Below are 230,686 nucleotides of genomic sequence, written 5' to 3'. Positions count from 1 at the left end.
AGACGACGAGCCGTAACCCGCGCTCGACCGTCGGGACGGTCACGGAAATCTATGACTACTTACGCCTGTTGTTCGCCCGGATCGGGAAACCGGTCTGTCCGCGTCACGGCATCGAAATCTCGAGCCAGACGATTTCGCAAATGGTCGACCAAGTGATGGAACTACCGGAGAAGTCGCGCTTGCAAATTTTGGCGCCAATCGTCTCAGGTCGAAAAGGGACGCACGTCAAAGTGTTCGATTCGCTTAAAAAGGAAGGCTTCGTCCGCGTCCGTGTCAACGGAGAGACGATCGAACTGACCGATGAAATCGAACTCGATAAAAATAAGAAACATTCCATCGAAGTGGTCGTCGACCGCCTCGTCGTCCGTGCTGACGTCGAAGGCCGTCTCGCCGATTCACTCGAGACAGCGCTTCGTCTCGCCGACGGCCGGGCCATCATCGATAAGATGGATGGGACCGAGCTCCTGTTCAGCGAGCATCACGCCTGTCCGATCTGTGGATTCTCAATCGGTGAACTCGAACCACGCATGTTCTCGTTCAACTCGCCGTTTGGCGCCTGTCCGACGTGTGACGGACTCGGTACGAAGCTTGATGTCGACCCGGAACTCGTCATCCCGGACCCGTCGAAGACGCTCAAAGAAGGCGCCGTCGTCGCATGGCAGCCGACAAGTTCGCAATATTATCCACAACTGCTCGCCTCGATGTGCAAACACTTCGACATCGACATGGACGTGCCGTTCGAACGTCTGTCAAAGCGTGATCAAGATCTCGTCTTGCACGGGACGGACGAAGAGTCGTTCTTGTTCCGCTATGAGAATGATTTCGGTCAAGTTCGGACGAACACGATCTTCTTCGAAGGGGTACTCCGTAACATCGAGCGCCGCTACAAAGAGACGACGTCCGATTACATCCGTGAACAGATGGAGACGTACATGGCGACACATGCTTGTCCGACATGTAGCGGCTACCGTTTGAAAGAAGAGACGCTCGCCGTTAAAATCACGGGCCACCATATCGGGCAAGTGACGAACTTGTCGGTCGTCAACGCCATCGACTTATTCGATTCCATTATGTCGGAGTTGAGCGAGAAAGATATCGCCATCGCCCGTCTCATCTTGCAAGAAATCTGTGAGCGGCTCAGTTTCTTGAACAACGTCGGTCTTGACTATTTGACGCTGTCACGTGCTGCCGGGACGCTCTCTGGTGGAGAAGCGCAACGGATTCGTCTCGCGACTCAAATCGGTTCGCGGCTCACGGGCGTCTTGTACGTCCTCGATGAACCGTCAATCGGGTTGCATCAGCGTGATAACGACCGCTTGATCGCGACGCTGAAACAGATGCGTGACATCGGCAACACGCTCATCGTCGTCGAGCACGACGAGGACACGATGATGGCAGCCGACTACTTGATCGACATCGGGCCGGGTGCCGGCGAACATGGTGGAGAAGTCATCGCCGCCGGGACGCCGAAACAGCTCATGAAGAACAGAAAGTCGCTCACGGGGCAATACTTGTCTGGTAAGAAGTTCATCCCGCTCCCGGCCGAACGGAAAGTGCCGGATGAGCGTTTCTTGAAAATCTTGAAGGCGGAAGAGAACAACTTGAAAGGGGTCGACGTCTCGATTCCGCTCGGGATGTTCATCGCCGTCACCGGCGTCTCGGGTTCCGGGAAGTCGACGCTCATCAATGAGATCCTCTACAAATCGCTCGCCCATCATATTAACCGGGCCAAGGCGAAGCCAGGGAAGCATAAGAAAATCGAAGGGCTCGACCATATCGATAAAGTCATCGATATCGACCAGTCCCCGATCGGCCGGACACCGCGGTCGAACCCGGCGACGTATACCGGCGTGTTCGATGATATCCGTGACGTGTTCGCATCGACGAATGAAGCGAAGATGCGCGGCTATAAGAAAGGCCGGTTCAGTTTCAACGTCAAGGGCGGACGCTGCGAGGCGTGTCGCGGGGACGGGATCATCAAAATCGAGATGCACTTCTTGCCGGACGTTTACGTTCCGTGTGAAGTATGTCACGGGAAACGCTATAACCGCGAGACGCTCGAAGTGAAGTACAAAGGCAAGACGATTGCCGACGTGCTCGACATGACGATCGAGGAAGGACTCGACTTCTTTGATAAGATTCCGAAAATCAAACGGAAAGTCCAGACCATTTTTGACGTCGGTCTCGGTTATATGAAACTCGGACAACCGGCGACGGAACTGTCCGGTGGGGAAGCGCAGCGCGTCAAACTCGCCTCTGAACTCCATAAACGTTCGACCGGGAAGACGATCTACATCTTGGACGAGCCGACGACGGGTCTTCATGTCGACGATATCGCCCGGTTGTTGAAAGTGTTGCAACGCCTCGTCGAGAACGGGGACACGGTGCTCGTCATCGAGCATAACCTCGACGTCATCAAATCGGCCGACTACTTGATCGACCTCGGACCTGAAGGCGGGGACGGCGGCGGTACAATCGTCGCGACCGGGACTCCGGAAGAAGTCGCCGAAGTGGCAGCATCGTATACCGGCAAGTATTTGAAGCCGGTGTTAGAACGGGATTCGGCCCGGGCGAAACCGAAAGCAGGAAAACGGAAGTAAGGTATAGAAATGATGAGAAACGGGAACATGATTGACGTGTGACCAAATCAAAGGGGGAAACGAACAGTGAAACAAGAAATGCGTGAACTGATTCTCCAGCAAGTGAAAGATGGGAAGTTGACGATTGAAGAAGGGATGACCCAGCTTGAACGGCTCGAGAAGTTAGAGCCTGAGCATGTTCAAGCGCTCGAAGAACGACAAGAGACGGAAAAAGTCGACGCCTATTCGGTCGAGTCGCTCACGACGAAACTGACATCGGCCGTCGAAGGACTCGTCACGAAACTTCGCGACAGCGACTTCACGTTCAGCTCGAATTTCGGGCCGGAAGTTACGTATTCGAAATCTTTCCCGTTCACCGGGAAAGACATCTCGCTCGATTTGTTCAACGCCTCGGCGACAATCGTCTCGTCGGACAACGACGAGTGTGAACTGATCGTCACCGGTCGTCCGCTCCGTCAACAAGACGCGGACAAGGCGCTCGAACAGCTCCAATCAGCCGTCAAGCATTCGGTCATCGGTGACCGTCTCGTCGTGTCACTCCGCGATAAGCTCGTGCGGGCGCACGTCGAACTGTACGTCCCGCATCATCATTTCGATCACCTGCACGTACAGACGCTAAACGGGGAAGTCCGCGCTGACGGACTCGACGTCGAGAGCGTTCGTGTCCAGACGGCGAACGGCCGGGTCGTACTTCATGAAGTGCACGCCTCGGAGCTCCTTCTCAACACGGGGAATGGTACGGTCGAAGTCGAAGCGGTCGAATCTGAACTCGTCCACGTTCGGACCGGTAACGGTGCCGTCATCGTGAACGGGAAATACGACAAGGCGTCGCTCAAGACCGGCAACGGAAACATCCGCGCCGAACTCGCGACGGCACGTCCGGCCAAGTTCGAACTCGCCTCACTCGCCGGGAACGTTCGACTCGTCTTGCCGCACGGCGTCGAGATTGAAGGAGAGCTCGAAACGAACTTCGGTGGGCTCCACTGTAATTTAGACGAACTCGAGATTATCCGCGACCGGAAAGACGTCGCCCAGCGTCGTCTTGAATTCTTGTCGGGACGTGGTCAGACGCCGCGCATCGAAGTTGAGGCCGGGACACGTACCGGTACGATTGACCTCGAACACGGCTCGCTCCACACGCCGTCAACGTTCCTCGAAGAGGACAAGCACGAACCGACGGAACCGATCGACCCAGTCGACCCGGTCAATCCGGCCGACTTGAACAACCCGTTCCATCAGCAATGACCGACAACCCGAAGGCAACCGCTTTCGGGTTTCTTTAGGCTTTTTAGGTGAGGAGGTACGAGATGAGGCGATTCGTGTCAGCGTACGGATGGCTAATGATTTCGGCGCTGTTACTTGGTGGATGTGACGAGGACCAACGTATCGTCAACGAAAATGAGCCGGCTGGTGATGAAGCGATCGCCATCGCCTGGGCGTATGTGACCGCGCACAATTGGCAGGAACCCGCAATCGATGCGGGAGGGAGTGCCGAGGTGCAGCGTGTCGTGGTCGATGACAGCTATGAACTGTTGGACAATACGTATGCGGGGACTGAGGCGCTCGCCGTCTCGTTTGAATCCGATCCGAACAGTGTCGTCGGCGTCCCGACGATTTTGGTCGCACCGGAGTCGAATACCGTGGTCGGTTATTTGCTGGGTGAATGAGACATCCATGACAAAACCCGAAGGCAATCGCCTTCGGGTTTTGTCATGCTTACAGATTCATTTGATACTCCATTTGTTCCCAATCCATCATTTGACCGTCATAGATGGTGAACGATCCGATGATGAACAGGATGAATAGGACCGGTCCGGCGATGAGTAAGAAAATCCCGAGGTTCCGCATCGTCTTCGACCGTTTCCAATAGAAGATGATGGCGACGATCATCGATAAGAGTGACCCGGACAAGAACAAACCGACGATGTTCAAGATGAACAACAATAGTACCGTCTCGTTTTTCGTCGCGGCGTATTCACGCCACATGTCAAATAGTGATTTGACCAAGTAGACGAGCGCTGCGATTCCGACGATAAAAATAAAGACAATGGCAATCCAAAATAGTGCATTCATGTAATTTCACCTCCCTATTCGTCTATACCCGTTCTACGGAATTGCCACAATTTAGTTTCAATTGTTTTTTTCGGCGCGTTTCGGCTCACTTTCGTTGACGCTTCTCAAGTATAGCTATGATACAATAATGAGCGTGAAAGGGGCAGATTACTCATGCAAAATATCGTACGCACGGCTCAACTCGTTGAGCGCTTCAAACTTCAAGTCATCGCCGGGGAAGAGGGACTACACCGTCCTGTCGCCACACCGGACCTCAGTCGGCCGGGACTCGTCCTCGCCGGCTACTATACCCACTATGCGAAAAATCGGCTTCAAGTGCTCGGGAAGACGGAGCTCACATTCTATGCGAGCTTGTCGGAAGAGAGCCGCCGCGAGCGGGCGAAGATTTTATGCACGGAATCGACACCGGGCATCCTCATCACGCGCGGCTTCGATATCCCGAAAGAGATTGAAGAAGAGGCCGATGCGGCGAACGTCCCGCTCATGCGCACGAACGCGGTGACGACGTCGATCGAGTCACAAATCACGAACTTCCTCGAGATGGAACTCGCGCCGATGACGGCGATGCACGGCGTACTCGTCGACATCTATGGCGTCGGGGTGCTCATCAAAGGACAGAGCGGTGTCGGGAAATCCGAGACCGCACTCGAACTCGTCAAACGGGGCCACCGTCTCGTCGCCGATGATTCGGTCGAGATTCGTCAGACCGGGGACCAACTGCTCGTCGGTTCGGCACCGAAGCTGATTCGTCACTTGCTCGAGATTCGTGGGATTGGCATCATCGACGTGATGACGTTGTTCGGTGCTGGCGCCGTACGCTCGCACAAGAAAATCAGCTTGATCATCAACCTCGAGAACTGGGATGCGGGCAAAGTATATGACCGCGTCGGGCTCGATCATAACACGATGAAAATCATCGACAGCGAAGTGCCGTTACTCACAATCCCGGTCCGTCCGGGACGAAACTTGGCAGTTATCGTCGAAGTTGCGGCGATGAACTATCGCCTGCAGAACATGGGCATCAACACGGCCGAAGAGTTTGCCGAACGGCTCGCGAACGCCATCCATGATAACGAAGGGGAGATGGAATAATGGTAGAGCCGACATTTGACCGCGTCGCGTTTGAAATCGGATCGCTCCCGATCTATTGGTACGGCATGATCATCGCCTTCGGTGCGATGCTCGGTCTCATACTCGCCTTGTTCGAGGCGAAACGACTCAATTATGATTCAGAACGGGTCGTCGACGTCATCATCTGGTCGATTCCAATCAGTATCGTCTTTGCCCGGATTTACTACGTCATCTTCCAATGGGATTACTATAGCGAGAACCTCGGACAAATCATCGATATCCGCCAAGGTGGGATTGCGATTCATGGCGCCATCTTCGGAGCGCTCCTCGTCGTCGTCATCTATTGCATGCGCAAGTCGATGTCCTTCTGGAAAATCACGGATATTCTCGCTCCGTCGCTCCTGCTCGGACAAGCGGTCGGACGTTGGGGGAATTTCATGAACCAAGAGGCGCACGGTGCCGAGACGACGAGCCGTTTCTTGAAAGAGACACTCTTCCTCCCGGACTGGATCGTCAATCAGATGTATATCGACGGGGCTTACTACTTGCCGACATTCTTGTTCGAGAGCGTCTGGAACATCATCGGCGTCATCTTGCTCGTCGTCTGGCGTATGGTCGGTAACCCGCCGCGCGGCTATATCTTCTTGTCTTACCTCGTCTGGTATTCTATCGGCCGCTTCTATATCGAAAGACTCCGGACCGATAGCTTGATGGCCGGTGACCTCCGGACGGCACAGCTTGTCTCGATTGCGATGATCGTGTTCGGTGTCGTCATGATGATCGTCCGCCGCAAAGCGAAACGATACGACGACCCTTCAGAGAAAGGACTGTTTGATTGATGGATACACTTCTATTTGACTTAGATGGTACGTTGCTCGATACGAACCCGCTCATCATCGCGAGTTTCCGTCACACGCTCGGGTACTACTTCCCGGACGAGACGTATCGCGATGAGGACATCTTCCCATTTATCGGACCGACGCTCGAGAAGTCGTTCAAAGCGCTCAATGAGCCGGAATGGAAAGAGATGCAGGCGTTCTATCGCAGCTTCAATATCGCCATGCACGACCAGCTCGTCGCCGAGTACCCCGGTGTGATCGAGGGGCTATACCGCCTCCATGCCAAAGGCTACAAGATGGGGGTCGTCACGTCGAAAGGCCGTCCCGTCGTCGAGCATGGTTTGCGTCTGTTCAACATCGACCACTTGTTCGACGTCGTCGTCACGGCCGACGATGTCGTGCATGAGAAACCACACGCTGAACCGGTCGAACGTGCGCTCCGTGCGCTCGGGTCGACGGCGGACCGTGCCGTCATGGTCGGAGACAACGACACGGACATCTTCAGCGGGAAAAACGCCGGTACGAAGACGGTCGCTGTCGGTTGGGCCCTCAAAGGTCGTGCGTTCCTAGAAGCACTCGAACCGGACGTCATCATCGACTCGATGGAACATTTCGAGGCGTGGCTCGATGAGGTCACGATTCATGCGTAAGACGGAACGGTTTCGTCTCGACGGACCGAACCCGCTTTGGCAGATGTATCGGACGATCCGTTTCCTGCGCGTCTTCAAGAACACGACCGTCGTCCTCATCGGCCGGTACTTCCCGTCCGTCAAAGCGAAGCGCTGGTTATACCAGACGTTTCTCGGCATGGAGATCGGCGAGTATAGCGCGCTCGCTCTCATGGTGACGCCGGACGTCATGTTCCCGGAGCGCATCTCGATCGGCCGCAACACGGTCATCGGCTTCAACTCGACGATTCTCTGTCACGAGTACCTCGTCGACGAGTATCGAATCGGTGATGTCCATATCGGGGATGAAGTGTTGATCGGGGCGAACGTGACCATTCTTCCGGGTGTCACGATTGGCGACCGCGCCGTGATCGGTGCTGGTGCTGTCGTCCATCGCGACGTTCTACCTGGAGAGCGCGTCGTTGGGGCAAAGCTCCATACCGTCGACACGAAATAGACACAATTTAGCACGAAATCATTTTGAGGTCGAGACACGTATGACCACATATAATTACTAGGGCGGTATCACTTTTTTTAAAGGGGATGCCGCTTTTTTGTGTCTGTGGGCGCTGACCTGAAACCACCATATTTTTGTCAGAAAGTATTTAATCGACCTAGCAAAATATATTCATTATAGAAGGAATATAGTCCCGATTTTTTTTAAGTTTTTCAGTTGCCCTCGTTGTTTGAGTGAGGTATTCTTAACCCTGCAACTAAAAAAAGATTTAGAGATGATGTGGAGGATTTAGAATATGGAAGCGAACTATGAAGCATTAATGACGCTGCCCGAACCAGAATCTCCGCTCGCCGCGGAGCTCCACTACTATAGAGGTCGTCGTGCGTTACGTGAAGGTCGCCTAGATGAAGCGACTTTTTTCATGGCTGAAGCCACTGCCGCCGCAGCCCACCGCGTCGACTATCACAAACAGTACGCTGAACTGTTATTTGAAGTAGGGGAGATCTATCACGCCAATGATGTGTGGAAACGGGTGCTAGAACTCGATGAGACGTCAACCGAGGCCTTGTATCACCTTGCGAGCAATTGTGCTTATATCTCTTTATATGAAGAAGCGGCGATGTATGCGAAACGTTACCTCGACGTCGAGGCACACGGACGCTATGCGGACTCTGTCCAATCGCTATTAGAACTGATCGAACTCGAGCAAGAACTCGAGGATGAAGATGAAGACGAGTTGATCACGTGGCATACCGAAGCCCAGCAACATATCGACAAAGGGCGACTGTTCGCTGCCAAGTCGACGCTCGAACGATTGATTGACCGCTACCCGCGCTTTTGGCCGGCGTTCAACAACTTGGCCATCGTCAATTTCTATCTTGGCAACGATGAAGCGGCATTCGAGACGCTCGAGTATGTGCTCGACGAAAACCCAGGCAACTTGCATGCGCTCTTAAACACGATTCTGTTGTTGCATGAAGCTGGACAATCGGAAGCGGCGCTCCAACTGTCGGTCCCGCTGACACGTGTCCGTCCACTCCAGTTCGACTTACGCTACAAACTCGCCACGACACTCGCGCTCGTCGGTCAATACGACCGCGCGTACGAAGAACTTCGCCTTTTGAAAGATCGCGGATTCCGTGGGGATTCACTGTTCGGGCATTGGCTCAGCGTGTCCGCCTACAAGACCGGGCGTCTTGAAGAAGCGGCCACCTATTTGAACAGTGACGAGTTGAAACAATTTGAAGAAGCGAGCCCGTATGACATTCGCGACAACCTCGAGTTTCGTTCGGCACTCGTCCAAGGGTTGCGCCAAGAAGAAGACGCGGCTCGAATCGAAATCATCCGAATCATCTCAAAACTTGCCGACGACGAGGCGTTTGAAGCCCTTGCGTTGACGAACGGGATCACCGACAACGAGATGGTGATCGCCTTCGCCGAGAAATGCCGCGCCGAGATTTGCGGGGCCCCGTTCATGGGTGACGCTCGAATCACTCGAGCGTATGATGCTCTCGTGCTCGCCGAGACGGAAGTGACGGAAGCGGAACAGATGAGCCTCGAAGGCGATTTCTATGAACGATTTTCCCGTCTGCTGCTCGCCGATGCATCGTTTGAGGATGTCACGGCATCGGCCGCGGCCCTCGTATGGATGTTCTATGCGAAGCGGGATGCCCTCGTCCTCGACGACTGCGCGACCACGTTCGGAATCGATGTCTTGACGCTCACGGATACGATCCGTTCGTTCAAACAGACACTCGAACAAGCATAAAGATAGACGATACCTCCCTAGGTTTCTTATACTGAAGTCAATCAATTTCATGCAGAGGTGGAATCATTATGACAGAAGAAAAAATCTATGACGTCATTATCATCGGGGCCGGCCCAGCCGGAATGACAGCGGCACTTTATGCGTCGCGCGCCAACTTATCGACACTTATGATCGAACGCGGTATCCCAGGTGGTCAGATGGCGAACACGGAAGATATCGAAAACTATCCAGGATACGACAGCATCCTTGGCCCAGACTTGTCTCAAAAAATGTTCGACCACTCGAAAGCATTCGGGGCGGAATACGCTTATGGCGACGTCCAAAGCATCTCGGACGAGACGGAATACAAAGTCGTCCACGCACACAACCGTGACTATAAAGCACGGGCGATCATCCTCGCTTCTGGCGCGCAGTACAAGAAAATCGGTGTCCCGGGCGAAGAAGAGCTCGGCGGCCGCGGTGTATCGTACTGTGCGGTCTGTGACGGGGCGTTCTTCAAAGGGAAGAACTTGTTCGTCATCGGCGGCGGCGACTCAGCTGTCGAGGAAGGCGTGTTCTTGACACGTTTTGCCGACAAGGTGACAATCGTTCACCGTCGCGACGAGCTTCGCGCGCAGAAGATTCTTCAAAAACGGGCGTTCGACAACCCGAAAATCGACTTCATCTGGAACCATACGCTCAAAGAGATTGTGGAAGCAGACGGTAAAGTCGGTGGCGCACGTCTCGTCAGCACGGTCGACGGGACCGAGTCGGACTATGAGATCGACGGTGTGTTCATCTATATCGGCATGAACCCGATCACTGGTTTCGTCAAAGACCTCGGCATCACGAACGAGCAAGGCTATATCGTCACGAACGAAGCGATGGAGACGACAATCCCAGGGATTTTCGCAGCCGGAGACGTTCGCGACAAGACGCTCCGTCAAGTCGTCACCGCGACGAACGACGGATCGATTGCCGCTCAAAACGCGCAACACTATATCGAGGGACTCCTCGAGGCGTTGCACGAACAACAGGCGTGACATGAGGGAGAAGGGATTGCGGGCGACCGCAATCCCTTCTCTTTTTTTCGGACGTTCGTTATACTAAAGACAGAAGAGAGCTGCACACACGGCTCGGTTGTCAATTTTAAGGGGGCGTCAGTGACATGGAAGACTTTAAAGGATTAGAAGAATTGATCATCATCAGCGGGATGAGCGGGGCCGGGAAATCGGTCGCGATGAATAGCTTTGAGGATCTCGGCTATTTTTGCGTCGATAACTTACCGCCGGTGCTGTTGCCGCAATTGATCGATGTCATCAGCTCGGTCCGGCCGAAGATCGCCGTTGCGATCGACACACGGACGCGTGACTTCATCGACAGCCTGTTCATCGTCATCGATGACTTGGAACAGAAGAACGTGCACCCGCACTTGCTCTATCTCGATACACGGGACGAAGTGCTCGTGCGACGCTACAAAGAGACGCGCCGGTCGCATCCGCTCGCCCCGGAAGACGCACCGCTCGTCGGTATCGGCATGGAGCGTTCGTTGCTCGAAGGGTTCCGGGATCGGGCCCATACACTCTACGATACGAGCGATTTGAAGCCACAGATGCTCAAAGACCGCATCTTGCTCCAGTTCAATGAGGAACGAATCCCGTTCACGGTCAACTTCATGTCGTTCGGGTTCAAGCACGGCGTCCCGCTCGACATTGACCTGTTGTTCGACGTTCGCTTCATCACGAATCCGTTCTATATCCCGGAGCTCCGTCCGCTTACCGGGCAGACGGAAGAAGTCCAGAACTACGTCATGTCGCATCCCGAGGCGCGAGCGTTTTATAAGAAGCTGATCGACATGCTCGAGTTCCTGTTACCGCAGTACAAACGGGAAGGGAAGACGCAAGTCGTCGTCGCCTTCGGCTGTACGGGCGGCAAGCACCGCTCGATCACGTTCGCCGAAAAAGTGTCGGCGCATTTCGCTGAGCGCTATAACGTCAAGACCGTCCATCGCGACCTCGCGCATGCGACGAAGGAGAAATAAGATGAGACGCGATAGAAAAGTAGTGGCGATCGGTGGCGGTACGGGCCTCTCGACGCTCGTCCGGGGCTTGAAGCACTATCCGCTCGATATCACGGCCATCGTCACGGTCGGGGACGATGGGGGCAGCTCGGGGCGCCTCCGGGACGAGTTCCATATGTTGCCGCCGGGTGACATCCGAAACGTCATCCTCGCCTTGTCCGAGGTCGAGCCGCTCATGGACAAGATTCTGCAATATCGGTTCGACAGCGGCTATGGCCTCGAGGGCCACTCGCTCGGCAACCTCATGTTGACGGCGGCGACGCATATTTGTGAGGGGTCGTTCGTCAAGGCGGTCGACGTCTTGTCGCAACTGCTGAACGCGCAAGGCAAGGTGCTCCCAGTGACGGAGACGCTCATGACGCTCGCGGCCGAATTTGAGGATGGGACGATCGTCAAAGGCGAATCGAAAATCCCGCTCGTCGAGAAACCGATCAAGCGCCTGTTCTTACTCGAAGAAGGCATTAAGCCGGCGGCCGGTGTCGTTGAGGCGATCGCAGACGCGGATTTGATCGTGCTCGGGCCAGGTAGTCTGTATACGAGCATCATCCCGAACTTGTTGATTCCGGAAGTGCGTGACGCCATCGTCCGCTCTAAAAAACCGGTCGTCTATATCTGCAACGTCATGACGCAGCCGGGTGAGACGAAAGGGTACGACGCGATGAGACATTTGAAATCGATCGAGGCGTACCTTGGCAAGTCGACGGTCGACACGATCGTCGTCAACAACGAACCGATCGAGGACATCTATTTAGAGCGTTATCTCGAAGACGGCTCGGAAGAGGTCCGCTTCGACCGGAAAAAGCTACGAAATTACGGCACGAACGTGCTCGCGGGTGACATCGTCGACTATAACCGTGACTATATCCGCCACGACTCGGATGCGATCGCCGGACTCGTCATGCAGCGCGTCCTGCGCATCAAGAAACCACGCTCATTCCAAGAGCTTGAGCTGAAATAAGTTACGTTTGAACAGAAAGGAGGGGACTGGCATGAGCTTTGCCTCTGACGTCAAAAAAGAATTGACGCAACTCGTCGTGACCGATGCCGAGGCGAAAGCGGAACTATCCGCGCTCGTCCGGATGAACGGGGTCATCTCGCTCGCCTTAGGACGAGGGATGACGCTCGACGTCTCGACCGAGAACGCCGCCATCGCACGCCGCATCTATTCCCTCATGAAACGGCTGTACGACCATCATCTCGATTTGTTCGTACGGAAGAAAATGCGATTGAAGAAGAATAACGTCTACATCGTCCGCGTCGCCCAGCGTGCCGAGACGATGCTTCGCGACCTCGAGATCCTCGGGGAGAACTACGAGATGATCCGCACGCTCAACTCGGATATGACACGTGATGAGAATCTCGCCCGTGCCTATTTACGCGGGTCGTTCCTCGCCGGCGGGTCAATCAACCATCCGAAGACGTCGTCGTACCATCTCGAGGTGTATAGCCTATACGAGAACCATAACCAGGCGCTGCGTGACCTTGCCAACCGCTTCGGCTTGAACGCGAAGACGCTCGAGCGGAAGAAAGGGCATATCCTCTACATTAAAGAAAGCGAGAAAATCTCGGACTTCTTGAAGCTCATTGGGGCGACGCGAGGCATGCTCGACTTCGAAGACGCGCGCATCATCAAAGATATGCGCAACTCGGTCAATCGGCTCGTCAACTGTGAGACGGCGAACTTGAACAAAACGGTCGGTGCGGCGCTCCGCCAAGTCGAGAACATCAAGTTCCTCGAGCGCACGGTCGGACTTGAGATTTTACCGGTCAAACTCCGGGAAATCGCCGAACTTCGGGTCACCCATCAAGACGTCTCGCTCCAAGAACTCGGCGAGATGCTCGAAACGGGACCGATTTCGAAGTCGGGGATCAACCATCGGCTCCGCAAGATCGACCAGATCGCGGAGAAGGTGCGCAACGGTGAAGAAATCAGCTCGTCATGACGCCGGTTGCGCCAAAACCATTCTTCCTATATAATTAGCAATTGTGTATAGGACTTAGAAATGTAATTTAAAGGAGCTTCATGATTATGTCGAATGCAAAGAAAAGAATTTCGCTCACGATCGACGCTGATTTAGACCAGGTCATCACGGAGCGAGCGAAACAAATCGGGATCCCGAAAAGTGCCCTCGTCACGTTCGCAACAAGCCTCTTCCTCAACCAATTGCGCGCGGAAGAAGTATTGTCAGGCGACACGAACGCCATCTATCAGGTCATCCGTAAAGATTATGAACTGCTTACGAGCGTTGATAACTTAGACAAATAATTGCGAAAGGCTGACTCCGGTCAGCCTTTTTTGGTTGCATCAGGCCTTAAAATTTGGAATAGTGGTTATATTGAATTCGAATGGAGGTCGATCCTATGGGGCAAATCTTGCTCATCCTATTGTTACAACTACTCTACGTACCGGTGCTGACGCTTCGGACGATTATGCTCGTCAAAGGGAAAACGATGATTGCGGGGCTGTTTGGAACGCTTGAGACACTCATCTACATCTTTGCGCTCGGTATCGTATTCCAAGATTTGACGACGCTCGGGATGATCGTCTATGCGGTCGGGTTTGGACTGGGGATTCTGCTCGGGGGCTATGTCGAACGAAAACTTGCCATCGGGTACAATATGATTCAAGTGCACACGCAAGAGTTTCCGGCCGAGCTCATCCAAAAGATGCGCGACAGCGGCTATGGTGTGACGCACTATCAAGGGCAAGGTCGTGATGGTGTCCGGTATCGCCTCGATGTCTTGGCGGCGCGGACACGGATGAAAGATTTGCGACAAATGGTCGAGGAGTATGAACCGAAGGCGTTCCTCGTCGCATTCGACCCGATCGACTTTAAAGGCGGCTATATGATGAAAGGGCTCCGACGCCCGAAATGAACGGGACGACTCACAGCAGTGGGTCGTTTTTTTCGTGGAACGGGGAATACAAGATACAAAGGAGATGAGCGAGTTGAGACGAAAAGGATTATGGCTTGTCGTGGTCGGATTGATTCTCGTCGGTGGCGCGCTGCTGGCCACCTCGTTTTGGAAGTCGGAGTCTTCCATCAAACCACCACTCCCAACGGTACGGGTCGGGTCGGTGACGGCAGAAGTGAAGCAGTCGACATTCTGCTGGTCCAATGGGAATGAGGCCGTATGCGAGGACCACGGTTTGCCAGAAGCGGATGACTTGCAGCTCATACCGGTCGAGCCGGGCGCAAAGATTGAGATCGACTTCCATGCCGAACCGTCGAACGCCTCGTTCCATCAAATCGTCGACGGGGAGCTCGTTCGGTCTGAACCCATCGTCCCCGACGCACCAGGAATCTACTTGTTCGAGACGGGCGGAGATTGGCCGCAAGGGGATAGCCGCTATGTGTTCGGGGTCGAGGTCGAGGAATAAAAGAGTTGACCTGCCCGCTACGGACGGCTTTACGATATAGGAGAAGGGGGGAAACCAATGATTCAAATCGGAAAAGTGGTCCATCTGACGGGGTTGTCCATGAAAGCAATCAAATGGTACGAAGCGAAAGGACTCGTCCAGCCGTCTCGATTAGACAATCAGTATCGGTTATACGGGATGGAAGACATAAGACGCCTGAACGAAATCAAATTACTACGGCAAATGGGTATCTCGCTTGAACAAATTCAGACGACAGCAAGTGTGAGCAAGTTACTCGACAGCAGGCTTGATGAAGTCCAACGCGAAATCGAGGCGTTGCGACAAGTCGAGCAACAAATCAAATGGATGCAAACAGGGGGAGATTCAATGAAAGTACGTTATGAGATATGGAACCGACCGAAAATCGTAAACGGTTATGTATCCGAACTCACCACAATCCCATTCGCTTGGGAGAAACTTCAACCAGAACTGACGACAGATGAATCATATGGCGTCTGTTTGGCGAAAGAAGAAGCTTATTTGGCAGGAATGACTGATCCTGTTACAGGTGAAGAGGGAAGACAGGTTGAACTGTCGGCAGGACGGTATCTCGTCGCCACGGTCGAAGGGGGAATTCCAGCCATCCCTACGACATATAATCAACTTTTAGCGTTGCCGGATGTGACGTTGCGGGATGCACTCGATTTTGAGCGCTACATTCATGGACAAGACGGAGCCGACGACTTGATTGAGATTTGGTTACCTGTCCAATAAAAAGAAGCGCCTTTCCCGTAATTGGGAAAGGCGCTTGTAGTTGGGAAAGGCGCTTTTGGATTAGCGTGTCATAACCTTATCGATGAGACCGTAGTCTTTCGCTTGGTCGGCTGCCATGAAGTAGTCGCGCTCTGTATCGCGCTCGATGACTTCAAGTGGCTGGCCTGTGTTATCAGCCATGATTTGGTTCAATTTCTCACGCATTTTGATGATGCGCTCGGCATGGATTTTGATGTCCGATGCTTGGCCTTGCGTACCGCCGAGCGGTTGGTGAATCATGATCTCCGCGTTCGGAAGTGCGAAGCGTTTGCCTTTTTCACCGGCTTGGAGCAAGAAGGCACCCATCGATGCGGCCATTCCGATACAAATCGTCGACACGTTCGGCTTGATGAAGTTCATCGTGTCATAAATCGCCATTCCGGAAGTGATCGAACCACCCGGGCTGTTGATGTAAAGCGAGATGTCCTTATCTGGGTCCTCGGCTGCAAGGAAGAGGAGTTGCGCGACGATCGAGTTGGCGACGTTGTCGTCAATCGCACTTCCGAGCAAGATGATGCGGTCTTTGAGCAAGCGTGAGTAAATATCGTACGCGCGTTCCCCGCGACCTGTTTGTTCGATAACTGTTGGAATTAACATTGAATCTGCCTCCTTTATGTAGGTTGTAAACATATCATACCGCTATAGTCAATGTTGGTCAAACGATAGTCATCGTTTTTGACCTATTCCACGGTTTGAGGATTCTAAAACGACAAAAGAGGCCAGGCATTTGCCTGACCTCTTTCTTTGATACACCCGGAGAGATTCGAACTCCCGACACCTGGCACCGGAAACCAGTGCTCTATCCCCTGAGCTACGGGTGCATGTTCTCTGACACGATTTATTATACATTTGTTTTTTTAAAAAAGCAATCCTGTTCGTCTCACTTTTTTTTGAGCGCGTTTTCCCGCCTTTCGTTACAATAAGAAGCGAGAGGGGTGTGACCGATGCAACGGCAAGAACAACAACAGCTTCAAACACAACAGCTGACCCAGGATATGGTGCGGCGTCTGCCGATTCTCGAGGCGGACCGGACCGCAATCGCATTTCAGCTCGGGCGGTTGTCCAAACGGAACCCGAGCATCGCCACGGGAAGCGGTACGGTCGAATGGGTGGCCGACACGGCGAGCGGATTCGAGGCGCGATTGTTCGAACAAATCGAGGAAGGAAGCGGGAATGAGATTCAACAACAGCTGCAAAAGCAACTCGTCATGGCGCTCGACCATCGTGGCCTATTACCGGAGAGCGACTTCGTGCTCGCTCATCGGTTCGGGGCCGACGTGGCGGACATTGAGGTGGCACGGCAGGCGCTCTTATTTTTAGAACCGACGGGGATCGGGGCAAAAAACGAGCGTGACTGCCAATATCGGCACGCCATCGAACATGATGATCCGCTCGTCTTAGACGTGTTCGAGGCAATCGACGCGCACGTGGATGACATCCCGAGACGACTCGACATCTCGGCTGCCGAGTTCGAGCGGGTGACGCGTATCGTGGCGACATTACCAAAAACACCAATATTATATGAAGGAACCGAGCATGTCGTGCCGGAACTCGAAGTCGTCCGGCGTGACGGTGAGCTCGTGACGACATGGTTCAGCCCGACGCTCGATGTGGTACGCATCAAGGACGACCGCGAGGCGAAGTGGTGGCATGAGACGCTCGAGATGCGGAACGCGACGCTTCGTTCGGTATGGGCCGTCATCGCGGAACGCCAGGCGGACTGGCTCGACGGCAAGCTTGTCTTGCATCCGTTGACGCGGAAAGAAGTCGCCGAACAGATCGGCAAGCATGAGTCGACCGTCGGACGAGCGATTCAAGGGAAGTATGTGACGACCGAGGGCGGGGTCATGGCGTGGCGTCACTTTTTCGTCCGATCCACGGAGCACGGGCAATCGCCATTCATGGTGAAGAAGGCGCTCGCCGAACTGATTCAACAAGAGACATCGCCATTGAGCGATGCCGCGCTCACGCGGGAACTGGCCCGTATTGGCTATACAGTGACACGACGGACGGTGGCGAACTATCGGGAGGCGCTCGGTTTTGGAAACTCGCGGGAGCGGGAACGACAGTACTGGAAAGGAGGGGACTGACATGGTCCTGACGTTATATCGGCGTGCCAACTGTTCACTTTGCGAGGAGGCGCTCGTCATGCTCGAATGGCTCATGGAAGACTATCCGTTCGAACTCGAACAGATCGACATTACGGGCAACGAGGAACTCGAGGCGAAGTACTTGTTTGAGATCCCCGTCGTCTTACACGAGGGACGTGTCATTAGTCAAGGGCGATACGATGACAGTAAAGTTGAAGATTTTGTTAAGTATACGCTTACATCGAAAAAAAACGTTTGAAGGGGTTGCAAGACGGAAAGGTGATTGATAAGATGAAGTCGTAGCGGTGGGACGTAAATATAAAAGTGGGACAAAAAATGTCCATACTTTAAGTCGAGGGGGAATGAGTATGATCCAGCAGCTGATTCAAGTTCAGAAGCAAATCGTTCCCGACATGCTCGATACGCTCCGACATCGTTATGACATTTTACATTACGTCCGGTTGATGCAGCCAATTGGTCGCCGGACACTCGCCACAAGCCTCGGGCTGACGGAACGAATTCTAAGACGAGAAGTCGACTTTTTAAAAGACCAAGGTCTATTGATGGTCGCTACTCAAGGTATTTCCCTTACGGAATCGGGCCGAAACGTTCTCAGAGACTTGCACGAGGTCATGGGAGAGATCCTAGGGATTTCGGAAGTCGCACGAGTTCTCGAGCAAAAACTAGGCGTTCGCCAAGTCGTCATCGTACCGGGTGATTCCGACGAGACGTTCTGGGTCCAGCGAGATATCGGTCGGGCCGCCGTCACGCAACTGAAAGCGAGACTGGCACCTGACGACAATATCATCGCGGTCACAGGCGGGACGACGATGGCATCGGTTGCGGCCATGATGTCGCCCGATAAAAAAGAACGGCCGATGCATTTCGTGCCGGCACGCGGCGGACTCGGAGAGACGCTTGAGTTACAGGCGAACACCGTCTGTTCTCGAATGGCCGACCGGGCCCATGCCGACTATCATTTACTCCACATTCCAGACGAGGTTTCGCAAGAGACGTTCGAGCGGATGGTGGAAGAACCTAGCATCAAAAATGTTCTGGAAATGATTAGAGCGGCGCGAATAGTGGTACATGGAATTGGTGAGGCGGAAACGATGGCGAAACGTCGTCACGCCACGCCGGAGCATTTGCGGATGATCGAACGGCATGATGCCGTCGCCGAAGCGTTCGGATATTATTTCAACGCCGAAGGTGAAATCGTTCATCGGGTCAAGACGGTCGGGATCCAATTAGAGGAGCTCGACGACATGGACACCGTCATCGCGGTCGCCGGAGGGAAATCGAAGGCACAAGCGATTGCCGCATATGCGAAACACACGCCGAACATCATCCTCGTCACAGACGAAGGTGCGGCGACAGAATTATTAACTCGTTATTAAAGAGTTGACCCCCGTTGGCTCTTCAATAAATAGCTTCTACCCTAAGGAGGAAATTAACTATGGCAGTAAAAGTTGGTATTAACGGATTTGGACGTATTGGTCGTTTGGCATTCCGCGAGATCATCAAAAACGAAGGAATCGAAGTTGTTGCAATCAACGACTTGACTGACACGAAGATGCTTGCTCACCTTCTCAAGTACGACACGACTCAAGGTCGTTTCGACGGAGACGTTGAAGTACACGACGATCACTTCCTCGTAAACGGCGAGAAAGTCATCACACTTGCTAACCGCAACCCAGAAGAACTTCCATGGGGCGAGCTCGGTGTTGACATCGTACTCGAATGTACTGGATTCTTCACAGACAAAGAAAAAGCGGAGCTTCACTTGAAAGCTGGCGCGAAAAAAGTTGTCATCTCGGCTCCAGCTACAGGTGACATGAAGACTGTCGTTTACAACACAAACCACGACATCCTCGATGGTACAGAGACAGTTATCTCTGGTGCTTCATGTACGACAAACTGCTTGGCGCCAATGGCGAAAGTTCTCCAAGACCAGTTCGGAATCATCGAAGGTCTCATGACAACGATCCACGCTTACACAGGCGACCAAAACACGCTTGACGCTCCACACCCGAAAGGCGACTTCCGTCGTGCACGTGCGGCAGCAGCGAACATCGTACCGAACACAACTGGTGCGGCTAAAGCGATCGGCCTCGTTATCCCAGAACTTCAAGGTAAACTTGACGGTGCGGCACAACGTGTACCAGTTGCTACAGGTTCACTCACAGAACTCGTAACAGTTCTTGAGAAAACTGTATCTGTTGACGAAATCAACGCAGCAATGAAAGCAGCAGCGAACGAGTCTTACGGTTACACTGAAGACGAAATCGTATCTTCTGACATCGTCGGAATCACTTACGGTTCACTCTTCGATGCTACGCAAACTAAAGTAATGACAGTTGGCGACAAGCAACTCGTTAAGACAGTTTCTTGGTACGACAACGAAATGTCTTACACTGCACAATTGGTTCGCACACTCAAGCACTTCGCTGAAATCGCGAAGTAAGTTCGTGAACTAAATAGAATCAAATAGGAGCGGAAACAAGAGATTGTTCTCCGCTCTATTTATGAAATTGACACGCACGACATATGGAGGCGAAGGTTATGAACAAACAGTCTATTCGTGACATCGATGTAAAAGGGAAACGCGTTTTTTGCCGCGTTGACTTCAACGTTCCACTCAAAGATCGCGTCATTCAAGATGAAACGCGGATCCAAGCGGCTCTTCCAACGATCAAGCACTTGATCGACGGCGGCGCGAAAGTCATTTTGGCGAGCCACCTCGGCCGTCCAAAAGGCGAGAAGAACCTCGAGTACTCACTCGCACCGGTCGCTAAACGTCTCGCTGAACTTCTCGGCAAAGATGTACCCCTCGTTGAAGAGGCGTACGGTCCAGTCGCAGAAGAAGCCGTTTCAAAACTTGGTGAAGGTGACGTCGTCGTTCTCGAGAACGTCCGTTTCTACCCTGGTGAAACGAAAAACGATCCAGAACTCGCGAAAGGTTTCGCAGCACTCGCTGATATCTTCGTCAACGACGCGTTCGGTGCGGCTCACCGTGCCCATGCTTCAACAGAAGGTATCGCGCAAAACGTGGACCACGCGGTGGCTGGTCTCTTGATGGAGAAAGAACTTGAAGTCCTCGGGAAGGCACTCTCGAATCCAGACCGTCCGTTCACGGCGATTATCGGCGGATCGAAAGTTGCTGACAAGATTGGGGTCATCGACCACCTTCTTGACATCGTTGACACACTCATCATCGGTGGCGGTCTCTCGTACACGTTCTCGAAAGCACTCGGGCACGAAGTCGGAACGTCACTCCTTGAAGAAGACAAGCTCGACCTCGCTCGTCAGTTCATGAAAAAAGCAGAAGACAAAGGCGTGAAGTTCTTGATGCCGGTCGACTGTGTCATTGCGAAAGAATTCGGCGAAGAGACATACGTCGGACCAGTCGATATCGACTCGATCCCTGCGGATCACATGGGTCTTGATATCGGACCGAAGACAGTCGAAATTTACGCGGAAGCGATTCGCGAATCGAAACTTGTCGTTTGGAACGGACCGATGGGCGTATTCGAACTCGATAAGTACGCTAACGGAACGAAAGGTGTCGCTCAAGCACTCGCAGACAGCGACGCATACTCAATCATCGGTGGTGGTGACTCAGCCGCGGCAGCAGCCAAGTTCGGCCTTGCTGACCAAATGAGCCACATCTCGACTGGTGGCGGCGCTTCACTCGAATTCATGGAAGGCAAGAAACTTCCAGGCGTCGAAGCGTTGAACGACAAGTAAAATAGAGGAGGGTTATCGATGCGTAAACCGATTATTGCAGGTAACTGGAAAATGAACAAAACACTCTCGGAAGCCGTCGCTTTCGTAGAGGAAGTTAAAAACAATATCCCGTCAACGGACAAAGTTGACGCGGCGATTGGTGCACCAGCAGTATTCTTGGCCCCAATGGTAGAAGCGGCTAAAGGATCGAACTTGAAGCTCAGTGCACAAAACATGTACGACAAAGACAGCGGGGCATACACAGGCGAAATCAGCCCGGCCATGGTCGCTGACCTCGGCGTGACATACGTCATCCTTGGACACTCAGAGCGTCGCGAATACTTCGGCGAATCTGATGCGTTCATCAACAGCAAAACGAAAAAAGCGTTCGAACACGGTCTTACGCCAATCGTTTGTGTCGGTGAAACATTAGAAGAGCGCGAAGGCGACAAGTTCGAAGCAGTCATCAAGACGCAAGTCGAAGGTGGTCTCGCGGACCTCTCAGCTGACCAAGTCAAACAACTCGTCATCGCGTACGAGCCAGTTTGGGCGATCGGCACTGGTAAATCAGCGGACGAAGCAGATGCGCAAAGCTCATGCAAATATGTTCGTGACGTGGTAAAAGGTCTTTACGGTGAAGACGTGGCGGCTGCGGTTCGCATCCAATACGGCGGTTCTGTAAAACCTGAGAACATCAAGGAGTATATGGCGCAAGAAGACATCGACGGCGCACTCGTCGGCGGTGCTTCACTTGAAGCTGCTTCGTTCCTCAAATTGTTGGAGGCGATTTAAATGGCAAGACCAGTCGCCCTCATCATCTTGGATGGTTTTGGAATGCGGAACGAGACGTTCGGTAATGCGGTCGCTGCGGCGAACAAACCGAACTTCGACCGTTACTGGGAGCAGTATCCACATACGCTCTTGAACGCGAAAGGCGAGTACGTCGGCCTTCCGGAAGGTCAGATGGGGAACTCGGAAGTCGGTCACTTGAACATCGGTGCCGGTCGAGTCGTCTATCAGTCACTTTCACGCGTCAACAACGCCATCAAAGACCGTTCACTCTTTGACCGCCAAGCGATGAATCACTTGGCCGGACATGTGAAAAAGTATGATTCGAGCCTCCACATCATGGGTCTCGTCTCAGATGGTGGGATTCACTCTCACATCAACCACATGTACGCCATCGTCGAGTTCGCAAAACTTCATGGCATCGAAAAAGTATACATTCACGCTTTCACGGACGGCCGTGACTGTGATCCGAAATCAGGCGCTGGCTTCCTCGAACAGACGGAAGCGAAGCTTGCTGAACTCGGACTCGGTCAAGTCGCTAGCGTGTCTGGACGCTACTATGCCATGGACCGCGACAACCGTTGGGAACGCGTCGAGAAAGTATACGACGTGCTCGTCAACGCGAAAGGCGAAGTTGGTACGAATGCGGTCGACGTGCTTAAACAGTCGTACGCAGACGGCTTGACGGATGAATTCGTCTTACCGACGGTCATCGAGAAAGACGGACAACCGGTCGCGACGATCAAAGACAACGACGCGATCATGTTCTTCAACTTCCGTCCGGACCGGGCGATCGAGCTCGCGAAAGTGTTCAAAGAGAAGACCGGCTTCAAAGGCTTCGAACTTTCGAACGCACATCCAGAGAACATCTTGCTCGTCTCGATGACGAAGTTCTCAGATGAAATCGACACGGACATCGTCTTCCCACCGGAAGATTTGAAAAACACGCTCGGTGAGACACTCGCCGCGCAAGGGTACAAACAGCTCCGCGCCGCGGAAACTGAGAAATACCCACACGTCACGTTCTTCTTGAACGGACAACAAGAAACACCGTTCGAAGGGGAAGATCGTTTCCTCGTGCCGTCACCGAAAGTGGCGACGTACGACTTGCAGCCTGAAATGAGCGCATATGAGCTCACAGAAGGACTTTTGGAGCGCATCGAATCTGACGAATATGACGCGTATATCATCAACTACGCGAACCCGGACATGGTTGGCCATTCCGGTATGCTCGAACCGACGAAGAAAGCTGTCGAAGTCGTCGACGAATGCCTCGGTAAAGTAGTGGACGCACTCATTGCCAAAGGCGGCGCGGCGATCATCACGGCGGACCACGGGAACGCTGACCTCGTCACGAACCCGGACGGCTCACCGATGACGGCCCACACGACGGAACCTGTACCATGTATCGTCACGAAAGAAGGGGTGGAACTGAAACCAGTTCTCCAAGGCGCCTTGTGCGACCTCGCCCCGACGCTCCTTCACCTTCTCGGTGGAGAGCAACCGGCCGAAATGACCGGCACATCAATCGTCACGAAGTAACCCAAAAAAACTTTCCAAACAAAAAGGAGCGAATTTTCATGTCAATGATTACAGAAATTTACGCACGCGAAATTTTGGATTCACGCGGTAACCCAACAATCGAAGTAGAAGTCTTCACAGAAGACGGCGGTTTCGGCCGTGCCCTCGTCCCATCAGGCGCATCAACTGGTGAGCACGAAGCAGTTGAACTCCGTGATGGCGACAAGTCACGTTACCTTGGTAAAGGCGTACTCAAAGCCGTTGCTAACGTAAACGACACAATCGCACCAGAACTCATCGGTTACGATGTATTCGACCAAAACGCACTCGACAAGAAAATGATCGAGCTCGACGGTACGAAAAACAAAGGTAAACTCGGCGCAAACGCGATCCTTGGTGTCTCTATGGCAGCAGCACACGCAGCAGCAGACGAGCTCGGCCTTCCACTTTACACGTACCTCGGTGGATTCAACGCGAAGACGCTTCCAACTCCAATGATGAACATCATCAACGGTGGTTCACACGCTGACAACAACGTTGACTTCCAAGAGTTCATGATCATGCCTGTTGGCGCGCCAACGTTCCGTGAAGCGCTCCGCATGGGTGCAGAAGTATTCCACGCCCTCAAATCAGTTCTTTCTGGTATGGGTCTTAACACAGCTGTCGGTGACGAAGGTGGTTTCGCACCAAACCTTAAGTCTAACGAAGAAGCGATCACAGTTATCCTTGAAGCGATCGAAAAAGCTGGTTACAAAGCTGGCGAAGACATCTACCTCGCAATGGACGTTGCGTCTTCTGAGTTCTACGACAAGTCGACTGGCAAGTACGAACTCGCTGGCGAAGGCAAGTCAATGACAACTGCTGAGCTCGTAGACTTCTACGCTGAGCTCGTAAGCAAATACCCAATCATCTCAATCGAAGACGGTTGCGACGAAAACGACTGGGACGGCTTCAAATTGCTCACTGACAAAATCGGTGACAAAGTTCAGCTCGTTGGGGATGACCTCTTCGTAACGAACACTGAGAAATTGGCTGAAGGTATCGAAAAAGGAATTTCGAACTCGATTCTCATCAAAGTTAACCAAATCGGTACGCTCACAGAAACATTCGACGCGATCGAAATGGCTAAAAAAGCTGGTTACACAGCTGTTATCTCACACCGTTCTGGTGAAACAGAAGATGCGACTATCGCGGACATCGCTGTTGCGACAAACGCTGGTCAAATCAAAACTGGTTCGCTCTCGCGTACAGACCGTATCGCGAAGTACAACCAACTTCTCCGCATCGAAGACATGCTCGGCGATGTAGCGAAATACGACGGCATCAAGTCGTTCTACAACCTCAAAAAATAATTGATGTTTTTCAGGTCCGCCTTGTGTGGGCCTGTTTTTTTGTGGCTGGATAAGACGTTCATCAGACGGTGGCCGACTGATTGGTCGTCAACCCGTCCTGGCGGCACCGATGCTTTCTGCAGGCAATCCCACGGAGCCTCCTCGCACTTCGTGCTTGCGGGGTCTCCGCGCGATTGCTTTCCTGCAAGAGTCACGGTGCCGCTTCGACGGGGCGGACGCTCTGTGTCGAGCCTCCTCGTCATCGACACCCCGTGCTGCTGTATACTGAACATGATATAGATGAAGTGGAGGGGAGTCGTATGGACCAATCGAATGAACAAGAAAAAAAGTTGAGTGGCGGGAACGTGTCGATTGTCTATAAAAACGAAAGGCAACGGAAGGCGATGCAGCATTCCAACACATGATCGATGAAGGGCACTATGACCACTATCAAGAAGAGTACCGGTTCATCGAGGGGCATGGACGGAAGTGGTTCTGAAATAGAATGTCAGAGGGGTGCTTGTCGACCAGTCATTCCGGGAATAGACTAGTGTAGGTATAAGGAGGCGTTCGTCATGATGATCAGCGGTTTTCTCCTTCTTCTCATCGCAATCGGTATCGGTGGTTGGTTCCTATACAAGGTTATGGAGGACCGGAAATGGTCGTGACGTATGTCACGGCCGTTTTTTATATGGGTGAATCGGGAAAAATTGGGTATAATCAGATACAACACATAAAAAGGAGAGATGTCCATGAAACGTGTACGGAAAGCCATCATCCCGGCCGCTGGGCTCGGAACGCGCTTCTTGCCAGCGACGAAGGCGATGCCAAAAGAGATGCTCCCAATCGTCAACAAACCGACGATCCAATTCATCGTGGAAGAGGCCGTCGCTTCCGGCATCGAGGACATCATCATCGTGACCGGGAAAAACAAGCGCGCCATCGAGGACCATTTTGACCGGGCCATCGAGCTTGAACAGAACCTCGAGTCTAAAGGTAAGACGGAGCTCCTTGAGTCGGTCCGCCACTCGTCGAACCTCGCCAACATCCACTACATACGGCAACAAGAGCCGAAAGGGCTTGGACACGCGATCTGGTGTGCTCGGAAGTTCATCGGTGACGAACCGTTTGCTGTTCTGCTCGGAGACGATATCATTGAGGCGGACGAACCAGCGACGAAGCAATTGATCGACCAGTACGAGCAAGTTGGGCGTTCAATCATCGGCGTCCAGCGCGTCCCGTATGAAATGACGAATCGATATGGTATAATTGACCCGCTTGCCGTCGAAGGGAAGCTCATTCCGGTGCGGACGTTCGTTGAAAAACCGCCCATCGGGAACGCCCCGTCGAACCTCGCCATCCTCGGTCGTTACATTTTGACGCCGGACGTCTTCGAGGCGTTATCAGCGCAAGAAATCGGAACGGGGGGCGAGATTCAACTGACGGACGCCATCGCCCGCTTGAATGAGGTGGAGACCGTCTACGCCTATGAATTTGACGGGCGTCGCTACGACGTAGGTGAACCAATTGGTTTTGTGGAGACGACCATCGCCTATGCGCTCAGTGACCCAGATTTAAAAGCCAACGTTCACACGCTTTTGAAGCGCTTCGTGGACGAACTCGAACAACAGTAAGGTGTGTTATTTTTGAAAACAATGTTAATGGTATGTCAAAACTATTATCCGGAGATCGGCAGTGCCGGTAACCGGATGCAAAATATTACGCATCTCATGAAAGAACGCGGATATGACGTCGAGGTCATCACGGCCGCCCCGTCGTATCCGAATTTCAACTTGTATAAAGACGACCGCTTCTGGAATGATGAGGCGCTCAACAACCAACCGTTCATCAAGCGTCTCATCACGAAGAAGCGCAAGCATACATCGAACATGGTGAGCCGGCTCGCCTTGTTTTTGGAACAGATGATCAAAGGCGTCGCCGCCGTCCAAAAGCTCGACTCGAAACCGGATGTCGTCTTTGCGACGACCCCGTCTTTTTTTATGGCGTTCGTCGGCGTGTATGCGAAACGGAAGTACGGTGTCCCGTTCATCCTGGACGTGCGTGACCTTTGGCCGGAGTCGGTGAAAGGCGTCGGCGTGTTCAAACACGATTGGATGCTCGCACCGGCGTTTTGGTTTGAGAAGCGGCTGTATAAGGCGGCCGATGAAATCATCATCAACTCGGAAGGGTTCCGCAGTTATCTGCGCCAACGCGGCGTCGAGAACGACATGATTCACTATATGCCGAACTCGATTCGCGAGAGTGAGCGCAACCTCGAACGGACCGTCCCTGAGGACGACCGGATGGAGATTTTGTACGCAGGAAACATGGGCCTCGCCCAAGATGTGTCGCTTTTACTCGAGCTTGCGGAGCGGTTCCGTGACGAGCCCCGCATCCATTTCAAATTGATCGGCTACGGGTATCGGAAGAACGAGTTGAAAGAAACGATCAAAGCCCGTGGGTTTAAGAACTTCCTCTTCCTCGAAGCGATGCCACGGACGGAGGCGTTCCAAGCCATCAAAAACGCGGACGTCGCGTTCGTCAGCTTGATCGAGCAAGAAGTGTTCGATACGGTCATCCCGGGCAAATTGATCGACTATATGGCGGTCGGCAAACCGATTGTCGCGGCGGTGTCAGGCCATGCGGCGAATGTCATCGAAGCGGCCGAGGTCGGTTACGTATCACGGAAGCGTGATATTAACGAGATCGAGCTCATGCTCCGGAAGCTGCTCGAACGTCCCGATTTGCGTGACAAGTACGGCGTGAACGGGATCCGTTATGTGAAAGACAATCTGTGCTGGGAAAACAATATACACGTCCTCGAAGACGTGATCGAAAAAGTAACAATGGAGGAAACACGATGAAATCAGTTTGTATGTTTGTATGGAACCACTTTACGAATGACGCGCGCGTCTTGCGCGAATGCTCGGCGCTCGCCGAGGCGGGCTATGAAGTCGATTTGATTGCGCTTCAAGACCCGAAAAATCCTTCGCTCCCGAAAGAAGAGATGCGTCCGGAAGGATTCCGCGTCATCCGGGTCAAACGTCAACCGCCGATCTTGGTGAACGGCATGAAAATGGCTAGCCAAGTGAAAAAGTGGATTTTCGCGAAAAAAACACGCAAGATCGGTGCCGGACTCGTCGGCGCGGGACTTGTCATCCTTGCACCGCTCACGATGATCGGACTCGGTGCGGCAGCAGGCGCAATCCTCCTCCCGCCGGTACGGAAACAGATTGTCAACGCGAGCGCGATGCTCGAGATGGTGTTCACTTCGACAAAGAAGTCGTATGACTTCTATCACGCCAACGACTTGAACACGCTCCCGCAGGCGTTGATCGCCGGAAAACTCGTCAACAAAGGCAAGATCGTCTACGATTCGCATGAAGTCCAGACGGACCGGACCGGTTACGGCTATATCCAAAGTAACCTCGAGGGTTGGCTCTTGCCGTACGTCGATTCGATGATGGTCGAGAACCATACGCGCGCGGCACACAACGAAGAGCTTTACGGCTTCTATCCGTACGTGCTCCACAACTATCCGTTCTACCGTCCGCTCGACTTCACGCTCCGCAAAGACTTGCATGCGCTCCTCGACTTGCCGAAAGATGAGAAGATCCTCCTGTACCAAGGCGGCATTCAAGCCGGCCGCGGACTCGAGCAGCTCATCCTCGCCGTCAAGGACTTCAACGAAGGCACGCTCGTCATGATCGGGGACGGGAAACTGAAGCCGGTCATCAAACAGATGATTGAGGACGAAGGCGTCAGCGACCGCGTCAAGATGATTGACAAAGTACCGGTCGAGGCGTTACCGTACTATACGATGAACGCGTATCTCGGTTTCCAAGTGTTGAACAACGTCTGCTTCAACCACTATTCGGCGTCATCGAACAAGCTGTTCGAATATTTGATGGCCGAAGTACCGGTCGTCTCATGTGACTTCCCGGAAATTGAACGTGTCGTCGCCGGCAACGATGTCGGTGTCGTCGTCGACTCGCACGACCCACAATCGATCGCCGAGGGCGTCAACCGCCTGCTCGACGATCAAGCACTCTACGCCCGTGTCAAAGAGAACACGAAGACAGCGCGTGAGCAATATAACTGGGATTTGGAAAAAGAGGCACTCTTGAACGTCTACACGAACGTCGTGGACCGCAAGTTGCCGATTATGAAAGACGGTGCGCCAAAGCCAGTTCAACAGTAAGACTTAGACTGCGGCTTTGGCCGCGGTCTTTTTTATATGGAAGGGGGACAAATGATGAAACGTCAGCAACAACATCTATTGCGTCAACAAGTCTGGAAGAAGCTCCAATCGATTTCCTTGAAGGATATCGCCTGGATCGTCGCCGGCTCATTCATTCTCGCGTTCGGGGTGAACTACTTCACCGTCCCGAACGACTTCTCGGAAGGCGGCCTGCTCGGGGTCACCATCATCCTGTACTACTTGTTCGGCTGGGACCTCGGGGTCACGTCGATTATCGGGAACGGGATTTTATTCATCGTCGGCTATAAGCTGCTCGACCGCCGGACGATGGTCTATTCGGTCGTCGCCGTCATCGCGACGTCGTTCTTCCTCAGTGTGACCCATGACTGGGGCAGCCCGGCCGAGGATAAACTGCTCGCGGCCGTGTACGCTGGGATCATGATCGGTGTCGGCATCGGCATGGTGCTCCGCGTCGGCGGGACGACCGGAGGCGGGGTCATCATCGCCCGTCTCATGGAGCGCTATTTGCATATGAGCGTTGCCGTGTCGATGTTCATCATCGATGCCATCGTCGTCGGGGCGTCAGGCTTCATCCTCGGGGAACAAGTCGTGCTCTATACGTTGATCGCCATCATCATCGGCTCGTGGGTCATCGACCTCGTCGCGGAAGGGCTCAATATCCGCAAGGCTGTCACGATCATCAGCGACAAGCAAGAAGAACTCGCCGTTGTGTTGACGGAGACGCTCGGCCGCTCGGCGACGATTATCCACGGTCATGGCTACTATACGAAGCAGGACAAGAACATGTTGTATATGATCGTCGACAAGCGCCAAGTCGGCCCGCTCAAGAAAATCGTCGAAGTGACAGACCCGCGTGCCTTCGTCGTCATCCACCAGGTGAAAGAGGTCATTGGGGAAGGGTTTAGCTACCCGTCCCGATAATTTGAACGCTGGTGTTTTGACGCCAACTTCTATATAATAAGAAGCGTGTAAAAAGAAGGAGGAACTGACTACTATGCAAACGATCGCTACAATCAGCCTACTCGTCGTGGCTGTTTTATTGATTGTCGTCGTACTGCTCATGTCAGGTCGGTCGCAAGGTCTTGGGGCGATTGCAGGTGGCGCGGAGCAGTTGTTCGGCCGCCAGAAAGCGCGCGGCTTCGACGCTGTTTTGAACCGAACTGCAGCTGTACTAGGCACATTGTTTTTCATTTTAGGATTACTAGTCGCATCATTATGATGAAAGGCTGATCGTTCTCGATTTTTACGTGAGGCGGTCGGCTTTTGTTTTTTTCAATTATTTTTTGGGAATAATGGATTGTATGAGGAGATGACGTTCGCAATGAAGATTACAGCACCGAAACCGTTCTTCTTTGAAGGCGGACCACGTGCCGTGTTGATGTTACATGGCTTTACCGGATCGAGCGCGGATGTCCGCATGCTCGGTCGTTTCCTGCAAAAAGAAGGCTATACGTGTATGGGTCCCCAGTACCGGGGCCATGCCGTCCCGCCGGAAGAATTGCTTCAGTACGGACCGGCCGACTGGTGGGAAGACGTCTTGAACGCCTACCAGTCATTGAAAGATAAAGGCTATGAGGAGATTGCCGTCTGTGGGCTCTCGCTCGGCGGCGTCATGTCACTTCGCCTCGCTTCGGAAAAGAACGTCAAAGGCGTCATCCCGATGTGTGCCCCGACCGGAATTGATGCCGAAGATCGGTTATACAAAGGAGTCAAAGCCTACGCCCGAGAATATAAATCTCGAGAAGATAAATCGCCTGAACAGATCGAACAGGAAATGGCAGACTTCAAACCGATGCCGACGCTCAAGGATCTCCGTGCCTTCGTCCGTGATACAACGACAAAACTAGAAGACATCTTCGTCCCGGCGCTCGTCGTCCAAGGGGCGAAAGATCAAATGGTCGATCCCGAATCTGCACACGAGATTTACGAGGCGATTAACGCGTTCCAAAAAGAACTGCTCATGTATGAGGAGTCGGGACACGTGATCACGCTCGATAAAGAAAAAGAGAAACTGCACCAGGACGTGCTCGATTTTCTCGAAACGTTAGACTGGTCAGTCTAAAAAGGAGGTGTCACGTTGAATTTACGTGACCAACTACTAGAAATCATCCAAGCCAGTGATAAAGCACTGACAGTGGACCAATTGACCGAGCGTCTTTCGCTCGAGTCGACGGATGCCTTTAAAGAGCTCATCCGCACCTTGAACGCCCTTGAAGAAGAGGGCTTAATCGGCCGCACACGGACGAACCGTTACGGGACGCTCGCCGTGCTCGGCCAAGCAGCGGGAATCATCTCGATTCACCAACGCGGCTTCGGTTTCCTATCGGTCGAAGGGGAGACGGAAGACGTGTTCTTGCCGCCCGACCAATTGAAAGACGTCTACCACGGCGACACGATCCTCGTCAAAAAACGCGAGGACAACCGCGGCAAGACCGAAGGCGTGCTCCTCAAAGTATTGAAGCGCGGCTTGTCGGAGTTCGTCGGGACGTATACGCTCCCGAGCGGACGCCTCGACCAGTTCGCCTTCATCGAGCCGGATGACAAGCGCATCAACTTCTGGCCGGTCGTCAACCCGGACAAATCGCTCGGTGCCGTCGATGGCCACAAAGTCGTCGTCCGCATCACGAAGTATCCGGACGGACGCTTTGCCGGAGCGTGTGATGTCGTTCGCATCATCGGACACAAGAACGACCCGGGCGTCGACATCTTGTCGATCGTCTATAAGCACGGTATCCCGACGGAGTTCCCGGAAGATGTCATCGACCAGGCGAACGCCGTGCCGGACGAGGCCGACGAGAAGGACTTCATGGGTCGCGTCGATCTTCGCAACGAGACGATCTTCACGATCGACGGCGAAGACGCGAAAGACTTGGACGATGCCGTCCACGTCAAGAAACTCGACAACGGCAACTATGAGCTCGGCGTCCACATCGCCGACGTGTCACACTACGTGACGGAAGGCTCACCGCTCGACGTCGAGGCGTTCGAACGGGGGACGAGTGTATATCTCGTCGACCGCGTCATCCCTATGTTGCCGCACCGTCTCTCGAACGGGATCTGTTCGCTCAACCCGCACGTCAACCGTTTGACGCTCAGCTGCGTCATGGAGATTTCCCCGCAAAACGGGAAGGTCGTCAATCATGAGCTGTTCCCGAGTGTCATCAAGACGACGGAGCGGATGACGTATACGAACGTCCGTGAGATCATCGAACGTGATGACGAAGCGACGCTCGAACGCTACGAGCCGTACATCCCGTTGTTCGACCTCATGGCCGAGCTCGCGGAAGTGCTCCGTAAGCGCCGTAACTCGCGCGGTGCCATCAACTTCGACTTCGCCGAGGCGAAAGTCGTCGTCGACGAAGAAGGCAAACCGGCTGACATCGTCTTGCGTCCGCGCTCGGTCGCCGAGAAGTTGATTGAAGAGTTCATGCTTGCGGCCAACGAAACGGTCGCCGAACATTTCCACAAGATGGACGTACCGTTCATCTATCGTGTCCACGACAATCCGAAACCGGACAAGCTCGACTTCTTCTTCGACTTCGTCGCGAACTTCGGTGTGCACATTGAGCGGTTCAAAGGCCAAAAGGTCGAACCGAAGACACTGCAGAAGATTTTGAAGGCGATCTCGGGCGAACCGGAAGAGCCGGTCATCAGCACGATCATGCTCCGTTCGATGCAACAGGCGAAGTACGATGACGTCTCGCTCGGCCACTTTGGCTTGGCGACTGACTTCTATACGCACTTCACGTCGCCGATTCGTCGATACCCGGACTTGATCGTCCACCGTCTCATGCGCACGTACGCCTTCAATGGTGACGTGTCCGAGAAGACGATTGCTAAATACGAGGAACGTCTCGACTCGATTGCCGAACAGGCGTCGAAACGCGAACGCCGTTCGGTCGATGCCGAACGTGAGACACAAGCCTTGAAGAAAGCCGAGTACATGGAATCTCGTCTCGGTGAAGAGTTCGACGGCGTCGTCAGCGGCGTCACGAACTTCGGGATGTTCATTGAGCTCCCGAACACGATCGAAGGGCTCGTTCGTCTCCAGTCGATGGATGACTATTATCACTTCGACGAGTCGCAGCTCATGTTGCTCGGCGAGCGGACGAAACGTCAGTTCCGCATCGGTGACGCGGTGCGCGTCAAGGTCGACGCCGTCAACTTGGACGAGCGTACGATCGACTTCACCGTCGTCGGCATGCCGAAGCGGGAACAGTCGCGCCGTCGCCAACCGACGACGATCAAAGCGACAGAAGGTCGTCCGAAGAAAGATGACAAGCGCGGAGGACGCGGTCGCGATGACAAACGTCCGAAGCGTGGCAAACCAGGGAAACCGGGTCAAGCCGGCAAACCGTCCAAACCAGGTGAGAAGCCGAAGACGTCGCAAGGACGCTCGGCACTCGACTTGAAAAAGAAAGACGGTCAAAAACGAACAGGCGACGCCAAACGCGGAGCGAAGAAGCGTCGTTGACGGGAGGGGGCGACCCCTCCTCCATATTGAAGTAAAGGACTGAATGTCTATGGCCAAGAAGAAAGATTCGAACGCGCTCGCGCAAAACCGAAAAGCGTCCTTCGATTATGCGATTGAAGATACGATTGAAGCCGGCATGGTGTTGACGGGGACCGAGATTAAATCGGTGCGCCAGTCAAAAATCAACATTGCCGACGCGTATGTCCGCTTTGACGGTGGCGAGGCGACACTTCATAACTGTCATATCAGCCCGTTCGAGCAAGGGAACCGGTTCAACCACGAGCCACTCCGTGTCCGAAAGCTATTGTTGCATAAGAAACAAATCAATCAGCTTATCGGTGCGCAAGGGCGTGACGGGTATACGATCATTCCGCTCAAAGTGTATCTCAAGAACGGCTTCGCCAAATGTCTACTCGGCATCGGGCGCGGGAAGAAGAAGTATGACAAGCGCGACGACTTGAAGAAGAAAGATGCGAAGCGCGACGTTGACCGGGCACTCCGGGACCGGCAAAAATACTGACAGCGAGACCTGATTGTGGTATAGTTGTTGTAGTACCAATTACCACCTCGGGGACGTTATGGATTCGACGGGGGTAGGTCGGTCGTATGTGGCGTGTCGAGGGGTCGGCCTCGTTAAAACGCAAACGCCTATAACTGGCAAAACTAACACACAACTCGCAGCAGCCTAAGTGCCCTGCGGATCCTGACATCCATCGCTTGTGTGGATGATTATCAGGGTCTCAAACTAAGCAAGCTACGCTTCAACCTCGCCGTCTGAGGGCGCGAAGAAGAGATGAATCAGACTGGATGCGACAACGCCTGTTTATCGGCAGTGTCACATTGAGATTCAATAGATAAACTACACACGTAGAAGCATGCGTTACGATGCCTTCGGACGCGGGTTCGACTCCCGCCGTCTCCATTTTTAAACAGTCTACATGGACTGTGATCAATGATTTTTAATGAAGACCTTCTAATTTCATTGAGATTAGAAGGTCTTTTGAATTTTATGGAGCAACTCAATCAAAATGAAATGAAAGCAGGTGAATCAAATGGGAAAATATCAATTGGATACGAAAAGTAAAATGGCCGCTGCTAAGTATCAAGACGGTAAAAAACCAGCTGTGTCGAATAAAAAAGATAAGATCAATCAGATTCGAGAAGCATATTTGCAGAAGCAAAAAGACAAGAAACAATCTGGAGAATGATTAGACGGTTTAGCTGAGTTCAGGTGTTCTATTATAAGAAGTTGAAATGAAAGAAGAGGGTCATCCTTGCGTAGTTAATGCATAGGTGGTCCTCTTCTTGTTTTTCCTTTTGTTAATCAGACTCGATTTGATTCTCACAAAAACTTAAACAAATCAGCACCAATAGAATCACTTCTGTCTTAGAATATGAATATTCTGAGTGCGGTTATAACCTCTCCGATGAGGAGTGTGCTCTACCGCATGACTCATCTCATAGTTTTTATATTGTGCGAATCACGAGTCATCCACGACAGTACTATATTTAGACTTGATCGATAAACTACACACGAAGAAGCATGCGTTAACGATGCTTTAGGACGCGGGTTCGACTCTCGTCATCTTCATTCTTTAAGGAAAGCCCTTTATATACAGCCTTTCTTTTTTGTGGTGAGTATTTTTAATTATATATTGGAAAATAACCAAGCATACTATAATGTAAAGGTGACAATTGTAAATTTTATGAATATGAATTTAATAGATTTTAAGGAGTGAGATTGATTGTTTGAAAAAAGTGAATTAATAGGGAATCAAAATAATAATTCAGATAATATAAATGAAAGTCCTGTTAAGGATAAGTTTTACATTAATGATGAGGATCAAAAAATATTATTTCATTTTGAAACTCTTCTCCCTGATACTTCTTCTAACAATACAATTTATATGCATACATTAGATTGGGCTTTGAATAATAAAGATATAAAAAATCTGGCGATAACAGGAACTTATGGGTCAGGTAAAAGTAGTGTTTTAAAGTCTTTTTGGAGTAATTTCAATGGGAAGAAGAAAGTGCTAGAAATTTCAGCTGCGACATTCATTGATATGGAAGAACTTGATTTAAAAGAAGGTAGTCTAAATAATACCATCACTCAAAATAAAGTAGTTAACATGTTGGAACACAATATTATGCAGCAGATGTTTTATAAAGTGAAACCTCAAAGAATCCCAGATTCTAGATTTAATAGAATACAGTCTAAGAGTGTCTTTCAAACTATCATTGATTTTATAATTATATTTATCGCCTTGTTTATTATTTTTTTGTCTCTTAAATATGAACTTTACATTGATTTATACAAAAATATTACTAATTTTGGATTGAATACTACACAGACTGTCTATTTAATACTATTTTTACTTTTTACATTGTTTACAATCTATCGAATAATAACAGTTACAAAGAGTTTTAAAATTAAATCGTTAGGAGTAGGAAAATCAAGTATAGAATTGAACACTGAAGGGACCAATACTGTTTTTAATAAATACTTAGATGAAATAATATATTTTTTCAAAAAAAATGATTACAGCATTGTCGTATTTGAAGATTTAGATAGGTTTGATAATCTAAATATTTTTGAAAGACTAAGGGGATTGAACCAACTTTTAAACCAATCGGAAGAATTAAACGAAAAATCAATAGTGTTTATATATGCTTTAAAAGATGATATTTTTTCATCAGACGATCGCATTGAAGAAATTCAAAATAGAACTAAATTTTTTGACTTCATAATTCCTATGGTGAAAATAATGCATTCATCAAATTCAGAAAGTATTCTTCTTAACAAGCTTGATAATTTTCTTAAACACGAAGAATCTGATTCAGATGGAATTTCAAAAAAACTAATTACAGATGTCTCGTTTTTTATAAGTGATATGAGAGTGCTCAAAAACATTTGTAACGAATATTTGATATTTAGGAGCGCACTCAACAATTCTGGTATAGTACAAAACAAACTGTTTGCCATAATTGTATATAAAAATATTTATCCTAAGGATTACTCCGAATTACTATATGGTAAAGGGAATTTAGTAAATGTTTTCAAATCCAAAAATATAATTTTAAAAAAAATCTTAGAAATAAAAAAGGCAGAGGTAGAAAAGAAAACTAAATTACTTTATGAGATTGAAAATGAATTTTTAGATGAATTAGACGAGTTAGCAATGGTTTATCTAAGAAAAGTAGAATTTTTAAATACATCTAATGAGATACAGCTAAATAATAAAATATTTAAAATGTCTTCTAAAAGTGAAATGATAGAATTTATGAACTTAGTTCAACAATTAGATCCTCTCTCTGAGCAGAATATAAGAAATAGACAAAATGGTATGAATTTACCTTTAAAAAAATTCCTAACTGCAAATGGAAAAGCAATTAGTATCCAAAAGAGAATAGAATTTATTAAGTCTAAAAATGATTCTGTAGTTGATGAGTTGAATACCTCTATCGATAAACTTCAACGAGAAATGAAAGAAATCTATTCTTACTCTTTTTCTGAGTTTTTAAAACATACTCCAATTGATGAAGCAAAAGAAATTGAAACGATCCTCAAAGATATGGAACTTCTGAATGTATTACTTCTTCAAGGGTGGATTGATGAGAACTATGAGGAATATGTTACTTATTTTTATGAAGGTGCGATGAGTCTGGAAGATTTAGATTTTTTAAAGAAAGTCAGACTTAACCAGAAAGCTAATTTCAATTTCGGGTTAAAGTATGTTAAAGAAGTTCAAAAGAAATTAGAAAAAGAGCATTTTGAAACAGAAGCTATTTTAAATTTCCATTTGCTTTCTTATCTTTTGAAAAGAAATATCAATGAAGAAGTGTTAATGAAAAAACAATTCTTTTTAGAGTTTTTATCAAATAATTTGATAACAAATAAAGTGGTTAGAGAATTTATAATAGGTTTCATAGATTACTGTGATACTGAAGATTTATTAAGTGAAGAAAAGATGTTTTTAAATGAATTGGCATCTTTAAACTATAAATTATGGACTTCAATTGAAAGTGAATTACAATCTAAAACAAAAACAAAACAATTTTTCTTGAAACTATTTGATAATATTCCTACCGATTTGATTGTTAAGATGGATTATAATGATAATATTAAAAACTTCATAGAAGAAGATGCAGACTTTTTATTTTGGTGGGAAGGGTCTGAAATTTTTAGTAATGAAAATAAAATTAAATTGAGTGAACTGTTAAGCGGTTTAAATGTAAAGTTTACGACGCTTAATTCTCGTAACAATTCTAAATTATTGATTGAGTCCCTTATAGAAGCAGATGCCTATGAAATAACTAATAGTACTATTCAAACTTTTGTCACCCATGCTGAAAATTCTAGTTCAAATATTGATTATAAGAGTATACTTCTTCATCCCTCGGAGAATCTTCGAGAACGAATTGAAGAAAATATAAATCAATTTGTAGAAGATGTACTTTTAATTCATGAAACGTACGTAGAAGAAGAGGAACAAGTCATTAAACTTCTAAACAACGATAAAATATTTAATGGGCTAAAAATTAATATTTTAGAAAAATGGAACGGACAGATTACTCTATTAGACTCGCTCGAGGTCGATTTAGAGGTATACTTAAAAATAATCGAGTTGAAAAGAATTAAGAACACATGGGAAAATTTTCTTCACTTTTATACGAATGTAGGCGACCATGAATATCACTATTATATGGATGAGTATATCGATTCTCTTGATAATCCAGATAGACTCTCAGATACATTTAATGTCTTTATTCAAGACTTAGGACAAAAGGAATTGAAACCTTCTGAAGAAAACGGGTTAAACAATTTGTTAGTTGCTATTGCTAACTCTAATATTTTTTCAATTTATCAATTAACAACATTTTTTAATGATTTATTGCATAATCTTGAGAATGAAACAGTTAAATCAACTTTTAATTTGTTGGTAAAGAGTAATTTACTTCCTTGGAATGTGGATTACTATAACTTCTTCAAAATAAATGATGAGCCTACTATAGGAGAACAATATCTAATTAATTTTGTTGATGACAATTTTGTTGATAAAGTCATATCATTAGAAGAAGATTTAAATTTATTTGCTAAGATCATTGAATCTTCAGACATTGATTTAAAGATTAAATTAGAACTATTATTTACCTCTTTGGAAAATGGAAGGGTTTTGAACTCTACTATTATTTTGTGGTATTTGAATGAATTCAGAAAAACTGATTTTTCTTTTGAAGATTTCAATTTGCAATATACCGATATTGAAAATCTTCTTACTGTGTCGGAATTATCTCAAGAGGATAGAGCACTAATATTTATGGCAATATTAGAGTCTAATATCTTCGAGAAAGAATCTTTAATAAAAGCTTTAAAAGTAATGCCAAAGCCTTTTTCTGAACTAACCATTATTCGCAATAGAAATATTGTATTTGAAAATAATGAGATGCTATTGAACTTAATGAATATGTTATCTGAGAGAAAGTTAATTGCTAGTTTCAAAGTTTTGGATTCAGATATAGTAGTAAATAGCAAAAATAAGTTTTTCTAATTTTTGTGGCTATTGCATTATCTCTATACTAAAAAACAAGAAACAGTTTAAGTTGCCCGGAAAACTTTTGTCGTCACTTTAAGAGTAGCTGTATGGTTTGAACATTTGAAGCTACTTAAAAGAAAAAGTGACATCATCATTTTATTCGACTTGATGAAAAAAAGTTAGAATTCAAAATGGGCTACAAAGACATAAAACGAGTCGAACCTTACTGATCAGGTTCGACTCGTTTTCAGTTATTGAATCCTCACCACAAGTTAAACAGATCCGCCACAATCGCATCACTTCCGTCTTGGAACATGAACAAGCCGAGTGCGATCAACAGCCCTCCAATGACGAGTGTGCCGAACCGCATCAGTCCGTTTGTGTTCTTTCTAAATAGGCCGCGAATCACGAGCCCTCCACCAATCAATAGCATCAAGAAATACCAAAACCCCATAGCCATTCCTCCTCCGCTTGTAGTTGAGTCTAGTTTACATATATTTTCCAGTACATACTGTAGGGCGCGGGACTGATTTAATCTCAGCCTAAGACGGGTACAGTATCTTTATGTGCAAATGAAGGGGAGAGTGACCACTATGCGGAAAACCATCGTCATCGCGGGGGCGAGCGGCTATATCGGCTCGAACGTGATGGACCATTTAAAAGAAGAATATGACATCATCGCTTTGTCCCGCTCGACGAAAAACAAAGAAGACGAGGACCACATCACGTGGCGGTCGTGCGATTTGTTCTCGTATGAACAGACGCGCGAGGCGTGCGAAGGTGCAGACTACGCGATGTTCCTCGTTCACTCGATGATTCCGGACGGAGGATTGACGCAGGCGACGTTCGAAGACATGGACGCGCTCATCGCCGACAACTTCGCCCGGGCGACAAAAGCGAACGATATCGAACAAATCGTCTACTTGAGCGGCATCATCCCGAAAGAGTCGAAGACGTTGTCACGTCACTTGAAGAGCCGGCTCGAGGTAGAACGGATTCTCGGTGGGCAAGGCGTACCGGTGACGACGATTCGGGCCGGACTGATCATCGGTCCGGAAGGCTCGTCGTTCCCGATTCTCGCGAAACTCGTCAAACGGTTGCCGGTCATGATTCTCCCGAACTGGACGAAGACGGAGACGCATCCAATCGACCTGCGTGAAGCCGTCCAAGCGCTCATCTCGGTCGTCGGGGCCGAAGCGTTGTACGACCACCATATCGATATCGGCGGTCCGGAAGTGATGACGTATCGCAAGATGATTGAAGATACGGCTGACGTCATGGGCAAACGTCGCGTCATGATCGACTTCCCGTTCCCGACGATCAAGCTGTCCCGCCTTTGGGTCATGGCTGTGACGGGTGAACCGAAAGACACTGTCTATCCGCTCGTCGAGAGCATGGGCCACGCCATGGTCGCGAAAGACACGACCGGCGTCAAGCAAGGAGAGATCCCGTTCAAGGAAGCGGTCGAGCACGCACTCGAAGAAGAGGAGAAACAGAACTCAGGAGGCGGCAAGAAGAAAAAAGCACCGCAACAGTATACCGTCCGCTCGATTCAACGGTTCGGTCTGCCGGAGAACAAGTCGGCGCTATGGATGGCCGACACGTATTTCGAGTGGCTCGGCCGGCTCGCGTACCCGCTCATCCAGACGACGAAAGAGGACGATGACTGGGAGGTCGCGCTCCTCCGACCGTCACTCGTCGCACTCCATCTGTCGCTCGAAGATGAGGCGACGGATGACATGGCGTCCTATTCCATCGACGGCGGCATGTTCGCGAAGTTGAGTGAGGACGACAAGACAGGCCGGCTCGAGTTCAGACGGCTCCCCGAGTCGGAAGAAGGGCTCGTCGCCATCCATGAGTTCGTACCGGCGTTGCCGTGGTGGTTCTATACGAAGACGCAGGCGAAAGCCCACCTTGTCGTCATGTGGCTGTTCGGCCGTCACGTCCGTCTGCTTGGGGAAGATGCGGATGAGGGCGATCAAGTCGTCGAGGCACCGACGAATTAAATAAGGCGCAACCATTGTGTGATGGTTGCGCCTTATTGCTCTGTCTTTTATTACGTAATGAATACTGTCCGCTTTTCTCTCATTTTTCATTTACTACGTGACGGTTCAAGTGCTGATTTATTAAATCATGCAGTATTCGGTTCTCTGACTCATTCAGTGCAGGGTTACTTTTAGGCACGATAATCGCTTCGGCTTCTTCATAATATAGGTAAAGGTTTTTACCGTCTTCACCCATCATTTTAATCGATTCCCAAGCAATCTGTGTAGTTGTATTCATCTTTTCACGAATGACGGTAAGGTCGATAAACGTTTCATGTATGTGCAAAATGACATCATGTGGCCACCGTTTATCGTTCCTCAGCATGAACTTGAGTTGTAACCCTATAGCAAAGGCGTAAAACTTTTTAACAGGGCGTATCATTAGCGCTGCAAGAATGATGCCTATGAAGATTGGTAAGAGTTGATACGAAGTAAATGACATCAAGTATGCCGATTGAGGTAATACGAGAATGGAAACTATGATTCCAGATAAAAATACCATTGCCGTTAATAATACAAACAGAATGTTAGCTTTTATTCGATGAATTTTTCCTCTTTTTACATAGTCTTTTTGTAACGCCATAAAATCTTCAAATGATATTTGATACTCTACACCCATCGATCTATTCCTCATTTCTGTGGGACATTCAACTATCTACCTTTGAACTATGATTTAAACGTTGAACTATTGAATCAAGAAGCGCTCTATTTTCTGATTCATTTAATGGAGAAATCATTTTTGGGATAATGATGGCTTCGTTCGTTTCATAGTATAAAAAGAAGTGATGGTCGTCTTCGCCAACAACCTTAATGGACTCCCATGCCACATCGGTTTTTTTAATCCCACTGATATAAGATGAAGTTACGTGAATCCCAGTTTCATGAAGGTGCAACGTCACATCGCGTGGCCATCGCTTATCATTTTTATAAGCCGATTTAAGTTTGCGAAGCGTGACGAAATCGTAATACTTTCCTATAAGTGATCTCATTAAAATGACGGGGATGATGGCTAAACACACTACAATAAGCTTAAATGTGTTCTCCGAATTCAGATAGAGCGTATAAAAATAGAGAGACATCGGCAATATGATATGAAGAACGATAAAGCCGAGCAAAAAGACCATCATGGCGAGTGCGACAGTTGTAATATTGTATCTAGCTTTATGATGCTCGCTTCTCTTTAACGAGTCTTTCTGTAACGCCATAAAATCTTCGAAAGTCAGTTGATACTTTGTATTCATCGTGTCATCCCTCATTTTCTAAGTAACGCTGTATACGTTTTTTAGTACCATTCACATAGTGAATGGATTTGTTGCCATTACGACTTACTTCTTTTTATGTGTTTCACTTTAAAGCAACAATAACAAAGTGTTTACTGTAATTTCCAATAAAGTTACTTTGGTCGTTCGAGTCAAGGTAATATGCTAAATAGAATGGAACAATGGAGGATTGAACATGGCGATGACGATTCAACAAAGGACCCAAGAAAAACGAATCAAGGCGTTCCGACATGCTGGTGTCACCGAACCCATTTTTCTTGGTGAAGGTGCGTGGCATGACGCATGGAAAGTGTCAAAAGACGGTCACGAACTGGTGTTGCGGATTCCGAAAGAAGTCGCTTACGGAAAGCCTGTTGTATTTGACTATGACGCACTGATGGCAGAGTATGCCGCTACGAAATTGTATTATCAGTCCGTGAATCGCGCGGTTCAAGGAGCTGCTCCAAATTTTTTTGAATTCTACGTGTCTGCTGAGTTCACGTATACGTTAGAGTCATTCGGGGGTGCCCCTCTTTCTTTACATACGATGACGAAAGAACAAGCTTCACAGGTGGGGGCTCAGGTCGGGGAGATTTATCGAAAAACCGATCAAGTCCGACACGATGTCGAGGGGTTAGGTTATTTGATGTGGACGGACGAGAAGAAATTACACGGCAGTTTGAACAGGGACATTCACACGTTGATCCGGGAAGAAAGTACGGAGCACTTGGCAGACTACAAAACGTTAAGCGCCGCGTATCCCGAGTTTAAAGATGATGTAGTCGAACAAATGCTCAACGCGGCGACAGCACTTCGCAACGATCAAATCAGCGTCCCGAGTCTCGTCAATCAAGATGCGTCTCCCGAAAATATTTTATTGCAAGAGAATCGCGTCTGTTTGATTGATCCTTATCCGATCGCGAGGCATGGCTGGCAATTTCATGAACTTATACGAGACCTTTTTTGTCGCCCTGTCACAAACGGAACGCTATCAGAGGCATCGATTTGATTTGTGTGAAGCACAATTAAAAGGAATAGCAGAAGGGTTCCTTGCAGGCTACAGCGACGGGAATCCGTCAATCGTTCGAGAAGTGAGAGGGGAACAGTTGCTCCAATTACTCGAGACGGCTTACCTTCACCATCAGCTGTTACGTCAAGAAGAATTGGCACGGGAGGATACGATTCGTTATGGAAGCAAGGAAGCCATCACAACCCGGCTGTTCGGATTATGTCACGCACTGAAACAGTTCGCCACCTCTCGATTGAGTGAGCTATGAATTTGTTGTTGTACCCCGGTCACTCTTCGACGCATCCATCGTGATGCGTCTTTGTTTTGTCCATTATGTTAACGTTTCGCCAGAGTCGTTTACAAAGAATACATACAGGCGTAAACTGAACTCGTTTTCGACATCATGGAAAGAAGGAATGCAAGAATGGACAACTTCATGACACCACGCCAAAGATGGCAAAAAGACATCTCGGCCGGGATCACCGTCGGGGTCGTCGCGGTGCCGCTCGCGATGGCGTTCGCGATCGCCTCGGGCGTCGGACCGGTGTACGGCTTGTACACGGCCATCATCGCCGGGATTATCGTCAGCCTGTTCGGGGGCTCGACGTTCCAAATCGCCGGACCGACCGGCGCCTTTATTCCGATCGTCTCGGGCGTCATGCTCGCACACGGCTACGAAGGGTTGCTCGTGACGACGTTCCTCGCGGGGATCCTGTTATTCCTCATGAGCGTGCTCCGCGTCGGACGGCTCATCCGTTTCATGCCGCGCGCCGTCACGATCGGGTTCACGGCCGGGATTGCCGTCGTCATCTTCGTCGACCAACTCGATGAACTGTTCGGCATCACGTTCGAGAAGGCGCCGCACTTCCACGAGAACTTCCTTCAGCTCGTGACGTCATTACCGGAGGCGAGTCTTTGGCCCGTCTTCATTGCCGCCATCGGTTTCTTGACGCTCTGGCTCGTGCCGAAGCTGCCTGTCAAGTTGCCACTCCTGTTGATGGCGATGCTCGTGCCTACGTTCGTCAGCCTCGTCATTCCCGGGAAAGTCGCGACGATCGGCAGCGCCTATGGCGGTATCCCGAGCGGATTGCCTGACTTCAACTGGCTCGCCATCGACCTCGATTTGATTGCGACGTTGCTTCCATCGGCTTTCGCCATCGCCTTCCTCGGGGCGCTCGAATCGCTATTGTCGGGTGCGGTCGCGGACGGGATGGCTGGCACGAAGATGAACCCGGACAAGGAACTGTTCGGGCAAGGGCTTGCCAACGTCGTCGTCCCGTTCTTCGGCGGGATTCCAGCGACGGGCGCCATCGCCCGGACGGCGACGAACATCCAAGCTGGTGCCGTCAGTCGTCGTGCCGGCGTTATTCACGGTTTGACGGTGCTCCTCGCCGTGCTCGTGTTGGCACCGCTCGCGAGCTACGTCCCGCTGGCCGCACTTGCCCCGATCTTGATGCGCGTCGCTTGGAACATGTCGGAGCGGCACCACGTCTTCGAGATGCTCAAGCATCGGTCGGCCGAGTCGCTCGTTTTGCTCGTCACGCTCGGGCTGACCGTGTTCGTCGACCTCGTCGTCGCCGTCGAGGTCGGGGTCATCTGTGCGCTCGCCTTGTTCGCGAAACGGATGGCCGATACGATTGACGTCCGCGAACAGACGGAACGGTACGTGACGCGCGACGGTCAAGTCGTCTTCAGTGTCGAGGGTCCGCTCTTCTTCGGGGCAATCGAGATGTTCGAGCACGTATTGCATCATATCCATGACGAGCCTGACGTGTTCATCTTCAACTTCCACCGTTGTCCGGTCATCGATGTGACGGCCGTCGAAGAGATTCGCCGCGTCGTCCGGGAGTTAAAGGTGGCCGACCGTCGTGTCGTCTTCGCGCACTTATCGGCACCCGTGCGGCAGACGCTCACGCATTACGGCGTGCTCGATCATGTCGACACGTTCGAGACGACACAGGAAGCGATTGACGCGTCTTAACGGACGGACAGAATCTGACCGAACGGGATGCGGCGCACGTCCGTGGCGAACAGCTCGACTTCACGCTCGGCGTAATAGATGGCGTGGACGTAGCCGCGCACCGTATGGGTCATGCCGTTGTCGAACAGCGTTAGCTCGACGGCGTCTCCTTCCCGGATGGCGCGTTCGAGCTCGGTTTGCCACAAATAGAGCAACTGCTCATCCAAGTCGGGCAGCTCGATCTTTTGGACGTGGGCGTAATATTTCTTCAGGAGCGCCACGTGCTCGGGCATGAGGAACGGGCTCCATTTCAATTCACCGCGGTCTTTGTAGCGGGTCTGGCTCATGACGATTCACCTCCTTGTTTATGTCCACCGATTAACCGCTGGCGGGTACGGAGCGGACTGTCTTTCAATAGGCTCGATGCCGGGCGGATCGTGCCGCGGCCGAAGCGGACGTTCAAGCTATCGACGAGGTCGAGGAAGTCGAACCGGCGCGCCCGGGCCCACTCATCCTCGAAAAAGGAGAGCTGGACGTGGTCGCTCCTTGGCTCGAGTTTCCCGAGGGCGACCGAGACGTACCGGACGGCCTCCGTCTCGTCCCACGCGTCGAGAAAAAGCGTCAACAACACCGGCAAGAACTCGCGCTCGTCCGCTGTGAAGCGGGCGAGCTTTTTTTGTTTGCTGAAGCCGCGCCGCTCGCTCGTCCGAGTGTAACGGACACCGAGATGGATGCTGCCGCCGACGAGTCCGGCCTGCCGCGTCCGCATCCCGACCTCGACGGCGATGGCCTGCAGGACGAGCCGAATGGCCACATACGTCGTATAGTCCTTCATGAGCGTGATACCGTGGCCGATCGTCCGAGGGCGTTGCCGTTTCGCCCCGAACAAAGAGCTCGGCGGGAGGATCGTCGGTGACTCGTCGATGCCCCAGGCGTGATGCCACAGCTCGGCGCCGATGACGCCGAACTTCTCATGGAGCGTCTCGAGCGGATAGCGGGCGAGGTCACCAATCGTGTCGATGCCGAGCCGATGGAGATGGACTTCCATCTTCGCGCCGACGCCCCACATCTTGCCGATCGGGGCCGGGTGGATTAATCGTTCGACGTCATGGAGGAAACAGCTGGCGACACCCGTCTTCTTCCCATGCAAGTCGAGGACGAGCTTGGCGAGGACGTTGTTCGGCCCGATGCCGATCGTGACGGGGATGCCGGTATAGCGGAACACGGTCGAGCGGATGAGGCGGGCGACGTGCGCATCGTTCCCGAACAGGCGCTCCGTCCCGGTCAAGTCGACGAGCGTCTCATCGATCGAGTAGACGCGGATTGCCTCCGGGGGTGCGAACTGATGCAGGATATGGACGATTTGCACGGACACGTTCAAATAGTGGCTCATCCGGGCCTCGGCGTAGATGACGTGCCGCCGCTCGTGCCACGGCAAGCGGTCGATGTGGAAGCGCCGGGACCCGGTCTTGATGCCGAGCTGCTTCATCGGCGGTGTCGCGGCGAGGACGAGGGCACCGTGGTCCTGCAGGTTCGATAAGACGACGAGCTTCGTCTTGTACGGGTTCAACTTGCGGGCGGCGCACTCGCAACTGGCGTAGAACGAGACGCTGTCGATACAAAAAATCCGACGTCGCATAGCCACCTCTCCTTTTTTGCGAACAAACGTTCTGTTTTTTTCATCGTATCACGGTCTCACGCCGTCTCAAATAGAAAAATGAAAAGAAATTTGAAAGAAGTAAAAAAAAGGGTGAAATGCATGATGAAATTCCAACTTTTTGGGATTTACCGAAATAATAAAGCGAGGGAGAAACAAAATCCGGTATAATGGGAGGGTAGCTAGACAAATATGGTTTCGGACGATGGAGGCTATCCTGTGATTGATTTTGTGAAGCAATTGACCAATGATCAGGCACGATGATTGAAAACCTATAAGAAACAAGTCGAACGCATCAACGCGTACGAGGAGACGATGCAAGCATTGGACGATGCAGCGCTTCGCCAGTACGCGCTCGAATTGAAACAGCGGCTCACGGACGGTGCGGACGTCCGCGCCATCACGGAGGAAGGGTTCGCCCTCGTCCGCGAGGCATCGGTCCGCACGATCGGGCTCCGTCACTATGACGTCCAGCTCATCGGAGATCTCGCGCTCCTCGAAGGGAATATTGCGGAGATGCTGACCGGGGAAGGGAAGACGCTCGTCGCGGCATTGCCTGCGTTCGTCAAGGCGCTTGAAGGGAAAGGCGTCCATGTCATCACGGTGAACGACTATTTGGCGCAACGTGACGCCGAACAGATCGGGAAGATTCACACGTTCCTCGGCCTCACGGTCGGACTGAACGTACCGGAGATGGAGCTTCCTGACAAACAAGCGGCATATGCGGCCGACATTACATACGGGGTCGGGACTGAGTTCGGGTTCGACTATCTTCGGGACCATTTGGTCGGCTCGCCGGAAGAACGCGTGCAGCGTCCGTTCCATTTCGCCTTGCTCGATGAAGTCGACAGCGTCTTAATCGACGAGGCGAAGACGCCGCTCATCATCGCCCAGAAGGACGAGTCAAACGTCCGCTTGAAACGGCTCGCCCAAGCCGTGTTCGGTCAATTGACGGAAGACGACTATACGGTCGACCTCGAGGCGCGCGCCGTCATGTTCTCGGATCAGGGCATCGAGAAAATCGAGGCGTTGTTCTCGGTCGATAACTTGTTCTCCGCCGAGCACCACGTCCTCTATCACTACATGATGCAGGCGCTCCGGGCGAACGTGTTGTTCGAGCGGGACGTCGACTATATCGTCCAAGAAGGCAAGATCGAGTTGATCGATTTGTTCACGGGCCGGGTCATGGAAGGACGCAGTCTGTCGGAAGGCCTCCATCAGGCGCTCGAGGCGAAAGAACAGCTCGACATCACCGAAGAGAATAAGACGACGGCCGAGATCACGATTCAACACTACTTCCGGATGTATCCGCTCCTCGGTGGCATGACGGGTACGGCGCAGACGTCACGCGAAGAGTTCATGAAGACGTATCAGATGGACGTCGTCCAAGTGCCGACGAACCGGCCGCGTCTGCGTGAAGACTTGCCGGACCGCGTCTTTGACACGATCGCCCATAAATATGCGGCGGTCGGACAAGAAGTGGCGGCCATTCACGCGACGGGACAACCGATCTTAATCGGGACGACATCGATTGCCCAGTCGGAGGCCTTCAGCGAACAGCTCGAGCGACAAGGCATCAAGCATGAGCTGTTGAACGCGAAGACGGTCGCCCAAGAAGCCGAGATCATCGCCGAGGCTGGACGCCTCGGCACGTGACGATTGCGACGAACATGGCTGGACGCGGGACCGACATCGTCTTAGACGAGACGGCGCGCGAGCGCGGCGGTTTGTACGTCATCGGGACGGAACGTCACGAGTCGCTCCGCGTCGACAACCAGCTCCGCGGCCGGTCGGGGCGCCAAGGCGACCCGGGCATGTCACGTTTCTTCGTCTCGCTCGAGGATGACCTCGTCAAACGGTACGCCGCCGAGCGATTGAAACGGGTCGAACACAAACTGAAGCCGGACGAGCACGGGGAGATTCGCCACAAGGAAGCCGGCGATATCATCGAATACGCCCAGACGACGATTGAAGGCGTCGGTGTCTCGGTCCGCGACTACATGTTCAAACTCGACGACGTCTTGAACGAGCAGCGCCGCATCATCTATACGATCCGTGACGAGGCGGTCGACGCCAACGCGACGGCCATCTTGAACAACGTGCTCGCGATGATGCGCCTCGCGCTCGAAGAGACGCTCGACCGCCACATCGATGCCGAGCTCGTGCCGGAGGAGTGGGCGAAAGATGCCTTGCTCGAGGACTATGTCTATTTGACACAACAGACACTGCCATGGCCGGAGACGGTCGGAGATAAAGACGAGTTGAAACAAGAGGTCGCACCATGGATCGACGGGATCATCGAGACGGCGCAAGAGCGCATCGAAGGGTACCCGGAAGTCATCGCCTTCGCCCGTCAACAGTTGCTCAGCCATCTCGATGATCCGCTGGACGAACCATTTGACGACGATGAACGCCTTGAAAGAAGGGATCGGGCTCCGCAGCTACGGCCAGGAAGACCCGAGCCGTCAGTTCGGCAAGGAAGGGCTCGAGATTTTCCAAGAGACGTATCTCGACATCGCCCGCGACGTGACGATTCAACTGTGCCAGTTAGACCTATACTTTGCGCAACGGGAAGAGGAGGGGCTGTGACATGTTCGGACTGTTGAAACGAAAGAAAGTTGAGACGGTGATCCGTCAAGATGACGAGCGGACGCTCCGCCTCGTGTTCGATGAAGGAATGGACATTTCGAAAGAAGATGAGTACGTGTTCCGTTATCATGCGACGACGTTGCCACCGCTCGCGGATAATCAGTTGTCGATCGAACTGCTCAGTGCGACGAAGAACCCGGGCGGTCTGTCCGTGGTCGCCTTGTTCCGCAACACGGTCGCGACCGAGTTCTCGCTCGACGAGATTCCGGTGCTCTTGTTGAACGAACGCCGCGAACCGCTCGGCCAGAAGATGCTCAGCCGGATGGACTTGCCGTCGTTCGAGGCGATGACGAGCAAGCCCGTCTATCTCGACTTCTTTGAGGAGGAACTGTTCACCGATGTCGACGACCTCGATACCGAGTCGATTCAGCTCGCCTTCCAAATGAACCCGACGGCACCGCTCCAAGACGTGACGGACAGTGAGCGCGATGCGTTCCCGGACGTGGCATGGCATCGCCTGAAACGGATGAACATCCTCAGCCGACCGGTCGCCGAAGGCCAGTTCGATTTGTTGCTCGTCCATCTCGACGTGACCGACACGGAGATTGGGGCCTCGCTCCTCGTCCGGAACGGTTATGCCGAGCAGGCGCTCCAAATCCCACGCCTCCCGCTCGAGCTGATGCAACGGGACGAGGTCGTCGGCTGGGCCGACGCCGTGCTCGCCGAGCCGATTTTACCGAAACACGACTATCCGCTCCACGTCCGCTTTAAGCGGCCGGAAGGCGAGAGCAACGGACCGATCTCGATTCGAATCCGTTCGTGACGATATGACCATCCCTGACACACGTCGGGGATGGTTTTTAATGCTTGTGCGAAATTTATTTTTATATGGATACCACATTAAAATAAGCGCCATAAAATCATTTGAAATTGTATTAAAGATGATTAAGTCTAAAATTAAAAATCCTCTAATGTGAGAAATTTCATAAATAATAGTCATCAAATTTTCAATGAATAATTTGAAAAAACGGGAATATAAGAACTAATGTTCTATAAAAATAAGAGAAAGGAGGATTAAGAATGAGTCAAAAACTAACCGTAAATATCAAATTAAATCCATCAAAAGAGCAAGAGTCTAGTTTAAACGAGATGAGTCGTTTATATGTTGACACTGTTAATATGCTAGTAGCAGAAATGGTAGAAGTGAAATTAATTTTAAAAAAAACAAGTAAAGATGTAAAAGTGATATTGCCGAGCGTTGTAAAAAATCAAGCCATACGTGATGCACAAAGTTTGTTCTATAAAGCTAAGAAGAAAAAATTTGAAAATGTTTCAATTCTTAAAAAGCCTATCTGTTTTTGGAACAATCAAAGTTATACTTTTGACTGTGATTATATTTATATTCCCATTATATTGGACGGTAAAGTCAAAAGAGCAGCAATTCAAGCGCACATGATCGATAAAGATGATCGTAATTTTTCGTTGTTAAAACATAAACTAGGTGCATTACGCATTACTCAAAAGTCTAATAAGTGGATTGCCCAAATCGCGATTACTGTTCCAACTGTGGAAAAGAATGACGGAAAGATTATGGGTGTTGACTTAGGATTAAAAGTACCAGCTGTAGCTATCACTGACTGTGGCAAGCCGAAATTTTTCGGGAATGGCCGTGAAAATAAATATATGAGGAGGATGTTTCAATCTACAAGAAAAGAATTGAGCAGAAATAAGAAAGTTAAAGCTGTTAAAAACCTAGGTAACAAGGAACAGCGATGGATGAGAGACAAGGACCATAAAATAAGTAGAAAAATTGTTGAATTTGCAAAAGTAAATGATGTTTCTGTCATTCGATTAGAGAAACTAACGAAACTTAGACAGACGGCAAGAACAAGCCGTAAAAACACAAAAAATCTGCACACTTGGTCATTTTATCGATTATCGAAGTACATTGAATACAAAGCAAAGTTGGATGGGATTAAGATAGAATATGTTAATCCTGCCTATACATCACAAATGTGTCCTTCTTGTGGTAAAAAAAATAAGGCAAAAGACCGAGTATATTCATGTTCGTGCGGGTTGAAAAAACACAGAGATTTGATTGGTGCAATGAATATAAGGTGGGCACCTGTGGTGGATGGTAATAGTCCATCAGCCTGAGAGTCTATTAGACCTGTCTCAGGAGGGGTGATGGCACACCCTTATCTCAAGGTCTGGACAAAACAGAAATGGCCTGAGTCCAATGTGATGCTTGAGAATTCTACAACCTTTCTAATGAATAAAGTCGTAGAAATGCCAAATACGAACATCACGAATAATAATTGCTGAAATAATTGTTCTGGATAGAGACGGCGTCCGATAGGGCGCCGTTTTTTGACGCTCGAAAACGTGTCAAAAAAGTGAACGAAACCCCTTACAAAATTTTGGGAACTTCTGTATAATCAGTCGCGTAAGCGTTTACATTATACATGTAAAACAACGGGATTCATTTTTCGGGACCGACGGGGATTGGCTACATATGTACAAAAGGGGACAGCACACATGATTACATTCTTTATCGCCTTGGCGATTCTATTCGTCGGGTACAAAGTGTACGGCAGCTACGTCGAGAAGACGTTCGGCATCAAGGAAGAACGGATGACGCCCGCCTACGCGTCACAGGATGGTATCGACTACGTGCCGATGGGGAAGAAACGGAACTCGATGATTCAGCTGTTGAACATCGCCGGCGTCGGCCCGATTTTCGGCCCGATCATGGGAGCGCTCTACGGCCCGGTCGCGTTCCTGTGGATCGTCTTCGGATCGATCTTCGCCGGAGCGGTGCACGACTATTTGACGGGCATGATCTCGCTCCGTAACAACGGGGCGCATTTGCCGCAACTCGCTGAGAAGTTCCTCGGCCGTTCGCTCCGCCACGTCGTCAACGGTTTCGCCCTGCTTCTTTTGCTTTTGGTCGGGACGGTGTTCGTCACGTCACCGAGTAACATGATCAACAACTTGTTCGACGGCAACGCGACGACGCTCACGATTGTCATCTTCGCCGTATTCGCCTACTACATCTTGGCGACGCTCCTCCCGGTCGATAAGATTATCGGCCGCATCTACCCGTTCTTCGGGGCGCTCCTCATGATTAGCGCCATCGGGATCGCCGTCAGCCTGTTCGCGCAAGGCTACAAGATTCCAGAGATGACACTCACGAACATGCATCCGGACGGCTTGCCGATTTGGCCGCTCCTCTTCTTCACGATCTCGTGTGGGGCGCTCTCAGGCTTCCACGCCACGCAGTCGCCAATCATCTCGCGGACGACGATGAAAGAGAGCAACGGCCGTGAAATCTTCTACGGCATGATGATCGTCGAAGCGGTCATCGCCATGATTTGGGCCGGGGCCGCCATGGCCATCTTCGAGCCGGGTGAATTGCTCGGATTGATTCAAACCGGTACGCCGGCACTCGTCGTCCAAGAAGTGGCGACACTCATGCTCGGCAGCATCGGCGGAACACTCGCCATCCTCGGCGTCATCGTCTTACCGATCACGTCAGGCGACACGGCGTTCCGTAGCGCACGGATGATTATCGCCGACTACATGAAAGTCGCACAGAAGAAGTTCTCGTCACGCCTTTGGATCGCGCTTCCGCTCTTCGCGATCTCGTACGTGCTCACGAACATGGACTTCCAAATGCTCTGGCAATACTTCAACTGGGCCAACCAGACGACGGCGGTCATCGCCTTGTTCGTCGGGGCGATGTACCTCTACATCAAAGGGCGCAACCACTATATTGCGCTCATCCCTGGCACGTTCATGTTATATGCCGTCTGGTTCTACATTTTGACGGCACCGATCGGCTTCAAGATGGATGGGGTCATCCCGTACGTCATCGCTACGATCGGGACAATCACGTTGCTCGTCTTGTTCCACATGCGCGCCAAAGCGATGCGGGCACAAAATATGGAATGTGACGTCCCGGTGAAGGAAGTCGCATAATCCAAAAACATGGGTCGTTTCGGCCCATGTTTTTGTTTGCGTTGAAATCGGGAAATGACCATACTAGAGGAATAGATTTGAAAGGTGGGACCTGAATGGATCAAGAGAAGCTAAAAGACATGCTCCATGCCGATACGCTCGGGGAAGAGATTGCGAGTGCCATCACCCATGGCCTCGGGGTCATCTTCAGCATCGTCGCGCTCGTCTTGCTTGTCATGACGGCAACGGAGACGGGCAGTACAGGCAACGTCATCGCGGTGAGCGTGTTCGGGGCATCGATGATTTTACTGTACCTATTCTCGACGCTCATGCATGCGATTCCGCATCCACGCGCGAAACGCGTACTCCAAGTGTTCGATCACGCTGGGATTTACTTACTCATTGCCGGGAGTTATACGCCATTCGCGCTCGTGTCACTCAAAGGGACGCTCGGTTGGACGTTGTTCGGTATCGTTTGGGGCGTTGCTGTGCTAGGGATCGTCTGGAAGTTGTTCTCGACGGGGAAATACATGTGGGTGTCGAACGTGACCTACCTCGGTCTCGGTTGGATTTGTTTAATCGCCATCCGTCCATTGTACGAGTCGCTCGGTCATAATGGTTTCATGTTGCTCCTCGCCGGCGGGATCGCCTATTCGGTCGGGATCATCTTCTACGTATGGCAGAAACTGCCGTTCAACCATGCGATTTGGCACCTGTTCGTCCTAGCGGGGAGCGTGTTCGTTTTCCTCAGTATTTTGCTCTATGTGGCACCGAATACAGGCCTTTGAAACGGACGTCCGACGGGGCGTCTATTTTTTATAAAGATAAGGAAATGAAATGCTGAAAACGATTACAAAATTACAGACGAATGGACGTTTGTATGTCATAATAATTTCAGACATCGTCATAGAGATAGATGGGTGTAAACGTAAGGGGGAAAATCAGATGGAAAAAGTGTTGCGCGATGGATTTATCTACATGTCTCAAAACAAAACACTCAACAGTTTGGCTAAAAAATACGGGCTTCGGTTCGGAGCTTCGCGCTTTGTGGCGGGGGAAGACTTCAAGACGTCGGTGCCGACGATTCGCGAATTGAATGCGAAAGGGCTATCGGTCACGGTCGACCATTTAGGGGAGTTCATCACGACGGTCGCGGAAGCGAACGAGAACCGTGATGAGATCATCCGAGCGATTGAAATTATGGCCGAAGAGCAGCTCGACGCCTACATGTCGCTCAAGCTGACGTCGCTCGGGTTCGACATCTCGGACGAGTTGATTGAAGACAATATGCGTCAAATCTTGACGACGGCGAAAGAAGTTGGTGTCTTCGTCGCCATCGATATGGAGGACGAGGCACGCTGTGAGAAAACGCTCGACTTGTTCAAAACGTTGAAAGCGGACTTCGACGGCCTCGGGACGGTCATCCAGTCATATTTGTACCGCTCGGAAGATGATATCAACCATCTCGCACCACTCAAGCCGAACCTTCGCATCGTCAAAGGAGCTTACAAGGAACCGGCGACCGTCGCTTTCCCCGAAAAGGAAGACGTCGACCACAACTACTTGAAGCTCGTCAAACTCCATCTGGCGAACGGGAACTACGCCTCTATCGCAACACATGACGACCACATGATCGATGCGGTCATCGAGCATGTGAAACTGAACAACATCCCACTCGACCAGTTCGAGTTCCAAATGCTATATGGCATCCGGGTCGAGCGTCAACTCGAGCTCGTCCGCCAAGGTTACAAAGTCCGCGTCTACGTGCCATACGGCCGTGATTGGTACGGCTACTTCATGCGCCGCCTCGCGGAACGTCCGGCGAACGTCGCGTTCGTCTTAAAAGGAATGGTCAAGAAATAAGCAAAGCACGAACGTCCGTCGAGGGCGTTCGTGCTTTTTTGATGTATGTTCTGTTATTTGATGATGTCGCCCATATAGGTTGTTCTGGACTCATGCTTGTTTCTCTGCCTAATAACCAGCGGGTCTGTTTGTTAAAAAAGCTGTGCCATGGTTCAATTCTTTATTCTTCTTCATCTTTATCTACCCAAAAATCTGGACCGATTTGATCGGATAGCCAAAAGAAAAGCTCTTGGTGTTCTTCTGGGTGCACTTCACCCAGCGCGCCTGGATTAAATAGATATTGTTTATTTTGAATGAAGTCTCTTCGGATGAAATCAGCCATATGGTACGGACCATATCCGTAGGAAGTATTTACGTCAGGGGAAGGGGGATTCTCCATCCGAATGTACATATGTGTTTGCGCTAAAAACGTAAACATTCGCGCGAGGGCGAGGTAGCCTTCCGCGTTGCCGATGAAATTGACGCCAGCTGCGTTCAAGTTGATTTCCATCTTGGCATCATGGTCAAAGTGAGGATCGAACTCTAAAATGTCTTCGTTGTACTCTTCTTCATACTCGTCGTCATAATGCTGCTCATTCATAGAATTCCCTCCATATACTAAAGTCATCCGTTTATCGGTGTCGCTAGATGTTTTTCAAGTATCCGATCGATTTCACTTTGTTCGACTTCCGTGATTCCGTCTCTTGCCTTAGGAATGATCAAGGCTTCATCTTCTTCGTAATACAGGAAACGATGTGTCTCATCCTCATTCACTTTGAAAATAGATGTCCAAGGGACTTGCGTCGTTCGACTGACTTTACCACGAACGACATGCATCTCGACATGGGTGTCATTAAAGTGGAGCGTGATGTCTTTTGGCCAAATGTTATGTTTTTTTAGTTGCTGCCGAGATATCCAAATGACGAATGGGCCGTGCAAATCCTTTAGGAGTGGCCTGAGTAACAGCGTGAACAAAATCCCGACACCTACTGGGAGTAAATAAAATAAAACAGGAGACTCGGGGCGAGGTAAGACAAAGGCCGTAAGCACATAGCCGAGAGCGAACGTAGGGATCATCATAATGAACAGCCATAGTTTACGATTTCGTTGATATAGGTTTGAATGGTGACTCAAATCATTATGAAATGATAGAAAGTCTTCAAGTGTCATTTTATATGTGGTGACCATTTGCTACTCCTTTCTGAGTTAAATCATAGTCTTGCTCATCCATTGCCTTCCATACAGACGTAGAATCACGTCGAACTCTTGATGCAATAGGCGATTAGAATGAGATGCTCAAATGTTTTTGCAGCAAGTCGTTGATTTTAGCTTGTTCAGTCTCACTGAGCGCTTTGTTTTGCTTCGGGACAATAATCGCTTCCCTTACTTCAAGGTATAAATAATAGTTTGTCTCGTCTTCGCTCACTCGTTCGATTGCTTCCCATGCGACTTGAATCCGTTTATTTACGTGGTTATGAAGGGAGTTGACCTCGAGTCCGAACTCATTAAAATACAACGTGACGTCACGTGGCCATTTCGTATTTTGTTTCAGCACATAGCGAAATTGCAAAAGCGTCATGTTTTGGTACATTTTTTTAGAGAAGCGAAGTTGGAGAAGCACCGACAATACACTAGCACTGACGGCGAGTGCGAGAATGAGCGGGGCAGAAGAAATCGTTCGAGGCAACAAAATGATGACGAGTGCAAACCCGAGGTAAGCTGCAAGGAGCGAAAGTATGGCCGTGTAAAATCTAGAAAATCTTTTATGGTAAGGCGAAGTTCCGATGAAATTCTTTTGAAAAGCGAAAAAATCATCTTGTGTCAATCGGTAATGAATCATCCACCAATGGCTCCTTCCTTCCGTCTGAATGACGGGGTTAATGTCTGCAAACAACGCTAACATAGGATGGGTTAATTTTCCAACAAAAAGACCCAGTGACTGAACACTGGGCCTGTTGACAAGTTTATCCGTTAATGACTGTCCCGCCGTTGACGTGCATGACTTGTCCGCTGACGTACGTCGAGTCGTCGCTTGCGAGATAGACGTAAGCCGGGGCAAGTTCCGCCGGCTGACCCGGACGTTTCATCTCGGCCGAGTCACCGAACGAGGCGACTTTTTCTGCCGGGAACGTCGCCGGGATGAGCGGTGTCCAAATCGGACCTGGGGCGACGCCATTGACGCGAATCTTCTTCTCGGCCAAGTTCTTGGCGAGCGAACGCGTGAACGCCGTGATCGCGCCTTTCGTCGACGAGTAGTCGATTAATTGGTCGTTACCTTCGTACGCCGTGATCGACGTCGTATTGATGATGCTCGCACCTTCGTTTAGATACGGAAGGGCGGCTTTCGTCAAATAGAACATGCTGAAGATGTTCGTGCGGAACGTCTGCTCGAGTTGCTCGTCCGAAATATCGAGGAGCGATTCTTGCGGATGCTGCTCGGCGGCGTTATTGACGAGGATATCCAAATGTCCGAACGTCTCGAGTGCCTCTTTGACGACGTCTTGGCAGAAGGCTGAGTCGCCGATATCCCCTTGCAGCAACAGACACGCTTGGCCGAGCTCTTCGATGCGCTCTTTCGTCGCCTCGGCGTCCTCGAGCTCGTTTTGGTCTTTATAGACGATGACCGTGTTCGCGCCTTCATGGGCGAAGAAGATGGCGACCGATTTTCCGATGCCGGAATCACCACCTGTGATGATGGCCACTTTATCTTTTAATTTGTCGCTTCCTTTATACCCTTCACGCTCATAAATCGGGAACGGCTCCATCTTCGAGTCGATCCCCGGTTGATGGGCTTGCTCTTGGCCGTCCTTCTTGAACGATTCAAAATCATGTCGGTTCCCCACTGTGTTTAAACGATTCTCACTCATGTATACGTTCCCCTTTCTAAAATTGACTCTTTGTGTCTATACCACAGTGACCGATAAATAAATCGTCCTCAGTGAAATTGGAACGAATTTGAAAAATGAACGCTTGCGAATGAATTGTCATTCATTTATGATAGAAGAGTAAACACGATGGTGATTGCGATTTTTTTTACGCTTGAAATGAATCACTATTCATTCTCATTGAGGGGGGAACAATATGACGAGTCACATCGAACAATCAGCCGACCTCCGTTTGACGAGCAATATCCGTTTTGCGGTCGTCATCGGTTCAGGAGTAATGGGGGCGGGGATTGCAGCACACTTGGCGAACGCGGGGATTCGTTCGCTCATGCTCGACATCGTACCACGTGAATTGACGGCGAAAGAAGAAGCGAAAGGGCTCACGCTCGAGTCACCAGAAGTGCGGAACCGCATCGCTTCCGAGAACCGTCAGAAGCTATTGAAACAAAATCCGGCACCGCTCGCGACGGCGGAGCACTTGAACTTCATCGACGTGGGGAACTTAGAAGATGATCTCGAGCGTTTGAAGGAAGCGGACTGGGTCATCGAAGTTGTCGTCGAACGGCTCGACGTGAAACAACAGCTGTTTGAGAACATCGCACCTTACATCCGTGAAGACGCGATTCTCAGCTCGAACACGTCCGGTATCTCAATCGAGGCGATGGCGAGCGTATTGCCAGAAGGCTTGAAGACCCGTTTCCTCGGGACACACTTCTTCAACCCACCGCGTTATTTGAAACTGCTCGAACTCATCCCGACGGAGAAGACGGCGCGCCCGGTCATCGATTTCATGGCCCGCTTCGCTGAGGACCGTCTCGGGAAAGGCGTCGTCGAAGCGAAAGACACGCCGAACTTCATCGGCAACCGCATCGGCACGTACGGCCTCCTCGTCACGTTCGAAGAGATGCTCAAGCAGAACGCCTCGATCGGCGAGATGGACTCGATCACCGGACCGCTCATCGGCCGGCCAAAATCGGCGACATTCCGCACGCTCGACGTCGTCGGTATCGATACGTTCGTCCACGTCGCCGGAAACGTCTATGAGACGCTCGACGCCGGTGACGAGAAGGATACGTTCGACGTCCCTGCTGAAATGAAGACGCTCGTCGAGAAGGGTTGGATCGGTCAAAAGGCTGGACAAGGCTTCTATAAGAAGGACGGCAAAGTCATCCAGGAGCTGAATCTTGAGACGTTCGAATACGAACAATTGAAAGCGATTACAGGTCCAGAACTCGACCAAATCAAGTCGCTCCCAGGCTCGAAAGCGAAGCTGAAAGGCGCCATTTTGAACAAAGGACGCATCGGACAACTTCTCTGGCCGGTCACGGCGAAGACGCTCGTCTACTCGGCTCGCCTCACAGGTGAAATCAGTGACTCGATCGTCGCCATCGATGACGCGATGAAGTGGGGCTTCGGCTGGAAATTCGGACCGTTCGAAACGTGGGATGCACTCGGTGTCGAGAAATCGGTCGCCCGCATGAAGTCAGAAGGTTATGACGTCCCGGCGTGGATTGACGAGATGCTCGCTGCCGGACACACGACATTCTATAAGGGAGACCAGTATTACGACCAAGCGTCACATACGTATGTCGAGAAGACCGTCAACCCGAAAGAAGTGAAACTCGCACCGCTCGCCAAGTCGAACGGCATCGTGCTCGAGAACGGTGGGGCCCGCCTCATCGATATCGGCGACGACGTCGTCGCCCTCGAGTTCACGTCACCGAACAATGCAATCGGTGTCGACATTATGCAGATGATCGAACAGTCAATCGACCTCGTCGAGACCGACTTCAAAGGACTTGTCCTCGCCAACGACGGCAAGAACTTCTGTGTCGGCGCCAACCTCGCGATGATGCTCATGGAAGCGGAAGACGAGAACTGGTACGAGCTCGATTGGATCATCAACAAGTTCCAACAAGTCGTCCAGAAGATTCGCTATGCGGGTCGCCCGGTCGTCGTCGCGCCTTACGGCATGACGCTCGGCGGCGGAACCGAGATCAGTTTGCCGGCCGCACGCATGCAGACGGCGCTCGAGACGTATATGGGTCTCGTCGAAGTCGGTGTCGGCCTCATCCCAGGTGGGGGCGGGAACGTCAACACGTACCGTCGTCTGCTTGAACAGACACCGAAATCGATGCAAAACATCGAGAAGGCGGCGCAACAGACGTTCGAGAACATCGCGATGGCGAAAGTATCGAAATCGGCCTATGACGCGAAAGCGCTCGGCTATCACCGTCCGGTCGACGGCATCTCGATGAACCGCGACCACTTGACGTTCGATGCGAAACAGACAGTGCTCGGTCTCACTGACGGCTATACGGCACCGGTTCGTGAGAAGTTGCCGGTCGTCGGTCAAACGGGGAAAGCGACGCTTGAACTCGCGGCGTACGAGATGTTCTACGGTGGCTATATCTCTGAACACGATCTGAAGATCGCGAAAAAACTTGCCCACGTCATCAGCGGCGGCGATTTGGCATACGGCACGATGGTCGACGAGCAGTACTTCCTCGACATCGAGCGCGAGGCGTTCCTAAGCCTCATCGGGGAACCGAAGTCGCAGCAACGGATGCAACATATGCTCGTCAAAGGCAAGCCACTTCGGAACTGACAAAAGGGGGACTTAACAGATGAGAGAAGCAGTCATCGTGGCCGGCGCACGGACGCCGGTCGGAAAAGCAAAACGCGGTTCGTTCCGAAACGTTCGCTCGGACGAACTTGCGGGTCACGCGATTAAAGCGACGCTCGAACGGTCAGGCTACACGGGACCGATCGACGACGTCATCATGGGATGCGCCATGCCGGAAGCGGAACAAGGGATGAACATCGCCCGCTACGCGGCTGTCCGGGGCGGCTTGTCGCACGAAGTACCGGCCATCACGATCAACCGGTATTGCTCGTCCGGCCTTCAAGCAATCGCCGACGCAGCAGCGAAAATCATGATCGGCCAAGCGACGGCGGTCATCGCCGGCGGTATGGAATCGATGAGTCTCGTCCCAATGGGCGGACACGTCATCCGTCCGAACCCGACAATCATGGAGACGGCTCCGGAATACTATATGAGCATGGGCCACACGGCAGAACGTGTCGCGGCCGAATATAACATCTCGCGCGAAGACCAGGACTTGTTCGCGATCGACAGCCACCAAAAAGCGGCGGCAGCAATCGCGGGCGGTAAGTTCGAAGAAGAGATCGTCCCGGTCACGGTCGTCGAGCACGTACTCGGCGAAGACGGAAAAGTCGCAGAACGCGAACTCGTCGTCAAACATGACGAAGGCGTCCGTGCCGACTCGACGCTCGAGGCGCTTGGTAAACTGCGCCCGGCGTTCAAAATCAAAGGCTCGGTGACGGCGGGGAACGCGTCACAAGTGTCAGACGGTGCAGCGGCCGTGCTCGTCATGGAGCGTGAAGAAGCGGAACGTCAAGGCTTGAAACCGATGGCAAAATTCCTCTCGTTCGCGGTCGGCGGTGTCCGTCCGGAAGTGATGGGGATCGGCCCGGTCGTCGCCATCCCAAAAGCGCTCGAGATGGCCGGCGTGAAGTTGGAAGAAGTCGGATTGTTCGAACTGAACGAGGCGTTCGCGAGCCAATCGCTCGGCGTCATCCGTGAACTCGGCATCGACCCGTCGAAAGTGAACGTCAACGGCGGCGCGATCGCCCTCGGACATCCGCTCGGTTGCACGGGCGCGAAACTCGCGGTCTCGATCTTGCATGAGATGAAACGACGCAATGAAAAGTATGGGGTTGTGACGATGTGCATCGGTGGCGGTATGGGTGCTGCTGGCGTCTTCGAATTACTATAAGGGGGAATTGACAATGGAACGTACAGAACACGAATTGATTAAAGGCGGTAGCTTCGTCATCGACGCACTCGACGCGGATCGTTTGTTCACACCGGAAGACTTCTCAGATGAGCACAAGATGATTGGCGACACGACGGCCAGCTTCGTCGACGACCGTGTCATGCCTGTCCTTGGACGCATCGAGAAACATGAGTTCGATCTCTCGGTCGAACTGTTGAAAGAAGCGGGCGAGCTCGGCCTCCTCGGCGCGGATGTGCCAGAAGAGTACGGCGGTTATCAGCTTGATAAGATTTCGTCATCGATCATCACGGAGCGGTTCGCCAAGGCACGTTCATTCGCCCTCAGCTACGGCGCCCACGTTGGGATTGGGACACTCCCGATCGTCTTCTTCGGAACGGAAGAGCAAAAGCATAAGTACTTGCCGAAGCTCGCAACGGGCGAATGGATCGCAGCGTACGCCCTTACAGAGCCAGGCTCAGGCTCGGACGCGCTCGGTGCGAAAGCGACGGCCGTCTTGAACGAGGCCGGCACGCACTACGTGTTGAACGGGGAGAAGCAATGGATCACGAACGCCGGTTTCGCGAACGTGTTCGTCGTCTACGCGAAAATCGACGGCGACAAGTTCAGCGCCTTCATCGTCGAGCGTGATTTCAACGGTGTCTCGACAGGCGCCGAAGAGCAGAAGATGGGGATTAAAGGTTCATCGACACGGACGCTCATCTTAGAAGACGTCGAAGTCCCAGTCGACAACCTCCTCGGAGAGATCGGCAAAGGGCACGTCATCGCCTTCAACATCTTGAACGTTGGTCGTTACAAACTTGCGGTCGGTGCAGTAGGTTCGTCGAAACGTGCCTTCGATCTCTCGGTCCAATACGCGAACGAGCGCAAACAGTTCAAGACGCCGATCAGCCATTTCCCACTCATCCAAGAGAAATTGGCGACGATGGCTGCGAACATTTACGCGATGGAGAGCTCGGTTTACCGGACGGGCGGTCTATTCCAAGACAGCCTCGATGCGCTCGGTGACGACAATATGCGTGACGGCTCGAAAGTTGCCCAAGCCATCGCCGAGTATGCGATCGAGTGTTCATTGAACAAAGTGTTCGCCTCAGAGACGTTCGATTACGTCGTCGATGAAGCGGTCCAAATCCACGGCGGCTACGGCTTCATGACCGAATATGAAGTCGAGAACTTGTACCGTGACTCACGCATCAACCGCATCTTCGAAGGAACGAACGAGATCAACCGTTTGATCGTGCCGGGCACGCTCCTCAAGAAAGCGATGAAAGGCGACTTGCCACTCCTCGCCGAAGCGCAGAAGCTCCAAAAAGAGCTCATGAGCTACATGCCGCAAGAACTCGACGGTACGCCGCTCGCACGCGAGAAGATGCTTCTGTCGAACATGAAGAAAATCAACTTGATGATCGCCGGAACGGCCGTCCAGAAATATCAGCAAGACCTTCAGAACGAGCAAGAGATCCTCGCGAAGATCGCCGACATCATCAGCGCTATCTATGCGCTTGAAGCGGCCATCGCGCGGACGGAGAAAGCCATCGCCCGCACAGGCGCTGAGAAGAACCAACAGAAAGTCCGCTATACTGAGATCTTCGCCGAGCAAGTGTTCAAGCAAGTCGAACTCATGGCGAAAGAAGTGTTGTACGCGGCCGCATCGGGCGACGAGCAGCGCATGCTCTTGTCGGCGATGAAGAAGTTCAGCCGTTATCAGCCGATCAACGTCATCGGCACGAAGCGCGAAGTCGCAGCGAGCCTCATCAAAGCGAACAAGTTTATCGTGTAAGCAAGAGAAAGGGTGGACCGGACGCGGTCGACCCTTTCTTTTTATCCTACCGACACCGTACAATGGGAAAAGGAGGGGATACATATGAGAAGAGATGATTTGTTAGAACGGATGGACGCAATCGGCCGTTTGGTCGCGACAAAGGAAGGGACATTGATGTTACTCGCGCTCGGTTCGATCGGGCTCGAGACGGATCGGCTTGACGACTATTCGGACCTCGATTTCTTTTTGATTGTCGAAGACGGGTATAAGGCACGCTTCATCGACAATTTAGATTGGCTCGCCGTCGAGCCGTTGGCGTATCAGTTCCAAAATACGAAAGATGGGCATAAGGTCATGTATGAGGATGGCATTTACGCCGAGTTCGCCGTGTTCGAGATGGTGGAGATGCCTGGAATCGCCTATACGCCAGGTCGTGTCGTCTGGCAACGCGACGAGGCGCTCGATACATTCGCGACGCCGAAGGTCATCACGCATCCTTCAGACGCCGCACACCGCTATGAGGAGGCGTTGACGAACCTATACGTCGGACTGCTCCGGGAACGGCGCGGCGAACAGCTCGCCGGATTCGAACTCATTCAGGTGTCGGCCGTCAATAACGTGTTACTCGCATATGGGGAGACGAGCGACCCGTTTAATCCGACACGTCGGGTTGAGGCGAAGCATCCTGATGTGATCACGTTCCTCGAACAAGGGGTATTAGGTTATGGACGTTCCGTCGAGGCGGCTGCGGTCATCCTCGAACATATCGAAGCGCGTCATTCGGTGAACGCGGTGTTGAAGCGAGAAATCGAGCGTTTGCTTCAGGCGTGAACGGTTGATTCGGAATGTGCTACATTTATAGAAGAGGTGATGAACATGGTGACACTATATGGCTATCCGCCATGCAGTACGTGTAAAAAAGCAGAAAAGTGGTTGAAAGAGAACGGCATCGACTATACATACGTCCATATCGTCGAAGCGACACCGTCAAAAGACGAGTTGGCTGAGCTATGGAAACAGTCGGGTCTGCCGCTTAAAAAATTCTTCAATACGAGCGGACAGGTATATCGAAACGAAGGCATCAAAGATCAGTTGCCAAATCTATCAGAAGACGAACAAATCGAGCTTTTAGCGAGTAATGGTATGCTTTTGAAGCGCCCGATCGTGACAGATGGTCAAAAATCAACTGTCGGATTTTCAGAAAAGTCGTTTACAGACGTTTGGGGCGAAGTGCTATAATACTCGTGTGAGTCTAATTCATTTGAGGGGGAAGTTAAGATGAGCAAAGTACCAGCCAATCTACGTTATTCAAAAGAGCACGAATGGGTTGAAGTGAACGGAAGCGTGGCCCGCATCGGGATCACAGATTTCGCACAAAGCGAACTAGGGGATATCGTCTTTGTCGAACTTCCTGAAGTCGGCGGCACGATTTTACTCGATGAGCCATTCGGTTCGGTCGAGTCGGTCAAAACCGTTTCAGAATTGTACGCTCCCATCTCTGGGAAAATCACAGCGGTGAACGAATCACTCGCCGATTCACCAGAACTCGTCAACGAAGCACCGTTCGAAGGCGCTTGGATGATCGAAGTCGAGTTGAACGACGCGTCAGACGTCGATAAACTCATGTCAGCCGAAGAATATGAAGCGATGATTCAAGGCTAAACAAAACCCGGTTTCTCTTCATGAGAAGCCGGGTTTTGTATTATTCAAAATCGAGGCGGTAATGTTCCGGTTGAACGAGTGACGTCCGGTTGAACAGGCGGTAGAAGACAATCCCGAGTGTCACCGGGATGAGCCCGAACAGGACGATGACGAGCATGACGTTCCAAAGCGCGAAACCGCCGGGCATGAGGTGCAAGGCGTTGATCGGTCCGATGAGACCAGACACACCGAAACCGGCACTGATTGGTGTACCTTCGATCCGAAGGATGCCTGCGAGCGCTCCGAGGATGGCCGCATTGGCGAGTACGGGCAGCATCATAATCGGACGACGGACGAAGTTCGCCATTTGAATCTTCGGCGAGCCGAGGAAGTGGGCGATGGATGTTCCCGTCGCGTTCATCTGCCAGCCGGCGATGGCGAGACCGAAGCCCGCTGCGACAACGCCGAGGTTGGCCGCCCCAGCGGCGACACCAGACAGGCTGATGGCCGTGGCGATGCCGACCGTCGAGATTGGCGAGACGATGATGAGCGAGAACGCCATCGCGATCAACATGCCCATCACGATCGGCTGCAGTTCCGTCATCGTCATGATGATCGTCCCGACGTACATCGTGATTTGTGAGATGTAAGTGAGCAGGAACGCCCCGATCCCTCCGGCGACGACGATGACCGTCATCGGCAAGACGAGTACCGTGTACGTCTTCAAACGTGGCGACAGCTGCATGACAAGGAACGTCGCGAGAGCGGCCGTCACGCCGGCCGTGATGACGTCACCGATCCCGGCCATGAGGAATGCGCCTTCCTCGATGCGAATGGCGCCACTGCCGACCTGGGTGGCGATGCCGATCGTCCCGGCCTCGAGTGCCGAGCGTCCGAACTGCATGGCGACGGCGACACCGATGATGACTGGTAAGAGGCGCATCGCAATCGTCGTCGCGTCCAAGATGAACTGCAAGGACGGAACATACGGCAAGATGGCTTTCGTTAATTCACCGAGCAAAGCGCTCGGGATAAGGGCGATGAGAATGGCTAGACTGAGGCCGTTCAATACGTTCATCAAAAACTGTTTTCCGGTAAGCTTCTCTTCCGTCATTGGGGATTCACCTGTCCTTTTCTACTGGTATGCTGTTATGTACAAAAGCAATAAAGTTAATGACCATACTATGCTTCTTTCTGGCGAGCGTCAACAAGAAATGTTGAAATGTTCAGAATTTTCCATTTGAGCACAACTTTTGAACAGAGCGGTCCGCATTCATATACTAAAAGAAGAGGTGAGAACAATGATGACAGACGGATTCTTATATATATACGCTCCGATGTGCGGTACATGCGCCGTGGCGGAGCGAATGCTCTCGGTCGTCGAGGCGGTCGACCCGGAAATCCGGATTGAAAAGCGTGACGCCAACTTTATCCCGAACGAGCTCGAGGCGTATCAGGTCATGAGCGTCCCGGCACTATTAAAGCTGGAGAATGGCCAAGTTCGCGATCGGTTGTACGCGTTTCAAAACGTTCAGCACGTCCTATCTTTCGTTAAATGAGATAGGATGATGAGAATAATCTGAAAATTTTAAATAATCAGTTGACACAGAAAGTTCACGAATGATATATTCATTACAACATCTTACTTGAACACAACATAGGACGAGATTTTCCCGTCAGCAAGACGTTTTCGAACAACCGCTGCATGAGCTTACGCGATTTCAGGTGGACCGTCCCTTCGATTGTCCCCCAAAAAAATCAAGCGTCGAGGCACCGGTCGCGTAATTGCATGGTCCGTTCGAAGACCGAGTGATGATTGGGTAAAATCCCCCATATAAGGATGAATGCTCTGATCGGGCAAAAGAGGTTCATCTATGGGTTGTCCTTCCCGTGTCTCAAGGTGCTACGTTCTGTGTCATCCTCGGATGGCACCTTTTTTTATTTTTTTGCATAAAATAGTTTGACATGAAAATAATATGTCGCTATGATAAGGCTAATCAAATACGCAACCACTCTTATCAAGAGAGGCTGAGGGACTGGCCCTATGACGCCCAGCAACCGCGGAGCAATCCGAAATGGTGCTAATTCCAGCAAGGTGTAAACCTTGGAAGATGAGAGCAATCGTTGTCCGTACGATAAAGTACGCACGTTTGCTCAAACGTGCGTACTTTTTTTGTTGTCAGGAGGGAAATGGATTGATTCAACTACGCAATGTGGCCAAATGGTTCGATACGAAAAACGGTCGGGTCCAGGCGGTCGATGATGTGTCGCTTACGATTGAAAGCGGCGAAATTTTTGGAATAATCGGATATTCGGGAGCAGGGAAGTCGACGCTCATCCGGTTGCTCAACCGACTCGAGGCACCGTCAAGCGGTGAAATCGTGGTCGCCGGCAGCGAGCTGACGAAGCTCACGCCGAAGGAACTACGCGGGGTACGTAAAAACGTATCGATGGTGTTCCAACACTTCAACTTATTATGGTCGCGCACGGTCGCTGAGAACATCAGCTTCCCGCTCGAGCTCATCGGGGTACCGGCGAGCGAGCGCAAACGCCGCGTCCAAGAACTCGTCGAACTCGTCGGCCTCGCCGGACGAGAAGACAGCTATCCGTCACAACTATCGGGTGGCCAAAAGCAGCGAGTCGGGATCGCCCGCGCGCTCGCTACGAATCCAGAAGTGCTCCTCTGCGATGAAGCGACGAGCGCACTCGACCCGAAGACGACCGATTCGATTCTCGAACTGCTCGTCAGTATCAATAAGAAGCTCGGTTTGACAATCGTCCTCATCACCCATGAGATGCATGTCATTCAAAAGATTTGTCACCGTGTCGCCGTCATGGAGGCCGGGAAGGTCGTCGAGACCGGACAAGTCGCCGACGTGTTCCAACATCCGGAGCAGCCGATCACAAAAGAGTTCGTCAAACAAATTGGTGCGGTCGAGGACATGTCGCTCACGTTCGAGCATTTGAAAGCCCGTTATCCGAGCGGTCAAATCGTCAAGCTTAAATTCTTGAACGAGACGGCCGAACAACCGATTTTGTCGGAAGTGTTGAAGCAGCATGATATCGGCTTCAACATCATCGGCGGGAACGTGACACAGTCACAAGTCGGTGCCCTCGGGACATTATTCATCCAATTGATCGGAGAGCCGGCTGAAGTCGAGCGGGCCATCGCCTCAATCCGGTCACAGGCAGTGGAAGTGGAGGTAGAAAGCGATGTTTCCTAATGTAGATTGGCAAGTTATGTTGGAACAGACGTGGGAGACGCTCTATATGACGCTCGTCGCCGGAGCCGCGACATTCGTCATCGGTCTTGCCCTCGGGATGCTCCTATATGTCACGAACGAGCCACTCATGATGAAAAACCGGCCGATTTACACAATCATCAGCGCAATCGTCAACGTGTTCCGGTCAATCCCGTTCATCATTTTGATTATCTTGCTCATCCCGTTCACGTTACTCGTCGTTGGGACGATGCTCGGCTCGACGGCAGCACTGCCGGCACTGATCATCGGTGCGGCTCCGTTCTATGCGCGGATGGTCGAGCTCGCGCTTCGCGAAGTCGACCGCGGCGTCATCGAGGCGGCCGAATCGATGGGTGCGACGAAATGGCAGATTGTCTATAAAGTATTGTTCCCTGAAGCGTTGCCGGCCATCGTGTCAGGCATCACGGTCACGATCGTTGCGATCGTCGGTTACACGGCGATGGCAGGGGTCGTCGGGGGCGGGGGACTTGGTAACTTGGCGTTCCTCGAAGGATTCCAGCGTTCACAAAGCGACGTCACGTTCGTCGCGACCGTCTTAATCTTGGTCATCGTCTTCGTCATCCAGTTCATCGGCGATCGACTCGTATCCGTAATTGACAAGCGTTCCGCTTGATCGAAATAGAAAATTTGGAGGGGTTTTATAATGAAATCATGGAAAACAGTACTCGGATTGACAGCAGCTTCAGCACTCACTATTCTCGCGGCTTGCGGCGGTGGGGATTCAGAATCAGGTTCAGGCGATGACAAGACGCTCGTCGTCGGCGCGTCGAACGTCCCGCACGCTGAGATTTTAGAACACATTCAAGACGAATATGAAGAGAAGGGCTATACGCTTGAAATTAAGAAGTTCCAAGACTACGTTCTCCCGAACAAGACGCTCGCGGACGGGGAGCTCGACGCGAACTACTTCCAACACGAGCCGTACCTCGAGTCGCAAATGGCTGAAAACAAAGACTACAAATTCGCATCAGCTGGCGGTGTCCACATCGAGCCGATCGGTGTCTACTCACAAGATTACAAATCACTTGATGAGCTTCCAGAAGGTGCTGAAATCATCATGAGCTCGTCGGTCGCTGACCACGGACGGATCCTCACGATGCTCCAATCGGAAGGCTTGCTCACACTCGCGGAAGGCAAGACGACAGATGCGACGGTTGCAGATATCGTCGACAACCCGAAAAACTTGGAGTTCAAAACGGACGTCGAAGCGGCACTTCTCCCGCAAGCGTTCAACAACGGTGAAGGGGACGCGGTCCTCATTAACACGAACTATGCGATCGACGCAGGCCTCAACCCACTCGAAGACGCAATCGCCCTCGAAGGCGAAGATTCACCTTACGTCAACTTGATCGTCACACGTGAAGGCGACGAAGAAGACGAGCGCGTCAAGGCACTCCTTGAAGTCCTCACGTCAGAAGAGACACAACAATGGATCTTGGACGAGTACAAAGGTGCAGTCGTACCGGTCAAACAATAATCTCGTCAAGGCTCGGGACATCCCGGGCCTTTTTTGTTTGGAGTAGTTTTGCCTAAGTATTCGAAGTACACTATATATATGTAGAAAAAGGGGGGATCCGGATGAACATACGACACATTCATCCGCTGACGCTGGGCGTCTTGTTCGGTACATTTTTTGCCCGGCTGTCGACATTTTTTGTTATGCCATTTTTTGCGATTTATCTCGCGACGCTCGGCTTCTCGGCTAGCGTCATCGGGACGGTATTCGCCATCTCGGCGCTGTCGGGGTTATTCATGAGCTTTTTCGGGGGGACGTTGTCTGACCGGTATGGGCGCAAACAGTTGATGCTGATCGGGATCGCCTTGAATGCGGTCACGTTCACTGGCTTCGCACTTGTGACGGAATTGTTTTGGTTTTACATATTCTCGGTGCTCATGGGTGTGTCACGGTCGTTCCTCGAACCGGCGTCCCGTGCGCTCATCAGCGATACGACACAGCCGGACCAACGCGTCATCGTTTATAACGTCCGCTACTTTTTAATCAATATCGCGGCGGCGATCGGGCCGTTGCTCGCGGTCGTGTTGTCGCTGACCGGAGCGAAGAGCGCCTTCTTCGTCGTGACGGGTGTCTATGTCCTATACGGACTCGTCATCTCGACATTGTTCCGCAAGTATCCGTTCGAGGAAGGGGACGGCGTCAAAGTCCGGCCGCGCTTGACGGAAACGTTCCGTGTGTTACAACAAGATAAAACGTTCCGCTCCGTCATCATCGGCATGATCTTTGCCATCATCGGCTATAGTCAGTTCAATGCGACGTTACCGCAGTTCATCGCGTTTCATGACGGCTTCAGTGACGGCTCACGTTTGTTCGCCTACCTGTTGACGGTCAATGCGATCACCGTGCTCGTCGTCCAGTATCCGATCATGCGCTTCGGGATTCGCGTGTCACCGATCAAGTCGCTCTTTTTCGGCGTTGGGACGTTGTCGACTGGCCTTCTGCTCATCGGTTTTGCGACCGAGACGTGGGTGTTGTTCGTCGCGATGGTCATCTTTACAATCGGGGAGGTGCTCATGTTCACGATGACGGACGTGTTGACGGACGAATTGGCACCGGCTCACCTGCGCGGGACGTATTTCGGGGCGATGGGGTTGACGGCGCTCGGTCAGACGATCGGTCCTGTCATCGGCGGCGTGCTGCTCGATGGATTCGACAATGCCGCGCTACCGGTTTTTGGAAGCTTGGCCGTGTTGACGGCATGTGGGGCCTTCTTCTTCGCCGACGCCTTGAAAGAAAGGAAAGCAAGTTTGGCGTTAACCGAGGAAAAAGTTGGATAAAGTCTTGATTTCCCGATATTCTCATTCTCAACATTTAAGTTTTATTGAGAATGAATAATAAGGTGAGTCGCTTGAAATAAAAAATTGCCTAGATTAAGATTAGAATATATCTAATCTACGCCAAAAATGGCGAGAAAACGGAAGGGGTATCCGAATGTCTAACGTACCACACATGAAAATTGATGACCTCCGCGTCTCAATCGAAGGAAAAGAGATCGTCAAAGGTCTTAATCTTGAAATTAAAGGTGGCGAAATTCACGCCATCATGGGTCCTAACGGGACGGGTAAATCTACACTCGCATCGGCACTTATGGGACATCCATTGTATGAAGTAACAGGCGGAAGCGTCGATTTGAACGGCGAAGACGTACTCGAGATGGAAGTCGACGAGCGCGCGCAAGCCGGAATGTTCCTCGCGATGCAGTATCCTGCTGAAATTAGTGGTGTCACGAATGCCGATTTCTTACGTTCAGCGATCAACTCGCGCCGTGAAGAAGGCCAAGAAATCTCGCTCATGAAGTTCATCCGTGAACTCGATGCGAAGATGGACGTCCTTGAAATTCCTTCAGCCATGGCACACCGCTATTTGAACGAAGGCTTCTCAGGCGGAGAGAAAAAACGTAACGAAATTCTTCAAATGATGATGATTAAACCGAACATCGCCATCCTCGATGAAATCGACTCAGGTCTTGACATCGATGCACTTAAAGTCGTCGCTAAAGGCGTCAACGAAATGCGCAACGAAGAATTCGGTTGCTTGATCATCACGCACTATCAACGTCTCCTCAACTATATCGAGCCAGACTTTGTTCACATCATGATGGACGGAAAAATCGTCATGTCAGGTGGCAAAGAGCTTGCACAACGACTCGAAGCAGAAGGTTACGACTGGGTGAAGCAAGATCTTGGAATGACAGTAGACACAGAAGCGTAAGGAGGCTGTACGATGACCGTACAATTTGAATTGGATGCACAAGCAGTAGCGGCACGTGCAGAGGCGCTCGGTGGACCGGCATTTATGGTCAACCGTCGCAAAGAAGCAGCAGAACTTGCGCCGACTCTCGCCTTGCCAAAAGTTGAAAAGATCAAGATTGATAAATGGGACTTCGTCTCTGGAGACGTCGAGCTCACGAAGCACGACGGCTTGACGCCTGAAATCGAAGCACTTCTTGGAGACCACCGTACAAACGTGCTCGTTGAACGCAACGGTCATGTCGTCTACAACGAACTTGCGACGCCAGAAGGTGTTCTCTTCATGGGCATCAACGAAGCGATGGAACAACATCCGGACCTCGTCGAGAAGTATTTCATGACGGAAGGTGTCCGCGTGGACGAAGAACGTTTGTCTGCGTTGAACGCTGCCCTCATGAACGGCGGCGCGTTCTTATACGTACCGAAGAACGTCCAGTTGAAAGACCCGCTCCAAGCCATCTTCACGATGGAACAAGCGAACGGCGCGCTCTATCACCACACGATCATCGTCGCAGACGAAGGCAGTGAAGTGACGTACGTCGAGAGCTTCCTCTCGAACACGAACGAACCGCACACGGTCAACGCCGTGACAGAAGTGTTCGCAGCCGCGAACGCGAAAGTCGTCTTCGGTGGCGTCGACCAGCTCGCTGAGTCGGCCCTCTCATTCATGAACCGCCGTGGTGTCGTCTATGAGAACGCACGCCTTGAATGGGCGCTCGGTCACATGAACGACGGCAACTCGCTCGTCGAGACGAAGACGCACCTCGTCGGAGACAACACGTTCTCAGACACGAAAGCCGTCACGGTTGGTCGTGGCGCGCAGAAACAAAACTTCAACATCCGGACGGACCATTTCGGGAAGTCATCGGAAGGGTTCATCTTGATTCACGGTGTCCAAAAAGATTCGGCCACGGCTATCTTCAGCGGGACATCGATGATTCACCATGGCGCTTCGAAATCGAACGGCGTTCAAACGGAACGTGTGCTCATGTTGTCTGAAAAGGCACGTGGCGACGCGAACCCGATTCTCCTTATCGATGAGGACGACGTCATGGCAGGTCACGCCGCTTCGGTCGGACGCGTCGACGACGTGCAGCTTTACTACTTGATGAGCCGCGGTCTGTCACGTAAAGAAGCCGAACGGTTGATCATTCACGGATTCTTGAACCCGGTCGTCGAGCAACTCGCGATCGAGTCGGTCAAAGACCGTCTCCGTGAAGTCATCGAAGGGAAAGTACGTTAAGATGATTGATGCCTCGATTCGTAAACAGTTCCCGATTTTAGATCAGGAAATCAACGGTCATCCGCTCGTCTATCTCGACAGCGCGGCGAGCTCCCAAAAACCGCTTGCTGTCATCGAGGCGATCGAGGATTACTATCGCCGCATCCACTCGAACGTGCACCGGGGCGTCCATACGCTCGGGACGCACGCGACGGATGCGTATGAAGGGGCGCGGGAGCGCGTCCGTTCATTCATCAACGCCGCCGTCCCAGAAGAAATTATCTTCACACGCGGGACGACGACGGCGATTAACCTCGTCGCGTCGAGCTACGGGGATGCCAACGTCGGAGCGGGGGACGAAATCGTCCTGACGCCGATGGAGCATCACGCGAACTTGATTCCATGGCAACAGCTCGCCAAACGTAAAGGGGCAAAACTCCGTTACGTCGAATTGACGCCGGACGGTCGGGTCACGCTCGACGCGGTCCGTGCCGTCTTGTCGGACCGGACGAAAATCGTCGCCATGAGCCACGTCTCGAACGTGCTCGGCACGATCAACCCGATTGCCGATGTGGCGAAGCTCGCCCATGAAAAGGGTGCGGTCATGGTCGTCGATGCGGCGCAAAGCGCACCGCACCGGAAACTTGACGTGCAAGCACTCGACTGTGACTTCCTCGCCTTCTCAGGCCATAAGATGCTCGGTCCGACCGGGATCGGGGTCTTATACGGGAAGAAACAGTTGCTCAAACACATGGAGCCGGTCGAATTCGGTGGCGAGATGATCGATTACGTCGACTTGTATGAGTCGACATGGAAAGATATCCCGTACCGATTCGAAGCAGGGACGCCGATTATCGCCGGCGCCGTCGGTTTGGCAGCGGCCATCGACTTTTTAGAAGACCTCGGTCTCGAGAACGTCGAAGCCCACGAACGGGCGCTCGCGACGTACGCCATCGAACAGATGCGGACGATTGAAGGCATTGAGATTTACGGGCCAGAAGAACGGGTCGGACTCGTCACGTTCAACTTAGGTGACGTGCACGCCCACGACTTAGCGACCGTCTTGGATATGCAAGGCATCGCGGTCCGGGCCGGCCACCATTGTGCCCAGCCGCTCATGCGTCTCCTGAAGCAATCATCGACAGCCCGAGCGAGCTTCTACTTGTACAACACGAAAGAAGAAGTCGACCTCTTCATCGAAGGGCTACGTCAAACGAAGGAGTATTTCAATTATGAGTTTTAACAATCTCGACATGTTGTACCGACAGGTCATCATGGATCATTATAAAAACCCAAGAAACCGTGGCGTCATCGAAGATGGCGTGACGATCGACTTGAACAACCCGACATGCGGGGATTCACTCCGACTCCAACTCCAAGTCGAGGACGGAATCGTGAAAGATGCCAAGTTCGAAGGCGAAGGCTGTTCAATCAGTCTCGCGTCGGCATCAATGATGACTCAAATCGTGAAGGGCAAGTCTGCTGACGAGGCACTCCAATTGGCCAACATCTTCTCGGAGATGGTCCAAGGGAAAGACTACGATACAGATACGTTCGACCTAGGCGACATCGAAGCGTTGTCTGGCGTCTCAAAGTTTCCGGCTCGCATCAAGTGCGCCACGCTCGCGTGGAAAGCGCTTGAAAAGGGAGTCGACGAGGAAGCGTAAGTAGAAGGAGGAGACCGATATGGCGAAAAATATGCCTGACATTGGCGATTATAAATATGGCTTCCATGACCGAGACATCTCGATTTTCCGTTCAGGCCGCGGCTTGACGAACGAAATCGTAGAAACGATCTCGCGCATGAAAGAAGAACCGGCATGGATGCTCGAGTTCCGTTTGAAATCACTCGAACAGTTCCGCAAAATGCCGATGCCGACATGGGGCGGCGATCTCACGGCACTCGATTTCGATGAGATCACGTACTATGTCAAACCGTCTGAAAAGACAGAGCACTCGTGGGACGAGGTTCCTGAAGAAATCAAACGTACGTTTGATAAGCTTGGGATTCCGGAAGCGGAACAGAAATACTTGGCAGGCGTCTCGGCTCAGTATGAGTCTGAGGTTGTCTATCACAGCATGCAAGAAGACTTCGAAGCGAAAGGTGTCGTCTTCAAAGATACAGACACGGCGCTCAAAGAAAACGAAGACCTCTTCCGTGAGTATTTCGGGAAATTGATTCCACCGACGGACAACAAGTTCTCGGCACTCAACTCGGCTGTTTGGTCAGGTGGCTCGTTCATCTACGTACCAAAAGGCGTGAAGCTCGAGCAACCGCTCCAAGCTTATTTCCGTATCAACTCGGAGAACATGGGTCAGTTCGAGCGGACGCTCATCATCGTCGACGAGGGCGCATCTGTCCATTACGTCGAAGGATGTACAGCACCGGTCTACACGACGAACTCACTTCACTCAGCGGTCGTTGAGATCTTCGTCAACAAAGACGCATACTGCCGTTACACGACGATCCAAAACTGGGCGAACAACGTCTACAACTTGGTCACGAAGCGTGCCGTCTGTGAAGCGGGTGGATCGATGGAGTGGATCGATGGTAACATCGGTTCGAAACTCACGATGAAATACCCAGCCGTCATCTTAAAAGGTGAAGGCTCGCGCGGTATGACGCTCTCGATCGCTCTCGGCGGTAAAGGGCAGCACCAAGACGCCGGCGCGAAAATGATTCACCTCGCACCGAACACGTCATCGTCAATCGTCTCGAAGTCGATTTCGAAACAAGGCGGAAAAGTCTCGTATCGCGGTATCGTCCACTTCGGCCGTAAAGCGAAAGGCGCACGTTCGAACATCGAATGTGACACGCTCATCATGGACAACGAGTCGACGTCGGACACGATCCCGTACAACGAGATCTTGAACGACCAAGTCTCGCTCGAGCACGAAGCGAAAGTCTCAAAAGTGTCAGAAGAGCAACTCTTCTACCTCATGAGCCGCGGAATCTCGGAAGAAGAAGCGACGGAAATGATCGTCATGGGCTTCATCGAGCCGTTCACGAAAGAATTGCCAATGGAATATGCCGTCGAAATGAACCGTCTCATCAAGTTTGAGATGGAAGGATCGATCGGGTAATCCATTCATGCAACCAGCGAAGCCAAGCTTCGCTGGTTTTTTTTGTATAATCAAATAAAAAGGGCTGTCATATGAAGCGATTTTAGTTAAAGAGCAAAACATTAATGGCGTTCATGCATCAGATTCTTGTGCGGTGTCCTCGATGTGAGCAGTGCGCCGACATAATCGTTCATGAAGAGGTACGTCTTAGTTGTCTGGCCTGTGGGTACGTACGGATGTATTCTGATCAAGGCATACGGGTGGAAAGAGGCGCCTACGATCCTTTCTTTAGACTTCCACTTTATTTACAGACGAACTGCTGTGGTCATATCCTATGGGCTTATAACCAGGAGCACCTCGCGTATATGAGACAGTACGTGGAAGCAGATATTCGGACGAGCGACGGCGCGAACCGAAGTATGGAGAGTCGCTTGCCCAAGTGGATGAAGCAAAAGCACAATCGAGATGACGTGTTGCGGGCAATCATGCTCCTCGAACTCGCATATGAGAAAGGATGAATCAAGGTGGACCGACAAAAAGTGTTACGAGTAATCGAGGAGCGACAATTGACATCCGTGATGAACAAGACGAAGTGGGAGGAACTGAGACGAGCGGTGGCACCTGAATGCTTATCTGAAGCGCCTTATCAAATCAAATATGTATTAGAAGACACACCGGATTCTGAATATTTATCGAAGACGGCTGATCTCTCAAGTGATTGGGATGATGGCTTTCCTGATCCGACCGCTTCAATCGAATGGATGCGGATTCTACCTATCGTCAAAGAAGCTCGTGGTTCTATCATGGAACCAGAGATTCATGATGTAACCGATGAATTTCATCACATATTGAGAAGACTAAAGATACCTTTTGTAATGGAAGGTGAGATTATTTGTATTTTTGGTTATGTTCGAGATACGGGGATTTTCGAAAGAGGGGAGAATTAAAACATGTATGAAGATATAGGTGGCGGACGAGTCGAAATCACGGACCGGTTAACGGAGTCAGAAGTACTTGAACTCATACAGTTGGAAACCCTGCACACGATTCAATTTTCTGATGTTGTATCACAAGAAACGTTTATGTTATTAGAAGCGCATCTCTTTTCAAAACGTGATGACATCGTGTTGCGTGCACATAGCTTTGATTTTGCACGGTGCGACTTATCTAATCTTGCTTATGTCCCGTCAGTAAGAAGGTTATATGTTGACGTTGATCGTAGAATAACGAATTTAAACGTCATTCATCAGCTTCGTTCGTTAACTGAACTCGTGTTACACGTCTATCGATTAGAAAGTTTAGACATTTTAGACGGTGTGATAGAGCACCTGATTGACCTCTCGATTGGGGCGACGAAGTCGACGAAGCCCGATTTATCGGTGATCAGTCGATTCTCGAGACTAAAACGTTTGCGCATAGAAGGACATACGAAAGGCATCGATGTGTTGAGGAGACTCCCTCAATTAGAAGAGCTGACGTTACGGTCGGTACGATTACATAACTTTTCTTGTTTAGGCGGTCTTGAAAAACTGAGAACACTGAACATCCTATTAGGCGGGACACGCGATTTGAAGGCACTTTCCGCATTAAAAGCGCTACAACATTTGGGGTTGCGGCACATTCGGGGATTAGAAGATTTATCCGTCATTTCTGAATTGCTCGAGTTGCGAACACTTCATTTACAGTCGCTTCGTCGTGTTCAACAATTACCTGATGTTAGTAAACTTTATCACTTGAAAAGAATAGAAATCGAACATTTACAAGGCCTGATCGATCTTTCAAGCTTAGGTGAAGCACCTTCGTTACGACAATTTTCCCATTTTTCTGCGAAGCATATGCAATTCAAAGATTATGTACCTCTTTTAGAAAACCCGATTGTGGAGGAAGTAGTGGTCGATTTTGGTAGCGTGCGTCGGAATGACGAATTTACAGAAATGATGAACCAGTACGGGAAGGTTGAGATCAGTGATTGGGATTAACGCATTCTAGCATATGGCGAGTACGAGAGGATTCAAAAATATGGTATATTTGAATAAAATTGAACACATACATTCAAAGAAAGTCAGGTGAAGCCATGCAACTCTCCATCCGAGCTACAGGCGAACACGTAGAAGTCTTGTCCTATTTGCTTGCTAAAAATCCAAACAATATATACGAACGCACTGAAAACGGTCATCTCGTCCGGATGTTCTTTAACCGCTTTGAGGCTGAACATGTAGACGTCACATTTTTCGTAACGCCCGACCCAATCGAACTTTCACGTAACAATGCTGGCCAATACGATATTACTTCATACATAAATGACCGAGAATTTGCCGTCAGCAGTATTTTTTGCTCGTTATTACGAACGGCCCTCGGCACGGCGCTCAACGGTAAACCAAAACCAGAATATGCGGAATGGGTCAATCATTCGTTTCCGTTACACATTTCTGTTGGGCCGATTGCGAGTGCATTAAGTGATGGAGCCATTCGTGAGTTGTTCGAACCACTCGGTTATCAGGTGGAGTTCGTCTATAGCGAGACAACCGACGATTTAGATTTAACGAAGAAACACGCTGCCCGAATGCTACAATTGTCAGGCATGACGACACTTCAATCGGCATTGCGACAATTGTATGTGTTGATTCCTGTCATGGACAATTATAAGCATTATTTTATCGATGAAAAAGAAATTGAAAAACTCAAACGTTACGGGGAAGGATGGTTAGATTCTCATCCACAACGTACATATATTTTGAAACAAGCATTGCGCTTCAAAGACGTATATCGTCTCTTAGAAGAGGAGCCGGTAGCTAAAGTACAAAAAGCGAATCACCAGCGGTTGAACGACCTGCGTTATGAGGCAATCATCGGAAAAGTGAGCGCCTTACCAGAGCGTCGTGTCGTCATTGATATGGGTGCCGGAGAAGGGAAGCTTGCGAGCAAACTTGGTTTTGTGCCTGGGATTGAACTGATTTATGCGGTCGAACCGTCTGAGCGTGAGCGACTTAAGGCATTAAAACGTTATGAAAAAAATGCCGAAGATAAAACATTTAATCAACCGGTGTCGATGTTCGGTTCGCTGTTTTATGTGGATGACCGATTACGCGGAGCGGACGTCTTCATTCTTTGTGAGGTCATCGAACATATCGATGAAGATCGTATTCCTAAGATGATGGCCACACTTCTCGATACGTACCGACCGAAGTCGCTCTTCGTGACGACACCAAATCGAGAGTATAACGAGGTGTATGGGCTCGATTCGTCATATCGACACCCGGATCACCGCTTCGAGTGGACGAGGTCAGAGTTTATGTCTTTTTGTGAGACGCAAGCAGCGCTGTTCGGTTACTCGTGTACGTTCAGTGGGATAGGCGAAAACCATCCGACGTTTGGAGAGCCGACTCAACTCGCTGAGTTTACAAGAAAGCAGGTGATCTAATGCGGATTCAACTTCCTTATGCGGGAATTGTATTATTGGTCGGACCGTCTAATAGCGGAAAGTCGACATGGCTCAAACAATTAATCGAAGACGAAACGATTCGTCCGAGCGAAGTCGTCAGTTCGGATGATTACCGGAAACTTGTCGGGGATGTCGAGCATATCGATTGGAAAGGACATCCGCCGGACGAAGCTGACACGCTTTATGAAGCGTATCAAGACATATCCACAGAGGCGTTTGCGCTGATGACTTCACTCATCGAAGCAAGGGCGCGACTCAATAAACTGACGATAATCGACGCGACACACCTCTATGCGTCTGATCGTAAAACTTATATCGAATTGGCACGACGGTTGCATCAACCTATCTACGCGCTAGTCTTAGACGTCGAACAACACACATTACTTGAGCGTGATCAACAACGCGATTTCCCTCGTGGGGGGCGACGTGTAAAACAACAAGTTCAAGTGTTCAATCGGGAAAAGCGCTCGATGAAACGCGAAGGATTCGATCAAGTCCACGTCATCGCGAACGTAGATGAAGTCGACCTAACGCGTCAGATGAACAACCGGCTGCATCTATCGACAGACGATGGAATTGATGTGATTGGGGACATTCACGGATGCTTCGACGAGTTTATCGAATTGCTCGAACGTTTAGGATACATCCAAAATGAAGAAGGGTTATACGTACATCCAGAAGGACGAACCTTCTTGTCACTTGGAGATATTATGAGTCGCGGTCCGAAGTCACTTGACACCATTTTGTTCTTCATCCGGCACGTCGAAGCGGGTGTTGCGAAAATGATTGATAGTAATCATGGCTGGAAAGTGTTGCGCTGGCTCGAAGGACGAAACGTTACGATGAAGCATGGGGATGAGTTATTTGTGGAAGAACTCCATGCATTCGAAGAGGAGAATGGCGCAGAATTAACGGAGGCGTTAAAGTCTTCAATGAAGCGCCTGCTAAAACATGCACCCTCTCACTATGTTCTGACCAAGCACGATATTCCGACAGCGGTCTGTGTCCATGCCGGTATTCGAGACGAGTTCATTGGTAAGTCCTCTCGAGAGATTAGTGATTTTTGTCGCTACGGTGACAATGATGGATTTGATGACGCAGGTAAGCCGATTCGAAAAGATTGGACGGTGCATCATCGCTCGAACAAGTTAATCATTTGGGGACACGATCCGCGTCCACGTCCACTACGTCTCAATCAAACCATTAATATCGATCAAGGTGTGGTTTTTGGTGGGCGCTTGACGGCATTTCGTTATCCGGAACAAACCATCGTTCAAGTGGAAGCAAACCAAGATTATGCACAAGTCGATGACAATCCGCTCGCGATGCTAGAAGCGAAACGATTAGACCCACCAAATATCGGGAAGTTTATGAATGGCTATACGGTAGAAACGGAAGCCATCGGTGCAGTAAAGGTCTCGAAAGAAACAGCATTACCGTCCATTGATCTCGTATCACATCATACCGTCCCGCTTGAAGAGTTGGTTTACATTCCACCGACGATGAGCCCGACACCGAAGCCAGCTGCTGAGGAGGGTTATCTCGAGCACCCAAACGAAGCGATTGCCTATTATCGAGAACTTGGGATTACGCGACTGATCGCTGAGAAAAAGCATATGGGGAGTCGTGCAATTCTACTTCTATTTAAGAATGAGGATGCTGCAGAGCGAGCGATTGGCCGACGAACGAAGGGGATCATTTATACGCGTTCAGGTAGACGGTTCTTTGAATCTGAGCAGGAGCTTGAAGTCGTTACGCGACTTCATCAGTCGTTGACATCAAACGATTACTTCACGTCGCATCAAACAGAGTTTGTCTTACTTGATGCCGAAATCCTGCCTTGGAATTTGAAAGCGAGAGAGTTGATTCGTCATCAGTATGCTCACGTCGCTGAGCAAGCGTTACTCGATCGAGAGCAATTAAAACGTTCGCTCGAGTCAGCTGTAGACCGCGTGGATGGCATTCGTGAATGGTATAGAGAAGTGAGTCAAAAGCTGGAACAAGCCGAGACATTTAAACAGACGTTTCAAACGTATTGTTGGGACGTTGAAGATCTTAACGCGATTAAGATTGCACCTTTTCATGTGTTGGCACATAGCGAAGAAACGTTTTTTGATAAGACGCATGAATGGCATATGACCATGAATCAGAGATTTTCAGAAATGGATGAACTGTTTTTAGCGACCGATTATAGAATCATTGAAGATGCCGAGACTGAAACTGATGTGATTGAATGGTGGAAAGCGATGACTGAAGACGGTCACGAGGGGATCGTCATCAAACCAGAGCGGTTTTTGACGCAAGTTGAAGGGAAACTGATTCAACCTGCGATCAAAGTACGTGGTCGCAAGTACTTATCCATCATCTATGGAATGGATTATTTAGAACCTGACAACTTGAAGCGATTAAAGAAACGGAACGTCTCGAAGAAACAAAAGCTCGCCTTGCGTGAATTTGCACTTGGGATAGAGGGTGTGAAACGTTTCGTGGAGCGAGAATCGCTCGAAAGGTATCATGAATGCGTTCTGGCGACACTTGCGATGGAAGCCGAGCCAGTTGATCCAAGACTATAAAGATTAGGGAGGTACGATATATGGAAACGATTGATCCAAAAGACATCACCCGTATCGCCGTCGTCGGCGCCGGCTGGGTCGGTATCAGTTTCGCCTATCAACTGTCGATGGCGGCGCTCTGTGAAGAGCTCGTCTTGATCGACTCGAACCACGCCAAGGCCGAAGGGGAGGCGATGGACCTCAACCATGGCATCTCGTTCGCCCCGAGCCCGGTCCGCATTTGGGCGGGGGAGTACGCGGACTGCCGTGACGCCGATATCGTCGTCATCACGGCCGGTGCTGCTCAAAAGCTCGGTCAGACCCAGATGGACCTGGCTGAACAAAACGCGGTCGTCGTCCGTGACGTCACGAAACAAGTCATGGCGAGCGGATTCGACGGCATCATCGTCGTTGCGACGAACCCGGTTAACGTCATGGCGCACGTCGCCTGGAAGGCGTCCGGCTTGCCAAAGCACCGCGTCATCGGTTCGGGTACGGTGCTTGACACGGCCCGTCTTCGTTATAAGGTCGGTGAGTACTTCGACTTGTCATCACGGAACTGCCACGTCTATTACATGGGCGAGCATGGCGCCGGGGGATTCGTCGCTTGGGACAACGCCCGCATTTATGGGAAGTCGATGAAGCAGTTACTTGAGGAGAATGAATCGTACCGCCAAGAAGATTTGGACGCCATCTATCAAGACGTCCGCGATGCGGCGAATCAAATTATCGAATATAAGAGCGCGGCGTACTACGCGATTGGGCTCGGTCTCCTCCGGATCGTTCGCGCCATCGTCCGGAACGAGAACTCCGTCGTGACGATCGGTGCCCATCTCGACGGCGAATACGGGGCCTCTGAGCTTCATATCGGCGTACCGGCCTTAATCGATCGGACCGGTATCCGCCAAATCATCGAGATCGAACTGACGGACGAAGAACAACAACAGTTCGACGCTTCGGTCGGTCGGATTCGTCAAGCCATCGATAAAATTGAATCGACCTCATAATAAAAGACCCGGCTGCGACTGCAGCCGGGTTTGTCGTTACGACGCCTTCTTCTCGGCGACGTCTTTCTTATAATATTTCTCGGACGTGAAAAACTCGGTCGTTAACCGCTTCACTTCACCGCTCAACATCAAGACGGCAATCATGTTCGGGATGAGGATCATCGCGAGCATGAAGTCGAGGAAGTTCCAAATCATTTGCGCGCCTCCGATCGCTCCGATGACGATCGAGGCGATATAGACGACTTTCATCATGAAGCCGGCCTTCAAACCGAACAAGTACTCGGCTTGACGCGATCCGTAAAAGATGATGACGATAATCGTCGATAAGACGAAGAAGATGAGCGAGATCGTGACGAGCAGACTGCCCGTGTAACCGAAGTACTCTTGGAATGCGATCGTCGTGAGTGCCGCTGGGTCGTTCATAGCACCGGCCTCTGTCCATACACCGGACGACAAGACGACGAACGCTGTCGTGCTACAGATAATGAGCGTATCGATGACGATGCCGATGACAGCCCAGAATCCTTGGCGGACCGGGTGATCCGTCTGTGCGGCCGCATGGGCGATTGGTGCCGTTCCAAGTCCCGCCTCGTTCGAGTACAGACCGCGAGCGAAGCCCCAACGAATCGTCTCGGCAATCGCTGCCCCGGCGAAACCGCCCAGGGCAGCCATCGGTTGGAACGCGTACGTGAAGATGAGACTGAGCACTTCCGGGATTTGCGAGAAGTTCATCAAGACGATGATGAACCCGGCACCGACATAGACGAGCGCCATCGCCGGGACGATGACCTCTGTCACTTTGGCGATCCGTTTCACCCCGCCGAAGACGACAAGGGCGACGAGACCCGCGACAATCAACCCGGTCACGAGCGTATTCCCGTCAAACGTCTCGCGGACAGCCGAGCTGACAGCATTCCCTTGCACCATGATACTCGGGATGAGTTCAATCATCAGGGCGAAGGCGAACCAAGAGGCGAGCCATTTCAACTTCAAGCCTTTGGCCATATAGTAGACGGGACCGCCGACAAATTCACCGGCCTCGTTTTTCTCGCGGTAACGGACAGCGAGGACGCTCTCCGAGAACTTGATGGCCATCCCAACGACGGCGATGACCCACATCCAGAAGATGGCACCGGGACCACCGAACATGATGGCAGCCGGTACCCCGATGATGTTAGCGGCACCGATTGTCGACGACAAGGCCGACGTGAGTGCTTGGCGAGGACTGATGTCGCCTTCGCCTTTTGGTTTTTTAAAGACACTGCCTAACGTTTGTTGCAATATGTATAGCGGGTATCGGAATTGGAAGAACCCTAAACGAATCGTCAAATAAAGTCCAGACAAGACAAGTAATGAGATGATTGGCACTCCCCAAAGCCAATCAGAAAACGACGTCACCATATTCACAAGTTGTTCCACATCACCACTCCTATCCAGTATTTTACTTATATACTGTTACCTAACGAGTCAGTAGCTAAACGCATTCATTCAAATTAAAGGGGGAAATAGTTATGAAACAGGCACAGCATCTCATCATCTCAGGTCGCGTCCAAGGAGTCGGTTTCCGATACTTCGCTCAATCGACAGCGCTCGAATATGGCGTCACGGGCTGGGTCCGGAACTTGAATGATGGGACGGTCGAACTTCAGATTGAAGGAGACGCTGAGAGACTTGCATCCTATAAACGGGCGTTGTATAACGGCAATCGTTTTGTCGGGGTTGAGCGGATTGATGCAGAAGACGCGACGGTCGAATCATATCGGAAGTTCGATATCCGTTATTGACCATTTTTCTCATAAAGAGCAATCTGCGCTCGTTTTCTCACCGATAATTTGTAAAATGAGGGAGCGGTTCTATATAGAAAATCCACATTTCAAAAAAATAAACATCTTTTTTAAGGATAGGGTGGTCAAAAAAATGAAAGTGTGTATAATGAAATAGACCAAGCGGTTTATTGTCAGAAAATTTAGTCATTTGATTCATTGGGTAACACGGAAGGTATTACATGTATGTGGAGGTAGTTGTATGAAAAAATCGACATTATTCCCGTTAGCATTCACGATTTTCGCATTATTCTTCGGGGCCGGGAACTTGCTGTTCCCACCGATGCTAGGTGCGATGGCAGGTGAGAACCTCGTCCCAGCCCTAGTCGGTTTCGTCATTACCGGCGTTGGGCTACCATTACTCGCGCTATTCGCAGTCGCGCGGGTCGGCGGTGGATCTGACCAAATCGCTCGGTACATTCCGAAGCGACTTGCGCTCGTTTTGACGGGATTAATGTACGTGGCGATTGGGCCGTTCTTCGGGATTCCTCGGACGGCAGCCGTCACGTATGAGATGGGAGTCGTACCGTTCCTCGGTGCGCCATCTACGCTCACGCTCGCAATCAGTTCAACTGTCTTCTTTGGTTTGACGTTCTTCTTGACGTTACGCGCTCAAAAATTGATTGAAGTCATCGGACGCATCATCACGCCAATCCTCTTGCTCTTGCTTGCGGCAATCGGAATCACGAACCTCGTGGCTCCACTCGGGCAGCCAAGCGCGCCTGCAGAAGGGTATGAGACGTGGATTGGTGCCCTCGGGGAAGGCTTCAAACAAGGCTACTTGACGATGGACGTCTTTGGCGCTCTCGTCTTCGGTGCCATCGTGCTCGTCACGCTTAAGGCGAACGGGATGACAGACCAGAAAGAAGCATCTTCACTCCTTCGGACGTCTGGCATGCTCGCTGTCACGTGTTTGATGCTCGTCTATATCTCGCTCGGTTCAATCGGGGCGAATATGACGGGTCAAACGGGCACGACAGACGGAGCTAGCTTGCTTCAAGCGTTCGCTGGTACGTCGTTCGGACAAGTCGGAATGCTCGCGCTCGGGGCTGCGGTCTTCCTCGCTTGTTTGACGACAGCGGTCGGACTCATCAGTGAGTTCTCACGCTTCATCAGCAACACGTTCGAGTCGCTCAAGTATTACCAAGTCGTCATCGCGACGACGTTGTTCGGCTATCTTATCTCACTCGTCGGACTCGGTACGTTGATTCAAATCGCGGTACCATTGCTCACACTCTTGTACCCGGTCATGATCGCACTCGTTCTCGTGTCGATCACGGAACGGATTCAACGCAACCCACACGTTGCGATGAAAGCGACGGTGTACACGGCCCTCGTGCTCTCGCTTTTCGAGACGACACACGGTTTGGCACCGTCAGCAGCAACAGCTTGGATCACGAACTTGCCGATGGCTGAGATCGGGCTCGCCTGGGCAGTTCCAACGTTGATCGTATATGTGATCACGCTTTTCTTACCGAAACAACGTTCCAACCAATCACTCGCTCAATCACGCATCTCATAAACAGATGAGTGAACACCCATCCTCTGGTCAAGGATGGGTGTTTTGCTGTCTTATCGTTTGCTCATTCCATTCGTCAACAAGTAAAATGAAGAGACGAAAAGGAAGTGACATACATTGACGACTAAACAAAAGAAACAATTGGCGATTCTCATGTTGAACATGTTCATCGCCGTAGCAGGATTCGGGATCATTATTCCGATTATTCCTGATTATTTGAAGATGATTGGAGAGGGTGGCACCGCTGCCGGACTCATGATCTCTGTCTTCGCTGGGGCTCAGTTGCTCATGTCGCCGATTGCCGGGAAATGGGCGGACGTTTACGGTCGCCGACTGATGATTATTTTAGGTCTGATCGGCTTCACCGTCTCGATGGGGGTCTTTTACTTATCTGACAACCTGACCGTTTTGTTGATTTCACGGGCAATCGGCGGCGTCGGGGCCGCGCTCTTGATTCCAGCTATCTTTGCTTATGTGGCTGATATCACGACGCTCAAGCAACGGGCGAAAGGAAACAGTTATATTTCCGCGGCCATGTCGCTCGGGATTGTCATCGGACCAGGAATTGGTGGCTTCTTCGCCGAATTTGGATTGAAGGCACCACTCTTGTTGTCAGCGATTGTTTCATTCGTCGCCGTCATCTCGTCCATTATTCTGTTGAAAGAACCAGATCGCGAGCCATACGTCCAAACGAGTGAGAGCGAGTCGTTACCGCGCCAACTCGTCTCGTCGACACGGAAACCCTATTTCTTCGTGCTCGTCATCAACTTGGTCATGGCATTCGGTTTGATGGCGTATGAATCTGTCCTTGGATTGTTCGTCAGTGAGACGTTCAGCGCGACGCCGCAACAAATTGCGGTCATGATCACGGGGACAGGCATTGTCAGCGTCATCGTGCAACTGTTTGCCGTCGATCGTCTCGTCTCGGTACTCGGGGAGATCAAAGTCGTGCTCATCTTCATTATGCTCGCGGCGCTCGGCTTTTTATTCTCACTGTTCGCCGGATCTTACGCGATTTTCTTCGCGGTCACGTTGATTATCTTCTTGTCCACGTCGATTTTACGACCGGTATTAAATACGCTCGTATCGAAGATGGCCGATAAAGAACAAGGATTTGCGATGGGGATGAATAACGCCTATATGAGCATCGGGAATATCGTCGGACCGACGCTTGCCGGCATCGCGTTTGATATCGATATGCGCTATCCGTTCGTGATGGGGCTCGTCCTGTTGCTCGTGACGTTCGCAGGGACGTTGAATTGGTCGAAACGGAACGCGACGGCCACGTTCGAACAATGATATAAGGAGGGAATGTGATGATTTATGTCGGTGTGACGGGGTGGGGAGACCATGATTTATTGTATACGACCCCAGAAGAACGAAAACATAAACTGTCGACCTACGCGGGGCATTTCCCGACCGTGGAAATCGATTCGTCGTTTTACGCGATTCAACCGGTAAAGAATTACGAGAAATGGAACCAGGAGACACCGGAGACGTTCCAATTCATCGTCAAAGTTTCCAGGGAAATGAGCGGGCATGACCGCGAACCGAAGCTACCGCTCGCTGAACTGTTCGAACGGTACCGGACATCGGTCGAGCCGTTGAAACAAGTCGGGAAGCTACGGGCCGTCCTCGTTCAGCTGCCGCCGTGGTTTGACGTCTCGAAGCCACACCTCGATTACTTGCGGACGATTCGTGACGAGTTGAAGGATTACGACATCGCCATCGAATTCCGGAACCCGACCTGGTTCTCCGAAGCGTTCCGGGAGCGGACGCTCGCCTTTTTAGCGGAACAACGCTTCATCAATACGATTTGTGATGAGCCGCAGACGAAAGAGAGCAGCATTCCGTTCGTCCCGATCGTAACCAACCCGGATGTGGCCGTCGTGCGCTTACACGGCCGTAACACCGCTGGGTGGCTCCGGAAACCAGGCATGACGAGCAAAGAGTGGCGCCATGTCCGTTGTCTGTATCGTTACAGTGAAGACGAACTACAAGAACTCGCGACGGCACTTCGACAAGTCGACGAGGAAGCGAAGGCGGTATACGTCTACTTCAACAACAATTCGGCCGGAGATGCAGTACCGAACGCCAAGCGGCTGATCGAGATCCTCGGTGCTGAATATGAGCTCGCCCCGAGTCAAATCAGCCTGTTTTAGGAAGGGGAATCGTCTTGAGAACGATCACGATGTTTCATTATAATGACTTACATTCGAAATTTCATAACTGGCCGCGTCTCGTCTCTTTTTTGAACGAGCACCGGACGGAAGAGACGCTCGTCTTCGATCTCGGCGACCATGCCGACAGGACCCATCCGGCGACAGAAGTGACACGCGGACAAGTGAACGTCCGTTTGCTCAACCGCGTCCAACCGACGGCAGTCACGATTGGGAATAATGAAGGCATCACATTCCCGCACGACTGGCTCGCCAATTTGTATGATGAGGCAGAGTTCCCGGTACTGCTCGCGAACGTCTACTATGCGGACGGTACGAGACCCGATTGGGCGACGGAGACACTCATCGTCGAACGCGATGGACTTCACATCGGACTGTTCGGTGTGACGGCACCTTATGAAGAACTTTATCCAGAGCTGGGTTGGGCGATTGAACCACCGCATGTGGCGACAAGTCGTGCCCTTGAGAAACTCCGAGACTGCGATGTCGTCATCGCACTCAGCCATCTCGGTTTTTATGCAGACGAACGGCTCGCTGAGACGTTTCCGGAGATTGATGTCATCCTCGGGGCTCATACCCATCACGTGCTCGATGACGGTGTCGTCACGAACGGCGTCTTGATCGCTCAGGCCGGTAAATACGGGCAATACGTAGGGGAAGTGGAACTTACGCTCGACGGGCACCGAGTCGTCGAGAAGCGGGCCAGTTTGCACGATTTGACCGAACAGGATACAGATGAAGCGACAGTTTCGACCTTACAAGACGAATATAGCCAAGCCGAACGGCTGCTCGATGTGACGATTGCCGACACGCCGGGTTATCCGAGTGACTGGTTCGGTCCGTCTGCCATTGGAGACTTATTGGCAGGCGGCCTCGCCGACTGGTGTGACGCTGAAGTGAGCGTGATCCCGTCCGGTGTCTTGTTAGAAGGGTTGCAGCCTGGTCACGTCACGCTCAATATGCTTCATCGCATCTGCCCGCACCCGATCAACCCTTGTCTCCTCTCGCTTGACGGAGCCACGTTGATTCGTTTTTTGAACGATGTCCAAGAAGAAGCGTTCACGACGATGCACGTCCGCGGCCTCGGGTTTCGGGGAACGGTGCTCGGTGCCCCGATCGTCCATGGTCTCGAGATGAGGCATGGCCGTTATTATATCCAAGGTCAGGAAATCGATCTCGACGAGACGTATCGCGTCGCTACGGTCGACATGTTCACATTCGGTCCGCTCCTTCCGTATTTGGCCGACCAGAAGAAGCGTTACTTTATGCCGGAACTGCTCCGTGACGTGTTACGCGAAACGATTGTGACACGCCATAATGCCATCCGAAAAGGATAGGGACGGGACCGTTCGGCATGATATGATAGAAAAGTGGAGGTGTGAAACATGATTAGAGTGAATCGCCACGGCTATACCGTCATCGAAGAAAAACGTGACGGTTTTGACGAGGAGGCATTCATCGCACGCTATAGCGACGTGCTCGATAAATATGATTATATCGTCGGGGACTGGGGCCACGGACAACTTCGGTTGAAAGGGTTCTATGAAACAAAGTCCAAGTTCGCGACATATGACAATCGAATCGATCACGTGATGGATTACGTGTATGAATACTGTAACTTTGGTTGCCCGTTTTTCGTGCTTAAAAAAGAGACGGAAATTGATGAAGCAGAAGACGGACCGGTCTTCGGCGGAACGAAACAACCACTCAAATTGAAACGCAAATTCAATAAGTCGGAAGAAGCCGAGCCTTCGACCGGAACATGACGCGCTGATGACATCAGCGCTTTTTTTGTTACATTTATTTTCCAAATGTTTCTTTTAGGTGAAAAGACGGTGTGACAGGTTTAGGGACAGGAAAATTGTGATAACTTATATTTATAGCAATTGTTTCTGTTCGGGTTTTGGAAGTGAGGTGGAAGTATGCAACACGTACAAACGGCGACCGTCGGTGACCGCGATGACGTCCATAACCGAATTCACAATCTCGGTTTGGGCTTACTTGCGATGTTGTTCTTCGGGTTAGGGAGTATTATGACGTTTTACTTCACGGCCGCAGTCTTGATTTATGAGGTTGTCCACGTCTTGCTGATCCGCCGCTTTGAATATCGTCAGGCATTTCTGAGAAGCCGCTTATTTAAACTCATTTCATTGGCAGCGGTGACCACGGGTGTGCTCTTATTTATCTTATCAATGTCGCAATTTTTCATGGGCAATATCATGTATTGAGGGGAGAAGGAAAAACCTTTTCCCTTTTTTCGTGTTTTTTTGAAACTTTTCTAGAGGCAATCACGTACACTTAGGAGAGAACTCACAAAAAGGATGATGAAAAATGACTGCACAACTTAAGCAACATGCACAACAAATGTTAACCGGAAAACGTTGGTTACTCGCCGGCCTTTTGATTTTATTCGTTGTCTTGAACGGGATTCCACAAGCGTTCGCGCCTCCTGTAGACCCAGAAGCGGCCCCGACAGCAATGGACACAGGACTTACGTTCTTGTCGCTTCTTCTTAGTTTGTTGATCGCGCCGCTCGCAATCGGCTGGTCTTGGCTCGTTCTGTCTGTATCGCGCGGTGACAAGCCGGGTGTCTCAACATTGTTCGCCCCGTTCAAAACGGGATACGTCAAGCACGTGCTCGCCCCGTTCTTCATGGGATTATTTATCTTCCTTTGGTCGCTGCTCCTCGTGATTCCGGGAATCATTAAAAGTTTCTCGTACTCGCTCACGTATTACATCTTACGCGACCAACCAGAATTATCGGCTCTCGAGGCGATCACAGAATCACGTCGGATGATGGACGGGCACAAGATGGACGCGTTCAAACTCGTCCTTTCGTTCATCGGTTGGTTCCTTCTCGGGGTAATTACACTCGGTATCGGTTTCTTGTACGTCTATCCGTATTTCACAACGACGTACGCGACGTTCTACGACTCGATTCGTCAAGCGGAACAACCGCAGACGAACCATGTTGGGACTGATTTTGAACAAGGATTCTAAACGAAAACCTCCGCTCATCGAGAGCGGAGGTTTTTATTATGCGTTGATTTCTTGTTTTTGAAGGTATGGTTTGAGTGACAACGTGTGCTCGGCGACGACTTTCCGAATCGTTTTCGTTTTGGAGCGCATGACGAGCGATGTCGTTTCGACGATATCGTCCGTCAAGAATTTGACGCCGTCGAGCAATTCACCTGACGTGACACCGGTCGCTGCAAAGATGCAATCGTCACTCTTGACGAGGTCGTCAAGCGTGAGCAATTGGAGCGGGTCTTCGATGCCCATCGAGATGACGCGAGCCGTCTCTTCTTCGTTCATCGGGTGAAGGCGGGCCTGCATGTCGCCTCCGAGCGCCTTGACGGCCGCCGCCGTGATGACGCCTTCCGGGGCACCACCCGTGCTGATGAAGATATCAATCGGATTTGATTTGACGGCTGCCGCGATGCCAGCCGAGACGTCGCCGTCTTCGAACAGCTTGACGCGAGCACCCATGTTCATCGCTGCTTGACGCAAGTGCTCGTGACGATCACGGTCTTGCATGATGACGGTCACTTCTTCGATGCGCTTGCCGTTATAGAGGGCTGCTTTCTCGATGATCGATTCGAGCGGTTCGTCGAGTGAGACTTTCCCTTTCAAATTGGGTCCGACGACGAGTTTGTCCATATACATATCTGGTGCGTGGAGGAGAGCGCCTTTATCGGCAACGGCGATGACGACCATGGCGTCTCCGAGCCCTTTGGCGACGATTGACGTCCCTTCGAGCGGATCGACCGCGATGTCGACTTTCGGCCCGAACGTCGTGCCAAGCCGCTCGCCGATATAGAGCATCGGTGCTTCGTCGAGTTCGCCTTCACCAATCACGACGGTGGCGTCCATATTGACTGTCCCGAGCACTTCACGCATCGCTGACGTCGCTGCGTCATCTGCCTCGTTCTTTTGACCACGACCGATCCATTTCGATGAGGCGAGTGCTGCTGCCTCGGTTGCTCGTACGATCTCTAGCGCTAATTCTCGTTCCATAGTGTTGTACCCTCCACGTGATGTCTATTTAATGTGTCATACTATTTAGAGTGTTAATCCGTGGATTAGTGTATCACAATCGGATAAATGATGTAAATAGGTGAGATTCTTTTCTCGAGTGAGAAAAAGGATTACTATAGGAGGCAGGGGGGGATTCCGATGTATTTTGTGAACAGAGAAAAGATTAATGAGACGTTGGCCCATATGGAGACGATGCTCGATCGACTCGATCAATTAGAAGGGGACGCCTTCACGGTCGAACTGGCGAAACAACGTTTGGCCGTCCACTTGATGGAAGGCGTGATTGACGTCGGCAACTCGATGATTGATGGCTTCATCATGCGCGACCCGGGTAGCTATGAGGACATCGTCGATATTTTGCTCGATGAGCGTGTGCTCGACGCCGAGACAGCGGTAGCCGCGAAAGCGCTCGTCGGATTGCGTGCCCATTACGTGCGCGAGTTTGTCACGGCGGACTCGACTCGGTTTGACGCGTGGGTCGAGCGTCATCAAGCGACGTTTGAGGCATTCCCAAAGCAGGTCCGACGCTATGTAGAAGTAGAGCTCGGTCCTGTATCAGCATTTTTACCAGAAAGCGAGTGATTGGATGAATCCGATTAAAGGATACTTATTTGACTTAGACGGCACGATGTATGCGGGGACGGCCCCGATTCAAGCCGCTGTCGATTTCGTAAATCGACTTGAGGCGACGGGCTTCCCGTACTTGTTCGTCACGAATAATGCGTCGATGACGCCGGAGCAAGTAGCGGATAAACTCGTCTCGATGGGGGTCCATGTAACGCCTGAACACGTCTTGACGAGTGCGATGGCGACAGCCCGGTACATCGAGAAGATGACGCCGGGCGCGACGATTTACATGATCGGCGAAGATGGCTTGCGTTTAGCACTTGAAGAACGCGGCTTCCACGTGACGGAAGAGGCGAAGGCGGACTACGTCGTCGTGGGGCTCGACCGTCACATCACGTACGAAAAATTAGCGAAAGGTGCACTCGCGATCCGTGCCGGTGCCCGTTTCATCTCAACGAATGGCGATATCGCCATCCCGACCGAACGTGGCTTTTTACCGGGGAATGGGGCACTCACGTCCGTCTTGACGGTGACGACGGAAAAAGATCCGTTCTTTATCGGTAAACCAGAACCGGTCATGGTCGACATCGCGCTCGAGATGATTGGCCTTACGAAAGAAGAGGTCGTTATGGTCGGGGATAACTACCATACGGATATCTTGTTCGGGATCAACGGTGGGATTCGGACGCTTCACGTCAATTCGGGCGTGCACGGCCCGGCTTTCATTCAGGAACAAGAAAAACTCCCGACCTATATGGTCGAGAGCTTGGACGAATGGACGCATGCATGAAAAAAAGGGATGACATGATTGTCTCCCTTTTCGTATTAGAATACTTGTTCGACTTCAACGATGCCAGGTACTTCTTCGATGAGCGCGCGCTCAATCCCGGCTTTCAATGTGATGGTTGAAGATGGGCAACTGCCGCATGCACCCATCAAACGAAGTTTGACGATGCCTTCTTCTACATCTACGAGTTCGACGTCACCGCCGTCGCGAAGCAAGAACGGGCGTAATTTATCGAGTACTTCTTGGACTTGATCAAACATTTCCATGGTATCTACCCCTTTCTGGTTCTCTTTCATTCTAGCAAGTTTGAGATTGTTTCTCAATCATTAACGCTGAGCGTTTTATGACGATACGGCTTCTTGATTTTTGTATAATAGGAAAGAACAGGGGGAATGGACATGAAAATCACGGTATACGGGGCCGAGGTACAATGTGCGAGCTGCGTTGGGGCACCGAGCTCGATTGAGACGTATGAATGGTTGCAAAGTGCGCTCGCCCGGAAATATCCGGACCAGACGTTCGAATTCGAGTACATCGATTTCGAGACGACGGACGACGACATCGCCGAAGCGATCAAGCAAGATGAGTGGTTCTATCCGCTTGTCCTCTTGAATGGGGAAGTCGTGGATGAAGGGGTCGTCCAGTTACGAAAAGTCTACTCCGCGATTGAACAGGTGACAGCATGAAAAGAGTCGAGCGACGATTGTCGTTCGACTCTTTTGCGTTATAGAAGCTGGAACGACGACGTTGCCGAACCTGCCGTGTAGCCAGAGAGCGTCGCATCAGATTTCACTTGATACGTGCCGCGCTGTGACGAAGAACTTGTCGAGAGCGTGAACGTGATCGCACCAGTCGAACTTGTCTTGCCAGTCCCTGTAAGGGTCGTGCCGTTAGGTTGTGTCACCGTCACGCGGACGTCGGCGTTCGCGACCGCTTGGCCGTTCGAATTCCGGACTGTTGAAGAGATCGAGACGACTTCGCCAGCGTAGTAAGTCGATTTCGATGTCGATACCGTCGTCGTGAGCGCTTGGACCGGCTGCGATGTGCTGCCAGACGTCGGTGCTTGGACGAGTCCGTTCCCGAACAATGTATCACGGCCAGCCGTTCCGAGATCGATTGAGTCTTGTGACAGTTTCGTGCGGAGTTGCGCGCTCGACAACGTCGGGAATGCTTGTATCATGAGGGCGAGGTTACCTGCGACGTAAGGAGTCGCCATCGATGTCCCACTCATTTGTCCGTAGCCGCCATTTGCAAGTGTCGAGTTGATACCAACCCCTGGTGCTGCGACTTCGACCGTGCTACCTGTCGCCGAGAATGAGGCGCGGTTGTTGTTGATGTCCGTCGCCGCGACGGCGATGGCCGAGCTGTAACGGGCCGGGTAGTTGACGAGGTCGCCTGTACCGTCAGCGCGTCCGTTGTTACCGGCTGCCGCAACGACGAGGATACCTGCGTTATTGGCGCGATCGACGACTTGTTGTAGGGTCGTCGATGGGCTTGTCGTCCCGAGGCTTAAGTTGATGACGTCCATATCGTTCGTGATCGACCAGTCAATCCCGGCGATGATACTCGAGAGGCTACCACTACCGTTGGCTTCGAGTGCTTTGACGGCGTAAATACTCGCCTCATGGGCGATCCCGACCGTTCCGATGCTGTTGTTGCGGGCACCGATGATCCCGGCGACGTGCGTACCGTGACCGTTGTCATCCGCGTAAGAGCTCGTGACCGTACTGAACGAAGCGCCACCGGAAATCGTCAAATCAGGGTGCGGCGAGATTCCGGTATCGACGACCGATACTTTCACGCCTTTCCCGGTGTAGCCACTCTGCCAAGCCGATGGGGCTTTCAACTTCGGGATGCCCCAGTCTTGAGTCTGGTTCTCGATTTGTACCGTTTGGTCGACTTCTACGTGGGCGACGTTTGGATTGTTCTTCAAGCCATTCAAGGCAGCCTTCGGTACTTCAAGCGCTGCAGCCGGAATGTTTTTGTACTGTTGGCGAACTTCCATCCCTTCGATCGAGAGCGGGATGTTCTTCGCCGATTCTTTGAAGACGACGATGACTCGTTCTTTCGATTTGTTTGGAGCAGCTTCCGCGGCTTCCGGGACGGTTGACAAGACGAGCAATGAGGCGAGGACAGTGCTACAGATTTTCTTCAACTTGTTTCCTCCTTCGGGTTATGTAGGCGAGGTGACACGAGGTCGTTCGGCCGTGCCCATAGAGTAACAAAATTTTAAAATAAGTAAAATATGTCCATTGAATTAATAATCTGAAAATTGTGATAAGTAATCGGGGATATCGATACAAGACTATATACTCAACCATGTGACTACAGGCCGGATTTTCTACAATAATTTCACCTTTGACAAAGTATTTGTGTCTACTAAATTTATAGACGTTTCATACTTAACATTCCATTAGTTGGTACGATATGTATATAAAGGGGGGATTTTATGTTTAAAAAGCAGAAATCATTGGCCGCTTCATTGAACCCGGAATCTGAACTGTCGAATGTTCAGATTCGACTTACAGGAGATATGGAGCAACAGCGGACATTAATTCAACTTGAAAAAAAGGATTTAGCACTTTTACGTACATACCGCAATGAGCTTCAGGCGCTGACCCCGAAGCTTGTTCATATTTTTTATGAAGAACTTGAAAAGATTGATGAAATGCGTACAATCATTCAGCAACACTCGTCTTCGGATCGGTTGAAATTGACATTGTCCAATCACATTGCTGAAATGTTCGAAGGTCAGCTCGATGAAGTGTATATTCAAAAGCGATTGACGATTGCAAAGCGTCACCATTTAATTGGGTTGCAAGGGAAGTGGTACATCGCTGCGTTTCAAAAAATCTTTGATAATATTGTTTGGGCGATCCAACAAGAAAACTTAGAAGGTGACGCAAAGCTGAAGTTAGTGATGGCCGTCTCGAAAATATTTAATTTTGAACAGCAAATTGTATTAGACATGTTTGATCGGGAAGCAGAGCAAGTTCGTGCTGATATAGAAGTAATCAAGTCAGAGGTCAGTCAGACGGTACTGCAAGCGAGTGAGGATTTAGCAGCCATGACAGAACAAGTGATGGCAAGCTATCAAGCGATGAATGAACGGGCGGATGAAATGAAATTGGCGAGCGGGCTCACTCAGACTAAATTAAAAGGGATGAGAGACTCAGCTGTAGTAGGAAAGGATTCGCTTTTAAGTGAAACAGATTCGTTAGAAACAATTGCGAGTGACTTATCTGTTTCTGCCATAAAAATAAAAGAGCTAGAAACGTTGACGCAAGAGATTACGATGATTGCGGATTCTGTTAAACGCGTTGCGAATCAAACGAACATGCTAAGTTTGAACGCTGCGATTGAGGCAGCACGTGCTGGAGAGCAAGGGAAAGGGTTTCATGTCGTAGCGACCGAAGTACGGCAATTGGCGAACCAATCTAAAGAATCGGCAGAGCAGGTCGGCGATTTGGTCAATCGTTTGACGAAACAAATGGAAGAGACATCGAAACGCGTTGTATGGACCGAACGTGAAATGCAAAATACCATGACAAGGATGAATCAAATCACTAGTGCTTTTATTGAGATAGCGGACTCCTCCGAACTCGCAACCGGTCAAATGGAACAATTGGTGCAAGACATTCATGATATTGTCGAAGCAGTTGTTGATTTGAAACGGGCTACAGCCCAAATCGCAACGTCATCCACACAATTAATGGATACCGCACAACGATTTTAAAGATAATGAAAAAACGGAGCACCTTTAGCTCCGTTTTTTCATTCACTTATTATTTGATGACTTTATGTTTCCAAAGAATTCCGGATTTGAGCAGTCGAGCGACTTTGCCGGTAAGTGACTGTTTCCCCATGAAGACGCCGAAACCGGCTTTCTTCCCGAGCGAGCCGAGTGTGCCACGTAGTTTGATGTCCGGTAAATCCGGATAACTGACGCCTTTCCATTTACAGAGCAACACTTGGACAATCTGTTCGGCCTGCGCTTCCGCGAGTTGCCCGGAAGGTGCATATGGCAGGCTGGCGTTGTCACCGACCACGAAAATATCGGGTTGTTCCGGGACGTAATGGTGCGGCGTCAATTTGACACGTCCACCTCCGTCGAGCTCCCAACCTTGGTTGCGGACGACAGCGACCGGTTGAATCCCGGCCGTCCATACCGTCAAGTCGGAAGCGAAGTGCTGCTCATGGTTCCACAACCCATCGGCGTCGACCCGAACGATGTTCGAGTTGTTGATGACCTCGACGCCATGTTCCTCAAACCACGACTGGACATACATCGAGACACGATTGGAAAGGAATGATAAAACGGACGGGCCGCGGTCGAATAAACGGACTGTCAAGTCGGGACGACTCTCACGCAGTTCGCTGGCGAGCTCGACGCCTGACAGGCCGGCACCAACGATGGAGACGACCGATCCAGGAGACAGGCCGTTGATCGCTTGCTGGGTCTTTCGTGATTCTTCTAACGTTTGAATGCTGTACGTGAACTCAGCGGCACCGGGCACATTGTGATACTTGTCCTCGCAACCGAGACCGATGACGAGGTCGTCATACGGTACTTTTTCCCCGCTCGCGAGCAGGACCATTTTGTCTCCCGCATCGATATCGGTGACTTGGCCGTATATGTAATCGACCTCTTCTGGAAAATCGATGCGGATGTCACGATCCGACACGGTTCCCGCCGCAAGTGCATAATACTCTGTTTTTAACCCATGGTAAGGTAGACGGTCGATGAGTGTGATCGATACGTCCTTCAGCTGATGGCCGAGGACGCGTTCGATTACACGCATACCCCCGTAACCGCCTCCCAAGACGACTAATTTGCGCATAAAAATCCCCCTTTGTTACACTTCAACTGTATCATGTTATAATACGCCGTAGAAGAACCATTTTCCTGCTTTGAAGGAAAGGGAAAGGGTGAATGATATGATGAATCCAATCATTGAGTTCTGTGCCTCGAATTTAGCGATGGGCTCGCAAATCGCCCGGGCAAAGTTAGAGTCCGATCCAGACCTCGATGTCGTTGAATATGGCTGTACGGGCTACTGTGGAGTCTGTTCACTCGACTTGTTTTGCCTCGTCGACGGCGAAGTCGTGACGGGAGATACGCCAGAGCAACTCGTGACGAATGTATATGAAAAAATTGAAGAAATGGCTTGGTGAAAAAGTTTGAAGCAACTTCAAACTTTTTTTATTTTGACTGTTTTGACCCGTTGCATTTTTAAAAAGGGTCTGTTATATTCAAAGAGGTTCGAATGTAGGTTGTCTGACGTTTAACAACATAAAAAGAAAGCGTTTCAAACGGTAGGGCACATCTCGATTCGGGTATATCACAATATCAGGTTTCCCCAATATGAAAGGAGCACAACACCAATGAATATCATGAGCGTGGTTGGTATTTTGGCACTAATTGGAATCGCTTACATCTTCTCGACCAACCGTAAAGCCATCAAATGGCGTACCGTTCTTGCCGCTTTCGCGGTACAGTTTACGTTCGCATTCCTTGTCCTCTTCACATCAGCAGGACGTAGCGCGTTGGAATTTATCTCAGGAGGCGTTCAAAACGTCTTGAACACGGCGAACGCCGGAATCGGCTTCGTTTTCGGTACAGCTGTAGGAGGAGACAATTTCGTCTTCGCGTTCCAAGTGTTACCGATTATCATCTTTATGTCTTCGTTAATCGCTTTCCTTTACTACATCGGTGTCATGCAATGGGTCATCCGTATTCTCGGAACAGCTCTTGCGAAAGCACTCGGCACATCGCGTAAAGAGTCGCTCTCAGCGACAGCGAACATTTTCGTCGGTCAGACGGAAGCGCCGCTTGTCATCAAGCCTTACCTTCCGACGATGACACAATCGGAGCTCTTCGCCGTCATGGTCGGTGGTCTTGCATCGGTTGCCGGTTCAGTACTTGCTGGATACGCTGCTCTTGGTGTACCACTCGAGTACTTGCTCGCAGCGAGCTTCATGGCTGCACCTGCTGGTTTGATGTTCGCAAAAATTATCGTCCCGGAAACAGATGTGCCGGATGACGATATCGAAATCGCTGAAGATGAAGAGAACAAAGCAGCGAACTTTGTTGATGCGGCCGCTCGCGGTGCATCTGACGGTCTCTTCCTTGCATTGAACGTCGGTGCAATGCTTCTTGCTTTCGTATCATTGATTGCACTCGTTAACTTGATTCTTGGTGGGATTGGCGGCTTGTTCGGTTTCGACGGCCTTTCACTCCAATTGATTCTCGGTTACGTGTTCGCACCACTCGCGTTCGTTATCGGTGTACCGTGGGCTGATGCTGTTCAGTTCGGTAGCTTCCTCGGTCAAAAACTCGTCTTGAACGAATTTGTTGCCTTCTCTGAGTTTGCACCAATCATCGGTTCTGGTGAATTGTCTGCTCGTACAGAAGCAATGATCGCGTTCGCGCTCTGTGGATTCGCCAACATCTCATCACTCGCTATCCTTCTTGGTGGTCTTGGTGGTATGGCGCCGAACCGTCGTAACGACATCGCACGTATGGGTGTCCTTGCGATTCTCGCAGGTACGCTTGCCAACTTGATGTCAGCGACACTTGCTGGTCTTCTTCTCTAATCAAACGCGTTATACTCAGAGTGATCACTTCGGTGGTCACTCTTTTTTTGTGGGAGGACTAAAATGTATGGAATGATCGCGCTTTTTGATGAACAAACAGAGAAACGAATTAGAGAGGTATGGGAAGGCTTAAAACGAGAAGGAATTACTTCTTATGCATTTGAAGTTTCGGATCGACAACCGCACATCACGTTAGCGAGTTATAACCGTTTAGATGTCGAGGCGTATATCGGACTTCTGGACACCCACTATCAATCGAAAGAGGTTGTCCATCTAACGTTTAGCACGTTAGGCACGTTTATTCAATCGGGGGCGTTGTTTCTTTCACCTACAATTTCATCCGGATTGAGGGGCCTCCATTCAGAGCATCACCGTGTATTTGGGTCGTTTAACGATAACGTTGAGTCCCTATATTTGCCGGAGTCATGGATTCCGCATTGCACGCTGGCAAACAGGTTGTCTAAAAAAGAGATGAAAGATGCTTTTGAATATTGTACGGACACTGTAAAACCGTTGTCTGGAAAAGTTGTAGAGGTGGCGTTAATCGAACTTGTAACGCCGAGTGACGTGCGTGTTGTTCATTCGGTATCTTTATCCGAAAAAAGCACCTAGACTGGTGTCCAGGTGCTTTTCGTTTACGCTTGAAGTTGCATGCGCTGACGTTCGATCCACGGCTTCAGTTTGAGGAAGAGTGGGACGAACAAGGCGCTGATCAACAAAGCCTTAATGAAGTTGAACGGCAAGATACCGTAGAGGACGAGGTCCGTTTTGACTGCCGGTTGCGCCATCTCGGTCATGCCGAAGAAGAACGCATAGGCTGGTAAGATGAGCAAATAGTTCAAAATCGCCAAGCTGAGCGCCATCGTGATCGTACCGGCCACGAGGCCTGAAGCGAGCGCTTTATTCGTTTTACGTTTATGGTAGAACCATGCGACCGGATACATGAAGGCGACGCCTGCAAAGAAGTTTGCGACTTCACCGACCGGAACGCCGCCACCGTTAAAGACATAGTAGAGGACGTTTTTTAGAGCGACGACCACAACGCCTGCGAGTGGGGAGAACACGATCCCGGCGACGAGCGCGGGAATGTCACTAAAGTCCACTTTTAGGAATGGTGGTAGGAATGGCAGTGGGAAGTTAAAGAGCATGAGGACAAAAGAAATGGCCCCGAGCATCGATAGCGTCACCAGTGTTGTCAATCGTTTGTTGCGCGTTGTTTTCATCAAAATCTCTCCTTTTGTCGCTCCTTGATGAATGGCACCCGTCGCATAGAAAAACCCGATTGTATGAAACAATCGGGAGAGTTTACGCGCATACGAAATAGATGTTCTCATCGGTGTTTAAACCATACCAAAGAAAACATCCGGATATCGGTCGGATGCCGCCATCTTCTCCCATCCAGACTTTACTGTCGGCTTTCGAATCTCACGAAATCAGCAAGCAACGCCTTGCTCGCTCACGGGCTGAGAAGATCATGTCTTCAATACCGCCGGTCGGGAATTTCACCCTGCCCCGAAGATGGAACGATTTAATTTTTTTTGTTACAGTTTAGTTATACAAGATATTTCACAAAATCTCAAGTCAGTTGACTTGAAGTTAAGATAATGAAGGAGGAGTTCAGATGATTCATTTGACAGAGTCAGCTGCATTACAAGTCATCGATATGATGAAACAAACCGAACACCCCGACAATCAGTACTTGCGCATCAAGGTCCAAGGTGGGGGATGTACCGGTCTATCGTACGGGATGGGGTTTGATGAAGATAAAACAGACAAGGACGTTCAGTTTGACCACTACGGTGTCCGGGTTATCGTCGCCGAAGCCGATCATGGGGTCGTCGACGGTCTCGAGATTGACTATAAGCAGTCGATGCTCGGAGGGGGCTTCACGATTAAGAACCCGAACGCCATCGCCACGTGCGGTTGCGGTTCGAGTTTCCGGACGGCGTCGAACGCCGGGACACCGGGAGATTGCTAAACGAAAGGCCAATCGTATGGACGATTGGCCTTTTTTTGATTCAATCAGTTTCTTCCATCAAAATCAAGCGAATCACTTTTGACGTCGCATCCAATTCGATGTGATGTTGCCAAGGGCGGAACGCCGTGATTTTGCATGTGTCGGTCGTGATTTGGAACGAACAGACGCTCTCTTCCTCTTGGTCAAGGACCGAGTAACGGCTGAAGTCCGATAAACTTTGATAGATGGCGTATTGCTTCGGTAACTCACACGTCCATCCTTTTTCTAACATAAGTTGATGCATGGGCTTCGCCTCTTTCTTTTCTATATATATAAGAATAACAAAAATATTCAAGGATGTGGAAGATTAGTCGAGAGGACGCAAGGGAAAATGAAAAGAGATGTCATTTTTATGTGGGAGGGGTAGGGACGATGAGAAAAGTATTGATTTTCGGTGGCTCACGCTACTTTGGAAAGCGGTTGGCACTTCGGTTGGCGGAGGCTGGCGACGAGGTGACGATTGTGACGCGCGGACAACTGCAAGTGCCCGAGGCGGAAGGGATCCGTTCAATCAAAGGGGACCGGCAGTCGGTGGCGACGATGAAAGACTTGTCGCGCGACCATTATGACCTCGTCTATGACAATATTTGCTTTAACCCGTATCAAGCGAAAATCGCCTCGGACGCTTTCATGGATCAAGTCGGTAAATATGTACTCACGTCGACGATGTCCGTCTATGCACCAGGTGCCGATTTGAAAGAAAGTGATTTTAATCCGCTCCACTACGACTATCATCTCGAATCCGAACATGACTATGGACAAGGGAAGCGAGAGGCCGAGTCCTACTTCTTCCATCGAGCGTCGTTCCCGGTCGCAACGGTTCGCTTGCCGATTGTAGTCGGTCCGGACGACTATACAGATCGTCTCAAGTTTTATATCGACGCCGTCCGTCGGGAAGAGCCGGTCGTCCTCCATCATCCGGAAGCGAAGATGGGTTTTATCTCAAGTTTTGAAGCAGCGGCCTTTTTGGAATGGGTCGGTCGGGCGAACGTGACCGGACCGTTCAATGCGGCGAGTGAAGGAGTCATCTCACTCGGTGCGCTCATGGAACGGATCGGCCATCATTTGAATAAACCGGTCCAAATCATCAAGGACGGCGAGTCATCACCGTACGATACGGACGTCGACTATTATATGTCGATTGCCGAGGCGAAAAAGGCCGGCTTCGTCTTTACCCAACTCGATGATTGGCTCGACCGGGTCATCGTGCAGACAATCCGCAAATGAAAATGGCCCTCATCGTGATGAGGGCCACATCTTTTATTTACCGGCAAATACCGAAGTTGAATGTTGCGGATGGCGTGCTGTCGGGTCGACGAGCTGCTTCACTTGGTTGATGGCGATTGGTGCTTCACCGAAGCCTGTCGCAATCAATTTTACTTTTCCTTCGTACGTGGCGATGTCACCGCAGGCGAAGATGCCGGCGACCGTCGTCTCCATGCGCGAGTCGACACGGATCGTGTTCTTCTCGAACTCCATGCCCCAGTTCTTGATTGGGCCAAGCGACGAAACGAAACCGTAGTTACAGATGAGGTCATCGATTTCGACGAATTTCGATTCGCCATCCTTGTCCGTCAACTCGACCGACTCGATGTGTGTCTCACCTGAAAGGGATTCGATGTTATATGGCGTCCAGACGTTGATTGTCGATGCCTTCATCTGTTCGACCGTATGCTCGTGTGCACGGAAGCGGTCACGGCGGTGAACGATATGGACTTCCTTCGCAACTCCTTCGAGCATGAGTGCCCAGTCAACAGCCGAGTCACCGCCGCCGGCGATCATGACGCGACGATCACGGAATTTCTCCATGTTATCGACGAAGTAATGAAGATTCGCATAGTCTTCACAACCATCGAGACCGAGTGGTCGTGCGGCGAATGCCCCGTTCCCAGCCGTGATGATGATCGCTTTCGTATGGTACTCATCTTTATTCGTTGTAATCTGGAACGTGCCGTCTTCGAGACGCTCGACCGTTTCAACTGTTTCCCCGAGGCGATAGTCTTGTTCGAACTGATCGGCTTGGGCTTTCAATTGGTCAATCAAATCTTGGGCTTTCACTTTCGGGAAGCCGGCGATGTCGTAAATATATTTTTCTGGATACAGTGTCGACAATTGTCCGCCAAGTTGTGGCAAACTCTCAATCAACGCCGTATCGAGTTGGCGCATACCTGCATAAAATGCGGTGAACAGTCCGACCGGGCCGCCACCGATGATGATCACATCTTTCGTCGATTTCATCGAATTCCTCCTCAAAACGTATACATCCATTATAGTGACAATTATGAATTAAATCCATTCTGTACAAACATCCTATACTTTCAAAAAAAATTCAAGAAGATATGCTTTTCCATTGAGAAAACAAAATAAAGAGCGTACAATGGACGAGAAGCAATTGTGAACATTGGTTGAACAAGGTTTAGGCTTTATTGTGAACACGCATGTGAAAAAACACACAACATACGTGTTCGAGAAAACAAAACTATCAAAACAAGGTGGAAATGAACATGAAACGACCTAACATTGTTATTCTTGGCGCAGGTTTCGGCGGACTCATCACAGCGGTGAACCTCCAGAAGACGCTCTCAGCTGGCGACGCGAACATCACGCTCATCAACAAGCATGATTACCATTACCAGACGACGTGGCTCCATGAACCAGCGGCCGGAACGATGAAACCGGAGCAAGCTCGTATCTATATCAACGACGTCGTGAACCCATCACGTGTGAAATTTGTCAAAGGGATCGTCGATCGCGTCGATACTACGGCAAAACAAGTCTTGCTCGTAGACGGTTCAGCAGTTGAATATGATTATGTCGTATTCGCACTCGGTGGCGTACCAGAAACATTCGGTATCCCTGGCCTTAAAGAGAACGCGATGACAATCAGTTCATTGAACAGCGTCCGTAAAATTAAAGAACATATCGAATACTCGTTCGCTCAATATAAAACGAACGGTTCAGCTGACCGCTCGTACGTGACAATCGTCGTCGGTGGCGCAGGTTTCACAGGAATTGAATTCCTCGGCGAACTCGTCAACCGTGTGCCTGAACTTTGCAAACAGTATGACGTACCACGCGAAGCGGTTCGTATCGTGAACATCGAAGCGGCTCCGACCGTTCTTCCTGGTTTCGATCCAGAACTCACGACGTACGCACAGAAGTGGCTCGAGCGTAACGGCGTCGAGATGAAACTCGGTAACGGCATCAAAGGCGTGGAACCAGGTGTCGTCACGTTCGGTCCGCTTCAAGGCGACACGACGGAAACGATCGCAGCGAACACAATCCTTTGGACAGGTGGCGTGAGCGGTAGCCCAATCATCGAGAAGTCTGGCTTCGAAGCGGTCCGTAACCGTGTCATGGTCGAGGCGGACAACCGTGCCCCTGGTCACGACAACGTCTTCATCATCGGTGACTGCTCGGCTGTCATGGACCCGGTCTCAAACCGTCCGTACCCGCCGACTGCCCAAATCGCGACACAACAAGCGCACAATGTGGCGAAAAACATCGCGGCGCTCATCAACGGGAAATCGACTTCGAAATTCGCGTATGAGAGCAAAGGGACAGTCGCATCACTTGGCCACAACGACGGTATCGGCATCGTCATGGGCAAAAAGGTCTTCGGTCGCAACGCTTCATTCATGAAGAAAGTGATCGACAACAAACACTTCATCGAATTGAAGAAGTACGGTCTCGTCCTCAAAAAAGGTAAATTCTAAGCAATATGACCAAGTAGCCCGCTCATCCGAACGGGCTACTTTTTTTGATGACGCCTTATGGTTCACCTTTGACCTAAGAGAGGACGATTCGGTATAATAGACAACGGGAAAAGGGGGGCAATCGCATGCATATCATCCAGGCTGTCATTGGGGCGATTCTTTATTTGGTCATCTTCTTCAGCATCGGCTTCATTTTGAACATGCTACTTAAAAAAACATGGACACTCGTGTTCATCTATCCGATTTTCGTCATTATGATGATTGATAACGTCAAGCTCTCGAGTTACATCACAGAAACATCGACCGCGCTCGCCAACGTCTACGAACGGGTGCTCGGACTTCAGTTTTTGGATGTGTTCATGCTCGGTTTCGGGTTGCTCGGTGCGATATTGGCCGGCGTCACGATTCGCTATTTGCGAAAGAGCGGTTACTCAATGTTTTAAAGACGACAGAAATGTTCGTCTTTTTTTGTTTTCCGCCTACTTTTTTAGAGGGCGAACCGATATACTAGATAAGATAACGATTTAATTAGTAAGGGATGCGATGAGAATGACATTACCGATGTATACGATCAAGAAAGTGTTGAATAATAGCGTTGTCATTTGCCAACATGATCCGGAACCGGAAGTCATTCTACTCGGGAAGGGGATTGGCTTCGGCAAGAAAGCGGGCGATCTCGTCGACCCAGCCAGTGTCCCGGAGAAAGTGTATCAACTGACGGATAAGGAAGAACAATCGCAATATCGTGAACTCGTCAAACATGTCGATGAGGACTTCATTGCCTTCATGCAAGAGATTGTCGGCTTTATCGAGAACAACACGGGCAAAAAAGTCGATCAACATATCCACATTGGTTTGACCGATCACTTGTTTTTCACAATGAAGCGGATCGAACAAGGGATGGAAGTGACGAATCCGTTCTTACTTGAAACTGAATCGCTCTATCCGAACGAGTACGCTTTGGCTGAACGGATTGTCGATATGATTCACGAGCGACTCGACGTCCTGTTGCCGGACGCGGAGATTGGTTTCATCGCGCTCCATATCCATTCGGCGACGACGTTCAAAAACGTACTCGAGGTCAATCGGCACAACCAAATCATTGGCCAAATCGTACAAGCAATTGAGAGTCGTTTGAACGTCAAAATGGACCGAAGTTCACTCGATTATAAGCGCTTACTTCGGCACTTAAGGTACGCCGTTGAGCGGGTTGCGACGGGTGAGATGGTGGAGGCCCCACAAAAAATTGAAAAGGTATTGCGCGAAGAATATCCGCTATGCTATAGTACTGCTTGGGAGCTGATGGGCATCATGGAACGCGAATTAAAGCGTCCGGTCCCGCGAGGTGAAGCGACATATTTGACGATGCATCTCCAGCGCCTAACAAGTAGATAACTGATACCACGTATCTTACGTGTTACTGATTCGATCAGGCATGAGTAAGGAGTGGAACGCAACGATGTCTCCATTAGGAGAGGTCTACGTTCTATACCTTATTCATGCCTGTTTCTGTTTTTATAAACGTTTATTATGAAAACGTTTAGATACGTCGGTTGTCTGACATCTACAGTCGTCTTTCCGCACGAAACAATCACAAAAAGGAGGATTTATCATGTTTAAGCAGATCTTTGGTGTTCTTCAAAAAGTCGGTAAAGCACTTATGCTTCCTGTTGCGATCTTGCCGGCAGCCGGTCTTCTTCTTGCATTCGGTAACGCAATGCAAAACCCGGCCCTTACATCACGCGCTGGTTGGTTAACGAACGAAGGCGTTGTGAAATTCGCTCAGCTCATGGAGCAAGCGGGTGGCATTATCTTCTCGAACTTAGCACTCTTATTCGCAGTCGGTGTCGCGATCGGTTTAGCAGGGGACGGCGTTGCCGGACTTGCAGCTATCGTCGGATTCCTCATCATGAACAAAGTAATGGGTGTTTGGCTCGAACTCACACCTGAAGTCATCGCACAAGGTGACCCGGCTTACGCATCAGTACTCGGGATTCCAACACTCCAAACTGGGGTATTCGGGGGTATCATTATGGGTCTGATTGCCGCCTGGGCCTATAATAAGTACTTCAACATCGAGTTGCCGCAATTCCTCGGCTTCTTTGCTGGTAAGCGTTTCGTTCCAATCGTCACGGCAGTTGCAGCTGTCGTTGCTGGTTTCGTCATGCTTCTCATCTGGCCACCAGTTCAGCACGGCTTGAACACGTTCTCAAACTTCATGTTGACTGAAAACCGCACGTTCGCGGCATTCATCTTCGGTTTGATCGAACGTTCATTGATTCCATTCGGTCTTCACCACATCTTCTACTCACCATTCTGGTTCGAGTTCGGCTCGTACACGGATGCAGCGGGTAACATCGTTCGTGGTGACCAAGCCATCTTCTTCGCACAAATTCGTGATGGCGCTGAGTTGACAGCCGGTACGTTCATGACTGGTAAGTACCCGTTCATGATGTTCGGTCTTCCAGCAGCAGCACTCGCAATGTACCACGAAGCACGTCCTGAACGTAAAGCAGTCGTCGGTGGTCTCTTGGCTTCGGCAGCACTTACATCGTTCTTGACTGGTATTACTGAGCCGATCGAGTTCTCATTCTTGTTCGTTGCTCCACTCTTGTTCGCAGTTCACGCAGTCTTCGCTGGCCTTTCATTCATGGTCATGCACATCTTGAACGTCAAAATCGGGATGACGTTCTCGGGCGGATTGATCGACTACCTTCTCTTCGGTGTACTTCCTAACCGTACAGACTGGTGGCTCGTCATTCCAGTCGGTCTCGTGTTCGCAGTCGTTTACTACTTCGGATTCCGCTTCGTTATCCGTAAGTTCAACTTGAAAACACCGGGCCGTGAAGATGAAGTCGTTGAGCAATCAACTGCTACAGGTTCGGAACTTGCACAAGATATCCTCGTTGGTTTCGGTGGTTCACAAAACATCAAACACCTTGACGCATGTATCACACGTCTCCGCGTCGAAGTAAAAGATAAGAACCAAGTTAACAAAGAAGAGTTGAAACGTCTCGGGGCAGCTGGTGTCCTTGAAGTTGGTAACAACATTCAAGCCATCTTCGGACCGCGTTCGGATGCATTGAAATCAGAAATGCAAGCGGTCATCGCTTCAGGTAACGAAAAGAAAGCTAACTGAATGAAGCTATAAGCCAATCCATTACGGGTTGGCTTTTTTTGTATGGGGGAAACGGTTTCAGTGTGGTATCAGATGGGGAAAAGTAAGTATTCTGACAGAAGGAGGGAACCATGATGTGGAAGAAAGTGTTTGGTGTGTTGCAACGAATTGGGAAGGCACTCATGCTTCCGGTTGCGATTTTACCGGCAGCCGGTCTATTACTCGCGTTTGGTACCGCGTTCCAAAACCCTGATCTCGTTTCGATTTTTCCTTTCTTGGCAAACGATTCACTTGTCCTCATTTGGCAAGTTATGACAGATGCCGGGGATATCGTGTTCGCCAATCTAGGTCTGTTGTTCGCCGTCGGTGTCGCCATCGGGCTAGCCAACGGGGATGGTGTTGCCGGGTTAGCAGCTATCGTTGGTTATTTGATTATGAACAAAGTCATCAGCACGTGGAACGGTATTACCGCGGAAATCGCCCAGGGAGACCCAGCCTATGCATCGGTACTCGGAATCCCGACGCTCCAAATGGGAGTATTCGGGGGTATTATCGCAGGTCTCATTGCCGCTTTCGCGTACAACAAGTACTTCAACATCAAGTTGCCGGATTTCTTAGGGTTCTTTGCTGGGAAACGGTTCGTGCCAATCGCGACCGCCGCATTCAGCTTGGTGATCGGGATTGCGCTCGCCTACATTTGGCCGCCGATCGGAACGGCCATCAACACGTTCTCGAGCACGATCATTGAAGCGAACGTCGCCGTCTCTGCATTCGTCTTCGGTTTGGTCGAACGTTCCTTGATTCCGTTTGGTCTGCACCACATCTGGTACTCTCCGTTTTGGTTCCAGTTCGGGGAATATACGAACCAGGCGGGAGATCTCGTCCAAGGGGACCAACGGATTTTCTTCGCCCAATTGCGTGATGGCGTCGAGTTTACGGCTGGGACATATATGACCGGGAAATTCCCGTTCATGATGTTCGGATTGCCTGCCGCCTGTCTCGCCATGTTCCACACGGTCCCGAAAGAACGTCGCAAAGACGTCGAAGGACTATACTTCTCCGCAGCTCTCACTTCATTCTTGACTGGGATCACTGAACCAGTTGAGTTCTCATTCGTCTTCGTCGCACCTCTTCTCTTTGGTATTCATGCCGTGTTCGCTGGATTATCCTTTATGACCATGCACTTGCTCAACGTTAAAATCGGGATGACGTTCTCTGGTGGACTCATCGACTATCTGTTGTTCGGGGTGTTACCGAACCGGACAGCCTGGTGGCTCGTCATCCCAGTCGGTCTCGTCTTCGCGGTCGTCTATTACTTCGGGTTCCGCTTCGCCATTACGAAGTTCGACTTGAAAGTTCCGGGACGTGATGTCGTCGCCGAAGGTAAAGGCGCACGGGCTGTCGTCGGGGACGATCTGCCGTATGAAGTTCTCGTCGGTCTCGGCGGACCGGATAACATCAAACACCTCGATGCTTGTATCACGCGTCTTCGCGTCACCGTGAACGATGTGAAGCAAGTCGATAAAGACTTGCTCAAAGATCTCGGGGCGGCCGGAGTACTTGAAGTCGGAGATAACATTCAAGCCATCTTCGGGCCGAAATCCGATACGCTCAAATCTCAAATCGCTTCCATCATTGAAGGTGGCGAATATAAACCGAAAGAAAAAGCCGTCATCACGCCGGAATCGGCCGAACACGCCGATCATCGTTTCCTTGCCCCGATGTCAGGTGTCATCTTGTCACTCGATGACGTCCCGGATCAAGTGTTCTCGGGCCGGATGATGGGTGAAGGATTCGCCATCGAACCGAGTGCGGGACAAGTCGTATCGCCGGTCACAGGACAAATCACAACGTTCTTCCCGACGAAACACGCAATCGGTCTACTCGCGGACGACGGGCGTGAAATCCTGATCCACGTCGGTCTCGACACGGTCAACCTGAAAGGGGAAGGCTTCGTTGCTAAAGTGAAGGAAGGCGACCGCGTTGAGGCGGGTGACGTCTTACTCGATGTCGACCTCAACTTGATTCGTGACAAAGTCCCATCGCTCATCACACCGATCATCTGGACGAACGGAGACGGCAAGATCGTCGTTGTCCCATTTGGAGAGACGGTCGTCGCTGGTGAAGCGCTCGATTTTAGAACGGATGATAAAGGCGCCGAATAAACGAAAAAAGAAGCTCTCGCAACTGCGAGAACTTCTTTTTTGTTACTTCTTAATATCGAATTTTTCACTGAGGAAGTTTACAACTTCTTCAGCTGTATCCATGTTGAGGACGTCGTTGACGATCGCTTCTGTTTCTGACTTCGTCAAACGCTTCACGAGGCTGCGTGCGCGAAGGACGCTTGAAGCTGACATCGAGAACTCGTCAAGACCAAGTCCGAGGAGGATCGGGATTGCGAGCTCTTCTCCAGCCATCTCGCCACACATGCCGACCCATTTGCCTGCTTTGTGTGCTTCTGTGATGACGTTGTGGAGAAGGTTCAAGATGGCCGGGTTGAACGGTTGGTACAAGTACGAGACTTTTTCGTTCATACGGTCCGCTGCCATCGTGTATTGAATCAAGTCGTTCGTGCCGACTGAGAAGAAGTCGACTTCTTTTGCGAATTGTTTTGCCATGACGGCAGTCGATGGAATCTCGACCATCATCCCTGTCTCGTAGTTACCGACAGCGATTCCTTCTTCTTTCAACTTCGCTTCTTCTTCGAGAAGGAGCGCTTTTGCCGCGCGGAACTCTTCAAGTGTCGCGATCATTGGGAACATGATGGCAAGGTCACCGTGCGCTGAGGCACGGAGAAGAGCGCGAAGCTGTGTGCGGAACAAGTCCGTCTCTTCTAGGCAAAGGCGAATTGCGCGATAGCCGAGGAACGGGTTCATTTCTTTCGGAAGGTCGAGGTAAGACAATTCTTTATCTCCACCGATATCGAGCGTACGGATGACGACTTGTTTGCCGTCCATACCTTCGATGACTGCTTTATAGGCTGTATATTGCTCTTCTTCCGTCGGGAACGTTTCTGAGTCCATGTAGAGGAACTCGGTCCGGTAAAGTCCGATGGCGTCAGCGCCGTTTTTCAACACGCCTTCGAGGTCGTTCGGTGTTCCGATGTTTGCCGCAAGTTTGACTTTGTGGCCATCGGCTGTGACCGACTCTTCGTTGACGAGTTGTTTCAACTCTTCTTTATATGCTTCGAATGCAGCGCGTTTTTCGATGTATTCATTGACGAGTTCATCAGATGGGTTGACGAAGACGTCACCTTCTGTACCGTCGATGACGACGAGGTCGCCGTTCTTGATTTCTTCGAGCGCTACTTTTGTTCCGACGACAGCCGGGATTTCGAGTGAGCGAGACATGATCGCCGAGTGAGACGTACGTCCACCGATGTTCGTCGCGAAACCTTTGACGTATTTACGGTTGAGTTGTGCCGTGTCAGACGGTGTCAAATCTTCAGCGATGATGATGACTTCTTCAGAAATCGAAGCTGGCGTCATGAACGTGACACCGAGGATATGCGCCATGACGCGTTTCGTGACGTCACGAACGTCGGCAGCGCGTTCACGCATGTACTCGTTATCCATCGATTCAAAGATCATGACCATTGTTTGAGCGACTTCATCAAGCGCCTTCGCAGCGTTCATGTGTTCGCTTTCAATTTTGTCGTTCACTTGTGAGACAATCTCAGGATCCTCGACGATGAGCAAGTGGGCCGAGAAAATCTCTGCCTTGTCTTCACCGAGTTCACGAAGCGTGATTTGACGGATTTCTTCGAGTTCTGTTTTCGACTGAGCGATTGCCGCTTGGAAACGGGCCTTCTCAGCTGCTACGTCCTCGATTTTGTTTGTCGGGATGTCAAATGAAGGTGTCTCCATGACGAATGCTTTCGCAACTGCGATTCCTGCAGATGCGCCAATACCTTTAATGTGTGACATAAGCGTAGTCCCTCTCTTCAAAGAAATAGTGGTTTCCAACGTTATCTCGTTAGTTCTTACCCGAAATGAAAAAGGAACTAACGAAAACATGGAAGATTAAAGTAGCAACGGTCTACTACTAGGGGAAGCCTCGACCGAACAAAATGGCCTCGCCTCAACAGGGAGGGATGCCTGATTGCGTACTTTCTTATCCTATCATAAAATAAATCATCGTCACAACGAGGAGTTAACGCCTGAATTCGAAGAATTCATGACTCTTACGCATACTGTTTCATTATTTCGCTGAAGTTCGTTATGCTAACCATATATAAAGAAGGGAAGTGGCAAACATGTATCAAGTGAAAGACTTAGATTGGAACGGTTCATACGACACGATCGTCGTTGGAATCGGCGCTGCCGACACGATTGAGGAAGGTCTCGATTCATTATTCAATGGACGTGTCAAAGCACTGATTCAATCGGCGGATATTTCGACGAAGACAGGTGAAGTCTCCATCGTCCCGACGTTTGAAGGAACGGTCAAACGGATCCTATTTGTTGGTCTCGGGCAACGGAATGAGAACACAGTTGAAAACGTGCGGAATTGGTTCGGCAAAGTCGCTAAGCAAATCAAGGCTCGCGCTTTCACGGACGTCGCGGTCGCACTCGACACGTTCGGACCGAACACGGCGAAACTGTTTGCTGAAGCATATGAGATGGCGACGTATGAGCATCCTACATACAAATCTGAGCCGAAACCGGCGAAACCCGACGTGACGATTACGTTGCTCGGGGCTGATGCAAAGGACGAGGCGCTAGCCGGTGCCGCTTACGGACGCGGTGTCAATGTCGCACGGACGCTCACGATGATGCCGGCCAATATTTTGACTTCGGAAACACTTGCGGACTATGCCGTCGAATTGGCCGAACGCCATGGTTTCGACTATCGCATCATTGAGAAAGAAGAGATGGAAGGGCTCGGCATGGGCGCACTCCTCGCCGTCAACCAAGGGTCGACGATTCCGCCGAAGTTGATCGTACTCGAATATCGTGGGGCAGGCGATGCGGCACCTGTCGCCGTCGTCGGAAAAGGGATCACGTTTGATACGGGTGGTTACTCAATCAAACCGAAAGACGGCATTGTCGGTATGAAAGGGGATATGGGCGGCGCCGCGACGGTGCTCGGTCTATTCGAGACGCTTGCGACGACGAAACCGAAGGTGAACGTCCTCGGGGTCATCCCATCGACGGACAACATGATCTCGGGGGACGCGTTCAAGCCGGACGATGTCATCACGGCGATGAACGGGAAGACGATTGAAGTGCTCAATACCGACGCAGAAGGTCGTCTCGTCCTCGCTGACGCCGTCACCTTTGCCAAGACGTATGAACCACAAGCGATCATCGATGTGGCCACGCTCACGGGTGGTGTACTCGTCGCACTCGGTACGGAGGTGACGGGTTGCCTGACGAACGATGCGTCGCTCTACGGCGCCTTAGAAGCTGCGAGCCGTGACACGAACGAACTCGTCTGGCAGATGCCATACTTCGATGTCTTCATCAACCAAGTACGTAAGTCGGAAGTCGCCGACTTAAACAACTCACCGGGCCGTTACGGCCATATGATTTTCGGCGGTGCGTTCGTCGGTGAGTTCGTCGGGGACACGCCTTGGCTCCATCTTGACATTGCAGGCACGAGCGAACGCTCGGCGGCGAATGACCTCGGACCAAAAGGACCGACTGGCGTCATGGTGCGCACACTCGCCTCGATGCTTGAAGGATGGAAACGTTGAAAATTGGATTTGTATTGATGGGTTTGGCCGTCGTCTCCGGTCTCGGATACACGGCTTGGCCAAGCCATTGGTTGTTAGGGGTGACCGTCTTTTGCGCGGTACTCGGAGTATTGTTTTTGATGCAGGAGGGACGCCGTGGTCGGAGTAGGAATTGATGGCGCGCGCGGGGGCTGGGTACGAATCACGTACGATAGCATCTCGCTCTGTTTGACCATCTCAGAGAAGTTGGAAGATTTATTTATTGAAGGTGCTGTGCATTTTGTCGATATGCCGAAAGACTTAGGGTCGATCGACAAGCCGGATCGGACATGTGACGCGTGGATGCGGTCAAGACTAAAAGAGCGGAAGTCGTCCGTTTTCACACCGCCGATTCAAGACGTGCTCATGGAAGCGTCTTATGCCGAGGCGAACGCGAAGAGTCGTGAACTGGTCGGAAAAGGGATCAGTAAACAAGCGTGGAATCTCGTGCCACGGATTCGTGAGTTTCAAACGGTCACGGAGGCGGACGTCTATGAGTCGCATCCGGAAGTGTGCTTCGCTGTCATGACGGGGAACGAGGCGCGTTTCAGCAAGAAGACCGAAGCAGGAGAGCTCGAACGGATCGAGTTGTTGCGTCGCTATTCGAAAAGCTCGCCTTGGAAGTGGAAGATGTCGAACGTACAAGTCGATGATATTATCGACGCGTGTATGTTGGCCGTTGCTGCTTATGAGGCAGGAACGACAGGGATGGAGACGCATCCGGACCAAACTGAAGGTGTGCCGTTCGTGGCGGTACCGAAGACAAAAGAGCGATGACGCGTCATCGCTCTTTTGGTGTCGTCGGCCCGAGGACAAATCTCCACATATAATGAAACACTTGGGCGTTATAGAGTGCCTTGAGCAACACGGCCAAGACTGGTCCTAAGATGAAGCCGAGCACCCCGAACAGTTGTAACCCTACAAAAATTGAGATGAGGGCGGCGAGCGGATCGAGCCCGATATGGGACCCAACGATTTTCGGCTCGGCCAAGTTACGTTGGACGATGACGACGACATATAAGATGATGAGCCCGATGGCGAGAAACCAGTCACCGTTCACGGCAGCATAAGCGGCCCATGGCAATAGCAACGTTCCGACGCCGAGGTACGGCAACAAGTCGAAGATGGCCGCTAGCAGAGCGAATGAGAACGGGTTGTCGACCCGTAGAATCAGCATCCCGATCAGAACGATCCCGAACGTGATGGAGATGAGCGTCAACTGGGCCCGGACGTAGCCGAACAGCGCCGAGCGCAAATTGGTCATGACGAGTTCGAATTCCTTGAAACCTTTTCGTTCGTTCAAACGCGCAATGGAACGCATGTAGACGTTCCAATCTTTCGTGATGAAGAACCAGGCGAGTACGATGACGATGAATAAGAGTAAGACGAGCGGTAAGGCACTGAGAATGTCTTGCAACAACCCGGCGATTCCTCGCGACAAAACGCCGATCGCAGCCCCAAGTTGGACGCCAATCTCGGTAATTCCACCTTCGAGCGAGTTCGTCTGACCCGGATTGAGCCGCTGGACACTGTCATACGCATCGTTGACGAACGGAGCGATTTTCTCGTTGAACATGCGCTGTATGTATTCGGTGAACGTCTCGATTTGGGCTGGAAGTTTCTCGGCGGCAATCGTCAAGTAACGAATGAGTTGAGTCACGACGATAGCAATCACACCGCTGACGACACTCATGACGATCAATAAGGATGCTAACGTCCCGAGAGCCCGGGGTAATTTGGTCTGACGCTCGAACCAATTGACGAGCGGGACCGTCAACAAGGATAACAAGAAAGCGAACACGAAAGGATACGTATACGTAAAGAGGACGCTCAGTCCCCAAATAACGAAGACGAGCCCGATAATGACGAGCAGGAAACGAAGTAACTGCCACAGTCTGGCTGGCGACACAACACATAGCCCCTTTCCTAACGATTGGATTGAGCATAGTATACCACGTGACTGGTAAATATAGAGGATGGATAGGTGATGGAACATGAAGGAATTACAACGGCGAATCGATCGGATGATCATTCATTTAGGCGGTTATTGGCGGCCACTGTCGGGGTTGGCCCGGCTGTTGGAAGAAGTGGGCGAAGTCGGAGGGGCGCTCTATGCGAACGATCGAGTGGCCCTGCGAGAAGAACTGATGGACGTCTTCGTCATATCGACATGTCTGGCAAACCAATATGCCATCACCCTCACGGATCAAACGACAGATCGTGGGGAGTCACGAGAGGACCGGACTTATTACCGACTCGTGCGCGAAGCGGGGGAGGTCGGGCGGATTTTAAACGCCTACGAAGGGGACAAAAAATTGAAGGCGTCCGCGACACCAGGATCGTTGCAACGACATATCGAAGCCGTCCAACGCGCAACAATAGAGCTTGCCGACATGAACGGATTTGACCTGTTCGCGGAAATCTTCTCGCTGATTGAAGACAAATCGTCCCGAGACTTTGGACGCTTTGACCATACCCCGGACCCGATTACGGAAGAATCGGTTCGCACGTACCTTATGTACATGGACGGGCGGTACTGGGGTGGAATCGAGGCTAAACCTTTCGAAGCAGTGAGCCGATATAGAGAACGGGAAGGGCACTTGACTCGTTTTTTAAAAATCGCCGAAGTCGAGGGGCTCGATGGGTTTGTCATTCGACAACCTAAGCCGCCTTTCCACATTGGACGCTCAGCCGAGACGGACTTGCAACTTCCGGCCCATTTTGCTGTCGAGATTGAGCAGCATGGTGTCGATACGTTTTGGGTTGTGCGAAAAAAAGGTTAAAATCATTCCCCTTTTTTGTAAAAAGTATTCATCGTTTTTTAAAATATTTACTTTTTTAATAAAAACAATATGCTACTATGAAGGTGTTGTCAGTCGCGATGTCCGTGTAAAGAAAGGAATATTTTGGATGAATATGAAGCTTTTTAAACTTGTCCTCATCATGATCATATTGGTGTCATCTATTCAAATAAACGTTGCAGAAGCAGCTACGAGAGAGGGCGAAACGACGGAAAACCTGAACGTGAGATCCGCACCGAGTACGAGCGGAAAATTAATAAAAACGTTAAAAAAAGGAACTAAAGTAAAATATGAAATTTATAACAAAACGTGGAGTAAAATATATTTAGATAATCGAACTTACTATGCCGCGGCCCAGTATATCAAACCGACTTCTGCTAGTTCCTCTTCGGTGACGAAGCAAGCGACGACGTCGACAGGTGTGACAACGGTCAATTTGAATATACGAATGTCGGCCTATAGCAAGGCGAAGATTTATCGGACGCTAAAAAAAGGTACGACGGTTCAATACGCCGTCCATAACTCGTCTTGGGCGAAAGTATACGTGGATGGTAAGACATACTACGCCGCTAAAACGTATATTGCCCCGAAAGTCACAACGTCAGCACCGAGTGTAGTGAAAGAGAACGGTTATGCCAATCGAGAATTAAAGTTGTACGGATATCGCAATCAACGATCGACTGCCCTTAAAGTATTACCTGCGAAATCGGCGGTCGTCTCGAGCAAATATAACTCGAGCTGGTCGGTCGTTTATATCGGGAGCAAGACATATTATGCCCCAACGGCCTTTATCACGGCCGGTGCGATTAAACCGACCGTGGTGAAAGAGGACGGTCATGCGAACCGCGAATTAAAATTATATGGTTATCGCAGTCAACAATCGACTGCCCTCAAAGTATTACCCGCGAAATCGGCGGTCGTCTCGAGTAAATATAACTCGAGCTGGTCGGTCGTTTATATCGGGAGCAAGACATATTATGCACCAACGGCCTTTATCACGGCCGGTGCGTTCAAACCGACCGTGGTGAAAGAGGACGGTCATGCGAACCGCGAATTAAAATTATATGGTTATCGCAGTCAACAATCGACTGCCCTCAAAGTATTACCTGCGAAATCGGCGGTCGTCTCGAGCAAATATAACTCGAGCTGGTCGATTGTTTATATCGGGAGCAAGACATATTATGCCCCAACGGCCTTTATCAGTCCAGGCGCTCCGGCAGTAACGCCGCCACCGGCGACGAAGCCGCCAGTCATTCAAAAAGTTCAAGGATATGCGAACCGGAATGCAAACCTCTATAAAAAGACGATTCAATCATCACCGGTCGCCCGTGTGTTACCGAAGTATACGGCTGTGACGTATAGCAAATATAACTCGAGTTGGTCAGTCGTCTATATCGGGTCGGACACGTTCTATACCCCGACTTCATGGCTATCGGCCGGGAAGGCTCCGGCCGCCCCTGCGGCCACGCCAAAAGGAAAAGTGTATACGAACACGCCAGGTGACGTGTTGAACGTCCGGGCGAGCGCCTCTGCGAGCTCTACAGTTCTCGGCAGACTCGCCCATGGCACCCAAGTCGACCATTACGGTTCTACGAACGGCTTCTATAAAATCAAGTACAATGGACGCGATGGCTATATCTCGACGGCTTACGCGATGACGGTCAAGCCTAGCGCGACGAGCAACGCCATCATCGTCCTCGATGCGGGCCATGGAGGCGGTGACCCGGGAGCGGTGAATGGATCGCTCTATGAGAAGACAATCGTCCTCGACGTGACGAAACGAGTCGAGGCGTACCTCCGTTCGAAGTATGATTACCAAGTCCGGTTGACGCGCTCGACGGACGTCTACTTGACGCTTGACCAACGCGTTCAAACTGCGAAAACACTTCGCGGCAACTTGTTCGTCAGTTTGCATACGAACGCTGCGACGACGCCGTACGCCAAGGGTGTTGAGACGTTCTACTCGTCATCATCTGCTCATAGCGCGAAGAGCCGTGTTCTTGCGACGAACATTCAGTCCAATTTGATGGGTAAGATGTCAGGGATGACGAACCGTGGTGTCAAGACGGCAAACTATTATGTCATTCGTTATAATACGATGCCATCGGCTCTCGTCGAACTCGGTTTTATTTCCTCGCCTCAAGACCTTACGCATTTACGGAGCAATGCTTCACGTCAACGGATGGCGGAAGGCGTTGCCGAAGGAATCGCAACATACGTACGTGCTTATCATTAATGCTCATCTGATATGAAAATGCCCCGACTCGGGAAGAGAGTCGGGGCATTTTGCGTTTATAGATCGTCGAAGCCGTTGGCGTCGGTGACTTTTGCGTACGAACGCGATTTTTGTTCGAAGAAGTCGGATTTTGTGGCATTCAATGAATCGTCTGAATAGGCACGGATCCACGGCATGACGTCTTCATTGAACCCTTCATACAGATCGTTCAAGCCGATGACGCGGAGGCGTTTGTTAGCGAGGTACTTGACGTAGTCCCGCATCTCGCTGACGTCGAGCCCGTCGAGGTCACGAAGGACGTATTCGCACCATTCGACTTCGAGGTCGACGGCTTCCGCCATCGTGTCATAGACGAACTGACTGAAGCGACCATCTGCGTCAATCTCCGGGTTTTCCGTCAACACGGCCCGGAGCAACTGGCTGACGAAATAGGAGTGTTGCATCTCGTCGCGCTGAATATAGCTGATCATCGTCGACGTTCCGACCATCTTCTGGTGACGCGCCAAGTTGTAGAAGTAGGCGAATCCGGAATAGAAGTTGATCCCTTCGAGGATAATCGAGGCGACGAGCGACTTGGCGAACGTCTCGGCCGTCTGGTCGGCGCGGAAGTCCTCATATAAGTCCAAAATGAATTGGTTCCGTTTCATGACCATCTCGTCGTCTTTGGCGATATCGAAGATGCGATTTTGTTCGCTCAGCGGCACAAGACTTGAAAGGACGTAACTATAAGATTGGTTATGGACGACCTCTTGCTGAGCGATGACAGCAAGCACGGCATGCACCGATGAGTCCGATGAGAACATCGATGACTCAAGGATATAGCGCGTCTGCACCGAGTCGAGAATCGACAACAACCCGATGATCCGTTTAAAGGCGTCTTGTTCCCGCTCGCTCAATTGTGGCCATTGCTGCATGTCTTTGGACATCGAAATCTCATCCGGAATCCAAAAGTTCGAGAGCAACTGTTTATAGATGGTATAAAACTGTGGGTAGGCGATGTCGTTCCAATTGACGATAGAACTCGTCTCGCCCCCGATAATAGCGGTCGCCCGGTTAGGATGTTTGGGCGACAGTAGTTTGATCTTTTGAATGGTCATGGACATATACTCCTTCTTCGGTGTTTCTTGCCAACCGCTCGGCCCAATGTCGGACGTTGTACGGTTGATTGCGCGGCGACTGTTCGATTTTCAACGTCTCACCGGCGAGGGGAATCCCGTATTTTGAAAGGTGGTAGGCCATCTCATCGACCGCACGACAGAAGTGGACGAACATCTTGTCGCCCGTCCCGAACACGGCGGCTTGGCGAAGCGGCACGTTGAGCTCTTTTAAGATGAGGCGGAACGTGTCTTTCATCTCGTCCGGCAAGACGCCGTCTGCCCACGTGTATGACCCGAAATAGACGAGATCATATGAGGCGAGTGATTGGGCTTCGCGATAGCCGATGCGGTCCGCTTCATACAAGACGACGCGGTCGCTCCGCTTGACGTGGGTCGCTTGAATCAACTCGGCGACCTCTTCTGTATTCCCGCTCATCGAACTATAGACGATTGCGACGTTCATGGTCGTTCCCACCTTTCTATTACGTGACGTTATGAGGCACATGATTCACATTCGTCGACTTCAACGGTCGTTGAACGTGTGTAGTAAATGGATTTCATTCCGAGTGACCACGCCTCAAGGTGCATCGCCAACATTTCGGTCGCCTTCACGTCATTTTTGACGTATAGGTTGAAGCTGATTGCTTGGTCGATGTGACGCTGACGGGCCGCGTTTTGACGGATGCTCCAGAGCTGGTCGACTTCGAACGCTGATTTATAGAACCAATTCGTCTCCGGATTGAGGTCTGGGACCGTGACCGGGATCTTATAGTTTTTCTTCTCTTCCGAATAGACCTTCTTATAGATTGGATCAATCGAGGCGGTGCTGCCGGCGATAATGGCCGTCGACGAGTTCGGTGCGACCGCCATCATGTAGGCGTTACGGACACCGTTCTGATTCACTTTGGCAGCCAGTCCATCCCAATCGAGATCGTCGTGTGAGCGATAGTTACGGCGTTTGAAGTACTCACCGGTATGCCACTCCGATCCTTCGAACACGCCGAACGCGCCTTTTTCTTTGGCTAGTTCCATTGACGCTTGAATCGTGAGGTAAGCGATCTTCTCATACAGCTTCTCCGCATACTGGACGGCATCGACCGATTCCCAACGGATCCCTTCTAGGGCGAGCAAGTGATGCCAACCGAACGTTCCGAGTCCGACGGCACGGTATTTTTGGTTCGTGATCATCGCTTGCGGTACTTCAATCGTGTTCAAGTCGATGACGTTGTCGAGCATCCGCATTTGAATCGGGATGAGTCGTTCGAGCACATCTGACTTCACGGCCCGGGCGAGGGCGATTGAGCTCAAGTTACAGACGACGAAGTCGCCAGGCGTTTTCGTGATCACGATTTTTCCGTCCGCTGTGTACTCTTCATCGATGGTTGTCGGTGACATGTTTTGCGCGATCTCTGAACAGAGGTTCGAGCTGTAAATCATGCCGGCGTGCTTGTTTGGGTTGGCGCGGTTCACGGCGTCACGGAAGAACATGTATGGTGTTCCTGTCTCGAGCTGTGAGCGCATGTATCGTTTGACGAGGTCGATGGCTGGTACCGTTACGCGCGAGAGTTCAGGTGTATTGACGCACGCCATGTATTTCTCGGTGAACGAACCGCCGTTTTCCGTCTCATCATAGAAGTCTTCTAGGCTGAAGCCCATGACCGTACGAATCTCGTGCGGGTCGAACAAATGCCAATCGCCGCGGGCTTCGACCGTACGCATGAACAAATCAGGCAAACAGATGCCCGTGAACAAGTCATGGGTCCGGAGGCGCTCATCCCCGTTGTTCAATTTCGCATCGAGGAATTCGAAGATATCCTTATGCCAAATGTCGAGGTAGACGGCAATCGAACCTTGGCGCATACCGAGCTGGTCGACCGAGACGGCCGTGTTGTTCAATTGCTTCATCCAAGGAAGCGCACCGCTCGAGACGCCTTTAAAGCCTTTGATGTCGCTGCCGCGTGAACGAATTTTGCCGAGATAGACGCCGATTCCGCCGCCGCCTTTCGAGAGCGTGGCCACGTCTGTGTTCGAGTCGTAGATGCCGCGGAGCGAATCGTCGACCGTATCGATGAAACATGAGCTGAGCTGGCCATAAGATTTCCCGGCGTTCGATAGTGTCGGTGTTGCCACTGTCATATAGAGGTTCGATAGTGCCCAGTACGCCTCTTCGACGAGTTTTACACGTTGATCGGCTTTCTCGTTTTGCATGAGCGTCATGGCGATGACCATAAACCGCTCTTGCGGCAACTCGTACAAGTTTTTGACGTGGTCGCGACCGAGGTAACGGTCCGATAACGTCCGCAGACCGATATAAGTGAACATACGGTCACGTGACGGGTCAATCAACGTCTCCAAGTAGGCGATGTCTTCTTTCGAGTACGTATCGAGTAATGCTGATGTGAAAATGCCTTTTGTCGTGAGCATCTCAATCATTGGATAGAGCGCGCCATAACGCATCGAGGCGTCATAGCCACGGTTACGGGCCGCTTCTAAATAGAGGCGGTTTAAGTACATTTCTGTGGCGACGAACGTCCAGTCCGGCTCTTCGGCCTTCAACATGTCAAGGGCGTGCATCGTCAAGAGCTCATATACTACATCTTGTGTCAGTGTCTTTCCTTCGAGCGCCCGAACGGCTCGTTCTTCGTATCGTTCGACACTAAGCTGTGGGTAGCGTTGTTTTAATGATTGGATCAATGTCGAGACGTCAGTAAGTGTCGGCGTAGCAGCCAACATCGTCTCGTGATGGATAGGGGATGTCAAAACGATCACTCCTTCTTCGGATGTAGATATTATAAAGGTATAGCGGAACTTGTCCGATTCGACGTCAATGATGGATGAACGTGATAAATATCCGTTAACTATATATTGACGTTTTCTTGTCTTTTTAATCATAAATCACCTATATTTAGTTTTGCAATCTTGACATTCGGCAAACTGTCGACGCCTAGATTACTTTTACTCAAAAACGGCGCTATCATCCGATTTGAGATGAGATATGAGATAGAAAAAAATTAAATTGACGTTCATATGAAAAGGCATGCAAGTTTATGTAAGCGGTCAATCATGAACCAGATGTTAAAATAAACGAGAATATCATTACATTTTGACGCATCTGTCAGGAAATTAATCATCTGGTCGACCACTATATATAGGGACGACTATTTTTTAAAAAGGAAGGAAATTTGAGCGCTCACTAGCATCGAACTGAAAAGTGATGTAGATTGAGGGAGTACGATCTGAAATCAAGGTAAAAAGAAGGGTTTAACAAATGAGAGCAGAAGACTTATTATTAGCATGGGACCCACTCGGTTACGGGATTGGGTCGTATGGACCAGAGTTTGATGATATCGCCTTGGCGCTCATTCACATCGACACAATCGATGAGTTGGATGAAGCGGTTCGCCGGATTTTGACAGACGCGTTCGGCGACTGTCCAAGTGAATCGGAAACACGGGCCATGGCGGAACGACTACTCGCGTCTTCAGAAGCTTGTCAATTATAAGGGGGAACCACGATGTTACGTATCGATCCAACACCGAATCCAAATGCAATGAAAATCACACTTCCTGAGAACGTCTTTGGCGCGAAAAGCCAAAGCGTGAAAGCCGGAGAAGAGACGGACCAACCGCTACTCGCGAAACTCGTCGCCATCGAAGGCGTGGAGAGCGTGTTCGCTTATGGCGATTTCGTCACGGTATCAAAAGAGAACGGCGTCAGCTGGGAAGCGATCTTGCCGCACGTCGAAACAGCTTACCGCGGATGAACCCGCTCGTTACGATCGTCATTCCGGTCTACTCACGGGAGACGGAATTGACGGAACTGCTCGAAAGTCTGGTCGTCCAGACGTTCGGGTCGTTCGAAGTACTTGTGATCAATAATGACGGGCCGCCAAAACAGCATCTTTTGGCGCCTTTTTTGAATCGATTATCGATTCGCTATATCGAGCTCGGCGAGAATCATCACGTCAAAGCCCGCAACCGCGGCGTAGAGGAAGCGAAAGGCGACTATATCCTGTTGCTCGACGATGATGATTTGCTCATGCCGACCCATATCGAACAAGCGCTCGAGGACATCCGTTCGGCCGACCTCGTCTTCACGGATGCGGAACTGTTCCGCTTCGCGTGGGAAGATGGGTGCCGTCGCGTCACTGACTGGGAGGCATTCGCCTACGACCTCGATTTGAAGCGACTTCGCCAAGACTCGACGTTCATCCCGTCCGGTACGCTGTATCGAAAACGGCTTCACGACGACATCGGTCCGTTCGATGAAGCCGTCTATAACTATTGGGATTGGGACTTCATTTTACGCGTCAGCGAAGTCGGGACGATTCGTCATCCGGCCCGTGCGACGGTGCTCTATGCATTCAACGGTACGGACAACCTGTCGGCCAAACAAGACGAGACGCGTCGTCGCTACTTTGATCGGTTCTGTCACAAGCACGGCCTCGTCGATATGGAGATGAAAAACTTCCATATCGTCCAAGCCGAGCGGCGGGACTATGTGAGACAGACAGAAAGAACGTTCACAGGGGCGTTCCCCGGTAGAACGGAAGGAGAATAACTATGTACACATCAAAAGAACTAGAACTGCTCGAGCTGCTCGAAGAGAAAGGTTACCTCGAGACGAAACTGTTGGCGAACTTGCTCGCGACCGACGAGGCAACCGTCGAGGCGATGCTCGAGAAGTTCAAAGCCGACGGGATTTTGCTCGGTTTCCGAGCGATGGTCAACTGGCAAAAAATCAACCGGCATGACGTCACGGCGTTCATCGACGTCAAAGTCACTCCGAAACGGGGGCGCGGTTTCGATGAGGTCGCGGAGCGGATATATCGCTTCCCGGAAGTGACGGCGCTCTATTTGATGTCTGGGGCTTACGACCTGCAAGTCGTCATCCGGGCGCACTCACTCCAAGACGTCGCATCGTTCGTCTCGGACAAGTTGTCACCGCTCGACTCGGTCGTCTCGACGACGACGCACTTCAAGTTGAAGACGTATAAGCATGATGGTATTTTATTCACCCCACAAGTCGAAGACAAACGGTTGAATATTACGCCATGAAGTCACTGTCCCAACAAGTCGTCTCAATGAAACCGTCCGGCATCCGCCGCTTCTTTGATTTGGCGCAAACGATGGAAAACGTCGTCTCTCTCGGGGTGGGAGAGCCGGATTTCATCACGCCGTGGAATGTACGCGAAGCGAGCTATGCGGCGCTCGAGCAAGGCTATACGGCCTATAGCGCGAACGCCGGTCTCCTCGAGTTACGTCAAGAAATCGCTAGTTATATGACGGACCGGTTCGGGGCGACATATGACCCGACGACGGAACTGATCGTCACGACGGGCGCGTCGCAGGCGCTCGATATCGCCTTCCGGGCTCTCCTCAACCCAGGTGACGAAGTCATCGTCGTCGAACCGGCTTTCGTCTCGTACGGGCCGCTCATCGAGCTCGCCGGCGGGACGGTCGTCCCGGTCGCCTGTCGTCCGGAGAACGGGTTCCGTCTGAACCGGGAAGACGTCGAAGCGGCAATCACGGAGCGCACGAAAGCGATGCTCCTCTGCTTCCCGTCAAACCCGACCGGAGCGACGATGACGGGTGAAGAACTCACCGAGATCGCGGAACTCGCGACGAAACATGATCTTTGGGTCGTCAGCGATGAGATTTATGCCGAGCTGTCGTATGATGAGCCGTTCACGAGTTTCGCGACGCTCCACGATATGCGCGAGCGGACGATCGTCGTCAACGGGTTCTCGAAGGCGTTCGCGATGACAGGCTGGCGGCTCGGTTTCACATGTGCGCCGGAAGTCGTGACACGGGAAATGCTCAAAGTTCATCAGTACGGCATGATGTGTGCCCCGACACTCGTCCAATTCGGCGGTCTCGAGGCACTCCGTAGCCGCGATCAACATGTACCGAAGATGGTGAAGAGCTATCGACAGCGCCGTAACTACTTCATCCAGGCCCTCAATGACGCCGGATTACCGACGCACGTGCCGGGAGGCGCGTTTTATGCCTTCCCATCAATCCGTCACACGGGCTTGACGAGCGAAGAGTTTGCCGAGCGTCTCTTGCTCGAGGAGCGGGTCGCGGTCGTACCAGGCAACGCGTTCGGTGCGAGTGGTGAAGGGTTTGTCCGAGCCAGCTACGCGACGTCGGTCGAGCAATTACAAGAAGCGATTCGTCGCATCGATCGGTTCATGAAACAGTTCGAAGTGACGACCACAATGACAGACTCTCAGCGATGAGGGTCTGTTTTACGTTTTAGTGGTATAATAGATGGGAAAAGACGAGCGAGGTGAGGCCGTTGGAACGAGTAGATTTTATAGCAATCGGATGTGGGCCCTACAATCTCGGGTTGATGGCGCTCAGCGAATCGACGAGATTGACGGGAGTTTGCTTTGAGGAGCGGGCCGACTTCAATTGGCATGAAGGGATGTTGCTCGAAGCAGCCACGATGCAGACGCATTATTTATATGACCTTGTGACGCTCGCTGACCCGACAAGCCTTCACAGTTATGTGAACTACTTGAAACAGAACGGCCGCTTGCAGACGTGTTTGAATCGCTCGAGAGCGGCAAACTCGGGGAAGAGATTTTCAGTGTGTCGTATGTCGACTATTTCAATCGACTGCCATATACGGAACGTGAGCACCTAGGGAAGGCTTTTGAGCGGTTTCGCAACGGCGTCAACCTGGAGACGCTCCGTGCGATTTACGGGTCGCTATATCATCGGACGGCGGACGGATCGGACCAAGCGACGAACTTGTACACGCAAATTGAAATCGAACGCGTCTCCCATTCTTCGAATTATCTTGTCGAAGGGACTCACCAGCATACCGGAGAATCGTTTACGAACGAGTATGATGCCGTCGTGGCGGCGACCGGATATCATCCGCGCATCCCGGCATGGGTCGACCGGGTTGAGATCGAGTGGGAGGCTGAAAATCAGTGGCGCGTCAACGATCGCTATCAAATCGCGACGCAGACCGCATTGGCCGGTAGTCTGTTCACCCACACAAACTTAGAACATTCGCACGGGCCGGCGGCAACGAATTTGGGGATGGCGGTATATCGGAACGCGATCATGTTGAATGAAATGGTGGGAGAAACGATGTTTGATGTCGCCGCGCAACAACCGTTCACGAGTTTTTGAACAAAAAAAGGGCTAGGCCTAAGCCTAGCGGAATCAGGGGGGAATACTTGAAGTCTTGCTTGATTTGTATTTACCCGACCGGTCGACTTTGAAACACGAAAATAATCCCAAATAATCTTTTTTACTAATTTGTACACTTTATCGAAAAAAGTATGTTATAGTAAGTTGATGAATTTAGCATAGGAGTGTTTGTAATGGCAAAATACGAAAAAGATCAAGTTTTAAAAGGTAAAGTAACAGGAATCCAACCTTTCGGTGCGTTCGTCGCACTCGACGACGAGACTCAAGGTCTTGTCCACATCTCTGAAATCTCACACGACTACGTGAAAGACGTGAACGAGTACGTTCAAGTCGGTCAAGAAGTTGAAGTGAAAATTCTTGATGTTGATGAAGCATCTAAGAAAATCAAGCTTTCAATGAAAGCGACACAAGAAGCTCCAAAACGCGAGAAGTCGGCTAAGCCAGCTCGTCGTGGCGCACCACGCCGCAACGAAGCTTCAAACTTCAAGCAAGAAGAAGCTCCAGGATTCACTGTCCTCAAGGACAAACTCGAAGACTGGATCAAAAACACGAACTTCAAGAAGTAAGTGATTGAGACGATCTGCCTTGTGCAGGTCGTCTTTTTTTTTTGTACAGGAGATGTCCCCATCGGTCTCGAACTGTACAGAAAAGGAGTGAGGACCATGAGAATCGGAATCATCGGTACAGGCGGGATTGCCAAGACCGCCCATATCCCGCAATACATCGCGACAGGGGCTGACGTCGTCGCCGTCATGAATCGGACCCGGGAGCGCGGGGAAGCGGTGGCTGAACAGTTTGGAATCGAACGGGTGTACGAGACGGTCGAAGAGATGCTCGTCACAGAACAACTCGATGCGGTCAGTGTGTGTACGCCGAACGCGCTCCATAAAGAACAAGTCATCGCCGCGCTCGAGGCAGGCTGTCACGTCCTCTGTGAGAAGCCACCGGCCATCTCGGCCCGTGAAGCGAACGAGATGCTCATAGCGGCCCGGAAGGCAGAACGAACCCTTCATTACGGGTTTCATTACCGGCACCGGTCGGACACACAATTATTAAAACGTATGATCGATGACGGTGAACTCGGGCACGTCTATGCGGCCACCGCGCTCGCCCTCCGCCGTCGCGGCATCCCAGGGTGGGGCGTATTCACTGATAAGGAGCTACAAGGAGGCGGTGCACTGCTCGATATCGGGGTACATATGCTCGACCTGGCGCTCTATTTGATGGACTATCCGAAACCGGTCGACGTGGTCGGTCACGTCGGTCAATATCTTGGAACGCGACCCGGTGTCGGGCTGATGGGCGACTGGGACGCGGACGCGTTCTCGGTCGAAGACACGGCCCGGGCGATGGTCACGTTCGACAACGGGGCATCCTTGTTCTTAGACGCGAGTTTCATGGCCAACGTCGAGGCGGCGGACACGATGCGGGTCGAATTGCGAGGAACGGAGGGCGGGGCGTCGCTGTTCCCACTCGTCATCCATACGGAAGAGCACGGTGCGTTGTTCGATAAATCACCGGCCCATCTCGCGCTCGAAGACCCATATGCGAGACAGATTCGAACGTTCCTCGAGGCGTGCCGTCAGGAGCCGTCGTACCGGCAAGCAGAACAGGCGGTGACGCTCCATACGATCATCGACCGTATCTACACTCAGGGCTGATTGCTTTTCAATCATAAAAAACAGGGTATATAGTGTAGGTGTTACATATTTTCGAAGGAGGATGAATTATGCACAACTTTGAATACAAGAACCCGACGAAACTCATTTTCGGGACGCATCAGATTGAAAAACTCGCAGGCGAGTTGAAGGCGCTCGACGCCAAGAAAGTGATGCTCGTCTATGGAGGCGGGAGCATCAAGAAGAACGGCACGTACGATGAAGTCGTGACGGAACTGAATAACGCCTCAATCGACTTCGTCGACTTCTCAGGTGTTGAACCGAACCCACGCATCGAGACAGTACGTCGCGCGGTCAAGCAAGCACGCGAAGAAAACATCGATGCGTTGCTCGCGGTCGGTGGCGGTTCGGTCATCGATTGCACGAAACTCATCTCGGCGGCCATCCCGTACGAAGGGGATGCATGGGACATCGTTCTCCGCGACCATATTCCGACAGAAGCGATCCCGTTTGGTACAGTGCTCACGCTCGCAGCGACAGGTTCAGAGATGAACTCAGGATCGGTCATCACGAACTGGGAGACACAAGAGAAGTACGGTTGGGGCCATCCGCTCGTCTATCCGACGTTCTCAATCCTTGATCCGCGTTACACGGTATCGGTACCAAAAGATCAAACAATCTACGGTATCGTCGACATGATGAGTCACTGTTTCGAACAATACTTCCACCCGAACCATGCACCGGTCCAAGAGCGCATGACCGAAGGCGTCTTGAAAGCGGTCGTCGAATCGGCACCGAAGCTCGTCAATGATTTAGAGAACGTCGACTTGCGTGCCATCATCTTGTTCTCAGGTACGATCGCCTTAAACGGTGTGCTGCAAATGGGTGCTTCAGGTGACTGGGCGTCACATAACATTGAGCATGCGGTATCGGCTGTCCATGACATTCCGCACGCAGGAGGGCTCGCCATTCTGTTCCCACGCTGGATGGAGCATGTGCTCGATGAAGACAATGCGGCACGTTTCGCCCGCCTCGGAACAGAAGTGTTCAATGTTGAACCGGCCGACACGGATTTGGAGACGGCGAAGCGTACAATCGCAGCCGTGCGCGCCTTCTTCGATGAGCTTGGTGCACCAAGCTCGCTCCGTGACTATGACATCGACGAGTCGACATTCGACGCCATCCTTGATTCTGCTATGAAACGTGGTGCGTTCGGTCGCTTCCGTACGCTCGAACGTGAAGACGTGGCGGCCATTCTTGAGTTGAGCAAATAAGGCGATTTGATGCCTATTTTGCAATAATGATTGAACGAATCCGACGTTTCCGTTTATGATGGGTCATGTATGGCTCTTCAAGGAGCGATTTAAAGGAGGAAATGACATGTCAACAGTACGTTTCGATTATTCAAACGCCCTGTCTTTCGTCGGGGAACATGAAGTCGATCAATTGCAAGAAACCGTGAAAGCAATGCATTCGGTCATCCATGACCGTAGCGGGGCAGGTAGCGACTTCCTTGGGTGGGTCGACCTTCCAACAAACTATGATACGGATGAGTTTGCCCGCATCAAAGCGGCCGCGGAACGAATCCGCGAGAACTCGGACGTCCTCGTCGTCGTCGGAATCGGTGGATCATACCTCGGCGCACGCGCGGCAATCGAGATGCTTCAACATTCATTCTTCAACGTATTGTCAAAAGAAGAGCGCAACGCGCCACAAGTCTTCTTCGCTGGTCACAACATCTCGTCTACTTATTTGACAGAGTTGCTCCACGTGCTCGAAGGCAAAGACGTCTCGGTCAACGTCATCTCGAAATCGGGAACGACGACAGAGCCGGCGATCGCGTTCCGTGTCTTGAAACAGTTCATGGAAGACAAATATGGTCAAGACGGTGCTCGTGAGCGCATTTATGCGACGACAGACCGTGCTCGTGGCGCCTTGAAGACGCTCGCGGATGCAGAAGGTTACGAAACGTTCGTCATCCCGGATGACGTCGGAGGCCGTTTCTCGGTCCTCACACCGGTCGGACTCCTTCCGATTGCGGCGGCAGGCATCGATATTGACGCTCTCATGGAAGGTGCACGCGACGCACAAGACGCGTATTCGTCACCAGAGCTCTCTGAGAACGAGGCGTACCAATATGCTGTCGTCCGTAACGCCTTGTATGCAAAAGGCAAGTCGATCGAGTTGCTCGTCAACTACGAGCCGGCCCTTCACTACGTGTCAGAGTGGTGGAAACAGCTTTACGGCGAGTCGGAAGGAAAAGACAACAAAGGGATTTTCCCGGCGGCAGTCGACTTCTCGACCGACCTCCACTCGATGGGGCAATACATCCAGGAAGGTCGTCGTGACTTGTTCGAGACGGTCATCCGTGTCACGAACGTCCGTCATACGATGAACGTGCCAGAAGACGCACAAGACCTCGATGGCTTGAACTTCCTTGCCGGCGAAACGATTCAATTCGTGAACGACAAGGCAGCCGAAGGAACACTCCTCGCCCACACGGACGGAGAAGTCCCGAACCTCGTCGTCGAATTACCGGAGATGACGCCGTACCACCTCGGTTACTTGTTCTACTTCTTCGAGAAGGCATGCGCGATGAGCGGATACATTCTCGGGGTGAACCCGTTCAATCAACCAGGTGTGGAAGCGTACAAAGCGAACATGTTCGCGTTGCTTGGAAAACCAGGTTACGAAGAGCAAAAAGCTGAGCTTGAAAAGCGTTTGAACCAGTAATTTCGAGTAGGTCCGCTCCGGCGGGCCTATTTTTTTGTTTGAAACTGGAGGAAGACAAGGTAAAGTGAGAGTAGACAGGGGAAGGAAAGGGATGGACTATGTTGACATTCACAGACTACTATCACAATAAAGTCGAGTTGAGCTTTGCGCACTATCCATTTTCGGATACGCCGCTCCACGTCTGGGTCGTCGCCCGCTACGAGAACCAATGGGTGCTGACGAAGCATAAACAACGCGGACTCGAGTTCCCGGGCGGAAAAGTTGAGCCTGGCGAGCATGAGGACGATGCCGCGATTCGGGAAGTGTATGAAGAGACGGGCGGTGTCGTGAAGACGCTGCATTATCTCGGACAATACCGCGTGCTCGGACGCGGGGACACGGTCATTAAAAATATTTATTTTGCTGAGATTGAGCGCTTTGACGATCATCCGGCAGTCGATGAGACCGACGGAGCCGTCTTGATGGCGGAGTTGCCAACGAATTTGCTCCGGAACAACCGGTACAGCTTCATGATGAAGGACCGGGTGCTCCCGGAAACGATGAAGGTGCTCCATGAAAAACGCTTGGTTTGACCGAGTCGAGGTCCTGCCGCCGTATGCCGGCTATCCGATTCACCGAGGCTGGTATGCGACGCGCGACGGTGAGGACGTCGTTGCCTATACAATCACGCCGAAACGGCCAAACGGGCACGTCTTGTTTTATTTGCGTGGTGGGACCGGACGAATCGGGGACGTGCGTTTGCCCCGGTTGATGCAGTTTGCGGCCAGAGGCTTCCACGTCGTGGCTCCCGTCTATCGGGGTAACCATGGCGGAAGCGGGAAAGAGGACTTCGGCGGGGCGGACTTAGAGGACGTCTTGTCTCTCTACGATCGCGTCCGTCGAACGGATACGTTTATTCATGCCCTTGGTTTCTCGCGCGGGGGCATGATGGCGTTATCGCTCGCTGCGGAACGGCCGCTCACGTCCGTCACATCATGGGCGGGTGTCACCAATCTCGAGTGGACGTATGAAGAACAGCGCTCGATGCGGAAAATGCTCCGTCGCATGACCGGGGGGGACCCGGAAGCGGCGCGTGCGGCTTATGTGGAGCGTTCGCCTCTCTACAAAGACTGGGAGGCCCCGACGTTATTGATTCACGGGACAGACGACGAGCAAGTGCGACTTCGTCATGCGACAGCCGTGGCCGAACGAATGGGGGAGCGGGCCGAGCTTTGGGTCGTTCCGTTCGCCCATCAACTCCCGTTTTGGGAAAAGTGGAAGACGACCGAAGAGGCAATGGATTGGATGTTAGCCATCGCACAAAAAAATGACTAGTGCCTACTCGGGCGCTAGTCATTTTTTATTAGACGATGATTGGACCGGCCGCAACGACCGCCTCACTCGTTTTGGTGAATCGCTTAAAGTTGTCTTGGAACTTACGGGCGAGCGCTGCCGCCTCGGCGTCATAACGGGCCCCGTCTTTCCATGTACCACGCGGATCAAGCACGTCCGCTGGCACTCCGTCGATGTGGCGTGGAATCTCGACGTTGAAGATGTCGTGGCGCGTCGTCTCGACGTCACGTAGTTTTCCGTTGACGGCAGCGTTCACCATCGCCCGTGTATAGGCGAGTTTCATCCGTGAGCCTTCCCCGTATGCTCCGCCAGTCCAACCCGTATTGACGAGATAGACGTCGACGTCATGTTTCTCGATCAACGTACCGAGCATATCGGCATATCGTTCCGGCGCGAGTGGCAAGAACGGTGAACCGAAGCATGTCGAGAACGTCGCTTGTGGTTCAGTGACACCGCGCTCCGTACCGGCGAGCTTCGATGTATAACCCGATAAGAAGTGATACATCGCCTGCTCCTTCGTCAATTTGCTGATTGGAGGCAACACCCCGTATGCGTCAGCCGTCAAGAAGACGATCGTGTTCGGATGCCCGGCCCGTGAAGGAAGCATCGCATTATCGATGAATTGAATCGGATAGGCGGCCCGTGTGTTTTCGGTGAGCGAGATGTTCTTGTAGTCCGGCGCGCGAGACTCGTCTAAAACGACGTTCTCAATCAACGAGCCGAATCGGATGGCATCATAGATTTGTGGCTCGTTCTCACGCGACAAGTTGATTGTCTTCGCGTAGCAACCGCCTTCGATATTGAAGACGCCGTCTGGAGACCAGCCGTGTTCGTCGTCGCCGATCAAATGTCGCTCTGTATCGGCCGATAACGTCGTCTTTCCGGTACCAGATAGTCCGAAGAAGAGAGCCGTCTCACCGGCGTCCGATACGTTCGCCGAGCAGTGCATCGATAAGACATGCTGCTCTGGTAACAGGAAGTTCATGACCGAGAAAATCGACTTCTTAATTTCGCCGCCGTATTCTGTTCCCCCGATCAGAATGGTCCGCTTGGCGAATGAGACGAGAATGAACGTTTCTGAGTTCGTCCCGTCGACGACCGGGTCGGCCTTATAGCTCGGTGCATAGATGACCGTGAACGGCTCGAAGGCACCTTGTGTCGGCCATTCGCGCAAGAACAATTGTTTCGCGAACAAGTTGTGCCATGCGTATTCCGTGATGGCCCGGACCGGAAGCGTGTAATGCTCGTCTGCACCGGCAGACGCTTCGAGATAATAAAGTTTTTCTTTCGTCTCGAGATGTGTGAGCACTTTATCGAGTAGTGCGGTGAACTTCTCTTCCGCGATCGGTTGGTTGACCGGACCCCAGTCCACTAAATGATTGCTGACTTCATCTTGCACGACGAATTTGTCTTTCGGTGACCGTCCTGTGAATTTACCTGTACTGACCGATAAAGCCCCGTCTTTCGTCAGTACGCCTTCCCCGTTGCGAATGGCTTCTTCCACCAGTTCTGGAACCGTTAAGTTCCGCTTCATGTCGGCACCTTTAATTAATTCTTCGATTTTCAGGAGCGTTGTCGCCATCCTGAATCCCACCTTTCCCCTAAATAGATGTGGATGAAATCCGCATACTTCCGCGTTTAATTAGTATGACGTTTTTATTATATGTGACATACTAATCAAAAACAAGCATTTTTTACCCCTTAAAGTAAGCGCTTTCTTACATTGTCATTCTAACATATTCTGTACCAGGTCATAGTACAAAAACAAAAACCGTCAAAAAAATGTTTGATATTTCACAAATATAACTAATGGACGTACATGAAAAGTTTGACGAATTCGGTCGATACGCTTGACAGAACGGGGTGTCATTTATATGATGGTCTTCGTAACGGATACTCTTATTCTGAGCGGTGGAGGGAACAAGGCCCTACGAAGCCCAGCAACCGTCCGATTTGTCATTGTTATTCGGAAAAGGTGCTATCCTGAAGCGAAGCGCAAGCTTCGAACGATAAGAGGGTAAGGAAGAACGATTCAACCTTTCCCATTGAACATGGCGAAAGGTTTTTTTCATTACCGTCCCAAAGCAACGCGTAAGGGGAACGAGTACCGTCCACACATCACCCTTATTATAGGAGGTTTTTCGAAATGGCAAACTTGAACCGTCGACTTTTCACTTCGGAGTCCGTCACGGAAGGACATCCGGATAAAATTTGTGACCAAATCTCAGATGCGATTTTGGATGCAATTTTAGCTGAAGATCCAAACGCCCGCGTTGCGGCTGAGACATCTGTCACAACAGGTCTCGTGCTCGTAGCGGGTGAGATCACAACATCAACTTACGTGGATATCCCGAAAGTTGTTCGTGAAACAGTTCGTGAGATCGGCTACACACGTGCGAAATATGGTTTCGATGCAGAGACTTGTGCGGTCCTCACATCGATTGACGAGCAATCAGTAGACATCGCCCAAGGTGTCGACCAAGCGCTCGAAGCTCGTGAAGGACACATGACTGAAGAAGAAATCGATGCGATCGGTGCTGGTGATCAAGGTCTCATGTTCGGTTACGCAACAAAAGAGACACCTGAACTCATGCCGCTCCCGATTTCACTCGCTCACAAATTGTCGCGCCGTTTGGCAGAAGTTCGTAAAAACGGAACGCTCGCTTACCTTCGCCCTGATGGGAAGACACAAGTAACAGTCGAATACGACGAAGCGAACAACCCGGTTCGCATCGACACGATCGTCATCTCGACACAACACGCCGAAGACATCACGCTCGAGCAAATCCAAGCTGATTTGAAAGAGCACGTCATCGATGCGGTCATCCCGGCTGAACTCATCGACGCAGACACGAAATACTTCATCAACCCGACTGGCCGCTTCGTTATCGGTGGACCACAAGGGGATGCAGGCCTTACAGGACGTAAAATCATCGTCGATACGTACGGTGGTTACGCTCGCCATGGCGGCGGTGCGTTCTCTGGTAAAGATCCAACCAAAGTTGACCGTTCAGCGGCGTATGCGGCTCGTTACGTAGCCAAAAACCTCGTTGCAGCGGGACTTGCTGACAAAGCAGAAGTACAACTCGCTTACGCGATCGGCGTTGCCCACCCGGTATCGATTGCGGTCGACACGTTCGGCACAGGCAAATTGAGCGAGACTGAGCTCGTCGAACTCGTTCGCGAGAACTTCGACCTTCGTCCGGCCGGCATCATCAAGATGCTCGACCTTCGTCGCCCAATCTACAAGCAAACAGCAGCTTACGGCCACTTCGGTCGTACGGACGTTGAACTCCCATGGGAGCAAACGGACAAAGCGGCAGTGCTTGAAGAAGGCGCGAAACGCTTCGCATAAGACAGTAAAAACGACCTTTCTCAGCGAAAGGTCGTTTTTTTATGCTTGTGGTTTATTGTCATTTGATGATTCGCTATTGTTTGACGAGGTTTCTTGACCGAGCGCCGTATCTTTCGCTTCGACGACTTTCTCACCGATGTCTTGTAAATCGGACTTCGCTTCTTGCGCCGTTCCGACGACTTTGTTCACGTCTTCTTTGACGGTATCGACTTCACCAGCGACTTTTTCATAGACGTTTTGGACGTCAGTGGCAACCTCTTGGATGATACCAGAAGCCGATTTCACTTGGTCGATGACTTGTGAGGCTTTTCCGGCCGGGTCTTGTTTGACCGTATCGACGAGACCGCCGACCGACGATTTCGCGCTCGAGAACGATTGCTTCGTGTTCTCGCGGTTCGACGTACTAAGTAGGGCGAGCAATCCACCGACGAGGGCGCCGAGGAGCATCCCGGTCACGACGGTGATTTTAGGACCACCTGCATTTGATTGGTCAAACTGACGATTTGGATTGTTGGCTTGTTCTACTTGTGGATCGTGTTGTAGTTTCGGTTCCATAGTAACACTCCTTTTTGTAAGTTGGCATTGATACTCTTATACCCGAGTCAAAATGGAAAATAACGTCTTCCTTCATTTCGACATCAAAAAGTAATAAGCGGGCAGGATATTTTTTTGCTGATGGGGAATGATACTACTAGATTGGCCAAAAGGGGGATGCCGTTATGAAGATTCGAGAAGCCGTTCCAGAAGATGCCGCCACCATCCGCGACATTGCTCTCGCGACGGTCAGTGAACAAGACGAGGTTCGTTCAAAAGTGATGGAACGGGCTTATCAGCAGGAAGAGATCGTCCGCGCCATCAGTTCAAGCGAAGAAGCGAAAGAGCAGTTGTTCATTGTCGGTGAAGCCGAAGGCGACGTCATCGGGTTTTATCATGCGATCGACCGTGGGGACACGTGGGAAGTACTGCGACTCTATCTTCATCCGGCCCATCACCGACAAGGTCTCGGAACGGTCCTGTTGACTCATTTGCGCGAGCGCAAAGTTCAACCGATCGAACTGTACGTCGAAAGCTCGAACGAGCAGGCAATCGCTTTTTTAAATCATGAGGCGTTCATCGAGTTAAATCGGATTCAAGAAGAAGTGTATGACCAACCAATGGAACTGATTCACTTACGCTATGACCCAAGCTAAGACCCTAGACGGATTTTTCGGACAAACATCAGTCTCGGCTGATGTTTTTTGTTAGTATGGATATATGGACATAATAAAATGAGGTGACAGCATGACATATGAAGAAGAATCACGAAAAGGGGTCATCGTGATCGTCTACCCGCTCCAGTTCACGTCACGCTTGAGTGAGGCGTTTCTAGGGCGGTTACGCGATGAATATGAAGTCCTCGTCGTGACGGGACAGGCGGTCGGCTTGACCGCGGAAGACCATAAACTGTTAATCAAGAGTACGTTGCGCGAGGCGAGCCAGTACAAGCTTCCGATTCACGTCATCGCTTTCAGTCTCGGGGCGCTGTTGACGAACCGTTTGCTCCAGGAATACGATGTGCCACTCGGCAGTTTGACGTACATCTCGCCTTTGTTCGATTGGCATCCATCCCGCCAAATCGGTGGCTTGAAACAAGTCGTCGCGAGTGCAGTCGACCGTTTCCGTCCGGACTTACCGCTCGGCATGATGACGTTCATGGGTGCCGGGGAAGAGTCATCTCGCTTCGGTGAAATCACGTACGGCCAGTACCGCGAAATCGAGGAGGAAATCGTCGAGCATCAAGAAGAGAAGAAACATTTGCCGCGCCTTCCACTCGCTTGCTTCTATGCACCGGACGACCGCTTCGCCGATGTGAAGCTGACGCTCAACGTTTGCCGGAAAATCGGGGGCGATCAAGTGTACATCCGCCGACTCGAAGGATTCCCACATTTCGGCTATGAACGATTGAACACGAAGTTCGCGGAGACGCTTATCACGTTTTATGAATTGATCCGAGAATGAAAAAGGCGACTCGAGCGAGTCGCCTTTTCATGTGCGTTTTTCAATCGCCACGATGAACGGGGGATGATTGATTTGGTTGATAAAGCCGTAGCGGAGGACACCGGCGCGTTTTTGATCAAGTGACTCGACATATGCGAGCACTTCGTCGCGCTCGACCTTACCGCTCTCATGACCGTGATAGATGACGACGACGATGACGCCGCCGACGGCCATCACGTCGAGCAGTTGCTCGAGGGCGTCAATGGTCGTATTGCCCGTCGTCGTGACCGACTTGTCACTCCCTGGCAAATAGCCGAGGTTGAACACGGCTGCGGTGATGGGGCGTGTCTCGTCCCCGACGACCGCTCGGACCGTGTCATGGCTGTCGTGTATCACGGTGACACGATCGGCGAGTCCAGCTCCCTCGATGCGAGTGCGTGTCGCTTCGACCGCCGCGGCTTGGACGTCGAACGCATAGACATGTCCCGTCGCCTCGACGAGCTCGGCTAAAAATAATGTATCGTGCCCGTTGCCGGCCGTCATATCGATGGCGACGGCACCAGGCGTGATGTGTTCACGGAGTAAGTACTTCGCGAACGGTAACACTCTCATTAATCCCATGGCTCTCATCCTTCTTTTTTCCTTGGAAGGAATCACGACGCACCAGTTCGGCATCGATGGCGTTCAAGACGGCCATCTTGTGCCGGCTCCACGTCGGACCGATCAACAGATCCGGTGGCCCGTCACCGGTCAATCGATGGATGACGATCTCAGGTGGTAACAACTCCAACTGGTCGCAGACGAGCGAGACGTAAGTCGTCTCGTCCATAAGTTCGAGCAATCCTTTTTCATACTGTCGGGCGAGCGGTGTCTGTTTCAAGACGTGGAGCAGATGGATCTTGATTCCTTGTATGTCCATTTTAGCAACTTCTCGCGCCGTGTCGAGCATCATATCCGTCGTCTCGCCGGGGAGACCGTTGATGATATGGACGACGACGCGGATATTGCGCCGGCGGAGCTTAGCCAGACCGTCGAGAAACGTTTGATAATCATGGCCCCGGTTGATCTTTTTCGCCGTCGTGTCGTGAATCGTCTGTAGGCCGAGTTCGACCGTGAGTGACGTCCGCTCATTCAACTCGGCGAGGTAGTCGACGACGTCGTCCGGTAAACAGTCGGGCCGGGTCGCAATCGACAGACCGACGACTCCTTCTTCCGCGAGGGCGGGCTCAAACAGCTCTCGCAGCCGCTCGACTGGGGCGTACGTGTTACTGAACGCTTGGAAGTAAGCGATGTAATGGGCCTGTTTCCACTTCCGGTGCAGTCGAGCTTTCACTTCGGCGAATTGGACCGAGATCGGATCGCAGGCATTACCGGCAAAATCACCACTGCCGTCGTCCGAACAGAACGTACAGCCGCCTTTCGAGACGAGCCCGTCCCGGTTCGGACAAGTAAAACCGCCATCGAGCGGCACTTTGAACACTTTCCCACCGAACTCGCGGCGATACGCTTCATTTAATTTGTGATATCTGGCTTTGCCAAACGGGTTTTGCATACATATCCTCTCCTTCTTTGCTCATGCTATCACAAGCTTCCCTCGTGTTTACTTCATAATAAGTAATTTTTCTTGACACTTATGGAGCGTTCCGTTAGCTTGGAGAAGGACTTATTTTTGATTCGGCCGTCGCGCCGAATTTTTATCGTTTATTGGGAAGGAAAGGAGTAACTGGTATGAACAACAAAATGCCGATTTCGGTTTGGATTTTGGTCATCGCGATGGCGCTCAATACGACGGCGGCGTCTTTTTTATGGCCATTTAACACACTCTATATTAATGGATATTTAGGTGAATCGATGACGCTCGCAGGGATTGCCCTGCTCGTCAACTCGGCGCTCGCCATCGTCGGGAACTATATCGGGGGCACGCTGTTTGACCGCATCGGTGGGAAACGCACACTCATCCTCTCGGTCGGCCTATTGCTCGCGAGCTCGCTCGGGTTCTTGTTGTTCCATGCCACGTTCCTCGGGTACTTGGGTTGGCTCGGCTTGATCGGCTTCTCCGGCGGTCTTGTCTTCCCGACGGTGTACGCGTTTGCCGGCTTGATTTGGCCCGAAGGCGGTCGCCGTTCGTTCAACGCGATTTATGTCGCCCAAAACGTCGGGGTCGCTCTCGGTACGGCGATGAGCGGTCAAATCGCGCGCATCGACATCGAATGGATCTTTTACGCGAACTTCTTCTTATCAGTGTTATTCGTCCTTGTCCTCTTGTTCGGGCTCCGTTATTTGAAAGACCCGGCGCGTCCAGTCGTCCAGTCACAGCTTGAGGCTGCGGCGACGACGCTCTCTGCTGCGACGATGAAATCGATGTGGTTCGTCGCCATCGGCTATGCAGCCCTTTGGTTCGTCTACGTGCAATGGCAAGGGACGATTGCCGTCCATTCGCAAGACCTTGGCGTGACGATTAGCCAATATTCCTTGCTTTGGACGGTGAACGGGGCGTTGATCGTGTTCGCCCAACCGCTCCTCAACCGAGCGCTTCGTTACTTTGAAGATGATTTGAAGAAACAGCTTGTCGTCGGAGCCGTCATTTTCCTCGCGGCCTTCGTTATTGTTCCGTTCGCGGGTGGCTTCACGATGTTTATGGTCGCGATGGTCGTCATGACGATCGGGGAGATGTTCATCTGGCCGGCCGTGCCGACGATTGCCGCGAAGCTCGCCCCTCCTGGGAAAGCCGGACAGTTCCAAGGACTCGTCAATATCGCGGCCTCGGTCGGACGGATGATTGGTCCAACGCTCTCCGGTCTTGCGTTTGATTTGCTTGGTATGAATGCGGTATTTGGTTTGTTACTCGTTCTCATTTTGACGGCACTCGTCTTCTTCATGAGAATTCGGACACTGAATGTTCAAAATTGACCGGGTGCGCACATTGGTTGCACGTCCGGAACGAGCGTGTCGGTGACTTTCATTCTAAAATGAAGACAAAGGATCCTTTCACATACTCGTTCCGTCGTTTCCTGTTTCAACATGAAGGGGATGTACACCATGAACGAAGAGGTCAACTTGCTCGTGCTTGCGACCCAATATATGTTCTGGGTCGGATTTGTCGGAATGGCAGCCGCCACGCTCTATTTTTTGGTCGAACGGAATAGTCTTGATCCAGAATACCGGTCTGTCGCCACCGTCGCGGCTTTGGTCACGTTCGTTGCAGCGATCCATTATTACTTTATGAAAGACGCGGTCGGTGATTCGGGGCTGTTGTCGGAAATCACTGGATTCCCGACAGAGATACGGTATATCGATTGGCTCGTGACGACACCCCTCCTGCTCGTGAAGTTTCCGCTGTTGCTCAGTCTGAAAGGGAAAATGAAGACAGGCCTCTTGACGAAGTTGATCGTCGCGGACATCATCATGATCGTCGCGGGGTATCTTGGAGAGTCTTCGATTAACTTGAATGGCGGCTTCACACAACTTGGTCTTTGGGGATATCTCGTCGGTTGTTTGGCCTGGATCTATATTATTTATCTATTGTTCACCAACGTCACGAAAGCGGCCGAATCATCTCCGGCCCCGATTCGAAAAGCACTGCTGAACATGCGTTTGTTCATTTTAATCGGTTGGGCGATTTATCCGATCGGTTATGCGGTCACGCTGTTTGCGACCGGTGTTGAGGTGCAGTTGGTGCGAGAATTGATTTATAACGTCGCTGATTTGATTAACAAGGTCGGCTTCGGGTTGATTGCCTTCTTCGCGGTCAAAACGATCTCGACGTTGAAACAAATTAAGACGTGATAGCAAGTTCACATTGACGTAGATTTTTATCTTGCGCTAGAATATAGAAGTGAGATAAAAATTGCGTTGAAAAGGAATAGTATCGTGACGTCCTTATGTGTAGAGAGCCGGTGGTTGGTGAAAACCGGTATATGGACCCCGAGAACTCGCCTTGGAGCAGTTCGCCTGAACGAATAGTAGGGTGAACCGGAGTTACGCCTCGTTACCGGCGTCTCAAGTGGCAGAAATGCAACATGGGTGGTACCGCGGAAAGCTTTCAAGCCTTTCGTCCCATTACCGGGGCGGAAGGCTTTTTATTTATGCAGAGGAGGATGAATGTTGGACTATTTTAAACATCAAGACATCGAGCCGAAATGGCAAAAGCGCTGGGACGAGAAAGATGCGTTCCGGACGACAGAAGACCCGGACAAGGAGTGTTTCTACGTCCTTGACATGTTCCCATATCCATCAGGAGCCGGCCTTCACGTCGGTCACCCGGAAGGTTACACGGCGACGGACATCATCGCCCGCATGAAACGGATGCAAGGCTTCAACGTCCTTCATCCAATGGGTTGGGACGCGTTCGGTCTTCCGGCCGAGCAATATGCCCTCGACACAGGGAATGACCCGCGCGAGTTCACGGAGCGCAACATCGGCACATTCCGCCGCCAGTTGAAAGAGCTCGGTTTCTCATACGATTGGGACCGCGAAATCAGCACGACCGATCCGAAATACTATAAGTGGACGCAATGGATCTTCACACAGCTCCATGACCGCGGCCTCGCCTACGTCGACGAAGTCGCCGTCAACTGGTGCCCGGCTCTCGGCACGGTACTCGCCAACGAGGAAGTCATCGACGGCTTGTCGGAGCGGGGGAACCATCCGGTCTACCGTGTGCCGATGAAACAGTGGGTGCTTCGCATCACGGAATACGCTGAACGGTTGCTCGATGATTTAGAAGGGCTTGACTGGCCAGATAGCGTCAAAGAGATGCAGCGCAACTGGATCGGCAAGTCGGTCGGAGCCGAAGTTGATTTCAAAGTCGACGGCCACGATAAAGTCGTTACGGTGTTCACGACACGTCCGGACACACTTTACGGCGCGACATACGTCACGCTCGCACCGGAGCATCCGTTCGTGAAAGCAATCGCGACACCGGATCAAGCCGTTGCCATCGAGGCATACGTCGAAGAAGTCTCGAAAAAGACAGATCTCGAGCGGACTGACCTTGCGAAAGAGAAAACGGGCGTGTTTACCGGCGCTTACGCCATCAACCCGGTCAATGGTGAGAAGCTTCCGATCTGGATCGCTGATTATGTATTGTCGACATACGGGACTGGGGCGGTCATGGCCGTACCTGGACATGATGAGCGCGATTATGAGTTCGCGAAGACGTTCGATCTTCCGATCCGTGAAGTCGTCACGGGCGGCAACTTGGATGAGGCGGCGTACGTCGAGGATGGCGCCCACGTCAACTCAGGTTCGCTTGACGGCCTCAACAAAGCCGATGCGATTGCCAAAATCATCGAAGAACTCGAACTCGCCGGCACTGGTCGCGCGAAGACGACATATCGTCTCCGCGATTGGTTGTTCAGCCGTCAACGCTATTGGGGCGAACCGATTCCAATCATTCATATGGAAGATGGCACGCTCAAGACCGTATCGGTCGAAGACCTTCCGCTCGAACTTCCGATCATCGATGAGATCAAACCGTCGGGTACGGGAGAATCACCGCTTGCGAATGCAGACGAGTGGTTGACGTACACGGACCCGGTGACCGGTGAGAAGGGTCGTCGTGAGACGAACACGATGCCACAATGGGCCGGCAGCTGCTGGTACTACATTCGCTTTATTGATCCGCACAATGAAGACATGATCGCGGACCCTGAGAAATTGAAGCGCTGGCTTCCGGTCGACTTGTATATCGGCGGTACGGAGCACGCGGTCCTTCACCTTCTCTACGCTCGCTTCTGGCATAAAGTGCTCTACGATATCGGCATCGTCCCGACGAAAGAGCCGTTCCAAAAGCTTTACAACCAAGGGATGATCCTCGGTGAGAATAACGAGAAAATGTCGAAATCGAAAGGTAACGTCGTCAACCCGGACGACATTATCAAATCGCACGGAGCCGATACACTTCGTCTTTACGAGATGTTCATGGGACCACTCGATGCGGCCATCGCCTGGTCGACGAACGGTCTTGACGGCGCTCGTCGCTTCCTCGATCGCGTCTGGCGCTTGTTTGACCAGACCGAGCTTCAGGACGTCGCCGCGACAGCTGACTTCGAACGGACGTACCATCAGACGGTGAAGAAAGTGACAGAAGACTACGAGGCGCTCCGTTTCAACACGGCAATCTCGCAACTCATGGTCTTCATCAACGAGGCATACAAACAAGATACGCTTCCGAAACAAGAGATGGTCAACTTCATCAAGATGCTTGCTCCGGTCGCACCACACTTGGCTGAAGAGTTGTGGGAGCGTCTCGGCATGACGGAAGACTTGACGTACGCTGCATGGCCGACGTTCGACGAGTCGAAACTCGTCAGCGACACGATTGAAGTCGTCATCCAAGTGAACGGAAAGCTTCGTGCGAAGATGCACGTGGCCCGTGACGCTTCGAAAGAAGTGCTCGAGGCCGACGCACTCGCGAACGAACGCGTCCAAGAGTTCACGGAAGGGAAAACGGTCCGTAAAGTGATCGTCGTTCCCGGGAAACTCGTCAATATCGTCGTTGGATAAGTAAAGGAATGTGTGACATTGTCACACGTTCCTTTCTTTTGTGTGATGTCGTTTTCTTTTCGGGGCGGGTTTGTTACACTAAAGGGCGATACTGCATATAAAGGGGACGAAACGTCCATGAAACGTTCTTACGTGTTATATACGACGCTGTTTGCCGTCGTCGTCGGTGTGATTTTGTGCTATGTGTTCGTCTTTTCAGACGAGGACATTCAAAACCAAATCGCCTCGACGTTTGAAAAGATAGAGATTCAAACGAGTCACCAAGCGACTTCTGTGCCTCCAGTCGAGGCCTCACAGGACGAAGAGGACATCGATACGACCGATGCCCTCGAACAGATTCAACAACTTGATGAAGTGTATTACAGTGACACGATTGGTGCCTATCTCGTCTTAACGAAGAATCGAGAGTTCTTCGAAGTGAGCGGGAACGCCAATCGGGTGAACGCGATGCTTAAGTTAGAGAATGACGAACAACCATATCGGCTTGGTGAGTTTATTGGTATGCGCATGATTGCGGAGGACAAGATTTATGCCGTCACAGCGAACGGGATTTTAGTGACAATCGAGCGGGAAGATGGTCGCTGGACGGAACGGCCGCGTAAATCGATTATAGGACTTGCCTCGTCAGACCGCTTGTTCGGCCTCGGTTATGACGATGAAACGAAACGGCTCATCATCATGAACCGGATTGCGGACACGCCTGACGTGGAGCTGTTGTATGTTCAAGAGCGAACGCTCGAGGATGAGACGGCCAACGACGCTGAAGCGAAGTCCGAGATAGATGAAACAGCCGATGCGACCGAGACGGATGTGACGACCGAAGTGGATTCAGACACCGAAGAAGCGCCAGAGCCTGAGACGGAGTGGGCCATTGAGTCGAGAAAAGCACTGACGACCGAAGGGATGAGCGCCTCGATTCAACAGAAGTTCGAGAAATTCCGTGGGGTCGGCCTCGTCGAGCGTCAAGGACGCATTTACGTCCTCGATTCAGAAGAGCTCGTCCTCTACACGATCAACCCGGACGAAGGGACGATGAACGGGCAAATGGTCACACCGCGTGTGTATGGGTCGACCGGTATGTTTTTGCAAGACAATGAAATTTTCGCCATCGTGCGACCAGATGTGTTCGACCTTGACGATTTCGTCTCGGTCGACTGATAGGAGAGGATCAGATGAGCAAACGCTATTTTTATGAACAAGTTCGCCAGTTCCATGAGACGTTCGGACATCCGGAAGCGAGTGTACCACAGCCGCTCGAATTAGACCGTGCCGTCAAACGTTCGGTTTGGACGGCAGAAGAAGCCGTCGTCGAATTTTTACACCAATCGGCCCGGAATGAGGAAGAGTTCCTGCAAGCCGTCGCGACGTTCCAACAAGGATTCGAACAGGCTGTTCAAAAATCACTCCAAGACGCACCGCCGACAAATGACGTCGAGCGTCTCGTCGGACAAGGTGATGCGCTCACGGACGCCCTCTATTTCGTGATGGGCAGTTTCGTCGAGCTCGGGCTCGATCCAGTGCCGTTGTTCGAGATTGTACAGCGCGCCAATATGGCGAAGCTCGGTCCGGACGGCAAGCCGATTCTCCGGGCGTCGGACAATAAAGTCATGAAGCCGGAAGGGTGGTTGCCACCCGAGCCAGAGCTCGAGAAAGAGGTACGTCGTCAAATCGCGGCAAAATAAAGAAGACAATTATAAGACGGCTTGATTCCTGCATCCGACAGGGGTCAAGCCGTTTAAGGTTTTCTGACATTTTATATAAATGGAAAAGGCTAAGTGAGCTAAAAAAAAGGATTTAAGGTATAATTTTACATATAAACCTTTAAAAATGGAGGTCATTTAGCTGAAAACAATAATTTTGTTTTTATGTTGCATGCCAATCCTGTTGTTAGCAGCATGTAATGATGATGAGAAAGTGGCCGGATCGAAAAAAACAGAGCCTGAAGTGTCAATCGAAACAGTGAATATCAATGAAGAGAATGAATTACATATCGTCCCGCTCTATACAGCATACCAACGCTACTTGAACGCATCGCTTGAGACGAGTGACGCTGAAGAGAATCATCAACACTTCAAGAAACATGTACTCGATACCATCGGGGAAATCGGAGCGGAAACAGATGTTGATACTTCTCTCATCAAAACGTACTTTCCGCTGCAGCCGACACCACATAAGCAACAATTGCTGAAGCAAGTGGATGAGTTAATTGAGCGCTATGACGAGATTGAAGAAATCATTACAACGACCTACACGGATTCAAATCAGATTCTTCCTAAGAAGAAAAGTACGGTGTTTATTGCACCGTACAATCCTGAATTTTATCATGATAGTGTACCACTAAAAGGCGTGAGCGGCATGATAGATCAAGACGCCATCATCTTGTTTATCGATGCAGATTTCGATAAAGACGTGTTAGCTTATACAGTGGCGCATGAGTATCATCATCTCATTCTTCGTGATCAAAACAAATACCGGCTCGATTCGAATCTCGAGGCTGCCATCATCGAAGGGAAAGCCGACGCGTTTGCAGATCGAATCGTCAAAGGCGTCTCTCCCCCGTGGAATGTGGAAACCGATGAGTCGACGATGAAATATATCGCGAGCCGAGTGGACGACGGTGAGACGTCTCTGTATGATTTTATGGTTGGGAATCACTATAAAGATATCCCGCGTTGGAGTAAATATATATTAGGGCGAGACATTCTCACGCAGTATTTAGAAGCAAATCCAGACCTCTCGATTCCCGAATGGACGTTCCAAGAAGACGAAGTGATTTTAGAAGGATATAAATATCAAGAGATAATCGAGAAGACAGATTAACGAGGAAGTGATAACAAAAGGCTTGAACCTGTATGATTCAGGTTCAAGCCTTTTGTTGGTGTTGTAGATTGATTCGGATTTAACAATCGAATCGACCTTTCGCCTCACCTGTTATTCGAGAACCATTTCAAGAAGGTAGATTACTGTGTGGCAAAATCAGCGGCGTGCGACCCGGCACAGTGTCCGGTCGTGAAAGCCGCCGTGATGTTATAGCCGCCTGTATAACCGTGGATGTCGAGTACTTCGCCAGCGAAGAACAGGCCGCCCGCTTTTTTCGACATCATCGTCTGCGGCGCGATCTCTTTGACGGAGACGCCACCGCCCGTGACGAACGCCTTATCAAAATCGAGCGTCCCGGTCGCGTGCAACTCGAACGTCTTCAATCGTGTCGCGAAATCGATGACCGATTGTTTTTTCAGTTGGCTCGCATCCTCTTCGCCGAAATCGAGGTCGGCCAGCAGCAGGTCGAGCATCCGTTCCGGGATGAACCCTTTCCAGACGTTCTTGACGGCCCGCTTCGGTTGGTCTTGCACTTGGTTCCAGAGCGCTTGATACAGCTCGTCACGGGCCATGTCCGGGAACAAGTCGAGTGAGAGGGCGACGACACGCTCTTTGCTGCGTTTGCGTTCTTTGATTGTATACTGGCTGCAACGGAGGGCAATCGGGCCCGAGATGCCGTAGTGCGTGAATATCATATCACCACGGTGTGTTTTGATCGGCTTGCCTTTTTTGCCGTGAACGGTGAGTGCCACGTCACGGAGCGATAGCCCTTGTAGCTGTTTCGTACCGATGAACGCATCGTTCAATAAGATCGGCACCTCGGTCGGGAACAGCTCGGTAATCGTGTGTCCGGCTTTCTCGGCCCACGGATACCCGTCCCCGGTCGAGCCGGTGTGCGGGACGGATTGGCCGCCGACGGCGATGACGCAGGCGCCTGCCTCGATTCGCTCCCCATCCTCGAGTTCGACCGCTTCGAACTCATTTGCTTCATTAAAATGGAGCGTCTTTACTTTCGCGTTTTTGCGAATCTCGACACCGAGTTGGTCGATGGCGCCGAGGAGTGTGTTAACGACGTCTTGCGCTTTATCCGTCACGGGGAACATTCGGCCGTTGTCTTCCTCTTTTAACGGGATGCCGAACCCGGTGAACAAGTCGATAATCGACTGGTTGTCGAACTGGGCGAGGGCGCTATATAAAAAGCGTCCGTTCCCCGGAATGAATTGAATCAACTCGTCGACGGGTTTACGGTTCGTCACGTTACAGCGCCCGCCGCCAGAGATGGCGAGCTTGCGCCCGAGCTTCGAACCTTTATCAATCAGGAGCGTGTTTGCTCCGGCTTTGGCGGCGGCGTAGGTCGCCATCAGGCCACTTGGACCTCCTCCGATGACGATTACATCTTTTATCATGGTATCCCTCGTTTCTCTGTCAAATCAAATTCGTAACTTTATTATCTGCAACAGTAAGAGTATAATGAGAAACGGTCGTTTTGTAAAATTAGGTACATTAGTTGTGAAACAATAGATGGAGGTATCTCATGTCATCAAGCGTCAAACAAGATTCAGGACGAGAGTCCTTCGTCAAAGGCACGCTGCTCCTGTCAGCCGGGAATTTGATTTCACGTGCGCTCGGACTGCTCTATACGTTCCCGTTCCAAGCGATGGTCGGGATTGCCGGTGTCACGCTCTATCAGGCGGCGTACACCTATTATGCGCTCATGATCGCCATTTCGACGGCGGGGATTCCCGTGGCCGTCTCGAAATTCATCGCCAAGTATAACGCGCTCGGCGAATATGGCACGAGTCAGCGCTTGTTCCGCCAAGGGATGAAGCTGATGCTCGTGACCGGAGTCGTCGCTTTTTTATTACTTTTCTTCTCAGCACCGTGGTTATCGGAACTGATGGTCCGCAACTCGGAGAACAATCAGCAGTACATCGACTCGCTGACGCTCGTCACGCGTAGCGTCAGTTTTGCGCTCCTGCTCATCCCGGCGATGAGTATGGTGCGCGGCTATTTCCAAGGACATCAAGACATGGCTCCGACGGCCATCTCTCAAGTCATCGAACAGATCGTCCGCATCATGTTCCTGCTCAGCGGGGCGATGCTCGTCTTGTTCGTCTTCTCCGACTCTGCACTCATTCGTCCGCTCGCTGACTCGCTAGGTGGGACTGCTGCCGTGGCGACGACCGAGTTGAACGGTTTGAAAGTGCTCGCCGTGACGATTGCGACATTCAGCGCCTTTATCGGTGCGATCGGAAGTATCGTCGTGCTCGCCATGTATTGGCGGAAACGGAAAGATATCCATCGTCAAACGGACAATCCAGCCGGCACACCGGTCCGTTCGATGAAGTCACTGTTGCTCGAGTTGCTCAGCTACTCGATTCCAATTGTCATGGTCGGCTTGTCGACACCGCTCTATCAGTTCGTCGACCAGTTGACGATGGTCAACACGTTGCTCAATTCTGGCAAGTCGGTCGCCGAAGCGACGTCCGCGTTCGGTTTCTTGACCGGGAACGCCCATAAGATCGTCCTGATTCCGGTGTCGATCGCGGCAAGTGTGTCGATGGCGACGATCCCGCTCGTGACGAAGTCGTTCACACACGGCGATATGAATAAGGTCCGGAATCAAGTGAACCACATTTTCCAAGTGTCGTTCTTTGTCACGATTCCGGCGGTCATCGGCTTGGTCGCGCTCTCTGAACCATTGTTCGGGACGTTGTTCCCGGGTGACCGGGAAGGGTGGGTCTACTTGCTCCACTATGCGCCGAGTGCGTTCTTCCTCGCCTATTATTCGGTGGCAGCGGCCATCCTTCAAGGAATCAACCGTCAATATTTCACGATCTTTGCGACGGCGATGGGGCTCATCACGAAAGCGGTGCTCAACGTGCCGTTCGTGTATGCTCTCGGCGGCATCGGCGCCGGATATGCGACGATTGCCGGTTATATCGTCGCCATCATTCTCATGGTATGGAAAATTCAACGGACGCTACAATTCCCGTATAAACAATTGTTGCGTCGGACGATGCTCATGTTTGCCATGGGTGGAGCGATGTTTATCGCGGTATACGGATCATTGTTCATCACGCTCCAAGATGAACCGAGCTGGGGGAACGATATATTGGCTACGATCGTCGGTTTCGGAATCGGCCTCGTTGTGTACGGCTATCTCGGTTGGAGAAGTCATTTGGCCGGAAAACTACTAGGGAAACGATTCCACTATCGGAGGAAAGCATAATGCGAATTGATAAATTATTGGCGAACATGGGATACGGTTCGCGTAAAGACGTCAAGATTTTACTAAAACAAGGGGTCGTCCGTATCGATGATCAGCCCGTCAAAGATGCGAAACGACAAATCAATTTGGAAACCGAACGTGTGACCGTGCAAGGTGAGGTCGTCGAATATAAACCGTTCGTCTACTTGATGATGAACAAGCCGGCAGGTGTCATCAGTGCGACCGAGGACAAAGTCGAATCGACGGTCATCGACTTGATCGATCCGTCGTATGCCCATTATGACTTGTTCCCGGTCGGTCGTCTCGACAAGGATACGACCGGACTGTTGCTGCTCACGAACGATGGGGCGTTCAATCATGCGCTCATGTCACCTCGTAAACATGTCGATAAAGTATATATCGCCGAAGTCGATGGTGAGATGACAGCGGATGATATCCGTCATTTCGCCGAAGGTGTCGAACTCGAGGACGGCTACACGACGAAACCGGCACGACTTGAATTGCTCAGCAAATCGGGTCGTCGTTCGACCATTCGCTTGACGCTCTCAGAAGGAAAGTACCATCAAGTGAAACGGATGGTCGCGGCGGTCGGAAAACACGTCGAACGTCTTGAACGTGTTCAAATCGGCGCGCTTGAGCTTGACCCGACGCTTGAATCGGGTGCATACCGTGAGTTGAGCGAAGAGGAAATCGACTTGTTCTTCACATGAAGCAAAGGCACGTGTCAGCCGACACGTGCCTTTTTGGGTGCAAAAAAAGGGACCCATGTACGGAATCCCTTTGTAACTTGTTATTCAATTTGCCGTCTTGAGCGAACGTTTCGATGACGTCCACGTGCCCCGACTCGGACTTTCAACCAGATTGTTGTATTCAAGAACGTTCAAATCACGCTGTACGGTGCGTGACGTGATCCCGAACTCCTCTACTAGTTCTGAAGTGGTGACGCATTCCCTTTCGTTAATGAACAAATAAATGGACTTGATGCGGGTTAGCATACGATCTGTTGAACCTTTCATTGGATGACCTCCCAATGCGTAGAATGATGAAAGACAAAACCTACGGACGACAAATAAAATATGAAATTGTTATTTTCTAAAATTACACCTTTAGTATACCGCTCTCAAATAGAATTGCAAGTGAAAAGAACGAACAATCAAAATGTAAAGAACATGTTACGAACGTAAATATCGAATGAATATCATGTAAACAAGTGTCGAAACGATCAAAAGACGAACGAAAAAATATTTTCGAAATGAATGTTCGTCTTTCTAACATTTGGATATACTAATAAGGGAGAGAACATTCGCAAAGGGGAGATTAAGATGAATTGGAGACAAGAAGTCGACGCGCGAACAGATGCGTTTTTAGAAGATTTAAAAGGGTTGTTACAAATTCCGAGCGTCCTTGATGAAGCCAAGGCAGGACCGAACGAGCCGTTTGGTCCTGAAGTCCGTCGTGCCCTCGATTACATGTTCGCACTAGGAGAGCGTGACGGGTTCGTGACGAAAGACGTCAGAGGCTATGCCGGACATTTAGAGTACGGTTCAGGCGAAGAAATTGTCGGGATTCTCTGTCATCTAGATGTGGTGCCGGCTGGAGATGGTTGGACGTATGGGGCGTTCAATCCGACAATCGCGGACGGAAAACTGTTCGCCCGTGGCAGTAATGACGATAAGGGTCCGACGATGGCCGCTTATTACGGATTGCGTATTGTGAAAGAACTCGGATTGCCGTTGTCGAAACGGGTCCGTCTGATCGCCGGTTGCGACGAGGAGAGCGAGTGGCGTTGTGTCCGTGAATACTTTAAACAAGAAGCGATGCCGACCTATGGCTTCGCACCGGACGCCGATTTCCCGATTATCAATGCGGAAAAGGGCTTATACGATGGTGTCTTGAAACAACTCCCGATTCAACGTGTACCAGGGGCGAAATATCATTTGGTTTCGTTCGTAAGCGGAGAACGTCCGAACATGGTCCCGGATTTCGCTACGGCAGTGCTCAAGACAGACGACGTACTTGAAGAAAAGTTTGAGGCGTATCTTGAAAAGTATGAAGCGGATGGGACCTGCACATGGGACGCGGGGACGTATACGTTCACGATGAAAGGGGTCGCCGCGCACGCGATGGAGCCGGACAACGGAGTGAACGCCGCCTACGTGTTAGCCGGTTTCTTACTCGCGCTTCCGCTCGACATTCAAGGGGAGCGCTACATCGAGTTCATCCGCCACGTCTTCGCTGATTCACGAGGGATCTCGCTCGGGATTGAAGCGACCGATGAAACCGGGGACTTGACGATCAACGGAGGCGTGTTCCGCTATGAAGGCGATGAACGGACAGCGACGGTCAATATTCGTTACCCGTATACTGCGAAGTTTGAAGAGCGATTGCAAAGCTTGAAAGAGATTGCCTTGTCGTTCGGATTCGAACTGTCGACACGTCACCATATGCCGCCGCACCACGTGGCTGAAGATCATCCACTCGTCAAAACGTTGGCGGATGTCTATGAGCGCCAGACCGGAGAATCGGCAGACTTGATGGCCATCGGTGGTGGGACGTATGCCCGTTCGCTCGAAGCCGGCGTCGCGTTCGGGGCATTGTTCCCGGGGGCAAAAGATGTTGCGCACCAAGTCGACGAATACATGGAAATTGAAGATTTGCTTCGCGCTGCAGCGATTTATGCCGAAGCGATTTATGAGCTCGCTAAATAATAACCTGTGAGAGCTGACTGATTTGGTCGGCTCTCTGTCTGTTAGGAAGGAAGTATATTGTGAACCAACAAAAAGTATCGTTTCAATCGATTTACGTCGCGATTTTCTTCGCTCAAGGAGCTCTTATTCCTTACATGGCACTCTTCTTCTCACAGGCACGCTTTGATTTGTCCCCGGGTCAGGTCGGGACGATTGTCGCCATCATGCCAATCCTTTCAATCGGGGTGCAGCCGCTGTGGGGCATGCTTGCGGACCGGACCGGACGCGTTCGAGCTTGGCTCATCGTTGCGATGCTCGGGGCCGCCGCTTTGTCGCTGACGTTCTTGTTCGCGACATCATATGTATGGATCGTCTTATTGATGGTCGTCTGGTCCGTCTTCCAATGCGCCCATATCCCGCTCGTCGACATGATGACGCTCGAGTATACAGCCCGGGCCAAAATCGACTACGGGGCGATTCGTCTGTTCGGGTCGGCTGGGTTTGCCATCGCCGTGTTCGTGATGGGTCGGATTTCGGACACGACGTGGGGCCTCGCGAGTACGTTTTTACTCAGCGCGGTCATATTGGCAATCGGTACGTTATTCGTGCGGAGCGTCTCTGAACAGGAACCGAAGCAAGTGCACACGACGGCACCATTCCAATGGTCGGCCGTCTGGAACGGTCCGTTCATCGCCTTTTTAATCGGAGGCATGCTCGTCTTCGGACCGATTTATGCAAACAACTATTACTTCGGGATTTATGTGACGAGTATCGGGGGCTCGACGACGCTCGTCGGGACGTTGTTCCTCGTCGCTGTATTGTTCGAGATCCCGTTCATGAAAGTGGCGTATCAAATCGTCTCACGTCTCGGAACGGTCAACGTCCTTGCGGGTGCAGCTTTGATCTCGGCGCTGCGCAACGGTTGGTTGGCGCTCGAGCCACCGATTTGGGTCGTCTGGATCCTTGCCATCGTCCAAGGGCTCGTCGTCGGATTATTGATTCCGGTCGCGCTTCAGTTCGTCCGCAGTCTCGTCAGTCGGAACGTTGTCTCGACGGCAATCGGTGTCTATATGGCCATCACTTCGGGACTGGCAACGGCTGGTTTCAACTTGCTCAGTGGATTTATTATTGAATATAACAGCATCATCGGTGTATTTTGGATGTACACATTGGTCAGTGTCATAGGATCGGTCCTCTTTTTTGGGCTGAGACGGTTTCGCGTGAAAGGATGATGTAGATGTCGACGCACTATTTTTTGGCACTCCCGATCGAGGACGCACAGGTCGAGCGCATCCAACGGGACATCTTGCCGTTTTATTCGTACCGCCGGACGTATCGGCCTGGAGAATTTCATATGACGCTTCAGTTTCTCGGTGCGTTGGACGATGATGAAGTCGAGGCGGTTAAAGAAGTCACTCGTGACGTGACGGAAGTGACAGCTCCATTTTCACTGACGTTCGCACAAATTGATCACTTCGGGAGACCGGATCGTCCTCGTGTGCTGACGATCGTTCCGAATCCGTCCGTAGACTTGACGACACTCACCGGGACGCTTCGACGCAAGTTGTCGGAGGAGATTGCATCACTCGATCGGAAACCGTTCGTCCCGCACGTCACGCTTGCGAAGAAGTGGGACACCGGAACGAGAATTCCGTACATCCCCCCGGCGTTCAACATCGAAGAAGCGATTGAAGCCGTCATCCTTTATCGAATTCATCCGAACCACACCCCTGCCTATGAGGCAGTTGAAGTATTTCCGTTACAGCGGTCAGAGGAGGACACATGGCGATCCCGATTAAAATTTTTGACGTGACATCTAAATATGAACGAAACATGCTCGATCAGTTCAATCGATTCCAAGAATATGTCGAATCTGATGTTGCCCGTATGCGCCGCCTGCATGAGTCCAATCGATTGAACCCACCCGAGGTCATGGAGTTTGAAAACCCATGGTGGAAATTTTGGCGACGCACGGAACGCATCGAGCTCGAACCGACCCCGCTCTCGGAGTCTCAGTTCCAGACGCTGCTTACGAACCGGCGTCACATTCAGAAGTTACAGTTCGCATGTGAAGGGGCGACCGAGACGGATATGCCGTTCTTGCCGTTTCTGCGTGAGTATGGTTATCGTAAGATGATGGTCGAATGGAACGACCAGCATTTCTTCATGTATCGTCCGGTCGTGGAATGGAACGGGGCGACAGTCGAACTGAGTCATCTCATCATCGGACCGACACATCTGTATTTGGTCGAATGGCTCGACGGGGATCGGAGCATCTATCACGTCTCAAAACAGAAGACTTGGATTCATCAACCGCTCAAAGGGGAAAATAAACGTGTAGTCAATCCGCTCATTGCCTTGACGCGCACTGAAGAAATCGTTCGACAGTTTCTTCCGTCTTTTGCCGGTGTCATTCAAAAAGTGACGGTGGCCCCAGAAGGCTATTTCGATCATGTGCCTGAGACAAGCTCGACGCAGTTCATTTCCCGTTCTGATTACGAGAAGTGGATGAAGCAAGTAAATACGAGGGCTCCGATCGTGAAAGCCCAACAAATTCGAGATGTGGCGAAACTACTAGATGCGACAGCCCAGATGCCGTTTCGACAATTTTTGGACCAGTAGGTAGGAGAGGATGGAACGCGTATGCATCACACACCAGAGCAGCAAACGACGTCACATGTGACGATTGAACGGGCTTCTTTACTCTCGTTCGAGACGATTCGACTGGAAGTCATCGCTGAATTTGCGTCCGTTCCCGTACACATTGAACAGAACGGTCGACCGGTCGACTACGTGGTGCTCAATGAATGGACGACAGAGACCGGGACGATTGAGCGAGATATCCAGTTGGCGCGACCAGTCACGCTAGAAGCGGTTTACACTGTATTTCACCCTGGCTATAAAACGATTGTCGTCGTGCCTCGCGAAATCGTGCATACGGACGAGTTCGAACGTCGTTATGCCTACGATGGACCACTCGGCCTCGCTTTTTCCGAGCACTCGATTGAGGCGTACGTTTGGTCACCAGTGGCATTCTCGATTTGGCTCGTCATTCACGATTCGAGCACACATCGTGAAATCGAGCGTTTCCGTATGTCGCGGGAGGGGCGCGGTGTCTGGCATGCCGATGTGCCACGGTTTTACGAAGGTCATTACTATCGACTATACGTCAAGACGCCGGTCGAAACGAATGAGGTCGTCGATCCTTACGCGAAAGCCGTCAGCTTGAATGGCGAATTTGGCGTATTGATCGATGTCGAGGCACACGTCGCCTTGCACGTCCATCCGACGGAACGCCCGCCGCTTCGGAAAGCGACGGATGCGGTCATCTATGAACTGAACATTCGGGACTTCACGAGCCATCCGTCTTCGCTGAGTCGAATGCGTGGCTTGTATGGTAGCATCGTCGAGACCGGGGTGAAGACGAGAGGCGAGAACAGTGCCGGCTTCGATTATTTGAAAGAGCTCGGGGTCACCCATGTACAACTGTTGCCGGTCCATGATTTCGGCAGCGTCGATGAAGCGACCCGGATGCCGTATAATTGGGGGTACGACCCGATTCATTGGTTCGGTCTCGAGGGGAGCTATGCCTCGGATCCAGCCGAACCGTTATCAAGGATTTTGGAATACGCGCATATGGTTGATGAACTGCATCATCACGGCATGCGTGTCGTCGTCGATGTCGTCATGAACCATATCTTCATCCGTGAACAATCGTCGCTCGAGGCGCTCGTCCCATACTATTATTTCCGTTATGAACATGACGGCACGGTTGCGAACGGCACTGGGGTTGGGAATGACACGGCCTCGGAACGGTACATGATGCGGCGGATGATCGTCGATTGTGTGACGTTCTTTGCCGAAACGTATCACGTTGACGGCTTTCGTTTCGATTTGATGGGCATCCATGATGTCGAGACGATGAATCAAGTCCGGGCTTCACTCGATAAAATCGACCGTTCGATTTTGATTTATGGGGAAGGATGGGATTTGGCGACACCGCTCAGCCCGTCGTTAAAAGCCTCGTCGCATAACGCCGCCTTTATGCCCCGAATCGGTCACTTCAATGACATGATGCGGGATGCGCTAAAGGGGTCGACGTTTAATGACCGCGAGCGCGGGTTTGTCTCCGGTAACGAATGGCGGGAATGGGAACTTCGCGAGTGCATCACGGGAGCGGTTCAAATCCCGAACGTCACGGTCGGTCGTTTCCCGAGTCCGCAGTACACAATCAACTACGTCGAAGCGCATGACAATTATACGACGTACGATAAATTACTCTTATCGTGTGAGGAAATGGACGAGGCGGTCAGGTTACGGATGCAGCGGTTCGCCACAGCGATTGTCATCACGTCACAAGGCGTTCCGTTTCTCCATGCCGGTCAAGAGTTCGGGCGAACGAAACAAGGCGTTGAGAACAGTTACAACGCACCAGACCGAATTAATCACTTTGATTGGGATTTGCGGGACGAGCGACAGCATGAAGTCGAATTCGTGAAGACGTTGTTAAAATTGCGGCGCCGTCATACGTGTTTCCGCTATGATACTAGACAGAAAGTCGTGGAGCAGTTCAAGTTTCTTCCGTCGCCGCCTGGGGTGATTGCTTATGAGTTGACGGCGAGTCATTCCTATGACGCGTGGCAACGTGTCCGTGTCTATTTGAACGGAACGTTCGGTGACGTGACGTTTCACGCCGATGGGGGCTGGAACGTCTTCGTGCAAGGGGAAACGGCGAGCCTTGTCCCGATTGCACGAAATCCGAGCGAGATTCAAGTCGAGTCGTTGTCAATGACGATTATCGCGTGTTAATATGGTGATTGTATCTTTGTAATTCTTAATGAGATTTGAGCGTGATGAATATGTATTCAGATATAATCGGTGCGCTCGGTGAAGAGTGGACGGTGGCTTCCGCAGGTGGAATTACAGGCGAAGCGTACGTAGCGACGACGCGCCAACAGAAAATTTTTGTCAAACGGAACTCGTCTCCGTTTCTAGCCATTCTTTCCGCCGAAGGCATCGTCCCTAAATTGCTGTGGACGAAACGGATGTTCAACGGTGACGTCCTCAGTGCCCAACAGTTCATCGAAGGTCGTGAGCTATCACCAACTGATATGAAACGGTCTGATGTGGCGGCACAGCTTGGGAAGATTCATCATTCGAAAGAGCTATTATTCATGCTGCAGCAGTTGAATCATACACCGGTCACGTCGACGTTATTGCTTCGGCAATGTGCCGCCTATGAGCAAGACGAGGCGGACGTGACAATCGATGAGGCGGTCCGTTGGCTGACCACCCATCAACCAATCGATGACGAACGTGAACTGGTCGTCTGCCACTCGGACTTGAACCATAATAATTGGATTGAGGACGAGACGGGCCTGTTATATTTGACCGATTGGGATGATGCGATCATTGCTGATCGCGCCTTTGATTTGGCGATGGTCGTCTACAGTTATGTCGATGAGGCGGACTGGGAGATGTGGTTCAGCCATTACGGCATCCGTTACACATCCGAGCTCCATTACCGGATGCATTGGTATGCGATCGCCCAGACGGTTCTTACTTTGTATGGAGAACAGAACGGCATCGCCCGGGCAGAAGGATTGACCGTGCTCCGTGAACTGCTTGATGAGGCAGATGAGCGGACACAATGAAAAAAGGGATGGGTCACGAGGGTGAGCCATCCCTTTCCATATGCATTAGACATCATCAGGTTTCATGAAGTACGCCCAAACGAACGTGGCGATGACGGCGCCGAAGAAAGTGAGTGGGGCCGCGTAAAAGATTAAAAATTGATCCAACGTGCTCATCGATATAACCTCCTTGTGAGGGATGATTCACATTCATTAAACAATGATTTCGTGTATAATCGCAAGGGGACTGCTCGCGTGAAGCGGCTAGTCAGCAGAAACTTGAACATTTCTTGAACGAAAGGTAGGAAAAACATGCGTTTACGTCACAAACCGTGGGCCAAAGATTATATGCAGGCTCAAGAACACGTCTTTATCACTCATCCCGAAACGTTGAAAGGGAACTGGAAAGCAGAATTCGGGAACGACCATCCGCTCTTTATCGAAGTCGGGTCGGGAAAAGGGCAATTCATCTTAGGTATGGCCAAACAATTTCCGGACGTCAATTTTATCGCCATCGAGTTATTTGAGAGTGTCGCCGTATCGATCGTGCAAAAGCTCGTCGAGACGCCGATGCCAAACGTTCGCGTCTTGACCGTTGACGCGAAGCAACTCGTCGACTATTTTGAGGCTGGCGAGGTCGATCGCGTCTATTTGAACTTCTCAGACCCATGGCCGAAGACACGACATGCGAAACGTCGATTGACGTATAAAACGTTCCTCGCTACATACGAGGCTGTCTTGCCGCGCGGAGGTGAAATTCACTTTAAGACGGATAACCGGGGGCTATTTGAATATTCGCTCGAAAGTATGAGCCAATACGGCATGTACTTCACAGATATTTCACTTGATCTTCATGTAAATGAACCTGCGGATAATGTCCGGACCGAGTATGAAGAGCGCTTCAGCGCCATGGGACAACCGATTTATCGGATGGAGGCCGCGTTCCGCCCGAAAATTTGACACGCTTTTTTCTTATTTTAATAGCATTTTCTTCACACTTTTTTCTTTCTTCTTGGTACAATAGGAATGACGCTAAACTGGAATTAGAGAAGGGGGAACATGGGGATGTTGAAAAAAGCATGGGCAAGCCTGCTTGCACTAATCTTCATTCTAACAATCGCACCACTTAATACCTCGGCGAACGAGGCGTTCTTGGACGCCCTTGAAGAGGACTTGAAAGCCACGCACTATGATTACAAAGAAGGAACGGCTGAAATCGTAAAAGAGGAGACGCTCCGTCACTCGAATGGCAACGAAGTCATCGCAGCGGTTGTAGAATTGGATACGATTCGTGACGGGATCTTCATCACGCGTAAGACTGAGTTCCATTACTACGACGCGACGGACAACAAAATCCTCGCGACAGCTGATCTTGCTGAAGTGGAAGGTGCGACTGAATTCTCAGACGCAAACATCGACATGCTCGGACAAAAAGTTGTCTACTGGTTGCCTGTCTTGATCTTGCTTTTGTTGATCGCAGTGCCGGCCGTGATCTTGTTTGTTGTCGTGCCACGTTTCTACTCGACGACCGAGTACATGAACCCGATTTACGAGAAAAACGATAACCCACGTTAAAAAAAGAGCCGCGAGGCTCTTTTTTTATGCCATCTTCAATTGCTCGATGATTTGAGCGACGTCCATTCCATTACCGGATGAAACGGAAGCGACGAAGGCGCTCTCGACGATTGGTCCGTCATAGAACTGAATCGTTTTATCGCCTTCATACATATCGACGGCGAGTTCAGCGTTCATCGTGGCTGAACCGATATCGGACAAGATAAGCGCTTCTTTGTCGACGACCTCGATTGCCTCGAGGATGCGGGTCACGTCGGTCCCGATGCTCCCGTCCTCGAGCCCGCTCGCTAAATGAATCGGGACGGTCGGAGCCATTTCTTTCATCAAATCTTGGATTCCTTCAGCAATCTTGGCGCTATGGGAGACGATGATGAGTTCTACGATGTCACTCAACCTCCTTCATGATCGCTTTCAACACGATGGAACTTGAGAGTGCACCCGGGTCGACCGTGCCACGTGAGTTCTCACCGAAATAAGATGCCCGTCCTTTCGTGGCGACCATATCCTCGGTCGCACTGACGAGTTGATCGAGTTTCGTGTCAAAGTCGTCCGACTCGTTCAAGTCGCTCAAGAACGGTTCCCACACATCGACCATTGTCTTTTGGCCGGCTTCAGATTTTCCGCGAGCTTTGATCGCTGACGACGCCTCGAGAAGCGCTTCTTTGACGAGCGTGAAATCAGCTTCGGTCGCGTCACCGAATTTAGGCGCTGCCTTGACAAATGCCGATCCGTACAGCGGTCCCGCTGCGCCACCCACTTTTGACATGAGCGTCATTCCGACTTTTTTGCTCAAGTCCCCAAGTGTGACATAGTCGTCATCGAGCACGGTCAGAACTGCTTCAAAACCTCGCGACATGTTGATTCCATGGTCCCCGTCGCCGATGGCGCGGTCGAGGTCAGTCAGTGTATCTTTGTTCGCCTCAATCTCTGATTGGGCCTGTCGTAATGCTTGCTTGAATCCTTCAATTGTCAACATTGCATAAACACCTCATTTGATGGATTAGAGTTTGAAACCGAGTGCTGACGACGGTGCATCGAGATAGCCCGTCATCTCTTCATCAAGCGGCAGCAGGGTGATCGAGAAGCCGTGCATCTCGAGTGCCGTCATATAGTTACCGACGTATTTCCGTTTCAATTTGTAGCCGGCAGCTTCCAATTTTTTCGCGACGAAGTGGTACGTCACGTACAGTTCGGATAACGGCGTACCGCCCATGCCGTTGACCATGACAGCGACTTCGCCAGGACTCACTTCTTTTTTCAAGTGGTCGAGCAAATCATCTACGATCGCATCGACGTTCGTCGTCGGTTTCCGTTCGACGCCACGCTCACCGTGGATTCCAATCCCGATTTCCATCTCTTCCTCATTCAAGTCGAAACCTGGTTTCCCACTCACTGGCATATAACACGGTTCGACGGCCATTCCCATCGAGCGTACATTGGCGGCGACTTTTTCCGCAAGCGCTTTCACTTCGGGAAGTGATTTCCCGCTCGCTGCGGCCGCACCCGCAATCTTGTGCACGAACACGGTTCCGGCGACACCGCGACGATCTTCCTTATTCGCAATAGCGACATCATCGGCGACGACGACATGGTCGACTTTGATTCCTTCAGCGTCCGCAAGTTCGGCGGCGAGTTCAAAGTTCATGACGTCACCCGCATAGTTTTTGACGACGAGTAACACCCCGTTTCCTCCGTCGGCAGCTTTGATGCCTTCGAGCACCATGTCCGGGGTCGGGGACGTGAACACTTCACCGCACACGGCAGCATCAAGCATTCCGTCACCTACATAACCGGCGTGGGCTGGTTCGTGACCACTGCCTCCACCCGAGACAAGTCCGACTTTTCCAGACTTAGCCCCGTCAGCACGACAGATGACGTTGAATCCTTCCACACGACCGTACAGTTCAGGATGGGCATGGACCATTCCTTCGACCATTTGTGACACGAGTTCGTTTGCTTCACCGATCAGTTTCTTCACGTGGGATCACTCCTTTTTGAGTTTAAAAAGTACCATATTCAATTTTCCACTCTTTTGCCCAAATTAAACAAAAAAGTCGGCGAATGTCATCGCCGACTCCATCTCATGCATATTCAAGTAAAGCGCCAGTCTCTGAATCGACCGTGAATTGGTACGTCTTCTCTTCATCGTTCTCGAGAACCGAAATGCCGCCTTTAAAGACGTCATACTCACGTCCGTCATACGTATAAATCTCGGGTGATGCCGAAATCCATGCGCCTTGAACGTGACCTTTGGCTGAGAATGCCCGTTTCGTGTACTCGAGTGCGTCCTCGGCCGATAAGCTTCGTTCATCTAACACTTTTTTCGTCATAAGTGCGGCTGCGATGGCAACCCCGATCCCAACTAACCAATACCTTTTCTTCATATGACTACCTCCCCTTGAACTATGGCTATCATGTACATCGTACCAAAACCTGTACCCCATTGGAAAGAAAACCATTCGCATCTGCCGAAAAGTTCTGTATATAATGAAACAAGAACGGTTGAAGGGATGGATGAAAATGGAACAAAAAACGAGAGATTTATTTAAGACGTTGACAGAGCTTCCGGGCGCGCCTGGATTTGAATCACAGGTCCGTCAGTTTGTTCGCGACCGAATCACACCGCACGTCGATGAGGTCATGACAGACGGCATCGGCTCGATCTTTGGGAAACGGGTCGGAGACGAGTCGGGACCACGTATCATGGTCGCCGGACATATGGATGAAGTCGCGTTTATGGTCACGCGAATCACGGAAAACGGGATGCTTTACATACAGCCGCTCGGCGGATGGTGGAGCCAAGTGCTCATGGCACAGCGATTTGATATCGTGACGAATGATGGGTTGATTCCAGGCGTCGTCGCATCGACACCGCCGCACTTGCTCGGACCGGACGCGATGAGTAAACCGATGGATATGAAACAGATGTTTATCGACATCGGCGCCGACACGAAAGAAGAGGCCGAATCATGGGGCGTGCGTCCTGGTCTTCCCGCAGTGCCAACGAGCGAGTTCACGCCGCTCAAACATCCGAAAAAGATTATGGCCAAAGCATGGGATAACCGCTACGGGGTTGGTCTTGCGGTCGAGTTGCTTGAAGAGACGACAAAAGCCGATCATCCGAACATCTTGTTCTCTGGGGCGACCGTTCAAGAAGAAGTCGGTCTCCGGGGAGCGCAAACGGCAGCCGAGATGATTCGTCCGGATGTCGCGCTCGTACTCGACGCGTCACCGGCCAACGATGCGTCTGGCAATAAGACGGAGTTCGGTCAACTAGGGGAAGGGGCGCTAATCCGGATCCTTGACCGGGTCATGGTCATGTCTCCCGAGATGCGTGACTTCTTACTCGACACGGCGTCTGATGAAAAAATCAAAACACAATATTTCGTCTCACCAGGTGGAACGGATGCAGGCCGAATTCATATGAGCGGGGAAGGGGTCCCGACAGCAGTGATTGGCGTTGCGGCACGTTACATCCATACGCATGCCTCGATTCTGCATACGGACGATTATGATGCGGCGAAAGCGCTCCTGAAGGCGCTCGTCAAACGACTTGATCGCTCGACGATGGAGACGCTTCGGGCTTCACGCTAATGGTTGAAAGAACGTCACTCGTGTAGTGGCGTTTTTTCATGTTGAATTTTTCCGAGAAACACTTATACTGATAAAAGTGTGAAGACAGAAACTTTACGACTGACAAGACAGGAAAGAGGGACTTCCATGTTAAAGAAAAAAGGGATCACGCTCAGTCCGTCACTATATTTCGTGACGGCGCTCAGTTATATGGCACTCGGATTATTCAGCACCCTCATCATCGGCTTAATCATGAAGACGGCCGGAGGGCAGCTGCTCGAGACGAGTCTGTCCGGATTTGGAACGACGCTGATCGAGATTGGTGATGTGGCCATCGGATTGACCGGTCCTGCCATCGGGATTGCAATCGCCTATGCGCTTCAGGCGCCACCGCTCATCTTGTTCTCGGCGCTCGTCGTTGGGGCGTTCGGTTACGAGTTCGGACCAGCCGGCAGTTATGTGGCGACGTTGCTCGCTGTCGAGGTCTCCAAACTGGTCTCGAAATCGACGAAACTTGATATTTTGGTCACGCCGTTCACGACCATTGCCATCGGTTATTTGAGTGCGACCTACATCGGTAAGTACGTCGGCTTGTTCATGACACAGCTCGGGACGTGGATTGAGTGGGGCACGGAACAACAGCCGTTGTTCATGGGTGTCGTCGTCGCGACGCTCATGGGGCTCGCGCTCACGGCACCAATCTCGAGTGCGGCCATCGCCCTCATGCTCGGATTGAGTGGGATTGCGGCAGGTGCGGCGACGGTAGGATGTGCCGCCCAAATGATCGGTTTCGCCATTACGAGTTATCGGGACAACGGTATTGGCGGCGCTATCGCCCAAGGGATTGGTACATCGATGCTCCAAGTCGGCAATATCGTTAAAAATCCGTGGATCTTGTTGCCGCCGACCGTTGCCGGTGCCGTCCTCGCCCCGATCGCGATTCTGTTGTTTGAGCTCGAAAGCGTCGCGGCAGGTGCCGGGATGGGGACGAGCGGTCTTGTTGGTCCGATTGTCATGCTCGAGACGATGGGCTTCAGTTGGCATATGTTCCTCGTCGTCCTCGGCTTTTTAATCGTCGGCCCGGCTGTACTCAGCTATGCCGTCTATCAAGTGTTGGTCCGGATGAACCGGATTCGCCCGAACGATATGAAAATCGAATATTGAACATACGAAAGAGAGCGTCCCGGCGTATAAGCGGGACGCTCTCTTCAGTTCACCAACCGAAAAGCTGTCGGACGATGTCGACAGTTTCGCGGGGAACGCGGAAGCTCGCCAAAAATAAGAAGAGCAAGACGGCGTAGATGGGGATTAAAAATCGTTTGCGAACAATCGGCAAGGCACGAACGAGACGCTTGAAGACCCGTTCTAGTATGTAAATCATAGCAAACCCGACTACGAGCCATACTAATATCTCGCTTCGTGTCTTGTCCGTATCGATGAACAAGTAGCCGTAGCGCAGAATAGCCAGCATGCCGATGACGCCGACGAGTTGCTCGAGCGGGTGTTTCATTTCTGGATTCAACTGTTCACGTGTCCATTTTGTCATGACTTCACCTTTTTCACGTAATCTTCGCTCTCGAGATCATCAAACATGAGAGCGGAATGTGACAACGGACTTATGCTATCATGAATGGGGAAAAAAGAACAGGAGTGGTGAACATGAAACAATTGACAACGATGAACGAGTATACAGAAGCGAAACAAGGGAAGAGCATCTTGATGTTCTCAGCGACATGGTGCGGTGACTGTCGTTTCCTCGATCCGTTCATGCCAGAAATCGAAGCGAAGTTCGAAGCTTGGACGTTCTACTATGTCGACCGTGACGAATGGATGGAACTCGCGCAAGAACTTGATATTTTCGGGATTCCAAGTTTCGTCGCCTTCAACGGTGGTCAGGAAGTCGATCGTTATGTCGGACGTGAGCGGAAGACGCCTGAGCAAGTCGAGGCCTTCCTTCACGGGTTAGGGTGATCTAGATGGAACGAAATGAGTTACGACGCCATCTCGAACGCCGGTTCACCGAAGGGTACCGGACCTCATATGACAGGGAGAATGAGGTGTTGCGCATCGAACGGTCAGCGGATCGATTCGGTGTCAACATCCGTCTCGCTCCGCTCGTAGCGAAAACGAAAGTACGGGGGGAAGTCGCGATCGACGAGGTCGTCGACTATATCAAGACGGCGCTCACGGCCGACGATACGGTCACGATCGCTGGCAATGAAGCGAACATCTACCCGGTCATCCGTTCGGCCTCGTTCTCAACAGAGACGAAACGTGGGGAAGCACTCGCGATGACCCCGCATACAGCCGAGACGGCAATCTTTTACGCGCTCGATTTGGGAAACGGCTACCGGTTGATCGAAGAGCGGCACTTGGGCGGGATGCCTTTGAGTCGTCTCGACGAATTGGCACGGGACAACGTCAAAAAGTTGCCGACCGATTTAAAAGAAGACACTGTGGCCGGGAATACGTTCTATTTCCTGGCAGCTCGGGACGGCTATGAAGCGTCACGCCTTTTAAATGACGAGTTTTTGCGGGTCATGGAGCGTCGCATCGAAGGCGATATGCTTGTTGGGGTGCCGCATCAGGACGTGATGATTATCGCGGACATCCGCAACGACCAAGGTTATGATGCGATGCAACAGCTCATGTTCGACTTTTTCACGAATGGGCGGATCCCGGTGACGGCTCTTTCATTCCATTATGAGGACGGCGTTCTCGAACCAATTTTCATTGTCGGAAAAAAGAACCCACCAACGGACGCATAATCTGCTAAACTATTTGTGTCTAGTTTGAAAGAAGGGGCGTTTTTACGTATGCAAATTAATGCTTTTTATAACCGTGAAGGAATCGGCGATGTCCTCATGGTCTTGTTAAGAGAAGGTGATCGCCACCACCAAGTCGTTGAACGGAAAGATGATGTCGCCATCGTCAAATCGGCGACGGGCAAAGTCAATGGTTACAACGTGTTCAACGCGAGTAACTATTTTGACGTCAGCGATTGGCACGGACCGGTCGAGTTGACAGCTGAGTTGATTGAGACGCTCGGCGTCATCTTGCGCAAACAAAATATCGAAGCCGAGTTGTCGGGCGTGGACTTCACCCCGAAATTCGTCGTCGGTTACGTCAAGGAAGCCGAGAAGCACCCTGATGCGGACAAGTTATCGATTTGCCAAGTCGAGACCGATCAAGGTGATGTCCAAATCGTCTGTGGCGCGCCGAACGTAGCGGCCGGCCAAAAAGTCGTCGTCGCGAAACCAGGAGCGGTCATGCCGTCCGGTTTGATCATACGGCCATCGAAGTTACGGGGCGAACGTTCACACGGCATGATCTGTTCAGCTCGAGAATTGAACTTACCTGACGCACCGCAAGAAAAAGGGATTCTCGTATTAGATGACGAATATGAAGTAGGGAAAGCATTTGAAATCGGTCGCTAAATTCGACCGATTTTTTGCTAAATAGGATTGAGTGAAAAAGCGAGGAATCAAGTATGGATGCCTATGAACGTTCATTAAAACAACAAGCAGACCGAATTCGGCGTGAACTTTCCCAAGAAGGGAAGAAAGGTGCACCTGCACCGAAGCCCGAACCGAAGGATGAGTTCATTCCGTCAGATGTGCCATCACCGATTTACGGTTACGCTCGACCTAAACCGAAAATTGAACTCCCAATCGGGCATTCTCCCGAGACGAGAGACGACTTATCGGTCAGGCAGGCAAGACGGGTCGCGCAACCGGTTGAACGAGTAGCTGATGATGTCCCAACGCCAGCTGTTCCGGTTGAACCAAAGCTTGACATGGAACCTATCGAGGAACCGAAACTGACCGTTGACGAAACGACAATGGAATCTTTTGACGCGCGCACGGATGAACTTGATTCGGCATCAGCAGAAGAATTGTCGGTGGAAGAACCAGTTGCAGAAGAGCTGGCAGTAGAAGAGCCGTCAGTGGAAGAACTGTCGGTAGAAGAACCGGTTGCAGAAGAGCCGGCTGTAGAAGAACCGGTTGCAGAAGAGCCGTCAGTGGAAGAACTTGAGGAAATTGTCACTGAGCAAGCGGACGTGCCGAGCGAAGAAACGATTATTTCCACGGAAACGACCGAGGAAAATCCAATCGTCTCTGAAACCGAGACGACTGAACAAGACATCAAACCGTTACTCGGAGAAGTTTCGATTTTAGAGAGCGGGTTCGCCTCGGTGTTCATGGGTTCGACCGAATTAAAATCATCGAAACTTGCTGTCCGGGAAGAAAAAGAGGACGTGACCGAAGAAGACGTTTCGCTTGAGGCGCCGGTCGAGACGGTGGCCCCGATTGTCGAAGATGTTGCGAAAACATTACAGAGCGAAGACACGATTGAAGTCCCCGATGAAGAGGAGTTGACGCCTGCGATGAGCGTCACATACAAAGCGGAAGGCCCTCCGCTCAACGTCATGATGACGCCGCAAGACCGGATGGCGATGTACAAGAGTCGCCGTTTGGCGAAAAAAAACAATAATCTGTAATAGCATGACTCCTGGAGTTTTGCTATAATGACAAAGGTTTGTCGCATTTTTTCTGCAGACCGCAATGAATTAGGGGGGCTATTTACAGATGAACCGTTATCACTTCGTCGGAATTAAAGGAACGGGCATGAGTCCTTTAGCTCAAATTTTAAATGACATGAACAATGAGGTCCGAGGTTCGGACGTTGACAAAGCATTTTTTACTGAAGAAGCATTGAATCGCAAAGGAATTGAAATCCTTCCGTTTGATCCTGAAAATATTACCGAAGGGCAAATCGTCGTACAGGGCAACGCCTTCACTGACGATCACCCTGAAGTCGTTCGGGCGCGCGAGCTCGGATTGACGATATACAAATACTATGAGTTTCTCGGCGAACTGGCCGACCACTACACGAGTGTCGCCATTACGGGATCTCATGGTAAGACATCGACGACAGGCCTTTTAGCCCACGTCATGCGCGGCATCGAGCCGACGTCGTTCTTGATCGGCGATGGCACAGGAGAAGGGGTCGAAGACTCGAAAAACTTCGTATTCGAAGCATGTGAGTACAAGCGTCACTTCTTATACTACCGTCCAGACTACGCAATCATGACAAACATCGACTTTGATCACTCGGATTACTTCTCGGGTCTCGATGACGTCATCGATGCGTTCCAAGAGATGGCGAAACAAGTGAAAAAAGGCATCATCGCTTGTGGCGATGATGAAAACCTGCAACACATTCAAGCGAACGTGCCAATCGTCTACTACGGTTTTGGCGCCCATAACGACTTCCGCGCCGAGAACGTGAACTCGACGGACAACGGGACGACGTTTGACGTCTACTTACGTGACGACTTCTATGGGACGTTCCGCATTCCGGGATATGGCAACCACAGCGTCTTGAACGCCCTTGCCGTCATCGCGACATGTGACTATGAGAACTTACCGAAAGAGTTGGTCAAAGATCGTCTTGAGACGTTTAACGGCGTGAAACGTCGTTTCAGCGAATCGACGCTCGGAAACCAAGTGTTAGTGGATGATTATGCCCACCATCCACGGGAAATCAGTGCGACAGTCGAAGCGGCGCGTAAGAAATATGTCGGCCGTGAAGTTGTAGCCATCTTCCAACCACACACGTATACCCGCCTTAAATCATTCATGGATGATTTCGCTGCGGCATTAGCTGAAGCGGATGCTGTATACTTGTGTGACATCTTCGGTTCGGCTCGCGAACAAGAAGGCACGGTCACGATTGAAGACTTGCAATCGCGCATCGAAGGCGCGAATGTCTTGAAGCGGGGCGGAGTCAGCGTCTTAAGTCAACATACAGATGCTGTTCTCCTGTTCATGGGAGCCGGAGACATCCAAACGTATCAACGTGAATATGAGAATCACGTCCAACTTGAAGCGTGAATCGAGAGCGAACGGCTTAAGCTGTTCGCTTTTTTTGTGTTTAATCTCAAGCTAAGACGGTAATAGTATTAGCGACCGAATTTGGAAAAGGAGATGTTAAGGATGGCAAGCCAAGGTGCTTTGAACACATTGAACAAAGAGGTGGCCAACTACGGCCTCTTATTCGTCAAACTGCATAACTACCACTGGTACATTAGCGGACCTCACTTCTTCACGTATCACGAAAAGTTAGAGGAACTGTATAACCTCGTCGCTGAATTGTACGACGACGTGGCGGAGCGTCTCTTGATGAATGACGGCGAACCGTATGCGACGATGAAAGAATATCTCGAACATTCGACGTTGCAAGAAGGGGATCGTCACGCGGATACCGAGCAGATGATCAAAGACGTCATCGGTGACTTCAAACAAATCCGTCAAGAGATGCAAGACGCGATGGAAAACTTCGAAGACGGGGATGAAGCGATCGAAGACACATTCGTGTCTCACATCGAACGCCTCGAGAAAGAGATTTGGATGATGTCGGCAGCGCTCGGCAAAAAGACCAAACTGTAATAAAAAACAAGCGTGCCGCAATCGGCACGCTTGTTTTTTTATTTTAAGTTTTCTGGGTTGAGTGGCAAGAGTGAATCGACGACAAAACGGCCGTCTTTGCGAATCAAGACGTCATCGAACCAAATCTCACCGCCGCCGTAATCAGGACGTTGGATATTGACGAGATCCCAGTGAATTGAAGAGTCGTTCCCGTTATAGGCATCATCGTAAGCCTGACCCGGTGTGAAGTGGAAACTGCCGTCGATTTTCTCGTCGAACAAGATATCTTTCATCGGATGCTGGATGTACGGGTTGACGCCGATGGCGAATTCGCCGACATAGCGTGCGCCTTCATCCGTGTTGAACACTTCATTGATCCGGTCTGTATCGTTCGCCGTCGCGTCGACGATTTTTCCATCTTGGAACGTCAACGACACGTTCTCGAACGTGAAGCCGTGATACGGAGACGGTGTGTTATAGGTGATGACGCCGTTAATCGAGTCTTTAACCGGCGCTGTGAACACTTCACCGTCCGGGATGTTCATTTGACCCGAGCACTTAATGGCCGGGATGTCCTTGATTGAGAAGGTGAGGTCCGTTCCCGGCCCTTTAATGGTGACACGGTCCGTCTCGTTCATGAGCGTGACGAGTGCGTCCATGGCTCGGTCCATCTTCCCATAGTCGAGTGTACAGACGTTGAAATAGAAATCTTCGAACGCCTCGGTCGATTTACCAGCGAGTTGCGCCATCGATGGCGACGGGTAACGGAGTACGACCCATTTCGTACCTTTGACGCGGTCCTCGGTATGCATTTTGCCGATCGTGGCCCCGACGAGTTTTTGTTGTTCGGCCGGAACGTCCGATAGCTCGTTAATGTTATCACCGGCCCGAAGTCCGATGTAGGCGTCCATCGCCTGCATCTGTTTGCGCTCGATGTCGGCCATGAGCTCAAGCTGCTCCCGGCTCGCCCCCGTGTAGAGCTTGCGCAAAATACGGCTCTCTTTCAACAAGACGAACGGATGCCCCCCGGCTTCGTACGCTTTCTCGACAAGCGCTTCGACGAGCGACTCCTCGACACCGAAATTTTCGATTAGAACGCGTTCCCCTTGTTTTAATTCGACTGAATAATTGATTAATCCGTCGGCGAGTTGCGTGATTCTTGGATCTCTCATACGTCCACCCCTTTAACTTTTTTAAATTTATTTCTATTTTAGTGTAATCGAAAACATAAAAACGGGTAAAGGAATAATCAGACCGGATGGCGAAAACGGTTGTGACAAATCTTTTCAGTCATAATGGTGCTATAATGAAAACACCACATTATCGAACAGGAGGAATGGATGCATGGAAATCACATTAGGAGGCATTGCAGGGCTCATCGCGGCACTCGCATTTGTCGTACTCGTATTTTTCTTGGCTCGCGTCTTGTCGAACGTCAATCGGACACTCGGTAGCGTCGCCAACACGACCGAAAACTTAGAACGTCAATTAGACGGAATCACAATGGAAGTGACGGCGCTCTTACATAAGACGAACCGTCTCGTAGATAACGTCGAAGAGAAAACAGAATTGCTCGCACCGGTGGCTCACGCCCTTGATGAGCTTGGCACGTCACTTAACGAAGTGACAGAATCGGTACGAACGGTTTCTTCTTCTGTTCACGTGGCAGCAGACGAAAATAAAGACCAGATTGCCCAAGCGGTACGTTGGGGATCTGTCGCTGTAGAATTATTTAAGAAAAATAAACCTGAAACGTCTTCTGACGAACGACCATCACGTCGTCGTGGACGTCGGGACCGGAAGCAAGAACAAGAACCGACAACGGTCTCACCAGGATTGATTGCGACAGACGATACGATTAAATCATAACTAGCAAAAGGAGGAAGTAACGATGACATACGACAAGAACAAAACATATAACAACGAACAGCAATCGAGCGGTGGATTTTTGGCAGGTGTCGTTCTCGGCGGCGTAATCGGTGCAGCCGTGGCGCTCCTCACAGCACCGAAGAGCGGTCGGGAAGTGCGTACGTATTTAGATGAGAAGACGGCGACGTCGCGTGAGCGATTGACGGTCAAATCGAAAGAAGTACGCGAAAAAGCGGAGCCAGTCGTCGGCGAATGGATTAAAGTCGCGAGCGATAAAGCAGCGCCGGTCTTGAACCTCGTTAAAGATAAAGCGCGTGAAGCCGCAGAATTGAAACAACAAGTCGATGAAGACGAGTTGTCAATTGAAGAGGCGATGGAGAAAGCCGATCAACTCGTAGCCGAGGCAGAAGCTGAAGTAAAAGAGCAACTGGATCGCGCTTCAGAAGATCAATCGAGCGAACCGAAAGATGCGAATGATTCGTCGAAAGCAGACGCCAAATCTGATGCGTCTACTGAAAAATCGAAGGCATCTGAAAACAAGGCGAACACAAAAAAAACGGCGACGAACAAACAAGAAGCATCGAGCAGTCGTGACCAATCAGAGAACTACGAATCGGATTTTGAAGCCCCTGTCAAAGATTTGCTCGACGATGAGTCGAAACAAGAATTGAAGGACTTGAAAAACGACTTAAAAAACGGCAACAAGTAATGTCTCGAGCGTCCGGTCTATCCGGGCGCTTTTTTTGTTGATTTTGTGTCGTCAGCCCATTTCCTTATGACAAAGCGATTAAAGTTCGTTATAATTAAGAATCTGGAAAGAACGGCTTAGAAATGAGAGGGTAATTATGAGTCCACAAGATCAGTTGAATCGATTACGTCGCGAGATGGATGAGTTGAATCGTGAAATGCTCGACTTGCTCAGCCGCCGCGGCACACTCGCTGTTGAGATTGGAAAAGTAAAACGTCTGCAAGGTGTGGAGCGATACGATCCGGTACGTGAACGTGAGATGCTCGATTTCGTCGCTGCGGAGAATCCGGGGCCGTTCGAAACGGCGCGCTTGCAGCATCTGTTCAAAGAGATGTTTAAAGCCTCGGCCGAACTGCAAGGGGAAGATCGAGATAAGACGTTGCTCGTCTCGCGGAAGCGCCAAGCTGAAGACACCATCGTCACGCTCGATGATGTCACGATCGGCAATGGACGCCCGCAATTGATTGCAGGTCCATGCGCGGTCGAATCATTTGAGCAAGTGAATGCCGTCGCCGAAAAATTGGCGTTGTCCGGTGTGAAAATCTTGCGAGGCGGCGCGTACAAGCCACGCACCTCCCCATACGACTTCCAAGGGCTCGGTTTCGAGGGATTGAAACTGTTGAAGCAAGCGGCAGATCGTCATGACTTGCGGGTCATCTCTGAAATCATGACGCCTGGTGCCGTCGAGTCGGCACTTCCTTATGTGGACATCATCCAAGTCGGCGCACGCAATATGCAAAACTTCGACTTGCTGAAAGAAGTCGGGAAGACGGATAAGCCGGTGCTCTTAAAGCGCGGTTTGTCGGCAACGATTGAAGAGTTCATCTATGCGGCCGAGTATATTATGGCAAGCGGCAACAGCCAAGTCATCTTGTGCGAGCGAGGGATTCGGACGTATGAACGGGCGACGCGCAACACGCTCGATATTACAGCGGTCCCTATTTTGAAACAAGAGACGCATTTGCCGGTCATGGTCGACGTCACGCACTCGACAGGACGACGCGACTTGCTACTTCCGGCAGCGAAAGCAGCGCTTGCGGTCGGAGCGGATGGCGTTATGGTGGAAGTACACCCGAACCCGGCCATCGCCTTATCAGATGCCCAGCAACAACTCGATTTCGACCAGTTCGATCAATTCGTGGACGGGCTAACGGCTCAGTTCCCTCAACTTGATTTGGTAAAAAAGTAAGCTTTCCAATTGGAAACGTTTTATATAGCGTGAAGACAGGGTAAAATGATGACAGATACCTGTCTTCCTTTTTTGACACGTTTTTTGAAAATCGTTTGAAAATCATTGCTTGTAGGAGGAGTTTTAATGAATAGTAACAATGTAACGATCTATGATGTCGCACGAGAAGCCGGGGTGTCGATGGCAACCGTTTCACGCGTCGTCAACGGAAACCCGAACGTCAAACCGACGACCCGCAAGAAAGTCCAAGATGCGATTGACCGTCTCGGCTATCGCCCGAACGCCGTCGCCCGTGGACTTGCCAGCAAGAAGACGACGACGGTCGGCGTCATCGTCCCTGATATCTCGAACATCTTCTTCGCAGACCTCGCGCGCGGAATCGAGGACGTCGCGACGATGTACAAGTACAACATCATCCTCGGGAACTCAGACTCGAACCGTGACAAAGAGATTCATTTGTTGAACACGTTGCTCGGAAAACAAGTCGACGGTATCATTTTCATGGGCGGTCGTCTGCACGAAGACCTCGTCAACGAGTTTAAAAAGTCACCGGTCCCAATCGTCCTTGCGGCGACACTCAACCAAGGGTATGATCTCCCTGCGGTCAACATCGATTATGAGCAAGCGGCATACGATGCGACCGAAATGTTGATTGGCCACGGTCATAAACAAGTGGGCTTCATCACGGGACCACTCGAGCAACAAATCAATGGCGAGAAGAAATTCTCTGGTTACCGCCGTGCCCTTGACGACGCCGGACTCCCGTTCCGTGAGAGTGACGTCGTCCTCGGGAATTACACGTACGCATCAGGCCTTGAGGCGATGCAGAAGATGCTCGAACGTGACGATTGCCCGAAAGCGATTTTCGCCGGTACGGATGAGATGGCACTCGGTGTCATTCACGCGATTCAAGACGCCGGTTTCTCGGTCCCGAACGATTTTGAAGTCGTCGGCCATGATAACACGCGTCTCGCGACGATGATTCGTCCGAAATTGACGACGGTCGTCCAACCGATGTATGACATCGGTGCCGTTGCCATGCGTCTCTTGACGAAAATCTTGAACGCTGAAGAAATCGAAGAGAAAAACGTCGTCTTACCGCACCGCATCGAACGTCGCGATTCGGTACGCCAAGACTGAATAAAAATCCCCTCGCCTGTCGGAGTCACTCCGCGGACGAGGGGATTTTTTTAGACATATATTGATTTGCGATCGTTCGAGATGAACGGCCAAAATGCGCGTTTCGACACTTCCCAGTTCTTCTCTTCGATCTGTTGGCGCCGGGGAATATGTTGGAACGTGTACGTGTGATCATCCCAACGCGTGGGCAAAGGTTGATCGGCTTTGGCCTGCCACTGGTCAATCCATTCAATCGGGATGTCCCCACTGTACGGCACCTCGCGCGTCAAGCCGGCCCACACTTGGGCCCAGGCGCGCGGCACCGTCCGATACCAGTCATATCCGCCGCCGCCGAGCGCGACGAGGCGACCTTCCGTATACTCATCGGCGAGTCGAGAGGCGATTTGAGGAATCTGTTCGAACGTCCGAATCGTGGAGGCAAGGTGTGTCAACGGGTCGAACGCATGAGCGTCGGCTCCATTCTGTGTCAGGATGATATCCGGTTTGAACCACTCACACGCTTCCCGGAACACGGTCTCGTAACAGTGTAGGAAAGAATCATCCTGGGTGAACGCATCGACTGGGACATTCCAGCTGTATCCGTAGCCATTTCCGTTGCCACGCTCCGTGACCGCTCCTGTCCCAGGGAACAAGTAGCGACCGGTCTCATGGATCGATAACGTCATCACATCCGCATCATCATAAAACAGCCATTGGACGCCGTCACCATGATGGGCATCCGTATCGACATACAACACACGCGACCCGTACGTCTGACGGACGTGGGCAATGGCGACAGCTGCATCGTTATAGACACAGAAACCTGATGCTTTTCGTCTCATTCCGTGATGCAGGCCGCCCCCGACGTGAAAGGCACGCTCGAATTTACCGCTCGCGACCAAGTCGAGGGCGTGTATCGTCCCACCCACGAGTCGAGCGGCCCCTTCATGAATCGTCGGGAAAATTGGAGTGTCTTCTGTCCCGAGACCGAATTTGTTCGCTTTTAACGTCGACAGCTCACCTGCGGCCGCTGCTTGGACCGCCTCGATATAATCGATGTCGTGGACGAGCGCGAGCGATTCAACCGAGGCGAGGGGAGGGGCGATACACTCGGAGGCTTGGAGCTTACCTGAGGCGTTCAGGAGGGACGTCGTCAGCTCCAGGCGAATCGGATTGAACGGGTGATCCTCGTGAAAACGGTACGAGTTTTCGTTCTCGCCGAATATGTAGGCCGGTCTCATTGGGACATCTCCGGACCGAGCACATCGAAACCTTCACGCTTCAACCGTTCGATGATACGCAGCGGATTCATCGTCTGGACGCGGAACGAGATGATCCGTTTGTAAGGGTCGGGCGTCGGGTGGACGAACACGTTAATGATGTTGACGTTCGTCTTGGCTAGGAGACGCGTCACTTTCTCAAGCGTACCGGTCGTGTTTTCGACTAAGATTTCAATTTGCGAACTCGGCTCGAGTGCGCCGGTCAATTGGACGAAGTAGCGCAATAAGTCCGTCTCAGTCAATACGCCGACGAGCTTTCCTTGTTCGATGATGGGTAGACATGTTAAACGATATTCATAAAACAAGGCGGCCGCATCTTCGAAGAAATCGTACGGATTCGCCGTTGTCACATCTTGTCGCATGATGCTCGAGACAGGGTTTTTAAAGTCTGCGCTTTCACTTTCGGGGTGGAAAACGCTCGTCGCACCACTCATCTCGAACTGACCGACGATGCCGACGACTTGACGGGCCGGATTCGTGACGATGAGATGGCGTACTTTATGATCGCGCATGAGCTTGGCCGCATGGGCGATCGTATTGGTCGGCTGAATCGTCACGACATGACGGTTCATCATTTGTTCAATCAGCATCCAAATCCCTCCTTAGTCATACATGAACCGGCGTCGCAGCCGGAGTGAATCGAAATGGTCGATCGTCTCTTGTCGGACGTTCTTACCGATTCTTGCCATCAGACAGTTGGCCGGGTGCGAAGCGATTTCCGGATCGTCGGTCGGGAAGAAGATGAGCCCGCCATGATTCATCATCTTCTCCATTACTTTTCGGTAATCCCAAATCGAGAGACCACTTCCTTTTAGATCCCAGTGCCAATAATATTCCGTCGTCAAAATCAAGAAATCGTCCATATGCGGGTCCATCATCGACACCTCAAGGAGCTGTTTTCCAATCCGTTGGCCGCGGTAACGCGGGCTCACTTCGATGGCGCCGAGCTCGAGAATATACGGGTCGTTCCCTTCACTCCAACGTTCATACGGATCTGGATATAAATATGTCACGTAGCCGATGACCAGGTCATCGACGCGGGCCACGATGATTCGGCCTTCTTTTAGGGCAGCGATTTCAACGAGCGCCTTGTGTTGGTCCTCAGGTTCACGAAATGCGGTCAATCCCTCATCGAGGCGATACGTCGCTAGTCTATCGCTTTCGATGGGTCCATCGATGATTACGGCTCCGAGTGAGGTTTCCCACACCTTTGAATGATATTGTTTTTCCATGGAGTCACCACCTTTTCCATCTTCTATTATAGCGCTTTCATCCCACTTCGTTCACGCTCTTTTGGAGATTTTGGAAATTCATTGATTTGTCACAATATTAACACTATACTGAAAGTGGTTATACCATTCATTACAGGGGAGGCGAATCTTTAGCGATGGAAAAATTGAAAGCGTTATCAGGGGAACATCAATTGGCGTCGTATGAAGAGGCTTGTCAGTCGTTCGAGTGGACACAAGCAGAAGCGTTATGTTCATGGAATTTGACAGGGAACGTCAACATGGCGTACGAAGCGATTGACCGTCATGCTGAAGGCGAACTTGCCACAAAATTGGCATTGCTCTATTTCGATGGGGAACGAGAAGAGCGCTACACGTATGAAGATATGAAACGAGAAAGCAATCGGTCCGGAAACGTTCTGAAATCGGTTGGAGTGGAGAAAGGCGACCGCGTCTTCATCTTCATGCCACGGAGTCCAGAACTTTATTTTATTTTGCTCGGCACACTCAAGCTGGGTGCGATTGTTGGACCATTGTTTGAGGCGTTCATGGAGCAAGCCGTCCACGATCGTCTGCTCGATTCGGAAGCGAAAGTCATCGTGACGACCGAGGCGCTCTTGCCACGTGTCCCGGTCGATCAACTTCCGCACTTGGAGACGATTTTAATCGTCGGCGACGTGGTGGAGGAGTCAGGAAAAATCATCGACTACCGTAAATTGGCGGGTGACGCCTCGACCGACCTCGACATCACGTGGGTTGACCGTGAGGACGGTATGATTTTGCATTATACGTCAGGCTCGACTGGGAAGCCGAAAGGCGTCCTGCACGTTCATAACGCCATGGTGCAACACTTGATGACCGGGAAATGGGTGCTCGATTTGCAACCGGACGATATATATTGGTGCACGGCTGACCCGGGCTGGGTAACGGGAACGAGTTACGGGATTTTCGCACCGTTCTTGAACGGGGCGACGAACGTGATCGTCGGGGGACGATTCAATCCTGAGTTCTGGTATTCGGTCATCGAACGGTTCGAGGTCACGGTCTGGTACAGCGCGCCAACAGCGTTCCGCATGCTCATGGGTGCTGGCGAAGAAGCGTTCGAGAAATATGATCTATCATCACTCCGTCATATCCTTTCGGTCGGTGAACCACTCAATCCGGAAGTCATTCGTTGGGGGAACGAATCGTTCGGACTACGGATTCACGACACGTGGTGGATGACAGAGACTGGTGCGATGATGATCTGTAACTATCCGACGATGGATATTAAACCAGGTTCGATGGGCAAGGCTATCCCAGGTTGTGAGGCAGCAATTTTAGACGACCGTGGTCAACCGCTCCCACCGCATCGGATGGGTAACCTGGCACTCAAGACGCCGTGGCCGTCGATGATGCGGAAGATTTGGAAAAACGATACGAAGTATGAGAGCTATTTCTGGGGCGATTGGTACGTCTCAGGCGACTCGGCCTATATGGATGAGGATGGCTACTTCTGGTTCCAAGGTCGCGTCGATGACGTCATCATGACAGCAGGAGAGCGGGTTGGTCCGTTCGAAGTCGAGAGTCGTCTCGTCGAGCACCCGGCTGTCGCCGAGGCCGGTGTCATAGGGAAACCGGACCCGGTCCGTGGGGAAATTATCAAGGCGTTCATCGCGCTTCGTAAAGGATACGAGCCATCGGACGAGTTGAAGGCGGAGATTCAAAAGTTCGTCAAAGAAGGTCTTGCGGCCCATGCGGCACCGCGTGAGATCGAGTTCAAAGACAAGCTTCCGAAAACCCGAAGCGGGAAAATCATGCGTCGTGTCTTGAAGGCTTGGGAATTGAATCTCGAGACAGGTGACTTATCGACAATGGAAGATTGAACGACAAAAGGTCGACACGCGATGTGTCGACCTTTCTTGTCGGGTTAGGCGCCGTCTGCTTCTTCGGCGTCTTCTTTCTTCTTATCTTCCTCAGCCTTTTTCTCGGCCTCGGCTTTCTTCTTGGCTTCTTCTTCAGCTTTTTTCTTCGCTTCTTCTTCAGCTTTCTTCTTGTCAGCTTCAGCTTTCGCTTTCGCGTCAGCGGCCGCCTTGTCTTTCGCAGCAGCCTCAGCTTCTTGTTTCTCTTCTTCAGCCTCTTGTTTCTTCTCTTCCGCTTCTTCTTTCTTCTTCGCCTCTTCTTCGGCTTTCTTCTTCGCTTCTTCTTCCTTCTTAATCTCTTCGACTTTCTTCTTCTCAGAGAATGAGCCAGAGTCACCGAAGTCGCTTGCTCTTACACTAGCCGGCTGCACAAAACGTGCGTTCGAGTTGAATACATTCGGGCTATCGAGATAGACGTTGTTGGCAATTTTAGACCACATGCCTTGCGTCCGTTGGTAGTAACGCCCATATCCTTGACCATCGACTAGACTATTTTCTTGATCGTAACCTGTCCAGACAGCTAGGGTAACGCCAGGAGTCGAGCCGACCAAATACGAGTCACGGCGGTCTTGTGTCGTACCTGTTTTCCCCATCCAGTCGCCAGGAACGTTCAAGAGTGATTTGGCGTATGTCGCTGTTCCAGATGTGTACACGTCTCGGAGCATATCGACGATCAGATACGCGGTGCGATCAGAGTAAATCCGTGTTTTCTTCGGATTTTTCTCGTAAATGACCTCGCCTTGATATTCGACGCGATCGATGATATACGGTTCAACGTGTTCGCCGCCGTTCGCGAGCATCGCGTAACCTGATGCCAGTGCCGCTAGTTCGACTGAACTGACACCGAGTGCCATTGATGGCGCATCACGTGTTTCCTCTGGGACGTTTATCCCCATTTGAAGCAGCTTCTCTGTGTCACTTCTAAAGTCCGCTAGCTCTTCGTAGATTTTCACAGCAGGGACGTTTCGAGATTGTTTCAATGCCTCACGTGCCGTCATCGGCCCTCGGAATGTTAAATCTTCATTGTTGATTTCAATCGTGTCTGGGTTTGATCCATTTTGATATTTATATTTCTCATCAATGATCACCGTATCGGTAGTAATGAGACCTTTCTCGATTGCATTCGCATAAACGAGAAGTGGTTTTGCCGTCGACCCGATTTGACGTTCCATTAGACGGGCACGGTTAAAATCATCCGTTTTTCCGTTCACATAACGACCGCCGACGAATCCGAGAATGCGACCTGTCTTGTTGTCGAGCATAATGGCTGCGGTTTGCTCCGGACCTTGTTCGGGGTCGATGTTCGGTGAGTTATTTGGTCCGAAGTTATTGACGTTCCGGGCCGGTTGTTGCATCGATTCGTGTACTTGTTTATCAAGTGACAAATGAATCTTATATCCACCTTGACGGAGTGCGTTATGGGCACGACGTCCATACGTGTTCGTAATTTCTTTTCGATCTTCCGTACTTAATTCGTTCAAGTCGACACCATCTTGTTCAAGAAGGTGGTCACGGACGATGATGAGGGCATCTTCTTCTGCCCATTGGACGACGTACGGATATCGGTCACGCGGCTTCGATTGTGTTTTCATGAAGTCTTTCGTGATGTCGTAATTAAAGGCGGCATTATAGTCTTTTTTACTGATCTTGCCGGCGACGTACATCCGATTGAGTACCGTCTTCATCCGGTTGATTGCCGGTGACACGTCCTCTTTAATGACACCCCCTTGGTAATACGGTGTGTACAGGAACGGGTTTTTCGGGATCCCCGCGAGGAAAGCGGCTTGTGGCAACGTCAATTTCTCAGACGATGTGTTGAACACGCCGCGAGCGGCTGCTTCAATCCCTGAGATGTTGCGTCCCATCGAGTTCCGTCCGAACGAGACGACGTTCAAGTACGCGTTCAAGATTTCATCTTTGTTCATCGCTTTCTCGAGACGAAGGGCGAGTAAAATCTCTTTCGCTTTTCGTTCGAACGATACTTCGTTCGTCAACATTTGATTCTTGATCAGCTGTTGAGTGAGCGTCGAGCCGCCGGTCCGGTCTTCCGATCCGGTCGCTTCTTGTAAGATGGCACGGAGCGTCGCTTTCGGCACGACACCGTCGTGCTCGTAAAACTCGACGTCCTCTGTGGCGAGTAACGCGTCGACGACGAACGGAGAAACTTTCTCGACGGCGACGGGAACCCGTACTTCATCCGTCGTATAGTTTCCGATCCGTTCACCGCTTCCAAAATAAATGTCAGAAGTCGATGAGTATGTGTTGATTTGTGATGTCATCGTCTTATATGCGGGTGCCGGCATATCCTTGACGAGGGAAGCGAAATACCCCGCTCCAATCCCGGCGCCTAAAAATCCAATGAGGACGACAGAAATGATGGTGAGGAGTAGCACGTTCCACGACACATCATAAAATACATTGGCATAACGGCGAGCTTTCAAGGACTTTGGTTGGTTCCATATGTCTCGAATCTTTTGCAGCATGACAGCCTCCTTAATATGGTGTAAAACTATTTTAGACAGTATTATATACGATTATAGCACAAGTCTTTCCTGACCTTACCCCGAATCGACTACCTGATGCAAGTTTCCATCTTCTTGGTTGACAATTTGGAAAAGGAACTTATAAAATGTAAAGCATAGTCCATAAATAAAGACGCGATGAAGAAAGCGAAGTAGTCGATTGACCGCTTGTCCAGAAAGCTAGTGGGTGCTGTGAACTAGCCAATGTCAACCGATGAATTACACTTTTGGAGCGTGCCGTTCGGCCGGGTCGAGACCGTTATCTCTCGCTTCAAGTGGCCACAGCTGTGGCAATTAGGGTGGTACCGCGGAATCTCCGTCCCTTCTCATATGAGAAGGGACGTTTTTTTATGTCAATCGAAGGAGTGGAACAGATGGAATTATTGAAGGATTTAGAATTTAGAGGTCTCGTTAACCAAATGACGGACGAAGCAGGATTGAAAGAACAGTTGAACAAACCGACGACGCTTTACACCGGGTTCGACCCGACGGCGGACTCGCTCCACATCGGGCACTTGCTCCCGATTTTAACGCTCAAACGTTTCCAAGAGGCGGGACACCACGTCATCGCCCTCGTCGGTGGAGCGACTGGCATGATCGGTGACCCGTCAGGTCGTTCGGATGAGCGTTCGCTCAATACGCTCGACACGGTCAAGGAATTCTCGGATCGGATTAAAGACCAATTGAGCCGCTTCCTCCCGCTCGAAGGAGAGAACCCGATTTCAATTCGCAACAACTACGAGTGGACGGAAGAGCTGTCGATTATCGACTTCTTGCGCGACATCGGGAAGCACTTCCCGATCAGTTACATGCTCGCCAAGGATTCTGTCGACTCGCGTTTGGAGAATGGGATCTCGTACACGGAATTCTCATACATGCTCTTGCAATCGTTCGACTTCTTGAAGTTATACGAGAATGAAAACTGCCGACTTCAGGTCGGGGGTAGCGATCAATGGGGCAACATCACGGCCGGTCTCGAACTCATCCGCCGCTTCGGTCACTCGGAGAAGGCGTTCGGGTTGACGGTGCCACTCGTGACAAAATCGGACGGACAGAAATTTGGAAAGACAGCCGGCGGCGCGGTCTGGCTCGACGCGGATAAGACGACACCTTACGAGTTCTACCAGTTCTGGATTAACGTCGACGACGCTGACGTGATCAAGTTCATCAAATACTTCACGTTCATGTCGCATGACGACATCTTGGCACTTGAAAGTGAAGTGGCATCTGCTCCTGAAAGACGTGTCGCTCAACGTCGTCTCGCTGAAGAGATGACGAAACTCGTCCACGGCGAAGCGGGTCTCGATCAAGCGCAACGCATCACGACTGCCTTCTTTAGCGGCGACTTGAAGACACTCAAGCCAGAAGACATGGATGCTGCTTTCAAAGGCATGCCACAGTTCGAACTTGACGGCGAACGTAACCTCGTCGATCTTCTCGTCGAAGCGAAGATTGCACCATCGAAACGTCAAGCCCGTGAAGATGTTCAAAACGGAGCGATTTACTTGAACGGTGAGCGGGAACAGGCGCTCGATAAGACGGTGACACACGCCGATACGCTCGGTGAGTTCACGGTCATCCGTCGTGGTAAGAAAAAGTACTTCGTGATTCGTCACGTCTGATTTATCCGTCCATGTCCGCAAAAATTGCGAGCATGGACGTTTTTTTATTGTCGCAAACTGGATTTGGTCTGCTACGATGGCAAGTATAGACGACAAGGAGGCTTTGTTATGGATATCGAAGAGTTTTTTGGCGAACAGTTCCACCAATGGCGGGAGCGGTTCCGCTACTATGAGATGGCGATCACCGAACTCGAGAGTGATCTCGGCATCATCGACCTCGATTGGCAGACGCGGCTCGGCTATTCCCCGATTGAACATGTGAAGACGAGGATGAAGACGCTGCCGTCAATCGTACGAAAAATGAATCAAAAAGGGCTTCCCCTCGAAGTGGAAGCGCTCTGGGACAATATTTATGACGTCGCCGGGGTCCGAATCGTCACGAGTTTTCGTGATGATATCTACGCCATCCTCGACCATTTGAAGAAACGGGACGATTTACAGATTGATGAGATCAAAGATTATATCGAACATCCAAAACCGAGCGGCTACCGGAGCCTGCACCTCATCGTCCGGACGAAAGTTTACTTGGCGGAACGCGTCATCTGGGTACCGGCTGAGATTCAAATCCGTACGCTCGCCATGGACTTTTGGGCAGCGACGGAGCATAAGCTTCAATATAAATACCAGCATCAAGTTCCCGAGATGTCACGGCATGAGTTGACCGAGGCGGCGAATATGGCAGATGCGCTCGATACACAGATGGGCCGCATCCGCGAACAAATTTTGAAGAAATAAAAAAATCCCCTTTCCTGCCGAGACAGGGAAGGGGATAAAAGCATTAACGTGAGTAGTACTCAACGATGAGTTGCTCTTTGATTTGGTCGTTCAATTCAGCACGCTCAGGAAGACGTACGAATGTACCTTCGAGCTTCTCAGCGTCGAATGTTACGTAGTCTTTTGTAGCTGGTGCTACTTCGAGAGCTTCAGCGATCGCTTTGAAGTTTTTAGACTTCTCGCGAACTGAGATGACTTGACCTGGTTTTACACGGTAAGACGCGATGTCTACACGTGAACCGTCAACTTGGATGTGACCGTGGTTGACGAGTTGGCGCGCTCCACGACGTGTGCGAGCGAGACCCATACGGTAAACGAGGTTGTCAAGGCGTGACTCGAGCAAGAACATGAAGTTCTCACCGTGGATTCCTTGCATTTTCCCTGCATCGTTGAAGATGCGACGGAATTGCTTCTCGTTGATTCCGTACATGTGACGGAGTGCTTGCTTCGCTTGAAGCTGAAGACCGTATTCAGAGATTTTACGACGACCATTTCCGTGTTGACCTGGTGCGTAAGGACGTTTTGCTAATTCTTTACCCGTTTCGCTAAGCGAGATGCCTAAGCGACGCGAGAGTTTCCAAGCTGGACCTGTGTAACGAGCCATGTTTGGACTCCTCCTTGTTGTTCATGTATTTTGCACAAAAGAACAACGGTGTCAAAGACGGGTGACGCCCCTTTCATAGGTTCAAGCACCTTCACTTGATAGCGAAGCTACGAGATGCTCCTCCGACTCAGTCGAGGCCCGAAAGGTGGATACGTCTGTCAATGACTGCTATCGTCATTTCATGCACAAAAATCAGTATACGATGAAACGATTCGCTTGTCAATCAGATGAAGCGAAGTAATGTTTGGCAAAATTGCTCCAACCCTTGACGGTCGACGTCTGAGAAACGGTCGAACTCTGGGCTGTCGATATCGAGGACGCCGATGGTCTTTCCGTCACGCACGAGCGGGACGACGATCTCCGAGTTTGAAGCCGCGTCACAAGCGATGTGGCCTGGGAATTGGTGCACGTCTGCGATCAGTTGCGTCTCTTGTGTCGAGGCGGCCGTCCCGCATACCCCTTTGCCGAATGCGATATGGACGCAAGCCGGAAGGCCTTGAAACGGTCCGAGGATGAGTGCGTCTTCGCCTTCTGTTAAATAGAAGCCGACCCAGTTGATGCGGTCAAGGAATTGGTTGAGCAATGCGCTCGCGTTCGAAAGGTTGGCGACGCGGTTCGTCTCACCTTCGAGAAGTGCGGCGAGTTGTTTGTTCAGTAGGTCATAACCGGCGGCCAAGTCGCCAGTGTAAGTAGTCGTTTGGAACATGTGATTCCCTCCTAATGAATGAAAGCAAGATTGATTAGCATTATGGTACACGCATTTTTTTGTTTTGTCTTCCTAAAAGATTCGTGCGGAAAATAACATTCTCTCCCTAAACCGTTGGAAAACCTATGCAAATCATTGGTTCTATAATATGATTAGTATTATCTATACTCATAAAATACTTCATTTATTCATTCAGATACATAAGTCCACGAAAGCGGCTTGGAGGTTGTGACAGAAATGGATTACGGAATCTACGGAATTTTAATTGGAATCATTGTCATCGCATTAGGGGCGATGCTTGGAAGCATGCTCGTGCGAAGGAATTTTTACCAGAAAATTGATGATTTAGACATGCGTAAACAAAGTGTGCTCAGCGCCAGCGTGCCGGCCGAACTGCAGAAGTTCAAACAGTGGCCGATGGAAGGCGAGACGAAAGAAAAATTCGAACGATGGCATCAGTCGTGGGACGAACTCGTCAGCGTACATACAGGGCAAATCGATGAGGCGCTTTATCACGCGGAAGAAGACTTGGACAAATATCGCTTCCTTAAAGTGAAATCGGATTTGAATGCGACGGAACAATTGATTGAAGAGCTCGAGTCGATGGTACACGCCATGCTCGACGAGATGGATGAGTTCAATCAACACCATTCCTCGCTCCTCGATATCGTCAAAAAAGACGAGAAAGAGCTGTATCAATTCCGCAAGACGCTCGTCGCCCAGAACAGTGCGTTCGGTCCGACGTATGAGCTCGTCGAGTCCGAAATCGCGGCAGCGGAAGCGAAGCGAACCGAGATGATCACGCTGAAGCAAGAAGGCCAAGTGTCCGAGGCGTATATCGCCGGACAAGTCTTATCTGAGAAAGTGGCGAAGATTCGTGAACTCGTCGGCGTCATTCCGCAATTCGTGCGCACAGTGCAAGTCGACTTGAAACAACAGCTCAACCAGCTGCGATCGGGTCATAAAGAGATGCAGATGGATGGATACGCGCTTGAGCCGCTCGGTTTAATAGAAGAGATTGAGCAAGCGGAAGATCGCCGTGCCGCGCTTATGGGCCGCATCGAACTGCTCGACTTCGATCATTTTGAGATGGATATGCAGCAACTCAGCTCGGACATCGATCAGTTGTTTGAAGCGTTCCGGACAGAAGTCGACGCGCGCCAATACGTGAAGAAAGAATTTGCGAGCGTGAAAGACCGGGAACGTCAGACGAGCGAAGTTATGGCGCGTCTTCATCAAGAGATGACGCGACTCGTCAGCAACTATGAAATCAACGCGAGGGTCGGAGAAGAATTTGAACAGCTCGAACGCGAACGGGCGACGCTCACCGCGAACGTGCTCGATATCGAACAAGCGCTTGTCGCTCAAATGATCCCATTCAGTATGATCAAGTCGAAAGTACAAGAAGCAAAACGGTCGCTCGATCAGTTTAGCGCCATGCATGAACGATTTATCGAGAATACGAACTCCCTTCGCAAAGAAGAAATCGAGGTCCGCAACAAACTCGAGTCTTGGAAGAAGGAACTATCGGCTCATCGGCGATTGCTCACGAAGAGTGCCATGCCGGTCGTCCCGACAGATTTGACGAACGATATGCGGCAACTGCAAAAAGGCGTTCAATCGTTAGACGAACAGTTCGAGAAGGCGCCGTTCAATATGACGTATATCGTCGGACTCAGTCATGACGTCGAAGAGACGATGGACAACTTCCGCGATCGTGTCAAAGCGTTATTGCGCCAGGTCACGTATGCGGAGCAACTCCTGCAATATGCGAATCGCTATCGCCGGCGTGACAACGAGGTCCATATTGCCTTGACGCTCGCCGAGAACAAATTCTTGCACGGTGAGTACGGCACGGCCGTCGAAATCGGCGAACGCGTCCTCGGACGCTTCGATGAAGGTGCGGCCCGTGAGATTCGCCAACGTGTTGAAAAAGGTTTGGAGCAACAAGAGCTATTACGAAAATAATGATGCATGAAGATTGACGTAAACGGGAATTAACGTGTACGTCAATCTTTTTTGAATCGAGGAGGAATTTTGTGATGGGAACGCTATGGGTTAACGGAAAGATTTATACGATGAACAAAGAGCATGAACAGGCTCGCGCCATGTATGTCGAGCACGGCCGGATATTGAAACTGGGGGAAGAAGGCCACCTTCGTCGTACATACGCCGGAAGAATCAAGCAAATTGTGAATCTTGAAGGGAAGAGCGTCTATCCGGCGTTCACCGACTCACACATCCACTTAATCGGCTACGGCGAAGCGCTCGACCGCATCGATGCGACCGAAACGACGGATTTGCAGGTGTTACTCGAAACGATGAAGCAAAAGGGCGGTAGTGACAGAAGTGACGATTGGCTCGTCGCGGAGGGGTTCAATGATCGTCTGCTCGGCGAGATGCCGACGCGTGAGATGATTGACGCTGTCATCCCGGACCGTCCTGTCGTCTTGAAACGCGTTTGTCGCCACGTTGCGGTCGTTAACTCGAAAGGGTTAGAACGGCTGGGGCTGATCCATCATACCGTCATTGAAGGCGGGAAGCTCGGACGTGACGCGGACGGGAAGTTGAACGGGGTACTCTATGACGCGGCGCTCGATTTGCTCCATAAAGAACTCGGCGGGAATCGCGAGAAAAATGTCGCCTCGCTCCACCGGGCCATCGACTCGTTGTTCGCCCACGGGATTGTCGGCGCCCATACGGAAGACCTGTTCTACCATGGTGATCCGGTTGAGGCGATTCAAGCGTATGAGGACGTGTTGGCAGATCTTCCGTTCCATGCCCATCTGCTCGTTCATGAACAAGTCGTCGATCAATTGATTCGTCACGACGCGCTCGCGAAACGACCGCGTTTCGATTTTGGGGCGATGAAGCTGTTCGTCGATGGGTCGTTCGGGGGACGGACGGCACTTTTATCGGAACCGTATACGGATGAACCTGGTCAGCGCGGGATCGAGGTCCATCGTCCGGACCACCTTGAGGCGCTCGTCAAAAAGGCGCGCTCGTATGGCATGAACGTAGCAGCCCACGTCATTGGGGATGCCGCCGCCGAACAATTTATTGGGTTGCTCGAGAAGTATCCAGCCAAGCGCGGGACGCGGGACCGAATCATCCATGCCTCGCTCTTGAACGATGCATTTTTGAAGCGAATCCAGACGCTGCCGGTGTTGATTGATGCGCAGCCGATCTTCTTATCGGACGATATGAACTTGTTATTCGACCGACTCGGCAACGACCGTGTCGATAACGCCTATCGCTTCAAATCGATGCTTGATACGGGAGCGCTCGTTCTCGGAGGCAGTGACGCTCCGATTTCTTCGGTCGATGTGCGGAAAGGCCTGTATGGGGCCGTGACCCGACAATCGTTCGAGGGGTCGGGCGCGCTCAATCCACCGGAACGCTTGTCGATGTATGAGGCACTCCGTAGCTTCACCTACGCACCGCGTGTCGCCACAGGCACGCACGGACGCGACGGTCTATTGATTCAAAGCTATAACGCAACGTTCACAGTGTGGGAAGAAGATTTCTTCGAACTTCACGGACGCGATATCCTCGATAACCGACTCGTTATGACAGTCGTCGACGGCACGCCGGTATACGAGGCCGACGTCGTCAACGCGTAATAAAAAGGCTAGCCGTCCATGTGGACGGCTAGCCTTTCGTCGTTTAGAAGAACGAGCGTTGTACTTTGTGCCAGAACGAGTTGTTTTTCAACTTGACCGTTTTGACGACTTTGTCAGAGAGCTCGATATCGATGCGATCCGTATACTTCAAGCTGAGCGCCTCGTTATCCATCCCGATGATCGGATAGTCGTTCCCGTCCTCGACGATACGAAGCGACAGTTTGCGAGAGTCATGGACGATGAACGAGGAACCGAGTGTCCGGTAACGGTTGTTGTTTACCGACGCGATCTCGCTCACTTGCATGCACGGAATGAGCGGATCGACGATTGCGCCGTCGAGCGACTTATTGTAAGCCGTCGATCCGGTCGGCGTCGACACAACCATGCCGTCACCGCGGAACGTCTCGAAGTGAAGGTTATCGATATATACCTCAATGGCGAGTGATTTGATAATACTCGACTTGATTGAGGCTTCGTTCAAACAAAGCATCGGTGTCGATTCATTGATCGACGCCGATAAAAGCGGATATTTCCGCACTTCAAGGCCGGCTTCGATGCGAGCACTGTTGTCCGAGAACAAGCGATCGACTTCGTCGAGCTTATGTATATCGAAGTCGCAATAAAACTCATTCAAGCCGCGCCCGAACCCGACGTAGATGGCATCTTGACGGAAGCCGGTGTAGCGGACGGCCTGCAGGAACGCGCCATCTCCCCCGATGGCGACGATGATGTTGGCGTCTTCCGGACGATTCACGACGTTGAAGCCGTGTTTCTCACCGATCTCGATTAGTTTCTTTACCTCTTTCGTAAAGTCGTTGACGTTACGATGGTACAAATAAACGTTGTTTCTCATCCATGTCATCCCCTTTGTCAATTGAGTCTCTTACATTATACAGCGTTTTAGACGCTCGATATAGGGAAAATCACAATCAGGCCGTCTGAGGCAGGAAGCTTGTCATCGAGACGGCACCATCGATATGATGAAGTAGTATAAATCAAACCAAAGGGGATGAAACGATGCCAACATTTAAAGGCAATACCGTTACACTGCAAGGGAATCCGGTCAAAGTCGGAGATGCCGCACCAGACTTTACAGCACTCACGACGGCACTTGAAGAGGTGACGCTCGCGTCATACCCAGGGAAAAAATTGATTAGTGTCGTCCCGTCGATCGATACAGGCGTCTGTGATGCACAAACGCGTGCGTTCAATGAAAAAGCAGCAACGCTCGGGGGGACCGTCTTGACCGTGTCGAACGATTTGCCGTTCGCCCAACGTCGTTGGTGTGCAGCGTCGGGCCTCGATAACGTCATCATGTTGTCGGACCACCGCGACCAGTCATTCGCGAAGTCGTATGGCGTATTGATGGAAGAACTCCGTCTCCTCGCGCGCTCGGTGTTTGTCATCGACTCGGAAGGCACGGTCCAGTACGTCCAGTACATGGATGAGATGACAGATGAGGTCGATTTCGATGCGGCGCTCGAAGCGTTTGACAAAGCAAACTGATTCACTTGGCGAAATGACCACGAATCGCTTACACTTATAGAAGTGAACCGACCGGCTCTCCATCAGAGGGCCGGTTTTGTATGGAAAGGATGATCGAAGATGGAACGATTTGAACAATTGTATCGTGATTGGAAGAAAGAAGCGAAGAAGCTGACGACCGACCTTGACTTGTTACCGCTCGAGGCGTTGATTGAAGTGTTTGAACGGGTCGATGTGGAACAAGAGAAGACGGATGACGTCCGTAAAGCGGTCAGTCTGCTCGTCCTCGAGGAGACGACGACGCTCCCGCCGAACCACCAACCGACACCGGACGCTGTCAGCCTGTTCATCGGCTACTTGGCGACGAAGCTCGTCAAAGACGGGGCGAGCGTGCTCGAACTAGGAAGCGGGACGGGCACACTCGTCCATGCTGTGTTGACACAATTGAAAGATGCTACCGCTCAAGCTGTCGAAGTGGATGAGACGATGCTTCGTCTGTCTTACGCGATCAGCAACTTGCTCGGAAAACCGGTATCGTATTTCCATCAGGACGCGCTCGCGCCGTTGTTCGTTGAGCCGAGCGATTTAGCGCTCGTCGATTTGCCGATCGGATATTACCCGAACGATGAGATGGCTTCTGGCTATGCCTTGAAGCGAGAAGAGGGTCACTCGTATTCCCACTTCTTGTTGATCGAACAAGCGATGCGCCATTTGAAACCGGGCGCGCATGGTATTTTCGTCATCCCGAACAATTTGTTTGAACAGGATGACGAAGGGAAATTAAAACAGTGGATGGACCGTGAGGCCGTCGTTAAAGGGGTTCTGCAATTGCCGACGACGATGTTCAAAGATGAGCGATATGCGAAGAGTCTATTGATGTTACAAAAGCTCGGGGAAGGCGTCAAACGCCCGAAACAAGCGCTCCTCGTCGAGTTGCCATCGTTCACGGACGTCCGTGCGGTTGCCAATATTGTGAAACAGATTGATGATTGGTTTAAAACAACATAATTTTTATTGGGCAAAAGACTTGAAAAACATATGCCATATCAAGTATCTTCATTATGATACAGTTATCGGTTTTTAAGAGAACAGATAAAGACTCGTGTTTAAATCGAAAGGTAAGAGGTGTATGACATGACAAAAATTATGGCAGTCAATGCAGGTAGTTCGTCATTAAAGTTCCAACTTCTCGAAATGCCATCTGAGAAAATGCTCGCCGTCGGGCTCGTCGAGCGTGTCGGAAAAGAAGATGCGATCTTCACGATTAAATATGGTGAAGGACAAAAGTTCCATATCGTCACACCGCTTCATTCACATAAAGAAGCGGTCGAGCTCTCGCTCGAGAAATTGATTGACCTTGATATCATTCAGTCGTTCGATGAAATCGCAGGAGTCGGCCACCGTGTTCTTCACGGGAAAGAATTGTATGCGGATTCGGTCGTCATCGACGATGAAGTTATGAAGAACATCGAATCGTTCGTTGAGCTCGGACCACTCCACATCCCACCGAACTTGACAGGGATTCGCGCGTTCCAGGCGATTTTGCCGAACGTGCAACAAGTTGCTGTCTTCGATACGGCGTTCCACCAGTCAATGCCGGAAGAAAACTTCTTATACAGCCTTCCGTATGAGTACTACACGGAGCATGGCGTTCGTAAGTACGGTTTCCACGGAACGAGCCACAAGTACGTCACACAACGTGCGGCAGAACTTCTCGGTCGTCCGCTTGAAGACCTTCGCTTGATCTCGTGCCACCTTGGTAGCGGTGCGTCAATCGCAGCGGTTGCCGGCGGTCGTTCGATCGATACGACGATGGGCTTTACACCGCTTGAAGGAATCACGATGGGAACGCGCTCGGGATCACTTGACCCAGCCCTCATCCCGTTCTTGATGCAGAAGACAGGCAAGTCGGCTGAAGACGTATTGAACGTCATGAACAAAGAGTCAGGTGTCTACGGTCTCTCGGGTATCTCGAGTGACTTGCGTGATATCGAGCAAGCGGCGGCTGAAGGCAACCACCGTGCCGAAGTCTCGCTCAAAATCTTCTCGAACCGTATCCACGGCTATATCGGTCAGTATGCGGCAGAGATGAACGGTGTCGATGCGATCATCTTCACAGCTGGTGTCGGGGAAAACTCGGACGTCATTCGTGAGCGTATCCTTCGTGGCCTTGAGTTCATGGGCGTCTATTGGGATCCATCACTCAACAACGGAGCGCGCGGCAAAGAGTTGTTCATCAACTACCCGCACTCACCGGTCAAAGTCATCATCATCCCGACGAACGAAGAGTTGGTCATCGCACGCGATACTGTTCGCATCGCTAACCTCGTTGAGTCACACGTTTAAGTTAGTACAACATCCGTCCCGCATTCTTGTGGGACGGATGTTTTTTTAGTGCTTTTGACACATAAAGCAAGATGATCGTGTGACAATGGGCTGAATGAATTGATCTCGTTTGTAACATTTGGCGTAAAAAAAGATGCTTTCCGTAACAAACTAGATATATGAATCCCTTTAATTGGAAGTCAATATGACAAAAACGAAAGATTATTGTTAAAACCGTCATCTACCTTTAAAAGATGGCGGTTTTGTAATATAACCGTAACTTCCCTGACACTCAAATGAATTTTAGTTGTAAACGCACACTGTCATGTTTCGTCATATAGTTATCTGGACGAAACATTCAGTCATATATGCGATATGTGACAGTGAACACGGCACCACAGATTCGACACCATGAACATACAACTCACAAACCGACTAGGAGAGGACGAACCACATGCTCAAAAAAATTGGAACGGTCTTACTACTGACGGTCATGACACTCGCAATGCTCTTACCACAACAACAACAAGTAGAGGCGTCTTCAAAAGTTTACGCCCAAAGCCAGGTCAACGGATTGAATGTCCGCTCGGCAGCTTCACTGAACGGAAAAGTCATCGGTAAAATCAACAAAGGTCAAAAACTTCAGCGCACTGGCTCAAAAGGGTCTTGGACTCGGGTCAACTACAAAGGCAAGTCCGGTTGGATCGCTACTAAATACTTACGTACCGTGAAAGCATCGGTGACGAAGGCTAGTGTGAAAACATACAAGATGAACGCTTCGGCTTACACACCATATTGCAAAGGCTGTTCAGGCGTGACGGCATTAGGCTGGAACGTCCGGGCCCAAAAACGTAACGTTATCGCGGTCGATCCGCGCGTCATCCCGCTCGGTAAGAAAGTACAAGTGTACGTCGGTGGGAAGTTGATGGGCACATACACGGCGGCCGATACAGGCGGCGCCATCAAAGGCAACAAAATCGACATTTTGATGTACTCACAAAGTGCGGCCATTAACTTCGGCCGCAAGACGGTCACCGTCAAAGTCTTATAATCGGGCATACGAGAAGGGCCATCGCACATGCGATGGCCTTTTTTGTTAATCATGTTATTGGCGGACGATGAGGACGTCACACTTCGAATAGCGGACGATGCTTTCAGAGACGCTACCGATGAAGAAGCGTTCGACGGCGTTCAAACCGGTCGCTCCACAGATGATGAGGTCAATGTCATGATTCGGTGCGATTTTTTTAGCGATCGTCACTTTAGGAGAGCCATACTCGATGACCGTCTCGACTTCTTTGACACCACGTTCTTTCGCTCGGTTGACGTAATCCTCGAGCAACTCCTTCGCATACGTCTCAGCACGCTCGGTAATCGTCCGGTCATACGCTTCGACCGTGGCGAACGTCCGTGTATCGATGACGTGACCGATATACAGCTTGCCATCGTTTCGAAGGGCGACGTCGATTGCTGTTTCAAATGCACGCTCGGCCTCTTTCGAGCCGTCGACGGCAGATAGAATATGTTTGTAGACAATTGCCATGTAAATCCCAACCTTTCGCTTGAAATGTACGTGCGGCTTACATGTATAGTATACCACTTCTGCTTGAATTCACGCCCGGTTCTTTCAGAAACGTGTGAATTTTTCACAACTTTCTCATTCAACAGGTTGAAGTTTGGAAATGAGCAGACGGAACGGGTAAGATGATACAGAGGAGGGATGACGATGAAACACGTAGTCATCACGGCTGGTGCAAAAGGGATCGGCCGCATTGTGACAGAACGACTGTTAGAAGAAGGTTGGCACGTCAGTGTGCTGCAACGAAAACCGATTGATTGGGACCACGAGCGGTTACATATGATCGAGGCGCCGTTGACGGACCGCAAGGCCGTCCTGAGTGCCTATGATGAAGCGGTGGCCAAGTTCGGAGATCCAGACGCACTCATTTTGAACGCGGGCCCCTATATCTTTGAGCGGAAATGTCTCGTCGACTTGTCCGACGAAGAATGGGACGAGGTCATCACGGGTAACTTGTCGGCCTCATTTTGGCTGATGCGCCGGGCGATCCCGAACATGCGGGCGAAACAGTTCGGCCGCATCATCACGTACGGTTTCCCAGAGAGTGCGACGGCCCCAGGCTGGATTCATCGATCGGCGTTCGCGGCAGCGAAAACGGGACTTGTCAGTTTGACGAAGTCGGTCGCGCTCGAGGAGGCGGCGCATGGGATTACGGCCAATATGATCAATCCGGGCAACATCGTCGGCGCACAAAAAGAGATGCGCATCGAAGCGGCCGAGCCGGATGATCAAACGCCGGTCGGCCGTCACGGGACGGGTGAGGATATCGCACGAATGATTCTGTTCTTGCTCGCGCGCGATTCCGATATGGTCACGGGCGCCGTCATCGATGTGACCGGCGGTGTCAACGTCGTTCATCAATACCGGAAATAAGGAGTGGGCTGCATGAAGTTAGCCATATTGACCGATATCCACGGCAACGTCCAGGCACTCGACGCTGTACTTGCCGAACTGGACCGCCAACGGATTGACCAAATATGGAGTTTGGGGGACATGATTGCGATGGGACCCGACTCGAACGAAGTGATGGCGCGCCTCCTCGACCGAGGTGTGCACATGATCACGGGCAATCATGATGAGGCCGTTTTGTCGCTCCTGGCTGGGAAGGGCCATCCGGACAGCTACGCGCATACCCGCCCGCATCACGAGTGGGTGGCGCGCACGTTGACATCTGCCTATGCGGAGGCGCTCTTCAAGTTGCCGCGCACAATCGAACGTGTTGTCGACGGGACTCATGTGTACGGCATCCATTATCATATCCCGACCGAGAAGCGAAACGTGCCGATCACCGAGGAACCGTTCCACGACATCCTAGAGGCGACACTCCCGAATATGCAGGCGCTATACGGGACATATGAGACGGACGTCATCTGTTTCGGACATCATCATCCAACGCATATATTCCGGGATGATACGAAACATTATTTTAATCCAGGAGCGCTCGGCGTCGCCCGGGACGATTTGGCCCGCTATGGTATCCTCGAGTGGGGAGAGGCGGGCATGACGATTCAATCACAAGCCGTGTCGTACGACAAACGCTCGTTCCTTGAAACGATGGAACGCCGTGACGTGCCACAACGAGACGTCATGCTACGTCTGTTTTATTGAGATGACAAAAGACCAGCCGTTTTTGGCTGGTCTTTTGTATAGGGTTCAATTGATTTCTTGCAGGTCTTTCGGGAAGCTCGTCAAGAGAATCGGACCGCTCTCGGTCATGACGATATCGTCCTCGATGCGGACACCACCGACGCCAGGAAGATAAATTCCTGGTTCGACGGTAAACGTCATCCCGACTTGGGCTGTCATATCGTTATTGGCGGCCATCGACGGGAACTCGTGTACTTCGATGCCGATGCCGTGGCCGACACGGTGCGTGAAGTATTCCCCGTACCCGGCCGTCGTGATGACTTGACGGGCCGCGATATCGATCGAGCCGAGCGTTGTCCCGACGTTCGCCATCTCGATCGCAGCTTCCTCGGCTTTGAGTACGGTTTCGTAAATCTCCCGTTGTTTCGTACTCGCCTCACCGTAGACGACGGTGCGGGTGATGTCCGAGGCATATCCTTGCCAAATGACACCGAGGTCGAACAAAGCGAAGTCGCCTTTTTTCAAGCGGTTGTTCCCAGGGACACCGTGTGGGTCGGCGCTATTCTCGCCGAACAAGACGAGCGTGTCGAACGACATTTCGCGGACACCTTGTTTCTTCATCGCATATTCAATCTCTGCGATGACCTCGAGTTCGGTCACGCCTTCACGCAATGCGCGAATCCCCGCTTCAATCGCCATATCAGCGAGTTCGGCGGCGCGCTTCATCAAGCGGACTTCGTCTGGAGACTTGATCATGCGAAGTGCTTGTAGTTCTTCCGTCAAATCGATGATTGACAATCCGGCGAACCCGGCGCGGAGCTGTTCGACGCGGTTGTACGTCAAATGCTCACCTTCTACCCCGATGCGCTCGGGGATGATCTGTTGGTCAAGGAACAGTTTGACGACTTTGTCCCATGGATTTTCATGATCCATATACGTGACGATGTCGCCATTCCACTCGCTCGCTTCGACGATTCCTTTTTCAAGTGCCGGACAAACGATCGCGGTCGTTCCGTTCTTCAAGACAAGGATTGCGATGAGCCGTTCGTGCGCTTCGGCATACACTCCTGAAAAGTAAAAGACCGATGCTTTTGATGTGACGAAAGCGGCGTCTAACCCTTTCGTGGCCAAAGATTGTGCAATATGGTTGGTTCGTTGATTCAACTCGTTTCCCTTCCTTCTCGTTCAGTGGCGTTCTATCTCATTATAACGTTTTCCAAAACGGAAAGGAAATGTCACCATTTCAGTAGTACAGTTTGAAGAAGTACGACTGATACAGTATACTGAGGATGACAGAAAATGTATTAAGGAAAGGGACTCGTGACATGACAACAAAACATGAACAGATCATAGCACATATCGAGTCGCTCGATGTCGGGTCCAAAATTTCGGTCCGCCAAATCGCAAAAGAGTTGGCGGTATCAGAAGGAACGGCATATCGGGCTATTAAAGAAGCGGAGAATTTAGGATTTGTGTCGACGATCGAACGGGTCGGGACCATCCGGATCAAACGCAAGCATAAAGAGAATATCGAAAAATTGACGTTCGCCGAAGTCGTCAATATCGTCGACGGACAAGTACTCGGCGGCCGAGACGGTCTCCATAAGACGCTCTCGAAGTTCGTTATCGGGGCGATGAAGCTCGAAGCGATGATGCGTTACATCGACGTCGACTCGCTCGTCATCATCGGGAACCGAGAGAAGGCGCATGAGCTCGTGCTCCAGTCCGGGGGTGCCGTGTTGATCACGGGGGGGTTTGACACGACCGATGAAGTGAAACGGATGGCGGATAAATATCATATGCCTGTCATCTCGACGTCATACGATAGTTTTACCGTCGCGACGATGATCAACCGGGCCATCTATGACCGTCTGATCAAAAAAGAAATTTTGCTCGTATCGGACATCGTCATCCCGCTTCATGACACGTTTTATTTGAAAGTAGATGATACGGTCAAACGGTGGCATGAACTGAACGAACGGACGAAACATAACCGCTATCCTGTCATCGATGAGCAGATGAAAGTCGTCGGGGTCATCACGGCGAAAGACTTGATCGATCGTCCGCATGACACCGAAATCGAGAAAGTGATGACGAAAAGTCCAATCACCGTAGGCGTTCAGACAAGCGTCACCAATGCGGCCCACCAAATGGTTTGGGAAGGCATCGAGATGTTGCCGGTTGTCGACAACTATGGCCGTCTGCTCGGGATCATCAGCCGTCAAGACGTGCTAAAGGCGCTCCAGCTCGCCAATCGCCAACCACAAGTCGGCGAGACGTTCGACAATATGATCACGAACCAATTAAAAGAAGATCCGAACTCGAACGGGACGGCGTTCACCGTCGAGGTCGCGCCGCAAATGACGAGCCATATGGGGACGGCGTCGTCAGGTGTTTTGACGACACTGCTCGTCGAAGGGGCGACACGGAGTCTGCGTCATATGAAAAAAGGCGACCTCGTCGTCGAAAATATCACGGTCTATTTCATGAAACCCATTCAAATCGAGAGTCAAATCCGCGTTTCCGCCAACGTGTTCGATCTCGGCCGGAAGTTCGGAAAAGTCGACGTCGAGATGACGCAAGGCACACAACTCGTTGCCAAAGCGCTCGTCACGGCGCAATTGATTGACCGCTAACAAAAAAACGAGCTGATGCCATCATCAGCTCGTTTCTGTCTGTTCTTATGATTGTTTGATTGGCTCTTCGTTAGCGAGCGGATAGATTTTACGGTACCGGATAAATCCGACGACGGCGTTGCCGAGCCCTAGGACGAGCATGGCGATACTGACAATCCAGCCGATTGTCGAGCCGAGCCCGAGTCCGCCAATCATTTGGTTGATCGCGAAGAGTGCGAGGAACAAACTCAGCCAGATGAGCGCTTGGGTGTTAAAGAGCGCTTTCCGGTATGGTGTCTTCGTCAAATAGGCGCGTCGTTTTGAAACGAAGTAGGCGCCCAACGAAAACAAAATGAGTCCGATCATAATTAATTGACCCAAGTGAAGAAACCCCTTTCAGACGTGTAATCTGTTATCATCATACCATAGAATAGTGTTCAAGAAAGCGAGGAATGGCTATGGCACATTGGCCAGAGGCAACAACGATATTGAAATTGATTGAAGCGGCGGACACGATTATGATTCACCGACACGTCCGTCCCGACCCGGATGCGCTAGGCAGTCAGCTCGGATTAAAACGGATGTTAGAGGTCGCCTATCCGGAGAAACGGATTTACGTCGTCGGCGGTATCGTCCGTGACTTAGAGTTTTTAGGTAAGATGGAGCACGTCGAACCGGACATGTATAAAGAAGCGCTCGTCATCGTACTCGACACGGCTAACCATGAGCGGATTGATGGACCGCATGCTTTGTCGGGCAAGACGGTCGTCAAGATCGACCACCATCCTGATGAAGACGCATATGCGGCGCATCAAATCGTCGACACGACGGTCAGTTCAACGTCGGAGATGGTCGCCGAACTTGCGGGGATGTGGGGCCTTGCTCTTGACGAAGCGTCCGCTTTCCTATTGTTTGCCGGAATCGTCGGTGACACGGGACGATTCCAGTTCCGCAATGCGACACCGCGCACGTTTGAAATCGCTGCCGCGTTGATTAAATACGGTATCGATACGAATCGGTTGTATCGTCAAATGTACAAGACGAACTTGGCGACGTTGCAGCTCCAAGGTTACGTACTTCAAAACGTTAACGTGACGGAGGCGGGTGTCGGCTATGTCAAAATCGATGCGGACGTCTTGCGCACGTTCCATGCGACACCGGAAGCAGCGTCTTTGCTCGTCAACAGTTTCTCAGGCCTCGAAGGACTGAAATGCTGGGTCATGTTCGTCGAGAACAAAGAAGAGATTCGGGTGCGGATCCGTTCAAAAGGACCGGTCATTAATGATGTGGCGAAGCGCTATCGGGGCGGCGGTCATCCGATGGCAGCCGGGGCCACAATCGATAAATGGGAAGAAATGGACGAGGTGATTGCGGCACTTGATGAAGTCGCGGCACCGTTCACGTTTGAAACTGAAGAGAGCTGACCTGTTGGTCAGCTCTCTTCAGCTTTTATCCTGATCTTGTGGGATGAACCATGTGCCACGGTCGGTCACGTCCTCGACGACGTCGAGTTGATACTCGGTGATATAGCGGCGGAGTCGGTCGATAATCTCTGGGCTGTCGGCGAAAACGGTCTGTCCGTTCTGTAAATTTTCGAGCTTATCGCGTGCGATTTTACCCCGATTAATAATCATGCTGTTTATACCCCCTTTTAGGAGAAGTTTTGTCTATAATTATTGTATCAGACAAGTACCAAAATGAGTTTGACAATTGTGAAAAAAGAAAGGGGGGGTCTTGTGATCCACTTGAATGTACGATCGGCTTTTAGTTTGATGCAGAGCACGGTCCGACTTGAACAATACGTCGCGCTGATGGCCGAGCGGGGAAGCCGAGCCGTCGCGCTTGCCGACGACGCGTTATACGGTTTGCCGCAGTTCGTCCGATTATGCGAACGCTATGCGGTTAAACCCGTTATCGGGTTGCGGACAAAATTGCGGATGGACGGATTTGACGTGTCGGTCCTCGTCTACGCGTTGACCGAGGAGCAGTTACCGGAGTTGTATCGTCTTGTCCAGGCCGACGGATTGATCGAGGCGACCGAACTGGCGGTAGTCATCTTACCGGAGAACTGGAAGACGAACGACCCGGTTCACAGGCGCCGCTTATATAACCATCTACTCGGTTACGTGAACGAAGATAGACTATGGCTCGGATTGCCGGCACCGCAGACGACGGAACAGGCGTTGTTGCTCAGACAACTCCGCGAGATGCGGGACGAACTCGGGACAAAACTCGTCCCGGCCCCGGAAACATGTTACATGCGACCGGAAGATTTCGAGGCGTATCGCGCCATCGTCGCCATCGGCGAAGGGGAGCTCATCTCCCAAGAGGACGTGCATCAGAAAGGGAGATACGTCCGTCTGCCGAGCGAGATGAACGATTGGTTCGAGCCCGTCGAACTCGAGGCGCTCGACCGATTCGAAACGCTCGTGTCCGTCACCCGGTTGCCGCAAGCGACGACCTCCATCCCGGAGTTCGAAGGGGCCGTCGACCGCTTGAAGCGCCTCGTCGCCGATCGGTTGAAGGCGCTCGATTTGTTCCACGAAGATTATATCGAGCGGGCCCGTTATGAACTTGACGTCATCGCACGAACGGGTTTCGCTTCTTATTTCCTCATCGTCGAGGATATCGTTCGCTATGCGAAAGAACAGGGGATTGAGGTTGGACCAGGTCGTGGTTCGGCGGCAGGGTCGCTCGTCAGTTTCGCGCTTCACATCACCGAGGTCGATCCGGTACGATTCGGCCTATTGTTCGAACGATTTTTGAACCCCGAACGAATCACGATGCCAGATATCGATTTGGACTTCGAAGATGAACGGCGCGACGAGGTCGTTCGTTACGTGTTGGAGAAGTATGGTCAAAACCATGCGGCCCAAATCGGTACGCTCGCCACGTTCGGTGCGAAAGCAGCGCTGCGAGATGTCGCGCGGGCGCTCGGGTTGACGCTTGAAGAGGGACAGGCGGCGAGCAAGCAAGTGAAAGATGACGGACTGGCCGGGATTTTGGCCAACCCATCGAAAGTGAAATGGTTTGCCGGCAGTCAAAAGCGGTCGCAACTCTTGAAAATCGCCACCGAGTTGGAGGGGTTACCGCGTCAAGCCTCGGTTCATGCGGCCGGACTCGTGCTCAGCCGGGAAGCGCTCGATGCAATCACACCGCTGCAACCGACGACAGGGGAGCAAGTGACCCAATATAATATGAAGGATCTCGAAGCGCTCGGCCTGTTGAAAATCGACTTGCTCGGTTTGCGCAACTTGACGAGGCTCCGGCAGATGGAGGCGCTGATTCGACAGACGGACGAACTGTTCTCGTTGAAGACGATTCCACTGAATGACGCTAAGACGTTACGTGTGCTTGCCCGGGGTGACACAGATGGGATCTTTCAATTCGAATCGGAAGGGATGAAACAAGCGCTTCGGCAAGTGAAGCCGACTGAGTTCGAGGATATTGTCGTGACGATGTCACTTTATCGGCCGGGGCCGATGCAGTTCATCGACACGTATGCGAAGCGCAAGCACGGCATGCCGTATCAACCGGTTCATCCCGTCGTCGGTGACATCATGCGGACGACGAACGGGGTGCTCGTCTATCAAGAACAAGTCATGCGTTTGTTGCGAGAGCTCGCTGGCTACTCGTATGCCGAGGCCGACTTGATTCGCCGCGCCATCGCCAAGAAAGACGTCGCGGCGATTGATGTCGAGAAGACTCGGTTTTTAGAACGTTCATCGGCCCGGTTCGATCATGATTCGATGCGACAAGTGTTCTCGTGGATCGAAAAGTTTGCGGGCTACGGGTTTAACCGTTCGCACGCCGTCGCTTATAGTTTGATCAGTTATCGTTTGGCTTATGTGAAAGCACACTTTGAACGGATTTTCTATCTCGTGACGTACGACAAGACGAACGAGCTTGTCCGCATGTTGCGGAAAGGTAAGATTCCGGTCTATCCGCCTGACGTCTTGCACGGTCAAGCCGGTGCTTTTTTAGAAGGGCCGGGTGTAAGACTCGGTTTGAAAGCGGTCCAAGGTTTGACGAAACGTGACGTTGAGCGGTTGATTGAGTATCATACCGAGTTCACCGACGTGAAGCGTCTTCTCGAACTCATGGGCTGGGGAACGAAAGACCATATGAAACTGAGACGTCTACTCGCGGCGGGAGCGTTGGACCGGATGTACCATGGTGATCGCCGTCGTGCCTTCGAGGCGGTCGAACGGCTTCGTGAAGAGACGGAGACGCACCTGCTCCCGGACGAGTTATCCGCGCTCGGATTGAAACGGTCCGCGCCGATCGAGCCGAATTGGTCCGAAGAAGAACGAGAAGCGCTCGGGACGTGGATTGTGCATTCGCCACTGACGACGGTCGCGCCGCTCTCGATCGAGACGGTGACGATTGACGAAGTGTTGCATGGCGAACGCGGATTCATCGTCGTCTACGTGGATGCGATTCGTACGTTCAAGACGAAGAAGAACGAGGAGATGGGTGTCGTCATGGTCGATGACGGTGTCTCCCAAGACGAGGTCGTCATTTTCCCCCGCGTGTTTTCACAATTTAAGCGCTCACTTTACGTCGGGAACGTCCTCTTGCTTGAAGTGCATCCGAATGAGCGGGACGGAAGGCGTCAACTCGTCGTCGAGCGGGTCCGGCCACTCCACGGTCTAGCCCTCTTCATCCGTCTGCGTTTGGAGTCGTTCGCTGACCTTGAAGAGCTGCTTCATACGTCTAAAGGGGATGTGCCGGTCGTTTGTCGGTTCTCAGACTCAAAAGAAGTGAAGCAACTGGCCTCGGCGTATGCGGTCAATCCGACAGAGTCCTTGCTCTTGGCACTGAAACAACGGTTCGGTGAAACGGATGTCGTGTTGAAACGGGTCGACTCGAAATTGCCCGGTACGAAAACTAGTACCAAGTCATAAAAAGTGGTATAATCTGTTTAATTGGTCTGACCACTTTAGAGAAAATGCCATCCAAAAAGGGAGTTGAACGGTCAGATGCATGGAAAACACGCATCCTCTTTTCACGAAAACATTTCTAAAATCAGAACGTTGATCGTCCAAGCAGCGCTTGAGCCGGGCGATCGTCTCCCGTCAGAACGGGAGCTCGCCGAGACGCTGTCCATCAGCCGTGCCTCAGTCCGTGAAGCGTTGCGGGCACTCAGCTTCCTTGGAATCGTTGAGACGAGACACGGTGGTGGCACGTTTTTATGCGAGCAAGATCGCCATCGATACATCGAGATTTTGTCTGAATTCATCGTCACGAAACAGACAAAGGCGTCGGACATCGTCGATATGTTGCGACTGCTCGAACGCTTGGCGTTGACGGAAGTCGAACCGACGCCGGAACGCGTCGCGTTGCTCGAAGCGAACGTACAGACGGACCGTGCCTTCCGGCAGCACCTCATCTTCGGTTTGAAGAATGAACTGTTCGTTCGCATTTGGAGTGAAGTGAACCGGTTTTATGATGGGACGGAAGCGGGCGACCTGTATACGGAAGACGAACGTAGACGATTGTTGGAGATGTGGCGTGGGGCGGGGATGCCGGAATGAACGAGGGGGAAGCGATGACTGCTTTTTTCAAGAAACCGAAACGATATATGCCTTTGCGTCAACGAGAACCGAAAATTGACGCACCACAAGGCTTGATGACAAAATGTCCATCCTGTAAATATATGCATTATACGAAACAGTTAAACGAAAATCATAAAGTATGTGATTGTGGCTATCATTTCCCGCTCAGTGCAGATGAGCGGATTCATATGTTGGTCGACGGTCAATCGTTTGAAAAATTTGCGGGACCGCTCGTGAAAGAAAACCCGCTTGATTTTCCAGATTATGAAGATAAATTGAAAAAAGACAGGGAACGAACTGGAATCGAAGAAGCCATCGTCTGTGGTAGAGCGAAGATTGACGGACTCGCTGTCGTCGTATGCGTCATGGACGCCCGCTTCCGCATGGGATCGATGGGGGCGTATGTCGGAGAAGCGATCGCGTCAGCCGTCCGGACCGCGACGAAAGAACGTTTGCCGGTCGTCCTGTTTACTGCTTCGGGTGGTGCCCGCATGCAAGAAGGCATGGTCAGCTTGATGCAGATGGCCAATACGTCGATTGCGTTAAAACAACACGATGAAGCCGGTCTATTGTACGTCGCTTATTTGACGCACCCGACGACAGGCGGGGTGTCAGCCAGTTTTGCGATGCTCGGGGATGTGAACGTCGCTGAACCTGGGGCGTTGATCGGCTTTGCCGGACGGCGCATCATCGAACAAACGATTCGTGAGAAATTGCCAGACAACTTCCAAACTGCCGAGTTCTTGTTAGAAGCTGGTCAACTGGACGCCGTCGTTCATCGTGAACAGATGCGTTCGTTCTTGAAGAAGATGATCGAGTTACACGGCGGGGAGGTTCATCATGTTTGATCCAATCAAAGAAGTAAACGAACAGCTCGGGAAGTTACGCGAGACGGCGGAGACGAAAGGGATTGACTTATCTCGGGAAATCCGTCATCTCGAAGCGAAGCTTCATCGATTAGAAAAAGACATTTATGGGAATATGAAACCGTGGGATCGCGTACAATTGGCGCGAAACCCGAAACGGCCGACGACGCTCGATTATATCGCCCAACTGTTTCCAGATTTCATTGAGTTGCATGGTGACCGTCATGGTTATGATGATGCTGCCATTATTTCGGGACTGGCGACACTTGACGGGATGCCGGTGACGATTATCGGACATCAACGAGGTCGGAACACGAAAGAGAACATGCACCGTAACTTTGGTATGCCTCACCCAGAGGGCTATCGCAAAGCGCTTCGATTTATGAAGCAAGCAGAAAAGTTCAATCGTCCTGTCATCACGTTCATCGATACGAAAGGCGCTTACCCTGGGAAAGCGGCTGAAGAGCGTGGACAAAGCGAGGCGATTGCGCGCAACCTGTTCGAGATGGCGACGTTGAAAGTACCAATCATCTCGATCGTCATCGGAGAAGGTGGTTCAGGTGGGGCGCTCGGGATTGGTGTGTGTGACCGTCTACTTATGTTAGAGAACAGTACGTATTCGGTCATTTCACCGGAAGGCGCAGCAGCGCTCTTGTGGAAAGACGCCAAGCTCGCAGAACGTGCAGCTGAAACGATGAAGATTACGGCACAAGATTTGCTGAATTTAGGGATTGTCGATGAGGTCGTCACCGAGGTGTTCGGTGGGGCTCATATCGATGTGTCATTACAGTCATCACTCTTAAAGCCTGTATTAGCACAACACATGACGGAGTTGCGAGGCCGGACTCAAAATGAGTTGTTGCAAGGGCGGGCCGCCAAATATCATCAAATTGGCACAATTGGCTCGTGAAAACGTTAACAACCGCTTCGCGTTCACGTTCATTCACTCACGGGTTGACTGTTTTGGAGCATACCCCATGCTTTTTTTTCACATACTTGTGTTGTAAAACAAAGGTCAGACATGGTATTTTATTTTCAGATTTCGTTAAAACACATAAGAGGTGAGTGACGTGAATTTAAAACGTATTGCGGTATTGACAAGTGGGGGAGATGCCCCTGGAATGAACGCTGCAGTCCGTGCCGTGACCCGAAAAGCAATTTTCGAAGGTCTTGAAGTGTACGGTGTGTATAACGGCTATCAAGGTCTAATCGAAGGAGATCTCGTGGAGTTGAACCTTGGTTCGGTCGGCGACATCATTCAACGTGGAGGAACATTCTTACGTTCAGCCCGTTGCCCTGAGTTTAGAACGGAAGAGGGTCGTGCGAAAGCGGTCGAACAATTGAAGAAATTCAACATCGACGCACTCGTAGTAATTGGTGGAGACGGTTCATACCGTGGCGCCCAAAAGTTGACGGAACTTGGTTTCCCAACAATCGGTCTCCCAGGAACGATCGATAACGATATCCCTGGTACAGATGCGACAATCGGATTCGACACGGCGCTCAACACGGCGCTTGATGCGATTGACAAAATCCGTGACACAGCGTCTTCGCATGAACGGACGTATGTCATTGAAGTGATGGGCCGCGATGCAGGTGACATCGCACTTTATGCCGGTCTTGCCGGTGGTGCTGAGTCAATTCTCGTCCCAGAACGTCCTGAAGACTTGAGCGCGATCGTGGAACGTATCAACCATGGTGTGGCTCGAGGTAAGAAACACTCGATCGTTGTCGTCGCCGAAGGTGCCGGTAGTGCCGAGGAAGTCGGAAAGATGATCGCTGAGAAAACAAACTCAGAGACACGCGTGACGATTCTTGGACACATCCAACGCGGTGGTTCCCCAACTGCTGCTGACCGTGTGCTTGCGAGCCGTATGGGAGCTTATGCTGTCGAGATTTTACTCGAAGGCAAGGCAGGACGTGTCGTCGGCATTCGTGCCGGTAAGATGATGGATCTCGATATCGATGAAGCGCTTGACAACAACAAGCACACGATCGATATGCAATTGATCGATCTTTCCAACCAACTTTCGATTTAACGAGTACCAGTGAACTCCACAGAGACGGGATCAGGTCGGACGACCCCCCGTTTTCTGTGTGTAAATGTAATACATCCCCTAGGAGGTTTTTATTTATGCGTAGAACGAAAATTGTATGTACGATTGGACCAGCTTCAGAGAAACGTCTTCCGGAAATGATTGAAGCCGGAATGAATGTCGCACGTCTCAACTTCTCACACGGTGACTATGAAGAGCACGGCGCGCGTATTCGCGACATCCGTGAAGCATCAAAAGCTGCCGGCAAAGTTGTGACAGTTCTTCTTGATACGAAAGGTCCTGAAATTCGTACACATACGTTTGAAGAAGGAAAAGCACTCCTCGAAAAAGGTAAAGAAGTCATCATCGTCTCGACAGAAGAAATCGTCGGAACGAAAGATCGTTTCTCAGTCACGTACGAAGGCTTGTACGAAGACGTTGAAGTCGGTTCACGCATCATGCTCGACGACGGACTCATTGGTCTCCTTGTCGTTGAGAAGCTCCCGAACCGTGACCTTCGCTGCGTCATCGAAAACGAAGGCGTCATCAAGACGAAGAAAGGTGTCAACTTGCCTAACGTCAAAGTGAACCTTCCTGCCCTTACAGACAAAGACATCGCCGACATCGAGTTCGGTATTTCACAAGACATCGATGTCATCGCGGCATCGTTCGTCCGTCGTGCGTCTGACGTCGTTGAGATTCGTCAACTTCTTGAGCGCAACAACGCGTCACACATCAAAATCTATCCAAAAATCGAAAACCAAGAAGGTGTCGACAACATCGACGAAATCTTGGCGATTTCTGACGGTTTGATGGTCGCTCGTGGTGACCTCGGAATCGAGATCCCAACAGAAGAAGTCACGCCAGTTCAAAAAGAATTGATCAAGAAGTGTAACGACCTCGGGAAACCGGTCATCACGGCTACACAAATGCTTGATTCAATGCAACGCAACCCGCGTCCAACACGTGCGGAAGCATCTGACGTTGCCAACGCCATCCTCGATGGTACGGATGCGGTCATGCTTTCAGGTGAGACGGCAGCAGGGGACTACCCAATCGAGTCAGTTCAAATGCAAGCAGCGATCGCTGTTCGTACTGAGCAAATGCTCGACTACAAAAACTTGCTCAAAGATCGTCAGAAGCGCAGTGAGCACACGGTAACGGATGCGATCTCACAAGCGGTTGCCCACACGGCAATTAACTTGAACGCGAAAGCGATTTTGACACCGACACAATCAGGTTACACGGCTGCTCGTACAGCGAAGTATCGTCCAGAGGCGAACATCATCGCGGTCACAGAGTCAGAGCGTGTGGCACGTCAATTGAACCTCGTTTGGGGCGTGTACCCAATCGTGGCTGACACGATGCCGAACAACACGGATGAGATGTTGGTACAAGCTTCAGAAGCAGCTCGTCACGCTGGATTCGTCACAGACGGTGACCTCGTCGTCATCTCGGCTGGTATCCCGGCTGCGACTGCGGGTACGACGAACATGATGAAAGTTCATATCGTTGGTCACGCCCTCGCAAACGGACGCGGTATCGGTGAGCGTGGTCTCGTCGGTGAAGTCGTTGTTGCGAACAATGCAGACGAAGCGAATGCGAAAGCGAAAGAGGGCATGATCCTCGTCGCGCCATTCACAGATAAAGAAATGATGCCAGCGATTGAAAAAGCGGCTGGAATCATCACAGAAGACGGTGGATTGACGAGCCATGCCGGCATCGTCGGACCATCACTCCGTAAACCGGTCATCGTCGGTGTCGAAGCTGCGACATCAACGTTCCGCGACGGTCAGATGATTTCAATCGACCCACTTACTGGTAAAATCTACAACGCGTAATCGAATGTCAATCGAACCGACTCTCTTATGAGTCGGTTCTTTTTCCATTCAGAAAGAGAGTGTATGATGAGTGCATATTTGTTCTTATTGCTGCTCGTGTTGATTGGTGTGATCTCCCATAATCAATCGGTCATCATCGCTAGCAGCGTCTTATTGATTATTAAAGCTGTCGGGTTCGGCGATCAGCTATTCCCGACGCTCGCTTCAAAAGGCATCCATTGGGGCGTGACGATTATCACGATTGCCGTCCTCGTCCCGATTGCGACCGGAGACATCGGTTTTAGAGAATTGTGGAATAGTATTAAAGGGCCGGTCGGCATCATCGCTTTCAGTTCAGGAATCTTCGTCGCGCTCGCTGCGGCTCAAGGAGTTCAACTCATGCGGGTTGATCCCGTCGTGACGACGGCACTCCTCGCCGGGACCATTCTAGCCGTCGGTTTCATGAAAGGCGTTCCGGTCGGGCCGCTCGTCGGAGCCGGTATCGCCGCCTTGATTTTAGGTGGATTTAGCCTGATTGAAAAGTGGTTCTGACATTTTTTTACGGCTGGATACGCTTACATTTCTTTTTTTCAGTAAATTGTTTATACTAGATAAAGGACAGGGTGGAGCGAGCTCGAAACGGATTGGGGAAAGTGTTCGAGTTCCCGCCCTTATTCCCTACACAAGAGACTGTATGATGCGGTCAATCACTTTTAAAGATTGAGGGGGAGTTATTGATGTCAACGACAAAAGGTTTAGAAGGAATTGTGGCAGCAGCCTCAAAAGTCAGTTCGATTATTGACGGACAATTGACTTATGGAGGATACACAATCGACGATTTGGCGGACCACGCCACGTTTGAGGAGGTTGTTTTCCTACTATGGAACGACCGTCTTCCAAAAGCTGACGAATTAACTGAGCTCTCCGAAGCGCTCGTGAAAGAAGCCAAATTGCCAGAAGAAGTGATCGCGACGCTTGAGCGGGCGCCGAAGTCGGCCAATGCGATGGCGACGATTCGGACGGCCCTTTCACAGCTCGCGCTTTATGATGAAGAGGCTGAAGATATGAGCACAGAAGCGAACATGCGCAAGGCGATCCGTCTCCAAGCGCAAGTCGCCACGATCGTGACGGCGTTTGCTCGTCTTCGTAAAGGTGAACAACCGGTTGCGCCGAAGCCTGGTTTGTCGTATGCGGCCAATTTCTTATATATGTTGAATGGAGAAGAACCGAGCGAAGTCGCCGAGAAGACGATCGACAAGGCGCTCATCCTTCATGCGGATCACGAATTGAACGCTTCGACGTTCACGGCCCGTGTCTGCGTCGCCACATTGTCGGATATCTACTCAGGTGTGACGGCAGCGATGGGCGCACTCAAAGGCCCGCTTCACGGCGGCGCCAACGAGGCGGTCATGAAGATGCTTCATGAAATCGGATCGGTCGACAAAGTCGAAGACTACGTCCGCGGCAAGTTCGAACGCCGTGAGAAAATCATGGGCTTCGGTCACCGTGTCTATAAGGACGGCGACCCGCGCGCGAAACACTTGAAAGAGATGAGCCGCCAATTGACGGCCCAAATCGGCGAACCGGAATGGTACGAGATGTCTGAGAAAATCGATCATCTCGTCGAGACGGAAAAAGGCTTGAAACCGAACGTCGATTTTTATTCGGCCTCTACGTATTATGCGCTCGGCCTCGAGGAAGAGTTGTTCACGCCAATCTTCGCCGTCTCGCGCATGTCAGGGTGGATTGCCCATATCCTTGAACAATATGCGGACAACCGCTTGATTCGTCCTCGCGCCGAGTATGTCGGAGAGACAAACCGGTCTTACGTCCCGGTAAACGAGCGTTAATTGACGCGATACGAGAAGATCGAGTCACAATTTAGACATAAACTTTGGTAAACTAACAATTGACGTAGGTCGGCGCTCGCGTCGGCCTACATAAATGTACTTAGGGGGATTTATTATGTTGACACAAAACGAAAAAATCACAGTTGAGAACGGTGTATTAAATGTGCCGAACGTACCGACGATTCCATTTATCATCGGCGACGGCACAGGTCCTGATATTTGGAACGCTTCCGTGCGCGTCTTTGATGCGGCTGTCGAAAAAGCATATGGCGGCGAGAAGAAAATCGAATGGATGGAAGTGTACGCTGGGGAGAAAGCCTTCAACCAAAAAGGTGAATGGCTTCCAAACGAGACGCTCGATGAAATTCGTGAATATTTGATCGCCATCAAAGGTCCATTGACGACACCGGTCGGCGGTGGAATCCGTTCACTCAATGTCGCACTCCGTCAAGAACTTGACTTGTATACGTGCTTACGTCCGGTCCGTTACTTCACAGGCGTCCCTTCACCGGTCAAACGCCCAGAAGATACAGACATGGTCATCTTCCGCGAGAACACAGAAGATATTTACGCAGGAATCGAGTACGCGTCAGGTAGCGACGAAGTGAAGAAATTGATCTCGTTCTTGAAAGAAGAGATGAACGTCAACAAAATCCGTTTCCCAGAAACGTCTGGAATCGGCATCAAGCCAATCTCGTCTGAAGGAACGAAACGCCTCGTTCGTGCGGCTCTCGAATATGCGATCGCGAACAACCGTAAGTCGCTCACGCTCGTCCACAAAGGGAACATCATGAAGTTCACAGAAGGCGCCTTCAAAAACTGGGGTTATGAGCTCGCAGAAGAAGAGTACGGCGACAAAGTCTTCACATGGGCGCAGTATGACCGTATCAAAGAAGAGTCAGGCGAAGCGGCTGCGAATGAAGCGCAATCGAAAGCGGAAGCGGAAGGCAAAATCATCGTAAAAGATTCGATCGCTGACATCTTCTTGCAACAGATTTTGACACGTCCACGTGAGTTCGACGTCGTGGCCACGATGAACTTGAACGGGGACTACATCTCGGATGCGCTCGCTGCCCAAGTCGGCGGAATCGGGATTGCGCCAGGAGCAAACATCAACTACGTGACGGGCCATGCCATCTTCGAAGCGACACACGGTACGGCACCGAAATATGCCGGCCTCGACAAGGTCAACCCGTCATCGGTCATCTTGTCAGGTGAGATGATGCTTCGTCATATGAACTGGAACGAAGCGGCTGACCTCATCATCAACTCGATGGAGAAGACGATCGCCTCGAAAGTCGTCACATACGATTTCGCCCGCCTCATGGACGGCGCGACAGAAGTGAAGTGTTCAGAGTTTGCAGATGAACTAATCAAAAACATGTAATTCATCAGTTAAACCAAGGGGGAGAGCACAATGATTCGTCGCAATAAGATTTCGGTGATCGGTAGCGGATTCACAGGGGCCACGACGGCACTGTATTTGGCTCAAAAAGAACTCGGTAACGTCGTACTACTCGATATTAAAGAGAACGAGAATCCGACGAAGGGAAAAGCGCTCGATATGCAAGAGGCGGCGCCGATTCAAGGATTTGACTCGTGGATCACGGGAACATCGGATTACGCCGACACGGCGGACTCGGATATCGTCGTCATCACAGCGGGAATCGCGCGCAAGCCAGGCATGAGCCGAGACGACCTCGTCTCGACGAACGCCAAGGTGATGCGGGCGGTCACGAAAGAAGTGGCCCGTTATTCACCCGATGCAATCTTGATCATCTTGACGAACCCGGTCGATGCGATGACGTATGCGGCTTTCAAAGAATCGGGCTTCCCGAAAGAGCGAGTGATCGGTCAATCGGGCGTCCTCGATACGGCTCGCTTCCGGACGTTCGTTGCAGCGGAATTGAACATCTCCGTGAAAGACGTGTCTGGATTCGTGCTCGGTGGGCACGGGGATGACATGGTCCCGCTCATTCGCTACTCGTACGCGGGTGGTATCCCGCTCGAGAAGTTGTTACCGAGTGATCGGATCGAAGCGATCGTCAATCGGACCCGTAAAGGTGGCGGTGAGATCGTCCAGCTGCTCGGGAACGGTTCTGCGTATTATGCGCCGGCAGCGGCCATCGTCGAGATGGTCGAAGCGATTTTGAAAGATCAACGACGTATTTTACCGGCCATCGCCTATCTCGATGGTGAGTACGGTTTCCACAACTTGTATCTCGGTGTGCCGACGATTCTTGGTGCGAACGGGATTGAACGTGTGCTCGAACTTGAATTGACGGAAGAAGAAGCGGCCGCGCTCGAGCGTTCGGCTGATTCGGTACGCTCCGTCTTGAACGTCCTTAACTGATTCCTCACCTCGCCTGCTTGAGCAGGCGAGGTTTTTTGTAGGCTTGGTTTTTGACGGACGCGTGCTACACTGAAAGTAGAACGTGGATTTGTTTTGTTTTTGTAAAGATTTGCTTTGGGGTTGGTCGGATGTGGCATTGATTTGTAGAATAGGTAGTGTACATGACTGAACAGATAGATTAGAGGAGGAACTAAGCGTGGCCGAAAAAGTAATTGTTGTCGATGACGAGGTATCGATTGCGACGTTATTAAAGTTTAATTTAGAGCAAGCCGGATTCGAAGTCGAGACGGCGCATGATGGAAAGACCGGACTCGAACTCGCCGAGAAGCAGGACGCGGTGTTGATCGTCCTCGATTTGATGTTGCCTGAGATGGATGGACTCGAGGTCTGCAAGCGACTCCGCCAACAGAAAGTGAACACACCGATTCTCATGTTGACGGCGAAAGACGATGAGTTCGATAAAGTGCTCGGACTTGAACTCGGTGCCGATGACTATTTGACGAAACCGTTCAGTCCACGCGAAGTCGTGGCTCGGGTCAAAGCGATTTTACGACGCTCGGCCCCGCAAGAGGTACCCGCGACGGACGCGGACGTCATTGAGATTGGTGACGTGAAAATCATCGCTTCAAACTATGAAGTGTTCAAGAACGGGGAACGGCTTGAGTTGACTCCGAAAGAGTTCGAACTGTTGGCCTATCTCGCTAAAAACAAAGGCCGTGTCTTGACGCGTGACCAACTTCTATCCGCCATTTGGAATTACGACTTCGTTGGCGATACACGCATCGTCGACGTCCATATCAGCCACCTTCGGGAAAAGATTGAGCCGGTGACGAAAAAGCCGACTTATATTAAAACGATCCGTGGCCTTGGCTATAAGATGGAAGAGCCGATGCCCGAATGAAGACGTACCGCTCGCGTTTTTTGACGACGCTCATCCTGCTCGTGACGGGCGTCTTGCTGACTCTCGGGATCGTGCTTGGTCAATTGTTCAAAGACTTCTACTTGGACTCTGAACGCGATCGTTTAAAAGAGGACACGGAGCTCGCCGCCCTGTATTTGGAGGGTGGCGAGCTCGAGGCGATTCAAGACTATGTCCGGCAAATCGACGACGAGAGCAGTTTCGATATTCTGCTCCTGAATCGTCGGATGGAAGTGATCGCCGGGACGCCGTTTCGAGTCGGATCGTTCGATTTTCGGATGGATGCGTCGACGATCCCGGATGACGGGACGTTCGGGAACGAGACGCGCGATGATTTGATTCAGTTCACAAAACCGATTGAACTGTCATCAGGCGACACGGTGTATCTCAGTTTCATTCGCTACGTCTCCGATTTAGAGGGTGTCTATAACCGGATTTGGTTGACGATTGCGTTGGCCTTGATTTTCTCGTTCTTTTTGATTCTTTTTGTATTGCATAACTTGACGAATCAATTCATCCGACCGATTGATGAGGCGACGATCGTGTTACGTGAACTTGCCGACGGAAACTATCGGGCCCGTGTGTACGAATTGCGTAACGATGAAGAAACGGGAAGCTTGGCCGGGTCGATTAACGTCCTCGCCCGCAACCTTGAAACGATTTCCCTTGGCGAATCCGTGCAACGCGCCAGACTCGAGTCGCTGATCGAGTATATGGGAGCAGGGTTACTGCTTGTCGACGAGCGTGGCATCGTGACACTCGTCAACCGATCGTATCGCGACATGTTCCAATACGACGATTTGATGATCGGCCAATTTTATCACGGTATTTTGCCGAGCCCAGACGTCGAGACATTGATTGAGGACGTCTATTTGACAGAAGAACCTCATCGTCGGCAATTATCGATTCGAACTGGATTTAACCAAAAGACGTATATGGTATCAGCCGCGCCGATTTTCAGCGACACGGGCATGTTACGCGGGACGACGCTTCTCTTTAACGATATTTCCGAGTTGAAACGACTCGAGAAGATGCGTAAAGATTTCGTCGCCAACGTCAGCCATGAGTTGAAGACACCGCTCACGTCGATTCGAGGATTCAGTGAAACGCTCCTCGACGGGGCGAAAGAAGTGCCTGAGTTGCGCGATCAGTTCTTGGATATCATTCAAAAAGAAGCGACGCGTATGCAGATGCTCGTTGAGGACCTGCTCGAGCTGTCGCGGCTTGAACGAGAAGATTTCCATTTGGATTTCACTCCGGTCCAGCTCAATCAGCTCGTCGAGGAAGTCTGCCTCGTGTTGAGCCAGAAAGCGGAAGGGAAATCGATTCAATTGGAATCACGCCACGACGGTGAAGTCGTGTTGCAAGCGGACATGAACCGTATCAAGCAAGTCATTTTGAACCTTGTTGCCAACGCGATCAACTATTCGCCGGAAGGCAGCCGCGTCGAGATTGCGGTCGAAAAGAGAGGGGACGGTTCTTACTTGATTGTCAAAGATAATGGCATCGGCATCGCGCCGAAAGAAGTGAGCCGAATCTTTGAACGATTCTATCTGGTCGATAAAGCACGAAGCCGGAACTCGGGAGGGACCGGTCTCGGCCTCGCCATCGTCAAGCATATCATCGATTTACATCACGCGACGATTCAAGTGGACAGTGTGGAGGGAATGGGGACGACGTTCACCATCAAGTTCCCGCTCGCTTAACATGGAATTCATGCCGGGTTCATACCGGCTTTACAAAGCGGTGCTACTCTATAGACGAGACCTCTTCATCATCTCGTGTCCCGGCCGGTGCTCATCTCCACTCGGTCAGGAAGATTGACCCTTTTCTAGTACCTAGAAAAGGGTCTTTTTTTTCGAACGCATGTGCCCGTATGATATGATGGAACCAGATAGAATGGAGGTTGACCAATGAATAAACTACTACTTCTTGATGGAAACTCACTCACCTACCGTGCGTTTTTCGCGCTACCTCCGATGACGGATGCGAGCGGCCGCAACACGAACGCCGTGTACGGGTTCACGATGATGCTGTTAAAGCTGATGGAAGATGAACAACCGACGCATTTCGCCGTCGCATTTGATGCATCGAAAAAGACGTTCCGACACGATACGTACGCCGACTATAAAGGGGGGCGGCAGAAAACCCCAGGGGAACTCCGTGAGCAGTTCCCGATTGTCCGCGAGATTTGTGAGGCGTTTGGCATCAAGGTACTCGAACTCGACCAGTATGAGGCCGATGACATCATCGGGACACTTTCAAAAAATACCGAATTCGACCAAGTGACGGTCGTCACCGGAGATAAAGATTTACTGCAACTGATTGACGACCGCGTCACCGTCTATTTGACGAAGCGTGGGATCACCGACGTCGAGACGATGGACGCAGCGGCGTTCAAAGAGCGCTATGACGGACTCACCCCGCTCCAAATGATCGATTTGAAAGGGCTGATGGGGGATAAGTCGGATAATATCCCGGGCATTCCTGGCGTTGGTGAAAAGACGGCCCTCAAACTGCTCACGGCTTACGGCTCTGTTGAAGGCCTGTATGAACATACGCACGAACTGAAAGGGAAACAAAAAGAGAAAGTCGAGGCGAACGAGCGGGAAGCGCTCATGTCGAAACAATTGGCGACAATCTATACGGACGTCCCAATCGACATTAGCACGGACGAGCTGACGTTCCATCCGTATGACGCTGGAAAAGTGAAGCCGTTATTCATGAGCCTCCAGTTCAAATCACTTCTTAGCAAACTGAACCTTGAAGCGTCGAGCGAGGAAACAGTCGAAGCGCGTGAAGTGAATCGTATCGGGGTCGACGAGCAAGATTTGACGGAAGCGGTCCTGTTCCTCGAGCAACTCCGTGACGACTATTTCGAAGAACCGGTCATCGGTGTGGCCATCGCCTCGAAAGTGGGCGTGACGGTCGGAGATGTGTCGCTCTTAGACGTCCCGGCTGTACGAGATTGGTTGGCCGACGAGAAACATGCCACGATTTGTCTCGATGCGAAGCAGACAATCGTTCAATTGAAACGCCACGGCATCACGCTCCGAGGCTATGACGATTTGCTCGTCGCCGGATATTTGCTGAACCTGTCGGGCGGGACGACACTCGATTCGATTGCTGCTCATTTCGATTACACGTTACCGGAAGACGAGGCGGTTTATGGCAAGGGTGCGAAGCTGCACGTCCCGGAACAGGACGTGCTCGAGCAACATCTCGGCGAGAAGGCGATGGCGATTTTGACGCTGTTCGTAAACGTCGGCAAAGAACTCGACCAAAACGAACAGACATCGCTCTACGAAGATTTGGAACGACCGCTCGCCTCGGTGCTCGCCGAGATGGAGTGGGCCGGGATTCACGTCGACGTGGCGACGCTGAAAGTGATGGAAGACGATTTGCGGGAACGGTTACTTCAACTCGAGGCGGAGATTCACAGTCTCGCCGGTGAGACGTTCAATATCAACTCGCCGAAACAGCTCGGCGTCATCCTATTCGAGAAGTTGGCGTTGCCACCGGTCAAAAAGACGAAGACCGGCTACTCGACGGCAGCGGACGTGCTCGAGAAACTCGCGCCGCTCCATCCGATCGTCGAACATATTATGCATTACCGTGAGCTCGGCAAGTTGCAATCGACATACGTCGAAGGCTTGCAAAAAGTCATCAAAGACGACGGGAAGATCCACACCCGCTATACGCAGACGTTGACGCAGACCGGACGGTTGTCCTCGGTCAACCCGAACTTACAGAACATCCCGATCCGCTTGGAAGAAGGACGTCGCATTCGCAAGGCGTTCACCGCGAGCGAGTCGGACTGGATGCTGTATGCAGTCGACTATTCACAAATCGAGCTCCGTATCATGGCCCATATGTCTCAAGATGAGAAGATGCTCGAGGCGTTCCTCCATGACGAGGATATCCATACGTCGACAGCGGCTAACGTATTCCGAGTCGCCAAAGAAGAAGTGACGTCGCTCATGCGTCGTCAAGCAAAAGCGGTCAACTTCGGCATCATTTATGGCATTAGCGATTACGGGTTGTCACAAAACCTCGGCATTAGCCGAAAAGAAGCGCAGACGTTCATCGATACGTACTTTGAACAGTTCCCAGGTGTGAAACGGTTCATGGATGCCGCCATCGAGCGGGCCCGGGAACACGGGTATGTCGAGACGATGTTGAAGCGCCGCCGCAATATCCCGGACATCCATTCTCGTAACTTCAACTTACGCGGATTCGCGGAACGGACAGCCATCAACACGCCGATTCAAGGGACAGCCGCTGACATCATCAAAAAGGCGATGATTGATGTCGACGTGGCGCTCCGGGAGTCGGGACTTCAGTCAAAACTATTGCTTCAAGTCCACGATGAACTCATCTTTGAAGGTCCTAAAGAAGAAATGGATGCGCTCGAGACAATCGTGAAACAAGCGATGGAACATACGGTCACTTTGGACGTGCCGCTCCGTGCGGACGGTTCGTTCGGTGAGACGTGGTTTGATACGAAATAAGATCGAGAAAGGAAATTGATATGCCAGAATTACCAGAAGTGGAGACGGTCTGTCGCCGATTACGGCCGTTCGTCTCAGGAAAAACGATTGCAAATGTCGAAGTGCTCGACGCAAAAATCATTCGGGGCCATGAACCGGAGATTTGGAAACAGCAGTTGCTCGGCGAGATGATTCAAGACGTCGAGCGACGTGGTAAATTTATTTTATTCAAGTTGACGAACGGCTATCTCGTTTCGCATCTGCGGATGGAAGGAAAATTCTTCCCGCATGACGAAATGGTCAGTCCGGTCAAACATACGCATGTCGTCTTCACATTCACGGACGGCACGACGCTTCATTACAATGATGTCAGAAAGTTCGGGACGATGGAACTGAAGACGAATGAAGACTTGTATGTGACGCCGCCATTGTCGCTGCTCGCGCTCGAGCCGTTCGATCCTGAAGTGACAGCGGAAGCGCTTCATAGCCGTCTGAAGCGGATGAACGTCCGTGCGATCAAGACGGCGCTGCTCGACCAATCGATTTTTGTCGGGCTCGGCAATATTTATGTCGACGAGACGTTATATCGCGCCGGCGTCCATCCGACTCGTCCGGCGGCATCGCTCTCACTTGAAGAGGTGCGTTTAGTGCACCAAGAAGCCGTAGCCGTATTGACAGAAGCCATCGAACGAGGCGGGAGCACGATCCGGAGCTATACGAATCCGGACGGGGCGAGCGGGACGTATCAAGAGACGCTGTACGTATACGGACAGACCGGGGAGCCGTGTAAGCGATGCGGGCGACCGATTGAGAAGATGAAATTAGGCGGACGGGGCACCCATTACTGTCCGCACTGCCAACAGTAAGAGGTGGACATGATGTTGAAGATTGGTTTGACAGGTGGAATCGCGACAGGGAAGTCGACCGTATCCAGACTGTTTCGAAAGCAAGGCATCCCGATCATCGATGCCGACAAGATGGCACGGATCGTCATCGAGCCTGGTGGCAAGGCGTTCGCGGGCGTCCGCGAGGCGTTCCCGCAATGTTTCACGGGCGATGACTTAAACCGCCAGGCGCTCGGTCGTGAAATCTTTCATGATGATGCCAAGCGAAAGTTGCTCAATCAGCTCATGCACCCGGCCATCCGGGAAGAGATGCTCGAGGAGATGCGAAGCTACGCGGCGGCAGGAGAGACAGTCGTCATGTTCGACATCCCGCTCTTGTTCGAAGGGACGATGCGGGACCTCGTCGACTATACGGTCGTCGTCTATTGCCGGGAAGAGATTCAGTTGATGCGCCTCATGGAGCGCAACGGGTTGACGAAAGAAGAAGCACTCGCTCGGATCCATGCACAAATGCCGATCGAGGAGAAGAAGCAACAGGCTGATTTTTTAATCAACAACAACGGTGCGTTAGGCGACTTGACGACCCAAGTGGTCCGCCTCGTCGAACAATTTGAAGACATGAAAAAAGAAGGCGACTGACGACGCCTTCTTTTTTTGTTCAATTGAGTGGGTCGGAATCAGGTTTCCCTTTTTTCCACGTATCGAAGATGGCGCGCCCGTCACTCGGGTGGCCGTTCGAATAATAAATCGGATAGAGCGAGAAGAAGATGTAATAAAACGAGAAATAGGCGAACTGATACGTATAAATTGTCGGTTCAATCTCGCGGGTCAAGATGAATCCATTCACGATTAAGATGCTCGCTAAATTGAAAAGCGAGCCGCCCGCATAGACGATACTTCGCGTCAGGCGGTTGCTGTACTTCAAGTCGCTGAATTGACACCAGGCGTCATAGAAGTAGACGCGATTGAATTGAAGGCGTCCGACTTTAAACAATTTTTTTCCAGTTCCAATCTCCATATCAAGCGAACCCCCAAACAGCTTCGCGAAGAAAAAGTGACCGAATTGGTGGATAATCGTCACAATCGGTAAGATGATGAAAAACGAAATGATAAATTTGTCTATATCGGTCCAATCAAACATGTAGTATTAGCTCCTTTCCAAGCTCTACACCAAATTTCCCTCTTTTTCAAATCTGAAACTGTAAAAAAGTGAAAAAAATGTGACGATTCATAGTGAAAACGCTTCCAATTTTCCGTTATAATGATGTCGTAACGTAGAAAAAGGGGGATTTTACATGGGGACGAAAGTTGCAATCAATGGATTTGGACGAATCGGCAGAATGGTGTTTCGAAAATTGATGCTTGAAGGGCGTCACGACGTGGTCGCCATCAATGCAAGTTATCCGGCAGAGACGCTCGCCCACTTGATTAAGCACGATACGGTCCACGGGCCGTTCGCACTGACGGTGAGGGCGCATGGGGATGCGCTTGAAGTTGATGGTAAACGTGTCATGCTCGTGTCCGAGCGCGATCCGGAGCGTTTGCCATGGGCGGAGCTCGGGGTCGAAATCGTCATCGAGGCGACGGGGAAATTCAATTCTGATATCGGGGCGAAAAAACATTTGACGGCCGGTGCGAAGAAAGTCATTTTAACAGCGCCAGGGAAAGGTGAGCTGCGGACGATTGTCATGGGGGTGAACGATCGTGATTATTTACCGGATCACGATCACGTCATCTCGAACGCTTCGTGTACGACGAACTGTCTCGGTCCGGTCGTCAAAGTACTCGATTCGACGTTCGGGATCGAGACGGGGCTCGTGACAACGGTACATGCGTACACGAATGACCAAAACAATATCGATAATCCGCATAAAGATCTACGGCGTGCCCGTGCTTGTGGTAGTTCCATTATACCGACTTCGACAGGGGCCGCGAAAGCAATCGGGCTCGTCTTGCCGGAACTGCAAGGCAAATTGAACGGGATGGCACTGCGGGTACCGACGCCGAACGTCTCACTCGTTGACCTCGTCGTCGAGTTGCGTCGGGATGTGACGGTCGATGAAGTCAATCAGGCGTTCGAGCGCGCGGCGCACGGGGAGATGACAGGCATCCTCGGCGTCTCGAATGAACCGCTCGTTTCGATCGACTTCAACGGGGATGAGCGTTCGTCAATCATCGATGCCGATTCGACGATGGTGCTCGGGGGCAATCACGTCAAAGTACTCGCTTGGTACGACAACGAATGGGGCTACTCGTGCCGTGTCGTCGACTTGTTGGATATGGTCGCGAGCTACTTGCAAATCGGACAACAAGAAACCCACGTCTAAAAAAATATATTTACTCAAAAATATTTTTGATGAATTCAAACAAATGTCTTGTAACGATGTCCCAAACGCGATACACTCTAACTCGTGAACTTCAATTGGTCTGACAAACGCAACTTAAAGGGTTAGGACCTCTTAGGACTAACTTGCCCCCGTGGTTGTGGGCGATTCAGGCACAAAGTGAGTGATCATCAACTACTTTGAGACCATTGATGTAAAGGGGGATCCACTAATATGGATACTATGGGACGTCACATTATTACAGAACTTTGGGAGTGCAATCCCGACAAATTAAACGATATCGACTACATCGAGCGCTTGTTCGTCGATGCAGCACTTCGTTCGGGCGCTGAAGTCCGCGAAGTCGCTTTCCACAAATTTGCGCCGCACGGTGTAAGTGGAGTCGTCATCATTTCAGAATCACACTTAACGATTCACAGTTTCCCAGAGCATGGCTACGCATCAGTCGATGTGTTCACATGTGGGGACCGAATCGATCCGGCTACAGCCTCGCAGTACATTGCAGAAGGCTTGGAAGCGAAAGTTCGTGAAGATGTGAAACTTGACCGTGGAATGGGACCGATTCGTGTTCCTGAAGCACAAGTTGCAATCAGCAAATAATCAGATTGACCTTTTGAGGCTGGCCGATTTTCGGTCAGCCCTTTTAATTGTTTTGTTAACCGCTTAATTTTGATATGCTTAACCTATATAAATAAGGTGTCGAGGTGGATAATGGGATTATTGGATAAGTTTCAAACACATGTCCAGACGGACGATTCGCATAAAAATGAGGCGTTACGCACACGATACGTGGCAGCATCGCCAAGTGCCGTGCTCACATGGCTCCGCGAACGGATTCAGGCAGAAGGCCAAACAGTTCGCCGTGTCGATCCGGACCGGGGTGAAGTGGCATTTAACGGTACCGGTTGGGATGCATTGGTGACCGTCATTCAAGTGGATGGAGGACGTACAGCCGTCGATTTCACGTTGAACCGTGATCAGATGCTCGGACCGGACCTCGGTCAAATCGTCACCACATATTATGAGGCGCTACAATTGAAGTTCCCGCTCCGCGCCATCGGGAATCAATCTGTCGAACGATAAGGAGGGCTGAGCATGCGTTGTCCTAAATGCGATCATAACGGAACGAGAGTGCTCGACTCCCGGCCAGTACAAGATTTCTATTCAATTCGCCGCCGCCGCGAATGTGAGGAGTGCGGCTATCGATTCACTACATTCGAGACGGTTGAACAGACGCCGCTCATCATCGTCAAGAAAGATGGCAATCGTGAAGAGTTTAGCCGAGAGAAAGTGCTTCGTGGGATCATTCGGGCGTGTGAAAAACGCCCGGTCACACTCGAACAACTCGAAGGCGTGGTCACGAAAGTCGAACAGCAGCTACGAGCACTCGGCCAATCGGAGATTCCGAGCGAACAAGTCGGTGAGCTCGTCATGAATGAGCTCGCCCGGGTCGATGAAGTAGCATACGTCCGTTTCGCCTCCGTCTATCGCCAATTCAAAGATATCTCTGTATTCTTTAAAGAACTTGAAGATTTAATGAAGCAAGAAAAATCGACCAACTAAACGGGCGGCCTGCTGGTCGCCTTTTTTCAGGGGAGACCAACCATGGAAAAAGAACGAATCCTGTACGGGACTGACGAACTGTTGATTATGAGCACCGGGCTCATCGATCGCGAGTCGTATCAGTCGTTGTATCATTTATATCAGCCGGTCATCGGAGTCAAGGCGCTCGCGATGTATCAGACGCTTTGGAGCGAGCTGAAGCCCGGGAAGATGAAATCGAACTATATGTCGCATAGCGCGCTCTGTGAGATGCTCGATTACTCAATCAACGAGCTGACAGATTGTCTGTTCCGGCTCGAGGCGATCGGTCTCGTCCGGACGTATAAGACGAAGGACGAGCGATTGACGCAGTACGTGTATCAATTGCGCGTCCCACTCGCGCCCCATACGTTCTTGAATGACGGGCTGTTGTCGAGTTTCCTCTTCTATAAAGTCGGGGAAGTCCGCTTCAAACAGTTGCAGGGACGATTCACGATCGATCCATTGCCAGCCGGGATTATCGAGGTGACGAAAGACTTTAATGAAGTATTTGACGTCAAAGGTGTGAATCATATGGCGTTCACGCAAAAAAATTATGAGAAGCCCGACCGCGCCAAAATTGAAATCAACTATACGTTCGACATGGAAATCGTCAAAAAATTGACGAACTTTCCCGTCGGCTTCTTCACGAAGAAACTCGATGAGACGATCACGAAGCTTGCCTATGTCTCACAAATCGACGAAGAGACGATGGCAGAGATGTTGAAAGAGTATTTCGTCCACGAGGCGTATCTTCCGCTCAGTGAGCAAGAGAAGCGCGACGGTTGCCGCCAAATGGTGTTGCAGTTGAAGAAGAAACAGACACGGCATCGGAAAGTGAAGTCGGATGAGACAGTAAAGGCAGAAATCGGTGACTTGCATGATGTGACGGTCATGGAAGAGGCGCATCCGCATCAGTACGTGTCGACGTTACGGAAGACGCCGCAACTGTCGAAGAGCGACGAGCAACTCATCATCGACCTCGTCGATACGCTCGGTCTCGCGCCTAGCGTCATCAACGCGTTGTTCTATTACTGTATCGAAGTGAAGAAACAGACACGACTAAGTGAGAACTACGTCATGCGCATCGCGACGAGTTGGAAGACGGCGGGCTATTTGAACGCCAAGGACGCCTTAGAACAAGAAGCGACGCAAGACGCGCTCATCGAGAAGAAACAGCAGAAGCGGGAGAATGTGCAACAGCGGACGACCGTCGGCTCGAGACGCAAAGATAAGACCGAGATGCCGAAATGGCTCGAGGACGAGGCGAAAGAACAGCGCACATACGATCAAAAACGAAAACAAGAGCTCGAGGCATCGGTCCCGGACGATGCGGAACTCGTCAAGCTGTTAAATGAATTGAAAGAGAAAGGATGAGGGACATGGAACGCATCAATCAAACGCTCGCCCAAATGATGAACCGGAAAGAAGTACGGGAAGCGTACGAATCGATTCGCCGGCGCACCCTCGAACATCCAGAAGTCGTCGCCTTTTTAAAGGCACATCCGGAGTTAGACGAGACGGCAATCGAGGCCGGCTTCACGAAGCTCAGCGAATATGCGGAGCAGATGGACGGGAAGAAACTCATCGACGAGCAAGCTGTCATCCCGGGTCATCAACCGATGCTCTATGTCGACCTCGGACAAATCGCCATCCGCTATGAAGAGACGGTCAAGCACCGTCAAGCACGCCGGCAAAAAGAGATGGACCGGAAGTTCAAGAGCCTATTCTTACCGGAAGAGGTCCGTGAGGCGAGCTTTGAATCGTTCGACTGGTCGGATGACGCCCGTAAAATCGCACTCCGTGAATCGATGCGGTTCGTCTCAGGCATGAAGACCCGTCAAAAAGTGAACGGCTTATACCTTCACGGTAGCTTCGGCGTCGGAAAGACGTACTTGCTCGCGGCGATCGCCAATGAGCTGAAAGTGGCGGACATCGAGACGATTCTCGTCCATGCCCCGGGATTCGTCTCGGAAGCGAAACGGAAAATCCGGACCGACTCGTTCGATTCGTTTTTGACGTCATTCCAACACGTGCCGGTGTTATTGATTGATGACATCGGGGCCGAGGCGATCAGTCCATGGGTGCGGGATGAACTGTTCGGGATCATTTTGCAGTATCGCATGATGCATCGCTTGCCGACGCTTTACAGCTCGAACTTTAGCGGAGAAGAGCTCGAGACCCACTTCTCGATCGACGGTTCGCCACAGAACAAAATGAAGGCGCAGCGGCTCATGCAGCGCATCTCGACGACGACGACGCAAATCGAGTTAAAAGGTGAGAATCGACGGCGGTAAAGGGATTGTATTTCTGGAACGAGTTGACTATACTAATAAGCATATAACCGATGCATCGAAGAGGACATGAGACGTCGTAACGGGTTTCAAAGCGAGGGAAGGCTGGTGAGAGCTTCCTAAACACGCCGATCGCCTTACTCCCTCAGAGCACCGTACGGGTCAATCGTGCGGCGATTCACACTCGTTATCGTGTGTTCGAGCCAAGCGGATCGCTTGGGAACGAGGGTGGTACCACGAGAATCAAAGCTCGTCCCTTTCATAGGGATGGGCTTTTTTTATTTTCTTTTAAACGTAGAGAGGGGAAGTTGACACATGATTCAATTGACATTTCCAGATGGGGCCGTCAAAGAGTTTGAGGCCGGCATCACAGCAGAAGAAGTTGCGGGTTCGATCAGTCCGGGACTCCGTAAAAAAGCAATCGCCGCGAAAATCGATGGCGAGATGATCGATTATCGTCGTCCGATTGAACAGGACGGTAAAATCGAGCTCGTTATGCCGGATTCGGAAGAAGGCATCGATTTGATGCGCCATTCGTCGGCCCACTTGATGGCCCAAGCCATCAAACGGTTATACGGCGAAGAAGGTAGCATCTACCTTGGGATTGGACCGACGATCGAGAACGGCTTCTATTACGATATCGAGATGGACCGCCGCATCAACGAAGAAGATCTCCCGGAGATTGAGAAGATGATGAAACGAATCGTCGACGAAAACTTGGACATCACTCGTGAGGTCGTGTCACGCGACGAAGCGCTCGAACGCTATAAAGCGCTCGGGGACCCGCTTAAAATCGAGTTGATTGAAGACATCCCAGCGAGCGAGACGCTCACGATTTACCATCAAGGCGAATTCTTCGACTTGTGCCGTGGGCCGCATGTCCCGTCGACTTCGAAGTTGAAAGTGTTCAAATTGATGAGCGTGGCCGGTGCATACTGGCGCGGTGACTCAGATAATAAAATGCTTCAGCGTATTTACGGGACGGCGTTCGCGACAAAAGAACAGCTCGCAGAACACTTGCGCTTGTTAGAAGAAGCGAAAGAGCGCGACCACCGTAAGCTCGGGAAAGAACTCGACCTCTTCTTCGTGTCGCAAGAAGTCGGACAGGGTTTGCCGATGTGGCTCCCGAAAGGTGCCTCGATTCGTCGCACGGTCGAACGTTATATCGTCGACAAAGAGCTCGAACTCGGTTATCAGCACGTCTATACACCGGTCCTCGGTTCGGTCGATCTTTATAAAACGTCTGGGCACTGGGATCACTATCAAGACGATATGTTCCCGAAAATGGAGATGGACAACGAAGAACTCGTCCTTCGTCCGATGAACTGTCCACACCACATGACAATCTATAAACATGAGCCGCGCTCATACCGCGAACTCCCGCTTCGCATCGCTGAGCTCGGCGGTATGCACCGTTACGAGATGTCAGGGGCGCTCACAGGCCTCCAACGCGTCCGTTACATGGTGTTAAACGACGGGCATACGTTCGTCACACCTGAGCAGATGAAGCAAGAGTTCAAAGATATCGTCCACTTGATTCAAGAAGTGTACGCCGACTTTGGTATCAAGGATTATCGTTTCCGCTTGTCATACCGTGACCCGGCCGATAAAGAGAAGTACTTCGACAACGATGCGATTTGGGAAACGGCCCAACGTCAATTGAAAGAAACGATGGATGAGCTCGGTCTCCCGTATTTCGAAGCAGAAGGCGAAGCGGCATTCTACGGACCGAAACTCGACGTCCAAGTCCGGACGGCGCTCGGCAAAGAGGAGACGTTGTCGACGGTCCAACTCGACTTCTTGCTCCCTGAGCGATTCGACTTGACGTACACAGGACCAGACGGCAAAGACCATCGCCCAATCGTCCTTCACCGTGGTGTCGTCTCGACGATGGAGCGTTTCGTCGCTTACTTGATCGAAGAGTATAAAGGAGCGTTCCCGACATGGCTCGCCCCGG

General features: G+C 51.2%; 219 protein-coding genes, 1 tRNA gene, 1 other RNA gene, 3 pseudogenes, 3 riboswitches and 2 other annotated features (2 of these 229 cut by a window edge). Of the genes and pseudogenes, 173 read left to right on the top strand and 51 right to left on the bottom strand.

Annotation, left to right across the window (positions count from 1 at the left end; all coding sequences use genetic code 11):
• The 3 genes from uvrA to EVJ34_RS07060 form a co-directional block, all read left to right on the top strand.
• Window positions 1-2,600, top strand: partial view of an excinuclease ABC subunit UvrA gene (uvrA, locus tag EVJ34_RS07070; RefSeq protein WP_131485075.1) — the 3' portion only. 274 nt of this gene lie to the left of the window's left edge; only the last 2,600 of its 2,874 coding nucleotides appear in the window; its start codon lies off the left edge, out of view; its stop codon occupies window positions 2,598-2,600.
• Between the two features lie 66 nt (window positions 2,601-2,666).
• Complete coding sequence (locus tag EVJ34_RS07065) at window positions 2,667-3,845, top strand: DUF4097 family beta strand repeat-containing protein (RefSeq protein ID WP_131485074.1); 1,179 nt, start codon at window positions 2,667-2,669, stop codon at window positions 3,843-3,845.
• Window positions 3,846-3,907: 62 nt separating this feature from the next.
• Window positions 3,908-4,267, top strand: a complete 360-nt coding sequence (locus EVJ34_RS07060; protein WP_131485073.1) for a hypothetical protein — start codon at window positions 3,908-3,910, stop codon at window positions 4,265-4,267.
• A gap of 49 nt (window positions 4,268-4,316) precedes the next feature.
• Here EVJ34_RS07060 and EVJ34_RS07055 read toward each other — a convergent pair whose 3' ends face one another.
• A complete protein-coding gene (locus tag EVJ34_RS07055; protein WP_131485072.1) occupies window positions 4,317-4,673 on the bottom strand; it encodes a hypothetical protein in 357 nt (118 codons plus the stop codon).
• A gap of 153 nt (window positions 4,674-4,826) precedes the next feature.
• Here EVJ34_RS07055 and hprK point away from each other — a divergent pair, with 153 nt between their 5' ends.
• The 13 genes from hprK (at window position 4,827) to EVJ34_RS06990 (ending at window position 15,670) form a co-directional block, all read left to right on the top strand.
• Window positions 4,827-5,765, top strand: a complete 939-nt coding sequence (gene hprK, locus EVJ34_RS07050; RefSeq protein WP_131485071.1) for an HPr(Ser) kinase/phosphatase — start codon at window positions 4,827-4,829, stop codon at window positions 5,763-5,765.
• Complete coding sequence (lgt, locus tag EVJ34_RS07045) at window positions 5,765-6,583, top strand: prolipoprotein diacylglyceryl transferase (RefSeq protein ID WP_131485070.1); 819 nt, start codon at window positions 5,765-5,767, stop codon at window positions 6,581-6,583. The genes hprK and lgt overlap by 1 nt, the downstream gene beginning before the upstream one ends.
• Window positions 6,583-7,233 carry a pyrophosphatase PpaX gene (gene ppaX, locus EVJ34_RS07040; RefSeq protein ID WP_131438049.1) on the top strand — a complete coding sequence of 217 codons (651 nt, stop codon included), beginning with the start codon at window positions 6,583-6,585 and terminating at the stop codon, window positions 7,231-7,233. The genes lgt and ppaX overlap by 1 nt, the downstream gene beginning before the upstream one ends.
• On the top strand, window positions 7,226-7,708 hold the full coding sequence (locus EVJ34_RS07035; RefSeq protein ID WP_131485069.1) for an acyltransferase: 483 nt from the start codon (window positions 7,226-7,228) through the stop codon (window positions 7,706-7,708). Before ppaX ends, EVJ34_RS07035 begins: the two co-directional genes overlap by 8 nt.
• Window positions 7,709-8,003: 295 nt before the next feature.
• Window positions 8,004-9,476 (top strand): tetratricopeptide repeat protein, encoded by a 1,473-nt coding sequence (locus EVJ34_RS07030; protein WP_236636661.1) that lies wholly within the window; start codon window positions 8,004-8,006, stop codon window positions 9,474-9,476.
• Between the two features lie 68 nt (window positions 9,477-9,544).
• The gene (gene trxB, locus EVJ34_RS07025; RefSeq protein ID WP_131485068.1) at window positions 9,545-10,498 is read left to right on the top strand and encodes a thioredoxin-disulfide reductase; all 954 of its coding nucleotides are present in this window, start codon (window positions 9,545-9,547) and stop codon (window positions 10,496-10,498) included.
• A 125-nt stretch (window positions 10,499-10,623) separates the two neighbouring features.
• Window positions 10,624-11,496 (top strand): RNase adapter RapZ, encoded by an 873-nt coding sequence (rapZ, locus tag EVJ34_RS07020; protein WP_029595053.1) that lies wholly within the window; start codon window positions 10,624-10,626, stop codon window positions 11,494-11,496.
• Window position 11,497: 1 nt separating this feature from the next.
• Window positions 11,498-12,493, top strand: coding sequence for a gluconeogenesis factor YvcK family protein (locus EVJ34_RS07015; protein ID WP_131485067.1), 996 nt, complete (start codon window positions 11,498-11,500; stop codon window positions 12,491-12,493).
• Between the two features lie 31 nt (window positions 12,494-12,524).
• On the top strand, window positions 12,525-13,478 hold the full coding sequence (whiA, locus tag EVJ34_RS07010) for a DNA-binding protein WhiA (RefSeq protein WP_131438057.1): 954 nt from the start codon (window positions 12,525-12,527) through the stop codon (window positions 13,476-13,478).
• An 86-nt stretch (window positions 13,479-13,564) separates the two neighbouring features.
• Entirely contained in the window at window positions 13,565-13,801 is a 237-nt protein-coding gene (locus EVJ34_RS07005) for a hypothetical protein (RefSeq protein WP_021065439.1), read from the top strand.
• A gap of 95 nt (window positions 13,802-13,896) precedes the next feature.
• Window positions 13,897-14,412, top strand: a complete 516-nt coding sequence (locus EVJ34_RS07000) for a DUF2179 domain-containing protein (protein WP_131438059.1) — start codon at window positions 13,897-13,899, stop codon at window positions 14,410-14,412.
• A gap of 64 nt (window positions 14,413-14,476) precedes the next feature.
• Window positions 14,477-14,917, top strand: a complete 441-nt coding sequence (locus EVJ34_RS06995) for a hypothetical protein (protein WP_131485302.1) — start codon at window positions 14,477-14,479, stop codon at window positions 14,915-14,917.
• A gap of 57 nt (window positions 14,918-14,974) precedes the next feature.
• The gene (locus EVJ34_RS06990) at window positions 14,975-15,670 is read left to right on the top strand and encodes a MerR family transcriptional regulator (RefSeq protein ID WP_131485066.1); all 696 of its coding nucleotides are present in this window, start codon (window positions 14,975-14,977) and stop codon (window positions 15,668-15,670) included.
• 60 nt (window positions 15,671-15,730) lie between these two features.
• Here EVJ34_RS06990 and clpP read toward each other — a convergent pair whose 3' ends face one another.
• Both clpP and EVJ34_RS06980 read right to left on the bottom strand, forming a co-directional pair.
• On the bottom strand, window positions 15,731-16,306 hold the full coding sequence (gene clpP, locus EVJ34_RS06985) for an ATP-dependent Clp endopeptidase proteolytic subunit ClpP (protein ID WP_131437833.1): 576 nt from the start codon (window positions 16,304-16,306) through the stop codon (window positions 15,731-15,733).
• 151 nt (window positions 16,307-16,457) lie between these two features.
• Window positions 16,458-16,530: transfer RNA gene (locus EVJ34_RS06980), tRNA-Arg, on the bottom strand.
• 123 nt (window positions 16,531-16,653) lie between these two features.
• Between EVJ34_RS06980 and EVJ34_RS06975 the strand changes: the two genes are divergently transcribed.
• From EVJ34_RS06975 to EVJ34_RS06880, 19 genes are all read left to right on the top strand, one after another.
• Window positions 16,654-17,799, top strand: a complete 1,146-nt coding sequence (locus EVJ34_RS06975; RefSeq protein ID WP_131485065.1) for an RNA polymerase factor sigma-54 — start codon at window positions 16,654-16,656, stop codon at window positions 17,797-17,799.
• Between the two features lies 1 nt (window position 17,800).
• Window positions 17,801-18,058: a glutaredoxin family protein gene (locus tag EVJ34_RS06970; protein ID WP_021065444.1), complete on the top strand. Its 258-nt coding sequence runs from the start codon at window positions 17,801-17,803 to the stop codon at window positions 18,056-18,058.
• A 112-nt stretch (window positions 18,059-18,170) separates the two neighbouring features.
• Window positions 18,171-19,196: a sugar-binding transcriptional regulator gene (locus EVJ34_RS06965; protein ID WP_201739717.1), complete on the top strand. Its 1,026-nt coding sequence runs from the start codon at window positions 18,171-18,173 to the stop codon at window positions 19,194-19,196.
• A gap of 59 nt (window positions 19,197-19,255) precedes the next feature.
• Window positions 19,256-20,263 (top strand): type I glyceraldehyde-3-phosphate dehydrogenase, encoded by a 1,008-nt coding sequence (gene gap / locus EVJ34_RS06960; protein WP_021065446.1) that lies wholly within the window; start codon window positions 19,256-19,258, stop codon window positions 20,261-20,263.
• Window positions 20,264-20,361: 98 nt separating this feature from the next.
• Window positions 20,362-21,546, top strand: a complete 1,185-nt coding sequence (locus tag EVJ34_RS06955; protein WP_131437839.1) for a phosphoglycerate kinase — start codon at window positions 20,362-20,364, stop codon at window positions 21,544-21,546.
• An 18-nt stretch (window positions 21,547-21,564) separates the two neighbouring features.
• Window positions 21,565-22,317, top strand: a complete 753-nt coding sequence (gene tpiA / locus EVJ34_RS06950) for a triose-phosphate isomerase (RefSeq protein WP_131485064.1) — start codon at window positions 21,565-21,567, stop codon at window positions 22,315-22,317.
• Window positions 22,318-23,856: a 2,3-bisphosphoglycerate-independent phosphoglycerate mutase gene (gene gpmI, locus EVJ34_RS06945; protein WP_131485063.1), complete on the top strand. Its 1,539-nt coding sequence runs from the start codon at window positions 22,318-22,320 to the stop codon at window positions 23,854-23,856.
• A gap of 38 nt (window positions 23,857-23,894) precedes the next feature.
• Window positions 23,895-25,187: a phosphopyruvate hydratase gene (eno, locus tag EVJ34_RS06940; protein WP_021065450.1), complete on the top strand. Its 1,293-nt coding sequence runs from the start codon at window positions 23,895-23,897 to the stop codon at window positions 25,185-25,187.
• 731 nt (window positions 25,188-25,918) lie between these two features.
• Window positions 25,919-26,800 carry a UTP--glucose-1-phosphate uridylyltransferase GalU gene (gene galU / locus EVJ34_RS06930; protein ID WP_131485062.1) on the top strand — a complete coding sequence of 294 codons (882 nt, stop codon included), beginning with the start codon at window positions 25,919-25,921 and terminating at the stop codon, window positions 26,798-26,800.
• A gap of 21 nt (window positions 26,801-26,821) precedes the next feature.
• Window positions 26,822-28,030, top strand: coding sequence for a glycosyltransferase family 4 protein (locus EVJ34_RS06925; protein WP_236636673.1), 1,209 nt, complete (start codon window positions 26,822-26,824; stop codon window positions 28,028-28,030).
• A complete protein-coding gene (locus EVJ34_RS06920) occupies window positions 28,027-29,367 on the top strand; it encodes a glycosyltransferase (protein ID WP_201739715.1) in 1,341 nt (446 codons plus the stop codon). Before EVJ34_RS06925 ends, EVJ34_RS06920 begins: the two co-directional genes overlap by 4 nt.
• 54 nt (window positions 29,368-29,421) lie before the next feature.
• On the top strand, window positions 29,422-30,309 hold the full coding sequence (locus EVJ34_RS06915; protein ID WP_131485060.1) for a YitT family protein: 888 nt from the start codon (window positions 29,422-29,424) through the stop codon (window positions 30,307-30,309).
• A gap of 73 nt (window positions 30,310-30,382) precedes the next feature.
• Window positions 30,383-30,607, top strand: a complete 225-nt coding sequence (gene secG, locus EVJ34_RS06910; protein ID WP_012726902.1) for a preprotein translocase subunit SecG — start codon at window positions 30,383-30,385, stop codon at window positions 30,605-30,607.
• Between the two features lie 102 nt (window positions 30,608-30,709).
• On the top strand, window positions 30,710-31,450 hold the full coding sequence (locus EVJ34_RS06905; RefSeq protein ID WP_131485059.1) for an alpha/beta hydrolase: 741 nt from the start codon (window positions 30,710-30,712) through the stop codon (window positions 31,448-31,450).
• 15 nt (window positions 31,451-31,465) lie between these two features.
• On the top strand, window positions 31,466-33,862 hold the full coding sequence (gene rnr, locus EVJ34_RS06900) for a ribonuclease R (RefSeq protein WP_131485058.1): 2,397 nt from the start codon (window positions 31,466-31,468) through the stop codon (window positions 33,860-33,862).
• Between the two features lie 49 nt (window positions 33,863-33,911).
• A complete protein-coding gene (gene smpB / locus EVJ34_RS06895; protein ID WP_029595066.1) occupies window positions 33,912-34,382 on the top strand; it encodes an SsrA-binding protein SmpB in 471 nt (156 codons plus the stop codon).
• 49 nt (window positions 34,383-34,431) lie between these two features.
• Window positions 34,432-34,787, top strand: a transfer-messenger RNA (tmRNA) gene (ssrA, locus tag EVJ34_RS06890).
• Between the two features lie 127 nt (window positions 34,788-34,914).
• Window positions 34,915-35,070 (top strand): alcohol dehydrogenase, encoded by a 156-nt coding sequence (locus tag EVJ34_RS06885; protein ID WP_131485057.1) that lies wholly within the window; start codon window positions 34,915-34,917, stop codon window positions 35,068-35,070.
• Window positions 35,071-35,607: 537 nt separating this feature from the next.
• Window positions 35,608-39,414 carry a YobI family P-loop NTPase gene (locus EVJ34_RS06880; protein WP_131485056.1) on the top strand — a complete coding sequence of 1,269 codons (3,807 nt, stop codon included), beginning with the start codon at window positions 35,608-35,610 and terminating at the stop codon, window positions 39,412-39,414.
• A 247-nt stretch (window positions 39,415-39,661) separates the two neighbouring features.
• On the opposite strand, the gene EVJ34_RS06875 is transcribed toward EVJ34_RS06880, so the two are convergent.
• Window positions 39,662-39,853, bottom strand: coding sequence for a hypothetical protein (locus EVJ34_RS06875; protein WP_131485055.1), 192 nt, complete (start codon window positions 39,851-39,853; stop codon window positions 39,662-39,664).
• A 139-nt stretch (window positions 39,854-39,992) separates the two neighbouring features.
• Between EVJ34_RS06875 and EVJ34_RS06870 the strand changes: the two genes are divergently transcribed.
• On the top strand, window positions 39,993-41,405 hold the full coding sequence (locus EVJ34_RS06870; protein WP_131485054.1) for an NAD-dependent epimerase/dehydratase family protein: 1,413 nt from the start codon (window positions 39,993-39,995) through the stop codon (window positions 41,403-41,405).
• A 79-nt stretch (window positions 41,406-41,484) separates the two neighbouring features.
• Here EVJ34_RS06870 and EVJ34_RS06865 read toward each other — a convergent pair whose 3' ends face one another.
• Together EVJ34_RS06865 and EVJ34_RS06860 are read right to left on the bottom strand one after the other, a co-directional pair.
• Entirely contained in the window at window positions 41,485-42,063 is a 579-nt protein-coding gene (locus EVJ34_RS06865) for a YcxB family protein (RefSeq protein WP_161568887.1), read from the bottom strand.
• A 28-nt stretch (window positions 42,064-42,091) separates the two neighbouring features.
• Window positions 42,092-42,685, bottom strand: coding sequence for a YcxB family protein (locus EVJ34_RS06860; protein ID WP_161568886.1), 594 nt, complete (start codon window positions 42,683-42,685; stop codon window positions 42,092-42,094).
• Window positions 42,686-42,899: 214 nt separating this feature from the next.
• On the opposite strand from EVJ34_RS06860, the gene EVJ34_RS06855 reads away from it, so the two are divergent.
• From EVJ34_RS06855 to EVJ34_RS06850, 3 genes are all read left to right on the top strand, one after another.
• On the top strand, window positions 42,900-43,712 hold the full coding sequence (locus EVJ34_RS06855) for a phosphotransferase (protein ID WP_236636660.1): 813 nt from the start codon (window positions 42,900-42,902) through the stop codon (window positions 43,710-43,712).
• 1 nt (window position 43,713) lies between these two features.
• Complete coding sequence (locus tag EVJ34_RS15875) at window positions 43,714-43,980, top strand: hypothetical protein (RefSeq protein ID WP_236636659.1); 267 nt, start codon at window positions 43,714-43,716, stop codon at window positions 43,978-43,980.
• Between the two features lie 156 nt (window positions 43,981-44,136).
• Window positions 44,137-45,693, top strand: coding sequence for a SulP family inorganic anion transporter (locus EVJ34_RS06850; RefSeq protein WP_131485051.1), 1,557 nt, complete (start codon window positions 44,137-44,139; stop codon window positions 45,691-45,693).
• Here the strand turns inward: EVJ34_RS06850 and EVJ34_RS06845 are convergent.
• Both EVJ34_RS06845 and EVJ34_RS06840 read right to left on the bottom strand, forming a co-directional pair.
• Window positions 45,690-46,019: a YolD-like family protein gene (locus EVJ34_RS06845; RefSeq protein WP_131485050.1), complete on the bottom strand. Its 330-nt coding sequence runs from the start codon at window positions 46,017-46,019 to the stop codon at window positions 45,690-45,692. The genes EVJ34_RS06850 and EVJ34_RS06845 overlap by 4 nt on opposite strands.
• Complete coding sequence (locus EVJ34_RS06840; RefSeq protein WP_131485049.1) at window positions 46,016-47,311, bottom strand: Y-family DNA polymerase; 1,296 nt, start codon at window positions 47,309-47,311, stop codon at window positions 46,016-46,018. Before EVJ34_RS06840 ends, EVJ34_RS06845 begins: the two co-directional genes overlap by 4 nt.
• A 282-nt stretch (window positions 47,312-47,593) precedes the next feature.
• Here EVJ34_RS06840 and secA2 point away from each other — a divergent pair.
• The 6 genes and pseudogenes from secA2 (at window position 47,594) to EVJ34_RS06810 (ending at window position 55,741) form a co-directional block, all read left to right on the top strand.
• Window positions 47,594-49,918, top strand: a pseudogene (gene secA2, locus EVJ34_RS16040) (accessory Sec system translocase SecA2).
• A gap of 1 nt (window position 49,919) precedes the next feature.
• Window positions 49,920-50,741 carry an SLAP domain-containing protein gene (locus EVJ34_RS06830; RefSeq protein WP_131485048.1) on the top strand — a complete coding sequence of 274 codons (822 nt, stop codon included), beginning with the start codon at window positions 49,920-49,922 and terminating at the stop codon, window positions 50,739-50,741.
• 257 nt (window positions 50,742-50,998) lie between these two features.
• On the top strand, window positions 50,999-52,075 hold the full coding sequence (locus EVJ34_RS06825; protein WP_131437876.1) for an RNA-guided endonuclease InsQ/TnpB family protein: 1,077 nt from the start codon (window positions 50,999-51,001) through the stop codon (window positions 52,073-52,075).
• Between the two features lie 381 nt (window positions 52,076-52,456).
• Window positions 52,457-53,899, top strand: a complete 1,443-nt coding sequence (locus EVJ34_RS06820) for a carbon starvation CstA family protein (protein ID WP_131485047.1) — start codon at window positions 52,457-52,459, stop codon at window positions 53,897-53,899.
• A 95-nt stretch (window positions 53,900-53,994) separates the two neighbouring features.
• Window positions 53,995-54,666, top strand: a complete 672-nt coding sequence (gene trhA / locus EVJ34_RS06815) for a PAQR family membrane homeostasis protein TrhA (protein WP_131437880.1) — start codon at window positions 53,995-53,997, stop codon at window positions 54,664-54,666.
• A gap of 157 nt (window positions 54,667-54,823) precedes the next feature.
• On the top strand, window positions 54,824-55,741 hold the full coding sequence (locus tag EVJ34_RS06810) for a proline dehydrogenase family protein (protein ID WP_131437882.1): 918 nt from the start codon (window positions 54,824-54,826) through the stop codon (window positions 55,739-55,741).
• A gap of 160 nt (window positions 55,742-55,901) precedes the next feature.
• On the opposite strand, the gene EVJ34_RS06805 is transcribed toward EVJ34_RS06810, so the two are convergent.
• From EVJ34_RS06805 to EVJ34_RS06790, 4 genes are all read right to left on the bottom strand, one after another.
• Window positions 55,902-56,321: a hypothetical protein gene (locus EVJ34_RS06805; protein WP_131485046.1), complete on the bottom strand. Its 420-nt coding sequence runs from the start codon at window positions 56,319-56,321 to the stop codon at window positions 55,902-55,904.
• A 23-nt stretch (window positions 56,322-56,344) separates the two neighbouring features.
• Entirely contained in the window at window positions 56,345-56,908 is a 564-nt protein-coding gene (locus EVJ34_RS06800) for a YcxB family protein (RefSeq protein ID WP_131485045.1), read from the bottom strand.
• A 94-nt stretch (window positions 56,909-57,002) separates the two neighbouring features.
• Complete coding sequence (locus EVJ34_RS06795; RefSeq protein ID WP_161568885.1) at window positions 57,003-57,560, bottom strand: YcxB family protein; 558 nt, start codon at window positions 57,558-57,560, stop codon at window positions 57,003-57,005.
• 124 nt (window positions 57,561-57,684) lie between these two features.
• Entirely contained in the window at window positions 57,685-58,587 is a 903-nt protein-coding gene (locus EVJ34_RS06790) for an SDR family oxidoreductase (protein ID WP_131485043.1), read from the bottom strand.
• Window positions 58,588-58,801: 214 nt separating this feature from the next.
• Between EVJ34_RS06790 and EVJ34_RS06785 the strand changes: the two genes are divergently transcribed.
• The 6 genes from EVJ34_RS06785 (at window position 58,802) to gcvH (ending at window position 65,847) form a co-directional block, all read left to right on the top strand.
• Complete coding sequence (locus EVJ34_RS06785; protein WP_131485042.1) at window positions 58,802-61,213, top strand: 3-hydroxyacyl-CoA dehydrogenase/enoyl-CoA hydratase family protein; 2,412 nt, start codon at window positions 58,802-58,804, stop codon at window positions 61,211-61,213.
• 19 nt (window positions 61,214-61,232) lie between these two features.
• Window positions 61,233-62,405 carry an acetyl-CoA C-acetyltransferase gene (locus EVJ34_RS06780; RefSeq protein WP_131485041.1) on the top strand — a complete coding sequence of 391 codons (1,173 nt, stop codon included), beginning with the start codon at window positions 61,233-61,235 and terminating at the stop codon, window positions 62,403-62,405.
• A 13-nt stretch (window positions 62,406-62,418) separates the two neighbouring features.
• Window positions 62,419-64,203, top strand: a complete 1,785-nt coding sequence (locus tag EVJ34_RS06775) for an acyl-CoA dehydrogenase family protein (protein WP_131485040.1) — start codon at window positions 62,419-62,421, stop codon at window positions 64,201-64,203.
• Window positions 64,204-64,287: 84 nt separating this feature from the next.
• Window positions 64,288-65,016: a hypothetical protein gene (locus EVJ34_RS06770; protein ID WP_236636658.1), complete on the top strand. Its 729-nt coding sequence runs from the start codon at window positions 64,288-64,290 to the stop codon at window positions 65,014-65,016.
• 45 nt (window positions 65,017-65,061) lie between these two features.
• Entirely contained in the window at window positions 65,062-65,424 is a 363-nt protein-coding gene (locus EVJ34_RS06765; protein ID WP_131437898.1) for an arsenate reductase family protein, read from the top strand.
• 39 nt (window positions 65,425-65,463) lie between these two features.
• Complete coding sequence (gene gcvH, locus EVJ34_RS06760) at window positions 65,464-65,847, top strand: glycine cleavage system protein GcvH (protein ID WP_021065488.1); 384 nt, start codon at window positions 65,464-65,466, stop codon at window positions 65,845-65,847.
• A 40-nt stretch (window positions 65,848-65,887) separates the two neighbouring features.
• On the opposite strand, the gene EVJ34_RS06755 is transcribed toward gcvH, so the two are convergent.
• A complete protein-coding gene (locus EVJ34_RS06755) occupies window positions 65,888-66,940 on the bottom strand; it encodes a PTS sugar transporter subunit IIC (RefSeq protein WP_131437900.1) in 1,053 nt (350 codons plus the stop codon).
• 178 nt (window positions 66,941-67,118) lie between these two features.
• Here EVJ34_RS06755 and EVJ34_RS06750 point away from each other — a divergent pair, with 178 nt between their 5' ends.
• The 16 genes from EVJ34_RS06750 to EVJ34_RS06680 all read left to right on the top strand — a co-directional run bounded on the left by EVJ34_RS06750 (window position 67,119) and on the right by EVJ34_RS06680 (window position 84,140).
• Window positions 67,119-67,385 (top strand): thioredoxin family protein, encoded by a 267-nt coding sequence (locus tag EVJ34_RS06750; protein ID WP_255417509.1) that lies wholly within the window; start codon window positions 67,119-67,121, stop codon window positions 67,383-67,385.
• A 453-nt stretch (window positions 67,386-67,838) separates the two neighbouring features.
• A riboswitch (SAM riboswitch) is annotated at window positions 67,839-67,944 on the top strand.
• A gap of 77 nt (window positions 67,945-68,021) precedes the next feature.
• On the top strand, window positions 68,022-69,050 hold the full coding sequence (locus EVJ34_RS06745) for a methionine ABC transporter ATP-binding protein (protein ID WP_021065491.1): 1,029 nt from the start codon (window positions 68,022-68,024) through the stop codon (window positions 69,048-69,050).
• Window positions 69,040-69,702, top strand: a complete 663-nt coding sequence (locus EVJ34_RS06740; protein WP_131437904.1) for a methionine ABC transporter permease — start codon at window positions 69,040-69,042, stop codon at window positions 69,700-69,702. Before EVJ34_RS06745 ends, EVJ34_RS06740 begins: the two co-directional genes overlap by 11 nt.
• Window positions 69,703-69,732: 30 nt before the next feature.
• Window positions 69,733-70,566 carry a MetQ/NlpA family ABC transporter substrate-binding protein gene (locus EVJ34_RS06735; protein WP_131485039.1) on the top strand — a complete coding sequence of 278 codons (834 nt, stop codon included), beginning with the start codon at window positions 69,733-69,735 and terminating at the stop codon, window positions 70,564-70,566.
• 101 nt (window positions 70,567-70,667) lie between these two features.
• Window positions 70,668-71,882, top strand: a complete 1,215-nt coding sequence (locus EVJ34_RS06730) for an MDR family MFS transporter (protein WP_131485038.1) — start codon at window positions 70,668-70,670, stop codon at window positions 71,880-71,882.
• 172 nt (window positions 71,883-72,054) lie between these two features.
• The gene (gene sufC / locus EVJ34_RS06725) at window positions 72,055-72,816 is read left to right on the top strand and encodes a Fe-S cluster assembly ATPase SufC (protein ID WP_087576453.1); all 762 of its coding nucleotides are present in this window, start codon (window positions 72,055-72,057) and stop codon (window positions 72,814-72,816) included.
• 12 nt (window positions 72,817-72,828) lie between these two features.
• Window positions 72,829-74,097, top strand: a complete 1,269-nt coding sequence (sufD, locus tag EVJ34_RS06720; protein ID WP_034778444.1) for a Fe-S cluster assembly protein SufD — start codon at window positions 72,829-72,831, stop codon at window positions 74,095-74,097.
• Window position 74,098: 1 nt separating this feature from the next.
• Complete coding sequence (locus EVJ34_RS06715) at window positions 74,099-75,319, top strand: cysteine desulfurase (RefSeq protein WP_131485037.1); 1,221 nt, start codon at window positions 74,099-74,101, stop codon at window positions 75,317-75,319.
• Window positions 75,309-75,743: a Fe-S cluster assembly sulfur transfer protein SufU gene (sufU, locus tag EVJ34_RS06710; protein WP_131485036.1), complete on the top strand. Its 435-nt coding sequence runs from the start codon at window positions 75,309-75,311 to the stop codon at window positions 75,741-75,743. The genes EVJ34_RS06715 and sufU overlap by 11 nt, the downstream gene beginning before the upstream one ends.
• 19 nt (window positions 75,744-75,762) lie before the next feature.
• On the top strand, window positions 75,763-77,160 hold the full coding sequence (sufB, locus tag EVJ34_RS06705; RefSeq protein ID WP_034778439.1) for a Fe-S cluster assembly protein SufB: 1,398 nt from the start codon (window positions 75,763-75,765) through the stop codon (window positions 77,158-77,160).
• Window positions 77,161-77,504: 344 nt separating this feature from the next.
• Window positions 77,505-77,657, top strand: a complete 153-nt coding sequence (locus EVJ34_RS15695; protein WP_161568884.1) for a hypothetical protein — start codon at window positions 77,505-77,507, stop codon at window positions 77,655-77,657.
• A gap of 6 nt (window positions 77,658-77,663) precedes the next feature.
• Window positions 77,664-78,086 carry a DUF6678 family protein gene (locus EVJ34_RS06700; RefSeq protein ID WP_131485035.1) on the top strand — a complete coding sequence of 141 codons (423 nt, stop codon included), beginning with the start codon at window positions 77,664-77,666 and terminating at the stop codon, window positions 78,084-78,086.
• Window positions 78,087-78,089: 3 nt separating this feature from the next.
• Window positions 78,090-79,118 carry a leucine-rich repeat domain-containing protein gene (locus EVJ34_RS06695; protein WP_131485034.1) on the top strand — a complete coding sequence of 343 codons (1,029 nt, stop codon included), beginning with the start codon at window positions 78,090-78,092 and terminating at the stop codon, window positions 79,116-79,118.
• 95 nt (window positions 79,119-79,213) lie between these two features.
• Entirely contained in the window at window positions 79,214-80,560 is a 1,347-nt protein-coding gene (locus EVJ34_RS06690) for a 3' terminal RNA ribose 2'-O-methyltransferase Hen1 (RefSeq protein WP_131485033.1), read from the top strand.
• Entirely contained in the window at window positions 80,560-83,154 is a 2,595-nt protein-coding gene (locus EVJ34_RS06685) for a polynucleotide kinase-phosphatase (protein WP_131485032.1), read from the top strand. The genes EVJ34_RS06690 and EVJ34_RS06685 overlap by 1 nt, the downstream gene beginning before the upstream one ends.
• A 20-nt stretch (window positions 83,155-83,174) precedes the next feature.
• The gene (locus tag EVJ34_RS06680) at window positions 83,175-84,140 is read left to right on the top strand and encodes an L-lactate dehydrogenase (protein ID WP_131485031.1); all 966 of its coding nucleotides are present in this window, start codon (window positions 83,175-83,177) and stop codon (window positions 84,138-84,140) included.
• A gap of 36 nt (window positions 84,141-84,176) precedes the next feature.
• Here the strand turns inward: EVJ34_RS06680 and EVJ34_RS06675 are convergent, their stop codons facing one another.
• Window positions 84,177-85,541 (bottom strand): alanine/glycine:cation symporter family protein, encoded by a 1,365-nt coding sequence (locus EVJ34_RS06675; RefSeq protein ID WP_483297322.1) that lies wholly within the window; start codon window positions 85,539-85,541, stop codon window positions 84,177-84,179.
• A 110-nt stretch (window positions 85,542-85,651) separates the two neighbouring features.
• Between EVJ34_RS06675 and EVJ34_RS06670 the strand changes: the two genes are divergently transcribed.
• From EVJ34_RS06670 to EVJ34_RS06635, 8 genes are all read left to right on the top strand, one after another.
• On the top strand, window positions 85,652-85,924 hold the full coding sequence (locus EVJ34_RS06670) for an acylphosphatase (RefSeq protein WP_131485029.1): 273 nt from the start codon (window positions 85,652-85,654) through the stop codon (window positions 85,922-85,924).
• 241 nt (window positions 85,925-86,165) lie between these two features.
• Window positions 86,166-87,485: a branched-chain amino acid transport system II carrier protein gene (brnQ, locus tag EVJ34_RS06665; RefSeq protein WP_131485028.1), complete on the top strand. Its 1,320-nt coding sequence runs from the start codon at window positions 86,166-86,168 to the stop codon at window positions 87,483-87,485.
• Between the two features lie 114 nt (window positions 87,486-87,599).
• Window positions 87,600-88,781, top strand: coding sequence for an MFS transporter (locus EVJ34_RS06660; RefSeq protein WP_131437922.1), 1,182 nt, complete (start codon window positions 87,600-87,602; stop codon window positions 88,779-88,781).
• A gap of 17 nt (window positions 88,782-88,798) precedes the next feature.
• Entirely contained in the window at window positions 88,799-89,644 is an 846-nt protein-coding gene (locus EVJ34_RS06655) for a DUF72 domain-containing protein (RefSeq protein WP_131485027.1), read from the top strand.
• Window positions 89,645-89,658: 14 nt separating this feature from the next.
• A complete protein-coding gene (locus tag EVJ34_RS06650) occupies window positions 89,659-90,999 on the top strand; it encodes a bifunctional metallophosphatase/5'-nucleotidase (RefSeq protein ID WP_236636657.1) in 1,341 nt (446 codons plus the stop codon).
• 48 nt (window positions 91,000-91,047) lie between these two features.
• Complete coding sequence (locus tag EVJ34_RS06645; RefSeq protein WP_021065508.1) at window positions 91,048-91,428, top strand: YutD family protein; 381 nt, start codon at window positions 91,048-91,050, stop codon at window positions 91,426-91,428.
• A 156-nt stretch (window positions 91,429-91,584) separates the two neighbouring features.
• Window positions 91,585-91,890 carry a hypothetical protein gene (locus EVJ34_RS06640; RefSeq protein ID WP_131437926.1) on the top strand — a complete coding sequence of 102 codons (306 nt, stop codon included), beginning with the start codon at window positions 91,585-91,587 and terminating at the stop codon, window positions 91,888-91,890.
• A 103-nt stretch (window positions 91,891-91,993) separates the two neighbouring features.
• Complete coding sequence (locus EVJ34_RS06635; protein ID WP_131485026.1) at window positions 91,994-92,662, top strand: DUF975 family protein; 669 nt, start codon at window positions 91,994-91,996, stop codon at window positions 92,660-92,662.
• Window positions 92,663-92,698: 36 nt separating this feature from the next.
• On the opposite strand, the gene glpX is transcribed toward EVJ34_RS06635, so the two are convergent.
• A complete protein-coding gene (glpX, locus tag EVJ34_RS06630) occupies window positions 92,699-93,679 on the bottom strand; it encodes a class II fructose-bisphosphatase (RefSeq protein ID WP_131485025.1) in 981 nt (326 codons plus the stop codon).
• Between the two features lie 159 nt (window positions 93,680-93,838).
• On the opposite strand from glpX, the gene EVJ34_RS06625 reads away from it, so the two are divergent.
• Complete coding sequence (locus EVJ34_RS06625; protein WP_131485024.1) at window positions 93,839-94,282, top strand: DUF86 domain-containing protein; 444 nt, start codon at window positions 93,839-93,841, stop codon at window positions 94,280-94,282.
• A gap of 4 nt (window positions 94,283-94,286) precedes the next feature.
• Window positions 94,287-95,057: a TIGR01457 family HAD-type hydrolase gene (locus EVJ34_RS06620; protein ID WP_131436991.1), complete on the top strand. Its 771-nt coding sequence runs from the start codon at window positions 94,287-94,289 to the stop codon at window positions 95,055-95,057.
• A 35-nt stretch (window positions 95,058-95,092) separates the two neighbouring features.
• Here EVJ34_RS06620 and EVJ34_RS06615 read toward each other — a convergent pair whose 3' ends face one another.
• On the bottom strand, window positions 95,093-95,350 hold the full coding sequence (locus tag EVJ34_RS06615; protein ID WP_228617585.1) for a NifU family protein: 258 nt from the start codon (window positions 95,348-95,350) through the stop codon (window positions 95,093-95,095).
• Between the two features lie 96 nt (window positions 95,351-95,446).
• Between EVJ34_RS06615 and EVJ34_RS06610 the strand changes: the two genes are divergently transcribed.
• Window positions 95,447-95,740 (top strand): DUF1462 family protein, encoded by a 294-nt coding sequence (locus tag EVJ34_RS06610; RefSeq protein ID WP_131436993.1) that lies wholly within the window; start codon window positions 95,447-95,449, stop codon window positions 95,738-95,740.
• A 38-nt stretch (window positions 95,741-95,778) separates the two neighbouring features.
• Here EVJ34_RS06610 and EVJ34_RS06605 read toward each other — a convergent pair whose 3' ends face one another.
• Entirely contained in the window at window positions 95,779-97,209 is a 1,431-nt protein-coding gene (locus EVJ34_RS06605; protein ID WP_131485023.1) for a S8 family peptidase, read from the bottom strand.
• Window positions 97,210-97,503: 294 nt separating this feature from the next.
• Between EVJ34_RS06605 and EVJ34_RS15670 the strand changes: the two genes are divergently transcribed.
• Entirely contained in the window at window positions 97,504-98,790 is a 1,287-nt protein-coding gene (locus EVJ34_RS15670) for a globin-coupled sensor protein (protein WP_131485022.1), read from the top strand.
• Between the two features lie 49 nt (window positions 98,791-98,839).
• Here EVJ34_RS15670 and EVJ34_RS06595 read toward each other — a convergent pair whose 3' ends face one another.
• Window positions 98,840-99,895 (bottom strand): NAD(P)/FAD-dependent oxidoreductase, encoded by a 1,056-nt coding sequence (locus EVJ34_RS06595; RefSeq protein ID WP_131436998.1) that lies wholly within the window; start codon window positions 99,893-99,895, stop codon window positions 98,840-98,842.
• 97 nt (window positions 99,896-99,992) lie between these two features.
• On the opposite strand from EVJ34_RS06595, the gene EVJ34_RS06590 reads away from it, so the two are divergent.
• From EVJ34_RS06590 to EVJ34_RS06580, 3 genes are all read left to right on the top strand, one after another.
• Window positions 99,993-100,229, top strand: a complete 237-nt coding sequence (locus EVJ34_RS06590; RefSeq protein WP_021065517.1) for a YuzB family protein — start codon at window positions 99,993-99,995, stop codon at window positions 100,227-100,229.
• Window positions 100,230-100,439: 210 nt separating this feature from the next.
• A complete protein-coding gene (locus EVJ34_RS06585) occupies window positions 100,440-101,651 on the top strand; it encodes a NupC/NupG family nucleoside CNT transporter (protein WP_131436999.1) in 1,212 nt (403 codons plus the stop codon).
• A 63-nt stretch (window positions 101,652-101,714) separates the two neighbouring features.
• A complete protein-coding gene (locus EVJ34_RS06580) occupies window positions 101,715-102,263 on the top strand; it encodes a 2'-5' RNA ligase family protein (protein ID WP_131485021.1) in 549 nt (182 codons plus the stop codon).
• Between the two features lie 23 nt (window positions 102,264-102,286).
• Here EVJ34_RS06580 and EVJ34_RS06575 read toward each other — a convergent pair whose 3' ends face one another.
• Complete coding sequence (locus EVJ34_RS06575) at window positions 102,287-102,874, bottom strand: ECF transporter S component (RefSeq protein ID WP_029595118.1); 588 nt, start codon at window positions 102,872-102,874, stop codon at window positions 102,287-102,289.
• Between the two features lie 159 nt (window positions 102,875-103,033).
• A riboswitch (FMN riboswitch) is annotated at window positions 103,034-103,175 on the bottom strand.
• 97 nt (window positions 103,176-103,272) lie between these two features.
• Here EVJ34_RS06575 and EVJ34_RS06570 point away from each other — a divergent pair.
• Window positions 103,273-103,629 carry a HesB/IscA family protein gene (locus tag EVJ34_RS06570; protein ID WP_131437003.1) on the top strand — a complete coding sequence of 119 codons (357 nt, stop codon included), beginning with the start codon at window positions 103,273-103,275 and terminating at the stop codon, window positions 103,627-103,629.
• A 40-nt stretch (window positions 103,630-103,669) separates the two neighbouring features.
• On the opposite strand, the gene EVJ34_RS06565 is transcribed toward EVJ34_RS06570, so the two are convergent.
• A complete protein-coding gene (locus EVJ34_RS06565; RefSeq protein ID WP_131437004.1) occupies window positions 103,670-103,912 on the bottom strand; it encodes a hypothetical protein in 243 nt (80 codons plus the stop codon).
• 128 nt (window positions 103,913-104,040) lie between these two features.
• Between EVJ34_RS06565 and EVJ34_RS06560 the strand changes: the two genes are divergently transcribed.
• Entirely contained in the window at window positions 104,041-104,895 is an 855-nt protein-coding gene (locus tag EVJ34_RS06560) for a Rossmann-fold NAD(P)-binding domain-containing protein (RefSeq protein WP_131485020.1), read from the top strand.
• Between the two features lie 33 nt (window positions 104,896-104,928).
• On the opposite strand, the gene EVJ34_RS06555 is transcribed toward EVJ34_RS06560, so the two are convergent.
• On the bottom strand, window positions 104,929-105,906 hold the full coding sequence (locus EVJ34_RS06555; RefSeq protein ID WP_131485019.1) for an NAD(P)/FAD-dependent oxidoreductase: 978 nt from the start codon (window positions 105,904-105,906) through the stop codon (window positions 104,929-104,931).
• A gap of 266 nt (window positions 105,907-106,172) precedes the next feature.
• Here EVJ34_RS06555 and EVJ34_RS06550 point away from each other — a divergent pair, with 266 nt between their 5' ends.
• From EVJ34_RS06550 to ptsG (EVJ34_RS06530), 5 genes and pseudogenes are all read left to right on the top strand, one after another.
• On the top strand, window positions 106,173-107,384 hold the full coding sequence (locus EVJ34_RS06550) for an NAD(P)/FAD-dependent oxidoreductase (RefSeq protein ID WP_131485018.1): 1,212 nt from the start codon (window positions 106,173-106,175) through the stop codon (window positions 107,382-107,384).
• Window positions 107,385-107,509: 125 nt separating this feature from the next.
• Window positions 107,510-107,827: a YuiB family protein gene (locus tag EVJ34_RS06545; RefSeq protein WP_021065526.1), complete on the top strand. Its 318-nt coding sequence runs from the start codon at window positions 107,510-107,512 to the stop codon at window positions 107,825-107,827.
• 106 nt (window positions 107,828-107,933) lie between these two features.
• The gene (gene glcT / locus EVJ34_RS06540; RefSeq protein WP_131437010.1) at window positions 107,934-108,779 is read left to right on the top strand and encodes a glucose PTS transporter transcription antiterminator GlcT; all 846 of its coding nucleotides are present in this window, start codon (window positions 107,934-107,936) and stop codon (window positions 108,777-108,779) included.
• A 217-nt stretch (window positions 108,780-108,996) separates the two neighbouring features.
• A pseudogene (gene ptsG, locus EVJ34_RS06535) lies at window positions 108,997-110,496 on the top strand (glucose-specific PTS transporter subunit IIBC); the annotation flags it as partial.
• A gap of 140 nt (window positions 110,497-110,636) precedes the next feature.
• Window positions 110,637-112,574: pseudogene (gene ptsG, locus EVJ34_RS06530) on the top strand (glucose-specific PTS transporter subunit IIBC); the annotation flags it as partial.
• Between the two features lie 135 nt (window positions 112,575-112,709).
• On the opposite strand, the gene ptsP reads toward ptsG (EVJ34_RS06530), so the two are convergent.
• Entirely contained in the window at window positions 112,710-114,428 is a 1,719-nt protein-coding gene (gene ptsP, locus EVJ34_RS06525; protein ID WP_131485016.1) for a phosphoenolpyruvate--protein phosphotransferase, read from the bottom strand.
• Window positions 114,429-114,757: 329 nt separating this feature from the next.
• On the opposite strand from ptsP, the gene EVJ34_RS06520 reads away from it, so the two are divergent.
• Genes EVJ34_RS06520 through EVJ34_RS06515 form a run of 3 tightly spaced genes read left to right on the top strand, consistent with a single transcriptional unit; the run spans window position 114,758 to window position 116,995 of the window.
• Window positions 114,758-116,200, top strand: a complete 1,443-nt coding sequence (locus EVJ34_RS06520) for a leucyl aminopeptidase (RefSeq protein WP_131485015.1) — start codon at window positions 114,758-114,760, stop codon at window positions 116,198-116,200.
• A complete protein-coding gene (locus EVJ34_RS15690; protein WP_161568883.1) occupies window positions 116,197-116,355 on the top strand; it encodes a hypothetical protein in 159 nt (52 codons plus the stop codon). Before EVJ34_RS06520 ends, EVJ34_RS15690 begins: the two co-directional genes overlap by 4 nt.
• Complete coding sequence (locus tag EVJ34_RS06515; protein ID WP_131437020.1) at window positions 116,336-116,995, top strand: DUF429 domain-containing protein; 660 nt, start codon at window positions 116,336-116,338, stop codon at window positions 116,993-116,995. The genes EVJ34_RS15690 and EVJ34_RS06515 overlap by 20 nt, the downstream gene beginning before the upstream one ends.
• 4 nt (window positions 116,996-116,999) lie before the next feature.
• Here EVJ34_RS06515 and ytvI read toward each other — a convergent pair whose 3' ends face one another.
• The gene (ytvI, locus tag EVJ34_RS06510) at window positions 117,000-118,127 is read right to left on the bottom strand and encodes a sporulation integral membrane protein YtvI (RefSeq protein ID WP_131437022.1); all 1,128 of its coding nucleotides are present in this window, start codon (window positions 118,125-118,127) and stop codon (window positions 117,000-117,002) included.
• An 85-nt stretch (window positions 118,128-118,212) separates the two neighbouring features.
• Here ytvI and EVJ34_RS06505 point away from each other — a divergent pair, with 85 nt between their 5' ends.
• Window positions 118,213-119,001, top strand: coding sequence for a MazG nucleotide pyrophosphohydrolase domain-containing protein (locus EVJ34_RS06505; RefSeq protein ID WP_131485014.1), 789 nt, complete (start codon window positions 118,213-118,215; stop codon window positions 118,999-119,001).
• A gap of 127 nt (window positions 119,002-119,128) precedes the next feature.
• Window positions 119,129-121,255, top strand: a complete 2,127-nt coding sequence (locus EVJ34_RS06500; protein ID WP_201739927.1) for an N-acetylmuramoyl-L-alanine amidase — start codon at window positions 119,129-119,131, stop codon at window positions 121,253-121,255.
• Window positions 121,256-121,311: 56 nt separating this feature from the next.
• Here the strand turns inward: EVJ34_RS06500 and EVJ34_RS06495 are convergent, their stop codons facing one another.
• Genes EVJ34_RS06495 through EVJ34_RS06485 form a run of 3 tightly spaced genes read right to left on the bottom strand, consistent with a single transcriptional unit; the run spans window position 121,312 to window position 125,112 of the window.
• Window positions 121,312-122,352: a ribonucleotide-diphosphate reductase subunit beta gene (locus tag EVJ34_RS06495; RefSeq protein WP_131437028.1), complete on the bottom strand. Its 1,041-nt coding sequence runs from the start codon at window positions 122,350-122,352 to the stop codon at window positions 121,312-121,314.
• Window positions 122,309-122,815, bottom strand: coding sequence for a flavodoxin domain-containing protein (locus EVJ34_RS06490; protein ID WP_131485012.1), 507 nt, complete (start codon window positions 122,813-122,815; stop codon window positions 122,309-122,311). Before EVJ34_RS06490 ends, EVJ34_RS06495 begins: the two co-directional genes overlap by 44 nt.
• A gap of 29 nt (window positions 122,816-122,844) precedes the next feature.
• On the bottom strand, window positions 122,845-125,112 hold the full coding sequence (locus tag EVJ34_RS06485) for a ribonucleoside-diphosphate reductase subunit alpha (RefSeq protein ID WP_255417502.1): 2,268 nt from the start codon (window positions 125,110-125,112) through the stop codon (window positions 122,845-122,847).
• A gap of 508 nt (window positions 125,113-125,620) precedes the next feature.
• On the opposite strand from EVJ34_RS06485, the gene EVJ34_RS06480 reads away from it, so the two are divergent.
• From EVJ34_RS06480 to EVJ34_RS06420, 13 genes are all read left to right on the top strand, one after another.
• A complete protein-coding gene (locus EVJ34_RS06480; RefSeq protein ID WP_131485010.1) occupies window positions 125,621-125,854 on the top strand; it encodes a DUF1871 family protein in 234 nt (77 codons plus the stop codon).
• A gap of 12 nt (window positions 125,855-125,866) precedes the next feature.
• Complete coding sequence (locus tag EVJ34_RS06475) at window positions 125,867-126,115, top strand: NifU N-terminal domain-containing protein (protein ID WP_034778343.1); 249 nt, start codon at window positions 125,867-125,869, stop codon at window positions 126,113-126,115.
• On the top strand, window positions 126,112-126,912 hold the full coding sequence (locus EVJ34_RS06470; RefSeq protein WP_131485009.1) for a glycosyltransferase family 2 protein: 801 nt from the start codon (window positions 126,112-126,114) through the stop codon (window positions 126,910-126,912). The genes EVJ34_RS06475 and EVJ34_RS06470 overlap by 4 nt, the downstream gene beginning before the upstream one ends.
• Window positions 126,913-126,914: 2 nt before the next feature.
• Window positions 126,915-127,409, top strand: a complete 495-nt coding sequence (locus tag EVJ34_RS06465; RefSeq protein ID WP_131437038.1) for an Lrp/AsnC family transcriptional regulator — start codon at window positions 126,915-126,917, stop codon at window positions 127,407-127,409.
• Window positions 127,406-128,593 carry an aminotransferase gene (locus tag EVJ34_RS06460; protein WP_131485008.1) on the top strand — a complete coding sequence of 396 codons (1,188 nt, stop codon included), beginning with the start codon at window positions 127,406-127,408 and terminating at the stop codon, window positions 128,591-128,593. Before EVJ34_RS06465 ends, EVJ34_RS06460 begins: the two co-directional genes overlap by 4 nt.
• A gap of 59 nt (window positions 128,594-128,652) precedes the next feature.
• Complete coding sequence (locus tag EVJ34_RS06455) at window positions 128,653-129,003, top strand: SidA/IucD/PvdA family monooxygenase (RefSeq protein ID WP_161568881.1); 351 nt, start codon at window positions 128,653-128,655, stop codon at window positions 129,001-129,003.
• The gene (locus tag EVJ34_RS06450; RefSeq protein WP_236636656.1) at window positions 128,949-129,500 is read left to right on the top strand and encodes a SidA/IucD/PvdA family monooxygenase; all 552 of its coding nucleotides are present in this window, start codon (window positions 128,949-128,951) and stop codon (window positions 129,498-129,500) included. The genes EVJ34_RS06455 and EVJ34_RS06450 overlap by 55 nt, the downstream gene beginning before the upstream one ends.
• Before the next feature lie 194 nt (window positions 129,501-129,694).
• Window positions 129,695-130,087 carry a S1 domain-containing post-transcriptional regulator GSP13 gene (gene yugI, locus EVJ34_RS06445; RefSeq protein ID WP_016509788.1) on the top strand — a complete coding sequence of 131 codons (393 nt, stop codon included), beginning with the start codon at window positions 129,695-129,697 and terminating at the stop codon, window positions 130,085-130,087.
• Between the two features lie 96 nt (window positions 130,088-130,183).
• Window positions 130,184-131,182 carry a Gfo/Idh/MocA family protein gene (locus tag EVJ34_RS06440; RefSeq protein ID WP_131485005.1) on the top strand — a complete coding sequence of 333 codons (999 nt, stop codon included), beginning with the start codon at window positions 130,184-130,186 and terminating at the stop codon, window positions 131,180-131,182.
• A gap of 68 nt (window positions 131,183-131,250) precedes the next feature.
• Window positions 131,251-132,414 (top strand): iron-containing alcohol dehydrogenase, encoded by a 1,164-nt coding sequence (locus EVJ34_RS06435; RefSeq protein WP_131437048.1) that lies wholly within the window; start codon window positions 131,251-131,253, stop codon window positions 132,412-132,414.
• Between the two features lie 106 nt (window positions 132,415-132,520).
• The gene (locus EVJ34_RS06430) at window positions 132,521-133,873 is read left to right on the top strand and encodes a glucose-6-phosphate isomerase (protein WP_131485004.1); all 1,353 of its coding nucleotides are present in this window, start codon (window positions 132,521-132,523) and stop codon (window positions 133,871-133,873) included.
• A 98-nt stretch (window positions 133,874-133,971) separates the two neighbouring features.
• Window positions 133,972-134,445, top strand: a complete 474-nt coding sequence (gene ytkD / locus EVJ34_RS06425) for an RNA deprotection pyrophosphohydrolase (RefSeq protein WP_131437052.1) — start codon at window positions 133,972-133,974, stop codon at window positions 134,443-134,445.
• Window positions 134,426-135,187, top strand: a complete 762-nt coding sequence (locus tag EVJ34_RS06420; protein ID WP_131485003.1) for an alpha/beta hydrolase family protein — start codon at window positions 134,426-134,428, stop codon at window positions 135,185-135,187. The genes ytkD and EVJ34_RS06420 overlap by 20 nt, the downstream gene beginning before the upstream one ends.
• Window positions 135,188-135,215: 28 nt before the next feature.
• On the opposite strand, the gene pckA is transcribed toward EVJ34_RS06420, so the two are convergent.
• The gene (pckA, locus tag EVJ34_RS06415; protein ID WP_131437056.1) at window positions 135,216-136,787 is read right to left on the bottom strand and encodes a phosphoenolpyruvate carboxykinase (ATP); all 1,572 of its coding nucleotides are present in this window, start codon (window positions 136,785-136,787) and stop codon (window positions 135,216-135,218) included.
• 314 nt (window positions 136,788-137,101) lie between these two features.
• A riboswitch (SAM riboswitch) is annotated at window positions 137,102-137,221 on the top strand.
• 130 nt (window positions 137,222-137,351) lie between these two features.
• Between pckA and metK the strand changes: the two genes are divergently transcribed.
• The gene (metK, locus tag EVJ34_RS06410) at window positions 137,352-138,560 is read left to right on the top strand and encodes a methionine adenosyltransferase (RefSeq protein WP_131437058.1); all 1,209 of its coding nucleotides are present in this window, start codon (window positions 137,352-137,354) and stop codon (window positions 138,558-138,560) included.
• Between the two features lie 39 nt (window positions 138,561-138,599).
• On the opposite strand, the gene EVJ34_RS06405 is transcribed toward metK, so the two are convergent.
• Window positions 138,600-139,115, bottom strand: coding sequence for a hypothetical protein (locus tag EVJ34_RS06405; RefSeq protein ID WP_131485002.1), 516 nt, complete (start codon window positions 139,113-139,115; stop codon window positions 138,600-138,602).
• Window positions 139,116-139,279: 164 nt separating this feature from the next.
• Here EVJ34_RS06405 and EVJ34_RS06400 point away from each other — a divergent pair, with 164 nt between their 5' ends.
• Together EVJ34_RS06400 and EVJ34_RS06395 are read left to right on the top strand one after the other, a co-directional pair.
• The gene (locus tag EVJ34_RS06400) at window positions 139,280-139,750 is read left to right on the top strand and encodes a GNAT family N-acetyltransferase (protein WP_114167468.1); all 471 of its coding nucleotides are present in this window, start codon (window positions 139,280-139,282) and stop codon (window positions 139,748-139,750) included.
• Between the two features lie 91 nt (window positions 139,751-139,841).
• Complete coding sequence (locus EVJ34_RS06395) at window positions 139,842-140,558, top strand: alpha/beta fold hydrolase (protein ID WP_131485001.1); 717 nt, start codon at window positions 139,842-139,844, stop codon at window positions 140,556-140,558.
• Between the two features lie 27 nt (window positions 140,559-140,585).
• On the opposite strand, the gene mnmM is transcribed toward EVJ34_RS06395, so the two are convergent.
• Window positions 140,586-141,158 (bottom strand): tRNA 5-(aminomethyl)-2-thiouridylate-methyltransferase MnmM, encoded by a 573-nt coding sequence (gene mnmM, locus EVJ34_RS06390; protein ID WP_131485000.1) that lies wholly within the window; start codon window positions 141,156-141,158, stop codon window positions 140,586-140,588.
• A complete protein-coding gene (gene mnmL / locus EVJ34_RS06385; protein WP_131484999.1) occupies window positions 141,112-142,089 on the bottom strand; it encodes a tRNA modification radical SAM protein MnmL/YtqA in 978 nt (325 codons plus the stop codon). The genes mnmM and mnmL overlap by 47 nt, the downstream gene beginning before the upstream one ends.
• 176 nt (window positions 142,090-142,265) lie before the next feature.
• Between mnmL and EVJ34_RS06380 the strand changes: the two genes are divergently transcribed.
• The 6 genes from EVJ34_RS06380 (at window position 142,266) to EVJ34_RS06355 (ending at window position 149,864) form a co-directional block, all read left to right on the top strand.
• Window positions 142,266-143,447 carry an MDR family MFS transporter gene (locus EVJ34_RS06380; RefSeq protein WP_131437068.1) on the top strand — a complete coding sequence of 394 codons (1,182 nt, stop codon included), beginning with the start codon at window positions 142,266-142,268 and terminating at the stop codon, window positions 143,445-143,447.
• 129 nt (window positions 143,448-143,576) lie between these two features.
• Window positions 143,577-144,323 carry a bacteriorhodopsin gene (locus EVJ34_RS06375; RefSeq protein WP_131437070.1) on the top strand — a complete coding sequence of 249 codons (747 nt, stop codon included), beginning with the start codon at window positions 143,577-143,579 and terminating at the stop codon, window positions 144,321-144,323.
• Window positions 144,324-144,380: 57 nt separating this feature from the next.
• Window positions 144,381-144,599 (top strand) — a binding site (T-box leader).
• Between the two features lie 39 nt (window positions 144,600-144,638).
• Entirely contained in the window at window positions 144,639-147,044 is a 2,406-nt protein-coding gene (gene leuS, locus EVJ34_RS06370; RefSeq protein WP_131484998.1) for a leucine--tRNA ligase, read from the top strand.
• Window positions 147,045-147,161: 117 nt separating this feature from the next.
• Window positions 147,162-148,202 carry a hypothetical protein gene (locus EVJ34_RS06365; protein WP_131484997.1) on the top strand — a complete coding sequence of 347 codons (1,041 nt, stop codon included), beginning with the start codon at window positions 147,162-147,164 and terminating at the stop codon, window positions 148,200-148,202.
• A gap of 14 nt (window positions 148,203-148,216) precedes the next feature.
• A complete protein-coding gene (locus tag EVJ34_RS06360) occupies window positions 148,217-148,726 on the top strand; it encodes a pyrophosphohydrolase domain-containing protein (RefSeq protein WP_131484996.1) in 510 nt (169 codons plus the stop codon).
• A 232-nt stretch (window positions 148,727-148,958) separates the two neighbouring features.
• Window positions 148,959-149,864, top strand: coding sequence for a DUF2268 domain-containing putative Zn-dependent protease (locus tag EVJ34_RS06355; protein ID WP_236636655.1), 906 nt, complete (start codon window positions 148,959-148,961; stop codon window positions 149,862-149,864).
• Between the two features lie 140 nt (window positions 149,865-150,004).
• Here EVJ34_RS06355 and EVJ34_RS06350 read toward each other — a convergent pair whose 3' ends face one another.
• A complete protein-coding gene (locus EVJ34_RS06350; protein WP_131484994.1) occupies window positions 150,005-151,270 on the bottom strand; it encodes a BaiN/RdsA family NAD(P)/FAD-dependent oxidoreductase in 1,266 nt (421 codons plus the stop codon).
• A gap of 128 nt (window positions 151,271-151,398) precedes the next feature.
• Here EVJ34_RS06350 and EVJ34_RS06345 point away from each other — a divergent pair, with 128 nt between their 5' ends.
• Window positions 151,399-153,096, top strand: a complete 1,698-nt coding sequence (locus tag EVJ34_RS06345; RefSeq protein WP_131484993.1) for a putative polysaccharide biosynthesis protein — start codon at window positions 151,399-151,401, stop codon at window positions 153,094-153,096.
• A complete protein-coding gene (locus tag EVJ34_RS06340) occupies window positions 153,096-153,806 on the top strand; it encodes a pseudouridine synthase (RefSeq protein WP_131484992.1) in 711 nt (236 codons plus the stop codon). The genes EVJ34_RS06345 and EVJ34_RS06340 overlap by 1 nt, the downstream gene beginning before the upstream one ends.
• Before the next feature lie 84 nt (window positions 153,807-153,890).
• Here the strand turns inward: EVJ34_RS06340 and EVJ34_RS06335 are convergent, their stop codons facing one another.
• Complete coding sequence (locus EVJ34_RS06335; protein WP_081637897.1) at window positions 153,891-154,112, bottom strand: DeoR family transcriptional regulator; 222 nt, start codon at window positions 154,110-154,112, stop codon at window positions 153,891-153,893.
• Between the two features lie 306 nt (window positions 154,113-154,418).
• Here EVJ34_RS06335 and pepV point away from each other — a divergent pair, with 306 nt between their 5' ends.
• Genes pepV through EVJ34_RS06305 form a run of 6 tightly spaced genes read left to right on the top strand, consistent with a single transcriptional unit; the run spans window position 154,419 to window position 161,437 of the window.
• Window positions 154,419-155,804, top strand: a complete 1,386-nt coding sequence (gene pepV, locus EVJ34_RS06330) for a dipeptidase PepV (protein WP_131437084.1) — start codon at window positions 154,419-154,421, stop codon at window positions 155,802-155,804.
• A 59-nt stretch (window positions 155,805-155,863) separates the two neighbouring features.
• Complete coding sequence (locus EVJ34_RS06325) at window positions 155,864-157,015, top strand: MFS transporter (RefSeq protein ID WP_201739926.1); 1,152 nt, start codon at window positions 155,864-155,866, stop codon at window positions 157,013-157,015.
• A gap of 5 nt (window positions 157,016-157,020) precedes the next feature.
• Window positions 157,021-157,596: an RNA 2',3'-cyclic phosphodiesterase gene (thpR, locus tag EVJ34_RS06320; RefSeq protein ID WP_131484990.1), complete on the top strand. Its 576-nt coding sequence runs from the start codon at window positions 157,021-157,023 to the stop codon at window positions 157,594-157,596.
• Window positions 157,566-158,405: an NERD domain-containing protein gene (locus tag EVJ34_RS06315; RefSeq protein ID WP_131484989.1), complete on the top strand. Its 840-nt coding sequence runs from the start codon at window positions 157,566-157,568 to the stop codon at window positions 158,403-158,405. Before thpR ends, EVJ34_RS06315 begins: the two co-directional genes overlap by 31 nt.
• 21 nt (window positions 158,406-158,426) lie before the next feature.
• Window positions 158,427-160,592: a type I pullulanase gene (pulA, locus tag EVJ34_RS06310; protein WP_201739925.1), complete on the top strand. Its 2,166-nt coding sequence runs from the start codon at window positions 158,427-158,429 to the stop codon at window positions 160,590-160,592.
• A gap of 50 nt (window positions 160,593-160,642) precedes the next feature.
• Window positions 160,643-161,437 (top strand): phosphotransferase family protein, encoded by a 795-nt coding sequence (locus tag EVJ34_RS06305; RefSeq protein ID WP_255417508.1) that lies wholly within the window; start codon window positions 160,643-160,645, stop codon window positions 161,435-161,437.
• Window positions 161,438-161,482: 45 nt separating this feature from the next.
• Here EVJ34_RS06305 and cydS read toward each other — a convergent pair whose 3' ends face one another.
• Window positions 161,483-161,593 carry a cytochrome bd oxidase small subunit CydS family protein gene (gene cydS / locus EVJ34_RS16035; RefSeq protein WP_021065570.1) on the bottom strand — a complete coding sequence of 37 codons (111 nt, stop codon included), beginning with the start codon at window positions 161,591-161,593 and terminating at the stop codon, window positions 161,483-161,485.
• A gap of 135 nt (window positions 161,594-161,728) precedes the next feature.
• On the opposite strand from cydS, the gene trmB reads away from it, so the two are divergent.
• A complete protein-coding gene (trmB, locus tag EVJ34_RS06300; protein WP_131437094.1) occupies window positions 161,729-162,376 on the top strand; it encodes a tRNA (guanosine(46)-N7)-methyltransferase TrmB in 648 nt (215 codons plus the stop codon).
• A gap of 105 nt (window positions 162,377-162,481) precedes the next feature.
• Complete coding sequence (locus tag EVJ34_RS06295) at window positions 162,482-162,991, top strand: hypothetical protein (protein ID WP_236634604.1); 510 nt, start codon at window positions 162,482-162,484, stop codon at window positions 162,989-162,991.
• A gap of 24 nt (window positions 162,992-163,015) precedes the next feature.
• Here EVJ34_RS06295 and dhaM read toward each other — a convergent pair whose 3' ends face one another.
• The 4 genes from dhaM to EVJ34_RS06275 all read right to left on the bottom strand — a co-directional run bounded on the left by dhaM (window position 163,016) and on the right by EVJ34_RS06275 (window position 165,375).
• Complete coding sequence (gene dhaM, locus EVJ34_RS06290) at window positions 163,016-163,384, bottom strand: dihydroxyacetone kinase phosphoryl donor subunit DhaM (protein WP_368665987.1); 369 nt, start codon at window positions 163,382-163,384, stop codon at window positions 163,016-163,018.
• On the bottom strand, window positions 163,377-163,967 hold the full coding sequence (gene dhaL, locus EVJ34_RS06285) for a dihydroxyacetone kinase subunit DhaL (protein ID WP_131484987.1): 591 nt from the start codon (window positions 163,965-163,967) through the stop codon (window positions 163,377-163,379). The genes dhaM and dhaL overlap by 8 nt, the downstream gene beginning before the upstream one ends.
• 24 nt (window positions 163,968-163,991) lie before the next feature.
• Entirely contained in the window at window positions 163,992-164,969 is a 978-nt protein-coding gene (gene dhaK, locus EVJ34_RS06280; RefSeq protein WP_131437100.1) for a dihydroxyacetone kinase subunit DhaK, read from the bottom strand.
• A 103-nt stretch (window positions 164,970-165,072) separates the two neighbouring features.
• Window positions 165,073-165,375 carry a PepSY domain-containing protein gene (locus tag EVJ34_RS06275; RefSeq protein ID WP_021065576.1) on the bottom strand — a complete coding sequence of 101 codons (303 nt, stop codon included), beginning with the start codon at window positions 165,373-165,375 and terminating at the stop codon, window positions 165,073-165,075.
• A gap of 136 nt (window positions 165,376-165,511) precedes the next feature.
• Here EVJ34_RS06275 and EVJ34_RS06270 point away from each other — a divergent pair, with 136 nt between their 5' ends.
• Window positions 165,512-166,585: a M42 family metallopeptidase gene (locus tag EVJ34_RS06270; protein WP_131484986.1), complete on the top strand. Its 1,074-nt coding sequence runs from the start codon at window positions 165,512-165,514 to the stop codon at window positions 166,583-166,585.
• A 126-nt stretch (window positions 166,586-166,711) separates the two neighbouring features.
• Window positions 166,712-167,728, top strand: coding sequence for a PTS sugar transporter subunit IIC (locus tag EVJ34_RS06265; RefSeq protein WP_131484985.1), 1,017 nt, complete (start codon window positions 166,712-166,714; stop codon window positions 167,726-167,728).
• Window positions 167,729-167,777: 49 nt separating this feature from the next.
• On the opposite strand, the gene EVJ34_RS06260 is transcribed toward EVJ34_RS06265, so the two are convergent.
• Window positions 167,778-168,110: a hypothetical protein gene (locus EVJ34_RS06260; protein WP_131437105.1), complete on the bottom strand. Its 333-nt coding sequence runs from the start codon at window positions 168,108-168,110 to the stop codon at window positions 167,778-167,780.
• Between the two features lie 113 nt (window positions 168,111-168,223).
• Here EVJ34_RS06260 and EVJ34_RS06255 point away from each other — a divergent pair, with 113 nt between their 5' ends.
• The 6 genes from EVJ34_RS06255 (at window position 168,224) to EVJ34_RS06230 (ending at window position 173,016) form a co-directional block, all read left to right on the top strand.
• Window positions 168,224-168,535 carry a thioredoxin family protein gene (locus EVJ34_RS06255; protein WP_131484984.1) on the top strand — a complete coding sequence of 104 codons (312 nt, stop codon included), beginning with the start codon at window positions 168,224-168,226 and terminating at the stop codon, window positions 168,533-168,535.
• Between the two features lie 5 nt (window positions 168,536-168,540).
• On the top strand, window positions 168,541-169,332 hold the full coding sequence (locus EVJ34_RS06250) for a DUF1444 family protein (RefSeq protein ID WP_131484983.1): 792 nt from the start codon (window positions 168,541-168,543) through the stop codon (window positions 169,330-169,332).
• Between the two features lie 48 nt (window positions 169,333-169,380).
• Window positions 169,381-170,001: a YtpR family tRNA-binding protein gene (gene ytpR, locus EVJ34_RS06245; protein WP_201739924.1), complete on the top strand. Its 621-nt coding sequence runs from the start codon at window positions 169,381-169,383 to the stop codon at window positions 169,999-170,001.
• Between the two features lie 53 nt (window positions 170,002-170,054).
• Complete coding sequence (locus EVJ34_RS06240) at window positions 170,055-171,065, top strand: hypothetical protein (protein ID WP_131484982.1); 1,011 nt, start codon at window positions 170,055-170,057, stop codon at window positions 171,063-171,065.
• An 88-nt stretch (window positions 171,066-171,153) separates the two neighbouring features.
• Complete coding sequence (murC, locus tag EVJ34_RS06235) at window positions 171,154-172,461, top strand: UDP-N-acetylmuramate--L-alanine ligase (protein WP_131484981.1); 1,308 nt, start codon at window positions 171,154-171,156, stop codon at window positions 172,459-172,461.
• A gap of 102 nt (window positions 172,462-172,563) precedes the next feature.
• Window positions 172,564-173,016, top strand: coding sequence for a Dps family protein (locus EVJ34_RS06230; protein WP_131484980.1), 453 nt, complete (start codon window positions 172,564-172,566; stop codon window positions 173,014-173,016).
• Between the two features lie 38 nt (window positions 173,017-173,054).
• Here the strand turns inward: EVJ34_RS06230 and EVJ34_RS06225 are convergent, their stop codons facing one another.
• Window positions 173,055-174,167, bottom strand: coding sequence for an aminopeptidase (locus EVJ34_RS06225; protein WP_131484979.1), 1,113 nt, complete (start codon window positions 174,165-174,167; stop codon window positions 173,055-173,057).
• A gap of 172 nt (window positions 174,168-174,339) precedes the next feature.
• On the opposite strand from EVJ34_RS06225, the gene EVJ34_RS06220 reads away from it, so the two are divergent.
• The 4 genes from EVJ34_RS06220 to ccpA all read left to right on the top strand — a co-directional run bounded on the left by EVJ34_RS06220 (window position 174,340) and on the right by ccpA (window position 177,941).
• Window positions 174,340-174,864, top strand: coding sequence for a DUF948 domain-containing protein (locus tag EVJ34_RS06220; RefSeq protein WP_131484978.1), 525 nt, complete (start codon window positions 174,340-174,342; stop codon window positions 174,862-174,864).
• 22 nt (window positions 174,865-174,886) lie between these two features.
• The gene (locus tag EVJ34_RS06215) at window positions 174,887-175,573 is read left to right on the top strand and encodes a YtxH domain-containing protein (RefSeq protein ID WP_131484977.1); all 687 of its coding nucleotides are present in this window, start codon (window positions 174,887-174,889) and stop codon (window positions 175,571-175,573) included.
• A 136-nt stretch (window positions 175,574-175,709) separates the two neighbouring features.
• Window positions 175,710-176,801 (top strand): bifunctional 3-deoxy-7-phosphoheptulonate synthase/chorismate mutase, encoded by a 1,092-nt coding sequence (locus tag EVJ34_RS06210; protein WP_131437122.1) that lies wholly within the window; start codon window positions 175,710-175,712, stop codon window positions 176,799-176,801.
• Between the two features lie 126 nt (window positions 176,802-176,927).
• A complete protein-coding gene (gene ccpA / locus EVJ34_RS06205; protein ID WP_034778263.1) occupies window positions 176,928-177,941 on the top strand; it encodes a catabolite control protein A in 1,014 nt (337 codons plus the stop codon).
• 50 nt (window positions 177,942-177,991) lie between these two features.
• Here the strand turns inward: ccpA and EVJ34_RS06200 are convergent, their stop codons facing one another.
• Genes EVJ34_RS06200 through EVJ34_RS06190 form a run of 3 tightly spaced genes read right to left on the bottom strand, consistent with a single transcriptional unit; the run spans window position 177,992 to window position 180,432 of the window.
• A complete protein-coding gene (locus EVJ34_RS06200) occupies window positions 177,992-179,161 on the bottom strand; it encodes an acetoin utilization protein AcuC (protein WP_131437124.1) in 1,170 nt (389 codons plus the stop codon).
• Window positions 179,158-179,790: an acetoin utilization AcuB family protein gene (locus tag EVJ34_RS06195; protein ID WP_131484976.1), complete on the bottom strand. Its 633-nt coding sequence runs from the start codon at window positions 179,788-179,790 to the stop codon at window positions 179,158-179,160. The genes EVJ34_RS06200 and EVJ34_RS06195 overlap by 4 nt, the downstream gene beginning before the upstream one ends.
• A 12-nt stretch (window positions 179,791-179,802) precedes the next feature.
• Complete coding sequence (locus tag EVJ34_RS06190) at window positions 179,803-180,432, bottom strand: GNAT family N-acetyltransferase (RefSeq protein ID WP_131484975.1); 630 nt, start codon at window positions 180,430-180,432, stop codon at window positions 179,803-179,805.
• A gap of 155 nt (window positions 180,433-180,587) precedes the next feature.
• Here EVJ34_RS06190 and acsA point away from each other — a divergent pair, with 155 nt between their 5' ends.
• On the top strand, window positions 180,588-182,294 hold the full coding sequence (acsA, locus tag EVJ34_RS06185) for an acetate--CoA ligase (protein ID WP_131484974.1): 1,707 nt from the start codon (window positions 180,588-180,590) through the stop codon (window positions 182,292-182,294).
• A 44-nt stretch (window positions 182,295-182,338) separates the two neighbouring features.
• Here the strand turns inward: acsA and EVJ34_RS06180 are convergent, their stop codons facing one another.
• Window positions 182,339-184,813 (bottom strand): transglycosylase domain-containing protein, encoded by a 2,475-nt coding sequence (locus tag EVJ34_RS06180; RefSeq protein WP_131484973.1) that lies wholly within the window; start codon window positions 184,811-184,813, stop codon window positions 182,339-182,341.
• A 168-nt stretch (window positions 184,814-184,981) separates the two neighbouring features.
• Window positions 184,982-185,179 (top strand) — a binding site (T-box leader).
• A gap of 47 nt (window positions 185,180-185,226) precedes the next feature.
• On the opposite strand from EVJ34_RS06180, the gene tyrS reads away from it, so the two are divergent.
• Window positions 185,227-186,474, top strand: a complete 1,248-nt coding sequence (gene tyrS / locus EVJ34_RS06175; protein WP_131484972.1) for a tyrosine--tRNA ligase — start codon at window positions 185,227-185,229, stop codon at window positions 186,472-186,474.
• 108 nt (window positions 186,475-186,582) lie between these two features.
• Entirely contained in the window at window positions 186,583-187,209 is a 627-nt protein-coding gene (locus EVJ34_RS06170; RefSeq protein ID WP_131437136.1) for a GTP pyrophosphokinase, read from the top strand.
• A gap of 43 nt (window positions 187,210-187,252) precedes the next feature.
• On the opposite strand, the gene rpsD is transcribed toward EVJ34_RS06170, so the two are convergent.
• Entirely contained in the window at window positions 187,253-187,852 is a 600-nt protein-coding gene (gene rpsD / locus EVJ34_RS06165) for a 30S ribosomal protein S4 (protein ID WP_029595169.1), read from the bottom strand.
• Between the two features lie 223 nt (window positions 187,853-188,075).
• Window positions 188,076-188,558 carry a GAF domain-containing protein gene (locus tag EVJ34_RS06160; RefSeq protein ID WP_131437138.1) on the bottom strand — a complete coding sequence of 161 codons (483 nt, stop codon included), beginning with the start codon at window positions 188,556-188,558 and terminating at the stop codon, window positions 188,076-188,078.
• A gap of 237 nt (window positions 188,559-188,795) precedes the next feature.
• On the opposite strand from EVJ34_RS06160, the gene ezrA reads away from it, so the two are divergent.
• Both ezrA and EVJ34_RS06150 read left to right on the top strand, forming a co-directional pair.
• Window positions 188,796-190,526 carry a septation ring formation regulator EzrA gene (gene ezrA, locus EVJ34_RS06155; RefSeq protein WP_131484971.1) on the top strand — a complete coding sequence of 577 codons (1,731 nt, stop codon included), beginning with the start codon at window positions 188,796-188,798 and terminating at the stop codon, window positions 190,524-190,526.
• A gap of 74 nt (window positions 190,527-190,600) precedes the next feature.
• A complete protein-coding gene (locus EVJ34_RS06150) occupies window positions 190,601-192,181 on the top strand; it encodes an amidohydrolase (protein ID WP_131484970.1) in 1,581 nt (526 codons plus the stop codon).
• 43 nt (window positions 192,182-192,224) lie between these two features.
• On the opposite strand, the gene EVJ34_RS06145 is transcribed toward EVJ34_RS06150, so the two are convergent.
• Entirely contained in the window at window positions 192,225-193,043 is an 819-nt protein-coding gene (locus EVJ34_RS06145) for an NAD kinase (RefSeq protein WP_201739923.1), read from the bottom strand.
• A gap of 155 nt (window positions 193,044-193,198) precedes the next feature.
• On the opposite strand from EVJ34_RS06145, the gene tpx reads away from it, so the two are divergent.
• The 4 genes from tpx to EVJ34_RS06125 all read left to right on the top strand — a co-directional run bounded on the left by tpx (window position 193,199) and on the right by EVJ34_RS06125 (window position 197,042).
• Window positions 193,199-193,687: a thiol peroxidase gene (tpx, locus tag EVJ34_RS06140; protein WP_131471299.1), complete on the top strand. Its 489-nt coding sequence runs from the start codon at window positions 193,199-193,201 to the stop codon at window positions 193,685-193,687.
• Between the two features lie 99 nt (window positions 193,688-193,786).
• Complete coding sequence (locus EVJ34_RS06135; RefSeq protein WP_131484968.1) at window positions 193,787-194,674, top strand: class I SAM-dependent methyltransferase; 888 nt, start codon at window positions 193,787-193,789, stop codon at window positions 194,672-194,674.
• Between the two features lie 126 nt (window positions 194,675-194,800).
• Window positions 194,801-196,012, top strand: a complete 1,212-nt coding sequence (locus EVJ34_RS06130) for an acetate kinase (protein ID WP_131437148.1) — start codon at window positions 194,801-194,803, stop codon at window positions 196,010-196,012.
• Window positions 196,013-196,445: 433 nt separating this feature from the next.
• Window positions 196,446-197,042 carry a 3D domain-containing protein gene (locus tag EVJ34_RS06125; protein WP_131484967.1) on the top strand — a complete coding sequence of 199 codons (597 nt, stop codon included), beginning with the start codon at window positions 196,446-196,448 and terminating at the stop codon, window positions 197,040-197,042.
• Between the two features lie 54 nt (window positions 197,043-197,096).
• Here EVJ34_RS06125 and EVJ34_RS06120 read toward each other — a convergent pair whose 3' ends face one another.
• Window positions 197,097-197,534 carry a universal stress protein gene (locus EVJ34_RS06120; RefSeq protein WP_021065608.1) on the bottom strand — a complete coding sequence of 146 codons (438 nt, stop codon included), beginning with the start codon at window positions 197,532-197,534 and terminating at the stop codon, window positions 197,097-197,099.
• 183 nt (window positions 197,535-197,717) lie between these two features.
• On the opposite strand from EVJ34_RS06120, the gene EVJ34_RS06115 reads away from it, so the two are divergent.
• Complete coding sequence (locus EVJ34_RS06115; protein WP_131437152.1) at window positions 197,718-198,443, top strand: SDR family oxidoreductase; 726 nt, start codon at window positions 197,718-197,720, stop codon at window positions 198,441-198,443.
• A gap of 12 nt (window positions 198,444-198,455) precedes the next feature.
• Entirely contained in the window at window positions 198,456-199,178 is a 723-nt protein-coding gene (locus EVJ34_RS06110) for a metallophosphoesterase family protein (protein WP_131484966.1), read from the top strand.
• A gap of 45 nt (window positions 199,179-199,223) precedes the next feature.
• On the opposite strand, the gene EVJ34_RS06105 is transcribed toward EVJ34_RS06110, so the two are convergent.
• Window positions 199,224-200,321, bottom strand: coding sequence for a M24 family metallopeptidase (locus EVJ34_RS06105; protein ID WP_131484965.1), 1,098 nt, complete (start codon window positions 200,319-200,321; stop codon window positions 199,224-199,226).
• A 161-nt stretch (window positions 200,322-200,482) separates the two neighbouring features.
• On the opposite strand from EVJ34_RS06105, the gene EVJ34_RS06100 reads away from it, so the two are divergent.
• Window positions 200,483-201,793, top strand: coding sequence for a DRTGG domain-containing protein (locus EVJ34_RS06100; RefSeq protein WP_034778238.1), 1,311 nt, complete (start codon window positions 200,483-200,485; stop codon window positions 201,791-201,793).
• Window positions 201,794-201,838: 45 nt separating this feature from the next.
• Here the strand turns inward: EVJ34_RS06100 and EVJ34_RS06095 are convergent, their stop codons facing one another.
• The gene (locus EVJ34_RS06095; protein WP_236634605.1) at window positions 201,839-202,153 is read right to left on the bottom strand and encodes a YtpI family protein; all 315 of its coding nucleotides are present in this window, start codon (window positions 202,151-202,153) and stop codon (window positions 201,839-201,841) included.
• Window positions 202,154-202,230: 77 nt separating this feature from the next.
• Between EVJ34_RS06095 and EVJ34_RS06090 the strand changes: the two genes are divergently transcribed.
• Window positions 202,231-203,196, top strand: coding sequence for a DHH family phosphoesterase (locus EVJ34_RS06090; protein WP_131437158.1), 966 nt, complete (start codon window positions 202,231-202,233; stop codon window positions 203,194-203,196).
• Between the two features lie 18 nt (window positions 203,197-203,214).
• Here the strand turns inward: EVJ34_RS06090 and EVJ34_RS06085 are convergent, their stop codons facing one another.
• Window positions 203,215-203,406: a YtzJ family protein gene (locus EVJ34_RS06085; protein WP_131437352.1), complete on the bottom strand. Its 192-nt coding sequence runs from the start codon at window positions 203,404-203,406 to the stop codon at window positions 203,215-203,217.
• Window positions 203,407-203,508: 102 nt separating this feature from the next.
• Here EVJ34_RS06085 and dnaE point away from each other — a divergent pair, with 102 nt between their 5' ends.
• The 15 genes from dnaE to coaE all read left to right on the top strand — a co-directional run bounded on the left by dnaE (window position 203,509) and on the right by coaE (window position 223,148).
• Window positions 203,509-206,679, top strand: coding sequence for a DNA polymerase III subunit alpha (dnaE, locus tag EVJ34_RS06080; RefSeq protein WP_236636654.1), 3,171 nt, complete (start codon window positions 203,509-203,511; stop codon window positions 206,677-206,679).
• Window positions 206,680-206,754: 75 nt separating this feature from the next.
• Window positions 206,755-207,309, top strand: coding sequence for a FadR/GntR family transcriptional regulator (locus EVJ34_RS06075; RefSeq protein WP_131484963.1), 555 nt, complete (start codon window positions 206,755-206,757; stop codon window positions 207,307-207,309).
• Window positions 207,310-207,323: 14 nt separating this feature from the next.
• A complete protein-coding gene (gene accD, locus EVJ34_RS06070) occupies window positions 207,324-208,178 on the top strand; it encodes an acetyl-CoA carboxylase, carboxyltransferase subunit beta (RefSeq protein ID WP_131437358.1) in 855 nt (284 codons plus the stop codon).
• Window positions 208,171-209,106 carry an acetyl-CoA carboxylase carboxyltransferase subunit alpha gene (locus tag EVJ34_RS06065; RefSeq protein ID WP_131484962.1) on the top strand — a complete coding sequence of 312 codons (936 nt, stop codon included), beginning with the start codon at window positions 208,171-208,173 and terminating at the stop codon, window positions 209,104-209,106. Before accD ends, EVJ34_RS06065 begins: the two co-directional genes overlap by 8 nt.
• A gap of 160 nt (window positions 209,107-209,266) precedes the next feature.
• Complete coding sequence (gene pfkA / locus EVJ34_RS06060; RefSeq protein ID WP_131437362.1) at window positions 209,267-210,235, top strand: 6-phosphofructokinase; 969 nt, start codon at window positions 209,267-209,269, stop codon at window positions 210,233-210,235.
• A 95-nt stretch (window positions 210,236-210,330) separates the two neighbouring features.
• Window positions 210,331-212,073, top strand: a complete 1,743-nt coding sequence (gene pyk, locus EVJ34_RS06055) for a pyruvate kinase (RefSeq protein WP_131484961.1) — start codon at window positions 210,331-210,333, stop codon at window positions 212,071-212,073.
• Between the two features lie 66 nt (window positions 212,074-212,139).
• Window positions 212,140-212,604 (top strand): DUF441 domain-containing protein, encoded by a 465-nt coding sequence (locus tag EVJ34_RS06050; RefSeq protein WP_131437366.1) that lies wholly within the window; start codon window positions 212,140-212,142, stop codon window positions 212,602-212,604.
• A 185-nt stretch (window positions 212,605-212,789) separates the two neighbouring features.
• Window positions 212,790-213,902, top strand: coding sequence for a citrate synthase (gene citZ / locus EVJ34_RS06045; protein WP_131437368.1), 1,113 nt, complete (start codon window positions 212,790-212,792; stop codon window positions 213,900-213,902).
• A gap of 118 nt (window positions 213,903-214,020) precedes the next feature.
• Window positions 214,021-215,289 (top strand): NADP-dependent isocitrate dehydrogenase, encoded by a 1,269-nt coding sequence (icd, locus tag EVJ34_RS06040; RefSeq protein WP_131437491.1) that lies wholly within the window; start codon window positions 214,021-214,023, stop codon window positions 215,287-215,289.
• Window positions 215,290-215,319: 30 nt separating this feature from the next.
• On the top strand, window positions 215,320-216,255 hold the full coding sequence (mdh, locus tag EVJ34_RS06035; RefSeq protein WP_131484960.1) for a malate dehydrogenase: 936 nt from the start codon (window positions 215,320-215,322) through the stop codon (window positions 216,253-216,255).
• 196 nt (window positions 216,256-216,451) lie between these two features.
• A complete protein-coding gene (locus EVJ34_RS06030; protein ID WP_131437372.1) occupies window positions 216,452-217,156 on the top strand; it encodes a response regulator transcription factor in 705 nt (234 codons plus the stop codon).
• Window positions 217,153-218,880 carry a two-component system histidine kinase PnpS gene (pnpS, locus tag EVJ34_RS06025; protein WP_131484959.1) on the top strand — a complete coding sequence of 576 codons (1,728 nt, stop codon included), beginning with the start codon at window positions 217,153-217,155 and terminating at the stop codon, window positions 218,878-218,880. The genes EVJ34_RS06030 and pnpS overlap by 4 nt, the downstream gene beginning before the upstream one ends.
• A gap of 207 nt (window positions 218,881-219,087) precedes the next feature.
• Window positions 219,088-221,685 carry a DNA polymerase I gene (gene polA, locus EVJ34_RS06020; RefSeq protein WP_131484958.1) on the top strand — a complete coding sequence of 866 codons (2,598 nt, stop codon included), beginning with the start codon at window positions 219,088-219,090 and terminating at the stop codon, window positions 221,683-221,685.
• A gap of 20 nt (window positions 221,686-221,705) precedes the next feature.
• On the top strand, window positions 221,706-222,530 hold the full coding sequence (mutM, locus tag EVJ34_RS06015; RefSeq protein ID WP_131484957.1) for a DNA-formamidopyrimidine glycosylase: 825 nt from the start codon (window positions 221,706-221,708) through the stop codon (window positions 222,528-222,530).
• Between the two features lie 12 nt (window positions 222,531-222,542).
• The gene (gene coaE, locus EVJ34_RS06010; protein ID WP_131484956.1) at window positions 222,543-223,148 is read left to right on the top strand and encodes a dephospho-CoA kinase; all 606 of its coding nucleotides are present in this window, start codon (window positions 222,543-222,545) and stop codon (window positions 223,146-223,148) included.
• A gap of 19 nt (window positions 223,149-223,167) precedes the next feature.
• Here the strand turns inward: coaE and EVJ34_RS06005 are convergent, their stop codons facing one another.
• Complete coding sequence (locus EVJ34_RS06005) at window positions 223,168-223,650, bottom strand: site-2 protease family protein (protein ID WP_131437382.1); 483 nt, start codon at window positions 223,648-223,650, stop codon at window positions 223,168-223,170.
• Window positions 223,651-223,804: 154 nt separating this feature from the next.
• Between EVJ34_RS06005 and EVJ34_RS06000 the strand changes: the two genes are divergently transcribed.
• From EVJ34_RS06000 to thrS, 7 genes are all read left to right on the top strand, one after another.
• A complete protein-coding gene (locus EVJ34_RS06000) occupies window positions 223,805-224,836 on the top strand; it encodes a glyceraldehyde-3-phosphate dehydrogenase (protein ID WP_131484955.1) in 1,032 nt (343 codons plus the stop codon).
• A 231-nt stretch (window positions 224,837-225,067) separates the two neighbouring features.
• The gene (gene speD / locus EVJ34_RS05995) at window positions 225,068-225,454 is read left to right on the top strand and encodes an adenosylmethionine decarboxylase (protein WP_029595188.1); all 387 of its coding nucleotides are present in this window, start codon (window positions 225,068-225,070) and stop codon (window positions 225,452-225,454) included.
• Window positions 225,455-225,565: 111 nt separating this feature from the next.
• Window positions 225,566-225,937, top strand: coding sequence for a hypothetical protein (locus EVJ34_RS05990; protein ID WP_131484954.1), 372 nt, complete (start codon window positions 225,566-225,568; stop codon window positions 225,935-225,937).
• 12 nt (window positions 225,938-225,949) lie between these two features.
• The gene (gene nrdR, locus EVJ34_RS05985; protein WP_021065634.1) at window positions 225,950-226,417 is read left to right on the top strand and encodes a transcriptional regulator NrdR; all 468 of its coding nucleotides are present in this window, start codon (window positions 225,950-225,952) and stop codon (window positions 226,415-226,417) included.
• 42 nt (window positions 226,418-226,459) lie between these two features.
• Window positions 226,460-227,812, top strand: coding sequence for a DnaD domain protein (locus tag EVJ34_RS05980; protein ID WP_021065635.1), 1,353 nt, complete (start codon window positions 226,460-226,462; stop codon window positions 227,810-227,812).
• A 5-nt stretch (window positions 227,813-227,817) separates the two neighbouring features.
• Entirely contained in the window at window positions 227,818-228,732 is a 915-nt protein-coding gene (dnaI, locus tag EVJ34_RS05975; RefSeq protein WP_131437390.1) for a primosomal protein DnaI, read from the top strand.
• Between the two features lie 312 nt (window positions 228,733-229,044).
• A protein-coding gene (gene thrS / locus EVJ34_RS05970) for a threonine--tRNA ligase (RefSeq protein WP_131484953.1) crosses the window boundary here: on the top strand, window positions 229,045-230,686 show its 5' portion. The gene runs 296 nt beyond the window's last position; only the first 1,642 of its 1,938 coding nucleotides appear in the window; the start codon lies at window positions 229,045-229,047; its stop codon lies beyond the right edge, outside the window.

The organism is Exiguobacterium sp. SL-9 (assembly GCF_004336985.1).
Classification (GTDB): Bacteria; Bacillota; Bacilli; order Exiguobacteriales; family Exiguobacteriaceae; genus Exiguobacterium.
The sequence above is the reverse complement of the archived record's forward strand: the minus strand, read 5'-3'. Positions and strand labels throughout refer to the sequence as shown.

Coding starts and splice junctions, on each gene's coding strand:
- EVJ34_RS06840 (WP_131485049.1), bottom strand. CDS start 47,311: ATGCGACGTCGGATTTTTTGTATCGACAGCGTCTCGTTCTACGCCAGT.
- EVJ34_RS06550 (WP_131485018.1), top strand. CDS start 106,173: ATGAAACGACCTAACATTGTTATTCTTGGCGCAGGTTTCGGCGGACTC.
- EVJ34_RS06955 (WP_131437839.1), top strand. CDS start 20,362: ATGAACAAACAGTCTATTCGTGACATCGATGTAAAAGGGAAACGCGTT.
- EVJ34_RS06000 (WP_131484955.1), top strand. CDS start 223,805: ATGGGGACGAAAGTTGCAATCAATGGATTTGGACGAATCGGCAGAATG.
- EVJ34_RS06230 (WP_131484980.1), top strand. CDS start 172,564: ATGGCAAGCCAAGGTGCTTTGAACACATTGAACAAAGAGGTGGCCAAC.
- clpP (WP_131437833.1), bottom strand. CDS start 16,306: ATGTTAATTCCAACAGTTATCGAACAAACAGGTCGCGGGGAACGCGCG.
- EVJ34_RS06100 (WP_034778238.1), top strand. CDS start 200,483: ATGACAACAAAACATGAACAGATCATAGCACATATCGAGTCGCTCGAT.
- glpX (WP_131485025.1), bottom strand. CDS start 93,679: ATGGAACGAGAATTAGCGCTAGAGATCGTACGAGCAACCGAGGCAGCA.
- EVJ34_RS06690 (WP_131485033.1), top strand. CDS start 79,214: ATGCAACTCTCCATCCGAGCTACAGGCGAACACGTAGAAGTCTTGTCC.
- EVJ34_RS06990 (WP_131485066.1), top strand. CDS start 14,975: ATGATTCAAATCGGAAAAGTGGTCCATCTGACGGGGTTGTCCATGAAA.
- EVJ34_RS07030 (WP_236636661.1), top strand. CDS start 8,004: ATGGAAGCGAACTATGAAGCATTAATGACGCTGCCCGAACCAGAATCT.
- EVJ34_RS06780 (WP_131485041.1), top strand. CDS start 61,233: ATGAGAGAAGCAGTCATCGTGGCCGGCGCACGGACGCCGGTCGGAAAA.
- mnmL (WP_131484999.1), bottom strand. CDS start 142,089: ATGCAAAACCCGTTTGGCAAAGCCAGATATCACAAATTAAATGAAGCG.
- EVJ34_RS06820 (WP_131485047.1), top strand. CDS start 52,457: ATGATTACATTCTTTATCGCCTTGGCGATTCTATTCGTCGGGTACAAA.
- acsA (WP_131484974.1), top strand. CDS start 180,588: ATGGAAAAATTGAAAGCGTTATCAGGGGAACATCAATTGGCGTCGTAT.
- EVJ34_RS06400 (WP_114167468.1), top strand. CDS start 139,280: ATGAAGATTCGAGAAGCCGTTCCAGAAGATGCCGCCACCATCCGCGAC.
- EVJ34_RS06580 (WP_131485021.1), top strand. CDS start 101,715: ATGTATGGAATGATCGCGCTTTTTGATGAACAAACAGAGAAACGAATT.
- EVJ34_RS06160 (WP_131437138.1), bottom strand. CDS start 188,558: ATGTTCCAAACGACTACTTACACTGGCGACTTGGCCGCCGGTTATGAC.
- EVJ34_RS06435 (WP_131437048.1), top strand. CDS start 131,251: ATGCACAACTTTGAATACAAGAACCCGACGAAACTCATTTTCGGGACG.
- EVJ34_RS06315 (WP_131484989.1), top strand. CDS start 157,566: ATGGCGATCCCGATTAAAATTTTTGACGTGACATCTAAATATGAACGA.
- EVJ34_RS06680 (WP_131485031.1), top strand. CDS start 83,175: ATGGAAACGATTGATCCAAAAGACATCACCCGTATCGCCGTCGTCGGC.
- EVJ34_RS06675 (WP_483297322.1), bottom strand. CDS start 85,541: ATGGTGACGTCGTTTTCTGATTGGCTTTGGGGAGTGCCAATCATCTCA.
- cydS (WP_021065570.1), bottom strand. CDS start 161,593: ATGAGCACGTTGGATCAATTTTTAATCTTTTACGCGGCCCCACTCACT.
- smpB (WP_029595066.1), top strand. CDS start 33,912: ATGGCCAAGAAGAAAGATTCGAACGCGCTCGCGCAAAACCGAAAAGCG.
- EVJ34_RS06180 (WP_131484973.1), bottom strand. CDS start 184,813: ATGCTGCAAAAGATTCGAGACATATGGAACCAACCAAAGTCCTTGAAA.
- rpsD (WP_029595169.1), bottom strand. CDS start 187,852: ATGGCTCGTTACACAGGTCCAGCTTGGAAACTCTCGCGTCGCTTAGGC.
- EVJ34_RS06920 (WP_201739715.1), top strand. CDS start 28,027: ATGAAATCAGTTTGTATGTTTGTATGGAACCACTTTACGAATGACGCG.
- EVJ34_RS06465 (WP_131437038.1), top strand. CDS start 126,915: ATGTACACATCAAAAGAACTAGAACTGCTCGAGCTGCTCGAAGAGAAA.
- EVJ34_RS06430 (WP_131485004.1), top strand. CDS start 132,521: ATGTCAACAGTACGTTTCGATTATTCAAACGCCCTGTCTTTCGTCGGG.
- eno (WP_021065450.1), top strand. CDS start 23,895: ATGTCAATGATTACAGAAATTTACGCACGCGAAATTTTGGATTCACGC.
- EVJ34_RS06875 (WP_131485055.1), bottom strand. CDS start 39,853: ATGGGGTTTTGGTATTTCTTGATGCTATTGATTGGTGGAGGGCTCGTG.
- EVJ34_RS06460 (WP_131485008.1), top strand. CDS start 127,406: ATGAAGTCACTGTCCCAACAAGTCGTCTCAATGAAACCGTCCGGCATC.
- EVJ34_RS07035 (WP_131485069.1), top strand. CDS start 7,226: ATGCGTAAGACGGAACGGTTTCGTCTCGACGGACCGAACCCGCTTTGG.
- hprK (WP_131485071.1), top strand. CDS start 4,827: ATGCAAAATATCGTACGCACGGCTCAACTCGTTGAGCGCTTCAAACTT.
- EVJ34_RS06240 (WP_131484982.1), top strand. CDS start 170,055: ATGGATGCCTATGAACGTTCATTAAAACAACAAGCAGACCGAATTCGG.
- ppaX (WP_131438049.1), top strand. CDS start 6,583: ATGGATACACTTCTATTTGACTTAGATGGTACGTTGCTCGATACGAAC.
- EVJ34_RS06360 (WP_131484996.1), top strand. CDS start 148,217: ATGAGCAAACGCTATTTTTATGAACAAGTTCGCCAGTTCCATGAGACG.
- EVJ34_RS06855 (WP_236636660.1), top strand. CDS start 42,900: ATGGCGATGACGATTCAACAAAGGACCCAAGAAAAACGAATCAAGGCG.
- EVJ34_RS06560 (WP_131485020.1), top strand. CDS start 104,041: ATGAGAAAAGTATTGATTTTCGGTGGCTCACGCTACTTTGGAAAGCGG.
- EVJ34_RS06795 (WP_161568885.1), bottom strand. CDS start 57,560: ATGATTCATTACCGATTGACACAAGATGATTTTTTCGCTTTTCAAAAG.
- EVJ34_RS06210 (WP_131437122.1), top strand. CDS start 175,710: ATGAGTCCACAAGATCAGTTGAATCGATTACGTCGCGAGATGGATGAG.
- EVJ34_RS06480 (WP_131485010.1), top strand. CDS start 125,621: ATGAGAGCAGAAGACTTATTATTAGCATGGGACCCACTCGGTTACGGG.
- EVJ34_RS06850 (WP_131485051.1), top strand. CDS start 44,137: ATGGACAACTTCATGACACCACGCCAAAGATGGCAAAAAGACATCTCG.
- pyk (WP_131484961.1), top strand. CDS start 210,331: ATGCGTAGAACGAAAATTGTATGTACGATTGGACCAGCTTCAGAGAAA.
- secG (WP_012726902.1), top strand. CDS start 30,383: ATGCAAACGATCGCTACAATCAGCCTACTCGTCGTGGCTGTTTTATTG.
- tyrS (WP_131484972.1), top strand. CDS start 185,227: ATGGAATTATTGAAGGATTTAGAATTTAGAGGTCTCGTTAACCAAATG.
- EVJ34_RS06545 (WP_021065526.1), top strand. CDS start 107,510: ATGCATATCATCCAGGCTGTCATTGGGGCGATTCTTTATTTGGTCATC.
- EVJ34_RS06555 (WP_131485019.1), bottom strand. CDS start 105,906: ATGAAATCGACGAAAGATGTGATCATCATCGGTGGCGGCCCGGTCGGA.
- EVJ34_RS06785 (WP_131485042.1), top strand. CDS start 58,802: ATGACGAGTCACATCGAACAATCAGCCGACCTCCGTTTGACGAGCAAT.
- EVJ34_RS06365 (WP_131484997.1), top strand. CDS start 147,162: ATGAAACGTTCTTACGTGTTATATACGACGCTGTTTGCCGTCGTCGTC.
- ccpA (WP_034778263.1), top strand. CDS start 176,928: ATGAATAGTAACAATGTAACGATCTATGATGTCGCACGAGAAGCCGGG.
- EVJ34_RS07000 (WP_131438059.1), top strand. CDS start 13,897: ATGGGGCAAATCTTGCTCATCCTATTGTTACAACTACTCTACGTACCG.
- EVJ34_RS06615 (WP_228617585.1), bottom strand. CDS start 95,350: ATGAAAGAGAACCAGAAAGGGGTAGATACCATGGAAATGTTTGATCAA.
- brnQ (WP_131485028.1), top strand. CDS start 86,166: ATGAAAAAATCGACATTATTCCCGTTAGCATTCACGATTTTCGCATTA.
- EVJ34_RS06905 (WP_131485059.1), top strand. CDS start 30,710: ATGAAGATTACAGCACCGAAACCGTTCTTCTTTGAAGGCGGACCACGT.
- dnaI (WP_131437390.1), top strand. CDS start 227,818: ATGGAACGCATCAATCAAACGCTCGCCCAAATGATGAACCGGAAAGAA.
- murC (WP_131484981.1), top strand. CDS start 171,154: ATGAACCGTTATCACTTCGTCGGAATTAAAGGAACGGGCATGAGTCCT.
- EVJ34_RS07060 (WP_131485073.1), top strand. CDS start 3,908: ATGAGGCGATTCGTGTCAGCGTACGGATGGCTAATGATTTCGGCGCTG.
- EVJ34_RS06685 (WP_131485032.1), top strand. CDS start 80,560: ATGCGGATTCAACTTCCTTATGCGGGAATTGTATTATTGGTCGGACCG.
- EVJ34_RS06090 (WP_131437158.1), top strand. CDS start 202,231: ATGGCACATTGGCCAGAGGCAACAACGATATTGAAATTGATTGAAGCG.
- EVJ34_RS06825 (WP_131437876.1), top strand. CDS start 50,999: ATGAGTCAAAAACTAACCGTAAATATCAAATTAAATCCATCAAAAGAG.
- nrdR (WP_021065634.1), top strand. CDS start 225,950: ATGCGTTGTCCTAAATGCGATCATAACGGAACGAGAGTGCTCGACTCC.
- EVJ34_RS06585 (WP_131436999.1), top strand. CDS start 100,440: ATGAATATCATGAGCGTGGTTGGTATTTTGGCACTAATTGGAATCGCT.
- EVJ34_RS06335 (WP_081637897.1), bottom strand. CDS start 154,112: ATGAAAGGTTCAACAGATCGTATGCTAACCCGCATCAAGTCCATTTAT.
- thpR (WP_131484990.1), top strand. CDS start 157,021: ATGTCGACGCACTATTTTTTGGCACTCCCGATCGAGGACGCACAGGTC.
- EVJ34_RS06250 (WP_131484983.1), top strand. CDS start 168,541: ATGGAACGAAATGAGTTACGACGCCATCTCGAACGCCGGTTCACCGAA.
- EVJ34_RS07005 (WP_021065439.1), top strand. CDS start 13,565: ATGTCGAATGCAAAGAAAAGAATTTCGCTCACGATCGACGCTGATTTA.
- ytkD (WP_131437052.1), top strand. CDS start 133,972: ATGTTGACATTCACAGACTACTATCACAATAAAGTCGAGTTGAGCTTT.
- gap (WP_021065446.1), top strand. CDS start 19,256: ATGGCAGTAAAAGTTGGTATTAACGGATTTGGACGTATTGGTCGTTTG.
- EVJ34_RS06490 (WP_131485012.1), bottom strand. CDS start 122,815: ATGAACGTCGCAATCGTCTATAGTTCGATGAGCGGGAATACAGAAGAG.
- EVJ34_RS06860 (WP_161568886.1), bottom strand. CDS start 42,685: ATGAATACAAAGTATCAACTGACTTTCGAAGATTTTATGGCGTTACAG.
- gpmI (WP_131485063.1), top strand. CDS start 22,318: ATGGCAAGACCAGTCGCCCTCATCATCTTGGATGGTTTTGGAATGCGG.
- EVJ34_RS06915 (WP_131485060.1), top strand. CDS start 29,422: ATGAAACGTCAGCAACAACATCTATTGCGTCAACAAGTCTGGAAGAAG.
- EVJ34_RS06865 (WP_161568887.1), bottom strand. CDS start 42,063: ATGGGTGTAGAGTATCAAATATCATTTGAAGATTTTATGGCGTTACAA.
- EVJ34_RS06565 (WP_131437004.1), bottom strand. CDS start 103,912: ATGCATCAACTTATGTTAGAAAAAGGATGGACGTGTGAGTTACCGAAG.
- pulA (WP_201739925.1), top strand. CDS start 158,427: ATGCATCACACACCAGAGCAGCAAACGACGTCACATGTGACGATTGAA.
- EVJ34_RS06380 (WP_131437068.1), top strand. CDS start 142,266: ATGAACAACAAAATGCCGATTTCGGTTTGGATTTTGGTCATCGCGATG.
- EVJ34_RS06255 (WP_131484984.1), top strand. CDS start 168,224: ATGAAACAATTGACAACGATGAACGAGTATACAGAAGCGAAACAAGGG.
- EVJ34_RS06520 (WP_131485015.1), top strand. CDS start 114,758: ATGTATCAAGTGAAAGACTTAGATTGGAACGGTTCATACGACACGATC.
- sufC (WP_087576453.1), top strand. CDS start 72,055: ATGAAAATTGATGACCTCCGCGTCTCAATCGAAGGAAAAGAGATCGTC.
- citZ (WP_131437368.1), top strand. CDS start 212,790: ATGTCAACGACAAAAGGTTTAGAAGGAATTGTGGCAGCAGCCTCAAAA.
- EVJ34_RS07015 (WP_131485067.1), top strand. CDS start 11,498: ATGAGACGCGATAGAAAAGTAGTGGCGATCGGTGGCGGTACGGGCCTC.
- EVJ34_RS06925 (WP_236636673.1), top strand. CDS start 26,822: ATGTTAATGGTATGTCAAAACTATTATCCGGAGATCGGCAGTGCCGGT.
- EVJ34_RS06500 (WP_201739927.1), top strand. CDS start 119,129: ATGAATATGAAGCTTTTTAAACTTGTCCTCATCATGATCATATTGGTG.
- EVJ34_RS06735 (WP_131485039.1), top strand. CDS start 69,733: ATGAAATCATGGAAAACAGTACTCGGATTGACAGCAGCTTCAGCACTC.
- mnmM (WP_131485000.1), bottom strand. CDS start 141,158: ATGGGATTAATGAGAGTGTTACCGTTCGCGAAGTACTTACTCCGTGAA.
- EVJ34_RS06755 (WP_131437900.1), bottom strand. CDS start 66,940: ATGACGGAAGAGAAGCTTACCGGAAAACAGTTTTTGATGAACGTATTG.
- EVJ34_RS06610 (WP_131436993.1), top strand. CDS start 95,447: ATGGACATGAAAATCACGGTATACGGGGCCGAGGTACAATGTGCGAGC.
- EVJ34_RS06885 (WP_131485057.1), top strand. CDS start 34,915: ATGGGAAAATATCAATTGGATACGAAAAGTAAAATGGCCGCTGCTAAG.
- whiA (WP_131438057.1), top strand. CDS start 12,525: ATGAGCTTTGCCTCTGACGTCAAAAAAGAATTGACGCAACTCGTCGTG.
- EVJ34_RS06640 (WP_131437926.1), top strand. CDS start 91,585: ATGCAACACGTACAAACGGCGACCGTCGGTGACCGCGATGACGTCCAT.
- EVJ34_RS05980 (WP_021065635.1), top strand. CDS start 226,460: ATGGAAAAAGAACGAATCCTGTACGGGACTGACGAACTGTTGATTATG.
- EVJ34_RS06730 (WP_131485038.1), top strand. CDS start 70,668: ATGAACATACGACACATTCATCCGCTGACGCTGGGCGTCTTGTTCGGT.
- EVJ34_RS06170 (WP_131437136.1), top strand. CDS start 186,583: ATGGATATCGAAGAGTTTTTTGGCGAACAGTTCCACCAATGGCGGGAG.
- EVJ34_RS06575 (WP_029595118.1), bottom strand. CDS start 102,874: ATGAAAACAACGCGCAACAAACGATTGACAACACTGGTGACGCTATCG.
- yugI (WP_016509788.1), top strand. CDS start 129,695: ATGGCAAAATACGAAAAAGATCAAGTTTTAAAAGGTAAAGTAACAGGA.
- EVJ34_RS06345 (WP_131484993.1), top strand. CDS start 151,399: ATGTCATCAAGCGTCAAACAAGATTCAGGACGAGAGTCCTTCGTCAAA.
- EVJ34_RS06765 (WP_131437898.1), top strand. CDS start 65,062: ATGGTGACACTATATGGCTATCCGCCATGCAGTACGTGTAAAAAAGCA.
- EVJ34_RS06270 (WP_131484986.1), top strand. CDS start 165,512: ATGGAACAAAAAACGAGAGATTTATTTAAGACGTTGACAGAGCTTCCG.
- EVJ34_RS06970 (WP_021065444.1), top strand. CDS start 17,801: ATGGTCCTGACGTTATATCGGCGTGCCAACTGTTCACTTTGCGAGGAG.
- EVJ34_RS06790 (WP_131485043.1), bottom strand. CDS start 58,587: ATGAGTGAGAATCGTTTAAACACAGTGGGGAACCGACATGATTTTGAA.
- EVJ34_RS06130 (WP_131437148.1), top strand. CDS start 194,801: ATGACAAAAATTATGGCAGTCAATGCAGGTAGTTCGTCATTAAAGTTC.
- EVJ34_RS06395 (WP_131485001.1), top strand. CDS start 139,842: ATGACATATGAAGAAGAATCACGAAAAGGGGTCATCGTGATCGTCTAC.
- EVJ34_RS06440 (WP_131485005.1), top strand. CDS start 130,184: ATGAGAATCGGAATCATCGGTACAGGCGGGATTGCCAAGACCGCCCAT.
- EVJ34_RS06715 (WP_131485037.1), top strand. CDS start 74,099: ATGATTGATGCCTCGATTCGTAAACAGTTCCCGATTTTAGATCAGGAA.
- speD (WP_029595188.1), top strand. CDS start 225,068: ATGGATACTATGGGACGTCACATTATTACAGAACTTTGGGAGTGCAAT.
- trxB (WP_131485068.1), top strand. CDS start 9,545: ATGACAGAAGAAAAAATCTATGACGTCATTATCATCGGGGCCGGCCCA.
- mdh (WP_131484960.1), top strand. CDS start 215,320: ATGATTCGTCGCAATAAGATTTCGGTGATCGGTAGCGGATTCACAGGG.
- EVJ34_RS06495 (WP_131437028.1), bottom strand. CDS start 122,352: ATGACCATTCAAAAGATCAAACTACTGTCGCCCAAACATCCTAACCGG.
- EVJ34_RS06340 (WP_131484992.1), top strand. CDS start 153,096: ATGCGAATTGATAAATTATTGGCGAACATGGGATACGGTTCGCGTAAA.
- sufB (WP_034778439.1), top strand. CDS start 75,763: ATGGCGAAAAATATGCCTGACATTGGCGATTATAAATATGGCTTCCAT.
- EVJ34_RS06845 (WP_131485050.1), bottom strand. CDS start 46,019: ATGAGCCAGACCCGCTACAAAGACCGCGGTGAATTGAAATGGAGCCCG.
- ezrA (WP_131484971.1), top strand. CDS start 188,796: ATGGATTACGGAATCTACGGAATTTTAATTGGAATCATTGTCATCGCA.
- dhaL (WP_131484987.1), bottom strand. CDS start 163,967: ATGTTGACAATTGAAGGATTCAAGCAAGCATTACGACAGGCCCAATCA.
- sufD (WP_034778444.1), top strand. CDS start 72,829: ATGACCGTACAATTTGAATTGGATGCACAAGCAGTAGCGGCACGTGCA.
- EVJ34_RS06275 (WP_021065576.1), bottom strand. CDS start 165,375: ATGAAGAAAAGGTATTGGTTAGTTGGGATCGGGGTTGCCATCGCAGCC.
- trmB (WP_131437094.1), top strand. CDS start 161,729: ATGCGTTTACGTCACAAACCGTGGGCCAAAGATTATATGCAGGCTCAA.
- EVJ34_RS06670 (WP_131485029.1), top strand. CDS start 85,652: ATGAAACAGGCACAGCATCTCATCATCTCAGGTCGCGTCCAAGGAGTC.
- sufU (WP_131485036.1), top strand. CDS start 75,309: ATGAGTTTTAACAATCTCGACATGTTGTACCGACAGGTCATCATGGAT.
- pckA (WP_131437056.1), bottom strand. CDS start 136,787: ATGGCGACAACGCTCCTGAAAATCGAAGAATTAATTAAAGGTGCCGAC.
- pepV (WP_131437084.1), top strand. CDS start 154,419: ATGAATTGGAGACAAGAAGTCGACGCGCGAACAGATGCGTTTTTAGAA.
- gcvH (WP_021065488.1), top strand. CDS start 65,464: ATGAGCAAAGTACCAGCCAATCTACGTTATTCAAAAGAGCACGAATGG.
- accD (WP_131437358.1), top strand. CDS start 207,324: ATGACTGCTTTTTTCAAGAAACCGAAACGATATATGCCTTTGCGTCAA.
- lgt (WP_131485070.1), top strand. CDS start 5,765: ATGGTAGAGCCGACATTTGACCGCGTCGCGTTTGAAATCGGATCGCTC.
- EVJ34_RS06350 (WP_131484994.1), bottom strand. CDS start 151,270: ATGATAAAAGATGTAATCGTCATCGGAGGAGGTCCAAGTGGCCTGATG.
- EVJ34_RS06115 (WP_131437152.1), top strand. CDS start 197,718: ATGAAACACGTAGTCATCACGGCTGGTGCAAAAGGGATCGGCCGCATT.
- EVJ34_RS06870 (WP_131485054.1), top strand. CDS start 39,993: ATGCGGAAAACCATCGTCATCGCGGGGGCGAGCGGCTATATCGGCTCG.
- mutM (WP_131484957.1), top strand. CDS start 221,706: ATGCCAGAATTACCAGAAGTGGAGACGGTCTGTCGCCGATTACGGCCG.
- coaE (WP_131484956.1), top strand. CDS start 222,543: ATGTTGAAGATTGGTTTGACAGGTGGAATCGCGACAGGGAAGTCGACC.
- EVJ34_RS06595 (WP_131436998.1), bottom strand. CDS start 99,895: ATGCGCAAATTAGTCGTCTTGGGAGGCGGTTACGGGGGTATGCGTGTA.
- EVJ34_RS06775 (WP_131485040.1), top strand. CDS start 62,419: ATGGAACGTACAGAACACGAATTGATTAAAGGCGGTAGCTTCGTCATC.
- EVJ34_RS15670 (WP_131485022.1), top strand. CDS start 97,504: ATGTTTAAAAAGCAGAAATCATTGGCCGCTTCATTGAACCCGGAATCT.
- EVJ34_RS06830 (WP_131485048.1), top strand. CDS start 49,920: ATGTTCGGACTGTTGAAACGAAAGAAAGTTGAGACGGTGATCCGTCAA.
- EVJ34_RS06145 (WP_201739923.1), bottom strand. CDS start 193,043: ATGACATGGATGAGAAACAACGTTTATTTGTACCATCGTAACGTCAAC.
- EVJ34_RS06110 (WP_131484966.1), top strand. CDS start 198,456: ATGAAGTTAGCCATATTGACCGATATCCACGGCAACGTCCAGGCACTC.
- tpx (WP_131471299.1), top strand. CDS start 193,199: ATGCCAACATTTAAAGGCAATACCGTTACACTGCAAGGGAATCCGGTC.
- EVJ34_RS06475 (WP_034778343.1), top strand. CDS start 125,867: ATGTTACGTATCGATCCAACACCGAATCCAAATGCAATGAAAATCACA.
- EVJ34_RS06135 (WP_131484968.1), top strand. CDS start 193,787: ATGGAACGATTTGAACAATTGTATCGTGATTGGAAGAAAGAAGCGAAG.
- EVJ34_RS06190 (WP_131484975.1), bottom strand. CDS start 180,432: ATGGAAAAACAATATCATTCAAAGGTGTGGGAAACCTCACTCGGAGCC.
- EVJ34_RS15695 (WP_161568884.1), top strand. CDS start 77,505: ATGAGACAGTACGTGGAAGCAGATATTCGGACGAGCGACGGCGCGAAC.
- EVJ34_RS06695 (WP_131485034.1), top strand. CDS start 78,090: ATGTATGAAGATATAGGTGGCGGACGAGTCGAAATCACGGACCGGTTA.
- EVJ34_RS06295 (WP_236634604.1), top strand. CDS start 162,482: ATGTTGAAAAAAGCATGGGCAAGCCTGCTTGCACTAATCTTCATTCTA.
- EVJ34_RS06800 (WP_131485045.1), bottom strand. CDS start 56,908: ATGGTCACCACATATAAAATGACACTTGAAGACTTTCTATCATTTCAT.
- metK (WP_131437058.1), top strand. CDS start 137,352: ATGGCAAACTTGAACCGTCGACTTTTCACTTCGGAGTCCGTCACGGAA.
- EVJ34_RS06635 (WP_131485026.1), top strand. CDS start 91,994: ATGACTGCACAACTTAAGCAACATGCACAACAAATGTTAACCGGAAAA.
- EVJ34_RS07055 (WP_131485072.1), bottom strand. CDS start 4,673: ATGAATGCACTATTTTGGATTGCCATTGTCTTTATTTTTATCGTCGGA.
- EVJ34_RS06260 (WP_131437105.1), bottom strand. CDS start 168,110: ATGACAAAATGGACACGTGAACAGTTGAATCCAGAAATGAAACACCCG.
- EVJ34_RS06975 (WP_131485065.1), top strand. CDS start 16,654: ATGCAACGGCAAGAACAACAACAGCTTCAAACACAACAGCTGACCCAG.
- leuS (WP_131484998.1), top strand. CDS start 144,639: ATGTTGGACTATTTTAAACATCAAGACATCGAGCCGAAATGGCAAAAG.
- EVJ34_RS06620 (WP_131436991.1), top strand. CDS start 94,287: ATGAATCCGATTAAAGGATACTTATTTGACTTAGACGGCACGATGTAT.
- rapZ (WP_029595053.1), top strand. CDS start 10,624: ATGGAAGACTTTAAAGGATTAGAAGAATTGATCATCATCAGCGGGATG.
- EVJ34_RS06225 (WP_131484979.1), bottom strand. CDS start 174,167: ATGAGAGATCCAAGAATCACGCAACTCGCCGACGGATTAATCAATTAT.
- pnpS (WP_131484959.1), top strand. CDS start 217,153: ATGAAGACGTACCGCTCGCGTTTTTTGACGACGCTCATCCTGCTCGTG.
- galU (WP_131485062.1), top strand. CDS start 25,919: ATGAAACGTGTACGGAAAGCCATCATCCCGGCCGCTGGGCTCGGAACG.
- EVJ34_RS06065 (WP_131484962.1), top strand. CDS start 208,171: ATGTTTGATCCAATCAAAGAAGTAAACGAACAGCTCGGGAAGTTACGC.
- EVJ34_RS06120 (WP_021065608.1), bottom strand. CDS start 197,534: ATGGCAATTGTCTACAAACATATTCTATCTGCCGTCGACGGCTCGAAA.
- EVJ34_RS06220 (WP_131484978.1), top strand. CDS start 174,340: ATGGAAATCACATTAGGAGGCATTGCAGGGCTCATCGCGGCACTCGCA.
- tpiA (WP_131485064.1), top strand. CDS start 21,565: ATGCGTAAACCGATTATTGCAGGTAACTGGAAAATGAACAAAACACTC.
- ytpR (WP_201739924.1), top strand. CDS start 169,381: ATGCAAATTAATGCTTTTTATAACCGTGAAGGAATCGGCGATGTCCTC.
- EVJ34_RS06995 (WP_131485302.1), top strand. CDS start 14,477: ATGAGCGAGTTGAGACGAAAAGGATTATGGCTTGTCGTGGTCGGATTG.
- EVJ34_RS06375 (WP_131437070.1), top strand. CDS start 143,577: ATGAACGAAGAGGTCAACTTGCTCGTGCTTGCGACCCAATATATGTTC.
- EVJ34_RS06150 (WP_131484970.1), top strand. CDS start 190,601: ATGGGAACGCTATGGGTTAACGGAAAGATTTATACGATGAACAAAGAG.
- EVJ34_RS06085 (WP_131437352.1), bottom strand. CDS start 203,406: ATGATTATTAATCGGGGTAAAATCGCACGCGATAAGCTCGAAAATTTA.
- EVJ34_RS06645 (WP_021065508.1), top strand. CDS start 91,048: ATGATTAGAGTGAATCGCCACGGCTATACCGTCATCGAAGAAAAACGT.
- EVJ34_RS06420 (WP_131485003.1), top strand. CDS start 134,426: ATGAAAAACGCTTGGTTTGACCGAGTCGAGGTCCTGCCGCCGTATGCC.
- EVJ34_RS06005 (WP_131437382.1), bottom strand. CDS start 223,650: ATGTTTGATTGGACCGATATAGACAAATTTATCATTTCGTTTTTCATC.
- EVJ34_RS06570 (WP_131437003.1), top strand. CDS start 103,273: ATGATTCATTTGACAGAGTCAGCTGCATTACAAGTCATCGATATGATG.
- EVJ34_RS06590 (WP_021065517.1), top strand. CDS start 99,993: ATGATGAATCCAATCATTGAGTTCTGTGCCTCGAATTTAGCGATGGGC.
- EVJ34_RS06805 (WP_131485046.1), bottom strand. CDS start 56,321: ATGAATGAGCAGCATTATGACGACGAGTATGAAGAAGAGTACAACGAA.
- EVJ34_RS06770 (WP_236636658.1), top strand. CDS start 64,288: ATGAGAAGAGATGATTTGTTAGAACGGATGGACGCAATCGGCCGTTTG.
- EVJ34_RS06740 (WP_131437904.1), top strand. CDS start 69,040: ATGTTTCCTAATGTAGATTGGCAAGTTATGTTGGAACAGACGTGGGAG.
- EVJ34_RS06075 (WP_131484963.1), top strand. CDS start 206,755: ATGCATGGAAAACACGCATCCTCTTTTCACGAAAACATTTCTAAAATC.
- EVJ34_RS06505 (WP_131485014.1), top strand. CDS start 118,213: ATGAAGGAATTACAACGGCGAATCGATCGGATGATCATTCATTTAGGC.
- EVJ34_RS06625 (WP_131485024.1), top strand. CDS start 93,839: ATGTATTTTGTGAACAGAGAAAAGATTAATGAGACGTTGGCCCATATG.
- EVJ34_RS06200 (WP_131437124.1), bottom strand. CDS start 179,161: ATGAGACCGGCCTACATATTCGGCGAGAACGAAAACTCGTACCGTTTT.
- EVJ34_RS06405 (WP_131485002.1), bottom strand. CDS start 139,115: ATGGAACCGAAACTACAACACGATCCACAAGTAGAACAAGCCAACAAT.
- EVJ34_RS06195 (WP_131484976.1), bottom strand. CDS start 179,790: ATGCTGATTGAACAAATGATGAACCGTCATGTCGTGACGATTCAGCCG.
- ptsP (WP_131485016.1), bottom strand. CDS start 114,428: ATGTCACACATTAAAGGTATTGGCGCATCTGCAGGAATCGCAGTTGCG.
- trhA (WP_131437880.1), top strand. CDS start 53,995: ATGGATCAAGAGAAGCTAAAAGACATGCTCCATGCCGATACGCTCGGG.
- EVJ34_RS06050 (WP_131437366.1), top strand. CDS start 212,140: ATGAGTGCATATTTGTTCTTATTGCTGCTCGTGTTGATTGGTGTGATC.
- EVJ34_RS06265 (WP_131484985.1), top strand. CDS start 166,712: ATGTTAAAGAAAAAAGGGATCACGCTCAGTCCGTCACTATATTTCGTG.
- EVJ34_RS06470 (WP_131485009.1), top strand. CDS start 126,112: ATGAACCCGCTCGTTACGATCGTCATTCCGGTCTACTCACGGGAGACG.
- EVJ34_RS06215 (WP_131484977.1), top strand. CDS start 174,887: ATGACATACGACAAGAACAAAACATATAACAACGAACAGCAATCGAGC.
- EVJ34_RS06125 (WP_131484967.1), top strand. CDS start 196,446: ATGCTCAAAAAAATTGGAACGGTCTTACTACTGACGGTCATGACACTC.
- EVJ34_RS06810 (WP_131437882.1), top strand. CDS start 54,824: ATGGAAAAAGTGTTGCGCGATGGATTTATCTACATGTCTCAAAACAAA.
- EVJ34_RS05990 (WP_131484954.1), top strand. CDS start 225,566: ATGGGATTATTGGATAAGTTTCAAACACATGTCCAGACGGACGATTCG.
- polA (WP_131484958.1), top strand. CDS start 219,088: ATGAATAAACTACTACTTCTTGATGGAAACTCACTCACCTACCGTGCG.
- glcT (WP_131437010.1), top strand. CDS start 107,934: ATGACATTACCGATGTATACGATCAAGAAAGTGTTGAATAATAGCGTT.
- EVJ34_RS06305 (WP_255417508.1), top strand. CDS start 160,643: ATGTATTCAGATATAATCGGTGCGCTCGGTGAAGAGTGGACGGTGGCT.
- EVJ34_RS06655 (WP_131485027.1), top strand. CDS start 88,799: ATGATTTATGTCGGTGTGACGGGGTGGGGAGACCATGATTTATTGTAT.